This window comes from Aggregicoccus sp. 17bor-14 (assembly GCF_009659535.1).
Lineage (GTDB): Bacteria > Myxococcota > Myxococcia > Myxococcales > Myxococcaceae > Aggregicoccus.
The window spans coordinates 1-224369 of the sequence record NZ_VJZZ01000005.1; the positions used below are offsets into that span (position 1 = coordinate 1).

The 224369-nt window shown below is 72.9% G+C and carries 191 protein-coding genes and 1 pseudogene (1 of these 192 running past the window's edge); 97 read left to right on the forward strand and 95 right to left on the reverse strand.

Annotated features, from left to right (window positions below):
• Positions 1-150: 150 nt before the first annotated feature.
• Positions 151-1326, reverse strand: a complete 1176-nt coding sequence (locus FGE12_RS10930) for a glycosyltransferase (RefSeq protein WP_153866379.1) — start codon at positions 1324-1326, stop codon at positions 151-153.
• Positions 1323-3443, reverse strand: a complete 2121-nt coding sequence (locus tag FGE12_RS10935) for an alginate lyase family protein (RefSeq protein ID WP_153866380.1) — start codon at positions 3441-3443, stop codon at positions 1323-1325. The genes FGE12_RS10930 and FGE12_RS10935 overlap by 4 nt, the downstream gene beginning before the upstream one ends.
• 175 nt (positions 3444-3618) lie before the next feature.
• Here FGE12_RS10935 and FGE12_RS10940 point away from each other — a divergent pair, with 175 nt between their 5' ends.
• Positions 3619-5970: an acyl-CoA dehydrogenase gene (locus FGE12_RS10940; protein WP_153866381.1), complete on the forward strand. Its 2352-nt coding sequence runs from the start codon at positions 3619-3621 to the stop codon at positions 5968-5970.
• A gap of 354 nt (positions 5971-6324) precedes the next feature.
• The gene (locus FGE12_RS10945) at positions 6325-7377 is read left to right on the forward strand and encodes a M35 family metallo-endopeptidase (protein WP_370458959.1); all 1053 of its coding nucleotides are present in this window, start codon (positions 6325-6327) and stop codon (positions 7375-7377) included.
• 85 nt (positions 7378-7462) lie between these two features.
• Here FGE12_RS10945 and FGE12_RS10950 read toward each other — a convergent pair whose 3' ends face one another.
• The 3 genes from FGE12_RS10950 to FGE12_RS10960 all read right to left on the reverse strand — a co-directional run bounded on the left by FGE12_RS10950 (position 7463) and on the right by FGE12_RS10960 (position 11067).
• Positions 7463-7924 (reverse strand): hypothetical protein, encoded by a 462-nt coding sequence (locus tag FGE12_RS10950; protein WP_153866383.1) that lies wholly within the window; start codon positions 7922-7924, stop codon positions 7463-7465.
• A gap of 85 nt (positions 7925-8009) precedes the next feature.
• A complete protein-coding gene (locus FGE12_RS10955) occupies positions 8010-10094 on the reverse strand; it encodes an ATP-binding domain-containing protein (protein ID WP_153866384.1) in 2085 nt (694 codons plus the stop codon).
• A 34-nt stretch (positions 10095-10128) separates the two neighbouring features.
• The gene (locus FGE12_RS10960; RefSeq protein WP_153866385.1) at positions 10129-11067 is read right to left on the reverse strand and encodes a LysR family transcriptional regulator; all 939 of its coding nucleotides are present in this window, start codon (positions 11065-11067) and stop codon (positions 10129-10131) included.
• A 60-nt stretch (positions 11068-11127) separates the two neighbouring features.
• Between FGE12_RS10960 and FGE12_RS10965 the strand changes: the two genes are divergently transcribed.
• The 4 genes from FGE12_RS10965 to FGE12_RS10980 are packed head-to-tail and all read left to right on the forward strand — an operon-like array spanning position 11128 to position 14955.
• Positions 11128-12366, forward strand: coding sequence for an acyl-CoA dehydrogenase family protein (locus tag FGE12_RS10965; protein ID WP_153866386.1), 1239 nt, complete (start codon positions 11128-11130; stop codon positions 12364-12366).
• Positions 12363-13193, forward strand: a complete 831-nt coding sequence (locus FGE12_RS10970) for an SDR family oxidoreductase (protein WP_194797792.1) — start codon at positions 12363-12365, stop codon at positions 13191-13193. The genes FGE12_RS10965 and FGE12_RS10970 overlap by 4 nt, the downstream gene beginning before the upstream one ends.
• 1 nt (position 13194) lies before the next feature.
• Entirely contained in the window at positions 13195-14259 is a 1065-nt protein-coding gene (locus FGE12_RS10975; RefSeq protein ID WP_153866387.1) for a phosphotransferase family protein, read from the forward strand.
• Complete coding sequence (locus tag FGE12_RS10980; RefSeq protein ID WP_153866388.1) at positions 14260-14955, forward strand: histidine phosphatase family protein; 696 nt, start codon at positions 14260-14262, stop codon at positions 14953-14955.
• 25 nt (positions 14956-14980) lie between these two features.
• Here the strand turns inward: FGE12_RS10980 and FGE12_RS10985 are convergent, their stop codons facing one another.
• The 3 genes from FGE12_RS10985 to FGE12_RS10995 all read right to left on the reverse strand — a co-directional run bounded on the left by FGE12_RS10985 (position 14981) and on the right by FGE12_RS10995 (position 17551).
• Positions 14981-15220 carry a hypothetical protein gene (locus FGE12_RS10985; protein WP_153866389.1) on the reverse strand — a complete coding sequence of 80 codons (240 nt, stop codon included), beginning with the start codon at positions 15218-15220 and terminating at the stop codon, positions 14981-14983.
• A gap of 639 nt (positions 15221-15859) precedes the next feature.
• Complete coding sequence (locus FGE12_RS10990) at positions 15860-17164, reverse strand: glycoside hydrolase family 2 (RefSeq protein WP_153866390.1); 1305 nt, start codon at positions 17162-17164, stop codon at positions 15860-15862.
• Positions 17165-17173: 9 nt separating this feature from the next.
• Entirely contained in the window at positions 17174-17551 is a 378-nt protein-coding gene (locus FGE12_RS10995; protein ID WP_153866391.1) for a VOC family protein, read from the reverse strand.
• 101 nt (positions 17552-17652) lie between these two features.
• On the opposite strand from FGE12_RS10995, the gene FGE12_RS11000 reads away from it, so the two are divergent.
• The 4 genes from FGE12_RS11000 to FGE12_RS11015 all read left to right on the forward strand — a co-directional run bounded on the left by FGE12_RS11000 (position 17653) and on the right by FGE12_RS11015 (position 21345).
• Entirely contained in the window at positions 17653-19029 is a 1377-nt protein-coding gene (locus tag FGE12_RS11000) for a cytochrome P450 (protein WP_153866392.1), read from the forward strand.
• Positions 19026-19847 (forward strand): PfkB family carbohydrate kinase, encoded by an 822-nt coding sequence (locus FGE12_RS11005; protein ID WP_153866393.1) that lies wholly within the window; start codon positions 19026-19028, stop codon positions 19845-19847. Before FGE12_RS11000 ends, FGE12_RS11005 begins: the two co-directional genes overlap by 4 nt.
• Before the next feature lie 48 nt (positions 19848-19895).
• The gene (locus FGE12_RS11010) at positions 19896-20636 is read left to right on the forward strand and encodes a 1-acyl-sn-glycerol-3-phosphate acyltransferase (RefSeq protein ID WP_228530740.1); all 741 of its coding nucleotides are present in this window, start codon (positions 19896-19898) and stop codon (positions 20634-20636) included.
• A 157-nt stretch (positions 20637-20793) separates the two neighbouring features.
• Positions 20794-21345 carry a hypothetical protein gene (locus FGE12_RS11015; protein ID WP_153866394.1) on the forward strand — a complete coding sequence of 184 codons (552 nt, stop codon included), beginning with the start codon at positions 20794-20796 and terminating at the stop codon, positions 21343-21345.
• Here FGE12_RS11015 and FGE12_RS11020 read toward each other — a convergent pair.
• On the reverse strand, positions 21342-22805 hold the full coding sequence (locus FGE12_RS11020) for a cell wall metabolism sensor histidine kinase WalK (RefSeq protein ID WP_153866395.1): 1464 nt from the start codon (positions 22803-22805) through the stop codon (positions 21342-21344). The genes FGE12_RS11015 and FGE12_RS11020 overlap by 4 nt on opposite strands.
• A gap of 80 nt (positions 22806-22885) precedes the next feature.
• Here FGE12_RS11020 and FGE12_RS11025 point away from each other — a divergent pair, with 80 nt between their 5' ends.
• A complete protein-coding gene (locus tag FGE12_RS11025; protein WP_153866396.1) occupies positions 22886-23869 on the forward strand; it encodes a PLP-dependent cysteine synthase family protein in 984 nt (327 codons plus the stop codon).
• A 13-nt stretch (positions 23870-23882) separates the two neighbouring features.
• Here FGE12_RS11025 and FGE12_RS11030 read toward each other — a convergent pair whose 3' ends face one another.
• Positions 23883-25079 carry a glycosyltransferase 87 family protein gene (locus FGE12_RS11030; RefSeq protein ID WP_153866397.1) on the reverse strand — a complete coding sequence of 399 codons (1197 nt, stop codon included), beginning with the start codon at positions 25077-25079 and terminating at the stop codon, positions 23883-23885.
• Positions 25080-25098: 19 nt separating this feature from the next.
• Positions 25099-26190, reverse strand: coding sequence for an aromatic ring-hydroxylating dioxygenase subunit alpha (locus tag FGE12_RS11035; RefSeq protein ID WP_153866398.1), 1092 nt, complete (start codon positions 26188-26190; stop codon positions 25099-25101).
• Positions 26191-26337: 147 nt separating this feature from the next.
• Here FGE12_RS11035 and FGE12_RS11040 point away from each other — a divergent pair, with 147 nt between their 5' ends.
• From FGE12_RS11040 to FGE12_RS11050, 3 genes are all read left to right on the forward strand, one after another.
• The gene (locus FGE12_RS11040; protein ID WP_153866399.1) at positions 26338-26757 is read left to right on the forward strand and encodes a hypothetical protein; all 420 of its coding nucleotides are present in this window, start codon (positions 26338-26340) and stop codon (positions 26755-26757) included.
• Positions 26758-26946: 189 nt separating this feature from the next.
• The gene (locus tag FGE12_RS11045) at positions 26947-28746 is read left to right on the forward strand and encodes a hypothetical protein (RefSeq protein ID WP_153866400.1); all 1800 of its coding nucleotides are present in this window, start codon (positions 26947-26949) and stop codon (positions 28744-28746) included.
• Between the two features lie 6 nt (positions 28747-28752).
• Complete coding sequence (locus tag FGE12_RS11050; RefSeq protein ID WP_153866401.1) at positions 28753-30873, forward strand: FUSC family protein; 2121 nt, start codon at positions 28753-28755, stop codon at positions 30871-30873.
• Between the two features lie 6 nt (positions 30874-30879).
• On the opposite strand, the gene FGE12_RS11055 is transcribed toward FGE12_RS11050, so the two are convergent.
• On the reverse strand, positions 30880-31764 hold the full coding sequence (locus FGE12_RS11055; RefSeq protein ID WP_153866402.1) for a TonB C-terminal domain-containing protein: 885 nt from the start codon (positions 31762-31764) through the stop codon (positions 30880-30882).
• A 194-nt stretch (positions 31765-31958) separates the two neighbouring features.
• On the opposite strand from FGE12_RS11055, the gene FGE12_RS11060 reads away from it, so the two are divergent.
• Complete coding sequence (locus FGE12_RS11060) at positions 31959-32453, forward strand: TspO/MBR family protein (protein ID WP_153866403.1); 495 nt, start codon at positions 31959-31961, stop codon at positions 32451-32453.
• A 218-nt stretch (positions 32454-32671) separates the two neighbouring features.
• On the forward strand, positions 32672-33139 hold the full coding sequence (locus FGE12_RS11065) for an ester cyclase (protein WP_153866404.1): 468 nt from the start codon (positions 32672-32674) through the stop codon (positions 33137-33139).
• Positions 33140-33150: 11 nt separating this feature from the next.
• On the opposite strand, the gene FGE12_RS11070 is transcribed toward FGE12_RS11065, so the two are convergent.
• Genes FGE12_RS11070 through FGE12_RS11085 form a run of 4 tightly spaced genes read right to left on the reverse strand, consistent with a single transcriptional unit; the run spans position 33151 to position 38704 of the window.
• Entirely contained in the window at positions 33151-34527 is a 1377-nt protein-coding gene (locus FGE12_RS11070; RefSeq protein ID WP_153866405.1) for a hypothetical protein, read from the reverse strand.
• Between the two features lie 5 nt (positions 34528-34532).
• Complete coding sequence (locus FGE12_RS11075) at positions 34533-35933, reverse strand: DUF1501 domain-containing protein (protein WP_153866406.1); 1401 nt, start codon at positions 35931-35933, stop codon at positions 34533-34535.
• 24 nt (positions 35934-35957) lie between these two features.
• Positions 35958-37772, reverse strand: a complete 1815-nt coding sequence (locus FGE12_RS11080) for a hypothetical protein (protein ID WP_153866407.1) — start codon at positions 37770-37772, stop codon at positions 35958-35960.
• 14 nt (positions 37773-37786) lie between these two features.
• Positions 37787-38704 carry a hypothetical protein gene (locus tag FGE12_RS11085; RefSeq protein WP_153866408.1) on the reverse strand — a complete coding sequence of 306 codons (918 nt, stop codon included), beginning with the start codon at positions 38702-38704 and terminating at the stop codon, positions 37787-37789.
• A gap of 264 nt (positions 38705-38968) precedes the next feature.
• Between FGE12_RS11085 and FGE12_RS11090 the strand changes: the two genes are divergently transcribed.
• Positions 38969-39526, forward strand: coding sequence for a hemerythrin domain-containing protein (locus FGE12_RS11090; protein WP_153866409.1), 558 nt, complete (start codon positions 38969-38971; stop codon positions 39524-39526).
• Positions 39527-39532: 6 nt separating this feature from the next.
• Here the strand turns inward: FGE12_RS11090 and FGE12_RS11095 are convergent, their stop codons facing one another.
• Positions 39533-40177 (reverse strand): NADPH-dependent F420 reductase, encoded by a 645-nt coding sequence (locus FGE12_RS11095; RefSeq protein ID WP_153866410.1) that lies wholly within the window; start codon positions 40175-40177, stop codon positions 39533-39535.
• 124 nt (positions 40178-40301) lie between these two features.
• On the opposite strand from FGE12_RS11095, the gene FGE12_RS11100 reads away from it, so the two are divergent.
• Together FGE12_RS11100 and FGE12_RS11105 are read left to right on the forward strand one after the other, a co-directional pair.
• Entirely contained in the window at positions 40302-41315 is a 1014-nt protein-coding gene (locus FGE12_RS11100) for a LysR family transcriptional regulator (RefSeq protein ID WP_153866411.1), read from the forward strand.
• 833 nt (positions 41316-42148) lie between these two features.
• Positions 42149-42865: a serine protease gene (locus FGE12_RS11105; RefSeq protein WP_153866412.1), complete on the forward strand. Its 717-nt coding sequence runs from the start codon at positions 42149-42151 to the stop codon at positions 42863-42865.
• Here FGE12_RS11105 and FGE12_RS11110 read toward each other — a convergent pair.
• The 5 genes from FGE12_RS11110 to FGE12_RS11130 form a co-directional block, all read right to left on the reverse strand.
• Complete coding sequence (locus tag FGE12_RS11110; RefSeq protein WP_153866413.1) at positions 42862-43488, reverse strand: hypothetical protein; 627 nt, start codon at positions 43486-43488, stop codon at positions 42862-42864. The two genes, FGE12_RS11105 and FGE12_RS11110, sit on opposite strands and share 4 nt — an antisense overlap.
• A gap of 41 nt (positions 43489-43529) precedes the next feature.
• The gene (locus FGE12_RS11115; RefSeq protein ID WP_153866414.1) at positions 43530-44798 is read right to left on the reverse strand and encodes a hypothetical protein; all 1269 of its coding nucleotides are present in this window, start codon (positions 44796-44798) and stop codon (positions 43530-43532) included.
• A gap of 9 nt (positions 44799-44807) precedes the next feature.
• Positions 44808-45689, reverse strand: coding sequence for a hypothetical protein (locus FGE12_RS11120; protein ID WP_153866415.1), 882 nt, complete (start codon positions 45687-45689; stop codon positions 44808-44810).
• 216 nt (positions 45690-45905) lie between these two features.
• Positions 45906-46472 carry a DUF99 family protein gene (locus FGE12_RS11125; protein ID WP_153866416.1) on the reverse strand — a complete coding sequence of 189 codons (567 nt, stop codon included), beginning with the start codon at positions 46470-46472 and terminating at the stop codon, positions 45906-45908.
• Between the two features lie 12 nt (positions 46473-46484).
• A complete protein-coding gene (locus tag FGE12_RS11130; protein WP_153866417.1) occupies positions 46485-47096 on the reverse strand; it encodes a hypothetical protein in 612 nt (203 codons plus the stop codon).
• Between the two features lie 143 nt (positions 47097-47239).
• Here FGE12_RS11130 and FGE12_RS11135 point away from each other — a divergent pair, with 143 nt between their 5' ends.
• Positions 47240-48061: an NAD(P)-dependent oxidoreductase gene (locus FGE12_RS11135; RefSeq protein WP_153866418.1), complete on the forward strand. Its 822-nt coding sequence runs from the start codon at positions 47240-47242 to the stop codon at positions 48059-48061.
• A gap of 21 nt (positions 48062-48082) precedes the next feature.
• On the opposite strand, the gene FGE12_RS11140 is transcribed toward FGE12_RS11135, so the two are convergent.
• Positions 48083-49885 carry a histone deacetylase gene (locus tag FGE12_RS11140; RefSeq protein ID WP_153866419.1) on the reverse strand — a complete coding sequence of 601 codons (1803 nt, stop codon included), beginning with the start codon at positions 49883-49885 and terminating at the stop codon, positions 48083-48085.
• 84 nt (positions 49886-49969) lie between these two features.
• Between FGE12_RS11140 and FGE12_RS11145 the strand changes: the two genes are divergently transcribed.
• The 5 genes from FGE12_RS11145 (at position 49970) to FGE12_RS11165 (ending at position 56644) form a co-directional block, all read left to right on the forward strand.
• A complete protein-coding gene (locus tag FGE12_RS11145) occupies positions 49970-51709 on the forward strand; it encodes a M14 family zinc carboxypeptidase (RefSeq protein WP_153866420.1) in 1740 nt (579 codons plus the stop codon).
• A gap of 127 nt (positions 51710-51836) precedes the next feature.
• Complete coding sequence (locus FGE12_RS11150; RefSeq protein ID WP_194797793.1) at positions 51837-53903, forward strand: ATP-binding protein; 2067 nt, start codon at positions 51837-51839, stop codon at positions 53901-53903.
• A gap of 52 nt (positions 53904-53955) precedes the next feature.
• The gene (locus tag FGE12_RS11155; RefSeq protein ID WP_153866422.1) at positions 53956-54600 is read left to right on the forward strand and encodes a YafY family protein; all 645 of its coding nucleotides are present in this window, start codon (positions 53956-53958) and stop codon (positions 54598-54600) included.
• Positions 54601-54619: 19 nt separating this feature from the next.
• Positions 54620-56116 (forward strand): GTPase HflX, encoded by a 1497-nt coding sequence (gene hflX / locus FGE12_RS11160; protein WP_153866423.1) that lies wholly within the window; start codon positions 54620-54622, stop codon positions 56114-56116.
• Between the two features lie 60 nt (positions 56117-56176).
• Positions 56177-56644 (forward strand): cupin domain-containing protein, encoded by a 468-nt coding sequence (locus FGE12_RS11165; protein WP_153866424.1) that lies wholly within the window; start codon positions 56177-56179, stop codon positions 56642-56644.
• On the opposite strand, the gene FGE12_RS11170 is transcribed toward FGE12_RS11165, so the two are convergent.
• Positions 56645-59698, reverse strand: coding sequence for an AAA family ATPase (locus tag FGE12_RS11170; RefSeq protein ID WP_153866425.1), 3054 nt, complete (start codon positions 59696-59698; stop codon positions 56645-56647).
• The gene (locus tag FGE12_RS11175) at positions 59695-60879 is read right to left on the reverse strand and encodes an exonuclease SbcCD subunit D (protein WP_153866426.1); all 1185 of its coding nucleotides are present in this window, start codon (positions 60877-60879) and stop codon (positions 59695-59697) included. The genes FGE12_RS11170 and FGE12_RS11175 overlap by 4 nt, the downstream gene beginning before the upstream one ends.
• A 178-nt stretch (positions 60880-61057) precedes the next feature.
• On the opposite strand from FGE12_RS11175, the gene FGE12_RS11180 reads away from it, so the two are divergent.
• A complete protein-coding gene (locus FGE12_RS11180) occupies positions 61058-61720 on the forward strand; it encodes a hypothetical protein (RefSeq protein WP_153866427.1) in 663 nt (220 codons plus the stop codon).
• 5 nt (positions 61721-61725) lie between these two features.
• On the opposite strand, the gene FGE12_RS11185 is transcribed toward FGE12_RS11180, so the two are convergent.
• Entirely contained in the window at positions 61726-62514 is a 789-nt protein-coding gene (locus FGE12_RS11185) for a PhzF family phenazine biosynthesis protein (RefSeq protein ID WP_153866703.1), read from the reverse strand.
• Positions 62515-62560: 46 nt separating this feature from the next.
• Entirely contained in the window at positions 62561-63385 is an 825-nt protein-coding gene (locus FGE12_RS11190) for an SDR family NAD(P)-dependent oxidoreductase (RefSeq protein WP_153866428.1), read from the reverse strand.
• Positions 63386-63464: 79 nt separating this feature from the next.
• On the opposite strand from FGE12_RS11190, the gene FGE12_RS11195 reads away from it, so the two are divergent.
• Positions 63465-64142: a Fe2+-dependent dioxygenase gene (locus FGE12_RS11195; RefSeq protein WP_153866429.1), complete on the forward strand. Its 678-nt coding sequence runs from the start codon at positions 63465-63467 to the stop codon at positions 64140-64142.
• Positions 64143-64222: 80 nt separating this feature from the next.
• Positions 64223-64687 carry a GyrI-like domain-containing protein gene (locus FGE12_RS11200; RefSeq protein WP_153866430.1) on the forward strand — a complete coding sequence of 155 codons (465 nt, stop codon included), beginning with the start codon at positions 64223-64225 and terminating at the stop codon, positions 64685-64687.
• A gap of 18 nt (positions 64688-64705) precedes the next feature.
• On the opposite strand, the gene FGE12_RS11205 is transcribed toward FGE12_RS11200, so the two are convergent.
• Positions 64706-65365, reverse strand: a complete 660-nt coding sequence (locus tag FGE12_RS11205; RefSeq protein ID WP_153866431.1) for a phosphatase PAP2 family protein — start codon at positions 65363-65365, stop codon at positions 64706-64708.
• Between the two features lie 249 nt (positions 65366-65614).
• Between FGE12_RS11205 and FGE12_RS11210 the strand changes: the two genes are divergently transcribed.
• The 14 genes from FGE12_RS11210 (at position 65615) to FGE12_RS11275 (ending at position 82287) form a co-directional block, all read left to right on the forward strand.
• Positions 65615-66475, forward strand: coding sequence for an energy transducer TonB (locus FGE12_RS11210; protein ID WP_228530742.1), 861 nt, complete (start codon positions 65615-65617; stop codon positions 66473-66475).
• 19 nt (positions 66476-66494) lie between these two features.
• On the forward strand, positions 66495-67886 hold the full coding sequence (locus FGE12_RS11215; RefSeq protein ID WP_370458960.1) for a PepSY-associated TM helix domain-containing protein: 1392 nt from the start codon (positions 66495-66497) through the stop codon (positions 67884-67886).
• Between the two features lie 134 nt (positions 67887-68020).
• The gene (locus tag FGE12_RS11220) at positions 68021-70387 is read left to right on the forward strand and encodes a TonB-dependent siderophore receptor (RefSeq protein ID WP_153866432.1); all 2367 of its coding nucleotides are present in this window, start codon (positions 68021-68023) and stop codon (positions 70385-70387) included.
• A 226-nt stretch (positions 70388-70613) separates the two neighbouring features.
• The gene (locus FGE12_RS11225) at positions 70614-71777 is read left to right on the forward strand and encodes an ABC transporter substrate-binding protein (protein WP_153866433.1); all 1164 of its coding nucleotides are present in this window, start codon (positions 70614-70616) and stop codon (positions 71775-71777) included.
• A gap of 84 nt (positions 71778-71861) precedes the next feature.
• Positions 71862-72770 carry a branched-chain amino acid ABC transporter permease gene (locus tag FGE12_RS11230; protein ID WP_153866434.1) on the forward strand — a complete coding sequence of 303 codons (909 nt, stop codon included), beginning with the start codon at positions 71862-71864 and terminating at the stop codon, positions 72768-72770.
• Between the two features lie 2 nt (positions 72771-72772).
• The gene (locus FGE12_RS11235; protein WP_153866435.1) at positions 72773-74656 is read left to right on the forward strand and encodes a branched-chain amino acid ABC transporter ATP-binding protein/permease; all 1884 of its coding nucleotides are present in this window, start codon (positions 72773-72775) and stop codon (positions 74654-74656) included.
• Entirely contained in the window at positions 74653-75393 is a 741-nt protein-coding gene (locus tag FGE12_RS11240) for an ABC transporter ATP-binding protein (RefSeq protein WP_370458961.1), read from the forward strand. Before FGE12_RS11235 ends, FGE12_RS11240 begins: the two co-directional genes overlap by 4 nt.
• A gap of 86 nt (positions 75394-75479) precedes the next feature.
• Positions 75480-76238, forward strand: coding sequence for an ABC transporter ATP-binding protein (locus FGE12_RS11245; protein ID WP_153866436.1), 759 nt, complete (start codon positions 75480-75482; stop codon positions 76236-76238).
• On the forward strand, positions 76231-76968 hold the full coding sequence (locus FGE12_RS11250) for an ABC transporter ATP-binding protein (protein WP_153866437.1): 738 nt from the start codon (positions 76231-76233) through the stop codon (positions 76966-76968). The genes FGE12_RS11245 and FGE12_RS11250 overlap by 8 nt, the downstream gene beginning before the upstream one ends.
• A gap of 68 nt (positions 76969-77036) precedes the next feature.
• The gene (locus FGE12_RS11255; protein ID WP_228530743.1) at positions 77037-78314 is read left to right on the forward strand and encodes an ABC transporter substrate-binding protein; all 1278 of its coding nucleotides are present in this window, start codon (positions 77037-77039) and stop codon (positions 78312-78314) included.
• 65 nt (positions 78315-78379) lie between these two features.
• A complete protein-coding gene (locus FGE12_RS11260) occupies positions 78380-79267 on the forward strand; it encodes a branched-chain amino acid ABC transporter permease (protein WP_153866438.1) in 888 nt (295 codons plus the stop codon).
• 5 nt (positions 79268-79272) lie between these two features.
• Positions 79273-80247: a branched-chain amino acid ABC transporter permease gene (locus tag FGE12_RS11265; protein ID WP_153866439.1), complete on the forward strand. Its 975-nt coding sequence runs from the start codon at positions 79273-79275 to the stop codon at positions 80245-80247.
• A gap of 37 nt (positions 80248-80284) precedes the next feature.
• Positions 80285-81067 carry a 3-hydroxybutyrate dehydrogenase gene (locus FGE12_RS11270; protein WP_153866440.1) on the forward strand — a complete coding sequence of 261 codons (783 nt, stop codon included), beginning with the start codon at positions 80285-80287 and terminating at the stop codon, positions 81065-81067.
• Positions 81068-81147: 80 nt separating this feature from the next.
• Positions 81148-82287 (forward strand): hypothetical protein, encoded by a 1140-nt coding sequence (locus FGE12_RS11275; RefSeq protein ID WP_153866441.1) that lies wholly within the window; start codon positions 81148-81150, stop codon positions 82285-82287.
• Between the two features lie 514 nt (positions 82288-82801).
• Here the strand turns inward: FGE12_RS11275 and FGE12_RS11280 are convergent.
• The 3 genes and pseudogenes from FGE12_RS11280 to FGE12_RS11290 all read right to left on the reverse strand — a co-directional run bounded on the left by FGE12_RS11280 (position 82802) and on the right by FGE12_RS11290 (position 85150).
• A pseudogene (locus tag FGE12_RS11280) lies at positions 82802-83300 on the reverse strand (macro domain-containing protein).
• Between the two features lie 67 nt (positions 83301-83367).
• Positions 83368-83880 carry an OmpA family protein gene (locus FGE12_RS11285; RefSeq protein ID WP_153866442.1) on the reverse strand — a complete coding sequence of 171 codons (513 nt, stop codon included), beginning with the start codon at positions 83878-83880 and terminating at the stop codon, positions 83368-83370.
• Between the two features lie 76 nt (positions 83881-83956).
• Positions 83957-85150 carry a glycosyltransferase family 87 protein gene (locus FGE12_RS11290; protein ID WP_153866443.1) on the reverse strand — a complete coding sequence of 398 codons (1194 nt, stop codon included), beginning with the start codon at positions 85148-85150 and terminating at the stop codon, positions 83957-83959.
• Positions 85151-85266: 116 nt separating this feature from the next.
• Between FGE12_RS11290 and FGE12_RS11295 the strand changes: the two genes are divergently transcribed.
• The 6 genes from FGE12_RS11295 to FGE12_RS11320 all read left to right on the forward strand — a co-directional run bounded on the left by FGE12_RS11295 (position 85267) and on the right by FGE12_RS11320 (position 92306).
• Positions 85267-87429, forward strand: coding sequence for a prolyl oligopeptidase family protein (locus tag FGE12_RS11295; protein WP_153866444.1), 2163 nt, complete (start codon positions 85267-85269; stop codon positions 87427-87429).
• A 121-nt stretch (positions 87430-87550) separates the two neighbouring features.
• A complete protein-coding gene (locus FGE12_RS11300; protein WP_153866445.1) occupies positions 87551-88009 on the forward strand; it encodes a plastocyanin/azurin family copper-binding protein in 459 nt (152 codons plus the stop codon).
• 215 nt (positions 88010-88224) lie between these two features.
• Entirely contained in the window at positions 88225-89766 is a 1542-nt protein-coding gene (gene zwf, locus FGE12_RS11305; protein WP_194797794.1) for a glucose-6-phosphate dehydrogenase, read from the forward strand.
• Positions 89763-90434, forward strand: a complete 672-nt coding sequence (gene pgl / locus FGE12_RS11310; protein WP_194797795.1) for a 6-phosphogluconolactonase — start codon at positions 89763-89765, stop codon at positions 90432-90434. The genes zwf and pgl overlap by 4 nt, the downstream gene beginning before the upstream one ends.
• A 72-nt stretch (positions 90435-90506) precedes the next feature.
• Entirely contained in the window at positions 90507-91928 is a 1422-nt protein-coding gene (gene gndA / locus FGE12_RS11315) for an NADP-dependent phosphogluconate dehydrogenase (RefSeq protein ID WP_153866447.1), read from the forward strand.
• Positions 91929-92069: 141 nt separating this feature from the next.
• A complete protein-coding gene (locus tag FGE12_RS11320) occupies positions 92070-92306 on the forward strand; it encodes a hypothetical protein (RefSeq protein WP_153866448.1) in 237 nt (78 codons plus the stop codon).
• A gap of 70 nt (positions 92307-92376) precedes the next feature.
• On the opposite strand, the gene FGE12_RS11325 is transcribed toward FGE12_RS11320, so the two are convergent.
• Positions 92377-92841 (reverse strand): DUF2267 domain-containing protein, encoded by a 465-nt coding sequence (locus FGE12_RS11325; RefSeq protein WP_153866449.1) that lies wholly within the window; start codon positions 92839-92841, stop codon positions 92377-92379.
• A 267-nt stretch (positions 92842-93108) separates the two neighbouring features.
• Here FGE12_RS11325 and FGE12_RS11330 point away from each other — a divergent pair, with 267 nt between their 5' ends.
• On the forward strand, positions 93109-93552 hold the full coding sequence (locus FGE12_RS11330) for a ferritin-like domain-containing protein (protein ID WP_153866450.1): 444 nt from the start codon (positions 93109-93111) through the stop codon (positions 93550-93552).
• A 17-nt stretch (positions 93553-93569) separates the two neighbouring features.
• Here FGE12_RS11330 and FGE12_RS11335 read toward each other — a convergent pair whose 3' ends face one another.
• The 11 genes from FGE12_RS11335 to FGE12_RS11385 are packed head-to-tail and all read right to left on the reverse strand — an operon-like array spanning position 93570 to position 103972.
• On the reverse strand, positions 93570-94475 hold the full coding sequence (locus tag FGE12_RS11335; protein WP_153866451.1) for a MerR family transcriptional regulator: 906 nt from the start codon (positions 94473-94475) through the stop codon (positions 93570-93572).
• Positions 94476-94509: 34 nt separating this feature from the next.
• Positions 94510-95376, reverse strand: coding sequence for a cobalamin-dependent protein (locus FGE12_RS11340; RefSeq protein WP_194797796.1), 867 nt, complete (start codon positions 95374-95376; stop codon positions 94510-94512).
• Complete coding sequence (locus tag FGE12_RS11345; RefSeq protein WP_153866452.1) at positions 95373-96071, reverse strand: lysophospholipid acyltransferase family protein; 699 nt, start codon at positions 96069-96071, stop codon at positions 95373-95375. Before FGE12_RS11345 ends, FGE12_RS11340 begins: the two co-directional genes overlap by 4 nt.
• Positions 96068-96427 (reverse strand): lycopene cyclase domain-containing protein, encoded by a 360-nt coding sequence (locus FGE12_RS11350; RefSeq protein ID WP_153866453.1) that lies wholly within the window; start codon positions 96425-96427, stop codon positions 96068-96070. The genes FGE12_RS11345 and FGE12_RS11350 overlap by 4 nt, the downstream gene beginning before the upstream one ends.
• Positions 96424-96747 (reverse strand): lycopene cyclase domain-containing protein, encoded by a 324-nt coding sequence (locus tag FGE12_RS11355; protein WP_153866454.1) that lies wholly within the window; start codon positions 96745-96747, stop codon positions 96424-96426. The genes FGE12_RS11350 and FGE12_RS11355 overlap by 4 nt, the downstream gene beginning before the upstream one ends.
• A complete protein-coding gene (locus tag FGE12_RS11360) occupies positions 96744-97904 on the reverse strand; it encodes a glycosyltransferase (RefSeq protein ID WP_194797797.1) in 1161 nt (386 codons plus the stop codon). The genes FGE12_RS11355 and FGE12_RS11360 overlap by 4 nt, the downstream gene beginning before the upstream one ends.
• Positions 97901-98815 carry a carotenoid 1,2-hydratase gene (locus FGE12_RS11365; protein ID WP_153866455.1) on the reverse strand — a complete coding sequence of 305 codons (915 nt, stop codon included), beginning with the start codon at positions 98813-98815 and terminating at the stop codon, positions 97901-97903. Before FGE12_RS11365 ends, FGE12_RS11360 begins: the two co-directional genes overlap by 4 nt.
• Positions 98812-100272: a phytoene desaturase family protein gene (locus FGE12_RS11370; RefSeq protein WP_194797798.1), complete on the reverse strand. Its 1461-nt coding sequence runs from the start codon at positions 100270-100272 to the stop codon at positions 98812-98814. The genes FGE12_RS11365 and FGE12_RS11370 overlap by 4 nt, the downstream gene beginning before the upstream one ends.
• The gene (locus FGE12_RS11375) at positions 100269-101243 is read right to left on the reverse strand and encodes a squalene/phytoene synthase family protein (RefSeq protein ID WP_153866712.1); all 975 of its coding nucleotides are present in this window, start codon (positions 101241-101243) and stop codon (positions 100269-100271) included. The genes FGE12_RS11370 and FGE12_RS11375 overlap by 4 nt, the downstream gene beginning before the upstream one ends.
• A gap of 14 nt (positions 101244-101257) precedes the next feature.
• Positions 101258-102853, reverse strand: a complete 1596-nt coding sequence (locus tag FGE12_RS11380) for an NAD(P)/FAD-dependent oxidoreductase (RefSeq protein ID WP_153866456.1) — start codon at positions 102851-102853, stop codon at positions 101258-101260.
• A 12-nt stretch (positions 102854-102865) separates the two neighbouring features.
• Positions 102866-103972, reverse strand: coding sequence for a polyprenyl synthetase family protein (locus FGE12_RS11385; protein ID WP_153866457.1), 1107 nt, complete (start codon positions 103970-103972; stop codon positions 102866-102868).
• Between the two features lie 105 nt (positions 103973-104077).
• On the opposite strand from FGE12_RS11385, the gene FGE12_RS11390 reads away from it, so the two are divergent.
• The 3 genes from FGE12_RS11390 to FGE12_RS11400 all read left to right on the forward strand — a co-directional run bounded on the left by FGE12_RS11390 (position 104078) and on the right by FGE12_RS11400 (position 106990).
• Positions 104078-104779 carry a hypothetical protein gene (locus tag FGE12_RS11390; RefSeq protein WP_194797799.1) on the forward strand — a complete coding sequence of 234 codons (702 nt, stop codon included), beginning with the start codon at positions 104078-104080 and terminating at the stop codon, positions 104777-104779.
• Complete coding sequence (locus tag FGE12_RS11395; protein WP_153866458.1) at positions 104776-105708, forward strand: TIGR01777 family oxidoreductase; 933 nt, start codon at positions 104776-104778, stop codon at positions 105706-105708. Before FGE12_RS11390 ends, FGE12_RS11395 begins: the two co-directional genes overlap by 4 nt.
• 127 nt (positions 105709-105835) lie before the next feature.
• Positions 105836-106990, forward strand: coding sequence for a metallophosphoesterase (locus FGE12_RS11400; RefSeq protein ID WP_153866459.1), 1155 nt, complete (start codon positions 105836-105838; stop codon positions 106988-106990).
• A gap of 103 nt (positions 106991-107093) precedes the next feature.
• Here the strand turns inward: FGE12_RS11400 and FGE12_RS30285 are convergent, their stop codons facing one another.
• Positions 107094-112052: a DUF4215 domain-containing protein gene (locus FGE12_RS30285; RefSeq protein WP_228530744.1), complete on the reverse strand. Its 4959-nt coding sequence runs from the start codon at positions 112050-112052 to the stop codon at positions 107094-107096.
• A 184-nt stretch (positions 112053-112236) separates the two neighbouring features.
• Between FGE12_RS30285 and FGE12_RS11435 the strand changes: the two genes are divergently transcribed.
• The 3 genes from FGE12_RS11435 (at position 112237) to FGE12_RS11445 (ending at position 115323) form a co-directional block, all read left to right on the forward strand.
• Positions 112237-113703 (forward strand): NADH:flavin oxidoreductase, encoded by a 1467-nt coding sequence (locus FGE12_RS11435; RefSeq protein WP_153866460.1) that lies wholly within the window; start codon positions 112237-112239, stop codon positions 113701-113703.
• A 44-nt stretch (positions 113704-113747) separates the two neighbouring features.
• Positions 113748-114605: a RimK family alpha-L-glutamate ligase gene (locus FGE12_RS11440; protein WP_153866461.1), complete on the forward strand. Its 858-nt coding sequence runs from the start codon at positions 113748-113750 to the stop codon at positions 114603-114605.
• A 163-nt stretch (positions 114606-114768) separates the two neighbouring features.
• On the forward strand, positions 114769-115323 hold the full coding sequence (locus FGE12_RS11445) for an FHA domain-containing protein (protein WP_153866462.1): 555 nt from the start codon (positions 114769-114771) through the stop codon (positions 115321-115323).
• Between the two features lie 19 nt (positions 115324-115342).
• Here the strand turns inward: FGE12_RS11445 and FGE12_RS11450 are convergent, their stop codons facing one another.
• The 3 genes from FGE12_RS11450 to FGE12_RS11460 form a co-directional block, all read right to left on the reverse strand.
• Entirely contained in the window at positions 115343-116977 is a 1635-nt protein-coding gene (locus tag FGE12_RS11450; RefSeq protein WP_153866463.1) for a serine/threonine-protein kinase, read from the reverse strand.
• Between the two features lie 225 nt (positions 116978-117202).
• Positions 117203-118519: a MopE-related protein gene (locus FGE12_RS11455; RefSeq protein WP_153866464.1), complete on the reverse strand. Its 1317-nt coding sequence runs from the start codon at positions 118517-118519 to the stop codon at positions 117203-117205.
• Positions 118520-118580: 61 nt separating this feature from the next.
• A complete protein-coding gene (locus tag FGE12_RS11460) occupies positions 118581-119738 on the reverse strand; it encodes a M20/M25/M40 family metallo-hydrolase (protein WP_194797800.1) in 1158 nt (385 codons plus the stop codon).
• A 494-nt stretch (positions 119739-120232) separates the two neighbouring features.
• Between FGE12_RS11460 and FGE12_RS11465 the strand changes: the two genes are divergently transcribed.
• Both FGE12_RS11465 and FGE12_RS11470 read left to right on the forward strand, forming a co-directional pair.
• A complete protein-coding gene (locus FGE12_RS11465) occupies positions 120233-120667 on the forward strand; it encodes a host attachment protein (RefSeq protein ID WP_153866465.1) in 435 nt (144 codons plus the stop codon).
• A gap of 58 nt (positions 120668-120725) precedes the next feature.
• Positions 120726-121334: an HAD family phosphatase gene (locus FGE12_RS11470; RefSeq protein ID WP_153866466.1), complete on the forward strand. Its 609-nt coding sequence runs from the start codon at positions 120726-120728 to the stop codon at positions 121332-121334.
• Here FGE12_RS11470 and FGE12_RS11475 read toward each other — a convergent pair whose 3' ends face one another.
• On the reverse strand, positions 121335-121985 hold the full coding sequence (locus FGE12_RS11475) for a glutathione S-transferase family protein (protein WP_153866467.1): 651 nt from the start codon (positions 121983-121985) through the stop codon (positions 121335-121337).
• Positions 121986-122105: 120 nt separating this feature from the next.
• Between FGE12_RS11475 and FGE12_RS11480 the strand changes: the two genes are divergently transcribed.
• On the forward strand, positions 122106-123284 hold the full coding sequence (locus FGE12_RS11480; protein ID WP_153866468.1) for a triacylglycerol lipase: 1179 nt from the start codon (positions 122106-122108) through the stop codon (positions 123282-123284).
• 48 nt (positions 123285-123332) lie between these two features.
• On the opposite strand, the gene FGE12_RS11485 is transcribed toward FGE12_RS11480, so the two are convergent.
• Positions 123333-124484 (reverse strand): ISAs1 family transposase, encoded by a 1152-nt coding sequence (locus tag FGE12_RS11485; protein ID WP_153866469.1) that lies wholly within the window; start codon positions 124482-124484, stop codon positions 123333-123335.
• A 93-nt stretch (positions 124485-124577) separates the two neighbouring features.
• A complete protein-coding gene (locus FGE12_RS11490; RefSeq protein ID WP_153866470.1) occupies positions 124578-125075 on the reverse strand; it encodes a PaaI family thioesterase in 498 nt (165 codons plus the stop codon).
• A gap of 171 nt (positions 125076-125246) precedes the next feature.
• Here FGE12_RS11490 and dps point away from each other — a divergent pair, with 171 nt between their 5' ends.
• Complete coding sequence (gene dps / locus FGE12_RS11495) at positions 125247-125783, forward strand: DNA starvation/stationary phase protection protein Dps (protein ID WP_153866471.1); 537 nt, start codon at positions 125247-125249, stop codon at positions 125781-125783.
• A gap of 22 nt (positions 125784-125805) precedes the next feature.
• Here the strand turns inward: dps and FGE12_RS11500 are convergent, their stop codons facing one another.
• The 3 genes from FGE12_RS11500 to FGE12_RS11510 form a co-directional block, all read right to left on the reverse strand.
• Positions 125806-126558: a hypothetical protein gene (locus FGE12_RS11500; RefSeq protein ID WP_153866472.1), complete on the reverse strand. Its 753-nt coding sequence runs from the start codon at positions 126556-126558 to the stop codon at positions 125806-125808.
• 23 nt (positions 126559-126581) lie between these two features.
• Positions 126582-127967 carry a hypothetical protein gene (locus FGE12_RS11505; protein WP_153866473.1) on the reverse strand — a complete coding sequence of 462 codons (1386 nt, stop codon included), beginning with the start codon at positions 127965-127967 and terminating at the stop codon, positions 126582-126584.
• Positions 127968-128103: 136 nt separating this feature from the next.
• The gene (locus tag FGE12_RS11510; RefSeq protein ID WP_153866474.1) at positions 128104-128265 is read right to left on the reverse strand and encodes a hypothetical protein; all 162 of its coding nucleotides are present in this window, start codon (positions 128263-128265) and stop codon (positions 128104-128106) included.
• Between the two features lie 396 nt (positions 128266-128661).
• Between FGE12_RS11510 and FGE12_RS11515 the strand changes: the two genes are divergently transcribed.
• On the forward strand, positions 128662-129267 hold the full coding sequence (locus tag FGE12_RS11515) for a recombinase family protein (RefSeq protein ID WP_153866475.1): 606 nt from the start codon (positions 128662-128664) through the stop codon (positions 129265-129267).
• 161 nt (positions 129268-129428) lie between these two features.
• Here FGE12_RS11515 and FGE12_RS30920 read toward each other — a convergent pair whose 3' ends face one another.
• From FGE12_RS30920 to FGE12_RS11540, 5 genes are all read right to left on the reverse strand, one after another.
• Positions 129429-129725 carry a hypothetical protein gene (locus FGE12_RS30920; RefSeq protein ID WP_153866476.1) on the reverse strand — a complete coding sequence of 99 codons (297 nt, stop codon included), beginning with the start codon at positions 129723-129725 and terminating at the stop codon, positions 129429-129431.
• 4 nt (positions 129726-129729) lie between these two features.
• Positions 129730-130485, reverse strand: coding sequence for an RHS repeat-associated core domain-containing protein (locus FGE12_RS11525; protein WP_153866477.1), 756 nt, complete (start codon positions 130483-130485; stop codon positions 129730-129732).
• A 651-nt stretch (positions 130486-131136) separates the two neighbouring features.
• Positions 131137-136656, reverse strand: a complete 5520-nt coding sequence (locus tag FGE12_RS11530; RefSeq protein WP_194797802.1) for an RHS repeat-associated core domain-containing protein — start codon at positions 136654-136656, stop codon at positions 131137-131139.
• 1313 nt (positions 136657-137969) lie between these two features.
• A complete protein-coding gene (locus FGE12_RS11535) occupies positions 137970-139973 on the reverse strand; it encodes a PAS domain-containing hybrid sensor histidine kinase/response regulator (RefSeq protein WP_153866479.1) in 2004 nt (667 codons plus the stop codon).
• Positions 139970-140791: an alpha/beta fold hydrolase gene (locus FGE12_RS11540; protein ID WP_153866480.1), complete on the reverse strand. Its 822-nt coding sequence runs from the start codon at positions 140789-140791 to the stop codon at positions 139970-139972. Before FGE12_RS11540 ends, FGE12_RS11535 begins: the two co-directional genes overlap by 4 nt.
• Positions 140792-140930: 139 nt before the next feature.
• Here FGE12_RS11540 and FGE12_RS11545 point away from each other — a divergent pair, with 139 nt between their 5' ends.
• The 6 genes from FGE12_RS11545 to FGE12_RS11570 all read left to right on the forward strand — a co-directional run bounded on the left by FGE12_RS11545 (position 140931) and on the right by FGE12_RS11570 (position 145997).
• On the forward strand, positions 140931-141791 hold the full coding sequence (locus FGE12_RS11545; protein ID WP_228530745.1) for an SDR family oxidoreductase: 861 nt from the start codon (positions 140931-140933) through the stop codon (positions 141789-141791).
• A gap of 12 nt (positions 141792-141803) precedes the next feature.
• Positions 141804-142448 carry a glutathione S-transferase N-terminal domain-containing protein gene (locus FGE12_RS11550; protein ID WP_153866481.1) on the forward strand — a complete coding sequence of 215 codons (645 nt, stop codon included), beginning with the start codon at positions 141804-141806 and terminating at the stop codon, positions 142446-142448.
• Positions 142449-143738: 1290 nt separating this feature from the next.
• On the forward strand, positions 143739-144518 hold the full coding sequence (locus FGE12_RS11555; protein WP_153866482.1) for an endonuclease/exonuclease/phosphatase family protein: 780 nt from the start codon (positions 143739-143741) through the stop codon (positions 144516-144518).
• A gap of 114 nt (positions 144519-144632) precedes the next feature.
• A complete protein-coding gene (locus FGE12_RS11560; protein ID WP_153866483.1) occupies positions 144633-144896 on the forward strand; it encodes a GlsB/YeaQ/YmgE family stress response membrane protein in 264 nt (87 codons plus the stop codon).
• Positions 144897-144982: 86 nt separating this feature from the next.
• On the forward strand, positions 144983-145465 hold the full coding sequence (locus FGE12_RS11565) for a hypothetical protein (protein WP_153866484.1): 483 nt from the start codon (positions 144983-144985) through the stop codon (positions 145463-145465).
• Positions 145466-145469: 4 nt separating this feature from the next.
• Positions 145470-145997: an inorganic diphosphatase gene (locus FGE12_RS11570; protein WP_370458962.1), complete on the forward strand. Its 528-nt coding sequence runs from the start codon at positions 145470-145472 to the stop codon at positions 145995-145997.
• 12 nt (positions 145998-146009) lie between these two features.
• Here the strand turns inward: FGE12_RS11570 and FGE12_RS11575 are convergent, their stop codons facing one another.
• The gene (locus tag FGE12_RS11575) at positions 146010-146885 is read right to left on the reverse strand and encodes a hypothetical protein (RefSeq protein ID WP_153866485.1); all 876 of its coding nucleotides are present in this window, start codon (positions 146883-146885) and stop codon (positions 146010-146012) included.
• A gap of 182 nt (positions 146886-147067) precedes the next feature.
• Here FGE12_RS11575 and FGE12_RS11580 point away from each other — a divergent pair, with 182 nt between their 5' ends.
• Positions 147068-148351, forward strand: a complete 1284-nt coding sequence (locus FGE12_RS11580; RefSeq protein WP_153866486.1) for an Hsp70 family protein — start codon at positions 147068-147070, stop codon at positions 148349-148351.
• Here FGE12_RS11580 and FGE12_RS11585 read toward each other — a convergent pair.
• The 3 genes from FGE12_RS11585 to FGE12_RS11595 all read right to left on the reverse strand — a co-directional run bounded on the left by FGE12_RS11585 (position 148348) and on the right by FGE12_RS11595 (position 151553).
• Entirely contained in the window at positions 148348-148536 is a 189-nt protein-coding gene (locus tag FGE12_RS11585) for a hypothetical protein (RefSeq protein ID WP_153866487.1), read from the reverse strand. The two genes, FGE12_RS11580 and FGE12_RS11585, sit on opposite strands and share 4 nt — an antisense overlap.
• Positions 148537-148680: 144 nt before the next feature.
• Positions 148681-150252 (reverse strand): nitrous oxide reductase family maturation protein NosD, encoded by a 1572-nt coding sequence (locus FGE12_RS11590; protein ID WP_153866488.1) that lies wholly within the window; start codon positions 150250-150252, stop codon positions 148681-148683.
• A gap of 143 nt (positions 150253-150395) precedes the next feature.
• Entirely contained in the window at positions 150396-151553 is a 1158-nt protein-coding gene (locus FGE12_RS11595; protein WP_194797803.1) for a glycosyltransferase, read from the reverse strand.
• 285 nt (positions 151554-151838) lie between these two features.
• Here FGE12_RS11595 and FGE12_RS30015 point away from each other — a divergent pair, with 285 nt between their 5' ends.
• Together FGE12_RS30015 and FGE12_RS11600 are read left to right on the forward strand one after the other, a co-directional pair.
• Complete coding sequence (locus FGE12_RS30015; protein WP_194797804.1) at positions 151839-152069, forward strand: hypothetical protein; 231 nt, start codon at positions 151839-151841, stop codon at positions 152067-152069.
• Between the two features lie 7 nt (positions 152070-152076).
• A complete protein-coding gene (locus FGE12_RS11600; RefSeq protein ID WP_153866490.1) occupies positions 152077-153579 on the forward strand; it encodes a lipopolysaccharide biosynthesis protein in 1503 nt (500 codons plus the stop codon).
• Between the two features lie 76 nt (positions 153580-153655).
• On the opposite strand, the gene ahcY is transcribed toward FGE12_RS11600, so the two are convergent.
• Entirely contained in the window at positions 153656-154993 is a 1338-nt protein-coding gene (gene ahcY / locus FGE12_RS11605; RefSeq protein ID WP_153866491.1) for an adenosylhomocysteinase, read from the reverse strand.
• A gap of 13 nt (positions 154994-155006) precedes the next feature.
• Positions 155007-156050 carry a methyltransferase gene (locus tag FGE12_RS11610; protein ID WP_153866492.1) on the reverse strand — a complete coding sequence of 348 codons (1044 nt, stop codon included), beginning with the start codon at positions 156048-156050 and terminating at the stop codon, positions 155007-155009.
• 196 nt (positions 156051-156246) lie between these two features.
• On the opposite strand from FGE12_RS11610, the gene FGE12_RS11615 reads away from it, so the two are divergent.
• Complete coding sequence (locus tag FGE12_RS11615) at positions 156247-157440, forward strand: class I SAM-dependent methyltransferase (protein WP_153866493.1); 1194 nt, start codon at positions 156247-156249, stop codon at positions 157438-157440.
• A gap of 3 nt (positions 157441-157443) precedes the next feature.
• Here the strand turns inward: FGE12_RS11615 and FGE12_RS11620 are convergent, their stop codons facing one another.
• Positions 157444-158400: a bifunctional 5,10-methylenetetrahydrofolate dehydrogenase/5,10-methenyltetrahydrofolate cyclohydrolase gene (locus FGE12_RS11620; protein ID WP_153866494.1), complete on the reverse strand. Its 957-nt coding sequence runs from the start codon at positions 158398-158400 to the stop codon at positions 157444-157446.
• 120 nt (positions 158401-158520) lie between these two features.
• Positions 158521-159111, reverse strand: a complete 591-nt coding sequence (locus FGE12_RS11625) for a CAP domain-containing protein (protein ID WP_194797805.1) — start codon at positions 159109-159111, stop codon at positions 158521-158523.
• A gap of 181 nt (positions 159112-159292) precedes the next feature.
• Between FGE12_RS11625 and FGE12_RS11630 the strand changes: the two genes are divergently transcribed.
• Positions 159293-161212 (forward strand): VWA domain-containing protein, encoded by a 1920-nt coding sequence (locus FGE12_RS11630; protein WP_153866495.1) that lies wholly within the window; start codon positions 159293-159295, stop codon positions 161210-161212.
• Positions 161213-161221: 9 nt separating this feature from the next.
• On the opposite strand, the gene FGE12_RS11635 is transcribed toward FGE12_RS11630, so the two are convergent.
• Positions 161222-161482, reverse strand: a complete 261-nt coding sequence (locus FGE12_RS11635) for a hypothetical protein (RefSeq protein WP_153866496.1) — start codon at positions 161480-161482, stop codon at positions 161222-161224.
• 1052 nt (positions 161483-162534) lie between these two features.
• Between FGE12_RS11635 and FGE12_RS11640 the strand changes: the two genes are divergently transcribed.
• Positions 162535-163272: a hypothetical protein gene (locus tag FGE12_RS11640; RefSeq protein WP_153866497.1), complete on the forward strand. Its 738-nt coding sequence runs from the start codon at positions 162535-162537 to the stop codon at positions 163270-163272.
• 16 nt (positions 163273-163288) lie between these two features.
• Here FGE12_RS11640 and FGE12_RS11645 read toward each other — a convergent pair whose 3' ends face one another.
• From FGE12_RS11645 to FGE12_RS11660, 4 genes are all read right to left on the reverse strand, one after another.
• Positions 163289-164182 carry a hypothetical protein gene (locus tag FGE12_RS11645; RefSeq protein ID WP_153866498.1) on the reverse strand — a complete coding sequence of 298 codons (894 nt, stop codon included), beginning with the start codon at positions 164180-164182 and terminating at the stop codon, positions 163289-163291.
• Positions 164182-166803 (reverse strand): TonB-dependent receptor domain-containing protein, encoded by a 2622-nt coding sequence (locus FGE12_RS11650; protein ID WP_153866499.1) that lies wholly within the window; start codon positions 166801-166803, stop codon positions 164182-164184. Before FGE12_RS11650 ends, FGE12_RS11645 begins: the two co-directional genes overlap by 1 nt.
• Positions 166804-166865: 62 nt before the next feature.
• Positions 166866-167402, reverse strand: a complete 537-nt coding sequence (locus FGE12_RS11655; RefSeq protein WP_194797806.1) for a chalcone isomerase family protein — start codon at positions 167400-167402, stop codon at positions 166866-166868.
• Between the two features lie 195 nt (positions 167403-167597).
• On the reverse strand, positions 167598-168236 hold the full coding sequence (locus FGE12_RS11660; RefSeq protein ID WP_153866501.1) for a GNAT family N-acetyltransferase: 639 nt from the start codon (positions 168234-168236) through the stop codon (positions 167598-167600).
• Positions 168237-168354: 118 nt separating this feature from the next.
• Between FGE12_RS11660 and FGE12_RS11665 the strand changes: the two genes are divergently transcribed.
• Together FGE12_RS11665 and FGE12_RS11670 are read left to right on the forward strand one after the other, a co-directional pair.
• Entirely contained in the window at positions 168355-169659 is a 1305-nt protein-coding gene (locus FGE12_RS11665) for an erythromycin esterase family protein (protein WP_228530746.1), read from the forward strand.
• Positions 169660-169746: 87 nt separating this feature from the next.
• Positions 169747-170388, forward strand: a complete 642-nt coding sequence (locus tag FGE12_RS11670; protein ID WP_153866503.1) for a protein-L-isoaspartate(D-aspartate) O-methyltransferase — start codon at positions 169747-169749, stop codon at positions 170386-170388.
• A gap of 18 nt (positions 170389-170406) precedes the next feature.
• Here the strand turns inward: FGE12_RS11670 and FGE12_RS11675 are convergent, their stop codons facing one another.
• Complete coding sequence (locus FGE12_RS11675) at positions 170407-170898, reverse strand: nuclear transport factor 2 family protein (protein WP_194797807.1); 492 nt, start codon at positions 170896-170898, stop codon at positions 170407-170409.
• Between the two features lie 103 nt (positions 170899-171001).
• On the opposite strand from FGE12_RS11675, the gene FGE12_RS11680 reads away from it, so the two are divergent.
• Both FGE12_RS11680 and FGE12_RS11685 read left to right on the forward strand, forming a co-directional pair.
• On the forward strand, positions 171002-171787 hold the full coding sequence (locus FGE12_RS11680) for an alpha/beta fold hydrolase (protein ID WP_153866504.1): 786 nt from the start codon (positions 171002-171004) through the stop codon (positions 171785-171787).
• A gap of 346 nt (positions 171788-172133) precedes the next feature.
• Positions 172134-172784: a hypothetical protein gene (locus tag FGE12_RS11685; protein WP_153866505.1), complete on the forward strand. Its 651-nt coding sequence runs from the start codon at positions 172134-172136 to the stop codon at positions 172782-172784.
• Positions 172785-172802: 18 nt separating this feature from the next.
• Here FGE12_RS11685 and FGE12_RS11690 read toward each other — a convergent pair whose 3' ends face one another.
• On the reverse strand, positions 172803-173099 hold the full coding sequence (locus FGE12_RS11690) for a hypothetical protein (RefSeq protein ID WP_153866506.1): 297 nt from the start codon (positions 173097-173099) through the stop codon (positions 172803-172805).
• Between the two features lie 132 nt (positions 173100-173231).
• Positions 173232-173564: a hypothetical protein gene (locus FGE12_RS11695; protein ID WP_228530747.1), complete on the reverse strand. Its 333-nt coding sequence runs from the start codon at positions 173562-173564 to the stop codon at positions 173232-173234.
• Positions 173565-173764: 200 nt separating this feature from the next.
• Here FGE12_RS11695 and FGE12_RS11700 point away from each other — a divergent pair, with 200 nt between their 5' ends.
• On the forward strand, positions 173765-173974 hold the full coding sequence (locus FGE12_RS11700; RefSeq protein ID WP_153866507.1) for a hypothetical protein: 210 nt from the start codon (positions 173765-173767) through the stop codon (positions 173972-173974).
• A 19-nt stretch (positions 173975-173993) separates the two neighbouring features.
• Here the strand turns inward: FGE12_RS11700 and FGE12_RS11705 are convergent, their stop codons facing one another.
• Positions 173994-174908 (reverse strand): AEC family transporter, encoded by a 915-nt coding sequence (locus FGE12_RS11705; RefSeq protein ID WP_153866508.1) that lies wholly within the window; start codon positions 174906-174908, stop codon positions 173994-173996.
• Between the two features lie 85 nt (positions 174909-174993).
• On the opposite strand from FGE12_RS11705, the gene FGE12_RS11710 reads away from it, so the two are divergent.
• The 4 genes from FGE12_RS11710 to FGE12_RS11725 all read left to right on the forward strand — a co-directional run bounded on the left by FGE12_RS11710 (position 174994) and on the right by FGE12_RS11725 (position 179608).
• The gene (locus tag FGE12_RS11710; RefSeq protein ID WP_228530748.1) at positions 174994-176295 is read left to right on the forward strand and encodes an MFS transporter; all 1302 of its coding nucleotides are present in this window, start codon (positions 174994-174996) and stop codon (positions 176293-176295) included.
• Positions 176296-176509: 214 nt separating this feature from the next.
• On the forward strand, positions 176510-176932 hold the full coding sequence (locus tag FGE12_RS11715) for a hypothetical protein (RefSeq protein WP_194797808.1): 423 nt from the start codon (positions 176510-176512) through the stop codon (positions 176930-176932).
• A gap of 6 nt (positions 176933-176938) precedes the next feature.
• Positions 176939-178237, forward strand: coding sequence for a nitrogen regulation protein NR(II) (locus FGE12_RS11720; protein ID WP_153866510.1), 1299 nt, complete (start codon positions 176939-176941; stop codon positions 178235-178237).
• A 24-nt stretch (positions 178238-178261) separates the two neighbouring features.
• Entirely contained in the window at positions 178262-179608 is a 1347-nt protein-coding gene (locus FGE12_RS11725) for a sigma-54 dependent transcriptional regulator (RefSeq protein ID WP_153866511.1), read from the forward strand.
• On the opposite strand, the gene traC is transcribed toward FGE12_RS11725, so the two are convergent.
• The gene (traC, locus tag FGE12_RS11730) at positions 179590-181503 is read right to left on the reverse strand and encodes an outer membrane exchange accessory lipoprotein TraC (protein WP_228530749.1); all 1914 of its coding nucleotides are present in this window, start codon (positions 181501-181503) and stop codon (positions 179590-179592) included. The genes FGE12_RS11725 and traC overlap by 19 nt on opposite strands.
• A gap of 215 nt (positions 181504-181718) precedes the next feature.
• Here traC and FGE12_RS11735 point away from each other — a divergent pair, with 215 nt between their 5' ends.
• The gene (locus FGE12_RS11735) at positions 181719-181955 is read left to right on the forward strand and encodes a hypothetical protein (RefSeq protein ID WP_194797809.1); all 237 of its coding nucleotides are present in this window, start codon (positions 181719-181721) and stop codon (positions 181953-181955) included.
• A gap of 27 nt (positions 181956-181982) precedes the next feature.
• Entirely contained in the window at positions 181983-182825 is an 843-nt protein-coding gene (locus FGE12_RS11740; RefSeq protein ID WP_153866512.1) for a hypothetical protein, read from the forward strand.
• Positions 182826-182989: 164 nt separating this feature from the next.
• On the opposite strand, the gene FGE12_RS11745 is transcribed toward FGE12_RS11740, so the two are convergent.
• Positions 182990-183439, reverse strand: coding sequence for a thioesterase family protein (locus tag FGE12_RS11745; protein ID WP_153866513.1), 450 nt, complete (start codon positions 183437-183439; stop codon positions 182990-182992).
• Between the two features lie 144 nt (positions 183440-183583).
• Here FGE12_RS11745 and FGE12_RS11750 point away from each other — a divergent pair, with 144 nt between their 5' ends.
• Positions 183584-183787 (forward strand): cold-shock protein, encoded by a 204-nt coding sequence (locus FGE12_RS11750; RefSeq protein WP_153866514.1) that lies wholly within the window; start codon positions 183584-183586, stop codon positions 183785-183787.
• A gap of 95 nt (positions 183788-183882) precedes the next feature.
• Positions 183883-184953 (forward strand): 23S rRNA (adenine(2503)-C(2))-methyltransferase RlmN, encoded by a 1071-nt coding sequence (rlmN, locus tag FGE12_RS11755; RefSeq protein WP_153866515.1) that lies wholly within the window; start codon positions 183883-183885, stop codon positions 184951-184953.
• Between the two features lie 15 nt (positions 184954-184968).
• Here the strand turns inward: rlmN and FGE12_RS11760 are convergent, their stop codons facing one another.
• Both FGE12_RS11760 and FGE12_RS11765 read right to left on the reverse strand, forming a co-directional pair.
• A complete protein-coding gene (locus tag FGE12_RS11760) occupies positions 184969-185577 on the reverse strand; it encodes an isoprenylcysteine carboxylmethyltransferase family protein (protein ID WP_153866516.1) in 609 nt (202 codons plus the stop codon).
• Between the two features lie 61 nt (positions 185578-185638).
• Positions 185639-187543 (reverse strand): hypothetical protein, encoded by a 1905-nt coding sequence (locus tag FGE12_RS11765; protein WP_153866517.1) that lies wholly within the window; start codon positions 187541-187543, stop codon positions 185639-185641.
• An 89-nt stretch (positions 187544-187632) separates the two neighbouring features.
• Between FGE12_RS11765 and FGE12_RS11770 the strand changes: the two genes are divergently transcribed.
• Positions 187633-188451: a class I SAM-dependent methyltransferase gene (locus FGE12_RS11770; RefSeq protein ID WP_153866518.1), complete on the forward strand. Its 819-nt coding sequence runs from the start codon at positions 187633-187635 to the stop codon at positions 188449-188451.
• Positions 188452-188506: 55 nt separating this feature from the next.
• Here the strand turns inward: FGE12_RS11770 and FGE12_RS11775 are convergent, their stop codons facing one another.
• The 4 genes from FGE12_RS11775 to FGE12_RS11790 are packed head-to-tail and all read right to left on the reverse strand — an operon-like array spanning position 188507 to position 195059.
• Complete coding sequence (locus FGE12_RS11775) at positions 188507-190021, reverse strand: TolC family protein (RefSeq protein ID WP_153866519.1); 1515 nt, start codon at positions 190019-190021, stop codon at positions 188507-188509.
• Positions 190022-190060: 39 nt separating this feature from the next.
• Positions 190061-193189 (reverse strand): efflux RND transporter permease subunit, encoded by a 3129-nt coding sequence (locus FGE12_RS11780; RefSeq protein WP_153866520.1) that lies wholly within the window; start codon positions 193187-193189, stop codon positions 190061-190063.
• An 11-nt stretch (positions 193190-193200) separates the two neighbouring features.
• Positions 193201-194286: an efflux RND transporter periplasmic adaptor subunit gene (locus FGE12_RS11785; protein WP_153866521.1), complete on the reverse strand. Its 1086-nt coding sequence runs from the start codon at positions 194284-194286 to the stop codon at positions 193201-193203.
• A 2-nt stretch (positions 194287-194288) separates the two neighbouring features.
• A complete protein-coding gene (locus FGE12_RS11790; protein WP_153866522.1) occupies positions 194289-195059 on the reverse strand; it encodes a TetR/AcrR family transcriptional regulator in 771 nt (256 codons plus the stop codon).
• A 210-nt stretch (positions 195060-195269) separates the two neighbouring features.
• On the opposite strand from FGE12_RS11790, the gene FGE12_RS11795 reads away from it, so the two are divergent.
• Positions 195270-196466: an ABC transporter substrate-binding protein gene (locus FGE12_RS11795; RefSeq protein ID WP_153866523.1), complete on the forward strand. Its 1197-nt coding sequence runs from the start codon at positions 195270-195272 to the stop codon at positions 196464-196466.
• 29 nt (positions 196467-196495) lie between these two features.
• Here FGE12_RS11795 and FGE12_RS11800 read toward each other — a convergent pair whose 3' ends face one another.
• Complete coding sequence (locus FGE12_RS11800; protein WP_153866524.1) at positions 196496-198814, reverse strand: ATP-binding protein; 2319 nt, start codon at positions 198812-198814, stop codon at positions 196496-196498.
• A 256-nt stretch (positions 198815-199070) separates the two neighbouring features.
• On the opposite strand from FGE12_RS11800, the gene FGE12_RS11805 reads away from it, so the two are divergent.
• A complete protein-coding gene (locus tag FGE12_RS11805; protein WP_153866525.1) occupies positions 199071-199556 on the forward strand; it encodes a YbhB/YbcL family Raf kinase inhibitor-like protein in 486 nt (161 codons plus the stop codon).
• On the opposite strand, the gene FGE12_RS11810 is transcribed toward FGE12_RS11805, so the two are convergent.
• Positions 199553-200416, reverse strand: a complete 864-nt coding sequence (locus tag FGE12_RS11810; RefSeq protein ID WP_153866526.1) for an Ig-like domain-containing protein — start codon at positions 200414-200416, stop codon at positions 199553-199555. The two genes, FGE12_RS11805 and FGE12_RS11810, sit on opposite strands and share 4 nt — an antisense overlap.
• A gap of 361 nt (positions 200417-200777) precedes the next feature.
• Here FGE12_RS11810 and FGE12_RS11815 point away from each other — a divergent pair, with 361 nt between their 5' ends.
• The 7 genes from FGE12_RS11815 to FGE12_RS11845 all read left to right on the forward strand — a co-directional run bounded on the left by FGE12_RS11815 (position 200778) and on the right by FGE12_RS11845 (position 209800).
• Positions 200778-203480 carry an AsmA family protein gene (locus FGE12_RS11815; protein WP_153866527.1) on the forward strand — a complete coding sequence of 901 codons (2703 nt, stop codon included), beginning with the start codon at positions 200778-200780 and terminating at the stop codon, positions 203478-203480.
• A gap of 63 nt (positions 203481-203543) precedes the next feature.
• Positions 203544-204500 (forward strand): CPBP family intramembrane glutamic endopeptidase, encoded by a 957-nt coding sequence (locus tag FGE12_RS11820; protein ID WP_153866528.1) that lies wholly within the window; start codon positions 203544-203546, stop codon positions 204498-204500.
• Positions 204501-204554: 54 nt separating this feature from the next.
• Positions 204555-205244 carry an AzlC family ABC transporter permease gene (locus tag FGE12_RS11825; RefSeq protein ID WP_153866529.1) on the forward strand — a complete coding sequence of 230 codons (690 nt, stop codon included), beginning with the start codon at positions 204555-204557 and terminating at the stop codon, positions 205242-205244.
• Positions 205241-205543, forward strand: a complete 303-nt coding sequence (locus tag FGE12_RS11830) for an AzlD domain-containing protein (protein WP_153866530.1) — start codon at positions 205241-205243, stop codon at positions 205541-205543. The genes FGE12_RS11825 and FGE12_RS11830 overlap by 4 nt, the downstream gene beginning before the upstream one ends.
• Positions 205544-205749: 206 nt before the next feature.
• Complete coding sequence (locus FGE12_RS11835; RefSeq protein WP_153866531.1) at positions 205750-206799, forward strand: CBS domain-containing protein; 1050 nt, start codon at positions 205750-205752, stop codon at positions 206797-206799.
• 5 nt (positions 206800-206804) lie between these two features.
• Positions 206805-207797, forward strand: a complete 993-nt coding sequence (locus FGE12_RS11840) for an ornithine cyclodeaminase family protein (RefSeq protein WP_153866532.1) — start codon at positions 206805-206807, stop codon at positions 207795-207797.
• A 92-nt stretch (positions 207798-207889) separates the two neighbouring features.
• Positions 207890-209800 (forward strand): AAA family ATPase, encoded by a 1911-nt coding sequence (locus FGE12_RS11845; protein ID WP_153866533.1) that lies wholly within the window; start codon positions 207890-207892, stop codon positions 209798-209800.
• 8 nt (positions 209801-209808) lie between these two features.
• Here the strand turns inward: FGE12_RS11845 and FGE12_RS11850 are convergent, their stop codons facing one another.
• The 7 genes from FGE12_RS11850 to FGE12_RS11880 all read right to left on the reverse strand — a co-directional run bounded on the left by FGE12_RS11850 (position 209809) and on the right by FGE12_RS11880 (position 218557).
• A complete protein-coding gene (locus tag FGE12_RS11850) occupies positions 209809-210693 on the reverse strand; it encodes a sigma-70 family RNA polymerase sigma factor (protein WP_153866534.1) in 885 nt (294 codons plus the stop codon).
• Positions 210694-210825: 132 nt separating this feature from the next.
• Positions 210826-211644, reverse strand: coding sequence for a carboxypeptidase regulatory-like domain-containing protein (locus FGE12_RS11855; RefSeq protein ID WP_153866535.1), 819 nt, complete (start codon positions 211642-211644; stop codon positions 210826-210828).
• A 69-nt stretch (positions 211645-211713) separates the two neighbouring features.
• Entirely contained in the window at positions 211714-214836 is a 3123-nt protein-coding gene (locus tag FGE12_RS11860) for an aminotransferase class I/II-fold pyridoxal phosphate-dependent enzyme (RefSeq protein WP_153866536.1), read from the reverse strand.
• 111 nt (positions 214837-214947) lie between these two features.
• Positions 214948-215835: a zinc metalloprotease gene (locus tag FGE12_RS11865; protein WP_153866537.1), complete on the reverse strand. Its 888-nt coding sequence runs from the start codon at positions 215833-215835 to the stop codon at positions 214948-214950.
• Positions 215836-216099: 264 nt separating this feature from the next.
• A complete protein-coding gene (locus FGE12_RS11870; protein ID WP_153866538.1) occupies positions 216100-216582 on the reverse strand; it encodes a hypothetical protein in 483 nt (160 codons plus the stop codon).
• 136 nt (positions 216583-216718) lie between these two features.
• The gene (locus FGE12_RS11875; protein WP_370458963.1) at positions 216719-217465 is read right to left on the reverse strand and encodes a zinc metalloprotease; all 747 of its coding nucleotides are present in this window, start codon (positions 217463-217465) and stop codon (positions 216719-216721) included.
• Positions 217466-217738: 273 nt separating this feature from the next.
• Positions 217739-218557 carry an aldo/keto reductase gene (locus tag FGE12_RS11880; RefSeq protein ID WP_153866540.1) on the reverse strand — a complete coding sequence of 273 codons (819 nt, stop codon included), beginning with the start codon at positions 218555-218557 and terminating at the stop codon, positions 217739-217741.
• 253 nt (positions 218558-218810) lie between these two features.
• Here FGE12_RS11880 and FGE12_RS11885 point away from each other — a divergent pair, with 253 nt between their 5' ends.
• Together FGE12_RS11885 and FGE12_RS11890 are read left to right on the forward strand one after the other, a co-directional pair.
• A complete protein-coding gene (locus FGE12_RS11885; protein WP_370458964.1) occupies positions 218811-220004 on the forward strand; it encodes a DUF1615 family protein in 1194 nt (397 codons plus the stop codon).
• A gap of 161 nt (positions 220005-220165) precedes the next feature.
• Positions 220166-221167 (forward strand): 3-oxoacyl-ACP synthase III family protein, encoded by a 1002-nt coding sequence (locus tag FGE12_RS11890; RefSeq protein WP_153866542.1) that lies wholly within the window; start codon positions 220166-220168, stop codon positions 221165-221167.
• A gap of 20 nt (positions 221168-221187) precedes the next feature.
• Here FGE12_RS11890 and FGE12_RS11895 read toward each other — a convergent pair whose 3' ends face one another.
• The 3 genes from FGE12_RS11895 to FGE12_RS11905 all read right to left on the reverse strand — a co-directional run.
• Entirely contained in the window at positions 221188-221904 is a 717-nt protein-coding gene (locus FGE12_RS11895) for a hypothetical protein (RefSeq protein WP_153866543.1), read from the reverse strand.
• Between the two features lie 625 nt (positions 221905-222529).
• Positions 222530-223180: an NADPH-dependent FMN reductase gene (locus FGE12_RS11900; protein WP_153866544.1), complete on the reverse strand. Its 651-nt coding sequence runs from the start codon at positions 223178-223180 to the stop codon at positions 222530-222532.
• An 18-nt stretch (positions 223181-223198) separates the two neighbouring features.
• On the reverse strand, positions 223199-224369 hold the 3' portion of the coding sequence (locus FGE12_RS11905; protein WP_153866545.1) for a hypothetical protein. The gene runs 170 nt beyond the window's last position; the window shows 1171 of its 1341 coding nt (coding positions 171-1341); the start codon falls outside the window, past its right edge; its stop codon occupies positions 223199-223201.

Below are 224369 nucleotides of genomic sequence, written 5' to 3' on the forward strand. Positions count from 1 at the left end.
CCGAAGCCCAAACGCAAGAAGCGCCGCGTGCCCCACGCCCAGTACCTGCGACAGGTCGCCACCTCCCGCGTCCTCGCCGCCGGCACCGTCGACTACGTCAAACGATGAGGTTTAAAGGGGTGCTCCCAGGGGGAGAGGGGACAGCTTCGCTCACGTTCCAACTGCAGGCGCGGCGTAGAGGCTCGCGAGCCGCTCGGCGTGGCGCTCCCAGCGGAAGTGGTGCTCCACGTAGTCGCGCCCTGCCTGCCCGAGGCGCTGGCGCAGCCCCGCGTCCCCGAGCAACTGCAGCACCGCGCGGGCGAAGCCCTCGGGGTCGTCGCGCACGAGCAGGTCGCGCCCGTCCACGCCATTCACCCCACGGTTCGCGATGGCCGAGGACACCACGGGGGTCCCCACCGCCATCGCCTCCAGCACCTTGTTCTGGATGCCCGAGCCCGAGCGCATCGGGCACACCGCCACGCTCGCGTCGCGCAGCGCCTCGCCCATGTCCGCGACCGGCCCCGTCACCTCCACGTCGCGCGAGGCGAGCGCCCGCACGCGCTCGCTCGGCGCCATCCCCACCACGCGGAAGAGCACCCCGGGACGCACCGCGCGCAGCCGGGGCATCACCTCGTGCGCGAACCAGAGCACCGCCTCCTCGTTGGGCTGGTAGCCCATGTTCCCGGTGAAGATGAGCGTGTCCGCGCGCCGCCCCTCCGCCCCCTGGAAGCGGAAGGCATCCACGTCCACGCCGTTCGGAATCACCGAGGCCGCGTCCTCCCCGAACAGCCGCTGGTCCGCGGGCGAGGACACCACCAGGTTCGTGCGACGGCTCACCACGTTGCGCTCGTAGTCGCGCACCCGCCGGTACTCGAGCTCGTACGCGAGCCGCTTCACCCCGCGCACCTGCGTCCTCCGTCCCTCCAGGTTCAGGGTGAGCGAGTCGATGAGATCCAGTACCACCGGCGTGTCCTGCACCCCCTCCACGTACGGCAGCATCCGCATCAGGGTGACGTGGATGGCGTCGAAGCGGTGCTCGCGCCGCAGCGCCTCCAGCCGCCCCTGGAACGCCTCCGAGTGGTGGTAGCGGACCTGGAGCGGCAGGCGCGAGAGCAGTCCCACGCCCAGGTTGCGCAGGACCTGGAGGCGGCTGAGCGGCACCACCTCCACGCGCTCGCACAGGCGCTGCACGTGCGCGAGGTGCTCGGGCGCCACCGGCCGGTCCGCCATGCTCAGGAGCGTGATGGCGTGCTCGCGCCCCAGGGTGCGCAGCTGGTGATACGCGCGCAGCACGTCCCCCTTGTGCGGCGGATAGGGAAAGCGCGGCGTGAGGAAGAGCAGCCTCATGGCATGCTCCTTCGCGCGAGCGAGGTGGCGGAGAAGAGCAGCACCGCCCCCAGCTGCACGGGCGCGCGCAGGTGCCCGCGCGCGACCACCACCTGCGCGTTGCCCAGCTCGCCGTAGCCCGCGCTGTACAGCCCCGCCTCCACCCCCACCGTGAGCTCCGGCGTGAAGAGCATCACCGCCTCCAGCCGCCGCTCGCGCCACAGCTCCACCGCGTCCGGGCCGTAGCCCTGCGGCGCCCCCGGAACGTCGCAGGCACGCGAGTACTCCGCCCACGTCGCCTGGCGCACCTGCGCGCGCAAGCCGGGCGCGAGGTGGAAGCGCGAGGCCACCGCGTGGCTGCCCTCCCCCTGCAGCGCGTCCACCACCGAGAGCGCCCCCTGCAGCGAGTCCAGGGTGAAGTGGCGCTCCACCTGCAGCGGGCGCTGCAGGCGCAGGTAGCCCTCGTGGCTCGCCGCGAGCCGCAGCACCGTGTCCCCCTCGCTCACGTGGAGCAGGCGCCCGTGCGCGCCCTCCGGCAGGAGGAAGGGCTGCTCGGGGTTCAGCGGCGCCTGCTCCTGTCCGTCCACCTCCAGGGTGTTGTGCGCCGCGGTGCTGCGCAGCGCGTGGCGCAGGCGCAGGTCGCGGGTGTAGGTGCCCGTGCCCGGGTCCACGAGCAGCGGCAGGCCGCGCAGGTGCAGCTCGAAGGAGAGCTGATCGTTGTGGCTGTGCCCGCCGGTGCCGCGCTGCCCCACGGCGCCGGCGCTCACGCACACCAGCGCCTCCTGCCCGCGCAGCACGTGCACCCCGCCGGCGCGCGAGCGGAAGACGCGCGGGCGCCGGGCGCGCTGGCGCAGGCGCGAGAAGTCCTGCAGGCCCCCGGCGCCCAGGAGCCACACCGCCTCGTCCGGCAGTGGCACCCCCGCCTCGCGCAGCCGCTGCGAGCGGAACAGCGCCGCCCCGAAGGGCACCAGGTAGCCGTGGTCCAGGCTCTCGCGCTCCTGCAGCGGCCAGGCGCGCCCCGAGTCGTTGTCCCCCAGCTGCGGCGCCCTGCCCCCCGCGCCGCACCAGGCCTGCACCGCGCGCACCATGCGCCGCAGCCGCAAGGTGTAGCCGAGCCCCAGCAGGCGCCCGGCGGCGCGCGCCGCGAGCAGCCCCAGGGTGAAGAGCTCCACCGAGAGCCGGTGGTAGGGCAGCGAGCCCTCGAAGGACACGCCATCCGGGTGCACCTGGCGCTGCATCTGCTCGCGCAGGCCCCGCGCCGCGAGCGCCCCCCAGCCTCGCGCGCCCGGCAGCCGCGGGAAGAGGGCCGCCACGGTGAGCAGCCCCACGTAGTTGGAGACGAGGTGGTTGTTGGGCACGCTCCACGCGTCCTCGAGGTGCGCCTCCACGTACGCGCAGTGGTGCACGAGCGCCTGCAGCGCACGGGTGAGGAAGGCGGGCGCGCGCACGCAGGCCGCGTCCGAGAACATCCACAGCGCCTGGGCGAGGTTCGCCGCGCGCAGGGCCACGTCCATGGGGCAGGCCCACTGCACGCCCTCACCCACGGGGCAGGCGTCGAGGAACTCGTGCACCCAGGCGCAGAAGCCCTCGGCGTAGGCCTCGCGCAGCCGCTCGTCGCGGGCCACCCAGTAGCCCTGGCCCAGCGCCACCACGAAGTCCAGGCGCCCCAGCGCCCAGGGGAGCTTGGGGTCCGAGCCGGGCACCCGCAGCCGCAGCGCGCGCGCCGGAACGCGCGGGTAGAGGTGGCCGCTGAGGGGGTCGCGGTGCCAGGCGTCCAGGTCCCCCACGGCAATCGCGTATTCGCGCCCGAAGAGCCGCACCCGGCGCGCGAGCGCCGCGTCCGCCCGGGCGAGCGCGCGCACGCAGGCGCCGGGCAGCAGCGCGAGCGCCTCCACCGTGTCCGCGCGCCGGGCCACGTCGCACCAGGCCAGGACGCTGCGGCGCGCGAAGGCCACCTCGGCGAGCGCGTGGGGCCCCGCGGCCCCCAGCGCCTGCAGCAGCCGCTCGGGGCTCACCCCGGCGCTGTTGGTGTGCAGGGACTGGCGCGCGCTGCGGTACGCGCGCCGGGCGGCCAGGGCCGCCAGCTCGCCGGGCGACAGCTGCCCGGCCACCTCGAAGTAGCGCCTCAGCGTCCCCATGTTCCGCGCCCCTCCCCGACCCGGCGTAGGCGCCTGAGGTAGGGGTCCCGGCGTGCGGACACCACCTGCCCCTGGGCGCTACGCGAGTGACCTGCAGGCGCCTTCCCACCTTGCGCGCGCAGGCGCGGGTGCCAAAGCTCAGGCGGTCGCCGACCCGTCCCGGAGGACGTCCCCCATGTCCGCAGCTGCACCCTCCCCCTCCCCGTCCGCCCAGGAGCTGCTCGCGCAAGGGCCGCTCGCGCCGCTGCTGCCGATGCTCTACGTGGCCTGGGCGGACGGCACCCTGAGCGCCGAGGAGCTGGACTCCGTGCGCGAGCTCGCGCGCGCCCAGCCCTGGCTCGGCGAGGAGGCACGGGGGGCGCTCGCGCGGTGGCTGGACCCGCGCTCTCCGCCGGACGCGCGCGCGCTCGCCCAGCTGCGCCGCCACCTGAAGGCGCGCATGGCCGCGGACGCTGCGGCCCCCGGTGCCTCGAGCGACCTGGCGAGCCTCGGGGCGCAGCTCTCCGGCGCGCCGCCCGAGCTGCTGCCCGCGCTCGGGCAGGTGCAGCGCGCGCTCGGGCTGCAGGGCCCCGAGTCCACGCGCCTGCTGCTGCCGCGCCCGGGCGTGAAGGCCCGCCCGCAGCGCCCCGCCGCCTCCTTCGACGCTTCCCAGCTGCGCGCGCTGCTCTCGCGCACCTACCCCGAGGTGCGCGAGCGGGTGCGCCGGCTGCTCGAGCGCGAGGACTTCCGCTACGTGGACGAGCGCGACACGGGCGCCTACCGCGAGCAGGTGCTCTCCTGGCTGCGCGCGCTGGGGGACGCGGGGCTCGGGCGGCTCGCCTTCCCCAGCCTGGGGGAGGCGCAGGACCTGGGCGCCTTCATCACCGCCTTCGAGACGCTCGCGCTCTTCGACTTGAGCCTCACCGTGAAGGCGGGCGTGCAGTTCGGGCTCTTCGGCGGCAGCGTCTACTTCCTCGGCACCGAGCGCCACCACGCGCTCCTTCCCGCCATTGCATCGGTGCAGCTGCCGGGCGCCTTCGCGATGAGCGAGCTGGGCCACGGCTCCAACGTGCGCGACCTGCGCACGCTCGCGCGCTACGAGCCCGCGACGCAGGAGTTCGTCGTCCACACCCCGGACGAGAGCGCGCGCAAGGAGTGGATCGGCAACGCGGCGGCGCACGGGCGCATGGCCACGGTGTTCGCGCAGCTGGAGGTGGGCGGCGAGCAGCACGGCGTGCACGCGCTGCTGGTGCCCCTGCGCGACGAGGGCGGCCGGCCCCTTCCGGGCGTCCGCATCGAGGACTGCGGGCGCAAGATGGGGCTCAACGGCGTGGACAACGGGCGCCTCTGGTTCGACCAGGTGCGCGTGCCGCGCGAGAACCTGCTCGACCGCTTCGCCCAGGTGAGCCCCGAGGGCGAGTACACGAGCGCCATCGCCAGCACCTCCAAGCGCTTCTTCACCATGCTGGGCACGCTGGTGGCGGGCCGGGTGAGCGTGGCGCACGCGGCCAACAGCGTGGCCAAGAGCGCGCTCACCATCGCGCTGCGCTACGCGGACACGCGCCGCCAGTTCGGCCCCGCGCAGGCGCCCCAGGGCCCCGAGGGCGCGCAGCTCACGGAGGCGCCCGCGGAGGTGCGGCTGCTGGACTACCCCACGCACCAGCTGCGGCTGCTCGTCCCGCTCGCGCGCACCTACGGGCTGGACTTCGCCCTCAAGCACCTGGTGGCGCGCTACGTCGCGCGCACGGAGAAGGACGCCCAGGAGGTGGAGGGGCTCGCGGCAGGGCTCAAGGCCTACGCCTCCTCCTTCGCCACCCAGGCAGTGCAGACGGCGCGCGAGGCGTGCGGCGGCCAGGGCTACCTCGTGAGCAACCGGCTGCCCTCGCTCAAGGCGGACTCGGACATCTTCACCACCTTCGAGGGCGACAACACGGTGCTCCTGCAGCTCGTCGCCAAGGGGCTGCTCACCGGCTACCGGCAGCAGTTCGAGGACGACCGGGTGGGCAGCCTCGTGCGCCTGGTGCTGGAGCGCGCCGCCACGGCCGTCACGGACCGCAACCCCATCGCGGCCAGGCGCACCGGCAGCGAGCACCTGCGCGACGGCGCCTTCCACCTGCGCGCGCTGCGCTACCGCGAGCAGGACCTGCTCGCCTCCGTCGCCGCGCGCCTGCGCAAGCGCCTGGGCGACGGGATGGAGGCCTTCGAGGCCTTCAACCAGGTGCAGCCCCACCTCGTCGCGCTCGCGCACGCGCACGTGGAGCGCGTGGTGCTCGAGCAGTTCCAGCAGGGCGTGGAGGCGCTCGAGCAGGGCCCGGTGCGCGCCGTGCTCTCGCGGCTGTGCGACCTCTACGCGCTGAGCTGCCTCGAGGCCGCGAGCGGCTGGTTCCTCGCCCACGACTACCTGGAGGCGGGCAAGTGGAAGGCGGTGCGCAGCGAGGTGGAGCGCCTGTGCGCGGAGCTCGCCCCGGACGCGGTCGCCCTCACGGACGCCTTCGGCATCCCGGACACCGCGCTCGCCGCACCCATCGCCTTCGGCGCCGCGGGCTGACGCGATCCAAGACAGCCCGACTGTCCCTGCCCTGACTTCGGACAGAGGACACTTGCGGCGCAAGTCCGCAGTCTTCTTCGCCCCAGGCGCCGGGACGTAAACGCCCTTTGCGTTTCGCCTGTCGAACGGGGGAGCCGCGCCGCTCCACAGTCCACCACCCGACATTCCAACCCCCTGCGTCCCCGTGCACGGGTCCCCGTGCACCCTGGCCCCGCCCTTGCTCAAGGCAGCGCCCGCGCGCCGCTTTCACCCCCTCGGGTCCTCTGGTCGCAGCACCGGCGCGCATCCCCAGAAAAGGAAGGTCGCTTCATGCGCAGCCCTCGTCTCAGCTTCGTGGTTGGGTGCCTCGTTGGCGTGTCTCTCCTCGGTGCGTGCGGTGCACCGGCGGACGGTGAGCAGGACGCGGTCGTCTCGGACGACGCGCAGGAGCTCGACGCGAGCGCCCTCGAGGCGAGCGTGTCCGCGGCGAAGAGCAGCATGGCGATGAGCGAGCAGGCGCTCGTCACGGTGACGCTGCGCAACGCGGGCTCCCACGCGGTGCGCGTGCTGCGCTGGAACACCCCCGCCGAGGGCGTGAAGGACTCGCTCTTCGCCGTCTCGCGCGACGGCCAGCCGGTGGAGTACCTCGGCGCGCACTACAAGCGCCCGGCGCCCACGGCGGGCGACTACCTGCGCATCGCGCCCGGTGAGAGCCTGACCTCCACCGTGGACCTCGCGAGCGTGTACGACCTGTCCGAGACGGGCAGCTACAGCGTGCGCTTCGACCTCTCGGGCGCGCACGACTCCGAGGGCCGCGTCTCCGCGCTGCGCTCCAACGACCTCACCCTGTGGGTGGAGGGCCGCCAGAGCGGTCCGCAGCTCGAGAGCGATGGCCAGGTGCACGAGCTGTTCGGCACCACCAGCTACGCGGCCAACTGCAGCAGCACCCGCCGCAGCAGCCTCTCCTCTGCCCTCAGCCAGGCGAGCAGCTACGCGAACAACTCGGTGAGCTACCTCAACGGCACGCCCGGCTCGAAGCCGCGCTACGTGACCTGGTTCGGCGCCTACACGAGCACCAACTGGAGCACCGCGCGCACGCACTTCACCAACATCAAGAGCACGATCGACACGAAGAACATCGCGTTCGACTGCGGCTGCACGGACAGCGCCTACGCCTACGTGTACCCGACCCAGCCGTACCGCATCTACCTGTGCAGCGCCTTCTGGAGCGCGCCGATGTCCGGCACGGACTCCAAGGGCGGCACGCTGATCCACGAGATCAGCCACTTCAACGTGGTGGCCGCGACCGATGACCGCGCCTACGGCCAGACCGCTGCGAAGAACCTCGCGAAGAGCAGCCCCTCGGGCGCGCTCGACAACGCGGACAGCCACGAGTACTTCGCCGAGAACAACCCCTTCCAGAACTAGTCCGGGGGGCAACTCGGCCGAAGAACAGCGGGGGTGGGCGCCGAGCGGCTCCCACCCCCGTCGTGCTTCTTGCGCAGACCGCGGGCTACTTCGTCTCGACGGCGAGCACCATCCAGCGCTCGGTCGCGTGGTCCACGCGCACGTTGGTGGCGCCGGCCTCCTGCAGCTGGCCGACGATCTGCTCGAGGAACTGCAGCTGCTCGGGCGCCGCGTCGATGAAGAGGTTCTTCACCTTCGCGCCCTTGGCGGCCTTGGGCGCCTTGGGAGCGGGCGCGGGGGAGGCGGCGCTGCTGCTCGCGGCGCCGGCATCCGCCGAGCGGGTGAGCGCGGCGACCACGTCGTCCGCAGAGGCGCCGGTGGGGCCGTTGGCGGCCTCCGCCTGGGCCTGCTCGCGCAGCTCGTTGAGGGTCTTGGGGTTGAGGCTCGCGCCGAAGCGGGCCTTGTACGCCGCGAGCGCGTCCGCGCGGCTGAGCTCGGGCTGCTCGCGGAACAGCTCGAGCACGTAGGCGTGACGCTCCTGCGTCTGATCCTGGGAGATGCGGGCCATGGGAGAGGGTCCTGGGTGAAGAGGGGCGCGCAAGGTAGCGGCATGGGCTGACGCTGGGAAGAGGCGCGCGGTGTGCGCCCTGCCCTCACCCGAAGAGTCGCGACCGCAGGCCGCTGCTCACGACCCACAGCTGATGCGACGCACGCGTCACCGCCACGTGCAGCTTGCGGCGCGCCTCGGCCGTTTGCGGGTAGGCGCGGGCCGTCGCGTCCGGGAGGATGACGTAGTCCCACTCCAGGCCCTTCACGTCGTCCACGTCCGTCACGTCCACGCCCGGCTCGAAGGTGAACTGCCCGTTCACCACGCGGCGCACCCCGGGCATGTCCTGCACGACGCGGTAGAAGGCGTCCGCGCTCTCGCGGCTCGCGGCGATGACGGCCACGGCCGCGCGCGGCTCGCGCTCGAGCAGGTCGCGAAGCGCGTCGCGCAGGAAGAGCTGCGCGGGGTCCTCGTCCGGGAAGTGGTGGAAGCCCACCGGCACGCCCTCGCGCGCAGGGGCCTGGGCGCTCGCCGGCGCCTGCTCTCCGAGCACCTTGCGCGCCACCTCCACGATGGGCCGCGGGCAGCGGTAGGACACCTGCAGCCGGCACAGCTCCGCGTCCGGCACGCCCAGCGTCTGCAGCACCGCGGGCCAGCCGGCGAAGTCCGTGCTGGTCTGCTGCATCTCGTCCCCCGCGATGGTGCAGCTGCGGTCCTCGCCCAGGAGCCTGCCCAGCACGTACAGCTCGAAGACGCTGAAGTCCTCGGTCTCGTCGAGCACCAGGTGCGCGATGCGCTCGAGCGGCAGCGCCTGGCGCTCGGCCTTGAGCGCCATGAGGATGGGCAGGTCGTCCAGGTCCAGGGTGCCCGCGAGCTCGTCCGGGGTGTCCTCGGCGATGCTCTTGCCGTCCACGGTGATGAGCGCCTCGGGGTCGATGCCCCGGTGCTCCACGTCCAGGGGCGTGCGCAGCTGCGCCATGGTGTGGCGCACGGTCTCGTCCACGGCCGTGCGCGGCAGCTCTCCGCCGCTCGCCGCCACCACCTCGAGCAGGAAGGGCCGGTCCGTATAGGCCTCGGCGAGGCGGCGGCGCAGCCCCGGGAGCCCCAGCCCCTGGCCCTTGAGCACGCCGAGCCGCCGCTGCAGCGCGGGGCGCAGCGCGGGGTGGCGCTTGAGGCGGCTGACGAGCGCGGGCGTGTCCCAGTACACCTTGAGCTTCTGCACCCCGAAGACGGCGCGCGCGGCGTCGTAGGCCCAGGTGCCCAGCGTCTTCACCGGCACCTTCTCCAGCTCCAGCGGCGCGAGCAGCCGGCGCGCGAGCCGGGCGAGCCCCTCCTCGGGCACCACCACCTGCAGCCGGTGCCGCCCGGCCTGGCTCTTCTCCCCCGCCGCGAGCTTCGCGAGCCGGTGCAGCGCCACCGTCGTCTTGCCGCTGCCCGCGCTGCCCAGCACCAGCAGCGGCCGGTCCGCCTCCACGCTGAGGGCCGCGTACTGCTGCGGGTCGAGCAGCGCCGTGATGTCGAAGCGCGCGGCGTGGTGCGGGCCCCCGAGCCCCACCCCCAGCGCCCCGGGGCGCACCGCCGTGCCCGCCCCGCCCGCGAGCGCGCTGCCCGCGCCCACGTCCCGCCACTGCCCGTCCACCTTCTCGAGCCGCAAGGCGCCGGCGCTGATGCGGGTGAGCACCCCGCGCTCGATGACCACCAGCCGGCGCACCTCCACCGTGCCCTCGCTCAGCCGGTCGCCGAACCACTCCTCGTACGCGTCCCCCGCGTCGTAGTTGTAGAAGACGCGCGCGAGTGGGGCGGTGCGCCAGTCGATGACCCGGATGTCCGCGCTCGCGTCGGTGAACGAGCCGCGCCCGAGGAGGAAGTCGCGCGAGCCCGCGGCGGTGTGCAGCTTCAGGTGCGCGAAGTAGGGGGCCACCGCGTCCGGCAGCGCGTCCGCCCCGGCGCGCTCGACCACGGCGCGCGCCATGTCCAGCTGGAAGAAGAGGTGGGGCAGGTCCGCGGTGCTCGCGGTCGTGGCCTCCTCGCGCAGCGCCGCCAGCTCCTCGGCGAGCCCCGGCACCGCCTGCGCCCCGCGCGCGCGGCGGCGCGCGGCGGCCAGCGCGGCGAGCGTGCGGGCGAGCAGCGTCTCCTCCTCGACCACGATGCGCTGGGCCTCGGCCGACAGCCCCTCTGTGCTCTGGGTCATGAAGAGGCAAAGGTGCCCTCGGGACCCGCACATTTCAACGTCCTGTGGACCCCCGCTGCACTTTCCTGTCTCCGGCCGCTGCGAGCAGCTCCTGCCGCAGCCAGCGCGAGCGCGGGTCCTCCTCCGCCTGCCGGTGCCAGTACAGGTGCAGCTCCACCGGGGGGAGCGGCAGGGGCAAGGGCAGCAGGTGGTTGCCCAGCGCGGCGCCGAGCGAGGCCGCCCGGTGGCGCGGCACGGTGAGCAGCAGGTCCGAGTCCGCCACCAGCCGGAAGGCGGCCTCGTAGTGCTGGCAGCGCACGGCGACGTCCCGCTGGTGCCCTTGGCGGCTGAGCATCAGGTCCTCCACCGCGAGCCCCGTGGGGCGGCTGGACACCGTCACGTGGCGCGCCGCGAGGTAGGCGGCCGGGGTGAGCCGACGCTTGCGGCCGCTCACCACGCAGAAGGCGTCGCGCACCAGCACCCGGTGCGCGACTTCCGGCGCCACCGGCTGGGCCACGTCCACTGCCAGGTCCACCCGGCCCGAGGCGAGGTCCCGGGCGAGCCGCGTGCGCTCCAGCCGCACGCTGGAGAGCCGGGCTCCCGGGGCGCGAGCGGCGAGGGCCTTGGCGAAGGGGGGCAGCACGCTGGGCTCCAGCTCATCGTGCATGGCGAGCGTCACCTGCCCCAGGTCCTGCGCCGGGTCGAAGTGGGCCGCCCCCTGCAGCGCGCCCTGCAGCAGCGCGAGCCCCTCGCGCACCCGGGGCGCGAGCCGCTCGGCGAGCGGGGTGGGCGCGACGCCTCTTCCCTCGCGCACGAAGAGCGGGCCCCCGAAGGCCTCGCGCAGCCGCGCGAGCGCGTGGCTCACGGCGGACGGGGTGAGGAAGAGGCGCTCGGCGGCGCGGGTGAGGTTGCGCTCGCGGTAGACCACGTCGAAGGCGCGCAGCAGGTTCAGGTCCAGGGCCTGCAGGCTCGGTGTCTTGTGAAGCGCGTTCATGGTTCACCCTGACGCACTTTCATTGGCTTCATCAAGGGGCGCGGGAGCAGGATCCTCCCCATGAACTTCGAGCCCAGCGAGAGGTCCCGCAGCTACCGCGAGCGGGTGCGCCGCTTCATCGACGAGTACATCCTTCCGGTGGAGATGGAGGTGCTGAAGGAGCAGCACGCGCAAGGGCCCGACTGGCGGACGTGGAAGGTGCCCGCGAAGGTGCGCGAGCTCAAGGCGCGCGCGAAGGCGGAGGGGCTGTGGAACCTCTTCCTGCCGGACGCCGCTCTCTCCCCCGGCCTCACCACGCTCGAGTACGCGCCGGTGGCCGAGGAGATGGGGCGCAGCCTGCTCGCCCCGGAGATCTTCAACTGCAACGCGCCGGACACCGGGAACATGGAGGTGCTCTGGAAGTACGGCTCGGAGGCGCAGAAGGCGCGCTGGCTCACGCCGCTGCTCGCGGGCGACATCCGCTCGGTGTTCTGCATGACCGAGCCGGAGGTGGCCTCCTCGGACGCGACGAACATGCAGGCCACGGCCGTGCTCGAGGGCGACGAGGTGGTGCTGCGCGGGCGCAAGTGGTGGAGCACGGGCCTCGGCCACCCGGACGCGAAGGTGGCCATCTTCATGGCGCGCACGCCCAACGAGAGCGCGGGGCGCCACGGCCAGCACTCCATGGTGCTGGTGCCGCTGGACGCGAAGGGCGTGAACATCCGCCGCATGCTGGCGGTGTACGGCGAGTACGACCCGCCCTATGGCCACGGCGAGGTGGAGTTCGACGACGTGCGCGTGCCGCGCGAGAACGTCATCGCGGGGCTGGGCCAGGGCTTCGAGATCGCGCAGGGCCGGCTCGGCCCCGGGCGCATCCACCACTGCATGCGCTGCCTCGGCGCGGCCGAGCGGGCGCTCGGGCTGATGGTGGACCGGGCCATGGGCCGCGCCGCCTTCGGCAAGCCGCTGATGAACCTGGGCGGCAACCGCGAGCGGCTCGCCGAGGCGCGCATCGCGATCGACCAGGCGCGCCTGCTCACCCTCTACGCCGCGTGGAAGCTGGACGAGGAGGGCCCGCTGGGCGCGATGACCGAGATCTCCGCCATCAAGGTGGTGGCCCCCAACGTGCTGCAGCAGGTGGTGGACGACGCCATCCAGCTGCACGGCGGCGCGGGGCTGAGCCACGACACACCCCTCACCGGCTTCTATGCCCAGGCGCGCTCGCTGCGGCTCGCGGACGGCCCGGACGAGGTGCACAAGGGGCTCATCGCCCGCATCGAGCTGGCCAAGCGCGGCCACGGCGGCAGGAGGGGCGAGTGAAGCCCGGGCGCCTCTTCGTCACCGGCGGCGCGAGCGGGCTGGGGCGCGCCATCGCCCTGCGCTTCGCGCGCGCGGGCTTCAAGGTGTGCATCGGGGACCTCCACGAGCAGCGCGGCGCGCAGGTGGAGCGCGAGCTGGGCGCGGACGGCCTCTTCCTGCGCTGCGACGTGCGCAAGGAAGAGGACCTGCGCCGCGTGGCCCAGACGCTCGAGCAGCGCTGGGGCGGCGTGGACGTGGTGGTGAACAACGCCGGGGTGGCCGGCGCAGGCGCCATCGAGGACCTGCCGCTCGAGGACTGGCAGTGGATCATCGACATCAACCTGCTGGGCGTGGTGCGCGGCTGCCGCGTCTTCACGCCCCTGCTCAAGCGCCAGGGCGCGGGGCACATCGTCAATGTGGCCTCGATGGCCGGCCTGATGGATGTGCCCCTGATGAGCAGCTACAACGCGACCAAGGCGGCCGTGGTCTCGCTCTCGGAGACCCTGGACAACGAGCTCGCGGACGCAGGCATCGGCGTGAGCGTGGTGTGCCCCTCCTTCTTCCGCACCAACCTGCACGAGTCCATGCGCACGAAGGACCCGGGGCTCGCTGCGGCGATGAACAAGCTGCTGGACCGCTCGCCCATCACCGCGGAGGACATCGCGGAGCGCATCTTCCGCGCGGTGGAGCGCAAGGAGTTCTACGTGCTGCCCCACGCCGACGGGCGCGCCGCGTGGCGCCTCAAGCGCCTGCTGCCGCGCGGCGCCTACACCGCCATCATCCGCAAGCAGCTGCGCAAGCTGCAGGCGGCCGCCATGGGCTCCCCGGCTCCGAAGGAGAACGCCTGAGATGAGCACCCGCAGCGCGGAAGGAGCGCAGCGCCCCGGTGAGGCGCTGGACGTGGGCGCGGTGGACGCGTGGCTCAAGGGCCAGGTGACGGGCCTCGAGGGCACGCCCGAGGTGACCCAGTACTCGGGCGGCGCGAGCAACTGGACCTACCGGCTGCACTACCCTGGCCACGACTACGTGCTGCGCCGCCCGCCCGCGGGCACCAAGGCCAAGAGCGCGCACGACATGGCGCGCGAGTTCACGGTGCAGCGCGCGCTGAAGCCCGCCTTCCCCGCGGTGCCCACCATGGTGGCGCTGTGCCAGGACGCGTCCGTCATCGGCGCGGACTTCTACGTGATGGAGCGCGTGCCCGGGCTCATCCCGCGCGCGCGCATGCCCGAGGCCCTGCGCCTCTCGCCCGCGCAGAACCGCCAGCTCTGCCTCAACGTGGTGGACAAATTGGTGGAGCTGCACCGCGTGGACGCAAAGGCGGTGGGGCTCGAGTCCCTGGGCCGTGGCCCGGGCTACCCGCGCCGGCAGATCGAGGGCTGGAGCGATCGCTACGACAAGGCGCACACCTGGAACGTGCCGCGCTTCGGCTACGTGCGCGACTGGCTGCGCGCGCACATCCCCGAGGACATCGCCACCTGCGTCATCCACAACGACTGGCGCCTGGACAACGTGGTGCTGAGCGAAGAGGACCCCACGCGCGTGGTGGGGGTGCTCGACTGGGAGATGGCCACGCTCGGCGACCCGCTGATGGACCTGGGCAACGCGCTCGCCTACTGGGTGCAGGCGGACGACGACTTCCTCATGCGCGCCATGCGCCGCCAGCCCACGCACCTGCCCGGCATGCTGCGGCGCGAGGAGGTGGTGGCGCGCTACCTCGAGCGCACGGGCCTCAAGCCCGCCAACTGGACCTTCTACGAAGTGTACGGCCTGTTCCGTCTCGCCGTCATCGCGCAGCAGATCTACTACCGCTACCACCACAAGCAGACGCGCAACCCGGCCTTCAAGAACTTCTGGGTGCTCATCCACTACCTGCAGTGGCGCTGCCGCAAGCTCATCAAGAAGGCGGGGGGCTAGATGGCCGTCATCCTCCTCGTGCGCCACGGGCAGGCCTCCTTCGGCGCGAAGGACTACGACGCGCTGAGCGAGCGCGGGCTCGAGCAGGCGCGCGTGCTGGGCAGCGCGCTGAAGGAGCGCCTCCCCGCGCTGGACGCCGTGCTCACGGGCACGATGCGGCGCCACCGCCAGACGGCCGAGGCGTGCCTCGCGTCCCTCCCCCACGCACCCGCCCCGCGGGCGCTCGCGGGCTTCGACGAGTTCGACCACCAGGAGGTGCTCGCGCGCCACACGGCGCGCTACGCGGACCCCACGGTGATGGGCGCGGAGCTGATGGGCACGGCGGACCCGCGCCGCGCGTTCCAGGAGCTGTTCACCCACGCGGTGGCGCGCTGGGTGTCCGGCGCGCACGACTCGGACTACCGCGAGAGCTGGGCGGCGTTTCGCGCGCGCTCGCTCGCTGCGCTGGACGAGGCCGTGGGCGCGCTGGGCCCTGCGCGCACGGTGCTCGTGTTCACCTCGGGCGGGGTCATCTCCGCCATCGTGCAGTCGCTGCTGCAGCTGCCGGATGCGTCGGCGTTCCGGGTGAACTGGGCGCTCGCCAACTGCGGCCTCACCAAGGTGGTGTGCGGCTCGAGCGGCCGGCACCTCTCCACGCTCAACGAGCACGCCCACTTCGAGCGGCCCGAGCACCGCGCGCTGCTCACCTACCGCTGAGGGCTGTGGCCGCCGGGCCGCACCGTCAACGGCAGTGGGGAGGGTTGCCGCGTCCGGAAGCGCATCCCACCACGAGCGCTCGGCATCCCTCGACGCGCCACTGCCCCGGGTGGTGCCGCAGCCGATAGGAGCGGCGCTCGGCGTCGATCGAGTCGTCCTCGAGGCCGCCGCGCACGATGTCCAGCGTCCCGCTGTCGCCATCGGCAGTGAGGCGCAGCTGCGTACGCCGCGCGCCCACGCCGTGCGAGACCAGGGCCTCTGCCACGAGCCACTCGACGCCCGCCGTGGTGTCGCATGCAGTGGCCCCCTCCGCAGCGAACGCATCCGGCCACAGGCTCCCCTCCGCGGGACGCAGGGCCAGTCCGATGCAATTGCCGAGGAGGAGGGACGCTAGGCACGCTCTCAGCGCACTGTGTCGCTTCTTTGCGGGAACCATGCCTGATGAAGATGCAAGGTTCGGACCACTCGGTACAGGTCGCAGCCCTGCGAGTGGATGGCGCTCAGCGAGAGAATCGCTCTTGCCAGAAGAGGGGGCGGGCAGGACGGAAGTGCTTCGCCCTCGCCCAGCGCGCGGGGGCCCCGGCCTGCGCGCCGCTCCGGGGATACACAGAGGGGGGTGTCAAGCCGAGTGCTGTGCGGAGCTAACGACAAACCTCGGGAGGTTTGAAAAGTCCCGAGGTTTGTAGCGTCGCACCGACCTGCCCCCGCTGAGCCCGCACGAGTGTGCTTTTCGGTGACCGCAACGCGGAGGACTTCGAGACGCATCGCCTGACTCAAACAGGCTCGCTCCCGAGGCTCCCCCGGAGCGCCGCGCAGGCCGGCGCCCCCTTGCGCTCGGCGCAGGCGACACGAACCCGTCCCGTCCGTCTCCCTTCCGAGCGCTGCGACAAGGACCGCGAGGCGCTCACGCCGCGCGCGCGTTCCCAGGCCTCTCGAGCGGCGCTTCCTTTGGCCCCAGGGTCCGCTCGATCAGGATGGCGAGCAGCGGGATGACGATCACATAGAGGTACTGCGTCCGCGCCACGCCGATGCCGAAGGGGAACCAGATGCCCGGCACGCCGAGCGGATCGAGCAACTCGCTGCCGAAGAGGGTGGCCATGATCGAGACCAGCGTGGCGAGCGCCAGGGTCCGCATCGAGCCGCTGCGAACGATGCGCGCGGCGAGCACGACGAACAGCGCGAGCGACCCGAGCCGGCAGACACTCGTCCAGGTCGCCGAGGGAGTGAGGGCGCCGATGATCCCAGCGACCGCCAGCACCACAGCCGCCACATCGACGCTGCGCCACGGAGGCAGGCACCAACGGTTCCAGGCCAGCACCCAGGCGGCGAAGGTCGGCACCCACATCACCGACGCCAGCCATCCATAAGTGGTCAGGCTCTGCAGGTCCGTCCACGCGACGATCGCATTGTTGCTGCGCCGGGCGGCCGTGAGCGCGAGCGCGATGCAGGCGAAGACCAGGAAGCCCTTGCGGCTGCTGCGCGCCCCATACCCGAGCGCCAGCCCGATGAGGGCCAGCATCGCGAGGGGCTCGACGGCATCGGCGATGTAACCCGCGATGGTCCGCTGCCATTGCGCGCGATGGAGCGCATCGCTCACGGGCCGCGGAGCCAGGAAGGGCGCGGTGTGCAGGCCGCCGCCGTCCGCGCTGCCCCCGGAGCCGGGAAGCATGTAGGCGCGGATGGCGAGCACGCCGCGGGTGCCTGCCGCGTCGGCGGGGAGGGCGAAGCGCAGCGGCCGCGTGCCGACGAGGCGCGGGTGCGGACCGAGCCGGCCCGAGCCACCGAGCAGCTGGCCGTTCCAGTACAGCTCATAGCCGTCCTCGACGAGCGTCGGCCCGAGGATGTCCCACGAGGCGCTTCCCGCAGGCACCGTCACCGCGCGCCGGTACCAGGCGTAGCCGTGGTAGCCGGGGTGACCGTGCGCCATCCATCCGCCCACGTAATCGGGCAGGCCCACGTCGCCGTCGTGGCTGCCGGGCGGCGCCGTCAGTTCGACCGTCTCCCAGCCGCTGTCGTCCCACGTGGCGCTCGCCCAGCGCGGGTCGTCACCGGTGCGGAACCGCCAGGAGCCGTCGAGCAGCGTGGCGGCGGCGCGCAGCGGCTGCGGGTCGGCGCGGCCACCGATGGCCAGGTCGGCCGTCACGATGACCAGGGTCACCGTCGCCACGATGAGGATCCCGACGATCCGTCTGCGCTGTGTCGCATCCATCGCCAGCCCTCACGGCCACTCGTTCGCCTTGCCGTCGAGCGGCCCGCGCTGCGGATTGATGACGCAGAAGCGCTGTCCGGTCGGCGCCTCCATCACCCACCAGCGCTTCACGAAGCCGATGCGCTTGGCCCCCAGCTTCTCGAGCCGCGCGACCTCCGCCTCCAGGTCATCCGACTCGATGTCCAGGTGGATGCGGCTGCCGTGCCCCACCTTCTGCACGAGCAAGAGCGGCTCGGTGTCCTCCGCCTCGAGCCCGCGGTAGTTCGGGTCCGCGGGGTCCGCGGGCACCTCCTTGCGCCCGAGCGCAGCGCTCCAGAAGCGGGTGGCCGCTTCCAGGTCCTCCACCTGGCAGTCGATGACGAAGTTGCTCAGCCTGCTGCGGTGCATGGCGCCTCCAGAGAGTGCAAGAGGGCACCGACGCTGGCGCGTGGGGGACGACGCTGTCCAGTCGCGCAGCAGGTTGCCCGCAGCCGTGTTAGCTCCCTGTCATGGACCTGCCCTCCCCCACTCCGCAGCCCGCACGCCGTCCGCCGGGCCCGCGCGGCGCCCCGCTGCTGGGCTGCCTGCGCGAGATGCAGAAGGACCCGCTCACCTTCCTCGTGAGCCAGGCGCGCGCGCACGGGGACGTGGTGCAGTTCCCCATCGGCCCGCGGCGCATCACGCTGCTCGTGGGCCCGGACGCCATCCGCCACGTGCTGCAGGACAACGCGCGCGGCTACGACAAGCAGACGCCGGGCTTCAACGTGGTGCGCGAGCTGCTCGGCCAGGGGCTGCTCACGAGCGAGGGGGACTTCTGGCTGCGCCAGCGCCGGCTCGCGCAGCCCGCCTTCCACCGCCAGCGCCTCGCGAGCTTCGCGCACACCATGGCATCCGAGGCCCAGACGCTCGCCGAGGCGCTGCTGCAGCGCCGCGGCCAGGGCCCCTTCGACGTGGCCGAGGGCCTGAGCCGGCTCGCGCTGCGCGTCGCGAGCCTCACCCTGTTCGGCGCGGAGATGGATGAGGAGGCCGCGGAGGTGGGGCGCGTGCTGCCGGAGATGCAGGAGCTGGCGAACGCGCGGATCATGAACCCGCTCTCGCCGCCGCGCGCGCTGCCCACGCCGGGCAACCGCCGCGCCGACCGGGCCATCGCCACGCTGGACCGCGTGGTGCACGGCATCATCGCCGAGCGCCGCAAGCAGGGCGCGGACGCGCGCGCGGACCTGCTCAGCCTCTTGATGGAGGCGCAGGACGCGGACACCGGCGAGCGCATGAGCGACGTGCAGCTGCGCGACGAGGTGATGACGCTGCTGCTCGCCGGGCACGAGACGAGCGCGAGCGGGCTCACCTGGGCGGTGGCGCTGCTCAGCCGCCACCCGGACGTGCGCCGCAGGCTGCAGCAGGAGGCCGCGGAGGTGTGCGCGGGCGGGAGACTGCCGGGCGTGGAGGACCTGCCCAGGCTCGCGTACACGCGGCGCGTGGTGGACGAGGTGCTGCGCCTCTTCCCGCCGGCGTGGATCTTCTCGCGCTCGGCGATCGCGGCGGACACGGTGGCGGGCTACGCGCTGCCCGCGCGCAGCCTCGTGCTGCTCAGCCCCTACGTGACGCACCGCCACCCGGGCCTCTGGGACAACCCCGAGGGCTTCGACCCGGAGCGGTTCCTTCCCGAGCGCGAGAGGGAGCGGCCGCGCTTCGCGTACTTCCCGTTCGGCGGCGGCCCGCGCCTGTGCATCGGCAACCAGTTCGCCCTGATGGAGATGGTGCTGGTGCTCGCCACGCTCGCCACGCGCGTGCGCCTGGACCTCGAGCCCGGGCGCCCCTTCTTCCCCGGCCCCGCCATCACGCTGCGGCCGCGTCCCGGCGTGTGGGTGACCGCGAGGGAGGCATGAGCGCGCAGGTGCTGCTCGTGGGCCACTACTGCCACGACCGGCTGCAGCGCGCGGAGGGCGAGCGCCACACGCTGGGAGGCTCCGCGGCCTACGTGTCGCGCGTGCTCGCGGCGGCCGGCGTCGAGCACAAAGTGGCCGGCCTCGTGGGCGAGGACTTCCGCTACGCGCACGAGGTGCTGCACCCCGCGCAGGTACAGGGCCCGCACACCACCGAGTTCGTCGCCCGCTTCGACGGCGAGGCGCGCACGCTGACGCTCGGCCACGTGGCGCCGCCGGTGAGCGCCGCCCAGGTGCGGGCGCTGGGAAGCGCGCCCCTGGGGCTCGCCTGCGGCATCGCGGGAGAGGTCCTGCCCGAGGCGCTCGAGGCGCTGCTCGGCGCGTGCGAGCGCGTGCTGGTGGATGCGCAGGCGCTGGTGCGCGAGCGCGGCCCCGCGGGCGAGGTGCGCCAACGCCGGCTCGAGGGCACGGCCTACGCGCCCCTGCTCGCGCGCGTGCACGTGCTCAAGGCGAGCGAGGAGGAGGCAGCGCTGCTCGACCTCGAGCGCCTGCGCGCGCGCAGCTGCGTGGTGGTGACGCGCGGAGAGCGCGGCTGCACGGTCCTGGAGGGCACGGCCGTGCACGAGGTGGCGGCGCCGCGCGTGCAGGCCGTGGACCCCACCGGCGCCGGGGACTGCTTCCTCGCGGGCTTTGCGCTGGGGCTCCTGCGTGGGCTCCCTCCTCGCGCGTGCGCAGAGCTCGCCTGCCGCTTCGGCGCGCAGGCAGTGACGCAGGTGGGGGTGCCCCGCCTGGATGCGGCGGCGGTGCAACGGCTGCTGTGAAAAATGCTGGCGCAGGGGCGCCCGAGTGCGCGATGGGTTGAGGCCGCGATGCTCCGCCAGCTGCTGCCCTCCCTCTTCTCTCCCCTCTCCCTGCTGCCCGAAGGCCCGCGGCGCGCCGTGGTGCGCCGCCTCCTGGACCGGGTCTGGGGCCACTACGCAGACATCCACGTGGAGGGGCTCTCGGAGGTGCCGGCGGACCCCGTGCTCTACGTCTGCAACCACCTCTCCAACGCGGACGGCCTCACCCTGCAGCGCGCGCTGCGGCCGCGCCGCGCGTGGTTCCTCGCGGGCGTGAAGCTGCAGCAGACCGCGATGACCCGGCTCGCCACCGAGACCGTGGACACCATCTTCATCCGCCCCGGCTCCCCGGACATCGAGGCGCTGCGCCGCAGCGTGGACACGCTGAAGGAGGGGCGAAGCGTGCTGGTGTTCCCCGAAGGGGGCCGCAGCCGCACCGCCAGCCTCATGCGCGCACAGAAGGGCGTGGCGCTCATCGCGCAGCGCGCCGGCGTGCCCATCGTGCCCATGGCCGTCACCGGCACCGAGAAGCTGATGCCCATCGACGACACGAACATGGGCGGCGAGCGCCTCTACCGCGCGCGCATCGACGTGAAGTTCGGCGCCCCGCTGCAGCTCGAGGCGCTCAAGGCCGAGGTGGAGGCCCAGGGCGCCGAGGACCCGCGCCAAGCGCTCGTGGACGCCGTGATGCGCCGCGTGGCCCGGCTGCTGCCCCCCTCCTACCGCGGCGTCTACGCGGACGAGGGGCCCGACGCGCAGGCTGGCGCGTAGGCGCAACGGGCGCGGTGGTCGTACCTGCGCCCCGCACCCACCTCACCCCACCGCCCGCAGGGCAGTGCGTCATTTGCAGCTGCTGTGGATTTGCACCCGCACAGCAATAAGCCTCATGATTCGTCCCCACACCCTGCACTTCTCTCTGGGAGGGGTCATGCGCCTCACGTTCGGACTCATCGTTTCGCTCCTCTTCGCCGCTGCCGGGTGCACCCCGTCGGACTCGCCCGCCAGCGCGTACGCTGCGTTCCGTGACGCCGTGCAGAAGCGCGACGGCGAGGCCGCCTGGGCCATGCACTCCACGCAGGGCGCCATGGCGTACGACGCCATGCTGCGGCCGCTGCTCAAGGAGCAGAAGCTCACCGCGTACGCGGCCACGACCATGTCGGTGCCGCCCGAGAAGTTCGGCGCCTTCAACGGCCACGACTTCTACGTCACCGCGATCAAGAAGGCCGACCTGCTCAGCTCGCGCGGCTTCCCCTACGCGGTGCACAACGTGGTGGGCACGCTCGGCGACGTCACCCTGATCGGCGACGACAAGGCCACCGCCCCGCTGCGCCTGCCCAACCAGGAGCTGCGCGAGGTGGACTTCCTGCGCGAGGACGGCAAGTGGAAGATCCACGCCGTGCGCGACCCGAGCAAGAACCCGCTCGCGCGCTGGGAGAACGTCCCCAGCTCCTCCGCCGTCGCCACCAACTCCGCGCGCTAGCCGCGCGGCAGGTGCGCCGTCACGGTGGTGCCCGCGTCCCGGGAGGAGCGCACCTCGATGCGCCCCCCGTGGGCCCGCACCACCTGGTCGCTGATGTAGAGGCCCAGCCCCAGCCCCGCCGCGTACGCGCCCTCCGCCGCGTCCTCGCCGCCCGCGCGGCGGAAGGGCTCGAAGAGGTGCGGCAGCAGCTCCGCGGGAATCGGCTCCCCGCCGTTGTGCACGAGCAGGCGCACCTCGCCGTCTGACTCCCCATCTGCGTCCTCATCCGCTTCCACGGTGACGCGCACCTCGCCCTGCGCGGGGCTGTACTTGAGCGCGTTGGCGAGCAGGTTGCCCACCACCTGCTCGAGCCGGTCGCGGTCCCACTGCCCGCGGGCGTGTGCGCAGCACTCGAGCTGCACGCTGCGGCCCGGGTGGCTCGCCTGCAGCTCCTCCACCGCGCCGCGCACGAGCGTGCACAGGTCCACCGGCGCGCGCACGAGCGGGAGCTGCCCGCCCAGCCGCGCCCGCGCGAAGTCCAGCAGCTGGCGGATCATGCGCTGCATGCGCCCGGTGGCCTGGGTGAGCCGCGCCTCGTGCTGCGGGTAGGCCGCGAAGGCGCCGAGCCTTCCGAGCTGCTGCACCGTCATGGAGACGGCGTTGAGCGGGTTTCGCAGGTCGTGGCCGAGGATGCCGATGAACTGCTCGCGGAACTCCTCCGCGCGCCGCTGCTCGGTCACGTCGCGGCTGATGACGATCATCGCCTCGACCTGGCCGTCCTCGCCGAGCGCCGGGGACATGAGGTACTCGGTGTAGCGCGGCCCCAGCGCCGAGCCCGGGCGCGGAAGCCTCGCGCGCCCGCGCAGCACGGCCCGGCTCTCGTAGGCCTGGTCCAGGTCGCGCGCGAAGGACTCGAGCGACGCCGGATCCAGCGGCAGCTCGCGCGCGGTGCGGCCCAGCAGCGCGTCCAGCGGCACGCCCGGGCGCCCCGCGGCGGACGGGTTGAGGAAGACGAGCCGGCGATCGCGGTCGTAGATGCTGAAGGCATCCGCCGCCGAGGCGAGCGCCGCGTCCAGCAGCTGCGCGCGCCGCGTGAGCTCGCTCGCGAGCACCCGCGCCTTCGCCTCCGCGCTTCCCAGGCGCACCAGCGTGCGCACCAGCGCGAGCAGCGGCCCCGCCCCCAGCGGCGGCGCCAGCACGGCGTCCGCGCCCGCGGGCGGCGGCGCCTCGAGCGCGGCCGCGTCCACCAGCGCGAGCCGCGGCGGCGCGCCCGGGGCCGTGAGCAGCGCGCGCGCCGCCCCGGGGGCGCCCCCCCGCAGGTCCAGCAGCAGGAGCGCCGCCTCCCCGAGCAGCGCCTGCACGGCTGGACCGGGAGCGGCCGCGTCCACGGCGTAGCCTGCCGGCTGCAGCACCGCGCGCAGCTGCGCGAGCAGGGCGGCATCGTCGCTGACGCACAGGAGGCGCGGGGAGGGGTCCGCCATCGAAATCCAAGGATATGGCACGAAAGGACGGGGGGCACATCCCCGTCCCCGGACGGGGGTGGGCGTGCCAGAATGCGCCCATGAGCCTTCCCACCCGTCCCTGCCGCCCCCTGCCCGCCGACGGCCGCTTCCTGCAGCAGGTGGGCCCCACGCCGCTGGTGCCGGTGCGGCTGCAGCCGGACGCGCCCACCATCTGGTGCAAGCTCGAGTTCCTCAACCCCAGCGGCTCCACCAAGGACCGCATCGCGCGCTACATGCTGGAGAAGGCGTGGCGGCTCGGGGAGCTGTGCCCGGGCGGCGAGGTCATCGAGGCGAGCAGCGGCTCCACCTCCATCGCGCTCGCGCTCGCCTCCGCGCAGATGGGCGTGCGCTTCACCGCGGTGATGCCCGAGGGCGTCAGCCGCGAGCGCGTGCTCACCATCCGCGCCTACGGCGGCGAGGTGCTGCTCACCCCGAAGAGCGAGGGCATGGCGGGCGCCATGGCGCGCGCCGCGAGCGAGGCGCGCGCGCGCAAGGCCTTCGCGCCGCTGCAGTTCGAGAACCCCGACAACGCCGAGGCCCACCGCGTGTGGACGGGCCAGGAGGTGCTCAGCCAGGTGCCCGGCGGGCTCGTGCACGGCGTGGTGAGCGGCGTGGGCACGGGCGGCACCATCGTGGGGCTCTACCAGGCCTTCCGCGAGGCGGGCTGCCCGGTGGTGCCCTTCGCGGCGCGGCCCATCGCGGGGCTCACCGGCTCGGACCTCGAGTGCTGCAGCTTCAGCGCGCGCGTGCCCGGCGTGGTGGACGGGATGAGCAAGCTGTACTGCGAGGAGCGGCTCGAGGGGCTGCAGGTGCTCAACGTCTCGGACGAGGTGGCGGTGTGCACCGCGCGCGCGCTCATCAAGCGCGGCTTCCCCGTGGGCCCCTCCAGCGGCCTCAACTACGCGGCCGCGGTGGAGGCCGCGCGGAGGCTCGGCCCCCACGCGCAGGTGGTGACGGTGTTCGCCGACCGCATGGAGCGCTACTTCTCCACCGAGCTCATCCAGGGGCTCGATGCCCCGGCGAAGGGCACCGCAGCCGCCTGAGCCGCGTCCTCCCTCAAGGCGCCGGCTTCATCGCCCAGATGTCCGCGCCCTCCGCGGGCGCGTAGTGCGGCACGAAGCGCTCGAAGAACTGCGCCCGCCCCTCGCGCCGCACCACGCGCTGCTCCAGGACCACGGCGAGCAGCACCGCGAGCGCCACCGCGCCCCTGCGGGCGAGCGCGAAGCGCCCTGCCCCCGCCCACAGCTGCGCCGCGCCGAGTGCCGCGAGGAGGCAGAGGAAGGGCGCGAGGAAGGCGTTGTACTGGTCCCAGTAGGTGGCCGCCGCGAGGAAGGCTCCGACGGTGAGCACCGCGCCGGTGAACGCGAAGCGCGCGGCGGCGTCCTCACGCCAGCGGCGCACGGCGAAGAGCGCCCCCACGGCCGCGAGGAGCGCGAGCCCCAGCGCGCCGCGGCCCACGAACATCTCCTGCATCCGCAGCAGCCGCGAGAGGTCTCCGTCCGGAGGCCTGCGCGCATGGAAGGCGAAGACCTGCTCGAGGAAGCGCCCCGGCGCCTGCAGCGCGAACGGCCCTACCAGGACCGCGAGCGCGAGCGCCAGCCCCGCGCCGAAGGCCCCCACGCGCAGCCGTCTCCCCGCCGCCGCGAGCACGCCCGCCACCGCGGCCAGGGCCCACAGCTTGATGCTCAGCGCGCCCCCCGCGAGCACGCCCGCCCAGAGGCCCACGCGCCTGCGGCCCTCCTGTAGCGCAGCGAGGCCCGCCCCCGCGCACAGCAGCCCGAAGAGGTTGAGCGAGGGCTCGAGGAACACCCCGTGCTCCGCCGCGACGCAGACCGGATGGAGCGCGTAGAGCGCGGCCGCGGCCAGCCCTGCCGCCCGTCCCCAGGCGCGCCACGCGAGCCGCCCGAGCAGCAGCACGTTCGCGCCGCCCACCGCCACGCTCGCCCACCGCGCGAGGGCGAAGACGGTCCCGGGCTCCACCGCGCGCGCCCACGCGGACACGGGGGCGAGCACGAGCAGCAGCCCCGGCGGATGGACGAAGACGAAGTCGCGGTAGGGCCACACCCCCTGCGTGAGCAGCGCGGAGGCGGAGAAGTAGACGCCCTCGTCGTAGTCCACCGGCAGCCCCCACGCGCCGGCGCGCAGCAAGGGGTACGCGCGCACGAGCACCGCGACGAGCGCGAGCGCGCCCAGCAGCCACGCGGGCCGCAGCCAGGGGGAGGGAGGGAGCGTGTCCGGTGCGGAAGGAGTCATCGGAGGAGGGCTCGCAGCGTCACACGCGCATCTTCACGCGCGTCTCGACCATGGTCTCCGCGGCGCTGCCGGGCTCCTGCTGCGCGGGGCGCCCGCGCTCGGCCTGCTGCAGCAGGCGCAGGATGGCGGGGCCGAGCACGTCCAGCTCGGTGGAGGCGTAGGCCTCGCTGCCGAAGTGGCGCAGCGTCTGGGCCTGGCGTTCGAGCACGCGCGCGTCCTGCCGGAAGATGTGCAGCGCCACCGGGGTGAGGAAGGGGCGCACGAGCCAGCCGGGCAGCGGGAGGCGGAAGGTGACGACGGCGTAGACGCGCGTGTCGAAGTCGGACACGGGGGTCATCGCCGAGGTGACGATGAGGTGGCTCTTGTCCCCGAGCCGGTACTCCACCTGCGCGATGGAGGGCATGAGGAAGCGGTCGAAGTGCTGCACCACGCCGCCGCCCGGCGCGAGCAGCTTTCCGGCGAGCCCGGGCGGCGCGGGCTCGCCGATGTACTCGGCCTCCACGCGCTCGCTGGTGCGGCGCACCGCGACCTCGATCTCCCCGCGCGCCTTCTCGGTGCGGAAGAGCCCGCCGTGCAGGAAGGCGGTGTGGGGCACGTCCAGCGTGTTCTCCAGCGTCGCGTGCAGCGTGCCGGGGGCGCGCACCTCGCGGCGCACGGTGGTGTAGCCGCGCGCATCCAGGAGGGGAAAGCGGAAGGGCTCGTGCGTGGGCTCGGCGCCAGCGGTGGAGTAGGCCCAGACGAAGCCGTCCTGCTCGCGCGTGGCGAACACCTGCGCGCAGCGGCTCTTCGCCCCCGGCTCTCCGACGAGCCCGGGCACGGCGCGGCAGGCGCCGCCTGTGTCGAAGCGCCAGCCGTGATAGCCGCACTCGAGCTCCCCGTCGCGCACGCGGCCCAAGCTCAGCGGCACGTTGCGGTGCGGGCAGCGGTCCAGCAGCGCCGCGGGGCGGCCGCGCGCATCGCGGAAGAGGACGAGGGGCGTGCCCTGCAGCGTGCGCGCGAGCGGCTTCGTGCCCAGCTCGCGCGAGGCGCAGAGGATGAACCAGCGGTGGGGCAGCTTCACCACGGTGACGTGGGGGCTGCGCGCGGTGGTGGTGTCCTCGGGGCGGGCCATGGGCGCCGCACAGTGTACATGTCCCCTCTCCCCCTGGGAGAGGGCCGGGTTGAGGGAAGTGGCCTCGCTCCCCGCCTGGGCTACAACGCGCGCGAGCTCCGTGCCCACCTCGACGTGGGTGGAGCGGCGCTCGAGGAGGGCCGGGCCGTGGAAGAGACCAGCGAGACGCACTTTCTGAACGTCGATCTCGAGTTGCGCAGCGATGCTGCGCTCGCCCCCCTGCTCCAAGCGCTCCAGGGTTTTGCTTTCGCGCTGCACCAGGAGGTGCACTGGGCGGTGCTCGAGCTCGACACACAACCAGCGACCGCTGAGGAAGCCGTGCTCCTCTTCGCCGATGCGGTGGCCTCGCTCCCCGCATCGGCACGGGCCCTCTGGTACGCGTGCCGCCAGCGGCGTCTGGACATCGGCATCCTGGCAGGGGAACGCCCCCACTCCCGGGACTTCGTCCTGTCGCCTGCCGCCGTCGCAGCTCTGAGCGAGATGGCTGCAGAGCTCGCCATCACCGTCTATGGCTCGGCCACCTCGCGCGAGAAGCCGCGCGTCCCCCAGACGCCCCCGAGCAGGTAGCCGGGCCGCCCCCTGGCCGCGCTCGACGACCGGAATGCCGTCCCCACCTCAGGGGCTTGGCCGCCCGCTCGCACTCACGAGACGAGCCGGGTACGCGCCCGATGCCTTCGCCGTCGCGTGGCGACTGCTGGGCACTGCGGAAGAACGCAGCGCCCCTGCGCGCGTCGGGAGCCGCTATCGTCGCGCGCCATGCGCCCTCTGCCCCCGCTGCTCCTGGCCCTCGCAGTCCTCGGCTGTCACCCGCGCGCGGACGAGACCCGCCCCGCGCCCGCCGCGCAGGCCCCCGCCCCCGCGCCCGAGTCTCCGCACTTCCAGGTGAGCGTGTCCCCGCAGCTGGCCACCGCGCCCGCCGATGGCCGCCTCCTCGTCGTCGTCGCGAAGGACGCGTCGATGGAGCCGCGCTTCCAGGTCTCCGGGGACAACGAGAGCGCGCAGCTCTTCGGCGTGGACGTGAACGGCCTCACCGCCGGGCAGGAGGTGCGCGTGGGGGCGGAGGTTCTCGGCTACCCGCTCGACTCCCTCTCCCAGCTGCCCGCGGGCGACTACGTGGTGCAGGCGGTGCTGCACCGCTACGAGACGTTCAAGCGCGCGGACGGGCACACGGTGAAGCTGCCGATGGACCGCGGCGAGGGCCAGCACTGGAACCTCGCGCCGGGCAACTGGGTGAGCGCGCCGCAGCGGGTGCACCTGGATCCGAAGTCGGGCGGCCCCATCTCCCTGGTGCTCGACCACGCGCTGCCCGAGCTGCCGCCCACGCCGGACACGAAGTACGTGAAGCACGTGCGCATCAAGAGCGAGCTGCTCTCGAAGTTCTGGGGGCGCGACATGGAGCTGGCGGCCATCGTCCTGCTGCCCGAGGGCTTCGACACGCACCCGCAGGCGCGCTACCCGCTGATGGTCGCGCACGGCCACTTCAGCCGCGAGCTCTCCGGCTGGCGCGAGACGCCGGCGGACGAGGGGCTTCCCCCGGTGGACAAGGCGGGGCTCGCGCAGGACTGCCCCAACGGCCACGGCAACAAGTGCAACGAGCACGGCTACAAGCGGATGGTGCAGGAGGCGGGCTACCGCTTCTTCCAGCAGTGGACCGGCAAGGGCTTCCCGCGGGTGCTGCTGATGGAGATCCAGCACGCGAACCCCTACTACGACGACTCCTACGCGGTGAACTCCGCGAACGTGGGCCCCTACGGCGACGCCATCGTGAAGGAGCTCATCCCTGCCATCGAGAAGCAGTTCCGCGGCCAGGGCGCCTGGGCGCGCGGCATGTACGGCGGCTCCACGGGCGGCTGGGAGTCCATCGCGGCGCAGGTGTTCTACCCGGACGACTTCAACGGCGCGGTGGCCAACTGCCCGGACCCGGTGGACTTCCGCGCCTACGAGACGGCGAACCTCTACGAGGAGCCCAACGCCTTCTTCTCGGAAGGGCCCTTCCGCCGCACGCCGCGCGCCTCCACGCGCAACGCCCTGGGGCAGACCAGCGGCACCATCGAGCAGGACAACCGCATGGAGCTGGTGCTGGGTGAGCACTCGCGCTCGGGCGAGCAGTTCGACATCTGGGAGGCGGTGTACTCGCCGGTCGGTCAGGACGGCTACCCGCAGCGCATCTTCGACAAGCGCACCGGCGCCATCGACCCGCAGGTCGCGGCCTACTGGCGCGAGCACTACGACCTGAGCCACATCCTCGCGCGCGACTGGGCCACGCTGGGCCCCAAGCTGCAGGGCAAGCTGCGGGTGAACGTGGGCACGCTGGACACCTACTACCTGGACGGCGCGGTGAAGCTGCTCGAGGAGCGGCTGCAGACCCTGAAGGACCCGAAGCCGGACGTGGTCTTCGCCTACGGGGCGCGCGACGGGCACTGCTGGAGCGGCGACGCGGAGCACCTCAACTTCGAGTCGCGGCTCACCTACCACGACCGCCATATCCGGCTGCTGGTGGAGCACTTCCTGCGCACGGCTCCGAAGGGCGCGGACACGCGCAGCTGGCGCTACTAGCGGGCCATGCTCACGCGCCGTCTCGTCGAGCACGCGAAGCAGGTGGCGCAGCTGGCCCCGGTGCGCCCGGCGGTCAAGGCGGGCGTGCGCGCGGCGGTGGCCACGCTCCTGCCCATGGCACTGGTGGGCCCCGCGCACGCGGCCGCGGGGCTGTGGATGTGCGTGGGCGGCTTCAACGCCTCCTTCGCGGACCGCGGCGGCGCCTACCAGGCCCGCGCGCGCGGCATGAGCGCGGTGGCGCTCGCGTGCGCGGTCTCGGTGGGCGTGGGCGCGCTCGCGGGGCAGGAGGCGTGGGTGGCCATCCCGGCGACGCTGCTCTGGGTGACGGCCTGCAGCTACCTGGGCGTGTACGGGGCCACCGCGGCCTTCGTGGGCAACATCGCCGCGAGCGCCTTCGTCATCTCGCTCGCGCTGCCGGTGACGACGCCGCGCGAGGCGCTCGTGCGCGCGGGCGCGCTGCTGGTGGGCGCGCTGTGGGCCATGCTGCTCTCGCTGCTCCTGTGGCCCATCCGCAGCTACCGTCCTGCGCGGCTCGCAGTGGCGCGCACCCTGCGGGCGGTGGCGGACTACGGCGCGGCGGTGGGCGCGCAGGCTCCGGGTGCGAGCGCGGAGGGGTGGGCGGCGCTCATCCCCGCGCACCACCCGGCCCTGCGCGCGACGCTGGAGGAGACGCGCCAGACGCTGGCGGACATCCGCCGCGGGCGCCAGGAGCGCGGCCGCGGCGAGGCGCTGCTCGTGCTGCTACAGAGCGCGGACCTCAGCTTCGCGGGGCTGATCGCGCTCGCGGACCTGCTGGAGAGCCTCTCCGCGGCTCCCGCGCTGACGGCCTGGCGCGAGCAGGTCGCGCGGGCGCTCGCGGAGCTCGCGCAGGCGCAGCGCGAGCTGGCCCGGGTGGCGGAGACGGAGGGACACCCGGCTCCGCCCGCGGCGCTCTCGCCCCTGCCGGAGGCGCTGCGCGCGGGGCTGCCCTCCAGCCTCGCCGAGGTGGACCGGGCGCGCGCGCAGCACGTGCTGCGGCTGCTGGGGCAGCTGCGCGGCTACGCGGAGACGGCACGCGAGGCGGCGCTGGGGCTCTCGAGCGGACACCTGCCCTCCCCTCCGGAGGCGCCGCCGGGGCCAGCCTCCGAGGCCCAGCGCCGGCCGCTGCTCGAGCCCCTGCGCGAGAACCTCACGGGCTCCTCCATGGTGCTGCGCCACGCGCTGCGGGTGGGTGTCACCACGGCGGCGGCGGTGGCGCTCACGCGCGCGCTGCACCAGAGCCACGGCTACTGGGTGACCATCACGGTGCTCACCATCATGCTGCCCAACACGGGCCCTACCTTCCTCAAGGGGCTGCAGCGCGTGGTGGGCACGGTAGTGGGCGGGGTGCTCGCGGCGCTGGTGGCCGCGTGGCTGCACGACCCGCGCGGGCTGATGGTGCTCTCCTTCTTCACCGTGGCCGCGAGCGTGGCGCTCATCGCGGTGAACTACGGGCTGTACACCATCTTCCTCACGGTGACCTTCGTGCTGCTCGCGGAGGTGGGCTCGGGGGACTGGAGCCTCGCGGGCGTGCGCATCGTCAACACGCTCATCGGCGGCACGCTCGCGCTCGCGGGGACGTGGCTCCTGTGGGAGCGCTCCGAGCACGAGCTGTTCCCCGAGCAGCTCGCCGGGGCGCTGCGCGCGGATGCCACCTACCTGCACGAGGCGCTGGCCGCCTGGCGCGGGGAGCCGCGCCCTGCGGCGCTCGGAGAGGCGCGGCGCGCGCTGGGGCTCGCGGCGATCAACGCGGAGGTCTCCTTCCAGCGCCTGCTCTCCGAGCCGCGCAGCCGCCGCGAGCGCATCGAGCCGTGGATGACGCTGATGATGTACACGCGGCGGCTCGCCACCTCCATCACCGCCATCGCCGCGAGTCCACCGGAGCGCGCGGACGCGCGGGCACCCGAGGGGCTCGCGCAGCTGGAGCAGGTGGCCACGGGCGTGCTGGAAGACGTGGCGAACGCCGTGCTGCACGACCGCACGCCGCAGCCCCTGCCCGAGCTGCCGGAGCTCGCCACTCCGCACGAGCCGCTGCTGCAGGCCCAGCTCGAGCGCGTGGCCCGGCAGCTGCGGGTGCTGCACGCCGCCGCGGCCCGGCGCGCGACCTGACGCTGCTCAGTTCGCCTCGAGCAGCTCCACGCGCTTGTCGAGCGGCGGCGGGATGGCCTTCTTGTCCACCAGGTTCATCACGTCGAAGGTCGCGATGGCCCCCTTCGCGCGGTAGGGCGAGCGGGCCATGAACTGGAAGGTCCAGAGGCTGGTGAACTCGGCGCGCCCGCGCACCACTTCGGGCGGAGGCCGCGGCAGGTCGTGCGCCGCGGCGCGCAGGTCCTGGATGAGTCCCTTGTCGATGTCGTCGTCGCTCGAGGAGAACACCAGCTCGATGGCGCGCAGCGCGCCGTCCGCGCCCTGCGTGAGCCGCACCTGGGCGCCGACGCGGCTCTTGCGGCGGTCCTCGCGCGCCACCCGGCGCACGTTCCACACGGCCTCCAGCACGTCGCGCAGCTGTCCGAAGTAGGCGTGCACGCTGCCGCGCGCCACGTTCTGCTGCCCCTGGGACTCGCGCAGGATGTTGCCCGCGACGTCCCCCCTGGGCCCGCGCGCCTGCAGCCCGCCCTCGCCTCCCTCCACGCGCACGCCGTCGTCGGGCGGTGGCGGAGGCGGCCGCAGCGTGGGGGTGAGCAGCGTGCCGCGGTCTGCGACGGGGGCATCCGCTGCGGGTGCGCGCGGGACGTCCGAGGCGCTGGGCGCAGCGGCGGGAGGCTGCGCGGCGGGAGGCGCGGCAGGGGCCTGCGCCGTGCGCTCCTCCTTGCGCTTGCGCACGCGCGAGGGCGCAGCGGCGGGCGCCGGGGGCGGCGCGGGCGCGGACGCCACCTGGGCCGGGGGCGAAGGAGGCAGGTGCACCACCTCCACCTCGAGCGCAGGGGGCCGGGGCGTCGGCGGTGCGGGGGCTTTCGCGTGCAGGGCGAAGAGCACCAGCAGGTGCAGGGCAAGGCTCACGCCCAGTGCCACCCACCCCGTCCGAGACCTGCGCGCCGCCATGCGGCGCAATGTACGGGCAGTGCGGGCACGGAGATAGCACTCAGGGAAGCGGGGGCTCCCTGCCGGGCGAGCGACCAGGCCCTGTCCGCCGGCACGCCCGCGGAGGCGGACGCATCTTCTCCGCCAGCCCGCAGCCCATTCCCGGAGGCACGATGCAGACGAGTCCCGCGTGGCAGCGCCGCTCGGCGGTGGGCCTGGGCACCTTCGCCGCTCTTACCGCCGGCGCGGCGACCCTCGGCGCCCGCTCCACGGACGGGGGTACCCAGCGCTGGTACCGCCGCCTGAAGAAGCCCCCCTTCCAGCCTCCCGCGGCTGCCTTCCCCATCGCATGGACGGCCCTCTACGGGCTCATCGCGCTCTCCGGCTGGCGCGTGTGGCGCAAGCCCTCGGGCGCCGCACGCTCGCTCGCGCTCGAGCTGTGGGGCGTGCAGCTGGGGCTCAACGCCGCCTGGAGCTGGCTCTTCTTCGGCAAGCGCCGCAAGCGCACCGCGCTCGCGGACCTGGGGCTCCTCTGGGTGAGCATCGCCGGCTACACCGCGGCCGCCCGGCGCGTGGACCGCCCGGCCGCACGGATGATGGTGCCCTACCTCGGGTGGGTGGCTTTCGCCGGCGTGCTCAACGCGGAGATCGTGCGCCGCAACCCGTAGCACCTTCGTCCAGCGCGGGGCACCCATTCCTGCGCAGCGCGGGCCGTGCAGGCGATGCACTCCTCGCGCGCTCCACCTGCCGCTCGCACACGGGCGCTCGCAGGCGCGCTGCGCACAGCGGCCCGCCGCGCGCGCTGGTACCGCGCGGGCGCTCCCCGCACGCGCGCGTCCTGCGCACCGTCCACCTCCGGGAGGGACCAACGCAGGAGGAGTGCACCATGGCCATCGACATCGGCGCGCAGGTGCGCCGCGCCTTCGACGAGATCTGGCACAAGGGCAACCTGAGCTTCATCGACCAGAACTGCAGCGCGGACTACGTGAACCACGACGCCTTCGCCGGCGACGTGGACCGCGAGGGCTTCAAGGGGATCGTGCAGCTGTTCCGCGGCGCCTTCCCGGACCTCCGCTTCCGCATCGACGACGTGCTCGTCAGCGGCTCCAACGCCACCGTGCGCTGGACCGCCACCGGCACGCACCGCGGGCAGCTCATGGACATTGCGCCCACCGGCCACCGGGTGGAGGTGCGCGGCATCGGCATCGCGCGCTTCGCGGGCGACAAGGAGGTGGAGAACTGGGAGATGTGGGACGTGATGGGGCTGATGCAGCAGCTGGGCGCCGCGCCCACCATGTCCGTGCCCACCTCGATGCACACGGCGCTGCCGCCGCGGCCCGAGCCGCGGCACTGAAGGCACGCGGCCTAGTCGTTGAGGGCGCCGGCGAGGATCCAGTTCTGCACCGAGTCCAGCTGGTCCTGCGGCAGCGGCACGCTCTGGCCCTGGTCGTTGAGGGGCATGCGGCGGCGCTGGGTGCTGCCGTCGCCCACCAGCATCAGCCACAGGTAGCTCTTCTCCGGCTGGCCGGGCTGCACGAGCTTCAGGTCGGGGCGGGCCACGCTCGCCTCGAGCAGGCGCTGGTAGGTGTTACCGGTGAGGTCCAGGTTGCCCGAGGGGTTGGGGCTCACGTGGCAGCCGGTGCAGTTCGCGTCGATGATCGGCTTGATGCGGCCGCTGAAGGTGACGCCCTGCCCCACCACGTTGAGCTCGTCCTGGCGGGTCTTGTACGAGCAGCTCTCGAAGTTGATGTCCGAGGCGAGGTTCCACGCGCCCTGCGAGCCGTCCCAGCCCTTGGGCAGCCCCTCGATGAAGCACACCAGGGCGAGCATGTCCGGCACGGAGGGCGGCTGGTTCGCGAGCGGCATGCGCGAGCCGGGGATGACCTGGCCCTCCATGTGCCCGCGCAGGCGCGCCACCAGGTAGCTCTGCTCGGGCACGCCCGGGCGGATGAGCGGCGTGGGAGCGCCCCCTTGCGCGCCGAAGTGGCCGTTGCGGTTGTGGTCTCCCTGCACCAGCCCGCTCACCGCGAGCGCCGCCGCGTCCTCGCGCTGCCACTCGGCCACCTGGCCGTAGAGGTGGCGCCGGTTGCCGGGCAGCGGCCACCACGTGGTGGTGTACTGCGCGAAGGCGAGCCCCTCGAGGTTGCCCTGCGCGTTGACGAAGTTGCGCACGAAGGTGCCGGTGAACCAGCGCTGGGTGAAGGTGCCGGGCACGGGGTCCGCGAGCACCACGTGCAGGCCCGGCATGGTCTCGTCCGGCAGGTGCGCGTCGTCCAGCGTCGGCGCGTCGCCCGGGACGTAGTCGAGCCAGCCCAGCTGGGAGGCGGCGCCGCCCTGGCCCTCGAGCCGAAACAGGTCCCCCACCCGCTCGCAGCGGTCGAACACGGTGGACCAGCTGCCGGGCTGCACGTTGCACGGCGCGTTCAGCAGGGTGCTGAAGGCGGCCGGCGTGTGCATGTCCGGGTACTCCTTCTGGTTGTGGCACACCCCGTTGGTGCCGCCGCAGGTGCGCATCACCAGCTTGCGGTGCAGGTCCAGCCCCGTGGGGTAGGTGGCCTGCGCCTCCTGCACCAGCGGGTCCGAGCCGGTGTAGCGCGGCGCGCTCACGGCCTCGGCGAGCGTGGGGCGCACGGGCGTGAAGGGGATGAGCCCCTCCACCTGGTGCACCTCGGGGCCGCGGCCGCCGCAGGCCGCGAGCAGGAGCGAGAGCGCGAGAGCAGAAGCGAGGGAGCGCGTGCGCATGGCGGTCACCGGAAGAGGTCCTGGATGGGGCTGTCGGCGGTGAAGACCTGGCTGTGGTCTGCGCCCAGCAGGTCCAGCAGCGTCTTGAGCACCGCGCGGTAGGAGTAGACGGGCCCTTGCGCCTTGAGGTCCGAGGCGCGGCAGCTCCCCAGGCTCTTGCCGCCCTTGCCCGCCTTCGCGATGACGCCGCCCATCAGGGGCATGGACATCCAGCGCGTGGCCAGGTCGCTGCCGTGGTCGCTGCCGTTGGCGGAGTTGAACTTCTGGCCGCCGGTGGTGCGGCCGAACTCGCTGCCCACCACGACCAGCGTGTGATCCCAGTAGGTGCCACCCGCCGGGTGCACCATCTTCTTCAGCGCGGCATTCACGCCCGCGAGCAGCCGGTTCGCGCCGTCCAGCGTGGTGGGCAGGTTGTCCTGCTCGTCCGAGTGCATGTCGTAGCCGCCCTGGTTCATGAAGACGGCGGGGCAGCCGAAGTGGAAGAGGCGCAGCGCGAGCGCGGCGCGGCGGCCGGTGGTGTCCGTGCCCAGCAGCACCGAGAGGTCGCGGTTGCTGATGCCGTCCACCTCGGTGGTGGCGTCGTTGGCCACCTTGAGCAGCGGGTCCTGGAAGATCTTCCCGTAGGCGCGCGTCTGGTCGCGCGACTGCTGGTAGGCCTCGGCGGGGCTGCGCAGCGCCGAGTGCAGGCGGGCCTGGTAGCGGCTCTGCAGGCCGCCCACCATGGCGTTCGCCCACGCGGGCAGGGTGTTCTCGGCGTCGAAGCCGAAGCGCTCGAAGCCCGCGCCGTCCAGCACCGGCGGGCGGTACGCGGCGAGGCTGCCTGCGCCCAGCGCCATCCCCGCCTCGCCGAGGCTGAAGGCGGGCAGCAGCGTCTGGCCCCCGGTGGGGCGGTCCTTGAGCCCCGCGTTCACGTAGGTGAGGAAGCTGGTGGTGCCGCCCACGAAGCCGGTGAGGAAGCGCTCGAGGCCGGTGCCGTGGTTGCCGTCCGCGCGCCCCGAGGCGGGCTCGTGGTCCACGCAGGGCAGCACGCACATGTCGCCCGAGAGCTCGGAGGCGCGCTTCATGCCCAGCGCCACCCGCTGCTTCGTGGCGTCGTCCTTGCCCGAGAGCCACGAGGCCTCGTCCAGGAGCTTGCCCACGCCCCACTCGGTGCCCGCGGCGCGGTGCTCCGAGCGGCCGAAGGGGTTGAAGCCCGAGTCCACGTCGCCGTTGAAGGCGGTGGTGAAGCGGAAGCCGCCGGCGAGCCGGATGTAGAGCAGGTGCTTCACGCTGCCGCGGCCGGCCGTCTGCGCGTACGCCGCGCGCGGCAGCCACAGCTGGGGAAAGGCCAGGGCCGCGGAGGCCGCGCCCAGGCCCTGCAGGAGGGCCCGTCGGCCGGGATTCTTGGGCTGGGAGTCGTCGCTCATGTGCGTGAAGGCTCCGGAGGCGCGCTAGTAGAAGAGGTGCTCGGCGCTGGTGAGCAGCGCGAAGCAGAGGGGACGGGCGAACTGCTCCGCGGTGCAGGTGCCCGCGGCGCAGGCGGCGCCCGCGGTCTGCAGCTCGCCGAGCTCGTCGGCGCTGGGGCTGCGGCCCAGGAGCGCGCGGTACTGCAGCGTGCCGATGGACTGCGCGAGCCCCGCGTCCAGCACGCGCGTCGCGGCGGTGCCCGCGGGCAGCAGGCGCTCGGCGGGGGCCGCGGCGTCCGCCGCCTCGCCCTTCTCCAGCGCCGGGTTGCACAGCGCGTTGACGAAGTCGAGCTGGGTGGCCGTGGTGAGGATGCTCACCACCTTGAAGCGCCCGCCGGCCACGTTCTCGGGGCAGCCGCCCAGCGTGCGCGCCACGGTGGCGTACGCGGTGTCCACGTTGCCCTTCGCGTCCAGGCGCCACTGGCTCGCCTGCAGCACGCGGTAGGCCGAGAGGCTCTTCGCGTCCAGGAAGGCCTGCGGGCGGCTGATGCGGTGGTCACAGCGGCCGGGGTCCTGGCCGGCGGCCGGCGACATCGAGTCGAGCCAGACCTCGGCCTCCATCTGCTTCAGCGGCCCGTAGGTCCAGCGGTAGCGCGCGCTGCTCTCGCCCGCGGTGGACTGCAGGTAGGCCACCGAGGTCACCACCGCGTGGTGCACGCTGCGGATGTCGCCGTTGTTCTGGAAGAGCCACTGCACCAGCTCCTCGCGCACCTCGGGCACCTGCGCGTCCAGGTTGTAGCCGAGGTACTGCTCCACCACGTCGTCCACCGCCTTCTCCCAGAAGGCGCGCTGGGAGGCGAGGATGCGGCCGGGCACCTGCAGCTTCTCCCACTCCTCGGGGCGCAAGAGCCCGCTCCAGGTGGTGAGCTGGTTCAGGTTGGGGTCGCGGCTCGCGCGCAGGTCCGGCGTGAAGGAGAGCTCGTGGTAGCCCCACAGGACGCTGGTGCACTCGCCGCGCAGCGTGTCGTCCACCTGCCCGTCGTCGCCGGCGCAGGGGAAGCGCACGAAGGCGTCCGGCAGGCGCATGTTGAGGTAGGCGTGGTCGTAGTAGCCGGAGTGCCAGGTGCGGTAGAGCCGCGCCATGTCCGCCTTCTCGCTCTCGAAGGGCGGGCGGCCGAGGAACTGGCGGAACAGGCTCTCTGCGCGGTCGCCGGGGTCCGCGTTGCGGCGCACCAGCACCGGGTGCGCGCTGGCCACCTCGGCGAACTGATCGTAGGGGACGAGGCCGCGGTAGAGCTTCGCGACCAGGTTGTCCATGTCGTAGATGCCCTGAACGCTCACCACCTCGTTGCTGTAGAGGAAGCGGTCCGCGGCGCGGCGCTGGTTGAGCGCCACGAAGGCGTCCTCGCCCATGAGCCTCTCCACCGTGGCGCCCCAGTCGCCGCCTGCGCCGCAGGCCGCCTCGCTCTCGTCCGCGGTGGGCACGCGCCCCACCAGGTCGATGAAGAGCCTGCGGCAGGCCTCCTGCGCCACGATGGGGCGCGGCGCGAGCCCCACGCCCCACAGGCTCCTGCACAGGCCGCGGTTCACCGGGTTCTGCAGCCCGGCGCCCGCGCAGTAGGCCTCGCAGTCCGCGTCGCAGTTGGGGGGCCGCGTGTCGTCCGCCACGCTGGCGCCCGCGCGCGGGGCGGGCAGCACGTCCTGGCCGCCCGCGAAGTGGCCGCTGGTCACGGGCTCGCCGTTGCCCACCATGGCGCCCGGCCCCACGGCGACGTTCTCGGGGCCGAAGGGCAGGTCGCCCGAGCACGCGGCGAGCAGGAGCAGCGGGAGGAGGGCCGCACGGGGGAGGCGTGGGAGCATCCGCAGGTCCATTTCTAGAGGGCGAACTCGGCGCCGAGCGTGAGCCCGAGCCGCAGCGTCCGGGTGGTCCAGTTCTTCTGGAAGTGCAGCCCCTCCACCTCCTGGTCGGTGGCGAAGAGGTACAGCCGCTCCATCTGCAGCCCGAGGTCCGCGCGCAGGCTGATGCGCTCGGTCATCTTGCGGCGCGCGCCCGCGCTCAGGCCCAGCGTCCAGCCGAAGCGCGGCACGTTCCACACGCCGGCGCCCTCGGTGCGCAGGCGGTTGATCTCGTCCGCGAGCGCGCCGCCGGGCAGCAGCATCGCGAGCCCGCCGCGCGCGCCCAGCACCGCCTCGTAGGGCCCGTGCACGGGCAGGCCGTACTCCGCGAGCGCGAGCGCCTCGGTGAGCACGCCGAAGGTGAAGGGGCGGTCGCCGCCGGCCGAGTAGTTGCCGAACACCCGCACGCCGGGCCCGAAGCGCAGCCGCTCGCTCCTCGCGAAGAGCAGCCACGCGCTGCCGGAGACGAACTTGCTGCTGCCGTACTCGAAGGACTCCTCGCGGTGGCTCGAGTCGATCCACTGCCCGCCGGACATCTGGCTGCCCTCGCCGAAGAGGTCCAGCCCCAGCCCGATGCGCGGCGGGGGCAGGCGCGCGGGGGGCTCCGCGGGGGCCTGTTCAGCGAGGCGCGCGCGCGCGGGCTCGGCCCTCGCGGCGGCGGTGCGCGCGGGCGCAGGCGCGGCGGCCGGCGCGCTGCTCTCGGCGGCCGGCGAAGGCGCCGCCTGCTGCTGCGCGGGCGCGCTCGCGGCCTCGGAAGGCTGCGGCTCGCTCGCCGGAGCGCTCGCGCGGCCCTTCTTCGAGGTGCTGCTGCGGGTCTTTCGCGGCGCGGCGTGGGCGCCGGGCGCGGCGAGCAGGACGAGGGCGAGCGTGGCGAGCAGGGCGCGGGGGCGGAGCATGCGGCGCGCAGCATAGGGGAAAGCGTGCGGGCAATTCCCCAATTGATCCAAAGGGTTGTGATGCCGTGGAGGTGGCACTCGCACTCCCGGTCCAACCCGTGCCGCCGCGCGGCAGCCTTGCAGTCCCGCTGCGCGAGAGCCCCAGCATCCGCCGCTCAACAGGCGCGGGGGCGGGCCTCTGCGGCCGCGGGCCGCGCGGGCGGAGGATGCGCACGCTTCACCGGACATCGCGACGTTCCCACGACGACAGGAGGCATGCGCCCCATGGACGCCCTGACGCTGCTGAAGCAGGACCACCGCACGGTGGAGGAGCTGTTCAAGAAGTTCGAGGCGCTCGGAGACCGCGCGCACAAGGCCAAGCGCAAGCTGGTGGACCAGATGGTGCGCGAGCTCTCGGTGCACGCGGTCATCGAGGAGCAGGTGTTCTACCCCGCGGTGCGCGAGCGCGTGCAGAAGCTCGAGGACGACGTGCTCGAGGCGCTCGAGGAGCACCACGTGGCCAAGTGGCTGCTCAGCGAGCTGGACGGGCTGCCGCCCGAGGCCGAGCGCTTCGATGCGAAGGTGAGCGTGCTGATGGAGAACGTGCGCCACCACGTGAAGGAGGAGGAGAAGACGCTCTTTCCCCAGGTGAAGCGCGCGCTGAAGCCCGCGGACCTCAAGAGCCTGGGCGAGCTGCTCGAGGCGGCGAAGAAGGCCGCCCCCACGCGCCCCCACCCGCGCAGCCCCGACACGCCGCCCGGCAACCTGGTGGCGGGCGCCGTCTCCAAGGTGCTGGACGTGGGCCGCGACGCGGTGCGCGCCGTCACCCGCACGCGCGACTGAGCGGCGTCAAGGCGCGCGCAGCAGCTTGAACGCGTGCGCCCAGTCGTTGCGCAGGAAGCCCGGGATGCACCAGAGCATGCACAGGGGCTCGATGGCCCGGGCGGCCTCCGCCCGGCCCATGTCGGCGGCCTCCCAGCCGAACTGCTCCAGCACGCCCTGCACCTGGCGCTTCGCCGCCTCGTCGTTGCCGCAGATGAACATGGTGGGCCGGCCGCCCTCGAGCCGGGGGTCCACCATCAGGTTGTTGCCCACCGAGCTGAAGGCCTTCACGAAGCGCACCCCCGCGTGAGCGCGCTGCAGCTGCTCGAGCAGCGAGTCGTTGGGGCCGGTGAAGAACTGCAGCACGCCGTTCACCGGCGGCGCCTCGGCGATGGGGTTGGTGGTGTCGATGACCGCCTTGCCCTCGAGGCTGCCGGGCCCCGCCTCGCGCAGCGCCTCGAGCGCCGCCGTGCCCTTCACCGACAGCACCGCGAGCTCGGCGTAGCGCGCGGCCTCCGCGAAGCTGCCCACCCTCGCGCCCGGGTTCGCCTTCGCCCACGCCGCGAGCTTCTCCGGGCTGCGGCTGCCCAGCATCACCTCGTGCCCATGCTTCAGGAAGCCAGTGCCCAGCGCCTGCGCCACGACTCCGGACCCCAGGATGCCCACCTTCATGTCCGTCTCTCCCGCGGCGCACTCGCCGCCGTGTGTTGGATGCCCAGAAGCTACGCGGCGGCGCCCTCGAACCGAAAGTCACGAGTTGTTGAAGGAAAGGTGACTTGCGGTTGAGAATCGCTCCATGAAGCAGCTCCAGGGGATGCTCGCCTTCGTGGAGACCGCCACCAGCGGCAGCCTGCGCGCGGCCGCCGAGCGGCTGGAGGTGACGCCGGCGGCCGTGAGCAAGAGCCTCGCGCGGCTCGAGTCGCAGCTGGGGGTGCGCCTGCTCAACCGCAGCACGCGGCGCGTGGCACTGACGGCGGAGGGCCAGCGCTTCCTCGGCAAGGCGCGCGCAGCGCTGCGCGCGCTGGACGAGGCGGTGGCGGACGTGACGCAGGCGGCGCTCGCGCCCTCGGGCCGCGTGCGCGTCTCGGTGGGCATGGCCTTCGGGCGCCGCTGGGTGCTGCCCGCGCTGCCTGCACTCGCTCAGCGCTACCCGGGCCTGAGCGTGGACGTGGACCTGGACAACCGCCCCGTGGACCTGGTGGCGAGCGGCTTCGACATCGGCATCCGCGGCGGGCTCATCGAGAACAGCAGCCTCGTGGCGCGCCGCATCTGTCACCTGCCCCTGGTGCTGGTGGCGAGCCCGCGCTACCTCGAGCAGGCAGGCGTGCCGCAGACCGTGGACGCGCTCGCCCAGCACCGCCTCCTGGCCGTGCACTTCGCCGGTGCCCCGCCCACCCCCTGGCGCTTCCGCAAGCCTGGCGCGCGCGGCGCCCGGCTGCACTTCACCCCCGAGCCCCGGCTCTCCGTGAGCGACCCGGAGGCGCTGGTGGACCTCGTCCTGGCGGACGCGGGCATCGCCCAGACGGGGCTGAGCCATGCGCTGCCCCACCTGCGCACCGGGCGCCTGCGGCTGCTGCTGCCCGAGCTGCACGACCCGGGCAGCCGCGAGATGGTGCTGCACTACCCGCACCGCCAGTTCCTCGCACCCCGCGTGCGCGCGGTCGTCGAGGCACTGCTGGAGCACTTCCGGCAGGCAGCCGACCTGCACCTCACGGTGGCCCAGGTGCTGGAGGCCCTGCCCGGCGCCGCCGCCGAGGCCTCCCCAGCGCGCAGGAGCCCCGCCCGCCCGCGCGCATCCGTTGAACGATAGGTCGCGACTGCGCAAGGCCGGGCAGTGGGCGACAAGCCTGCGCCGCGTCCGACTCAGGGACACGCGAGAGTGGCGCGAGAGACACGGCCTCGAGGAGGAGAGGCCGGGGAGGGAACGGGGCTTCTCCGGGTGGGTGAAGCCGTCCACGACGCGTGGACTGCCGTCTCGAAAGGAGACGCCCCTCCCGGGCGCGGACCGGCGCGCGATGCAAAAACGTAAAATCCTATTTTACGTATTTGCACGAGCCAGCCGGCGGCTCCCGAGGGGGCACACACGCAGAGTGAAGCGCGCTCCAGGGCCGACGCTGCGCGCGAGGAATGGACGTTTCGTTCCATGCGAAGGCCCGAGCAACGCGGGCGAGCGTGAAAGGAAGCTTCCTTCCAGAGGGTGCGCCGGGGCGGGGCGGCCCTCGTGCGCGGGGTGCAACCGTGTCACCCCTGAGCGCCGCGTCCCGGCAGCGCCCCACCGCGAGGAGCCGCAGCGCTCAGCCACCCTTCCCGCCTTGACGCCCCCACCGGCAAGCCAACACCCACGCATCAGGCAATGCACTCGCACCCACTCGCCGGGTTCACCTTGGCCTGCCTCGTCACGGGCGTCGGGCGGGCGTCGAGTCGCTGCGATCAATGCGTCTGATGCTCTGCTCGCGACCTGCCCGAGCGACGGAGCCGTGCGACCTGGCCTCTCTGCGGACGACGCGTGTGCCTTGGCCACCACCGCCACTGTCCCCGCGTTCGCACGCCCGCTCTCCGGCCCGGCGCGAACGCAGATTCCGGGGCATGCACATCGTTCTCCCCTGAGCGCCCCTTCACGGCGCGCACTCTGGGGAGAGGGACATGACCTTGTGGTACCTGTCGCGCCAGGCGGTGGCTGCCCTCCTCGGGCTCGCCGTGACCCTCGCCTTCCTCATCGCCTGCTCGCCCACGCAGCCGGACTTCCAGACCGCGGCCCGCGCCCCGGCCGCCGCCCCCGCCGCTGACGAGACCCAGGCGCTGCGCGAGGCCACCCTCACCCTGCTGCCCGCCCGCTGCCAGGGCGTGGTGGTGGAGGACCCGCAGAGCGCGCTCACCGCCGCCCACTGCGTCGGCGAGGAGGAGCGCAGCCTGCAGGTGCAGCTGAGCGATGGCCGGGTGGTGGAGGCCGAGGTCGCCCGGGTGGACCGCCCGCACGACGTGGCCTTCCTCCGGCTCGAGGCCCCCGCGGGCGTGGCGCCCTTGCGTGTCGCGAGCGCCCTGCCCTTCCCCGGCGCGCCCCTGCGCTTCATCAGCAGCCGCCACCACGCCGGTGAGCTGCAGCAGGTGAGCCTCGTGCGCCTGGGGCGCTGCCCCTCGCTTCCCGAGGTGCCCGCCGCGCTCTTCACCAGCCTGCGCGGCGCGCCCGGCGACTCGGGCGCGCCGGTGGTAGACGCGGCGCTGCAGGTGGTGGGGCTGGTGCACGGCGGCGCGCGCTGCGCCATCGCCGCGCCCACCGCGGGGCTCGCGCCGGCGATTGCCTCGCTCGCCGGCCCGCCTCCGGCCCGCCAGCTCGCGCGCCGCGGGCCGCCCGGCCGCTAGGAGGGCGTGGGAGCTCCAGAGGCCGCGGCGGCGGTCGCGGGCTTCGCGCGCAGCGCGAGCACCACGCCCAGCAGCGTCAGGAGCCCGCAGGAGAGCGCGCCACCCAGGACGAAGGCGGACGGCGCGGCCACGTACGCCGCGGCGAGCAGGAGCGCGGCGCCTCCCGACTGGAACGCGGCACCGGCCACGCCGACGCGGCGCTCGTAGTGCACCTCGCCCACCGCGCTCTCCGGGTGGCGCGCGATGCGGTCGAAGAGCCAGAGGTTGTGCAGGTGGCGCTGGATGATGTGCAGGCGCGAGAACACGAATGCGCCCAGCACCAGGTCCAGCGCCGCGAGGTCGTCGGGACGGCCCGTGGAGAGCATGCTCCAGCTGGCGACGTAGAAGACGGCGCCTCCCACCCCCAGCGTGAGCAGGAAGCGCCACGACCACCAGCGCCGCTCGTCCACCACCTTGCGGAACAGGGGGTTGAGCTCGTAGCTGCCGCTGATGCGAATCACCTGCGCCGCGCGGCGCTGGCGCACCCGCTCCCCGGCGATGGTGAGCAGGAAGTCCAGCGAGTGCAGCGTGCAGAAGAGGAGGCACGCCACGGGCGGGAGGCGCAGCAGGTCGAGCAGGTCCATGGGCGCGCAGCCTAGCGCAGGCCGCGCGCCCGCCCTTCGGCTCAGGGAGGCGTGGCGGCGCCCAGCGCGTCCTCGGCCTGCTTCACGTCCTTGCCGAACTCGTCCAGGTGCGCCTGCTTCTCCGGGCTCTGCCACTCGGCGTCCGAGAAGGCCGTGAGCGGGTAGCTGCGCGCGGTGTACACCGGGCCCAGCTGCGCGGAGAGCAGCTCGCGGTCGGGGTCTCCGGACTCGAGCAGGAGGAAGCCCTCCACGTCGCGCAGCCGCAGCGGCTGGCGCGGCGCCCCGTCGCGCAGCAGCTTGCCGAAGACGGTGAAGCGCGCCTCCTGCGCGCCCTGCGCGAGCTCCTCGTTGAAGGTGACGTACGCGAAGGGCTGGCCCGCCGCATCGTCCACGCGGCCCGCCAGCACGTAGCGGCCGGCCTTGCGGACCTGGAGGCCCACGTACAGCTGCAGCGAGCCGCCCTCGAGCGCCTCGCGCACCCGGCCGGTGAAGGTGGCCGGAGGGCTCGGCGTGTAGAGGATGTCGAAGCCTGCGGCCGCCTGCACGCCGGCGGCGCGCACCTGCAGCGCCACGCGCAGGTTGCCCGAGAACATGGCGAAGCCCTGGCGCGAGGGCTGGAAGCTCGCGCGCAGGGAGCCGTCGGGCGCCTCGGCGAAGGGCACCGGCACCGGGCTGAGCGCGGCGCTGCCCGCCACGTAGTCCGGCTCGCTCGCGAGCGCGGAGAGCACCTCGCAGCGCTGGGCCGCGCCGCGCGCGTCCTCGCACGCGACGCTCAGCTCCACGCTCTCCTCACCCGCCACGAAGACGCGGCTCTGGCGCAGGCGCAGTTGCAGGTTCGTCTCCTCGCCGGTGGCCGAGCGCACGGGCACCTCGCGCTCGGGGGCCGCCGGGTGCACCTGGTCCGGCTGCTCGGAGATGGGGCGCGACTGCGGCGGGTAGCGCGTGGCCTCGCGGTAGCTGTCCAGCGTGTGGCGCGCGCGCTCGAGCCGGCGCTGCCACAGCTCGCGCCGGGCCTCGGGTGAGGTGGGCTCGCCGTCCTCCGGTGCTCCACCGCTCGGGTCCGGTGAGGCGGGCGACGTGGCGAGCACGCCCGCGCCTACGGGCGCGAGCCGCGCCGGCCCCTTCCCCGGCGCAGGCGCAGGCGTCGCTGCGGTGGACGCGGCGCCGGCGCTCGCCTCCGCGCCGCCCTCCTCGGCGGGCGAGCTGCCCGTGAGGGAGAGGAAGCCCGCGAGCGCGCCCGCGAGCAGGAGGGCGCCGCCGAGGACGAGGGCGCCGCGGCGGCGAGAGGAGGGACGGGAGGACGGGCTCATGGCGCGGGGCTAGAGGGCGTAGGCAGCCGCGTCCGCGCGCACCTTGGAGACGATGCCCTCCCAGTTGCCGTTGGCGTAGTGGTTGTACGCCTCGTTGTCGTCGCGGAAGTCCACGGTGTGGAAGCTCCACTTCGCCGCGCCGCCCTCGCAGGCGTTGGTGCCCAGCGTCAGGTCGTTGCACAGCCAGTCGCTCGGGTTGCAGTAGCTGCCGCCGCTGCTGCCCGAGACGCCGCCGGTGGAGTGGTAGGCCACGGCCTCGTCGTCCTGGCCGGGGAGGATGCCGGAGTAGGCCGTGCCCTTGGCGCCCGCGAACATGTAGAACCACTTCGAGGTGGTCGCGTTGTGGTTGTAGAGGGCGCGCGCGTTGGTGGTCTTGAGGTCCGTCACCAGCGGGTCGCTCGTGGCCCAGGAGCCGCTGTCCGCGAGCTCGCTGCCGCCGCCCGCGCCGCTCGCCACGTCCACCCACTTGATGTTCCAGCCCGTCTGCGTGGTGCCATCCGTGTTGCCGCACACGCCGCTCGAGTTGGGCACCGCGTTCTTCTTGTAGCGGGCGCTGGTGCCGTAGAGGCTGAGCGCGTAGCCGATCTGCAGGTCGCCGGCCGAGTGCGCGGCGATGTAGCACCAGTTGCTCCCGGTGCAGAAGCAGTCGAGCGCGTCGCGGATGCGGTAGTTCTGCCCGCCGATGCGCTGGCGCCCGTCCCAGTTCACGGCCTTCTTGTTCACGCCGGCCGCGGTGGAGGCTGGCCCCCAGTAGCTGAAGTCCGCGTAGTTGCCCGCCTGCGTGCTGCCGCCGTTACGGCCGTGGATCCACAGCGTGTAGTTCGTGGCCGAGGCCTGCGAGGCGCTGAGCAGGGACACGGCGAGGACGGCGGCGAGGGGGAAGGCTCTCATGGCGACAGCTCCGGCGCTGCGTGGGGAGCTCCGCACCGGCCCGATGCCGGCCTGCGGAGCGGCGCGCAGTTTGACCCGGGAATCAGCGAGGTCCGAAGCCCTTCGCCGGGGCGCACGTCGCTTTCGCAACACAGTTGCAATGACGCAGCGCGGCCGACGCGCGGCGTCACAGAGGGAGAGGTGGAACCCGAGGGGGGAGGCAGTGTCGGGAAGGCGTCAGGCGCGCCGGCCGCTCTCGCCCTGCACCACCGCGCCGGCGACGAGGTGCGCGAGCCGCAGCGCCTCGGGCACGTGGCCGCGGTCGGTGAGGCGGGGCAGCGCGCGCGCCACGTCCTCCGGGGAGGCGCCCTGCACCTGGAACACGAAGCCGCCCAGGGAGTGGATGGGACCCGCGCGCGCGAGCAGCGCGCGCCGCCGCGCCGCGCCCGGCAGGTGCTCGAGCGCCCGGTGCACGGCGTCCAGGTCGGGCGCGCGCCGCATCAGCGCGACGCAGGGGCGCTGCACCCGCGCGGAGAGCTGCTGCAGGTCCACCACGTTGAAGCCGCCGAAGGCGAGCCCGTCCAGGAGCACCAGGTGCAGCTGGGGCAGGAACTTGCCGGGCAGCAGCAGCCGGCACAGCACGTCCGTGGCGTTCCACCCGTCGCGCCGCACGCGGCCCCAGACGAGGCCCTCGAAGCGGGTGGCGCTGCACACCGCGCCGGCGAGCGGCACGGAGGCGCCCGCGCGGTGCGGCGCGGGGCCGTCATCGAAGCCGATGACGCGGGGCTGGGGCGGCAGGCGCAGGGGGCGGGAGCGCTACTGGTTCGTGGTGGTGCTGCGCAGCGCGGTGGCGGTGGGCTTGGGCGCGTCCTCGTGCTTCAGCTCCTCGGCGAGCTCCGGCTCGAGGCGCTCCAGCAGGTGCCACTCCATGGCGAGGTCGCGCTGGTACCAGCCCTTGGCGGGGGCCGCGCCCTGCCCCTTCTTCGAGAAGATCATCCCGCCGCCGCCGCCTCCGCCCGAGGAGCCGCTGTCGCGCTGGTACTCGTGGTTGCCCATGGAGGGGTGCGAGTCCACGTTGCCCACGGTGGTGTAGTTGATGTTGTAGATGCGCACGATGAAGCGCCCCTGGCCCATGTCCTTGCCCACCACGAGGAAGCGGCGCAGCTGCGTGCCCATGTCCTCGGAGGCGTAGACCTCGGTCCACGGCGTGCTCATCACGTAGCGGCCGGCCTGGTCCTCGTTCACGGTGAAGCCGCGCGCCTTGAGCAGCGCCTTGGCCTCGGCCCACACCTTGGGGGGCGGCGCCACGTAGATGAACTTCGCCGCCTCCGCCTCCAGGCGCTGCTCCTGGCGGTTGCCTGCGCACCCGGCCGACAGCAGTCCCAGCGCGAGCAACAGCATCCGCGGTCGCAGCGAAGAGGGCCTCATGCTCAATCAACGCGGAGCGCGGGCGGCCCATATCGGCGCAAGGGGTGTACGGAGGTGCACCCTGGACTCCGGATTTGCCCCGCTTGCGGCTATGAAGGGGCGCCCCACCCTCAACACCCCACCACGCCTGGAGCGAGCGCCGCATGTCCACCCTGCGAGGAAAGACCCTGTTCATCACCGGCGCGAGCCGCGGCATCGGCAAGGCGATTGCGCTGAGGGCCGCGCGCGACGGGGCGAACATCGTCATCGCCGCGAAGACCACCGAGCCGCACCCGAAGCTGCCCGGCACCATCTACACGGCGGCCGAGGAGATCGAGCGGGCGGGCGGCAAGGCGCTGCCCTGCGTCGTGGACATCCGCAGCGAGGAGCAGATCCAGGCCGCGGTGGCGCGCGCCGTGGAGACCTTCGGCGGCATCGACATCCTGGTGAACAACGCGAGCGCCATCAGCCTCACCGGCACGCTGGACACGCCGCTCAAGCGCTTCGACCTGATGCACGGCATCAACACGCGCGGCACCTTCGCGTGCTCGCAGGCGTGCATCCCGCACCTCAAGCGCTCGAGCAACCCGCACATCCTCAACAACAGCCCGCCCCTCAACATGGAGGCGCGCTGGTTCGCCCCGCACGTGGCGTACACCATGGCGAAGTTCGGCATGAGCATGTGCGTGCTCGGCATGGCCGAGGAGCTGCGCTCGGACGGTATCGCGGTGAATGCCCTCTGGCCGCGCACCGTCATCGCCACCGCGGCGGTGCAGAACCTGCTCGGCGGCGACGACACCATCAAGGGCTGCCGGCTGCCGGAGATCATGGCCGACGCGGCCTACGCCATCCTCACCCGCCCCAGCCGCTCCTTCACCGGCAACTTCTGCATCGACGAGGACGTGCTGCGCTCGGAGGGCGTGACGGACTTCTCGAAGTACCAGGCCGTGCCCGGCGCCGAGCTGCTGCCCGACTACTTCCTCTGAGGCACGACCTGCCCCGCGCCGCTAGCTGCGGGGCTGCACGTGCAGCGAGTGGCCGTCCACGGTGAAGCGCGCGCGCTCGCGGGCCTCGGCGATGGCCTCCCGGTCCCCCACGTCCGCCTGGGTGAGGGCCACCAGGTCCGAGGGCTCCCAGGTGTAGGGCTGGCCGTCCAGGTGCACGCGCCCCTCGGCGACGAGGCGGGTGGCCTCGGCGAGGGGAAGCGCGGCGAGGTCGCGGCACAGGGCCTCGAAGCGGCCCTGGCGCTCGGGGTCGAGGAAGCGGTAGCGGCGGCGGGCGAGCGCCGCGAGGTGGACCCACATGGGCCGGAACGCCACCCCGAGCAGCCCCTGGCGCTCGGCGAGCACGGCGAGCATCGCGTCCATCTCGCGCGCGAGCCCCAGGCCCGGCACCTCCTGGCCCGGCAGCTGCGGGCGCACGGGGCTGAAGTGGGCGCGCGGGTGGCGCAGGGAGAGCCAGTTCACGAACAGCACCTCCCCTTGCGCGAAAGGCCGGCGCTCCAGCACGCAGTCGATGAGCAGGTGCTCCCGGCCCTCGGCCCACCCGAGCAGCTGCACGCGCGTGCCCGTGCCGGTGCCGCCCACCTCCACGCGCAGGCGGCCGTAGCCCAGGCGCTCCACCTGGGTGAGCAGCCCGTAGCGGTAGAGGATGTACTCGAGGCCCTGCGCGCTGTATCGCCCCAGCAGCAGCGGCTCGCCCCCGGAGTCCAGGCCGAGCGTGCCGTCCAGCTCCGCCTGGGTGATGAGCACCTCGTCCTTCGGCTGCTCCTGGCGCAGCAGGCGCGCGAGGTGCTGGTAGCGCGCGCTGAGCGGGTCGAAGCGCCGGCGGATGCGCTCGCGGCCGCGGCCGGTGAGCGCGAGCGCGGTGCCGGCGAGCACCCGCCACGCGTCCGCGTGGTAGCCGCCGCCCGGAAGCCACACGCTGGGCACCCCCGCGAGCGCCGCGGCCACCTGCAGGTCGCGCTGGCGCGCCCCGTCCAGGCTCAGGCCCAGCCGGCCGAAGCGGTCGTCGGCGAGCACGTCCCCACCGGCGAGCACGAAGGCGAGCGCGGGGCGCGGCATGCGCGAGAGCAGCCCCGCGAGCGCGCGCAGGTAGGTGGCATCGTCGCAGCGCTCCGGCAGCCGCGTCTCGTCCGCCCCCGGCAGCGCGCCCCAGTCGCTGCCGGACAGCGAGCCCACCCACGCGCGCGCGTCCCCGAGCGCGGCGAAGCACTCCACCGTGCCGTCCGGCGGGTGCGCGTCCAGGTCGAGCACCGCCACCTGCCCCTCGAAGCCCTCGGCGCGAAGCGCGGCCACCGCCACCGCCACGTCGTTGAGGACGCAGAAGCCCCCGCCGCGCGCGGGCGCCGCGTGGTGGAAGCCGCCGGCGAGGTTGAGCGCGGGCCCCTTGCGCGCGAGCGCGTGGCGCGCCGCCGCGAGCGTGCCCCCGCAGGCGAGCCGCACGCTCTTGAGCAGCTCGCCGCGCACCACGTCGCTGGGCTCCACCGCGTAGATGCGCGCGAGCGTCTCCGGGCGGCCGAGCGACTCGAGGTAGCCCTCGGTGTGCACGCGCGCCACGGCCTCCCAGGAGATGGGCTCGGGGCGGTGCACGTCCGGGGGCGCCACGGCGCCCGTCTCCAGCAGGTACCAGGCGGTGAAGTCCACCGTGCGCAGCTCGATGCCGATGCTGGACTCCAGCCCGTTGAGCGGGAGGCGGTAGGCCTCGTCGTAGAGCACCGGCAGGGGCACGCGCGCACGGGGCCACAGCCGCGCCGCGCCCCGGCGCAGGGCGTGCGCGAGCGCTGCGGGGCGGGAGGCGGCGGGCGGCATGGACGCGATGCTCCCTCGCAGGAGGGCACGGGGGAAGTGCGGTGTTCCCCACTGCTCGGCCGCGGTCTAGGTTCGCCGGACGCCATGCTCCTCCCGCTCCTGCTCGCCTCCGCCCTCGCCGCCCAAGCTCCTCTCACCACGGAGGCCGAGCGCAGCGGCTTCACGCGCACCGGCCGCTACGAGGAGGCCGCGCAGCTGTGCCGCGCCTTCGTGCGCGCCTACCCGGGCCGTGCCCGCTGCGACACCTTCGGCACGAGCCCCGAGGGCCGCGCGCTGCTCGCGCTCGTGGTGAGCGCGGACGGCACCCTCACCCCCAGGGCCGCGGCCGCGAAGCAGCGCCCCGTGGTGCTCTTCCAGGGCGGCATCCACGCCGGGGAGATCGACGGCAAGGACGCCGGCTTCTGGCTCCTGCGCGACCTGCTGGACGGCAAGGCCGCCCCCGGCGTGCTGAAGCAGGTGACGGCGGTGTTCGTGCCCATCTTCAACGTGGATGGCCACGAGCGGTTCGGGAAGAACAACCGCCCCAACCAGGTGGGCCCCGAGGAGATGGGCTGGCGCGCCACGCGGCAGAACCTCAACCTCAACCGCGACTACGTGAAGGCGGACGCGCCCGAGATGGTGGCGATGCTCGGCCTGCTGCACACGTGGGATCCGCTCGTGTACCTGGACCTGCACGTGACGGACGGCGCCAAGTTCCAGCCGGACGTGTCGGTGGGGCTCGAGCCCTCGCGCAGCGGCGCGGCCGGCCTGCGCCCCCTGGGGCTGAAGCTGCAGCAGGAGCTCTTCGCGCAGCTGAAGGAGCAGGGCCACCAGCCGCTGGACTTCTACCCCTCCTTCCGCGGCGAGCTGCCCGAGACGGGCTTCGCGTACAGCGTGGCCCCGCCGCGCTTCAGCCACGGCTACTGGGCGCAGCGCAACCGCTTCGGCATCCTGGTGGAGACGCACTCGTGGCGCCCCTACGCGCACCGGGTGAAGACCACGCGCGACATCCTGCAGGACCTCCTCGGGCTCGTCGCGCGCGAGGGCGCCGCGCTGCAGGCGACCACGGCGCAGGCGGACGCGGCGGAGCGCGCGGGCGAGGTGCGCGAGGCGGTGCTCGCCTGGGAGAACACCGAGAAGCAGGTGACGCTGCCCTACCTCGGCTACGCGTACACGAAGAGCCCCTCGGTGGTGACGGGCGAGACCGTGGTGTCCTACGACGACACGAAGCCCGAAGTGTGGAACGTCCCCTACTTCCCCGACGTGCGCCCCTCCGTCACGGTGAAGCTGCCGCGCGCGGGCTACCTCGTGCCGGCGGCGCACGCCGCGTGGGTGAGGCGCAAGCTGGAGGCGCACGGGCTGCAGTACCGGGTGCTCGCGCACGCGCTCGCGCCCCAGCCCTTCGAGGCCTTCCGGGCAAAGGAGGCGAAGTTCTCGCCCACCTCCTTCGAGTCCCACCAGCCGCTCAAGCTGGAGGGGCAGTGGGCGAAGGAAACGCGGGGCCTGCCCGCCGGCAGCCTCTTCGTGCCGGTGGCGCAGCCGGGCGCGCTGCTGGTGGCGCACCTCTTCGAGCCGCAGGGGGCGGACAGCCTCGTGGCCTGGGGCTTCTTCAACCCGCACTTCGAGCAGAAGGAGTACATCGAGGACTACGTGCTCGAGCCCTTCGCGCGCGAGCTGCTGGCGAAGGACCCCGCGGTGAAGGCCGAATGGGAGCAGAAGCTCAAGGACCCCGCCTTCGCCAAGGACGCGCGCGCCCGCACCCGCTTCTTCTTCAGCCGCCATCCCGCCTACGACGCCGAGCTGAACCTCTACCCGGTGCTGCGCACCGACGAGGCGCCGCGCTAGCGCGGGGGGGACGTTGGTTGCGAGACAGTGCACGGGCCGTGGGGGGCACACCCGCGGCTGATCGGGGAGAGTGCCCCGAGGAGCCAGGGGGCGGGCGAGCCCCCCGCGCGCCCCCACGACGATGCCCTTGCTGGACGAACTCCCCGAAGCCGCAGCCGCTCCCGTGACGCCCGCGCGCGCGGGCGCGCCGCGCGCCGTGCACGAGAACCTGCGCCGCATCTTCACCGAGGCGCCCGCGGCGATCGCCATCCTGCGCGCGCCGGACTTCCGCTACGAGCTGTCCAACGAGCGCAACGACTGGCTCGCCGGAGGCAAGCGGCTCGAGGGGCTCACCATCCGCGAGGCCCTGCCGGAGCTGGAGGCGCAAGGGCTCGTCGCACTGCTCGAGCAGGTGTGCGCGACGGGCCAGCCCTTCTACGCCCAGGCGCTGCCGGTGCAGGTGCGCCAGGCGGACGGCCACTTCAAGCAGCTCTACCTCAACGGCACCTACCAGCCCTTCACGGGCGAGGACGGCCGGGTGCAGGGCGTCATCGCCTTCGCCTACGAGGTGACGGACCAGGTGCTCGCGCGCCAGCGCGCCGAGGCCGCCGAGGCGAGCACCGCGCTGGTGGCCAACAGCGTGCCGCAGATCATCTGGACGGCCGGCGAGGCGGGCCAGGCCGACTTCGTCAACCAGCGCTGGTACGAGTACACGGGCCTGAGCCGCGAGGAGCCCTTCGAGGCGGGGCGCCTGCGCGCCATGCACCCGGACGACGCGGCAGGCGCGGAGGCCGAGTGGACGCGCTGCCTCGCAGCGGGGCGGCCCTACGAGGGCGAGCTGCGGCTGCGCCGCGGCTCGGACGGCAGCTACCGCTGGCACCTGGTGCGCTGCCATCCGCTGCAGGACGCCACGGGCCGGGTGGTGCGCTGGGTGGGCAGCAGCACGGACATCGACGACCGCAAGCGCGAGGAGGAGGACTCGCGCTTCCTCGCCGAGACCAGCGCCCTGCTGGGCGCGGCGCTGGACGTGCAGGCCACCCTGAAGACGCTCGCGGAGCGGGCGGTGCCGCGGCTCGCGGACTGGTGCCTCGTGGACCTGGTGGACGGCGCGGAAGGGGCGCCCCGGCGGCTCGCGCTCGCGAACGCGGACCCGGCCCGGGTGGCGGAGGCCGAGGCCTTCAGCCGCACCCATCCGCTCGTGCCCTCGGCGAGCGCAGGCGTGATGGCGGTGCTGCGCAGCGGCCGCGCCGAGCTCTACCCGGAGGTCACGGACGCGCTGCTCGGCGCGGTGGCGCGCGACGAGGTGCACCTGCAGGCGCTGCGCGCGGTGGGCGTGTGCTCGGTGATGGTGGTGCCGCTCACCCTGCGCGCGCGCACCTTCGGGGCGCTCACCTTCGTTTCCCTGCAGAACCCGCGCGGCTCGGGGCGGCGCTTCGCCGCGCGCGACCTCGCGCTCGCGCAGGCGCTCGCGGACCGCACGGCGGTGGCGGTGGAGAACGCGCGCCTGTACCGCGACGCGCAGGCCGCGGTGCAGCTGCGCGACGACTTCCTCTCGGTGGCGGCGCACGAGCTGCGCACGCCCCTCACCCCGCTGCAGCTGGGCCTGCAGAGCCTGCAGCGCAGCGCGCGCCGCGGCCTGCCCCCCGAGCAGCTCGACGAGAAGCTCGGCACCCTGGGGCGCCAGGTGGGCCGCCTGGAGCGCCTGGTGAGCAGCCTCCTGGACGTCTCGCGCATCAGCGAGGGGCGGCTCGCGCTGGAGCCGCGCGAGCTGGACCTGGGCGCGGTGGCGCGCGACGTGGCCGAGCGCTTCGCGGAGCAGGCGGCTCAGCTGGGCAGCACCCTGAGCGTGGAGGGCGAGGCGAGCGCCCCGGTGCACGCGGACCCCCTGCGCATGGACCAGGTGGTGGTGAACCTCGTCTCCAACGCCCTCAAGTTCGGCGAGGGGCGGCCCGTGCAGCTGCACCTCTCGCAGGACGCGAGCACCGTGGAGCTGCGCGTGCGCGACGAGGGCCTGGGCATCGCCCCCGAGGACCAGGAGCGCATCTTCGGCCGCTACGAGCGCGCCGTGCCCAGCCGCCACTACGGGGGCCTGGGCCTGGGGCTGTGGCTCAGCCGGCAGCTCGTGGAGGCCATGGGCGGCAGCATCGCGGTGCAGAGCGCGCCGGGCCAGGGCGCCACGTTCCGGGTGCGGCTGCCGCGCGCGACCGCGCCCTGAGCGCACGCGTCCGGCGCGCACAGGCTGGCAGGAATGTGTCAGCTTTGAGGGCATGCACCGCACCGAGCGCCTCTTCGCCCTCGCCGAGTACCTGCGCGCCCGCCGCACCGGCGTCACCGCCGAGGCGCTGGCCGAGCGCTTCGGCGTCACGGTGCGCACCATGTACCGGGACCTGGACGCGCTGCGCGCCGCCGCGCTGCCGCTGAGTGCGGAGCGGGGGCGCGGCGGCGGCTACGCGCTGGAGCGCAGCTACAGCCTGCCGCCGGTGAACTTCACTCCGCGCGAGGCGGCGCTGCTGTGCGCGCTGGGCCGCTTCGCGAGCGACATGCGCCTCATCCCCTTCACCGAGACGCTGGGCTCCGCGCTGGACAAGGTGCGCGCCGCGCTGTCCACCTCCGCGCAGCGCGAGCTGCTCGAGCGGCTGCGCGAGCTCGCCTTCCTCGGCGTGCCCGCCTTGCCCGCGTCCAAGGCGGTGCGCGAGGCGCTCGAGCGCGCCTGGTTCGAGCAGCAGCCGCTGCGCATCACCTACGTGGACGGCAACAAGCTGGAGACCACCCGCGAGGTGCAGGTGCAGGGGGTCATCATGGACCGCCACGAGACGCGCATCGACGCGCTGGACCTCGCCAAGGGCGAGCGCCGCCAGTTCCGCCTGGACCGCATCGCGCGCGCCGAGGTGCTGCGCCCCACCCCGCGCTGAGGCGTGCTACAGGCGCTGCATGTCGAACCGCTCCCCCTCCCCGCGGCCGCGCGCCGTGCTCGTCGGCGTGCAGCTGCCCGGCGTCTCCGACACGGAGCACGCCGCGGACCTCGCCGAGCTCGCCCGCCTGGTGAAGACCCTCGGCTACGACGCCGTGGCCACCGTGTCCCAGCGCCGCACCGCGCTCGCCGGAGGCACGGTGCTGGGCAGCGGCAAGCTCAAGGAGCTCGCCCAGCTCACCGGAGGCAGCGGCGTGGTCGCCCCGGCCGCACGCGCGGCGGCCTCCAAGGCGCGCGAGCGCTGGGAGGCGGCGGCGCACGGTGCAGCGTCGGGGGCGGCGTCCGGCGAGGCTCCTGCGGGCGAAGCGGAGGAGGACGGCGACGACCCGGACCCCTTCGGCTTCGATGCCGACCCGCACGACGAGGAGGACGAGGGGGTGCCCGGGGAGGGCGGGATGCTCGCGGCCACGGTGGATCCGGCCGAGCGCCCCACGGTGGTGGTGGTGGACCACGAGCTGTCGCCCAGCCAGCTGCGCAACCTCGAGAAGGCCACGGGCGCGCAGGTGCTCGACCGCACGGGCGTCATCGTGGACATCTTCCACCGCCACGCGCGCAGCCACGAGGCGCGCATGCAGGTGGAGATCGCCCGGCTCAACTACATCGCGCCGCGGCTGCGCGAGTCCACCGGCGGGCGCGAGCGGCAGCAGGGCCGCGGCGCAGGTGACTCCGCGGTGGAGCTGGACCGACGCAAGATCCGCGATCGCCTCGCCGAGCTGCGCGAGGGGCTCGCCGCCATCCAGAAGGACCAGGACCAGCGCCGCTACGCGCGGCGCGACCAGCTGCGCGTGGCGCTGGTGGGCTACACGAATGCGGGCAAGAGCTCGCTCATGCGCGCGCTCACCGGCAGCGAGGTGCTGGTGGCGGACCAGCTCTTCGCCACCCTGGACACCACCGTGCGCGCGATGCAGCCGGAGACGCGGCCCCGCGTGCTCGTCTCGGACACCGTGGGCTTCATCCAGAAGCTGCCGCACGACCTCGTCGCCTCCTTCCGGTCCACGCTGGACGAGGCGCTCGAGGCCTCGCTGTTGCTCTACGTGGTGGACGGCTCGGACCCCACCTGGGAGACGCAGCTGGGGGTGACGCGCTCGGTGCTGAAGGAAATCGGCGCGGACGCCGTGCCCAGCCAGCTCGTCTTCAACAAGGTGGACCGCCTCACGCCCGAGGCGGAAGGACTGCTGCGCGAGCGCCACCCCGAGGCCCTGCTGCTCTCCGCGCACCGCCCCGCGGACGTGGGCCTCCTGCGCGAGCACATCCTGCGCACCTTCGCCGCCTCCATGGTGGAGGCCGAGCTGCACATCCCCTACGCGAGCCAGGCGCGCCTCGGCGAGGTGTACGAGCACACCACCGTGCTCTCCGAGGCCTACGACGAGCACGGCCGCACCCTGCGCGTGCGCGGCCTGCCCGGCGCCATCGCCCGCCTCACCCGCGCCTTCGGCGCCCCGGCGCGCGGAGGCTGAGGCCGCGCGCGTCGGGGCGCTTCGCTAGAGTGGGCAGAGCTCTCTCTGGAGGTACACCCGATGAAGGTCGTGCGGACGAACGAGGTGCCCTGGGCTGACAACCTGAAGCGCGGCGCGTATGCGAACCGGCGCAAGGACCTGGGCGGCGAGCGGCTCAACTGCGGCCTGTGGGAGCTCGCCCCGGGCAAGAAGTCCTTCCCGCTGCACGCGCACCAGGTCACCGAGGAGGCCCTCTTCGTCATCAGCGGCCGCGCCCAGGTGCGCACCCCGGAGGGCCTCACCCCCATCGGCCCCGGCGACTACGTGTCCTTCCCCGCGGGCGGCGTCGCGCACCAGCTCATCAACGACGGCACCGAGCCGCTCGTCTACGTGGGCATGTCCGCGACGCAGGGCGTGGACGTGGTCGAGTACCCCGAGTCCGGCAAGGTGGCCGCCGCCGTGGGCCGCCCCGGCGCGTACAAGCGCTTCCTCGTGCGCACGAAGGACCAGCCCGACTACTTCGACGGGGACAAGGACGCGCAGGAGTAGTCAGGCGCGCAGGGCGACGGTGGAGCCGCGCGGACCGCGGCTCACCGTGAGCCGGGTGGGGATGCGCTCCTTCAGCTCGCTCACGTGGCTGATGAGCCCCACGAGCCGCCCACCCGCGCGCAGGTCCTCGAGCGTGCGCATCACCAGGTCCAGGGTCTCGTCGTCCAGCGTGCCGAAGCCCTCGTCGATGAAGAGCGCGTCCAGCTGCACGCCGCCCGAGCGCCGCGTCACCACGTCTGCGAGCCCCAGCGCGAGGCTCAGGGAGGCGAGGAACATCTCGCCGCCGGAGAGCGAGTGCACGAAGCGCTCGGTGCCCGCGTGCCGGTCCAGCACCTTGAGGTCCAGGCCGGACTGGCGCCCGCGGTGGCGCACGTCGTTGGTGCGCTGCAGCGCGTAGCGGCCGCGGCTCATGCGCAGCAGGCGCTCGGAGGCGGCCACCGCCACCTCGTCCATGCGGCTCGCGAGCACGAAGCGCTCCAGGCTCATCTTCAGCGCGTTCTCCCCGGCCACCATCTCCGCGAGGCGCCCCAGCACCCGCAGCCGTCCCTCCAGCTCCGCGTAGGAGGCGTCCTGCTCGCCGATGCGCGCGCGCGCCTCCTGGAGCTGGGTGAGCTCCGCGCGCGCTGCCTCGCGGGCGCCGAGCACGCCCTGCGCATGGGCCGCCGCCCGGGCCGCGCCTTGCGCGAGCGCCGCGAGGTCCGGCGCCTGCCGCCCCTCCACCCGCGCCGCCCCGTCCTGCACGCTCTGCTCCGCCGCGGCGAGCGCGCGCTCCAGCGCCTCGAGCTCGCCGCGCGCCCGCGCCTCCCCCTCGGGCGCAAGCCCCGCGCGCCGCGCCTCGGCCACGTCCGCGAAGCCCGCCCCCTTCGCGTCGCGCAGGAGTGCGGCGTCCAGCTCCGCGAGCTGCAGCACCGCCTCCGCCTCGTCCTGCGCCGCGCGCTCCAGCGCCGCGCGCGCCACCGCGAGCCCCTCCTCCACCCGGCGCTCGCGCGCCTCCAGCGCCTCCAGCTGCGAGGCCAGCGCCACCTGCTCGCGCTCGAGCGCCGCGCGCTGCGAGGCCACCGTGTGCCCGGGCAGCAGGTGCGCTTCCAGCCTGCGGCCCAGCTCCTCGCTGTGGTGGCGCGCCCCTTCCGCCTCGCGCGAGGCCTGGGCCTCCGCGTCGCGCGCCGCCGCGAGCGCGCCGTCCGCCGCCTCGCTCGCCGCGAGCACCTGGGCGCGGCGCGGGGCGAGGGTGCGCAGCGCCTCGGTGGCCGCCTGCGCGCTCGCGGCCTCCGCGACGCGCTCGCGGGCGAACTGCTCCACGTCCGCGAGGGGCAGCTCGGCAAGCGCCCCCAGCGCCGCCGCCAGCGCCTTGCCCTGCTCGAGCGTCACGTCGTGGGCGCTGCGCGCGCTCGCGAGCCCGGCCAGCGCCTCGGACTGCGCCTGCGCGGCGCGCTGGGCGGCCGTCTCGGCCGCCTGCACCTGCTCGGGGCCCGCGCCATCCGGCGCCGGCAGCGCAGGGGCCGGGTGCTCCGCGGAGCCGCACACGGGACAAGGGTGGCCGGGGGTGAGCGAGGCCGCGAGCTCCGAGGCGAGCCCCGCCTCGCGCGCCGCGCGCACCGCCAGGAGCGCCGCGTCCGCGCGCGCGGCCTCCTCCTGGGTGCGGCGCGCGGCCTCCTCGGCCGAGCGCATGGCGGTGCGAAGGCTGCGGATGCGCCCGCGCAGCTCCTCCAGCTGCCGCCGCTCCTTCGCCCGCGCCTCGGCCTCCTTCAGGGCCGCGGTGCGCTCGGCGGCGCCCGCGCTGCCCGCCTGCGCCGCCGTGAGCTGCACGTCCAGCGCGTGCAGCTCCGCGCGCAGGCGCTCGGCCTGCCCGCTCGCGCGGGTGAGGGCCTGGCGCGCGCCTTGCGCGCGGGCCTCGGCAGCCCGCGCCGCCTCGCGCGCCGCCGTGGCCTCGGCCTCGGTGTCCACCAGCCCCGCGAGCACGCTGTGCGCGGTGGTGAGGCGCGCGAGCTCCGCGCGCTGCGCGGGCACGCCCCGCATCTGGGCCGCCACCGCCTCGCGCTCGGCCTCCGCCTCGCGCAGGTGCCCGGAGGCCTCGGTGCGGCGCGCGCGCAGCTCCCCCTCGCGCTGCGCCTGGGCATCGCGCAGCGCGAGCGGCGCGAGCAGCGCCCGGGCCCGCTCCGCCTCGGCGAGCCGCCCGCGCAGCCGCGCGGCGTCGGGGGCGCGCTTGCGCTGCGCCTCGCGCTCGGCGAGCGCCCGCGCGTGCGCCGCGAAGGCCTCGGCGAGCTGCTTGCCTTGCGCGTGCGCCCCTTCCGCCTGGGCGCGCGCGGCCTCCGCCTCCTGCGCCTCGGCCTCGCGCGCGGCGAGCGCCGCCTCGAGCGCGAGGACGCGCGCCTCCAGCGCCTCCACCGTCTCCACCCCGCAGCGCTGCAGCTCGACGCCCCGGCGCGCCTGCGCCCCGCGCGCCCCGTCCTCCAGCTTGCGCCGCTGCGCGCGCAGCTCGTCCTGCACGTCCTCGTAGAGGCCCGTCTTGAAGAGGCGCTGCAAGAGCTCCGCCTTCGCGTCCGAGCTGGCGAGCAGGAACTCGCGGAACTCCCCCTGCGGCAGGAGCAGCACCTGCTTGAACTGCTCCATGCTCAGGCCGATGAGCCGCTCCACGTGCTGGGTGACCTCCTTCACCCCGCTCGCCAGCAGCGCGCGCTCCTCGTCCCCCTCCAGCGCGTAGAGGAAGGCCTGCGCCGCCTGCTCCACCGTGCCCTCGCCGCGCTTCTTCGGCCGCTCCTGGGTGGGCACGCGCCGGGCGCGGTAGGCCTGGCCCGCGAACTCGAAGTCGAAGCTCACCTGGCACAGGTCCTCCTGGGCCTGGGTGCAGCGCAGCTCCGGCTGCTTCGCCTCGGCGCGCGCGCCGGGCAGCCCCCCGAAGAGGGCGAAGCACATGGCGTCCAGGAGCGTGGTCTTCCCAGCGCCCGTGGGCCCCTCGATGAGCACGAGGTTCTGGCCCTGCAGGCGCCGGAAGTCCACCTCCACCGGCCCCGCGAAGGGGCCGAAGGCGCACAGCTTGAGCAGCCGCGGCTTCATCGCGTGGGCTCCGCGCCGGCGCCGCGGCTGCGCAGCAGGTTCCCCACCGCCTCCTCGAAGGCGCGCAGGTGCTCCGGGTCCGGCTCGCTCGAGGGGTCCACGTACTTCCAGAAGCCCGAGAGCAGCGCGTGGGTGTCCTCGAGGCGCGCCACCTCGCGCGGCGCGGGGCCCGCCTCGGGGTTGCCCACCCCCACGAGGTAGCGCGGCATCGCGGTGAGCAGCAGCGGGAAGCGCTGGCGCAGCCGGCTCGCCACGTCGATGAGGTAGCCGGTGTCCGTGTACGTGGCCTCCACGTAGGCGCCTTCCGCGAAGGCGAACTGCGGGTCCTTGAGCAGCGCGTCGAAGGAGCCCTCCAGGCGCACCACGTCCCGCAGGGGGTTGAGCGCGAGCTGCTGCACGCGCGCGCGGCCGCCCTCGATCTCCACGAGGCTCAAGCCCTTCTGCTGGCGCGCCTCGCTGAAGGCGTACTTGAGGGGGCTGCCCGAGTAGCGGATGTCCTCGCGGCCGCCCACGCCCTGCGGCGCGTGCAGGTGTCCGAGCGCCACGTAGCTGAAGCCCTCCAGCGCCTCCACGGACACGTGCGCGGCGCCGCCCACCACCAGCGGCCGCTCCGAGTCCTGCGACTCCTGGCCTCCGGCGGCGAAGAGGTGGCCTACCAGTACGCTGTTCTGCACCCCCGAGGCGGCGCAGGTAGCGCGCGCCGCCTCGAGCGCCGCGCGCACGGCCGCGTCGTGCGTGCGCAGCGAGTCGTCCCCCAGCTCCAGCCGCGCCGCCTCCGGCTCGGTGTAGGGCAGGCAGTACACGTGGCCCGCGTGCGCGCCCTGCCCCACCGGGATGGGCCGCGCGCGCGCGCCGAAGCCCGTGCGCAAAAAGAGCCGCCCCTGCTCGAGCAGCGCCGCGCCGAAGCCCAGGCGCTCGGCGCTGTCGTGGTTGCCGCTGATGGCGATGAGCGGCACGCCCAGCCCCTGGGTGATGCGGGCCGCGAAGTCGCTGAGCAGCCGCACCGCCTCCTCGGGGGGAATGGCGCGGTCGTAGACGTCCCCGGCGATGACCAGCGCGTCGACCCGCTCGCTCCGGCAGGCCTCGTAGACCTGCTCGAGGACGTGCTCCTGGTCCGCGAGCAGCGAGACGTCACACAGCCGCCGCCCCAGGTGCCAATCCGACGTGTGCAGCAGTCGCATCCGGTGTCGCTCCCTCAGTCCCGCCCTGCACGCCCGTTCATATCCCGCCTCCGGGGTCCGGGGGCAGGCTCCACGCACGCCCAGCCGCTCTCCTACCGGGCAGGTCCGACATGTCGCAGAGGAGCGCCCTGAGTGCCCGACTTCCCAGCAATGCCTGTTTCACATAGGTTCCCGGGCAATGCCGCACCTGCCCCCCCTCCTCGCGGCCCTCGCGCCCCGCTCTCCCCTCTGGCTGCTCGGCGTCGCCCTCTCCTCCCTCGTCGCGCTCGCGCTGCAGGCGTACCGCGCGCGCCAGCGCCGCCAGCGCACGCGCCAAGTGGCGGACTTCGGACGGCGGCTGGGGCTGAGCGCCTCGACGGACGGCCACGGCGCCGAGGGGGAGCTCGCCGGGCGGCGGGTGGCGCTGCGCTTCGAGTCCGACCCGGTGGCCGGCGACGACGAGTGCGTGGTGCAGCTGCGGGTGGACCTGCGCGAGGTGCTGGGCGCCTCCACGGAGCTCGCGGCCTGGCTGCTTCCCGCGTGGGTGGAGGAGGCCCGGGCGCACGCGTCCGGCGAGCCACCCCTGCACAGCAGTGCGCGCAGCGCCCGCCTCGAGCGCCTCCCCGCGCGGCTGCGCACCCTGCTCGGCGCTCCCGAGGTGCTCCCGCTGCTCGGCGCCTTCGTGCGCACCAACAAGCGCACCTGGCTGGAGAAGGGCGCGCTGCGCGCCTCCCGGCGCTGGCGCCGCGGCGAGCCCGCGCTGCAGGACTTCCTGGAGCAGGGGCTCGCGCTGGGTGCGGCGCTCACCTCGGCGGCCCACGCCCCCCGCCCCTCCTTCCCGGCCGAGGCGAAGGCGGGCTGAGGCGCTCAGCCCAGCCGCAGCGTGCCCTCGAGGTAGAGCGCCGCGTGGCCCGCGATGCGCACGCGCTCTCCCTGCGCCTCGCAGTGCAGCTCGCCGCCGCGCGCGGAGACCTGGCGCGCGAAGAGCTGCGGCTTGCCCAACACCCGCGCCCAGTAGGGCACCAGCGTGCAGTGCGAGGAGCCGGTCACCGGGTCCTCGGGCACGCCCACGCGCGGGCCGAAGAAGCGGCTGACGAAGTCGCAGTCCTCCCCGCGCGCCGTGGGCACCACCGCGAACACGTCCAGTGCCGCGAGCCGCGCCATGTCCGGGCGCAAGGAGCGCACCTCGGCCTCCGAGTCGAACACCGCGAGCAGGTCCCGGCTGCCCTTCAGCGTGCCCAGGGGCGCGGCGCCCAGCGCCTCGGCGAGCCCCTCGGGCGGGGCGCACGCGGTGGGCGGGCGCGCGGGGAAGTCCATCGCGAGCAGCCCTCCCTCCTCGCGCGTCACGGTGAGGGTGCCCGAGCGGGTGGCGAACTCCACCCGGGTGAGCCCCGGCTCCAGCCGCTCGAAGAGCACCCACGCGCTCGCGAGCGTGGCGTGGCCGCACAGGTCCACCTCCTGCGTGGGGGTGAACCAGCGCAGGTGGTGGCCGGCCGGCTCGCGCACGAAGAAGGCCGTCTCCGAGAGGTTGTTCTCCAGCGCGATGCTCTGCAGCGTCGCGTCCGGCAGCCACGTGTCCAGCGGCACCACGGCGGCGGGGTTTCCGCCGAAGACGCGCGGCGTGAAGGCATCGACCTGGAAGAGCGGCAGGCGCATGGACACGGCAGACCTCCCTCGCAGCCCGGGGACGGTGCGGCGCGCGCTACTTGCGCGGCGTGCTGAGCCCCACGGCGAAGTTCATCGCGTAGTTCACCTCGAGCCCGCCGTCGACGACGATCGTCTGCCCATTCACGTACGCCGCCCCCTCGGAGCACAGCCACTCGATGGGGCGCGCCACCTCGTCCGCGCTCGCGATGTGGCCCGCCGGCACGTGGCTGCCCACCTGGCGCTCGAGCGCGTCCCAGGCCTCGCCCATGTAGAAGCGGCTCGAGTCCGTGTCGATGTAGCCCGGGTTCACCGCGTTCACCCGGATGCCCGCGCCCGAGAGCTCCGCGGCGAGGTACTTCACGAGAATCTCGAGGCTCCCCTTCATCGCGCCGAGGAAGCCGTGGAAGGGCAAGGGCATGCGGCTGTCCATGCCGCTCACCGCGACGATGCGCCCGCGGCGCGGGAGCGGGAGGCGCTCCATCAGCGGCGCGGCCTGCTGCGCCATCAGCACGAAGCTCTTCACCGTCACGTTGAAGGTCTTGTCCATCTGGTGCGCCTTCATCTGCATCAGCGGCAGGAACGCGGTGGAGGCGGCGTTGGCCACCAGCACGTCGAGGCAGCCGTACTCGCGCTCCACGAGCGCGAAGGCCGCCTGCAGGCTCTCGGGCTCCAGCTGGTCCGCGGCCACGGTGTGGCAGCGCCGGCCCAGGGCCTCCACCTCCTGCACCAGGCTGCGCGCCGCGTCCGCGTCTCGCCGGTAGGTGGAGACGATGTCGTAGCCGGCGCGCGCGAGCCGCACGCTGACGGCGCGGCCCACGCCGCGCGAGCCACCGGTGATGAGCGCCACGGGGCGCGAGGGGTTGTCCGCAGCAGGGGTCATGGGCAGCGAGGCTAGCACCGCGGGGCGCGGCTCCGGTGCTAAGGGTAGAGGGCCCATCCCCTCTGGAGGTCCCCCCGCGATGATGGTCCACGTCCCCCACGTCCTCACGAAGGAGCAGGTCGCGCACTGCCAGGCGGTGTTCGCGCGCGCCGCGTGGGAGGACGGGCGCTCCACGGCCGGGCACCAGTCCGCCCAGGTGAAGAGGAACCTGCAGCTGCCGGTGGACGGCCCCGAGGCGCGCGAGCTCGGGGAGCGGGTGCTGAGGGGCCTCGAGAAGAGCCCCCTCTTCATCTCCGCGGTGCTCCCGCAGCGCGTCTTCCCGCCGCTCTTCAACCGCTACGAGGGCGGGATGACCTTCGGCAGCCACGTGGACAACGCGCTGCGCGGCAGCTCCAGCGGCCTGCGCATCCGCACGGACGTGTCCTGCACCCTCTTCCTCAGCGACCCGGAGAGCTACGAGGGCGGCGAGCTGGTGGTGGAGGACACCTACGGCAGCCACGAGGTGAAGCTGCCGGCCGGAGACCTCATCGTCTACCCGGCCTCGAGCCTGCACCACGTGACGCCGGTGACGCGCGGCGTGCGGCTCGCGTCCTTCTTCTGGGTGCAGAGCCTGGTGCGCGACGTGTCCCAGCGCGCCCTGCTCTTCGACCTGGACACCGCCATCCAGCAGCTCTCGCCCACCGTGCCGGGAAACCCCGCGCTGGTGATGCTCACCGGCTGCTACCACAACCTGCTGCGCCAGTGGGCCGAGCCCTGAGCGGGCGCACGGGGCGCAAACCCATGTCGAAATCCCGCCTGCCCGGACGTCGCAGCAGCGAACCCCCGATAGGAGTCCCCATGCTCGAAGCACCGCAGCTCCTGACCACCCGCCCCCAGCCCGCCGCCATCATCCGCTTCACCATCCCGCGCGCGCAGATGCCGCAGATCATGGGCCCCGCGGTGCAGGAGCTGATGGCGGCCGTGAAGGCGCAGGGCGCGGGGCCCGCAGGCCCGCTCTTCGCGCACCACCTGCGCATGTCCCCGGACACCTTCGACTTCGAGCTGGGCCTGCCCGTCACCCGGCCCGTCACGCCCGTGGGCCGCGTGCAGCCCGGCGCGCTGCCGGCCACGCGCGTGGCGCGCACCGTGTACCGCGGCCCCTACGAGGGGCTCGGCGGCGCGTGGGGTGAGTTCCGCGCGTGGATCGCCCAGCAGGGGCACACCGCCACCGAGGGGCTCTGGGAGTGCTACGTGTCCGGCCCCGAGGCGAGCCCGGACCCGAGCCAGTGGCGCACCGAGCTCAACCAGCCGCTCGTGGGCTAGCGGCGAGGCGGGACGCGCTCAGCGCAGCGTGCGCAGCCAGGCCCGCGGGCGGCGGCGGCGGCGCGCCGCCACCGCCTCGTAGAGCGCCGCGCAGCTGCCGGCGATTCCCAGCGCGCCGAGCCAGCCGCCCACCACGTCCAGCAGCCAGTGCCGCTCGCCGGACACCTGCACGCCGCCGATGAGCAGCGGCACGCCGAGCGCGAGCGGCAGCACGGCCGCGCCCGGCACCAGGCCCTCGCGCCACAGCAGGTAGCCGCTGGTGAGGGCGAAGGTGCTGGTCTGCAGGGTGTGGCCGCTGGGGAAGGCCGGCTCGTCCGGGTCATGGCGGCCGGGGGGCGGGCTGCGGTTGGGCAGCCACGTCTCGGTCCCCTCGGCGCTCGCCGCGGCGAGCAGTCCCGCGAGCGCGAGCGGCGCGCCCGCGCCCAGCCCGCGCCGCCAGCCCAGCAGCGCGGCGCTGGCGAGCGAGACGGGCACCAGGGTGAACCACTTGCCCACCGCCCAGAGCGGGCGGTGCGCGTGGCGCGCCGCGGGCCCGCTGTTCTCGAGCGCCAACTTGCGCGCCTTCGTGTCCACGGGGTTGCGCGGGCGGCGGTGCGCCACGCGGGCGAGCCCGGAGAAGGCAACGAGGGACGAGGTGGCGACGGCAGCGGGGAGCAGCGGAGCAGGAGCGCGGGCCATGGTCCGCACACGGTGGCCCTCGCCCCCGCGGGCCGCAGCGCCCCGGCCCCTGCCCTGCTGCAGGGCGGGCGGGCGCGGCGGCTCGCCCCCCTCGCGCAGAGGGTGCCCTCAGCGACGAACGGGCCCCCGGCATTTCGACAAAGTCCCTTTTCCCTGAATCCCCGTTCAGCCCTGGGTCCTGATCCGACGGACGGGTCCCGCTGCGGTTGACGCCGCCACCGGGGCCGCGCTAAGTCGTCGCCCGTGGAAATGAGAACGATTCTCAATATCGATTTCGAGATGCTCGGTGGGACTGCTGCCCCTTCGGCGGCGCGCCAGCCCCCCGCCCAGCTCTTCCAGCTCGGGGCGGCGCCGGCGGGCGCGCCCTCGGAGTGGCGCCGCTGGGGCGCAGCGCTCGCCGTCGCCGCGGTCGTCCACGCCGGGCTCTTCGCCGCGCTGCTCGCCGTGCGCCCCGCGCCCCGCGAGGCCGTGGCCCCGGACGCGCCCGAGCTCGTGCTCTACGCCTTCGCGCCCCCGCCGCCTCCGCCCGCGGGCGGCCCGGCAGGCCACGCGCTCGCAGCGCCGCGCCCCGTGGTGCACGCGCGCGCGGCGCCGCGGCCGCTCGTCCCCAAGAAGCTCGCCCAGGCCGCGCCGGTGAAGGCGCCCGAGCCCGAGCCGGTGAAGGCGCCCGAGCCCGAGCCCGCCGCCCCCGCGCAGGTGGCGGCGGCCACCGCGGCGCCCACGCTGGGCGCAGGTGGCAGCAGCAGCGCGCTGGGGATGGCCGGCGGGGCGCAGGGAGGCGTCGTCGGCGGTCAGCTGGGCGGCGTCGCCGGAGCGCCGCTGCAGCTCAAGCAGGTGAAGCAGCGGCCGCAGCTGCTCGCGCAGCTCGCGCTGAGGTACCCGCGCCAGGCGAAGGCGGACGGCATCACCGGCACGGTGCTGGTGAGCTTCATCATCGGCGCGGACGGGCACGTGGAGGAGGCGCACACGCGCGTGCTGCGCTCCATCCCCGCGCTCGACGCGGCCGCGGTGGAGGCGGTGAATCGCCTGCGCTTCACGCCGGGCCTCGGCCCCGAGGGCCGCCCGGTGCGCGTGCTCGCCACCCTCCCCATCGACTTCTCGCTCCGCTGACGCACCCCTGAGCCGCCCCGTGTCCCGCCCTCCCCTGCGCTCCCTCCTCTTCTGGCCCCACCTCGTCTCCGGCGTGCTCGCCGGGCTCGTCATCGCGGTGATGTCGCTCACCGGCGTGGCGCTCGCCTTCGCGCCGCAGCTGCTCGCGCGCGCGGACCGCCAGGCGCGCGAGGTGGCGGCCCCCGCGCCCGGCGCGCAGCGCCTCCCGGTGGACGCGCTCGTGGCCCGCGCGAAGGCCGAGCGCCCCGGGATGCAGGTCTCCGGCGTCACGCTCTACCCCGATGCCACCAGCGCGGTGCTGGTGAGCAGCGGGCGCACCGAGGGCGTCTACGTGAACCCGTACACGGGCGCGCTGCAGCCCCTGGGCGCCGAGGGCCTGCGCGCCACGCTGCACACGCTCGAGGAATGGCACCGCTACCTCGGCGCCGGCGGCGAGAGCCGCGCCGTCGGCAAGGCCGTCACGGGCGCCTCCAACGCGCTCTTCCTCTTCCTCGCGCTCAGTGGCCTCTACCTGTGGTGGCCGCGGCGCTGGAGCCGCGCCGCGCTGCGCTCGACGCTGTGGTTTCGCGGCGGGCTGCGCGGCAAGGCGCGCGACTTCAACTGGCACAACACCCTTGGCTTCTGGATGCTGCCGGTGCTCGTCGTGCTGACGGCCTCGGGCGTGGTGATGTCGTACCGGTGGGCCTCGAACCTGGTCTTCACGCTCGCCGGCAGCCCCGTGCCCGCGGCAGGCGGCCCGGGCGCCGCTCCCGCCGTGCCCGTGCACGCGCCGCCGCCGGGCACGCAGCTGCTCGCGCTGGACGCCGCCTTCGCCCGCGCCGCGCGCGAGGTGCCCGCCTGGGAGAGCGTCACGCTGCGGCTGGGCGGCGCGCCGCAGGCTCCGCGCCCCGAGGGCGGTGGTGAGCGCGGCGCGAGCGCCGGGAGCGAGCGCAGTGCACCTGGCGAGCGCGCCGACGCAGCTCGCAGTGCCGACGCCCCGCGGGGTGAGGGCACGGAGCGCCGCGCAGGCGCCGAGCCCAGGGGTGGCGAGCCCCGTCCGGGCGCGTCCGGCCGTGGCCCGCAGGCGCTCACCTTCAGCGTGCGCGAGCGCGACGCGTGGCCCCGCTTCTCCTCCGTGCAGCTCTCGCTCGATCCCTTCACCGGCGCGGTGCTCAAGCGCGAGGGCTACGCGGACGGCACCGCCGGGCGCCGCGCGCGCACCTGGCTGCGCTTCCTGCACACGGGTGAAGCACTCGGCCTTCCCGGCCAGCTGCTCGCGGCCCTCGCCTCACTGGGCGCCGCCTTCCTCGTCTGGACGGGCCTCGCGCTCGCCTGGCGCCGCTTCTTCCCGCGCCGGCGCGCCGCCGGTGCCGCCGCGAGCGCCGCGGCGCCCAGCGCCGACTCCTCCGACTCGAGGTCCAGCGCCGCCTGAGGGCAGCGCCCCGCTTGCACCTGCCCTTCGCGAGGTGCTACTCCGCCCGCCAACTGATTTTGACTTTGCAAACCATTTTCAACTGACCGCATTGCCCGGTTCGCCGGGCCCGCACCACCCTAGGGAGGGACTCCATGTCGTCGTCGTCCACGCAGGGCCGCAGCCAGCACGCGGGCATCCGCGCCACGAAGGGCCAGGGCGGAGGCCTGCGCGCCTCGCTGCGCCCGCTCGCGCAGGCCGCGCTCGCCTCCGCCATGGCCGCGAGCGGCAGCGCCGCGGCCCAGGCGGCTGCTGCGGCGCCGGCTCCCGTGCAGCAGGCGCCGCAGCCCGCGGCCCCTGCGCAGCAGCAGCCCTCGAGCGAGGCGCAGCCGGACGCCTCCGCGCAGGACGCCGCGCAGGGCAACCTGCTGCAGGCGCCCGAGGACCAGCTCGCCCTGCCCACGGTGCGCGTGGAGGAGGAGCGCGACCCCGGCTACAACCCGCCCACGAGCAACCTCAAGCGCCTGCCCAAGCCGCTGGTGGACACGCCGCAGACGGTGACGGTGGTGCCCGAGAAAGTCATGGAGCAGCAGGTGGCCACCACCCTGGCGGACGCCCTGCGCAACGTGTCCGGCATCACGGTGGCGGCGGGCGAGGGCGGCCGTCAGGGCGACGCCTTCGTGCTGCGCGGCTTCTCGGCGCAGACGGACACCACGCGCGACGGCGTGCGCGACCTCGGCTGGTTCACGCGCGACACCTTCAACGTGCAGAACGTGGAGGTGTTCTTCGGCCCCTCCGCGGTGCTCTTCGGGCGCGGCAGCACGGGCGGCGCGGTGAACCTGGCCACGAAGAGGCCGCTCACCGAGTCCTTCCAGGAGCTCAAGCTCATCGGCGGCACGGCGCCCATGGGCCGCGTGGAGGCGGACGTCAACGAGGCGCTGAGCGAGAAGCTGCAGCTGCGGCTCAACGCGATGGGGCAGCTGGACAACGTGGCGGGCCGCGACGTCACCGACCGCAACCGCGCGGGCGTCGCGCCTTCGGTGCACGTGAAGCTGGGGGACAAGACCGCGCTGGACGTGGACTACCTCTGGCAGCACGAGGACGGGGTGCCGGACTACGGGCAGCCCTACCTCAACGGCCGGCCCCTCTCGATCAGCCTGGGCGTCCCGCGTGACACCTTCTACGGCCTCGAGGCGGACCAGACCCTGGTCAACGCGCACATCGCCACCGGCACGCTCGAGCACCGCTTCAGCGAGCACCTGCGGCTCAGCAACACGCTGCGCTACGGGCACGTGAACCGCTTCTCGCGCCCCACCAGCCCCCGCTTCGCCACTCCCGTCCCCGCCGCGCCCACCGTGCTCGGGCGCCAGCGCTACGAGACGAGCACCGACAACACCAACCTCATCAACCAGACGGACCTGCGTGCGGAGCTGGCCACCGGCCCCGCGAAGCACACGCTGAACTTCGGCGTGGAGCTCGCGCGCGAGACGCGCGACCAGTACCGGGACGACCTGCGGGTGGCAGGGGCACCGGGCTTCAACTCGCCTGCGGACCTCTACTCGCCGGATCCCTCCGAGACGCCCGGCCCGATGAGCCGCTTCTTCAGGACCACCAACGACACCCTGCAGCGCTCGGCGGGCGTCTATGCCTCCGACCAGGTGGCGCTCACCAAGTACCTGGAGCTGCTCGGCTCGCTGCGCCTGGACACCTTCGACACCCTGTACGTCGCCACCAACGTGGCGACGAACGGCGCCGCCACGGATCTCTACCTCCCCGCCAAGGACACCTTCCTCAACTGGCGCGCAGGGCTCGTGCTGCACCCGCTCGAGGCCACCAGCCTCTACGCGATGTACGGCACCTCGAAGAACCCCTCCGCCGAGGCGGGCACCCTCACCAACGACACGGTGAGCCTCGAGCCCGAGGACAACCACACCTACGAGGTGGGCGCGAAGGCAGACCTGCTCGAGGAGCGCCTCAGCCTCAGCGCTGCGGTGTTCCGCATCGAGAAGACGAACGCGCGCGTGGCCAACGCCGAGCCGCCGCCCGCGCCTCCGACCATCCTCGGCGGCGAGAACCGCGTGCAGGGCTTCAACGTGGGCATCGCGGGTCAGCCGGTGCGCTGGCTCAACGTGCTCGCCAACTACACCTTCATGGACGCGGAGGTGCTCAGCAACCCGAACCCCGCGGATCCCTCCATCGGTGCGCGCCTGCCGCAGACCCCGAAGCACAGCCTCTCGCTGTGGTCCACGGTGAACCCCGTAAAGGGCCTGAGCCTCGGCGGCGGCGCCGTGTACCAGGACGTCACCGCGGTGAACGTCCCGACCGTGGCGAGCCCCAGCATCAATTACGTGCCCAACTTCTGGCGCTTCGACGCGGTGGCCATCTACGCGTGGCGCAACACCGAGCTGCAGCTGAACCTCAACAACCTCACCAACACGCTCTACTACGCGCAGTACTACGCGGGGCACGCGGTGCCGGCGGACGGCCGCTCCGCCACGCTCAGCGCGCGCGTGCGCTTCTAGCGCGCGCCGCCCCTTGCCGCAGGTGCACGGAGGGCCCTTCTCCCGGGAGGGCCCTCCGTGCCCCGGGGGGGCTCAAGTGTTCGCCGTCACCAGATCGCCGCGGGTGCCGCGCCGCGTCACGGCGATCCTCTTGCAACGCTGTGGCAATAATGGGCCGACCGACCCTGCCGCACCGCGGCGGTGCAGCACTCGCGTTCACCCATCCGTTCCCACAGACGAGGCGGCGATGAAGAGAGTCCTGTTGAGCATCACGGCGGCGCTCCTGTTCGCGGTACCGGCCAGCGCGCAGATCAAGGTGGGCGTGTACGGCCCCTTCACGGGAGGCTCCGCGGGCATGGGCGTGTCCATGCGCAACGGCGCCACGCTCGCGGCGGAGGAGATCAACAAGAGCGGCGGCATCCTCGGCAAGCAGGTGGTGCTGGTCGCCCGCGACGACGAGGCCAAGAACGAGCGCGGCGGGCAGATCATGCAGGAGTTCGTGGACAAGGAGAAGGTGGTGGCGGTGCTCGGCCCCATCAACACCGGCGTCGCGGACTCCTCCACGCGCTACGCGAACGAGGCCAAGGTGCCGGTCATCATCAACGCGAGCGCCGGCGCGAAGGTGAACGAGCTGTTCCCGCAGTACCCGGAGAACTACATCTTCCGCATCGCGGCCAATGACCTCGTGCAGACCGAGATGGTGGTGAAGGAGGCGGTGGACGTGCGCGGGCACAAGAAGCCCGCCATCCTCGCGGACGACACCAACTACGGCCAGGGCGGCCGCGCGAAGCTGGAGGCGGCGCTGCAGAAGCGCGGCGTGAAGCCGGTGTACGTGGGCAAGTTCAAGATCAAGGACACGGACATGACCGCGCAGCTGCAGGAGGCCAAGGCCGCCGGCGCGGACGCGCTGCTGGTCTACGGCATCGGCCCCGAGCTCGCCGCCATCGCCAACTCGCTGGACCGGCTCGGCTGGAAGCCGGACATGATCGGCGGCTGGACCCTGTCCATGCAGGCCTTCATGAAGAACGCGGGCAAGAACGGCAACGGCGCGGTGGCGCCCGTGACCTTCATCGAGGGTGACCTCACCAACCCGAAGCAGCAGAAGTTCGTCGAGGCCTACTACAAGCGCTTCAACGAGAAGCCCATGTCCGTGGCCGTGGCGGCCGCGCAGGGCTACGACTCGCTGTACCTGCTCAAGCAGGCCATCGAGCAGGCCAAGAGCACGGACGGCGACAAGATCCGCCTCGCGCTCGAGGACCTGCAGAAGCCCTTCGAGGGCATCACCGCCACCTACACCAAGCCCTTCAACAGCAAGAACCACGAGGCGGTCACCGAGAAGACCGTGCGCATGGGCGTGGTGAAGGACGGCACCGTGGTGCCCAAGAGCGCGGCCGGCGCACCCAAGAAGTAGCGCCCTCCCGGAGTGCAGCAAGGGCCCTCCCGTGCACGCGCGCGGGGGGCCCGCAGTCCCCGTGGCACCGGTAACGGAGGCGGGATGCAGACGCTGCAGCTGCTGCTGAGCGGAGTGGCCCAGGGGATGATCTACGCCCTGGTCGCGTTCGGCTACAACATCACCTTCAGCACCTCGCGGACGATCAACTTCTCCCTCGGCAACTTCCTCATGCTGGGCGGGGTCATCGCCTTCGTGCTGTACATGACCCGCGAGCTGCCCTTCGCGCTCGCGCTCGCGGCGGTGGTGCTCGTGGGCGCGGTGGGCGGCGCCATCCTGCTGAAGGTCGCGGTGGAGCCCTCCCTGCGGCAGCGCTCCGCGTACGGGTGGATCCTCGCCACGCTCGCGGTCTCCATCGTGCTGCGCAACGCGGTCGAGGTGTTCTGGAGCACGGACGACTTCCGCTTCAACTCCCCGCTCGGCGACAGCCCCTTGCGCTTCTTCGGCGAGAAGGACGCCGAGGGCGTGGTGCAGGGCGGCGTGGGCGTGTACCCGCAGGAGCTGCTGGTCATCGGGGTGTCGCTCGCGATCGTGGCGGCGGTGGAGCTGTTCAAGCGCCGCACCATGTTCGGGCGCGCGGTGCTCGCGGTGAGCGAGGACAAGGACGCGGCGAGCCTGATGGGCATCGACCAGCGCTTCGTCATCCTCTTCTCCTTCATGCTCTCCACCGCCATCGCCTGCGTGGCGGGCGTGCTGGTGGCGCCGCTCACCCTGGTGAGCGCCACCATGGGCACGGTGCTGGGCGTGAAGGCCTACGCGGTGTCCATCGTGGGAGGCCTCGAGTCCGGCTTCGGCGTCGTGGTGGGTGGGCTGCTCTTCGGGCTCTCCGAGGCGCTCACCGCGCGCTACCTCTCCACCGGCTACAAGGACGTGCCCGGCTTCGTGCTGCTCATCCTCGTGCTGCTGTTCCGCCCCTCGGGCCTGTTCGGCCGCACCGTCGTCAGGAAGGTGTGAGCGTGTCGAAGCTGCCCCTGCTCCCCAAGCCGCTGTGGCGCCGGCTCCTCCCGCTGGTGCTGGTGCTGCTGCCGCTGCTGGTGCCCAGCCAGCTGGACAACCGCTACTACGTGGGCATCCTCAGCCGCATCTGCGTGTACGCCATCCTGGTGGCGAGCCTGGACCTGGTGGTGGGCTACATCGGGGACGTGTCCATCGGGCACGCGGGGCTCTTCGCCATCGGCGCCTATGCCGTCGCGGTGCTCACGGCGACGCCGGACCTGAACTCGGGCGCCGCCATGCAGCACTTCCCGCAGCTGGGCTTCCTGCCGGCGCTCGCGGTGGCGGCGCTCTTGGGCGCGCTCGCGGGCTTCCTGCTCGGCTTTCCCGCGCTGCGCTCGAGTGGGCCCTACCTGGCGGTCATCACCATCGTGTACGGGCTCATCATCTACACCATCATCAACGAGCAGGACACGGTCACCAACGGCACCATGGGCATCACGCTGGAGCCGGTGCGCTGGGGCAAGGTGCGCCTGAGCGGGCCCAGCTACTTCTACCTGGTGTACCCGGCGCTCGTGCTCAGCCTGTACATGGTGCACAACCTGGCGCGCAGCTACTGGGGCCGCGCCTTCGAGGCCATCAAGTACAGCAGCGTGGCGGCCGAGTGCTGCGGCATCAGCCGCTCGCACTACAAGATCGCCGCCTTCGTGCTCTCCGCGGCGCTCGCGGCCTTCGCCGGAGGCCTCTTCGTCCACCTGGACAACTACGTCGCGCCCAACACCTTCGCGTACAACTTCTCCGTCGAGTTCCTCATCGCGCTCATCTTCGGCGGGGTGCGCAGCGTGGCGGGCAACGTCATCGGCGTGGCGCTCTTCGTCATCCTCCCGGACGTGTTCAGCGGCTTCAACGACTACCGGCTCATGGCCTACGGCCTGCTCCTGCTGGTGGTGCTCTACTTCATGCCCGAGGGGCTGATGGGGGTCGCGCGCGGGGTGTGGCGGCGGCTGCGCGCCTACGACCCCGCCCCCGAGCTCGCGCTGCTCGCGCAGGAGGCGGCCGGGGTGGACGTGTTCGCGGGCGCGCGCAGCAGCGCGGCGGGCGGCGAGGGCGCGGCGCTGCAGCTCGAGGGGCTGGAGATGCGCTTCGGCGGCCTCTACGCCGTGCGCGACCTGAGCCTGCAGATTCCGCGCGGCGCGGTGCGTGGGCTCATCGGGCCCAATGGCAGCGGCAAGAGCACCACCGTGAACGTGCTCACCGGGCTGTACACGCCCACGCAGGGGCGCGTGGTCTCCTTCGGTCAGGAGCTCAACCGGCTGCGCCCGCACGAGCGCGCGCGCAAGGGGCTCGCGCGCACCTTCCAGAACCTGCAGCTGTTCAGCGACCTCACCGTGCTGGAGAACGTGATGGTGGGGCTGCACCCCTCCTTCAAGGCCACGCTGTGGGAGGTGGCGCTGCGGCTGCCGCGCGCCCGGCGCGAGGAGCGCGAGGCCCGGGCGCGCGCCTTCGCGCTCCTGCAGTTCGTGGGGCTCGAGCGCCTCGCGCTCGAGCGCGCGCGAAACCTCGCCTACGGCCAGGCGCGGCTCCTGGAGATCGCCCGCGCGCTCGCGCTCGCGCCCAGCCTGCTGCTGCTGGACGAGCCGGCCGCCGGGCTCACCGCCTCCGAGATCGAGAGCATCAACGCGCTCATCCGCCGCATCAAGGCCGCCGGCGTCTCCATCCTCCTCATCGAGCACCACATGGACATGGTGATGGCCATCTCGGACGACGTGACGGTGCTCGACTTCGGCAAGAAGATCGCCGAGGGCAGCCCCCGCACCATCCAGGCGGACCCCACCGTCATCCAGGCCTACCTGGGCACGCACTCCACGGCCACCGGTGCCATGGGCCCGAGCGGGGGTGCGGCGTGAGCGCCCCGCTGCTCGAGGTGCAGGAGCTGGTGGTGGACTACGGCGCCATCCGCGCGCTCAAGGGCATCAGCCTGCAGGTGGGCCAGGGCGAGCTGGTGGCCGTCATCGGCAGCAACGGCGCGGGGAAGACCACGCTCCTGCGCACGCTCTCGGGCCTGCAGCGGGCCACCAGCGGGCGCGCGAGCTTCGCGGGGGAGTCCCTGCTCGGGCGCTCGGCCCACAAGGTGGTGGCGGCGGGGGTCGCGCACGTGCCGGAGGGCCGACGCGTGTTCGCGCAGCAGTCGGTGAAGGACAACCTGCTCTTGGGGGCCTACCTGCGGCTGCGCAAGGGGGACAAGGCGGGCGTGCAGGAGGACCTGGAGCGCATGTTCCAGACCTTCCCCCGGCTGCGCGAGCGCCAGGCGCAGGCGGCCGGCACGCTCTCGGGCGGCGAGCAGCAGATGCTCGCGCTCGCGCGCGCCCTGCTCAGCCGCCCCAAGCTCCTGCTCCTGGACGAGCCGTCCATGGGGCTCGCCCCGGTCATCATCGACGAGGTGTTCCGCCTCATCGAGCAGCTCAAGGCGCGCCGCGAGACCACGCTGCTGCTGGTGGAGCAGCTCGCCTTCCGCGCCCTGGAGGTGGCCGACCGCGCCTACGTCATCGAGCAGGGCAGCATCCAGCTCTCCGGCACCGCGAAGGAGGTGCTCGCCGACCCCGGCGTGCGCCGCGCCTACCTGGGCGCGGCCGCCGCCCACTGACGCCGCGCGTCACATCGTTGCCTCTTGCTGAAAACTGAATCACCGTTCATGTTCACGCCGCACCGCAGCCCACCCCGGAGCACCTGATGGCGGAAGACGACATCATCCTGGAGACGCGAGGGCTCACGAAGGAGTTCCGCGGCTTCGTCGCGGTGAAGGGCGTGAACCTGCGGGTGCGCCGCGGCACGGTGCACGCGCTCATCGGCCCCAACGGCGCGGGCAAGACCACCTGCTTCAACCTGCTCACCAAGTTCCTGCCGGTGACGCGCGGCACCATCCACTACAAGGGCCGGGACATCACGCGCGCGCGCCCCGCGGACGTGGCGCGCCTGGGCATGGTGCGCAGCTTCCAGATCTCCGCCACCTTCCCGCACCTGAGCGTGCTGGAGAACGTGCGCGTGGCGCTGCAGCGCGGGCGCGGCGCGTCCTTCGACTTCTGGCGCTCGGACCGGGTGCTGCACCAGTACGACGCGCGGGCGCGCGAGCTGCTCGAGGCCGTGGGGCTCTCGCAGCAGGCGCACCTGCCCGCGGTGGAGCTCTCCTACGGGCGCAAGCGCGCGCTGGAGATCGCCACCACGCTGGCGCTGGACCCCGAGCTGCTGCTGCTCGACGAGCCCACCGCGGGCATGGGCCACGAGGACGTGGACCGCATCGCGGAGCTGATCAAGCGCGTGGCCCGGCAGCGCACCGTGCTGATGGTGGAGCACAACCTCAGCGTGGTCGCGAACCTCTGCCACACCATCACCGTGCTCGCGCGCGGGGAGATCCTCGCCGAGGGCGACTACGCCCAGGTGAGCCAGAACCCGGACGTGGTCACCGCCTACATGGGAGCCGCGCATGCCTGAGAGCACCGCTGCCGCCACGCAGGGCGCCACCGCCCCGCTGCTCGAGGTGCGCAGCCTGCAGGCCTGGTACGGCGAGAGCCACATCCTGCACGGGGTGGACCTGGAGGTGCGCCCCGGCGAGCTGGTCACCATCCTGGGGCGCAACGGCGCAGGCAAGACGACCACGCTGCGCAGCCTGATGGGCATGTGCCTCAAGCGCACGGGCTCGGTGCGGCTCGGCGGCGAGGAGACCATCCGCCTGCCCTCGCACCGCATCGCGCGGCTCGGCATGGCGCTGTGCCCCGAGGAGCGCGGCATCTTCGCGAGCCTGGACGTGGAGGAGAACCTGCTCCTGCCGCCGCGGGTGCGCGAGGGGGGACTGAGCCAGGAGGCCATCCTCGAGCTGTTCCCCAACCTCAAGGAGCGGCTGCACAGCCCGGGCACCAAGCTCTCCGGCGGCGAGCAGCAGATGCTGGCCATCGGGCGCATCCTGCGCACCGGGGCGCGCCTGCTGCTCCTGGACGAGCCCACCGAGGGGCTCGCGCCGGTCATCGTGCAGCAGATCGGCGCCACCATCCGCCGCCTCAAGCAGGAGGGCTTCACCATCCTGCTCGTGGAGCAGAACCTGCGCTTCGCCGGGTCCATCGCGGACCACCACTACGTCATGGAGCACGGGCGCATCATCGACCGCATCCCCAACGCGGAGCTCGAGCGCAGCATGGACAAGCTCAAGGGCTACCTCGGGGTCTGACCGTCTCTCTCACGCACTCTCTGGGTTGTGCTGTCAGTCGTAGCTTTCCCTCACCTGAAGGAGCAGCAATGACGTCCAGCCGGATCCTCAAGATGGTGGCGCTCGCGGGGCTTGCCGCGGGCGCGGCGTATGCGCAGACGCAGGCGGACGCGGGGGCCAAGGCGCCCGCGGCCGCGGCCGCACCCGCCGCAGGCGCGGGCAAGATCACCGACGGGGTGATCAAGATCGGCGTGCTCAACGACCAGTCCGGCCTCTACGCGGACCTGAGCGGCCAGGGCTCGGTGCTCGCCGCGAAGATGGCGGTGGAGGACTTCGGCGCCATCCCCGGCGCCAAGGTGGAGGTCATCTTCGCGGACCACCAGAACAAGCCGGACATCGGCTCGAACATCGCGCGCCAGTGGTTCGACGTGGACAAGGTGGACGCCATCGTGGACGTGCCCACCTCGTCCGTGGCGCTCGCGGTGAACGAGGTGGCGCGCGCGAAGAACAAGGTGTTCCTGGACTCCGGCGCGGGCAGCACGGACCTCACCGGCAAGGCCTGCAGCCCGAACACGGTGCACTGGACCTATGACACCTACGCGCTCGCGCACGGCACGGGCAGCGCGGTGGTGGCCAACGGCGGCAAGAGCTGGTTCTTCCTCACCGCGGACTACGCCTTCGGCCAGTCGCTCGAGAAGAACACCTCGGACGTGGTGAAGGCGGCCGGCGGCAAGGTGGTGGGCAGCGTGCGCCACCCGCTCAACACCGCGGACTTCAGCTCCTTCCTGCTGCAGGCGCAGAGCTCGGGCGCGCAGGTGATCGGCCTGGCGAACGCGGGCGGCGACACCATCAACGCCATCAAGGCGGCCAACGAGTTCGGCATCACGCAGGGCGGGCAGAAGCTCGCGGGCCTGCTGGTGTTCATCTCGGACGTGCACGCGCTGGGGCTGCCCACGGCGAAGGGCCTGCTGCTCACCGAGGCCTTCTACTGGGACCGCGACGACAAGACGCGCGCCTTCTCCAAGCGCTTCGCGGACCGCAACGGCGGCAAGATGCCCACCATGGTGCACGCGGGCGTGTACTCCGCCGTCACGCACTACCTGAAGGCGGTGAAGGCGCTCAAGAGCGACGCGGACGGCAAGGCGGTGGTGACGCAGATGAAGGCCACCCCCACGGACGACCCGCTCTTCGGCAAGGGCAGCATCCGCGCCGACGGCCGCAAGATCCACCCCATGTACCTGTACCAGGTGAAGGCGCCCAACGAGTCGAAGAAGCCCTGGGACTACTACAAGCTGGTGCGCACCATCCCCGCCGAGCAGGCGTGGAGCCCGCTCGACAAGAGCGAGTGCCCGCTGGTGAAGAAGTAGCCGCTCCCCCTTCCGCCGTCCTCCGCGAGGAGCGCGCGTGCGCTCCTCGCGGAGCCAGGAGCTCCATGCACACCGTCTTCGGCGTCCCGCTCCAGGCCCTGTTCGGCCAGCTCCTCGTGGGGCTGATCAACGGCTCGTTCTACGCGCTGCTCAGCCTGGGGCTCGCCATCATCTTCGGCCTGCTCAACGTGGTGAACTTCGCCCACGGCGCCTTCTACACGGTGGGCGCCTTCGCCGCGTGGTTCCTGCTGCAGTTCGCGGGCGTGGGCTACTGGGGCGCGCTGGTGCTCAGCCCGCTGGTGGTGGGGCTGCTGGGGGCGCTGGTGGAGCGCACGATGATCAAGCGGCTCGCGGGGCTGGACCCCATCTACGGGCTCTTGCTCACCTTCGGGCTCGCGCTGGTCATCCAGGGGCTGTTCCAGAACAAGTACGGCAGCAGCGGGCAGCCCTACGAGATGCCCGAGGCGCTGAGCGGCGGCTACGCGCTGGGCTTCATGTTCCTGCCCAAGTACCGCGCCTGGGTGGTGGGCTTCTCGGTGCTGCTGTGCGCCGCCACCTGGTTCGTCACCGAGCGCACGCGGCTGGGCAGCTACCTGCGCGCGGCCACCGAGAACCCGGCGCTGGTGCAGGCCTTCGGCGTGAACGTGCCGCGCCTCATCACCGTCACCTACGGCCTGGGCGTGGCGCTCGCGGCGGTGGCCGGCGTGCTCGCGGCGCCGGTGTACCGGGTGAGCCCGCTGATGGGCTCGGACCTGATCATCGTGGTCTTCGCGGTGGTGGTCATCGGCGGCATGGGCAGCATCATGGGCTCCATCGTGACCGGCTTCGCGCTGGGGGTCATCGAGGGGCTGACCAAGGTCTTCTATCCAGAGGCCAGCAACACGGTGATCTTCGTGGTGATGGCGGTGGTGCTGATGATCAAGCCTTCGGGTCTCTTCGGAAGGACCGCGTGAGCGCGATGGCCGAGTCCACCTCCACGCCGCCCCCGGCACTGGCCCAGCGCGCGAGCCCCCGCCAGCGCCAGTGGGTGCCCCTCGCGGTGCTCGCGGCGCTGCTGGTGGTGGCGCCCTTCGCGGGCATCTACCCGGTGTTCCTGATGAAGGCGCTGTGCTTCGCGCTCTTCGCCTGCGCCTTCAACCTGCTGCTGGGCTACGTGGGGCTCCTGTCCTTCGGGCACGCGCTGTTCTTCGGCTCGGCGGGCTACGCGGCGGCGCACGCGGCGAAGGTGTGGGGCTGGAACCCGCTGCTCGCCATCGCGTTCGGCGCGCTCGTGGCCGCGGCGTACGGCCTGGTGGTGGGGGCGCTCGCCATCCGGCGCCAGGGCATCTACTTCGCCATGGTCACGCTGGCGCTCGCGCAGATGGCCTTCTTCTTCTACCTGCAGACGCCCTTCACGGGCGGCGAGGACGGCATCCAGGCGGTGCCGCGCGGGAGCATCCTGGGCGTGGACCTGGACCAGATGCTGCCGCTCTACTTCTTCGTGCTGGCCATCTTCCTCGCGGGCTTCCTGCTCATCTACCGCACCGTGCACTCGCCCTTCGGGCAGGTGCTCACGGCGGTGCGCGAGAACGAGCCGCGCACGGTGTCGCTCGGCTACAAGCCGGACCACTACAAGCTCATCGCCTTCGTGCTCTCGGCGGCGCTCGCCGGGGTCGCGGGCGGCACCAAGGCGCTGGTGTTCCAGCTCGCGAGCCTCACGGACGTGCACTGGCACACCTCGGGCGCGGTCATCTTGATGACGCTCCTGGGCGGCCTGGGCACCATCCTGGGCCCGGTGGTGGGAGCCTTCATCGTGGTGGCGCTGGAGAACTACCTGGCGCAGCTGGGCTCGTGGGTGACGGTGGTGGAGGGCGGCATCTTCGTCGTCTGCGTGCTCACCTTCCGCCGGGGCGTCATCGGCGAGCTGAGCCGCTTGCTCAAGAGGCCGCTGTAGCCGGCCTGTCGCAGTGCAAAGGGAGAGGGAAGACGTCATGCGGATGAAGGACCAGGTGGCGATCGTGACGGGTGCGGCCAGTGGCATCGGCCGCGAGATCGCCCATGCCTACGCGCGCGAGGGCGCGAAGGTGGCGGTGGCGGACCTGCGGCTGGACGCCGCGCAGGTGGTGGTGAGCGAGCTGCAGGCACAAGGCGCCACGGCGATGGCCGTGGCCATGGACGTGTCCAGCGAGGCGCAGGTGGACGCGGGCGTCGCCGACGTCGTGCAGCGGCTCGGCGGCGTGGACGTGCTGGTGAGCAACGCCGGCATCCAGATCATCGCCCCGGTGGACGAGCTCACCTTCGAGCAGTGGCGGCGCATGCTGGGCATCCACCTGGACGGCGCCTTCCTCACCACGCGCGCCTGCCTGCGCCACATGTACAAGAGCGGGCGCGGCGGCAGCATCCTCTACATGGGTTCGGTGCACTCCAAGGAGGCCAGCCCCCTCAAGGCGCCCTACGTCGCCGCGAAGCACGGCCTGCTGGGGCTCGCGCGCGCGGTGGCCAAGGAGGGCGCGAAGCACAACGTGCGCGCCAACGTGCTCTGCCCGGGCTTCGTGCGCACCCCGCTCGTCGACAAGCAGATTCCGGAGCAGGCCAAGGAGCTCGGCATCAGCGAGGCCGAGGTCATCAAGAACGTCATGCTCAAGAACACGGTGGACGGCGAGTTCACCACCATGGCCGACGTGGCCGAGGCCGCCGTGTTCTTCGCCTCCTTCGCCTCCAAGGCCCTCACCGGCCAGTCGCTGATCATCAGTCACGGCTGGCACATGGAGTAGCAGCCCCCCACGCAGTACTCCCCCCGCAGTCCCCCGAAGAGGTCGTTCCGATGCGAAACCTTGCAAGAGCGGTCGCTGTCGTGCTGGGCCTGAGCTCTACCCTCGCAGGCGCCACGAAGATTCCGCTGGGCACCGAGGGCCAGGCGCTCACCGTGAACTTCCAGCTGCAGACCTGGGCCGGCCTCACCCAGGATGCGAACCCGGCCGGAGACGGGCTGGGCTACGACTTCCGCCTGCGCCGCGTGCGCGCGGTCATCAGCGCGGAGCCCACGGACAAGTGGGCCTTCCTGCTGCAGCTGGATGCCGCGAACTTCGGCACCGGCCAGGACTACAGCCCGCGCTTCCTGCCGCAGGACGCGTGGGTGAGCTACTCGCCCACGGGGCGCAGCGCGAAGAACGTGTTCATGGTGGACGCGGGCTTCCTGCTCGTGCCGCTCAGCCGCCAGGCGCTCTCGAGCACCACCAGCTTCACCACCATCGACGTGCACCTGGACGCGGTGCGCGGCTTCCGCGAGGGCCCGGGCATCCGCGACCTCGGCGTGCAGGTGCGCGGCTGGGCGCTGGACAAGAAGATCGGCTACCGCGGCGGCATCTACCGCGGCGTGACGGGCACCCAGGGTGACCTCTCCGCGGCCAACCCGCGCGCGGGCCTCAACCCCAGCTCCCACCCGCGCCTCGGCGGCTTCGTGAACTTCAACATCCTGGGCACCGAGGAGGGCAACTGGCTCTACCAGGGCATCTACTTCCAGGAGAAGCCGGTGGTGAGCGTGGGCGTGGGCGGCGGCTACCAGTCCAAGGCGGTGCGCGGCCCCAGCGGCCTCACCGATACCCGCGTCTTCTCCGGCGACTTCTTCGCGGACCTCCCCACGGGCGCGGAGGGCGAGGGCGTGGTCCACGCCACCGCCTACCGCAATGACTTCGGCGGCGGCTCGGCCAACACCGGCTGGGGCTACTTCGTGGACGCGGGCTACCGCTTCGGGTTCGTGATGCCCTACGCGTCCTACGAGGGCTTCAACGCGGACAGCTGCCCGGACGGGCTCGTCGCGCCGGCCTGCACCGCGGACACCCAGAACAGCAGCATCATCAAGGCGGGCCTGCACTTCTACATCAACAAGAACGCGAACCACATCGACGTGGAGTACGCGAACGCCCGCAGCCTCAAGCCGAGCGACGCGGACCGCGTGAACTCCGTGCTCGTGCAGTGGAACACGGTGTTCTAGGCCTCGGCTGACACGCTGGAAACACGAGGGGCGCGGTGCCTTCGCGGGCGCCGCGCCCTTCGTTTTGAAGCACGCGACGCCGCGACGCTTCAGGGGTTCGCGAGAGTGGCGCGAGGGGCACGGCCTCGAGAAGGAGAGGCCGGGAGGGAACGGGGCTGCTCCGAGTGGGAGAGGCCGTCCACGACGCGTGGACGGCTGTCTCGAAAAGAGACGCCCCTCCCGGGCGCGGAAGGGCGCGTGATGCAAAAACGTAAAATCCTATTTTACGTTTTTGCGCGACGCAGGCCGCCGCTCCCGAGCGGGGACACACGCAGAGTGAAGTGCTCCGCTCCGTGTCTCCCCTGCGCGCGGCGCACTGGCAGCGCCCTCCCGCGAGGAGCCGAAGCGCTCCGTCACCCTTCCGGTTCTGACGCCCCTTCAGGCTGGCGCAACGACACAGCTCGGATCCGAGGCAGGCGAGCTCTCGGCGGTAGAGCTCACGCTGCGCCGATGCCAGCCGCCCCGCTCGACGGCCTCAGGCGTCGAGCACCTGCTGGTACGCGCGAAGGTCCGCCTCGCTGAAGAGCACCACCGTCACCCGCTCGAGCTGCGGCAGGCGCTCGAGTCCCGCCCGCAGCTCGCGCAGCGCCACGGGCGCCGCAAGCGCGATCGGATAGCCGTAGGCGCCTGTGGAAATGGATGGGAAGGCCAGCGTACGCAGGCCGTGCACCCGCGCGAGCTCGAGCGCGTTGCGGTAGCAGCTCGCGAGCAGCTCGGGCTCTCCGGCCTCGCCGCCCCACCACGTGGATGACGTGATGCGCCGGGAGCCGGTAGCCGCGGGTGAGGCGCGCCTCGCCCGTGGGGCAGCGGCCCAGGCTGCGGCACTCCGCGAGCAGCTCCGGTCCGGCCGCGCGGTGGATGGCACCGTCGACCCCGCCGCCGCCGCTCAGGGCGGAGTTCGCTGCGTTCACGATGGCATCCACCGCCAGCGTGGTGAGGTCTCCGCGCAGCAGGTGCAGCCGCTCCTCGCCCATCGCAGCGCTCCCTTCGGAACCGAGGGCCGGAGCGCCAGCGCGCTCCGGCCTCACCCGCGTGCGCGGACTACAGCCGCACCTGGATCTCGTAGCGGCGGTTCTTCGCGCGCTTCGCCTCGGTGTCGTCCGGCTTCACCAGCATCTTCTCGCTGCCGCGACCCACGGCGATGATCTCGCCGCGCGGCACGCCGCGCGCCACCATCTCCTTCACGATGACCTCGGCGCGCTTGAGGCTCAGCGCCTTGTTCTTCGCCGCGTCGCCCACCGAGTCGGTGTGGCCGCTCACCTCGAACTTGTAGGCCTTGGCTCCGGACGAATCGAGCTGCTTCTTCGCCTCGATGAGCTGGCCCGCCAGGTTCTTGAGCTTCTGCTCGCAGCCGGGCGCGAGCACGTCCGTGCCCGACTTGAAGCTGCACTGGTTCTTCTGGCCCTCGGCCAGCAGCTTCGAGTTGATGCGCTTCTCCAGCTCGCCCTTGCCCGCCGAGCTCGCCTTCTTCGCGAGATCGCCGAAGGGGTTCTGCGCGAGCGCCACGCTCGGCACGACGAGGGTCAGCGACAGCGCGGTCAACAAGGCCTTCATGTACGTACCTCCGGAAAACAGGGGGTCACTTCTCAGGGCCGCTACGCTGCGAGAGCCGGCCCCGCGCGTCCACCCCTTATTGCACTGCGAGGGCCCCGCTGCCCGTCTGCTCGCCCCGCCACAGCTCCCACATCAGCGCCACCGTCGACCACAGCAGCAGAAAGTTGCGGGCGTTGAGCACGAGCAGGTGCAGCGGGGCGTAGCCGACCTTGTACGTGTCCGTGGTGTAGACGAGCCGGGTGAGCAGCACGGCCGCGAACACGGCCGCCGGCACGCCCCAGCGCCCCCGCGTGAGCGCGAGCGCCGCGGGGCCCATCAGCCACACGAGGTACTGCGGGCTGAGCACCGGGTTGAGCGCCACGAAGGCGAGCAGCGGCAGCAGCGCCACGCGCGCCTGGCCCGCCACGTCCCCCGGCGCGAGTCTGCGCACCGCGCGCGCCGCGACCCCCGCCGCCGCGAGCGAGCCCGCCACCCACACCCAGCGGCTCCAGCCGCGCACGGCCTCCGCCGCCGCGCCGTGCAGTTCGTACGCAGCCACCGCCTGCGTCCACTGCACCTGCGCGACCCACCCGAGCCGGTGCAGCCCCCAGAGCACCGAGGCCCACACGGACTCCACCTGCAGCCCGCGCTCGACGTGGAAGGAGGCAAAGCGCCACCAGGGCCACAGCGCGCTCAGGGGCACGAGCGGCAAGAGCCCCAGCGCGAGCCCTCCGCAGAACCTGCGCCCCTGTCCCCGCTGCAGCGCCCACGCGAGCGCCGCGGGCAGCACCACCACCGGGTACAGCTTCGTCATCACCCCGGCCGAGAGCAGCGCGCCCGCGAGCACCATGCGCCCGCCCGCGAGCCCCCGCAGCGCGAAGAAGACGAGGAAGGCCGGCACCAGGTCGAAGCGCTTGAGGTAGTGCAGGCTCTCCACCCACGCCGCGAGCGCGTAGAGCACGAGCGGCAGCCAGCGCCGCGCGCCCTCCTCGCGCAGGAGCGCCCACTTGAGCGCCGCGTCCAGCAGCAGCAGCTGCAGCACGAAGGCGAAGGCGAAGCGCGCGGCATCGCCTCCTGCAAGCCCCGCGGGCACGAAGGCGAGCAGCGCGTAGGGCGGGTACTCGAAGCGGAAGTCCACGTTGGGCACGCCGCCCGCGAGCAGCGCGTGCACGGTGTCCGCGTAGAGGCGCAGGTCGTTGAGCCGCGCCCTGCCCGTCCACGCGTAGAGCAGCAAGGGCAGCACCGCCAGTGCGAGCCCCCACCGCTGCCGTCCTGTGAGCGCTCGCGTCATGCGCCCCCTCCCTTAGCCCATTTCCCGCCGCTTGCCCCGATGCGCCCGCTCGGGGAATGTGGAGCCCCGCTCCCCGTTCGAGGTGGGGGGCCGCACCCGCTCATTCCGGAGACCTCATGCGCAGGCTGTTCGCCGCATCGCTGTGGAGCACGCTGTTCGCCCTGCCCGCCGTGGCCCACGCGGCGGACCAGGCCGAGACCGCCCGGAAGGTGGCCGCGCCGAAGGAGGCCGCGGGGGAGGCCACGCAAGAGGACCCCTTCCTCTGGCTCGAGGACGTGCACGGCGAGCGCGCGCTCGCGTGGGTGAAGGCGCAGAACGCGCGCACCCTGAAGGTGCTGGAGGGCGACCCGCGCTTCGAGCCCTTCCGCGCGCAAGCGCTCGCGCTGCTCACGGCGACCGACCGCATCCCCGCCCCCGACTTCCGCGCCGGCGGCGTGGACAACTTCTGGCAGGACCAGCAGAACCCGCGCGGCCTGTGGCGCCACACCACGCTGGAGAGCTACGCGAGCCCCACGCCCACCTGGAAGACGGTGCTGGACGTGGACGCGCTGGGCAAGCTCGAGGGCAAGAGCTGGGTGTTCAAGGGCGAGAGCTGCCTGCCTCCCGCGGACACGCGCTGCCTCGTGCGCCTGAGCAACGGCGGGCAGGACGCGGTGGAGGTGCGCGAGCTGGACGTGGCGGCAGGGGCCTTCGTGCCGGACGGCCTGCGCCTGCCCGAGGGCAAGGGCGACGTGGAGTGGGAGGACGCGGACACGCTCATCGCGGGGCGCGAGTGGGGCGGCAACGGCGCCCCGAGCACGCTCACCGAGTCCGGCTACCCCTTCGTGCTCAAGCGCGTGCGGCGCGGCCAGCCGTTCGAGAAGGCCGAGGAGGTGTTCCGCGGGAAGCCGACGGACGTGTCCGCGAGCGCCACGGCCCTGCGCGATGCGGAAGGCGCGCTGCAGGCGATGCTCGTGCAGCGCGGCGTCACCTTCTTCGAGAGCGAGTTCTATCTGCTCGGGGGCGCAGGCAACGTGCGGATCCCGCTTCCGCCCAAGGCCACCCTGCAGGCCTTCGTGGACGGGCAGCTGGTGTTCACGCTGGAGCAGGACTGGGGCGCCTTCCGGCAGGGGGCGCTGGTGGCGCTCTCGCTCGCGGACCTGAAGAGGGACGCCGCGCACGCGAAGGCGCAGCTGGTGCTGCAGCCCACGGCGCGCCAGGCCATCGAGGCGGTGTCCGCCACGCGCGCGCACCTGGTGGTGAACCTGTACGAGGACGTGAAGGGCGCCATCGACGTGTACGCGCACGCGGGCGGGCGCTGGACGCGCCGGCGCCTCGCGCTGCCGAAGGACGCCCCGCTGAGCATCAGCATCGTGGCCACCTCGCACGCGCACGAGCAGCTCTTCGTGGAGTCGCAGGGCTTCCTCGCTCCCACGGCGCTGTGGCTCGCGGACGCGGGCACCGGCAGCGTGAAGCAGGTGAAGAGCCTGCCGGCGCGCTTCGATGCGTCCACGCACCGGGTGCAGCAGCTCTGGACGAAGAGCAAGGACGGCACGCGCATCCCCTACTTCCTCGTGGCCCCGCGCAGCCTGAAGAAGGGGCAGCCCGTGCCCACGCTGGTGTACGGCTACGGCGGCTTCCAGGTGGCCAAGCCGCCCGTGTACCTGCCCGAGGTGGGCAAGCTGTGGCTCGAGCGGGGCAACGCCTACGTCATCGCCAACATCCGCGGCGGCGGCGAGTTCGGCCCGCGCTGGCACCAGGCGGTGCTGCGCGAGAACCGGCAGAAGGCCTTCGACGACTACGCCGCGGTGCTGCAGGACCTGGTGCGCCGCGGGGTGAGCAGCCCGCGGCGCCTCGGCATCTACGGGCGCTCCAATGGCGGCGTGCTCACCAGCGTGACGCTGACGCAGCACCCGGAGCTGCTCAACGCGGCCGTCATCGAGAGCCCGCTCATCGACATGCTGCGCTACCACAAGCTGCCGGCCGGGGCCTCCTGGGTGGGCGAGTACGGCAACCCGGACGTGCCCGCGGACGCGGCCTTCATCGCGAAGTACTCCGCCTACCAGCACCTGCAGCCGGGCGTGAAGTACCCGCGCGCCTACATCACCACCAACACGCGCGACGACCGCGTGCACCCGGGCCACGCGCGCAAGTTCGCCGCGAAGCTGGAGGCGCTGGGCGCCCCGTACCTCTACTTCGAGAACACCGAGGGCGGGCACTCCAACGACTCCGACCCGGTGCTCAACGCGCGCCGCTGGGCGCTGCACTACGTGTACCTGATGCAGCAGCTGGTGGACTGAGCGCCCGCGCACCGTTGGGCGGTGAAAAGAGCCCTGCGACCGCGGGCGACCGTGGCCGGGCGCCATCGTTTGCATCTTTCCTGGAGGCGGGGCGAGTGAGCCCTGCCTCCAGGAGGCTGCGATGCGGACGACAGGGCTGTGGGCTGTGGCAGTGACGGGGTGGCTGGTGCTCTCGGCGTGCGGGGGCAGCAGCTACGGAGGCGGCAACCCCAGCCCCTCGCCGAGCAACCCCAACGAGGCGGTGCTCACCATCCAGAACATGGCCTTCAGCCCGGCGAACCTCGCCGTCGTCCCGGGGCAGACCGTGCGGGTGCGCAACCTGGACGCGATGGCGCACTCGGTCACGAGCCAGTCCGCGCCCAACCAGTTCCGCCCCGGGGCCGTGAACGGCATCTCCTTCGACACCGGGGCCTTCACCGGCGAGCGCACCTTCGTCATCCCCACGAGCGCCGCGGTGGGCACGCTGGTGCCCTACTTCTGCACCGTGCACCCGGGCACCATGGCGAACACCGGGGTCATCACCGTGCGCGCGGCGGGCGACACCACGCCCCCGCCCACGGACCCGCCGCCCGGCTACTGACGCGCGCGCCCGCCCCGCCCTGCCCCGCCGCTCCCCTGCCCGTGCTCCCGCCTTGCGAGCGCACGGGAGGCCCCGGCCGCGCCGGCCGCCCTTAGCTTGCCCCCATTGGTCTGCCCCAACGACCTGCCCCAACACTGTGCGCGCCCTTTTGACGCGCGCCCCGGGGCGGCCCGTTAGGGTTGGCCCGGACGGGACACCGGCAGCGATCAAGGAGCGTGCACGTGGACGGCCTGCGCATCGAGACCCACCCCCACCCCGGAGAGCCGCTGCTGCGCGCGGGGCGCCCGGACCCCTGCGCCCTGGTGCTGTTCGGCGCCACCGGGGACCTCGCGCAGCGCAAGCTGTTCCCCGCGCTCTACGAGCTGGCGCGCGCGGACCTGCTGCCTCCCCAGTTCGCCGTGGCCTGCTTCAGCCGCTCGGCGCGCGACGACGCGGCCTTCCGCGCCACCGTGCGCAAGAGCCTGGACACCTTCGCGCGCACCCAGCCGGTGGACGAGAAGGTGTGGGAGCGGCTCGCCGAGCGGCTCGAGTGCGTGAGCGGCAGCTACGACGACCCGGCGGCCTTCGAGCAGCTGGCACGCAAGCTGGAGAGCTTCGAGCAGCGCTTCGGCACCGGCGGCAACCAGCTGTACTACCTGGCCACCCCGGCGAGCACCTTCGAGCAGCTGCTCACGGGGCTCTCGAAGGCGAAGCTGCTGCCGCGCGAGACGCAGGCGGGGCAGCACCCGTGGCGGCGGCTGGTCATCGAGAAGCCCTTCGGCCACGACCTGGCGAGCGCGCAGGAGCTCAACCAGCGCCTGAGCGCGGTGCTCAGCGAGCGGCAGATCTTCCGCATCGACCACTACCTGGGCAAGGAGACGGTGCAGAACATCCTCGTCTTCCGCTTCGCCAACGCCATCTTCGAGCCGCTGTGGAACCGCAGCCACATCGACCACGTGGAGATCACGGCCGCGGAGAAGCTGGGCATCGACGGGCGCGGCCGCTTCTACGACGAGACAGGCGTCTTGCGCGACATGGTGCAGAACCACCTGCTGCAAGTGCTCGCGCTGTGCGCGATGGAGCCGCCCACCTCCTTCGGCGCCGAGGACATCCGCGACGAGAAGGCCAAGGTGTTCCGCGCGCTGCGCCCGCTCGCGGGCCGCGAGGTGGCCGAGGCCGTGGTGCAGGGGCAGTTCCAGGGATACCGCGACGAGGAGGGCGTGGCGAAGGACAGCCGCACCCCCACCTTCGTGGCGATGAAGCTCAACGTGGACAACTGGCGCTGGCAGGGCGTGCCCTTCTACCTGCGTGCGGGCAAGAGCCTGCGCGCGCGCCTCACCGAGGTGAGCATCCACTTCAAGAGCGCGCCCATCTGCCTCTTCGGCGGAGACGACACCTGCCAGCGCCTGCAGCCCAACGTGCTCACCCTGCGCATCCAGCCGCAGGAGGGCATCGGCCTGCGCATCGAGACGAAGGTCCCCGGCGAGGACCTGAGCATCAGCGGGGTGAGCATGGAGTTCGGCTACGCGGGCGCCTTCAAGAAGCCCGTGCCCGAGGCCTACGAGCGCCTGCTGCTGGACTGCATGCGCGGCAACGCCACGCTCTTCGCGCGCAAGGACAGCGTGGAGCAGGCGTGGGCGTGGGTGACCCCCATCCTGCAGGCGCTGGAGAAGGGCGAGGGCGGCCCGCTGCTCCCCTACGCGCCCGGCGGCAACGGCCCGGCCGAGGCGGACGCGCTCATCGCGAAGGACGGGCGCAGCTGGACGAGGCTGCCGTGAGGGTGGCCGCGGTGCTCGAGAAGGAGCAGCTGGTGCAGGAGGCGGCGCGCCGGCTCGCGCGCGCCCTGCAGGAGGCCGTGCAGGCGCGGGGGAAGGCGAGCTTCGCCACCAGCGGCGGCAGCACCCCGGGCCCCATCCACCAGGCGCTCGTCGCGCTGGGGCCGGACGCCGTGCCCTGGCGCCAGGTGTCCTTCTTCTTCGCGGACGAGCGCTGCGTGCCCCCCTCCTCCCCGGACAGCAACTACCGGCTCGCGCGCCAGACGCTGCTGGACCCGCTGGGCATCCTCAACGCGCGCGTGCACCGCATGGAGGGCGAGCGCGAGGACCGCGACGCCGCGGCGCGCGACTACGCCGCGCGGCTTCCCGAGCAGCTCGACGTGGTGCTGCTGGGGATGGGCGAGGACGGGCACACCGCCTCGCTCTTTCCGGGCGCGCCCTCGCTCGAGGAGCAGAGCGCGCGCGTGCTCGCGGTGAAGGGCCCCAAGCCTCCGCCCTGGCGCCTCACGCTGACGCTCCCGGTGCTGCAGGCCGCGCGCACCGTGCTCGGCGTGGCGGTGGGCGCGGGCAAGCGGGACGCGGTGCAGCGCATCCGCGCAGGCGAGGCGCTGCCCGCCTCGCGCGTGCCGCAGGCCGAGTGGCTGCTGGACCCCGCGGCGGCGGGGCAGTAATCCCGCAGCCCGACACCCTCACCCCGACCCTCTGCCTCCGTGAAAAGGGAGAGGGAGGACCTGGAGACTCAGATGGCGGAGAACTTGGCGCAGTTCGGCGTGGCCGGCATGGGCGTGATGGGCCAGAACCTCGCCCTCAACCTCGCAGACCACGGCTTCCAGGTGGCCACCTGGGACATCCGCCCGGAGGCGCTCAAGGCCTTCCTGGGCAAGAACGCGCGGCCGGACCTGCGCGGAGACCCCTCGCTCGAGGGCTTCGTGCGCTCGCTCGCGCGCCCGCGCCGCATCCTGCTGATGGTGACGGCGGGCGCGCCCGTGGACTCGATGCTGGAGAAGCTCGCCCCGCTGCTGGAGTCCGGGGACATCGTGCTGGACGGCGGCAACAGCTTCTTCGAGGACACGCGCCGGCGCGAGAAGGGCTACCGCGAGCGCGGCCTCAACTTCCTGGGCATGGGCGTGTCCGGCGGCGAGGAGGGCGCGCGCCACGGCCCCAGCCTCATGCCCGGCGGCCCCGCCGAGGGCTACGCGAGCGTGCGCCCCTTCCTCGAGGCCATCGCCGCGCGCGTGCCGGGCGGCGACGGCGCCTGCGTCACGCACGTGGGGCCGGACGGCGCCGGGCACTTCGTGAAGATGGTGCACAACGGCATCGAGTACGCGGACATGCAGCTGCTCGCCGAGTCCTACGACTTGCTGCGCCGCGGCCTCGGCATGTCCGCGGACCAGATTGCGGACCTCTGGGCGAAGTGGAACGAGGGCATCGCCGAGTCCTTCCTGCTCGAGACCAGCGTGCGCGTGCTGCGCAAGAAGGACCCGGAGACGGGCCTGCCGCTGGTGGACCTGGTGCTGGACAAGGCAGGCAGCAAGGGCACCGGCAAGTGGACGGTGCAGGTGGCGCTCGACCTCGCCGTGCCCGTGCCCTCCATCGCTGCGGCGCTGGATGCGCGCATCCTCTCCTCGCTCAAGGAGCAGCGGCTGAAGGCCGCCCGCGTGCTGCCCGCGCCCGCGCTGCAGCTCTCCGCCGAGGAGCGCACGCAGCTCGCCCAGCAGGTGCACGACGCGCTCTACGCCGCGCGCATCACCACCTACGCGCAAGGCCTCGCGCTGATCCAGGCGGCGAGTGCGCAGTACAAATGGGACATCTCCATCGCGGAGCTGGCGCGCATCTGGCGGGGCGGCTGCATCATCCGCGCGCGCCTCCTCACCCCGCTGCGCGAGGCCTTCCTCAAGGAGCCCGGGCTCGCGAACCTGATGGTGGCGGACAGCTTCGCGCGCGAGCTCACGCAGAAGGCTCCCGCGTGGCGCGCCGCCCTCTCGCTCGCGGTGCGCGGCGGCGTGCCGGCCCCCTGCCTCTCGGCGAGCCTCGCCTACTTCGACAGCTACCGCAGCCCCGAGCTGCCCCAGAACCTCACCCAGGCCCAGCGCGACGCCTTCGGCGCCCACACCTACCAGCGCAAGGACCGGCCCGAGGCCGGCTTCGTGCACACCGAGTGGTAGGGGCGCCCGGCGGCGCGCGCGCAGGGCAGACGGCCGGGGGCGCCTCTCCCCGGGAGCCGGGTGCCTGCGCCGCGTGAGCGCACACCGTTGGGGTGACCCCGGGATTGCCGGGGCGCTCACCCGAACGACGGAGGCGCAGCCATGGCGAACGAGAACGAGAAGCGCACCGCAGGCCGGCTCGACGAGCCCGGTGCCCCTAACGTGCCGCAGGCCGAGGGCAAGGGCGCAGCGCCGGGTGACGAGCGCACCCGCAGCGCGAGCACGCAGGAGGCGCCCGAGCACCGCCCGCGCTCGATGCGCCAGGACCTGGCGGATGGGGACCCCGCCGGCACGCCCTTCTCCGAGGAGATGGGCCACACGCCCACCCGCGAGACCTGAGCCCGCGGGCTCCATCCCTCACCCCGACCCTCTCCCTCCATGAAGAGGGGGAGGGACGGGGGCGCGGGGCTCAGGCGGGGCGGTCCGCCACGCGGCGCGCCGCGGCCCAGGTGGACTTGAGGTCCGCGGGCAGCTCGCTCTGGATCTGCGTGGCCACGCCATCGGTGATCTGCCCGTGCAGCGCGGCGAACACGCCGTGCAGCACGCGGCGCGCGTCCTGCTGCTGGTCGATGTCCAGGTGCTCGGAGACGTTGAGGTAGAAGTCGTTCTTGCCGCGCGCCTCGGGGTCGCGCTTCGGGTGGGCGCGGCAGCTGATGAAGAGCTCGCGCACCTCGGGCGACAGCTGCTCGAAGAGGTCGCGCGCGGTGCCGCCCGAGAGCCGCTCGGAGAGCGCGCAGAACACGGCCTCGGCCAGCTCCTCGGGCGGCCCCAGGCCCACCACGCGGTCGGAGATCTTGCGCAGGAAGGCCTCGAGGCTGATGCCCTGGCCCAGTCCCGTCCAGCTCTGGGTGTCCTGCGGCGAGTGGTTCGACATGGGTGTTCCTCCGGCTTCGGGTGGGGGTGGGGAGTGCGGCGTCTTCGAGGCCCGGGTGTGAGGCTGGGCGCTGTGGGCGGACGGCGCAGCGGGCGTGCGAACGGGCGGTGCGGCGCGCGGCCACTGCGACGTGCGGTGCACCCGCGCATTCCGCGGCCGGCGGTCGGGCGGGCAGCGGCCCATACCTTCCCCCGTGCACCCGGCAGAGGCCGCGAGCGCGCGTTGCGCCTGCGCGCCCCGGCCGCAGCTTCGTGTGCAGGAGGCCCCATGGCTGCACACACGCATTCCACCGATACGTTGGTGTCGTTCTTCCAGGAGGAGCTGGCGGCAGCGCAGGTCTACGAGCAGGCGCTCTCGAAGCTGGAGCACGCGCGGGCGCGCGACCGGCTGCGCGAGTGCGGCAAGGATCACCAGCGCCGCGCCCAGCTGCTGCGCGAGCGCCTCGAGCTGCTGGGCCGCACCCCGCCGGACACGCAGGGCCGCGGCACCGGCTTCTCGAAGCTGAGCAACCTCGGCTCGAGCGACCTCGGCATCTCGGCGGCGAGCGTGGTGCAGTCGCTCGCGGAGGGCGAGGAGTACGAGCTGCAGGACTACGTGAACAAGCTGGACCGGCTCGACGAGGAGAGCCGCCGCTTCGTGGAGGAGCAGCTGCTCAGCGCCCAGCGGCAGACGCACGCCTCGGTGAGCGCGCTGCACCGCACGCTGCACTGAGGCGCTGCGCGCGCCGGCTAGCCCGCGAGCTGGGCCCAGTCGTCCGCGCCGCGGAAGAGGCGCACGTCCGCCGCGGCGCACGCCTCCGCGTGGCGCTGCGCGGCGCGCCCGCCCACCCACAGCTGCGGCGTCTCGGGGCCGCGGGGCAGCAGCGTGCGCAGCTCCTCCAGCGTGCGCGTGAAGGCCTCCGCGCCCGGGTCGTGCACGCACGAGAGCCCCACCCGCTGCGCGCCCAGGTGGCGCGCCACGCGGGCCAGCTCCGCGAGCGGCGTGCGCTGGCCGAGCACCGTCACGCGGTAGCCCGCGTGGTGCAGCTGCACCGCCGCGCCCAGCAGCCCCAGCTCGTGCTGCTCCTCGGGGAAGCACGCGAGCACCGCGCGCGCGCTGCCGTAGGAGGGCGCCGCGTGCAGCAGGCCCACGAGGCGCGCGCGCACCACCTGCGTCACCAGGTGCTCCTGGCCGATGGACAGCCGCCCCTCCTCCCAGCGCGTGCCCACCTCCTGCTGCAGGGGCATGAGCACGTCCGCGCAGGCGCGCAGCGGGCTCAGGGCCGCGAAGGCCTCGTCGAGGATGCGCGAGACGCGCGCCTGGTCCCACGCCTCCGCCGCGGCGAGCACGGCGCGCCGCCAGGCCTCGGCGCCCGCGTCCCCGTTCGCCCCCGGGGTGGGGGCGCTCTCGCGCTGGGCGAGCTCCTCGCGCAGCTGGGGCAGCAGCCGGGCGGCCTCGCTGATGGAGACGCCCTCCTCGGTGAGCTGCTTCAGGCGGCGCAGCAGCGCCACGTCCTGGTCGGTGTAGACGCGGTAGCCCGCGGCGTTGCGCTGGGGGGAGAGCACCTGGTGGCGGCGCTCCCAAGCACGGATGAGCTCCTGGCGAACCCCCGAGAGCTCGGCTGCGACATGAATGCGGTAGGTGCGCTCGGCCATGGACAGTCCCGGGACGGTGCCGGTCCGGTCCTGTTTACGGCTGGGGGTGCGCCGCGCGCAACTGCGGAAGCAGGGCGCGCAGCTCGCCTGCCGAGTCGGCGTACTGGGCCCCGGCGGCGAACACCGCGCGCAGCTGCTCGCGGGCCGCCGGCCCCCCCACCACCACGGGGACGGGCGAGCAGGCAGCCACGGCCGCCTGCAGCAGGGGCAGCAGCTCCTCGGCGTCCCGGCGGCGCACGCAGGAGAGCGCCACCACGTCCGGGTGCAGCTGGGCGCAGGCGCTGCGCAGCGCCTCGGCGGGCGTGTCCGCGCCCAGCAGGGTGAGGCGCCAGCCCTCGCGCTTGAGGTGCAGGGCGAGCGCGAGCAGCCCTCCCTCGTGGTGGTCCAGAGGCGCACATGCGAGCACCGCCCGGGGGCCCGCGGGCGCCCGGGGGCCGGCCTCGGCGTGCAGCAGGGCGCGCAGCCGGGTGCGGATGAGGGCGCTGGCCAGGTGCTCGCGCGCCACGTCCAGCCGGCTGCTCATCTCGCGCAGCAGCGGCATCAGCACCTCGTCGCAGGCGGCGAGCGCGTCCATCCCGGAGAGCCCCTCCTCCAGCACGGCCTCCGCCCCTTCCGCGTCCATCACCGCCACCGCGCTCCAGAAGCGCTCGGCGAGCTGCTCGCGCACGGGCAGGGTGCGCAGGGGCGTGGTGCGCACCTGGGCGATGGCCTCGCTCGCGCTCAGGCCCTCCTCGATGAGGCGCGCCACGCGCCGCACCCCCTCCACCTCCTCGCGGCCGTACACGCGGTAGTTGTTCTCGCTGCGGTGCGGGCGGGGGAAGCCGTAGCGGCGCTCCCACGCGCGCAGCGTGGCCTCGCGGATGCCCGTGAGGCGGGCGATGGTGCGGATGCGCAGCGTCACGCGCGCGCCTCCCCGCGGGCGCTGCGCCCACGGACGGCATCCCAGCGCTCGGCCACCCCGCGCGCGCCGGCCACCTGCAGGCGGAAGCCCGCGGTGCTGCTCGCGGCCGAGAGGCGGTCCACGCCCCCCTGCAGCGCGCGCTCGAAGTGCGCGAGCGGCGCAGGCGGGTGCGCCCTGCCCACGTCCAGCAGGATGTCCGGGCGCTCGTGCTCGAGGAGGACGTAGCGCACGGCCACCGGCAGGCACTCGGCGCCGGCCGCCCGCGCGAGCAGCGCCACCCCGCCCTCCAGGCGCAGGGGGCCGCCGCCGAAGGGGCGCTGCTCGCCCTCGGGGAAGACGAAGACGGCCGTGCGGGGCCGGGAGAAGAGCGCCTTCGCGTAGCGCAGGCTCTCCAGCGCGCTCGCACCCTCGCCGCGCCGCACGCTGAAGGCCCCCAGCCGCGCGAGGAAGGGGTAGCGGCGCAGGTTCTGCTCCTCCATCAGTGCGTACGCGTCCCAGCCGGCGCTCTTCGCGAGCTGGTGCAGCATGAAGCCGTCCCACCAGCTGCAGTGGTTCATGTAGACGAGCCGCGCGCGGGTGGGCGGCGGCAGGGGCTCGCCCTGCACCCAGAGGCCGCGGAAGGCGCCGCGCACCTTGTGGCCCACGTAGCGGTCCAGCACCCAGCCCGCGGGGCCGCCCTTTCGCGCGGGGATCATCGCGCGCCTCCCCGCGAAGGCGCCTGGCGCACCTCCAGCAGCGCGGTGAACAGCGCGATGCCGAGGGCCACCAGCAGGCTGGTGACGAAGAAGAAGAGCACCTCCTCGAGCGGCACCGCGCCCACGTAGACGCCCACGTGGCGCGCGTCTCCGAACACCCAGATGCCGCGGCGGATGGCCACGTGGTCCGCCGCGCTCAGGTAGGTGCCCACCGCGAGCGCCGGCGGCAGCACCGCGCGCAGCACCCGCCCCGTGCGGGCGCGGTAGTGCGAGGCGAGCGCCGCGAGCTGCAGCGCGAGCACGGGCAGCCCCCAGCCCAGCAGGTGCACGAGGTAGGCGTAGCGGGTGTCCATCATGGGCGCTGCTCTCCCAGGGCCCGCGCGAGCCGCGCGCGCGCCCACAGCCCGACGAGCAGCGTCTGCAGCCCGAAGAAGAGGTACTCCTCGAGCGGCAGGTAGCCCACGAACACGCCCCAGGTCTGCGCGCGCGCGAAGCCCCACAGCCCGCGCGCCACCGCGTAGTTGTCCCACGGCGTGGTGGCCACGTAGACCACCGGCAAGAGCAGCCACAGCGGCGCGAGCGCGCGCCGGTCCAGCACGCGCCGGTAGCGCCACGCGAGCGCGAGCACCGGCACGCAGACGAAGAGCGCGAGGAAGCGCGCGTAGGTGAGCGTCATCGGGCGTCTCCCACCGGAGCGTGCGCAGCCTCGGGAGCCCCCGTCGCCAGCGGCCGCATCCGCCCCCCGGCCGACAGCTGGAAGCGGCGCCCGCGCCAGGTGACCCGTCCCCCGCGCAGCAGCGAGTCCACGAAGGCCGCGAGCAGCAGCCCCTCTCCGGCGAGCCACCCGAAGGCCCTCATGCCCCCGCGCTCCCCCTCCCCGCTGAGCTGGCCGAGCCGCAGCGAGAGCGCGCAGCGCACGGCCCCGAGCGGGAGCAGCGCGAGCCAGAGCGGCGCCGCATCGAGCAGCAGCGCGAGCAGCAGCAGCACGGGGGTGGGCGCGAAGAGCAGGGGCACCGTGGGGTAGAGCGCGGGGCGGTGGCTGCGCAGCACCTGCATCCAGCGCGAGATGCGCGCGAGCGCGGGGCGCAGGGCGAGCGGGTCGAGCAGCGGAACCCGGGCGACGGCCGGGGCGAGCGCAGGGCGAAGTCCGCGCGCGTGCAGGCGGCTCGAGAGCTCCAGGTCCTCCCCGATGTGCTCGCCCAGGCCGGGAAGGAGCGCCATCGCCTCGGGGGAGAGCGCGAGCGCCTTGCCCGAGATGGCAGGCGCGCCGGCGCTCATCGCGTGCAGGGCGTGGAAGCTGTGGTGCGTGTGGCGCAGCAGCCCCTCGAGCGCGAGCCCTCCCACGCCCCGGGGACCGGCCGCTGCCACGGGCGTCCAGGCCGCGCTGCACAGCGGGGCCCCCGCAGCCACCGGCCGGGCCAGCGCCTCCACCAGCGCGCCCGTCACGGCCACGTCGGCATCCACCGCGAGCACCACCCGCCCCCCATCCGATGAGGGGCGCAGCACCCGCAGCGCGTGCTGCAGGTGGCCCACCTTGCGGTTGGGGGTGAGCGGCTCCGAGGCGAGCCAGCGCATCCCCTGCGGCAGCGGCACGCCGGGGGGCTCGGGGCTGAGCACCACCTGCTCCAGCGCGCCCGCGTAGTCCACCGGGTGCACGAGCGCGCGCAGCTCGGCGGGCGTGGGCGCATCCACCGGGCGCAGGAGCAGCACCGGGGGCGGCTCCCCGGGCGCCCGTGCACCGGAGGCCTGCGCGCGCAGCCGCAGCAGCGCCACCGCGCTGAACAGCGCCGCGGCGAGCGCCCAGAGGCAGGAGAGCAGCAGGACCCCGCTCACGCGGCACGCTCCACGCGGGTGCGGAAGTGCGCCATCCAGCGGATGAAGGGTGAGTGGAAGCGGCGGAAGTCGGCCACCTCGCCCAGCGCGTCCACGCCCTGCCCCCGCGCCTCCACCCGCGCGTAGAAGGGGCTGCTCTCCAGCAGGCGCGGGCTGACCGCCTCGCCCCCGTGCAGCTGCCGCGGCACGCGCAGGCCCCAGCCGGTGAGGCCGGTGCGGCCGTCGCCCGGCGCCGCGTGGCGCTCGAGGCTCACGCCCCGCTCGCTCGCATCCAGGCGCAGCGCGAGCGTGCCGTCCGGCAGGCGGTAGTCCACGAGGGTGCGGTCCTCGAGGTGGGTGCGGGTCCAGGCCCAGCGCTGCAGCCTGCGTCCCAGCGGCTCCTCGCCGTGGTTCGTGTCGTGGTAGCCGAGGCCCTCGAGCTCCAGCCCGTCCACCTGCAGCCGGGCGCGGGCGCGCGGGGCGAGCGCCTGCCACGCGTGCGGCAGCCCCTCCACCAGCCGCACCTCCTCGCCCGGGGGCGTGAGGGGCTCGAGCCGCAGCTGCGCGCGCACGGGGCGGCCCCACGGCGCGCTGCGCTCGTCCACCTCCATGCGCACGCTGCCGTCCGGCTCGCGCACCAGCTGCGAGCGCCCGATGGCGAGGTGCGTGCCGCCGCTCACGCGCGCCTGCGGGTACTCGCTCAGCACCCAGCAGCGGCGCTGGCCGCGGTGGTAGAGGGCGAAGTTCACCGCGCAGTGCTCGAGCGGCAGCCCGCCGCGCGAGGCGCGCACCGCGTAGCGGGGGCTGAAGAGGCTGCCCAGCATGAAGATGCACACCGCGCTGTAGTCCCCCGCGCTCACGTCCGCGTAGAACCAGCGGTAGGCGCCGGCCGCGCGCGGCAGCTCCGGCAGGGGCGGGAGGCAGGCCCTCATGCGCCTCTCCGCAGGTGCTCGCCCGCGAGCTGCGCGGCGAAGCGGCCGGAGAGCATCACCAGCGGCACGCCGCCACCCGGGTGGGTGCCGCCGCCGGCGAAGAAGAGGCCCGGGGTGCTGCCGCGGATGCGCGGGCGGCGGAAGGGCCCGAAGCGCCCGTGCGGCAGGAAGCCGTAGATGGAGCCGCCCGGGGCGCCCTGCTTCGCGAAGTCCACGGGGCCGCGCGTGCCCAGCAGCTTGAGCCGTCCCTTGAGCGCGGGAAAGTGGGTGAGCAGCTTCTCGAGCATCTGCCCCTGCACGGCCTCCGCGTGCGCGCCCCAGGCGTTGAGGGCCGCGTCCTGGGCGGCGAGCCCCTGCGGCAGCGCGGGCGCGTTCACCATCACGAAGAGGCCGCTGCGGTTCGCGGGCGCCACCGTGGGGTCGCTCGCGGCCGGGTGGCACACGTACACGGTGGGGTCGTCGGCGAGCTCGCCGTCGAAGAGCTGGGCGAACTCGCGCCGGTAGTCCGCGCCGAAGAGCACGCTGTGGTGGGGCAGCGCCGCGCGTCCCTCCACGCCCAGCAGCATCACGTAGCCGGAGAGCGCGAGCGGCTCGCTGCGCTGCAGGGCCTGCAGCGGATCCGCGTTCACCACCACCGCGTCGTAGGGCTCGGCCTCCCCCACCGGGCCCACGCGGTAGCCTCCGCGCGGCTCGCGCTCGAAGCGGGCGCGCTGCCCCAGGCGCACCTGCACGCCGGCGCGCATCACGGCCCGGGCGAGCGCGTCCACCAGCGCGCCGATGCCGCCCTGGACGTGGTGCACCCCGTAGGCGCGCTCGATGTGCGGGATGAGCGCGAAGGCGCTGCTCGTCTCGTACGGCGAGGCACCCGCGTAGGTGGCGAAGCGGCCCACGAACTGGCGCAGGTGCTCCGTCTTGAAGTGCGCGCGCGCCAGCTCGTCCAGCGTGCCCATGCGCACGCCGGTGGCCACCGCGCCCATGCCCCGCCGGGCGACGCGCGCCATGAAGCCGGCCATGCCCTCGAAGGGGGCCTCGAGGTAGGGCTCGCCCGCGGCGCGGTAGAGCGCCGCGGCCTCCGCATAGAACGACCGGATGCCCTTCGCCTCGCTGGGGCGCAGCTCGTACGCGCTCTCGGCGCTCTTCTCCACGTCGCGCCAGGCGGTGAAGCCGCACCCGTCCGCGAAGTGGTAGCTGCACTGCGGCTCCAGCTCGGTGAAGGGGGGCAGCAGGTCCAGCGCGTCCAGCTGCGCGAAGGTGTCCTTCACCAGGTGCGGCAGGGTGAGCAGCGTGGGGCCCAGGTCCAGGGTGAGCCCCTCGAGCGTCACCGCCTGCGCCTTGCCGCCGAGCCGATCCGTGCCCTCGTAGAGCGTGACAGCGTGGCCCTCGCGCGCGAGCAGGCCCGCGGCGGTGAGCCCGCCCAGGCCGCCGCCCACCACGGCGATGCGGCGCGCGGCGCTCACGGCGCACCTCCGGAGGGCAGCAGCGGCGCGGGCAGCGCGGCCTCGGGCAGGGCCGAGCGCGGGGCGAGCAGCGTGCCCGCCGCGAGCGCGAGCTTGCGCGAGCCCGTGGTGTGGGCGCGCGCGGAGAAGACGTCGTAGTCGCGCCGCTCGATGTCGCGCAGGATGTCCCCGTACAGCGCGCCCATCAGCCGCACCATGGGGCGGCTGCCCGCGCCAGTGAGCAGGGGCACGCCGCGGGCGGCGCGCGCGTAGAGGCCGCGGGCGCGCGCGACCTGGTGGCGCATGAAGGCGCGCCAGCGCTCGTCCACCCGGCCCGCCTGCAGGTCCTCCTCGCTCAGGCCGAAGTGCGCGAGCTCGTCCTGGGGCAGGTACACGCGGCCGCGCTCGAGGTCCTCGCGCACGTCGCGCAGGATGTTGGTCAGCTGCATCGCGAGCCCCAGGTCCGCGGCGGGGCGCGAGGCCTCGGGGTCCGCGCAGCCCAGCACCGGGGTGAGCATCAGCCCCACCACCCCGGCCACCCGGTAGCAGTACAGCTCCAGCTCCTCCCACGAGGCGTAGCGCGAGCGGGTGAGGTCCATCTCCATGCCGGAGATGAGGTCCTGGAAGGGCTGCTCGGGGATGCGGTAGTGGCGGATGCAGTACTCGAGCGCGGCGAGCTCCCCTGCGTCCCAGGGGCTCTGCGCCTGGGCGGACACGAGCCGCTGCGCGGGGCTCTCCAGCGTGGGCGCGGCGAGCTCGGGCAAGGGCAGGTACACCTCGGCCACGCGCTGGCGCGCGCGGGCGAGGCGCTCGGGCAGGTCCACCCCGTCCCCCTCGTCCACCATGTCGTCGAGCCGGCGGCAGAAGGCGTAGAGCGCGAAGGCCGCCTTGCGGCGCAGGCCGAAGAGCAGATAGCTCGCGAAGAAGAAGCTCTTCGCGTGCGCGCGCGTCACCGCCTTCGCGCGGCGGAAGCCCTGGCGCACCCGGCGCATGTCCTGCCACTCGTTCACGCCGCGTCCTCCACGGCTGCTGCCGCCGCCGTTGCTGCTGTGGGAAGGGGGGCCTGCGCGGGCGCGAGCCCGGTGCGCCGGGCCCAGGCCGCCACGCGCTCTGCCGCGAGGCGCGCGGAGATGAGCACCGTGGGAAGCCCCGTGCCAGGCCGGGTGCTCGCGCCCACGAAGAAGAGGCCGCTCACGTTCGGGTCCTCGTTCGCCGGGCGGAAGGGGCCCACCTGGAAGAAGTTCTGCGCGAGCCCGAAGGCGCTGCCGCGCGCGAGGTTGAAGGTGCCCACCCAGTCGTCCGGGGTGAGGATGCGCTCGTAGGCGAGGTCCTCCTCGGCCAGGGGGAAGCCCTCCTCGGCGAGCCGCGCGAGCACCTGCGCGCGCACCCGCGGCGCCTCGGTGCGCCAGTCCGGGCTCTGGCCCTCCTTCTGGTGCGGCACCGGCACCAGCACGTAGAGCCCGTCCTGCCCCTCCGGGGCGAGCGAGGGGTCGGTGCGGCAGGGCACGTTCACGTAGAAGCTCGGGTCCTCGGGCACGCGGAAGCGCTCGAAGATGTCCTCGAAGCTCTGGCGGTAGCCGCGGCCGAGGAACACCGTGTGGTGACCGAGCCCCGGCACGCGGCGCTCGAGGCCCCAGTAGAAGAGCAGCCCGCTCGAGGTGTAGCGCAGCTTCTCGGGCGCCTTCAGGCGCGTGGCCGCGGGGTCCAGCAGCCGCTCGTACGCGTACGGGAGGTCCGCGTTGCACAGCACCAGGTCCGCGCGCTCCTCGCGGCCTCCCGCGAGCCGCACGCCCACCGCGCGCCCCCCTTCCGTGAGGATGCGCTCCACGGGGCTCTCGTAGTGCAGGCTCACGCCCTCCTCGCGCGCCACCCTCTCCAGCGCGAGGGGAATGGCGTAGAGGCCGCCCTTCGGAAACCACACCCCCACGCCCAGCTCGGTGAAGGGCAGGAGCGCGTACACCGCGGGGCAGTGGAAGGGGCTCACCCCCAGGTACATCGTCTGGAAGGTGAGCGCCGCGCGCAGCCGCTCGTCCTGGAAGAAGCGGCTCACCTCGGCATAGGCGCGCCGGTGCGCGCGCACCTTGAGGATGTTGCGCAGCATCGCGGGGCGCAGATAGTCGAGCACCGACGTGAAGTCGCGCCCCACGAAGTGCGCGAGGCTCACCTCGTACTGGGTGCGCCCCTGCGCGAGGAAGGCGAGGTAGCGCTGGAAGCTGCCGGGCTCGATGCGCTCGAGCTCCCGCCCCATCGCGGTGAGCTCGGAGGTGAAGGTGATGTCGGAGCCGTCCCGGTAGTGGATGCGGTAGTTGGGCTCGCAGCGCTCGAGCGTGAGGTAGTCCTCGAGCCTGCGGCCCAGGGCGCGGAAGGTCTCCTCGAACACCTCGGGCATCAGCACGATGGTGGGGCCCAGGTCGAAGCGGAAGCCGCCCAGCGCGAGCTGCCCGCAGCGGCCGCCGGGCCCGCCCGTCTTCTCGTGCACGCGCACCCGGAAGCCCTGGCGCGCGAGCCGCGCCGCCGCGGCGAGCCCGCCCACGCCCGCGCCCACCACCAGCGCGGTGGGTGCCTCGCCCTTCGTCCGCTTCGCTGTGCCCGGTGCGCTCATGGCCTCAGGTCCTCACGCCACGCGCCGGGCGAGCCGGCCCACCAGCTCGGTGAGCAGCTGCCGCATCCCGCCCGCCTCGGGCAGGCGCTCCAGGGTGCGCTGGCCGCTGCGGCTCGCGAGCGCCACCGCGCGCTCGCACGCGGCGAGCCCGCCGCACTTCTCCACCAGGCCGCGCGCCCGCGCGAGCGCCTCCGCGTCCTTCTCCTCGGCGGGCAGCGCCCACAGCCGCTCGAGCTCGGCGCGCTCGGGCGCGCTCGCGCGCACGTACGCCGCCACCACCGGGTAGGTGCGCTTGCCCTGCTGGAAGTCCCCCTCCCCCGGCTTGCCGCTGAGGCTCGCGTCCCCGAAGAGGCCGAGCAGGTCGTCGCGCAGCTGGTAGGCGCGGCCCACCTGGCGCCCCACGCGCTCGAGCGAGGCGAGCAGCGCGCGGCCCTCGAGCGGGCTCGCCGCGCCCGCGAGCATCGCGCCGCACACCAGCGGCGCGCAGAAGCCGTAGCGGGCCGTCTTCAGGTGGGCCACCTTCAGCGTGCGCCACAGCCCCACGTGCGCGAGCGGCAGCCGGCCGAGGTCCAGGTCCAGGTACTGGCCCGCGGCCGTGTGCCGGCACACGCCCAGGTAGTAGCGGCTGGTGCGCGCCGCGCCCGGCAGCCCCGAGGAGAGCATCACCTCCAGCGAGCGGGCGAAGAGGTGGTCGCCCAGCACCACGGCCAGGTCCTCCCCGGCGCGACCGGGCGCCAACATCCTGTGCAGGGCAGGCCCGCCGCGGCGCAGGTCCGCGCGGTCCGCCACGTCGTCGTGGATGAGGAGGAAGGTGTGCAGCAGCTCGAGCGCCGCCGCGAAGCGCCACAGCCCCGGGGGCACCTGCCCGTCGTCGCGCGCGAGCGCGTAGCCCGCCACCAGCAGCGCGGGCCGCAGGCGCTTCGCCGGGCGCAGGGCATAGCTGCGCACCTGCGCGAGCGCCCCCGCCCAGCGCGGATCGAGGCACTCCTCGTCCGGCAGGTGCAGCACCTCGTCCAGGGCCTCCTCCACCTGCGCCTGCACGTGCAGCAGCCAGCTGTGCACGGGCGGCAGGGCCGGGGGCGTCCCTTCGAGAGGCTGCGGAGAGGTCGAGACAGCCATGGGGCGCTCCAGTGCGGGGCCAGCGGGACAGAGCTAACGATTGCGTCGAAGCATTGTCAAGGCTATGTATAACCCCTGTTCCACGTTTGCGCAAAGGAGGGCCGCATGCGGAGCCCACGCAGCACGGTGACGGCGCTGACCCTCGGCTGGGGGCTGGCGGCGGGGGCGGTGGCGGCGGAGGGCCCCGCCCGGGAAGGTACGAAGCCCACGGTCCCGGTGGACTCCGCCCGGAGGGCCATGCCCGATGCCCGGCTCCAACGCTCCGACGGGCAGCCGGTGCAGCTGTCGCGCTGGCGCGGCCGCCCGGTCGTCCTCATCTACGAGGATCGCCACTCGGTGCAGCTGAACCAGCCGCTGAAGGAGGCGCTCTTTGAGCGCGGGCGCGCGAGCGGCGCGCTCGACGCCGTGGCGCTGGTGGCGGTGGCGAACCTGGAGTCCTTCAACTTCTTTCCGGCGCGCGGCATCGCGCTCTCCTTCGTGCGCGACGCGGAGAAGAAGGCCGGGGTGCCCATCTTCGTGGACCTCCAGGGGGCGCTGGGCGAGGCGCCCTGGGGACTGCCGGATCGCACCTCCTCCGTGCTGCTGCTGGACCGCCAGGGTGCGGAGGTGTTCCGCGCCTCGGGCGCGCTGAGCGCCGCGGACACCGAGCGCTTCTTCGCGGTGCTCGGCGCGCTGGTGGGCCGGGACCTCGGGGAGCAGGCGGAGGCCGTCCACACCGCGCCGCCCCCCGCTGCGCGCCCAGCGCCCGAGGAGCGCGCGCCCGCGGACCGCTCCGGGACGCGGCGGTCGATGGAGGATTGGCCATGAGGGTGGCGCTCACCGGGGCGAGCGGCTTTCTCGGGCCCGAGCTCGTGCGCGCGCTGCTCGAGCGCGGACATGCCGTGCACGTGCTCGCGCGTGACGTGCCGCGCGCGCTCTCGCGGCTTCCGGCGGGGGTGACGGGGGCGCGCTTCGATGCGCTGCAGGGCGCGGAGGTGGGGGCGCTGCAGGGTGTGGACGCGGTGGTGCACCTGGCCGGAGAGCCGGTGAGCCAGCGCTGGACGCGCGAGGTGCGCCAGCGCATCTACGACAGCCGCGCGGTGGGCACGCGCGCGGTGGTGGCTGCGATGGCCGAGGCGAAGGTGAAGGGCCCGCTCGTGAGCGCGTCCGCCGTGGGCTACTACGGCGACCGCGGCGCCGAGCCCCTCACGGAGGCGAGCGCGCCGGGGCGAGGGTTCCTCGCGGACGTGTGCCGGGCATGGGAAGGCGAGGCGCTCAAAGCGCGGGTGTGGGGCGTGCGGGTCGCGTGCGTGCGCATCGGGCTGGTGCTGCACCCGGAGGGCGGCGTGCTGCACAAGGTGCTGCCCACATTCAAGGTGGGCGCGGGCGGGAGGCTGGGCAGCGGGCAGCAGTTCTTCCCTTGGATCCACCGCGCGGACGCGCTGGGGCTCTTGCTCCTCGCGCTCGAGCGCCCGGAGGTGGAGGGCGCGCTCAACGCCGTGGCCCCCGAGCAGGTGACGAACGCGCAGTTCACCCACGTGCTGGGCGAGGTGCTGCACCGGCCCAGCGTGATGCACGTGCCGGCCTTCGCGCTGAAGCTGGCCTTCGGCGAGATGGCGAGCGCGGCGCTCGAGGGCCAGCGCGTGGTGCCCGAGCGGGCGCTCGCCCTGGGCTACGCGTTCCAGTTCCCGCACCTGCGCGACGCGCTCGAGGAACTGGTGGGCCACCACCGCGAGGCCGCCCACACCGGCTCCTGAAAGAGGGAGCCAGTGAGCGAAGCCGTCCCCTCTCTCTCTGGGAGAGGGTCGGGGTGAGGGACGCGCGCACAGGCTTCTTCACACAATCGAGGTTGCACCGTGCCCGCGCTCCGAAAGGATTGGAGCCATGGGTCTGCGCCTTTCGTTCTTCCTCCTCGTCACCACCCTGCTCGCGCTGGCGGGCCACGTGTACCTCTACCGCCGGCTCGTGCGGGACACGGGGAGCAGCCAGCGCTGGCGTCGCGCGGGGCTGCTCGCGCTCGGGCTCGTCTTCACCGCGATGCCCTTCGGCCGCCTGCTCTCGCGCAGCGTGGAGGGGCCGCTGAGCGCAGCGCTCGCCTCCTTCGGCTGGGCGTGGATGGCGGTCGCCGTGTACCTGGTCCTCTCGCTTGCGGCGCTGGGCGGCCTGCAGCGTGCGCGCGCGTGGCTGCAGCGCCGGCGTGCGCCCTCCCCGCCCGCACCCGTGTCCGCCGAGCGCCGCGAGTTCCTCGCGCAGGTCACGGCCGGCTCCGCAGTGGCGCTCACGGCAGGCTTCACGGGCTACGGGGCCTATCGCGCCTTCAGCCCGCCGGTGGTGAACGAGGTGCAGGTGCGGCTGCGCGGGCTGCCGCGCGCACTCGACGGGCTCACGCTCTTGCAACTCAGTGACATCCACGTGGCGCCGCTGGTGCAGCGCCGCTTCATGGACGCGGTGGTGCAGCAGTGCAACGGCCTGCGCCCGGACCTGGTGGTGGTGACGGGAGACCTGGTGGACGGCAGCGTTCGCGAGCTCGCGCCGCACGTGGCCGCGCTGCAGAACCTGCGCACGCGCTACGGCACGTACTTCTGCACGGGCAACCACGAGTACTACTCGGGCGACGTCGCGTGGGCGCAGGCGCTCGAGCGCATGGGCATCGGCGTGCTGCGCAACCGCCACGTGACCGTGGGTCAGGAGAAGGACTCGCTGGACCTGGTAGGCGTGGACGACTGGAGCCAGGACTACGACCTGGAGCGCGCGGTGGCAGGGCGCGATCCGGAACGCGCGGCGGTGCTGCTCGCCCACCAGCCCAAGGGCTGGCAGGAGGCGGCGGCGAAGGGCATCGGACTGCAGCTGAGTGGCCACACCCACGGCGGCCAGTTCTTCCCCTTCACGCTCGCGGTCTCGGCCATCTGGCAGTACCCCGCGGGCCTGTTCCACGAGGGGGACAGTCACCTCTACGTGAGCCGCGGCACCGGCTTCTGGGGCCCGCCGGTGCGCGTGGGCGCGCCGCCGGAGATCGTGAAGGTCACGCTGCTCGCGTGAGCTCTAGAGCGGGGTGCTGAAACGACGACGCCCCCGCACCGGAGCGGTGCAGGGGCGTCGCCTTCACCTGCGGGCCCGGGAGCCGGCAGGTGCTGTCCGCGAATTACGGAGCTTCGGTGGCACTCGCCGAGTTCTGCGGCTGGCGGATGGCACGGGTGACGAAGTCGTTCTTGTTGACCCCAGTGTCGGTGCTGTTGCCCTTGAACTCGTCCGACCCGTTCACGGCCATCGTGGCCGAGGTAGAGCCCGCGTAGGCCTTGCGCTCGAGGCTACCGCCCGACGCCGGGTGCGACGGAGCCGCGTTGCCGGGGCCGCCCTCGGGAGCGTTGGCAGTCCCCCACCCGAGGAGGTCGACCACCGCGCCGTTGGCGTCGAGCACTTGGATATGTCCACCGGTCGTGGTGCTCGCGCTGCTGTCGAAGGTGTAGCCGGCATCCTTCGCGGCTGCGCCGGAGTACGTCGAACCTCCCAGCAGGAAGTAGCTGTGAGCCTTGATCGTCTTACCCGCGGGGATGGTGAAGGTGCTGGAGAAGGAGCTACCCGTCGCGCTCTTGTACTGGACCTTCCAGTTATCGAGCACCACGTCGAAGTCACCGGCGTTGTAGAGCTCCACAAACTCATCCGTGCTCGAGGCGGACGTTCCGCCAGAGAACTCGCTGATCACCACGCGGCCGGGCTGGGCGCCCGAGACGGTGACGTTTGTCGAAACGGCCTGCGCCCCCGTGCCAAAGGTGACCTGGCCCAAGCCCTCCGTGGCGGACGCCGTGAAGGTGACGGTGCCGGTGGTCGTACCGGCCGCCACGCTCACCTCCGCGCTGTCGAGCGTGCCGAGCGAGCTCGGGCTGAGCGCGACCGGGAAGGTCGCGCCGCCCTCGGAGGCCGCGCGGTCCAGCGTGACGGTGAACACCTGCGTGCCGGAGGGGGCCACGCGCACGTTGGTGGGCGAGATGCTCGCGATGCGCGCGGGCGGCCGCTGCACGAGCACGTCCACCGTCTTCGTCACCCCGTTGAGGCTCGCGGTCACCGTGCCGGCCGTGTCGGCGTTGACGGTGCCCGCGGTGAAGGTGAAGGTCGCCGAGGTCGCATCCTTGGGAATGATCACGCTTGCAGGCACGGTCCCGAAGGTCGCGCCGTCGGCGCTGGGCTGCGCCGCCAGCGTGACGTGCAGGTCCGCGAGCGCAGGCAGGTCCAGCGCCACCGTGAACTCCTGGGTCCCCGCCGAGGCCACCGTCACGGGGCCCGCCGGGCTCAGCGTGTCGAGCTTCGGCAGCGCCGTGGTGAGCTGCACCGCGGTGTCCGCGGTGAGGCTTCCCAACTGCGCGTGCACCGTACCGGTGGTGGTGCTCGGAGCGGCGGAGACGTCCAGGTCGATGGTGGCGCTCGTCGCATTGAGCGGCACCTCGAGGCTGGCGTTGGCGAAGCTGCCGAGGTCCGCCGGCGCGACGCCGAACTGCACCACGGTGCCCGCCGCGACGGGGATGTCGAAGCTGACCGTCACAGTCGCCTTCGCACCGGCCGCGCTGACGACCGGGTTGGGCGAGAGCGTCATGGTGGTGGGCAGCTCGTTCGCCCCCAGCACGCGCACGCTCGTGTTCTGGCTGGAGCTCCCGAGCGTGGCCGTGAGGTCCACGTGGTCGGCCGGCGCAAGCGGCTCGAGGGCCACGGTCGCACTGAGCTGACCCGCGATGATCACGACCTGGCCGTTGTTGGCCACGCCGAGCGCGTTCGTGTCGGAGGAGACCACCGAGACGGTCACGTCCTCGGCGTACGCGTTGGCCAGCGTGACGCTGAGCGCCTGCGGGAAGGTGTCCCCGTTGGCACCCACGCGGATGTAGTTGCCGGCCGTCCCGAAGCTGGCAATGGCAGGCAGCGGCGCGAGCAGGTCACCCGCGTTGCGCGGCAGCACCTTGAAGTTGAGGAAGCCGTAGGTCAGCACGCCGCGCACCTTGCGGAACTCCGCGCCCACGGTGGGGTTCGCGTAGTTGAAGAGCGCGTCGTCCATGCGCACGCCGGCCGTGCCCGCGGCAGAGCCCTGAGGCGCGAGCGTGAACTCGTCGCTTCCGTTGCTCTGGGTCACCACCACGTCCGAGACCTCCACGAGCACGCCCACCAGCTGGGTGGCGCGCACGGGGTCCTGCAGCTCGGCCACGGTCACCGGCACGGCCACGGGGGTGGCGGCCGCACGGCGCACGTTGGTCACCTGCGCACCCGTCAGCTCCATCAGGCCGAAGAAGGGCGCGACGGTGGCCTTGGAGATGTCGAAGCGGTCACCCACCGCGAGCGGCGTCTCGCCGGTCCCGAGGGTGATGCCGAACACGTAGATCCCCGAGCGCGCGGCGCTCGCGCTGCTCGGCGCGGCCTCGGCCTGGGCGTACACGTTGTACTTGCCGGAGGCCGGCGCGGTCGCCGCGGTGACCACCAGGTCCGTGAGCGAGACGCCGGTGCCGACGTACGGCCACACGCCGTTGCGCTGGGTGTTCACGTCCGTGACGGCCACGGCGATGGTCGCGCAGGCCTGGTCACCAGGGTTCGCGGTGGGGCACACGTCGCACGCGTCACCCTTGCCGTCGCCGTCGCGGTCCGCCTGGTCCGCGTTCGCGTCCGTGGGGCAGTTGTCCACCGCGTTCGCCACGCCGTCGCCGTCGCGGTCCTGGGGGTTCGCGGCCTGGCAGGTGGTCACGCCGGCCTCGAGCGGGCAAACGTCGCAGGCATCGCCCACGCCGTCGTTGTCCGTGTCGGCCTGCTTGCCGTTGTCCATGGGGCGGATGGGGTTGAAGACGGCGGGGCAGTTGTCCACCGCGTCCGCGATGGCGTCGCCGTCCGTGTCGTCCGCGGCGCGCGCCGAGCTGTACAGCGTGGAGCCGTTGCGCGAGGCAGCCGGGAACGGGCTGCCGGTCGAGGTGCGCTGGGGCACGCAGGTGGGCTCATTGGCCGGGACCGGGTCGCAGGAGAAGAGGGGGTAGAGGCTGCCCGCGCCGAACGCCGAGTTGGACGTCGTGGTGGCCGCCGTGGTCATCGCGGCGAGCGTCTGGTTCACCTCGCCCTGCACGCAGGCGGACTTCGAGGTGCCGCACACGTCCACCGTGTCGCAGTTCTGCGCGAGGCCGGAGACGAGCGCCGAGTCACCGTAGAGCGCCTTGCCGCCGCGCACCGTGAGCACCACGTCCGCCGGGCTCGCGGCCACCACCGCGCGGTGGGGGCTCGCGTAGAAGGCGTTGAGGCGGAAGATGGCGAGGTCCGCCACCTTCCCCTCGGCGATGCGGCCCAGCTTCTCGCTCACGCCGGTGGCGTCCGCGGCGTTCGCGGTGGCCATGCGCCACAGCTGCTCGTCGCTGAGCGCGTGCCCGTAATAGCTGCTGTTGAGGAAGTCCGCGCACTGCAGCTCGCGCAGCATGTTCATGGAGCCGGACTGGATCCAGTCCGTGCCCAGCGCGACCTCGACGCCCATCTTCGTGTAGGCGGTCACCATCGCGGTGTCGCCGTAGAGCGAGACGTTGGAGCGCGGCGACCAGATGAGGGCGGTGCCGTGCGAGGCCATCTGGCCAATCTCCTGCGCCGTCACGCCGATGCCGTGGATGACGGCGGTGCGCGAGGTGAGCAGGCTGGTGAGCGGAGTGCCCTGCACGCAGCGGAACTCGTTGCGCGCGGACTCCTCGATGCCCTCGCCCACGTGCGGCAGGTAGGCCGCGAGGTAGGGCACGTCCGTGGAGAAGTCGCGGCTGTTGCCGTACGCGCAGCCCGAGGTCTGCTCCGCACCCGAGGAGTCGTCGAGCGGGAAGGTCTGGTAGTACGCCGCAGGCTCACCCAGGCCCACCTGGTCCGCGGTGGTGCCGGACGCGGTGCTCACCTTGTCCAGGTTGCGCAGGAAGCCGCCCTGGCCGCCGCTGCCGGCAACCGAGGTGGTGCCCGCCATCACCTGGCGCAGCTCCGCCCAGCGGATGAGGTCCGCCTGGCCGTTGGCGCCGCTGGTCAGCTTCTTGTGGCCGTCGTGCGCCGCGCCGCCGATGCGCCAGTCGTGGCGGTGCTCGTAGCGCTCGGCCGTGGGCACGTCGATGCCCGGGGCCTTCTGGTAGGTGATGTGGTCGTGCGCGTTGATGAGGCCCGGGGTGATGACGCCCTGGGGGCAGCTCACCACGGTCGCGTCCGCGGCGCCCGCGGCGCCGGAGCAGTCACACGCGGCGCAAGTGATGACGCCCTCGGCGCTGACCAGCACCTGGCCGCCCGCGAGCGTCTCGCCGTCCTTGAGCACCACGCCGCTGTAGAGGCGCGCCGCGCCGCCCACGTGCGTCACCTCGCAGGTGGCGCCGCTGGAGAGGGGCGCGAGGCTCGCGCCGGGGCACACCGTGGCGTTGTGGATGGGGGTGACCTGGCAGCTGGTCTCGCAGCCGTCGCCGTTGGTCATGTTGCCGTCGTCGCACTGCTCGCCGGCCGTCACGCGCCCGTCGCCGCAGCGCGGCGGCACGGTGCAGTCGTTGCGGCACGCGTCGGTGTCGTCGGTGTTGCCGTCGTCGCATGCCTCACCGGAGTCCACGTTGCCATCGCCGCAGCGGGGTGCCGGCACGGTGCACTGGTTGGTGCAGGCGTCGGTGTCCACCTGGTTGCCGTCGTCGCAGGCCTCGCCCGACTCGACGGTGCCGTTGCCGCAGGTGGCGGGAGGCGGAGGCAGGGTGCAGTCGTTCTTGCACGCGTCCGTATTCACCGTGTTGCCGTCGTCGCACTGCTCGCCGGCCGTCACATGGCCGTCGCCGCAGCGGGGCGGCAGGGTGCAGTCGTTGCGGCAGCTGTCGGTATCGACCGTGTTGCCGTCGTCGCAGGACTCCCCGGAGTCCAGGTGCCCGTCACCACAGCGCGCCGCGGGCGGAGGAGGCAGGGTACAGTCGTTGCGGCAGGCGTCGGCGTTGTTGCTGTTGCCGTCGTCACAGGCCTCGCCCGTCTCGACCTTGCCGTTGCCGCAGGTGGCCTGCTGCTGGGGTTGGGTGGTGTCGTCGCCACTACACGCAGCGACCAGGAGCAGCAGACCTGCGCCGAGGGCGGCGAGGAGAGGATGCTTACGGGGTGTCATGCGTACGCCTCAGGGGAGGATTGCCCAGATCGGGCGCCGCGAGATGCCACGTGCGAAGCGCAGGCTGAGCAACATTTGGGCGACGTTGTACTTGTAGTAGGCCAAGATCACCAAATCGGTCACCGCTGACCCAGATCCACCCCGCTCCACCCACCTGCAGCGACATGTAGGGAGACACGCCTCGATGGATCGCCGCACCGCCAAGCTGCTGCCCGTCTCGCGCTGGCCCACGCGCGAGGAGGCGGAGCGCTCGCGCTGGTTCAGCCCGCTGCAGGTGGGGCCGGTGCGGCTCGCGGAGCGCACCTGGGTGCCGGCGATGGTGCCCTGGCGCGCGACGGAGGAGGGCTTCGTCACCCCCGAGGTGCTCGCGTGGTACCGCCGCTTCGCGGAAGGACAGCCCGGCGCGCTGGTGGTGGAGGCCACGGGCATCCGCGACGTGAAGAGCGGGCCGCTGCTGCGCGTGGGGCACGCGCGCTACGTGGACGGGCTCAAGCGCCTGGTGGAGACGGTGCGCGAGGCGAGCGGCGGGCGCACGCGGCTGTTCCTGCAGATCATCGACTTCCTCTCCATCCGCCGCCGCCCCACGCGCGAGGCCTTCCTCGGCCGCTTCCTGCAGCCCTCCCCTGCCCTGCGCGCGCGCCTGGGCGAGGTGCGCGGCGAGCCGGGCTTGCGCGAGGCGCCGGAGGCCTCGGTGCGCGAGGCGCTGCTGCAGCTCGACGAGAAGCAGCTGGAGCAGGTGCTGGATGCGCGCGAGCGCGAGGCCTACCGCTTCGGCGCGCGCGAGCGGGTGACGGACGTGCACCTGCCGCACGTGGCCGAGCTGCCCCGGGTGCTGCCCGGCCTCTTCGCCGCCGCGGCCGCCCGCGCGCTGGAGGCGGGCTTCGACGGCGTGGAGCTGCACTTCGCCCACGCGTACACGATGGCGAGCTTCCTCTCGCGCCTCAACACCCGCGAGGACGGCTACGGCGGCACCCTCGAGGGGCGCCTGCGCCTGCCGCTCGAGGTGTACCGCGCCGTGCGCGCCGAGCTGGGAAGCCGCGCCGCGCTGGGCTGCCGCTTCCTCGGCGACGAGGTCATCGAGGGCGGCAGCCGCGTGGAGGACGCGTGCGCGTACGGCGTGGCCTTCGCGCGCGCCGGCATGGACTTCCTCTCGCTCTCCAAGGGCGGCAAGTTCGAGGACGCGCGCCAGCCCAAGGTGGGCCAGGCGGCCTACCCCTACACGGGGGTGAGCGGCGCCGAGTGCATGCCCACCACGAACATCGGGCCGCCGGGCCCCTTCGGGCGCAACGTGGGGCTGGCGGCGCGGGTGCGCGCGGCGGTGCGCGACGCCGGGCTGCAGACGCCCGTGGTGGCCTGCGGCGGCATCGCGAGCTTCTGGCAGGCCGAAGAGGTGCTCGCGCGCGGCGAGGCGGACGCGGTGGCCGCCGCGCGCCAGACGCTCGCGGACCCGGACTGGTTCCGCAAGGTGCGGCTCGGCCAGGGCGAGGCCGTGCGCCGCTGCCTCTTCACCAACTACTGCGAGGGCCTGGACCAGGCGCACAAGGCCGTCACCTGCCAGCTGTGGGACCGCACCCGCGGCCTGCCAGATGACGCGGAGGCTCCGCGCACGCCGGACGGCCGGCGCCTGGTGGCTCCGCCCTGGGCGCCCTGAGTGGCCCTGGACGCGGCGCGCCTCCCGCGCGAAGCCTGCCTTCCATGAGGACGCGCCCCGACATCCTGCTCGCCACCTGGTCGGGCCTGCCCGGGCTCGATGCGCACGATGCGCCGCTGGTGCCGGCGCTCGAGGCGCTGGGCCTGCGCGCGGCCGCCGCCATCTGGGACGACCCCTCGGTGGACTGGGGCGCGGCGCGCGCCGTGGTCGTGCGCTCGGCGTGGGACAGCCACCTGCGCCGCGACGCCTTCCTCGACTGGGCGCGCGGGGTGGGCGCGCGCACGCGCCTGCTCAACCCGCCGGACGTGCTCGCGTGGAACACCCACAAGGGCTACCTGCGCGCGCTCGCTCGCGCGGGCGTGCGCGTCACGCCCACGCACTGGCTCTCCCGCGCCGAGGACCTGCAGGCGCTGTGTGCGCGCGAGGGCTGGGAGGCGCTGGTGCTCAAGCCCTGCGTGTCCGCGAGCGCCATGGGCACGCACCTGCTGCGGCGCACGGAGCTCGCCTCCGCGCAGGCGCTGCAGGAGGAGCTGCTGCGCGCGCACGGCGAGCTGATGGTGCAGCCCTACCTGCCCTCCTTCGAGCGCGAGGGCGAGCGCTCCTACGTCTTCCTCGGCGGCGGCTTCAGCCACGCGGTGCGCCGGCCCCCGGGGCTTCCCGGCGCGCCGCGCGCCTTCGCCGAGCCGCACCCGCTCGCGCCGGACCCGGCCGAGCTCGCGCTCGCCGAGCAGGTGCTCGCCGCGTGCGCGCAAGAGCTCGCCTACGCGCGGGTGGACCTCGCCACCGGCCTGGATGGGCGGCCCTGCCTGCAGGAGCTGGAGGCCACCGAGCCCCAACTCTTCCTCCTCGCCGACCCGCAGGCGCCCGCGCGGCTCGCCCGCGCCATCGCCCGCAGCCTCTGATGAGCGGCCCGTGCGGGCTCCGACCCTGGCCCGCGGACGGGGGTCGCGTCGCCTCACGCGCAGAGTCGCTTGCCCGCGCTCGCGCCGGGGGGCATCCTGCGCGCCAGACGTTCCCCCTTCCCTGCGCACCTCCGACAGCCCCCGCTCCTCGTCCCGCTCCCACATGACGCGCGCCCTCCTCCACTCGCTGCTCGTGCGCCAATCGCTCGCGCTGAAGGAGCGCTTCCGCGCGCGCTACCCGCACCCCTGGCTGGTGTGGGAGCCGGGCGCGTGGAACGTGAGCGACGGCGGCGAGCAGAACGTGGCGGCCACCCAGCTGCCCACCGAGGAGCTGCGCGACTGCCTCCCGGTGGGCGACGACGCGCTGTGCTTCGAGCTGCTGCAGGCGATGGGCGCGGGCTCCCTGAGCGTGGGCCGCGCCTCGCACAACCAGCTGGTGGTCAACGACGCCACCGTCTCGCGCGAGCACCTGGTGCTGCGCGCGGACGCGAGCGGCAAGTGGACGGCGGAGCGCGTGGCGGAGGCGGGGCCGACGAGCGTGGACGGCGCACCGCTGCAGCCGGGCACCCCCTGCCCGCTCGTCTCCGGCGCCACGCTGCAGCTGGGCGAGGTGCGGATGACCTTCCACAGCGCCGAGGACTTCGCCGCCCGCATCGAGCGTGCCGCGGCGCGCGTGGTGCAGAGCCTCGGCAGCAGCAGCGGCACCGCGCGCAAGTAGCGGGCGGCCCGCCCGGGCCTCAGCGGCTGCTGCTGCGCTCGACGGCCAGCTTGCGCGCGGGCACGCGCGCACCCGCGGCGCCGCGCGCCTTGGCCAGCGGCAGCACCAGCTCCGCATCCTGCTGCAGCACCACGCTGCGCTCGAGCGGCACGTAGCCGGCGAGCCGGATGCGCAGGCCCAGGGGCCCCTCGGTGCGCGGCAGCGCGCGCACCAGCGGGGTGACGCCGAGCGCCTCGCCGGTGTCCGTGCGCACCACCTCCGCGCCCTCCGGGAAGGAGCGCACGGTGAGCAGCACCGGAGGCGCCTGCGGCGCGGGCGCGGCGGCGACGGGCGCGGGCGCGGGCGCAGCGTGCGCGGAGGGCGTGGACGCCGGAGCGCTGCTGCCCAGCAGCACGCCGGTGAGGGCGAGCAGCACGAGCGCCGCACCGGCGCCCGCGAAGCCCAGCGTGCGCGTGCTCACCGGGCCCAGCGCCGGAATCTTCACCGTAGGGCGCTCGCTCGTGGGCAGCGCGCCGGGCGGCAGGCCCAGCAGCCCGGAGCTCACCTCGGCGAGGCGCCCGGGGCGCTGCTCCGGCTCCTTCGCGAGGCAGCGCATCACCAGCCGCGCGAGTGCGGGCGGCAGCGGCTCGCCCGAGGCGAGGCGCGCGGGCAGCGGCGGGGGCGGCTGGGTGATGACCTGCACCACCAGCTGCCCGAAGGACTGGCCGCTGAAGGGCGGCTTGCCGCTGAGCATCTCGTACAGCAGCGTGCCCACCGCGTAGATGTCCGCGCGCGCATCCACCGGGAGCCCCGCGGCCTGCTCCGGGGACATGTAGGCCGGCGTGCCGATGATGGTGCCGTCCAGCGTGCCGCGCACGTCCGGCGTGCTCAGCAGCTTGGCCACGCCGAAGTCCAGCACCTTCACGAAGTCCGGCTGGCCGGGGCGCTGGCTGATGAAGAGGTTGTCCGGCTTGATGTCGCGGTGGACGACGCCCACCTGGTGCGCCGCCTCCAGCGCCGCGCACACCTGCACGCCGATGCGCTGGATGCGCTCGAGGCTCAGGGGCCCGCGCTCCAGCAGCTGCGCGAGGCTCTCGCCGCGCAGCAGCTCCATCACGCAGTACACGCAGCCGGCCGCCCGGTCCTCGATGAAGTCGAAGATCTCCACGATGTGCTCGTGGCTGATGCGGTTGACCGCCTGCGCCTCGCGGAAGAAGCGCTGCACGAAGGCGTTGTCGCGGGTGTGGTTGGGCCGCAGCACCTTGAGCGCCACCTGCCGGTCCAGCCGCACGTGGCGCGCCTGGAACACCTGGCCCATGGAGCCCTCGCCCAGCAGCGCCTCGAGCTGGTAGCTGCCCAGCACCTGCCCCACCTGCACCTGCGGCAGCTCCACCGCGTCCGCGGCGATCACCGAGGGGGGCGTCAGCTCGCCCTCGCGCAGCCCGTTGCCCCCCGGCGCCCGGCTGGCCGTGGTGCCCAGGCCCGCCTCCTTCAGGGCGTTGCCGGTCAGGGCGTCGCCGGCCAGGACGTTGCCGGCCAGGACATTTCCCTCCGGGGCGCTGCCCACCAGGACGTTGCCCGGACGCGCCGCCGCCTGCCCGGACGGGGCGCCCTCGGCGCCCTCGGGCAGGAGTCCTCCGGAGAGGACGGTTCCGGCGATGTCGTCAGCAGGCATGTGGCAGGAAGCTCTCCACTCGTCCCCGAGGTAGGCAATGCGGCACGCCTCCCGGGTGTCCTCGTCGCGACGCTGGGCCCCACCCCTACACCAGCGCACTTCCGGGACATAACACCCCCGGCCCGGCGGGCGAAGCCACCCCCGGCCTGCGGATCGCCGGAAACGTTCACGGCCACCAAATGAGGTGGGAGCGAGACCTACCCCCTCGCTCGCGGCCTCCGGGCGCTAGTTGCAGGTGCCAGCGGCCTGGCAGTGCCCGCCGGTGCCGTTGCAGGACTGCCCCGTGCAGTCGGAGTCCGCGCAGTCCCGCTTGCCGTCCCCGTCGTTGTCGGCGCCATCGGCACAGTTGGTCTCCTTGCGTGCCGTGCCCGCGCACACGCAGCCGGTGCCGCAGCTCTGGCCGCTGCAGTCCGGGTCCAGGCAGTCCTTCTTCGCGTCCTGATCGTTGTCGCTGCCGTCGGAGCACTGCGTCTCATGGGCCGCACCGGCGCTGCACAGGCACCCTGCCCCGCACGACTGGTTGTTGCAGACCGGGTCCGCGCAGTCGATGAGCCCGTTGCCGTCCTCGTCCACCCCGCCGAAGCAGGCGGTCTCGGTGGCCGCGTAGCAGACGCCGCCGGAGCAGTGGTCGCCGGCGGCACAGGCGTGGCCGCAGCTGCCACAGTTGTTCACGTCCGTCTGGAGGTCGAAGCCCTCGTCGACCTGCCCGTCGCAGTCGTCGTCGGCCTGGTTGCAGCGCTCCGCCGAGGGCACCACCTCGCCCGAGCAGACGGTGGCCGTGCCGTTGCAGACGCTCGTGCCCGCCTTGCACACCCCGACGTCCAGCGTCTCCTGGGGGCCGCTGTAGCAGGACGTGGCCGGGAGGTTGTCCGGCGTGCCGTCGCAGTCGTTGTCCTCGCCGTCGCACACCTCGGCGCTGGGAGTGCAGCAGGTGCCAGGCGTGCCGCCGCCCTGCGGGAGCACACACACCGCGCCGGAGCCAGGGCAGTCCGCAGCCTCGCCGCACTGCTCGCCGCAGTGGGTGGCGGGGCAGTCCGGGTCCTCGCAGTCCTTCAGGCCGTCCCCGTCGTCGTCCTGCCCGTTGCGGCACGCGCTCTCGTGCTTCGCCCCGGCGTCGCAGAGGCAGCCCTCGCCGCAGGAAGCCCCCTGGCAGTCCGGGTCCGCACAGTCGGCGAGCCCGTCGCCGTCCTCGTCGGCGCCGCCGGTGCAGGCCTGCTCGCGCCGCACCACGCAGGCGCCCGCCACGCAGGCCTCGCCGCCCGCGCACGCGTGGCCGCAGGCCCCGCAGTTCTGCGCGTCCGTCTGCAGGCCGTAGCCCTCGTCCACCTGACCGTCGCAGTCGTTGTCCTTGCCATCGCAGGCCTCGGGCGAGGGCGTGCAGCACACGCCTCCGACGAGGCACAGCGCGCCGGGCTCCGCGCAGTCCGCCGCGCTCGCACAGCCCGTGGCCTGGGGCACGCCCTCGCTCGTGTCCGAGCAGGCGATGAGGAGCACCGGGACGGCGAGCAGCAAAACGCGGAGGGCACCGAGCGGACGGGACATGGGTCCCGTCTTCTAGTGCACTCCGGGTGCTGGTTTGAAGACGGGGACGAGAGTTACAGCATCAGCGTGAGGCGAGGTAGCGCGCGAGGGCCTGGGCCTTGGGGATGAGGGTGTCCACCTCGATGAACTCCTCCACCGTGTGGAAGCCCTTGCCGCGCGGGCCCAGCCCATCGATGGAGGCGATGCCCATGGCGGAGGAGGTGCTCGCGTCCGAGCCCCCGCCCACCAGCGGGGCCTCGCCGTGGCCCAGCCCGCTCGCGTGGGCGCAGGCGCCGTAGGCCTGCAGCAGCGCGGCGCTCGCCTCGGTGCGCTCGAGCGGCTCGCGGGCCACGCCGCCCTGCACCTCGATGCGGGTGCCCGGCACGCTCGCGGCGGCCTCGGCCGCGGCCTCCTGGAAGCGGCCCACCAGCGCCTCGCCGTCCGCGCGGGTGCAGAAGCGCAGGTCCACGTCCGCCACCGCCTGGTCCGGCACGGTGTTCTTGCCCTGCCCGCCCACCACCTTGCCCACGTTCACCGTGAGGCCGCGCGGGTAGTCGGTGAGCCCCTGCACGCGGTCGATGAAGCGCGCGAGCGCCCACAGCGCGTTGGCCCCCTCCTGGTGCGCGTTGCCCGCGTGCGCGGCCTTGCCGTGCGCCGTCGCCTTCACCGCGCCGGTGCCCTTGCGCCGGGTGATGATGAGGTCGTTCTGGCGGCCCGACTCGAACACCAGCGCCGCGTCCGCGCCCTCGATGGCGCGGCGGATGACGCCCTGGCCCTCGGGGCTGCCCACCTCCTCGTCGCTCACCACCACGAGGCGCAGGGGCGGAAGCTTCGCGAGCCCCACCGTCTCGGCCAGCGCGCGCAGCGCGTACGCGATGACGACGAGCCCGCCCTTCATGTCGAGCACGCCGGGCCCCCGGCGCAGCGCCCCGTCCACGCGGTAGCCCTCGAACTTGCCCGGCGGGAACACGGTGTCCAGGTGGCCCACCAGCGCCACGGGTGCGGTTCCCGCGCGCCCCTCGGAGCGGAACACCAGGTGGTCCGCGTAGCGCGTGCTGGAGACCACCTCGCAGCTCAAGCCCGGAACCACGAGCAGCTCGCGCAGGAGCGCCCCCACGCGCCGCCCGCCCTCCACGTTGTCGGTGAAGCTGTTGACCTCGACCAGCGCGCGCAGCGCCCCCTCCATCTCCTCGAGCCTGCTGCCCAGCCACGCCGCTGCCTGCTCACCCGCGTTGCTCACCCTGCGCCTCCTGTGGGAAGTGCCCCCGGTATGCCACGGCCGGCGGCCTGCGGGCAGCGCCGCGCGTCAACGTTCGCTGCCGCACAGCCTGGAGAGGCCCGGCCGCGGCGAGATCCAAGGTCCCCGGCTGCGCGCAAGGGAAGGAGGGGCAGCCTCCTCGTCCACGCCACTGCGCGTCCCGACACCTTCGCCCGGGCCTCGGGATGTGGTGCCGCGCGGCCGGGGAGGCTGCCCTCTTGCGGGCGAGGGTCCTGGCCGACCGCGAGCAGCCCGCCCGGAGGGCCTGCGGGCGTGTCGCTCCCTCTCGCCGGGGGCCCGCCCGCCTGCTCGCTGGAGGAGGGGCGCGGCCCGGGCCGAGGTTGCCGCGCTGCCCTCACGTCCGCGCGCCCCATGCCTAGCTTCAAGGCAGCGGCGCGCGTGGCAGTGGCAGCAGACAGCACGCGCGCCGGCCCTGCCTCGGCAGCCTTCCCTCAGCCCTCAGGAGCGAGCACCCCATGTCGGACAAACTGTGGATTCTGGTGGCAAACGCCTCGCGCGCGCGGCTTTTCTCCGCGGACGCCACCGGCGATGACTGGAAGCTCATCGACGACTTCTTCCACGAGGAGAGCCGGGCCCACGCGGGTGACCTGCTGGAGCAGCGCGACAACCCCAACGCCGGCACCCTGCACGGCCCGCAGCCGGAGAACGACCCGCAGGTGCGCAAGAGCGTGGAGTTCAGCCGCTTCGCCCGCGAGCTCTCCGCGCGGCTCGAGCGCGGCGTGGACAGCCACGCCTTCGAGCAGCTCGTCATCGCCGCGCCTCCGGGCTTCCTCGGTATGCTGCGCCGCGAGCTGAGCCAGAAGGTGCAGCAGCGCGTGGTGATGGACCTCAACTCCGACTTCACCCACGTGCCCGAGCGCGAGCTGCACGGGCGCATCCCCATCTCCTGACCCGGGCCCGGGGCGGCCTCGGCAGAGAGCACACCGGCCGCCCCGTGGACCCCTTGCGATGACCGCATTCCCCCCTCCGCGCGCCGTGCTGCTGGACCTGGGCAACGTGCTCGCCTTCCACGACAACGGGCTCCTGTTCCGCAGGCTCGGCGCGCGCGCGGGGCTCGCCCCCGACGAGGCCGAGCGCCGGCTCATGGGCGCGGGCTGGACGGCGGCGAACCGCGGCGAGCTGGACGGCGAGGGCATCCGCGAGGACGTGTGCCGCGCGCTGGGCGTGAGCCTGCCCGCGGACGAGTTCTTCAGCCTCTGGAACTGCCACTTCACCCTCCACCGCGCGGTGCTGCCGCGCGTGGAGCGGCTCGTGCGCCAGGTGCGCGTGGTGCTCTTGAGCAACACCAACGTGCTGCACGTGCAGTACCTGAAGCCGCTGCTGCCGGTGCTCGAGCGCTTCCACGCGCTGGTGCTCAGCTGCGAGGTGGGCAGCGTGAAGCCCGAGCCCGCCATCTACCGCGAGGCGCTCGCGCGCGCGGGCTGCGAGGCGCACGAGGCGGCCTTCTTCGACGACATCCCCGAGTACGTGGCGGCGGCGGACGCGCTGGGCATCCGCGGCCGCCTCTTCACCACCGCGCCCGCCTTCGAGGCGCAGCTGACGGAGCTGGGGCTCTAGCTACTCGTACTTGCCCACGGGCGGCTCGGCGAGCGAGGCCTTCGTCCAGGCCTGCATGCTGGGAAGCTGCAGCACCGCGTCGCGGTACGCGGAGAGCTGCGCGTCCAGCGCGACGCCGTAGGTGACGAAGCGGTGGAGCACGGGCGCGTACATCGCGTCCGCGATGCTGAAGGCGCCGAAGAGGAAGGGGCCGCCCGCGCCGTAGCGGGTGCGGCACTCGCGCCACAGCTGCTGGATGCGCGCGATGTCCTGCGCGACGCCCGGCGCCTGCAGCCCCACCCCCGGCTTGCGCGCGCGGATGTTCATGGGGCAGTTCTGCCGCAGCGCCAGGAAGCCCGAGTGCATCTCCGCGCTCACGCTGCGCGCCACCGCGCGCGCCGCGGCGTCCTTCGGCCACAGCCCGGCCTGGGGGAAGAGCTCCGCCACGTACTCGCAGATGGCGAGCGAGTCCCACACCGTGAGCTCTCCGTGGCGCAGCGCCGGCACCTTCCCGCTCGGCGAGTGGCGCGCGATGTTCGCCGCGGTGTCCGGCGCGTCGAGCGCGATGACCACCTCCTCGAAGGGCTGCCCGGTGTGGGCGAGCGCGAGGTACGGGCGGAGCGACCAGGAGGAGTAGTTCTTCGAGCCGACGACGAGCGTGAGCGGTGCCATGAGCGGGCACTCTAGCGTCCACGTGTGCCGCAGTGTGGGAGCTGCACGAAGCGGCCGAGCGGGCGCGTCATCTTCGGATGACGCAGCGCGGCCCGACACCGGTTAGGGTGCGACCCCACGATGGCGAAGAAGCACCATGTCTACCTCGTCCCGGGATTCTTCGGCTTCGCGAACCTGGGCGAGCTCGTGTACTTCGGGCACGTGCGCGACTTCCTCGAGGAGGAGCTGCGCCGCCGTGGGCTCGAGGCCCGCGTGCACACGGTGCTCAGCCACCCCACCGCCTCCATCCGCGCGCGCGCCGCGGACCTGCTCTCCTCGCTGAAGGAGACGAGCGGCACCCCCGAGGGGCCGGATGAAGAGAGCGTGATTCACCTCATCGGCCACTCCACCGGCGGGCTGGATGCGCGCCTGCTGGTGACTCCGGGCGCGCGCCTGGGCGAGGGCCTGGACGTGGAGCCCTGGGCCCAGAAGGTGAAGAGCGTGGTGTGCGTGGCCACGCCGCACGTGGGCACGCCGCTCGCGTCCTTCTTCCTCGGCTTCTTCGGCCACCGGCTGCTCGAGCTGACCAGCCTCTTCACCGTGTACGCGCTGCGCTTCGGGCGCCTGCCACTCTCGGTGGTGTTCCGCTTCGGCGGGCTGCTCGCCAAGGCGGACGACCAGCTGGGCTGGCGCCAGACGCTGCTGGACCAGCTCTTCGGGCAGCTGCTGAGCGACTTCTCGAAGGACCGCCAGGAGGCGCTGGTGAAGTTCTTCAAGGAGGTGGGCTCGGACACCAGCCTCATCCCGCAGCTCACGCCGCAGAACATGGACCTGTTCAACGCGGCCACGCCGGACCGCCCGGGCGTGCGCTACGGCAGCGTGGTGACGCGCGCGCGGCCGCCCTCCTTGCGCGGGCGCCTGAGCGCGGGGCTGGACCCCTACGCGCAGCTCACCCACAGCATCTTCTCGCTCTTCTACGGGCGCGCAGGAAGGCTCAAGGAGCTGGACTTCCCGCGCCTGCAGCCCGAACAGTCCGCCGTATTGCTCAAGGCCTACGGCAAGCTGCCGCGCCCCGAGGACAGCGACGGCATCGTGCCCACGCGCTCGCAGCCCTACGGCAAGGTGATCGCCGCGGTGAACGCGGACCACCTGGACGTCATCGGCCACTTCGACGAGCCCAGCCACGCGCCGCCGCACGTGGACTGGCTCATCAGCGGCTCGGGCTTCCGCCGCTTCGGCTTCGAGCGCACCTGGCGCTCGGTGGTGGACTTCATGCTCGAGGAGGCCGAGCAGCGGCCCCCTGTCGTCTCGAGGCTGTAGGTCCCCTCTCCCGAGTGTCCCCTCTCCCTCTGGGCAGGGCGAGCGCATCTAAACTTCAGCAATTCCAGCGCTGAGCACCTGCAGGAGGTAGGCGTCGTCCCAGCCTGCCTTCTTGCGCTTGGCGGCGATGCCCGCCTTGAGGCTGGCCTCGCGCTTGAGCAGCGCGAGGGCGAGGCGCGAGAGGGCGGCGAAATTCTGCGCGCCCGCAGCGTCGCGGATGCGGCGCCTATCCTCGTTGAAGGCGACGTCCAGCACCCAGTGCAGGCCATTCTCCACGCCCCAGTGGGTGCGGATGACGTGGGCGAGGCGCGCCGCGTCCGGCGGCAGGCTGGTGAGGTAGTAGTGCACCTCGAGGCTCGCCCCGACGCCGCCGCCGCGGTGGCGCTCCACGCGCACGCAGGTGCCCGCGCCCGTCCAGCGCGGCCCCTTCAGGGGCCAGTCGGTGAGGGGCAGCGCGGAGACGCGCCGCACCTCCTCGCGCCCGTGGCCCGCGGCGTGTGTCACGTGCGTGCCCGCGGGGTGCGGCCCTGCCGCCTCGAAGAGGGCGACGACGTGCCCGTGCAGCTTCTCGCGGTTGCCCTTGAGGCACAGCACGTAGTCGGCGCCGGCCTCCTGCGCCGCGGCCGCGACGTCGCCCGTGCACCCGTTGGCATCCGCCGTCAGCACCGCGCCCTGCACGTCCAGCAGCCCGATGAGGGCGGGCAGGCCCGCGACTTCCCCCGGCGCGCCCGCTACCGCCACCTGCCCCAGCAGCAAGTCCTGCTCCGCCGCCCACGCGTGCAAGAGGTGCAAGGGGCGCAGGGCGCCGGAGGTTGCGCGCGAGAGGGCCCCGCGCACCGCCTTGCCGTCCAGCGCCACCACCTGCCCCGCCAACTCCTCGGCGAGTGCGGCCACCCACGCGCGCATGCACTCCTCGAAGCGCGCCGGGTGCAGGCTGCTGAGGACGCGGCGGAAGGTGTCCGCGCTGGGCGTGCCCTGCGCGAGGGGCAGCACCTTGCTGAAGAGTGCGCGCTTGGACTTCGCAAACAGCGCGAGCTCATCCCAGCCGTCCGCGCCACACACGGCGCCGCACAGCGCCAGCACCAGGACGTTGAGCAGGGGGTGTCGCTTCGTGCGCTCCACCCGCCTGTCTTTCAACACCTTGAAGTTGCGCGCCACCAACTCGACGACTCGCTGTGCACTCAGCCGCTTTCGCCCCATCGGACGCCAACAGCCAAGTGCCCAGAATCTCTTTCAGTTAGATGCGCTCGCCCTGCCCTCTGGGAGAGGGTCAGGGTGAGGGATTGAGCGCCTCTACTTCTCGAACTTCCGCACCGCCGCGAGGAAGCGCGCCGTGGTGATGGGGCGCTCGTCCGCGGCGTCCAGCAGCCGCACGGTGACCCACACCTCCGCGCGGCCCGAGTCCGCGAGCGCGCGGGAGATTGCGGACACGCTCTCGCCCGGCTCGCACACCGCGACCACGCGCCCCTTCGCCTTGGCGTGGAAGTCCGCCTCCACGCGGTTCACCAGCATCCCGAAGGGGCCGGGTGGGAAGTGGCGGAAGAGCACCAGGCCCATGGTGATCTCCATCAGCGTCATCTGCGCGCCGAAGTAGACGCTGCCCACGTGGTTCTTCGTGCGGCGCTTGAGCGGCAGCGAGGCCCGCGCCCGCGCGTCCGAGAGCTCCTCCACCCTCAAGCCCAGCCCGGCGGCCGACGGAATGACCTGCGGCACCGCGGTGGAGAGCAGCAGGTTCGCGGCACGCGGGGACACCGCGCGCACGCGGTCCAGGAAGGCGAGGGCTGAGCGCATCTCCGGGGGCATAGAGCCGCTGGCGCAGCGCGTCAACCGGCTCGCCGGGCAGGCGGGCTTCCGCGTCCAAGGTTCGGCCCGGGTTGGTTGGCGCACCGGGGGCGCGTCGCCACCCTGTAGGGGCGACGCGGTCTCGACCCGAACCCCCGCCCTCACCCTCTGGAGCGACCGATGAAATTCCCCAGCCACGTGAACCTCCCGTCCGAAGCGCGCGAGGAGCTCACCGACATGCTGAACACGCAGCTCGCCAACGCGATCGACCTGCACTGGCAGATCAAGCAGGCGCACTGGAACATCCGCGGCAAGCACTTCATCAGCCGCCACGAGCTCTTCGATCAGCTCGCGGACCACGCGCGGCTTCAGGCGGACAAGTTCGCCGAGCGCGCGGGCACGTTGGGCGGCTACGCGCAGGGCACCATCCGGCTCGCCGCGAAGGCGAGCGAGCTGCCCGAGTACGACCTCAAGGCGGTGAACGGCGAGGACCACATGATCGCCCTCACCGAGCGCTTCGCCCGCTACGGCGCGAGCATCCGCGAGGGCATCCAGCAGTCCGAGGACTGCAAGGACCCGGTGACGGTGGACCTGCTCACCCAGATTCTGGGCGAGGTGGAGCTGGACCTCTGGTTCCTCGAGAGCCACCTGCACGGCGAGCGCCGCCCCGCGGGCACCGGCGCGCGCTCCGACGCGGGCGCCCCGGCGGACGCCTGAGCCGTCGGAGCGCGGCAGTGGGCTACTCCTCGCCCGTCACCGTCACCTCCACGGTGGCGTCCGAGACCTTCGTGGTGTCGAGCGCCACCGGCCCCCGGCCCTGCACGAGCCGGAAGCGCGTCCGGTAGATGCCGTCGTCGGCGGGGCGCCCCGTGTCGTCCAGCGCGAGGGGCTGGAAGGTGGAGTCGCGCGTCCAGCGCACCCAGAACACGTCCGGGTCCGCCTCGTCGGCGCCCGCCTCGAGCACCCAGGCGGCCCAGTCCGCGCCGCCGGTGACGACCGCGTTCGTCTGACTCCACTTGCCGTCGCGCGCGGCCGCGCAGATGACCGCGGTGGAGGTGATGGCGCGGTTCTCGATGCCCGGCTCGTCCGAGGGGACGGCCGCGCGCGCGTGCTGCAGGTCGGTCGCGCACACCAGCGTGGTGTCGGGCCGCCCCGCGCTCGCGAGCACCCGCGCGTCGGCGAGCAGGTACATGCCGGGCGACTGGCTGAGCATGTGCTGCTTGCCGGAGCCATCGCGGTAGAGCAGGTGGTAGCGGCAGGCGACGCCGGTGGGGCGCAGCACCAGCGCATCGGCGGGCGCGCCCTCGACGGTGGCGAGCTCGGTGTCGCTGCGCACCTCGAGCGGGTCACAGCTGAAGCCGCGGCTGGGAGCCTGGGCGAGCGCCTGCGCGCGGGTGGCGGGAACGGGGGCGGCGTCCTCTGGCTGCGTGGCAGTGCAGGCCGCGAGCAGGGAGAGCGACAGCGGAAGGGCGTAGCGGAAGGGAGCGTTCATGGTCGCGGTCCTCGGGAGCTGCCCTAGCACTTGGTGTTGTAGTCGATGGACAGCTTCGCCGAGCCATCCGCCTTGGGGGTGCACGCGAAGTCCTGGCCGCACGAGTCGCCCGCGCACGTCAGGTCGAACTTCCAGTCGTAGTTGGCCTTGACCCGCATCCCGAAGAAGGTGCGGCAGGCCTTGGGCAGCCCGGCCTTCGCCGACGCCGTGACCGAGGAGCCGGCGCAGTTCTGCGCCCCATCCCCGCCGCAGTCGTCGCGCGAGCCCTTGAACGTGGTGGCGAGCTTCAGCTCCATGCAGTCCTTGCAGTCGAGTGCAAGCTTGTGGCTGCCCACGCTCACGTCCACCTTGCAGCCGCCGGAGCCGGCGCCCTCGAGGCTCGCCTCGCCGGTGCCGCCCGTGCAGGTGCGGCACGCGGCGTTCGCGGACCCATGGTTCTCCTGGCTCTTGGCGCCGCCCTTCACCCCGCCGCTGAACTTCAGCTTCGCCTCGCAGCTCCCGCTCACGCCGAAGCTGCGGCTGCCGCGCGAAAAGACGCGGTTCTTGAGCGCGAAGGTCTTCACCGACTCGCTCTGCTCGACCTTGCCGCTGAAGACGCTGCTCGCGTCGGTGCAGTAGCGGTTGGGGTCGCACTGCATGCCGCAGGCGTCCATGTTGCACGACTTCTCGAAGGTGGAGCTCTGCTCGTACTCGACCGCCCCGCTCGCCGTCGCGGTGATGCCGCACGCGTACAGCTCGGCATCGAACTGGCCGGAGCCCTTGCCCTTGGACTTGCAGCCGCCCGCGCACTGGGCCGGGTCGAAGCTGCCCGCGCCCTTGAACTTGATGCCGGCACCCGCATCGCCGCCCAGCGGCCCGCACGACACGGTGTGCTTGCTGCTCCACGACAGCGACGTCGAGGGGACCAGATCCGGCGTGCCGGGAGCACACTGCGCGCTGCACAGCTGCTCGTTGCACGCGGGCTCGAGCTCCACCTGCCAGTGGAAGCTGGCCCCGCCCCAGCCGGTGTAGCAGCAACAGGTCTCGATGGCAGTGAGCGTGAAGGACGCGGTGTTGCCGCTCACCGCGACCTGGCTCGTGACGTCCACCGGCGAGGCGACCTGGCCGACGCCCCGGCTGCAGCCCGGCACGGTGGTCACCAGCATGCCGCCCACGTAGCCCAGGTCGTCCGCGGAGCCGCCGACGATGGTGAGCTTGAGGCTCTTGATGTTGCGCGGGAAGGTGCGCGTCACCGGGAGGACCGCCGGGGTGAAGTCCGCGATCTTCGCGTAGCTGTAGGTGGTGTAGTCGTCGATGAGGTCCGGTGACGCGGCCTGCTGCGCATGCGCAGGCAGCGCCCCTGCCAGACACCACCCCCACAACAGCGCGAGCCCCAGGCTGCGCGCGCACGTCCTCGCGGTGCGTCTCACGGTGCCTCCTCCCGGGCCGAGCTGCACGGCCCCAAGGGGGAGGAAGATGGCGCGGTTTTGTCGACTGAAGCACGACGCGCCGCATCAGCGCGCGCGAAATTCCTGCCACCTGCCACTGGGTTGCATCTGCAACCGGTCAGCTGCCGCGCAGCGCCTCGGAGATGGCGTCCACCTCCTGCTCGATGCCGCGCGCCGCGGCCTCGAGCAGCAGGGGCTCCTCCACGCGCTCCTCGAAGAGCTGCGCCGCCCGGGCGAGCGCGGTGCGCAGCCCGTGCGCCTGCAGGAGCTCCACTGTCACGCGCAGCTTGTGCAGGTGGGGGCATCGGTCCCCGACACTGGCAACCGCAGGCCCCTAGCCTTCGCGGAGCGTTACTCAGGTGGGCCGGAGGAACCTGCCGATTGCTTACCCTGCCCCGCGTCACCGGCCTCCGTCGCACCGAGTACTTCGACGTCTGGGCCGGCGAGATGCCCTCCGCCGCCGAGTGCTGCGCGCGCCGCGCGCACTTGAGAGCCATGGGCTGGCGGAGCGTGGAGATCGCTCGCGAGCTGAGCGCCATGCGAGCCCTGCGGCGCAAGAACACCACCGAGACGAATAGCCTCGCGATGTCCCTGAGCTACGTCTTCGACTTCATCGAGCCCGGCGACGTGCTCTGGGTCGGCGACCTCCTCACCGTGTGCCAGCCCGTGGGTCCGCATGAGCGCACTCTCCACGTACGCGCTCTACATCCGCACCTCCACCGCCGACCAAGACGGCGCGGCGCAACTCCATGCCCTCCGCCGCGCAGCTGAGGCCCGTGGGTGGACCGCCCCTCGTGAGTTCATCGACCTCGGGCATTCAGGTGCCAAGGCCAGCCGTCCTGCGCTGGATGCCCTCAAGCGGGCCGCTCGCGCGGGCGAGGTGCGTCAGGTGATGGTCTTCGGTCTCGACCGTCTCGGACGCAGCCTGCGAGATCTCCTCGTCCTCCTCGACGAGCTGGCCGCCTGCGGTTGCGCTGTCATCAGCCTGCGCGAGAGCATCGACCTCACCACGCCCACCGGTCGGCTGCTCGTTCACCTCATCGCAGCGCTGGCCGAGTTCGAGCGCGAGCTGATTCGTGAGCGCGTGCGCTCGGGAATTGCGCGGGTGAAGGCGACAGGAAAGACGCGAAGTGGCAAGGCGCTGGGACGCCCGAAGCGAGAGGTGGACCTCGATGAAGTCCACAGGCTCCGTCAGCAAGGCCGGAGCTGGCGGGAGATCGCCATGGCCCTCAAAGTGCCGACCCGCACCCTTCGTCGTTCGGCGGGGCAAAACCCTGCCTGAGATTTGGCTGGGTGAGCCCCTCGGAGCAGCTGGGTGGGGCGAAAGGAACACGTTATGCGCCGCCGACTTCACTCACCCCAATTCCCTCCCTCAGGGCTTCTGCATCGACGTCGCACGCCCAAGGGCCCTTTCCTACATGTCCAACGCCATGGGCACCGCAGCTAGGGGATGCCACGCCGATCGGGCGCGCTAAAACACGCGCCGTACAGCAATTGCTCGAGCCGCACGCAGGTCCGTCCCTCGCCACAGTCTATATCGGACTCACAGACTGGAGCGCACGTTCCTTTGCGGAACAGCGCTAGAAATTGCGGCCGATTCTTCTGACACTTGAGGCCAGACGCGCAGTCGGAATCACGGCGGCAACTACCCTCATGTGGAACTGAGTCCGCGGATGGCGTTCCGCATGCTGTGGCGCCAGCGAGAGCGAGCGCCGCAATCAACACGATGGTGCGCATCATTTACTCACTTCCCCTTAAAGCACCGATCGGTGATGTCCTTCGGATCTGCTGGACCAAGATTGATGTTTTCGCTCAATCGCAACCAGCTATCATTCGTCGCCCAAATGTCGATCCCCTGAAGATATTTACACACATGAAACGCCTCGTGAACCATCGCCTGAGCGAGAATCTCTTTGGCTAGAGGGGTAGTTCCGTCGCACCAGTATGAATTGAAGGCGACTCCGACGCCGCCGGGAAGAACGTTGGACGGTCCGTTTCCACCGTAGTCCTGTCCCAGCTCCCCCTTTCTGGCAACCCAGACGATCGGAAGCGTACCGTCCTTGAGATACTCGCAGATGTTGCATGGCGGTTTGCACTCAGAATTGCACTGACTGCCGGCATCACAGCCCATTACCTCCCTCGCACGCTTCAGTGCAGGTCCCCAGTTATCGCAGGTGGCCCTAGGGTCGAGGGTGTAGAGGCCTGTCGGGTCACTGGATTTCACAGGGTTGTTCTTCACGTACGCGTACGCGGGCCACGCCCCTGCCTTGGAATCCACCGCCGCCATCGGCTCCGGCTGCAAATACCGCCCGATGCTGGGGTCGTAGTAGCGGTTCCAGTTCTCGAAGAGGTCGGTCTCGGCGTCGTGGTACTGGCCGGGGAAGCGAAGGGGCGTCCAAAAGGGCTGCGCGCCCCGCTGGAAGCGCTGGTATTCATAGGCGGCGAGCACCACACCTTGCTGAGGCGCAGCGGACTCCAGCGCCGTCGTCTGGAAAGCCATGTCTTGTTTAGGAGCGGCCGCCCCTAGGCAGTGTCTGACGGATCGTTTCAGCCGCCATCCGCGCCTGTTTACGTCGTCGCGCGGCGCTCAGCTCCGAGGGGAATTTCTCCTCGAACGATGCTTGAACCGACGATCAATGCCGGTTTAGGCATCCGCCAGACACAACCTAGCGCCATCGTCCGCGATGCCGCCATGCTTGAAGTCCCGCAGTCCGACCAACACCAGAGGTCATTGCACACGACTGGGCAATCGGAAGGGGGCGGGGGCGACTGGCTCGGGCGCACGAGGGTGACGTCCACGGAGGAGCCCGTCGGCTCGTACCAATTCGACCAGACATTGCTGACTGGAGGCGAACTCGCGAATCCGCTGTCAGGCGGCAGCCTTAAATGCGTCACCTTTGGCAAGCACAGTAAAACGTATCGAGATCACTGATTTTTCCAGACTTGCCGCACGACACCCACTCCACGTGTTCAGTCGTTCGTGTTCGGACTCCCAGGAAATGAATCTCCTCGGCCACCGCGACAGCACACCCTGCTTGATTCGTGTCCACACGGTAGCCGCGGTGCACGACTCGGATGATGCTCCAGGATGCCCCCAGAGCAACCCCGAGAGTGGCAGCAACGAGAAGGCTAATCATACGATGCGTTCTAGCTACCACCGCTTCTTGGGCATGCATTTGGCCTCCAACTCCTGCGCCGAGCAACCGGAAGCGGGCGGAAAGAAGAAAGCTTGCGACGTGTTTGTATCCCTCGACCCACGCACTCCAGTGTAGCTACACGCGTGGGTCGCTTCATGTAGGATAGTCGAGGCCAAATCGAAGATGTATGACGAGTCTTCGCACATGTGATCGTTGAAGGTGTACGAGAGCCACCCTATCGTGCTCTCTGCAGCCCGCGTACCGTACAGGCCCGTCGGTGCCGTAAACATTGGGTATCCTCGCGGAATCAACCCCAAATCATCAAAATAGGCATCCGGGCCAGTGCCACGACGAAGCACGGCACAAACATCGCAGAGGCCATCCCCGTTGCACGCAGCGAGTGCCGACTGGCATTGACAGGATGTGTCGGTTGTTCCATCTGGCAGGCAGCCAGCCCACTTCAGAGCGAGCCACTCTGCAGCGTTCCAGTTAGAACATTCGTATGGATTGCTCACCTTGAACAGCCCAGTAGGGTCCGTGTTCTTGACGGGATTGCTCTTCGAGTAGGCATAAGTCGGCCAAGCGGACGCCTTAGGGTCCAATTTAGCCATCGGCTCCGGCTGCAGATACCGCCCGATGCTCGGGTCGTAGTAGCGGTTCCAGTTCTCGAAGAGGTCGGTCTCGGCGTCGTGGTACTGCCCGGGGAAGCGGAGGGGTGTCCAAAAGGGCTGCGCGCCTATCTGGAAGCGCTGGTACTCGTAGCCTTCGATCACCACGCCTTCAGGCGGGATGACCACTGGAGGGGATGACTCGCACTGCTCGTAGCAATCGAATCCACCACACACCTCGATGCAGCCGTCCCCCACTGAAACATTTGTTGTCTCGGTCTCCGGGTAGTACCAATCCGACCAGACGTGCCCGAGCCCGCGGCCCTGCATGGTCAGCGTCTGCGGGCCGGCCTGTGTTACGTACGAGATGTCCACCGAGTTGTTGGCGAGGTCGAGCGTGTGCAGCAGCACGCGCTGCCGCTGCGCAAGCTGCGGGCTGCCGGTGGGCTGCGTCAGGGTGGCGAGCGGCATCGCAGGCGCCCCCTGCTCGAACGGGTGAGGGGACTCGGCGCGCACGGCGACGCGATTGACGTGGCCGAAGGGGTCATACTCGCCTACGCCTGTCACCCGACGGCTCGAGTCGAGCATCAGCACGGGTTTGCCGAGCGGGTCGGTCACGATGAAGTAGACGCCACATGGGGCGGCGTCCCAGTTGCGGGCGCAGCGCCCAAACCCGTCCGACTGCTGCACATAGCCGGAGTCGAGCACGCTGCGCACCAGGGCCACCGGTCGGCCATCGAGCCAGACGTAGTCCTCCGCCGTGAAAGTCGAAGGTGGGTCGTTACCTGCCTCTTGGGAGGAAGTCGGCACGAAAGGCGAAGTCGGGCCCACGTCCGTCAGCATCTGGTGTCCGGTGTCGTAGAAGAATTCGTTCTTTTCCCCCGTCGGACTCTCCTTCAGGCGCCGGCGCCCCCGGGCGTCATAAAAGTAGTTGTAGTAAGCGCCGCCTACAGACACCGCTCGGAAGACGGTATCCGTTGCAACGGAGGCGCTCGGGCCGTACTCGAATCCAACCGAGAAGAGGCCTGGGCCGGTGTCGGAGGGCCCCCAAATCTTTATGAGCGCGCGTCCATCTGCGTCGTACGCATAGTTATAGCCCCAGAGAGAGCCTGGGCTGCCGCTGGTCACCGAGAGAAGCCGGTCCACAAGGGGCGTAGGCGCGTACGTCGGAACCACGGCAGCCCCATCTTCAACGGTGCCACTCGTGCGCAGTCCACGCTTGTTATAGGCGTAGACGCGGGAGGCGTACGCGCCCGCGCTGCCAGCCATGCGGGTTGCCGAGGTGAGTCGCAGCGTGCGGTCGTAGTCAAAACTCTCTACGTGGGCAGTTCCCTGCAGCACGCACGTCGCGGAGCTCGTCACCTGGTCCGCCGTCCAGCCGTAGGCGCGCTGGTAGATGTCACCCGCGGAGGTACCCGCGTCGCCGGTCGACACGCGCAGCGCCTGAATACGGCCGGTGCCATCGAGCGGTGCCGTGTTGGGCGTGCAGGTGCTGACGGAAGTAGCTGAGTTCTTGCCCAGCGCGTACTCCACCGTGCTGGTAGTGCCCGTCGCCGTGTGGTGCTGGGTGTAACCGCGCAGGCTCCCGTAGGGCTCCCAACGCACGCCGCTCAGCAGTTGCTCCGTCGTCCAACCGGAGCCCCCGCGCAAGGCTACCTGCACGCCGGTGATGCGGTCCGCATTGCCTCCCAGGCCATACTGGTAGGTGACGGTGCGGCCGTAGGGGTAGGTGAGGCTCTGCAGGCTGCCGTTGGCGGTGTACGTGTAGAGGGTATTGAGACCGCTGCACGCGGTAGCGCGGGTGCGCACTCGGACCTCGGCAAGGACGCGGCCCTCCTCATCATAGCGGTACCAGGTGGTGCCGAAGGAGTCCGACTGGTAGCGCACCCGGCCCTGCGTTCGCGCAGTTGCTACGTCCAGCGCGGCGCAGTTTGCGGGCACTGTCCCCTCTGAGTCGTGGCCAAAGGCATAGAGGAGCGTCGGGGCCGCCGTGGAGCCTACCGCGCGCCGCTCTGCGCGCTTGAGGCGCCCGAGGGAGTCATAGCTATAGGCGAGGTACTCGGCCTCCGGCTTCGTGGGGGGCATGGCGGCCATGGCGGCCGTCTGCTTCTCCACCATGTTGCCCCGCGCGTCGTAGACGTAGCGCACGGGGCCCGAGGCGTCTGGCAGCGAGACTTGGATGATGCGGCCGAAGTCGTCGTGGAGGTACGTCGCCGCGGGCTGCGTGCAGTCCGCGTAGCTGTCACTCTCCGCGCAACCCACCTTGACGCCCGAGACGTTGCCCTGGGCGTCGTAGGTGAAGAGGGTACGCTGCGACGTGCCCGCGTTAGGGTATTCGGTAACGCTCTCAAGGCGGTTCGCCCGGTCGTAGGCGAGGGCGCTGCAGCGCTCTTCCTTAGCCTTCGGCATGCCGGTCGCCGGGTCCACGTTGCCCTTCGGCATGCCGGTCGCCGGGTCCACGTTGCACAGGGCCGGCGGCGCATTGAAGGCGAGGCCCACGCCCGTGAGGTTGTCCGCGCCGTCGTAGGACTTCGTCGCTGCGAGGGCCGCCGGCAAATCGGCGTCACCCGCCCCCTGCCAGGTGGGACGCCGGTGGGCGTCGGCCGCGTAGCGCACCACGCGGCGCGTCTCAGCGGTGCCTGCGTTGGACACCTGGTAGCTCTCCTGCTTCACCGTGCCATCCGGCCAATAGGAGTAAACGACGCGCTCTGCCCAGCCGCTGCCGTCGGCCGCCCCAGCCTTCGCCTTCCACTGAAGCTTGTCCGTGGGAGTGCCGCCGGTGCACGAAGAGGTTGTCCCCGCGCGGTAGCAGTACACCGCGAAGTTGCCCGCCGGGTACTGCACCGAGGTGAGGTGGCCGTTCTCGTACGTGTTGGTGGTGGCCGGGGCCGTGGAACTGCCCACCCTGCGCGTGGCCACCTGGCCATTCACGTAGGTGAGGTAGGTGGTGACGCCGTTCGCATCCTCGACTTGCGTCGCGCTGCCGCGCGCGTCGTACGCCTTGTAATGCGTCGACAGCGGCGTCCCTGCGTCTCCCTGCGGATACACGTGCATCCACTCGAGGCGGTTGCGCAGCGGGCCTGCGGCCGTGTCGGCGTAGTAGCGGTACTCGGTGCGCGGCGCATCCGTCGCGGGACAGCCGGACGCGGTGGTGCTGTCGACGTAGCAGGGGCCACGCACGCGGGTTGCGCGGCCCTGAGAGTCGTAGTCCGTGAAGGTGCCGAGGTAGTGCACGGACGGCGGCACCGGGGTGCCGGCGTCCCCATTCTCCACGCTGGTGGACGTGTATCCCATCCGGATGACTGCATTTTGCCGGCCGGCGCTGTCGTAGCCATACGTCGTGCTTACCGTGACGGAGGCATCCACCGTGCTCCTGCGCAGCTCGCGCGCCGGACGCTGCTCATCGTTGGGTCCGTACGAGTACTCGTAGGCAGTCTCCTCGACACCGCCATCGCCGTCCGGACTCAGCGCACCGCGCAGCACCTTGCGCTTCTCCAGCTGCGGGGTGCCGCCGTCCGCAGGCCCCCCCATGGCGTACTGGTACGCCTCCCAGTTGCCGCGCTTGTCCTTGTGTCCGACGAGACGTCCGGGGAGGCCGCCGTCGGCGGACGCCCACTCGTAGCGCTCACTGCCAGGGCTGCAGGCCGCGCCTCCGTCACAGCTGTCTGTCGTCTGGTAGAGGCGAGCTTCCTGCGTAACGGCGCCTGGCGGGAGAGTTTCAACCACGCGAGTGAGGGCGGAAACAGCGTCCCGGCCATCACCGGTGCCGGCGTCGGTGTCCACCATGGCGCGCGCATGAGGCTTCCGGCCGCCACAGTCACTGCCAGGTTGGCACGCCGTGAGCGTTGCCTCGGACATCGTCCACGCCTCTCCGCCGCCCACCGCATTCGTGACGGTGCCGTCCGCGGAGTTGTACTCATGCTTTACGACTGGTAGTCCGCCCACAGATGCGGTGAAAGCTGAAGCGCTGTAGGCATACGAGCGACTGGTGCTGGCCGTGATGGCGCTCGCCAACAAGCCGGGCTGCTCAGTACCACTGCCATCTACTGCGTAGGCATAGGCGACGGCAGGGGTGGGATCTCCGTCGAGAAGCACTTGCCCTAAGACACACGCAGTACCCACCTTGCGATACGTGAAAGAGAAACCACCGGCAGTCCCTTGGACGTGCGACAGATACGGCACGGCCGGCGTGTTACTGGTAGGGCAGCTCAGTAGCGCCCCCAGCGCATCGCGCGGCAGTGCGTATGTGAGAGTGGCAATGGGCTGACCGCTACGCGACTCAATGCGAGTAAGAAAGTAGCGACTGACGGACTGGCCGGAGGCGGCCCAACCCGACTCGTAAACATAGCGTTGACCGTCGGCCTTCAAGAGAAGGAATCCCGCGGCCGTGCGCTGAAGCCGCTCCTTCGCATCGGCATTGCCGCTTGCGGCCTGGGTCGTACAGGGGGTTCCCGAACAGGGCACAAAACGGAGCAGATGGCCGGTCGGCTGGCGCAGTGCCCATTCGCTGCCCTCGAAGTAGACGGCGCTGTAATACGAGTGCCACCAGTGAAGCGATCTGGCATTGCTCGGACTTGAGCCGAAAGGCGTAGGTGCGCCTGTCACCACATCGCTCGAGGCCCAAGCATCGGCAGACGAGCTATAGGTGCGGCTAAACTTCAGCGGCCCGGCCACACCGCCTACGACGTCGGCGTCGTCCTCGAGCAGCAGGCTGCGACCCGAGTAGGCACTCACTGGGTCTGTTACGTAGGCCGTACGACCCTTGCCATCGCAGGCACACTTCCCATCCGAGCAATCTGCGAGCGCCTCAACAGGAGCACACAGCTCGCTTTTCGGCTTGCAGTACGTGGTCGGCGGTTGGTTTTGGTACCCGTGCAGGCTGCCGTCGGCCTCGACCCGCCAAGTGACCTTGTAGGAGGGGTCCATCTGGCATGAGCCGAGGCAGCCATTTGGTGCCGTACAGTCACTTCCATACACGCATACCGACGCGCAACTATTACCGACCAAGCCAACTGCGGCAGCAGGCGTACACCCAAACTTGTCGTTTCCGCACGAAAACCCTGTGTTGTTGCATTCACTGCCGTCGCACGGACAACTCCAAAACCAATAAACCGGCCCTTCTGGGCAGTCCGAAACCTTCCCTTCGCAATAGTTCACCTGGGCCCAACTTCTCCCGGCCACAAATAAACAGGCGAAGGCAACAAGTAGCATCCTCAGACGGATGAGGTGCATTCGCGAGACATGGAATTGGCGAGCAACGGTCACATCGACCTCGAAGAAGACACAGGGCAACTGGGAGTGCCGCCTAGTCGCGCCATTGGGGCTCAACACTCGGGTGCTTGGGCGCGCGGTCGGAGAAGTCAAGGTGAGCGCTACGGGTTGGCAGAACTCTCGATGGGTCGGGGCACACACATCCATCCATCGCTCGTCGGAACAACCTGCTGGCAACTCCATCCAGAGCGGCACTGCCCTTGGTCCTGCGGAGCGCAGCGCGATGTACAAAGCCAGCCCTTGTCAGGTTCGGGCTCGAAGTGCCCACAAAGGCCAGACAGACACGAAGGACCACCGCCTACAGCACAGGACTCTCCTACCTCGAGCCTGTTGCTAGCAGTCTCTCTGAACCGGTGCTCCGAGAGGGGCGCAGGCCCCGGCGCCGCGCCCCCGCCCCCGCCTCCTTCGCACGCCAGCAGCAGCACTGCCGCTAATAGCCATCCCTGCACAAAGCCGTGCCGTCTCAAGTTCCGCACACTCCCCTCCTCGCTGGTTTGGGAAGTGTTGCCACCCCGCGCAGCGTCGCGGCTTTAACAGACAACCTAAATAACATCAAATCGAGTATTCACTGACAGCCTGGACCGACAGGTGTCACGCTGCATCCTAGGGCAGCCGACGTTCCGGTGATCAGATTTCGCATCCGCGCTTTGGGAGCCTACGCTTCGGGCTAGCAGTCAGCGTGTTTGATACAGCTTCTCTCTAGGCCGCACAGAGTGCCGCACGACACCACGCTGGTTCGAATCGGCTGCGAGGCAAGCGCGAAGCTGCGACGCCAGCGTGAGAGTCTGAAGCGGCTGCCCGCCTGGCAGTGCCACTCGAGGCATCGACGCATCCAAGAAGGCCGCTCAAGCCGGTGTGCACGGCTTCCTTCCACAACACGGCTGCACGGCCCTCGTTCATCGCTGGCAGCGCCGCGGCTCCCGCGGGTTCCGGGAGGAGTCCATTCACAAGACCTTCGACGTCGCGGGTCACGCCACCCCGGCGCGCAGCGCCTCGGAGATGGCGTCCACCTCCTGCTCGATGCCGCGCGCCGCGGCTTCGAGCAGCAGGGGCTCCTCCACGCGCTCCTCGAAGAGCTGCGCCGCCCGGGCGAGCGCGGTGCGCAGCCCGTGCGCCTGCAGCAGCTCCACCGTCACGCGCAGCTTGTGCTGGTGGTAGTCGAACTCCTCGTGGTTCACGCTGCGCAGCGCCGCGCGCAGGCCCCGCCGGTGCTTCTGCAGGCTGCTCAGGGTGAGCCGCGCCAGCTCACCTTGCGCCTCGGCGTCCTCCTCCGTGAGCGCGAGCAGGCGGCGCAGGTCGAAGCGCGGCAGGCTCATCGCCTCGCCCTCGCCGAGCGCGGGCGGCGGCAGCGCCCCCTGCGGGTGCGGCGCGCTGTGCACCTGCAGCTTCGCGAAGAGGTCCTCGGGGCGGAAGGGCTTGCAGATGAAGTCGCTGAAGCCCGCCTCGTCCAGGCGCCCCTCCAGCCCGATGCGCGCGGACGCCGTGACGGCGATGATCGGCAGGTGCCGGTAGCGCTCGCCCGCGAGCTGCCGGATGGCGCGCGTGGCCGCGTAGCCGTCCAGCCCCGGCATGCGCAGGTCCATCAGCACCACGTCGTAGGGCGCCCGCTGCACGCGCTCCACCGCCTCGCGCCCGTCCACCGCCACGTCGTAGTCCACGCGCCAGCGGCGCAGGAACTGGGTGAGCATGAAGACGTTGATCTCGTTGTCCTCGGCCACCAGGACCCGCAGGCCGTCCAGCCGCTGCACCGGTGCGGGCTCGCTCGGGACCGCGGCGAGGGGGGCCTGCGCGCGCTCGACGCGCAGGCGCAGGCTGAAGGAGAAGGTGGAGCCCTTCCCCGGCTCGCTCTTCACGGCCAGGCGGCTGCCGTAGAGGGCGAGCAGGCGCTGCGAGATGGCGAGCCCCAGCCCCGTGCCGCCGTAGCGCACGCCGATGTCCGCGCTCGCCTGGGTGAACTCCTCGAAGATGGCGCCGACGCGCTCGGGCGGGATGCCGATCCCCGTGTCCGTCACCTCGAAGTCGAGCAGCACGCCGTCCCCAGAGCCCGACTTCGACTCCGCCGCGGACTCCTCGCGCACCTGCACCCCGAGCCCCACGCTGCCCTGCTCGGTGAACTTGATCGCGTTGCCCAGCAGGTTCGTGAGCACCTGGCCCAGCTTCACCGCGTCGCCGCGCAGCAGGTGCGGCACGCGCTCGTCCACCGCCACGCTCACCGCGAGCCGCTTCTCCTCGGCGCGCCCGCTCAAGCCGTACACCGTCTGGAACGCGAGCTGGCGCAGGTCGAAGGGCTGCTCCTCCAGCGCCACCTTGCCGCTCTCGATCTTGCTGAAGTCGAGGATGCTGTCGAGCAGCGAGAGCAGCTGCTCGGAGGAGGAGCCGAGGATGCGCACGTAGCGCTGCTGCTGCGGCGAGAGCGCCGTCTTCTGCAGCAGGCTGCTGATGCCGACGATGGCGTTCATCGGCGTGCGGATCTCGTGGCTGACCATGGAGAGGAACTCTGCCTTGGCCCGCGCGGCAGCCTCCGCGCGCTTCTTCGCCCCCTGCAGCTCGCGCTCGTAGCTGCGGCGGTCCGAGATGTTGAAGAGGCTCGCGCGCAGGAACAGCGGCCTTCCTTCCGCGTCGCGCTTCTGCACCAGGTTCGCGAGCACCGGCAGGGGCTGCCCGCCGTCCCCCGCTCCGAGCAGGTCCAGGTGCACCTCGCTCACGAAGCCCTGCATCTCGAGCAGGGGCGCGAGGTGCGTCTCCCAGAAGATGCGCCCGCCCACCGTGAGCAATTCCTGGAGCCGCCGGCCGACGAGCGCGCCGGCTTCCACGCCCAGCCAGCCGCACAGGGTGCGGTTCACCCGCCCGATGGTGCCGTCCGGCAGCGTGGAGACGTAGCCGCAGGGCGCGCTCTCGTAGAGCTCCTCGGCGCTCTCCTCGCGCAGCGCACGAAAGGGGTCCTGCTCGGGGCGCGGCGTGCCGTCCCTCATGCAGCCGCGGCCCTCGCGAGGTAGGCGCGCATCGCCTCCACCGTCTCCTCGGGCGCGCTGAGGTGCGGGCAGTGCCCGGTGGCCTTCAGCACGTGCAGCTCGCTGCCCGGCAGGTGGCGCTCCAGGTACTGCCCCACCGCGAGCGGCGCGATGACGTCCTCGGAGCACTGCAGGAGGAGCGAGGGCGTGCACACCCGCGCGAGGTCCGTGCGGTTGTCCGAGAGGAAGGTGACGCGCGCGAAGTGCTGCGCGATGTCCGGGTCGGTGCGGCAGAAGCTGTGGGTCAGCTCCTGGCCCAGCTCGGGGCGCTCCGGGTTGCCCATGATGACGGGCGCCATCTGGCTGCTCCAGCCCAGGTAGTTGCTCTCGAGCGACTCGAGCAGCCCCTCGATGTCCTGGCGCGAGAAGCCGCCCACGTAGCCCGTCGCCGGGTCGTTCACGTAGCAGGGCGAGGGGCCCACCAGCACGAGGCGGCTGAAGCGCTGGGGCTCCTGGAGGGAGGCGAGCACGCCCACCATCGCGCTCACCGAGTGCCCCACGAACACCGCGTCCTGCAGCTGGAGCGCCTGGGCGATCTCCAGCACGTCCTGGGCGTAGCCCGAGAGGCTCGCGTACTTGCGCGGGTCCCACGCGCGCGGCTCCGCACCGCCCGCCCCCACGTGGTCGAAGAGCACCACCCGCCAGTCCTGCAGGAAGGCCGGGGTGACGAAGCGCCACATGCTCTGGTCGCACCCGAAGCCGTGCGCGAACACCATCGTCCTGGAGCTCGCTGAGCCCCTGCCCAGCACCTTCACGTTGTTGCGCTGCAGCGGGTTCATTGGTTCTCCAAGCTCCAGCCTTCCCCATCTGCCCGCCCGCAGGGGGCCCACGTTCGGCGGGGCGCCCGGGAGCGTTGGAGATCCAACGGCCCTGCCACCCGCGCGCACGGGCGCGGACGCGGGCCGTTATACGCGGGGCATGGACGCGAACAAGACCATGGCGGGGCGGGTGTGCCTCGTGACGGGGGCCACCGGCGGCATCGGGCTGGAGGCCGCCAAGGCGCTCGCCCGGCAGGGGGCCACGCTGGTGCTGGTGGGCCGGGACGCCGCGCGCGGCGAGGCGGCGCTCCAGGCGGTGCGCGACGCGGCGCCCGGAGTGAGCGCCGAGCTGCTGCTCGCGGACCTCTCGCGGCAGAAGGACGTGCGGGCGCTCGCGGCCGCCTTCCTCCAGCGTCACGAGGCGCTGCACGTGCTGCTCAACAACGCGGGCGCCATCTACGAGAAGCGCCAGGTGACGGAGGACGGGCTGGAGGCCACCTTCGCCACCAACCACCTCTCCTACTTCCTGCTCACGCACCTGCTGCGCGGGGCGCTGGAGGCGGGAGGAGATGCGCGAATCGTCAACGTGGCCAGCCGCGCCCACCAGCGCGCGCGCCTGGACCTGGACGACCTGCAGGCCGAGCGGCGCTACAGCGGGATGCGCGCGTACGCGAACTCGAAGCTCGCCAACATCCTCTTCACCCAGGCGCTCGCGAGGCGCCTGCGCGGCGGCCGCGTCACGGCCAACAGCCTGCACCCCGGCGTGGTGCGCACCGGCTTCGGGCGCAACAACGCGGGCGCCATCGGGCACGTGTTCCGCCTCTTCGCCCCCTTCTTCCTCACCCCCGAGGAGGGCGCGAAGACCAGCGTGTACCTCGCCTCCTCGCCCGAGGTGTCCGGGGTGAGCGGCGAGTACTTCGCGCGCTGCCGCCGCATGCGCCCCAGCCGTGCCGCGCAGGACGAGGCGCTCGCAGAGAAGCTCTGGGCGAAGAGCGCCCAGCTCACCGGTGTAGCCCCCTGAGGGAGTGCCGCCATGCCTGACGCCGCCATCGACCTGTACACCTTCACCACGCCCAACGGCCGCAAGGCCTCCATCGCGCTCGAGGAGGTGGGGCTGCCCTACCGCGTGCACGTGGTGGACATCACCAAGGGCCAGCAGCTCACCCCCGAGTACCTGGCCATCAACCCGAACAACAAGATCCCCGCCATCGTGGACCACGCCCCGGCGGACGGCGGCGCGCCCTTCACCCTCTTCGAGTCCGGCGCCATCCTGCTCTACCTCGCGGAGAAGACCGGGAAGCTGCTGCCCAGGGACACGCGCGGGCGCGCCGAGGTCACCCAGTGGGTGATGTGGCAGATGGGCGGCCTGGGCCCGATGTTCGGCCAGATGAACCACTTCCGGCGCTACGCGAAGGAGCAGAACCCCTACGCCATCCAGCGCTACACCGAGGAGAGCCAGCGCCTGATGGGCGTGCTGGAGAAGGCGCTCTCGACCGGCGACCACGTGGCCACCTGCGGCTACTCCATGGCGGACGTGGCCGCCTACCCGTGGGTGCACGCCATGGTGACGCAGTACCCGGAGCTGCTCGAGGGCCGCGAGCACGCGCGGAAGTGGCTCGAGCGCGTGGGCGCACGCCCCGCCGTGCAGCGCGGCATGGACGTGCCGAAGCGGGGCTGAGCCCCCGTGCTTGCCGCAGATCGCTCCCGTTGATCAGGGCAAGGCTCCTGCTCAAATCGCTACGCCCTTGAGCGTTGCCTTCACAAACGGTGCAGGCCCCCTCGGTCGACGATGGCAGGGTCGACCAAATGCAATGGTTTGAAGCAAGCCGCTACGCACCCGGCTCATGCCAGTCACTCCCAACAAGAAGTCAGCCCCTATTGGCGCGCTACAGGGACGGCGATCTACGTCGCTGGCTCGCACTTCTTAACGGCCATGAATCTGACGAGCAGCGAACGCCCAAGCAAACAGAACCGGGCCCAAAAGACAAAAGGCGCCAAACGTAAGTCGATCGACCAGCGCCAGCTCTCCTGATCTCCGCAGCCAAACGAGCACTCCGCGACGAACAACGTGGGCTACGGCGCACAAGACGTAGCCCCCCCATACGCCCCAGTAGGCTCGTCCAAGGTCAATCCCCCAGGAAAGAGAGATAAAGCCCGGCGCGATAACGATGAGGAGCATGACGCAACTCATCGTCCCCCATTCCTGAAACGACGTCGGAAATACCGAGAAGGTCGTCCTCTTCATAGCGCCCTGACAGTGGTAGCACAATTGAGCGTGCCCCAGGATACGCCTCCGCCAAGGCCCACGGTAACACCGTACGAATTCGGCGACTGCCCGGGCTCTCCCTCGGCGAAAAAGGAAATATTAGGGCCATCCCCGCCTGCACCAAATACGCCGACGCTCAATCCCTCGAATTTGTCGCTATCGTAAATCCCACGTGCGAAGCCAACTCCAACGCAAGCAGAAGCATGTCCCTTGACGAGGTCACCGGGGCTCTTCAACAAACCCTTAATAAGGCCATGGGTATCTGCGAGACTGCAAACGCTGCTGACGAGTGCCGTCACCGGAGCGGACAGACAGCTATAGACAGCCCCGAAGGCAACAAGACGAGCACCAACCACAGTTTCTGGGGACTCACTCAGACTCCTCAAAGCAGAGGCTCCACCGATCCCGGCCCAGAGCCACGGCTGTCGCTCGACACAGTGAGCGACGCCAGCAGGTGCGCCTCGACCCGGCAGGGTCGACTCGCACTCGGCTTTGTACCTAATCCCATGATTCCGTGTCCAGTCTTGAACCCAAGTTTATTTAGCAAATACCGCTAATGCTGAATTCCAGCACTGATGCATCGAGACGGCACTGGGGTGAAGCGATGGACGGAAGGGGGTGTGGCGCGCGCTCGCGAAGTCAGTCCGCCGCGCGCGCTCGAGCGCGCGGAAGGGGCGTGCTCGTGCCCCTGTTGAGCGCAGCGTGCTGTCTCCCGAGCCCACCGAGCCCTGCGAAGATGCGCCCCAGCAGCCTGCGCGCGGCGCGCAGCTGCGCGTGCTCACGCTCAACGTGAACTGGGCGCGCGCGGGGGACGCGCGCACGCTCGCGGCGCTGGGCGAGGCGGACGCGGACCTCGTGTTCCTCCAGGAGACGAACGCGGCGTGGGAGGCGGCGCTGGAGCCCGCGCTCGCCGGGCGCTACCCGCACCGCCGCTACCGGCACTGCGACCGCGCGGGCGGCCTCGCGGTGCTCTCGCGCTGGGCCTTCGAGGAGCGCGACTACCTGCCGGCCGCGCCCGGCGCGTGGTGGCCCGCGTGGCGTCTGCTCTTCGAAACGCCGCTGGGCCGCGTGCAGGCGCTGCACCTGCACCTCTTTCCCCAGATCGAGCCCTCGGGCGCCACCAGCCTGCGCGGCTGGCTCGGCAGCCGCGCGGTGCGGCTCGCCGAGGTGCGCTCACACGCGCAGAGCCTCGAGCCGGGCCTGCCCACGCTGGTGGTGGGAGACCTCAACGAGAACCTGCACGGGCGCGCGCTCGGCTACCTGCGCGCCCGCGGGCTCAGCACGGCGCTGGGCTCCCACCAGCTCACGTGGCGCTGGCCCACGCGCCTGGGCACGGTGCGCCTGCAGCTGGACCACGTGGTGCACTGCGCGCGGCTGCGCCCCGTGCGGGTGGAGGTGCTCGAGCGCGGCGGCTCGGACCACCTCCCGGTGCTCTGTACTTTCGAAGCGGCAGACGCCGCGCCTGCCTCCCCGGGTACCTGAGGGGCGGACCTGCACCCGGAGCCCCCTTTCCCGGGCCTGGTGGGCATCCCCATCTCACGCGGTGGGGCCCCGCTGCAGCAGGTGGCCCCTGCGCGCGCGCAAGGGAGGTGCACCGTGGAGGTACTGGTCTACATCGGGCTGGGGATGGTGGTGGGGCTCCTGGCCCGCGCCATCCTGCCGGCGCCCACCAAGGTCGGCCCGATCGCAGGCATGGTCGCGGGCCTCATCGGCGGCTATCTGGGCGGTGTCCTCGGGGACCGGAACCACGGCGGGACGCAGTTCAGCCTCGACGCCACCGGGCTCATCCTCAGTGTCGTCCTCGCGCTGGTGGCGGTGGCGGCGCTCGCCTTCCTCGACTCGCGGCGCAGCCACGCCTGACTGCCCTGCGTGCGGGCGCGCAGCGCGCGCCTGCCCCGCTGCCCTGCCGGCCCCAGCTTCGGAGAGTGAACCCGGGGGGCTCGACCATGGACCTGCAGCACGTGAAGGAACCTCGCTTCGCCCTGCGCGCGCTGGGGCCGGGGCTCGTCGGCGCGCTCACGGTGACGGGGGTGCACGAGGGACTGCGGCGCGTGGTGAAGGACCCGCCGCGCATGGACGTGCTGGGGATGCGCGCGCTGAAGAAGGGCGCGCACCTGCTGGGCCGGCGCCCCGCGCACGGCAGGCGCCTGCACCGCCAGGCGCTCGCCGGAGACCTCGCGGCCAACTCGCTCTTCTACGCGCTCGTCGCGCTGGGAAAGCCGCGCCGCCCCTACCTGCGTGGGCTCACGCTCGGCGTGCTCGCGGGAGTGGGCGCGGTGGTGCTGCCGCCGTACCTCGGGCTCGGCAGGCGCCCGGCGCGCGCGCAGCCGCGCACGGCGCTGCTCACGGTGGCCTACTACACGCTGGCGGGGCTCGCGGCGGCGCGCGCCACCCGCCGCCTCACGGCGCGCGCCGCGGCGGCGCTCTAGCACCGTGGCGGGGCTGGACTTCACCGGGCTGCCCACCTACGGCAAGGGGGGCAGCGTGCACGTGGTGGTGGAGAGCCCGCGCGGCTCCACCGTGAAGCTCAAGTTCGAGCCGAAGCTGGGCGCCTTCACCGTGGCGCGCCCGCTCGTGCTCGGGCTGCGCTACCCCTACGACTGGGGCTTCATCCCCGGCACGCGCGGCCCGGACGGTGACCCGCTGGACGCGCTGGTGCGCTGGGACGTCTCCAGCTACCCGGGCGTGGTGCTGCCCTGCCGCGCGGTGGGGCTGCTCAAGGTGGAGCAGCGCGCGAAGGGTGGCGGGCGCGAGCGCAACGACCGGCTCCTGTGCGTGCCGGTGGCGGCGCCGCGCGACGAGCAGATCCTGCGCCTGCAGGACGTCTCGCGCCGCGAGCTGGACGAGATCGCCCACTTCTTCCTCGCCGTCGTCGCGCTCGCGAACAAGGACGCCGAGGTGCTGGGCTGGGAGGGGGCCAAGGCCGCCGGCGCGCTCGTCGCCGAGTCGCGGCGGCCCTAGGCCCCTCTCAGGCTACTTCGCGGGCTTCGCGGACTCGCCCGTCTGGGGGTTCGCGGGCACCACGTTCGCCGCGCTCTTCGCGTCGATGCGCGTGGCCACCTGCTGGCCGTTCTCGCTGCGGTAGGAGGCGCGCACCTGCGCGCCCTCCTGGATGTCGGTGGCACGCGCGGCGCGGCCGTCCACCAGCACCTGCGTCTGCGGGTTCAGCGTGAGGCGCATGCTGGGCTCGCCCCGCTGCCCGAGCACCAGCTCCTGGTCGCTCGCCTTCACCACGTCCAGGGTGACGGTCTGCTCACCCGCGGCGCCCGAGCCGCCCGTGCCCTGGGCCTGGTCTCCCGCCGCGGGCTGCTGCGCGGCCTGCTGCTGCTGGGCCGTCTTCACCTGCTGCTGCACCTGCTGGTTCTGCTGCGCGAGCTGGTCCTGCTGCGCTTGCGCCTGCTGGCCCGCCTGGGCCTGGGCCTGCGCCGCCTGCTGCTGGCGCTGGGTGGCCTCCTGTTGCGCCTGTTGCTGGGCCTGCAGCGCCTGCTGCTGGGACTGGGTGGCGGTGCTCTGCGCCTGCTGGCTCTGCTGCAGCGCGCTCTGCTGCTTCTGCTGCGCCTCCTGGGTCTCCTTCTGGGCCTTGGCCTGGGCCTCCTGGAGATCCTTGCGCGCCTTCTCCACGTCCTGCTGGGCCTGGGCGGCGCTCTTCTGCTGGTCGGTCGCGTCCGACTGCGCCTTCTTCGCCTGGTCGAAGGCGTCCTCGGTCTTCTTCTGGGCCTGCTCCACCCGGGCGCGTGCCTGGTCCTGCGCGTCGTTCTTCCCGTTGGAGTTGCTCTTGCCCTGCTCGTTACAGCCCACCGCCAAGAGGGCGACCAGGCCCGCCGACAACCACCCGTAGCGCTTGCGCATGCTCTTCTCCTGACACGGTCAGTGCGTGTCGAAACGTGGACAGCGCTAAAGCTTGGGGTGGGTGGACCCCACGCCAATGGGGCGACGGGCGGGCCTCGGGGCCCGTGCCCGCCCGGCTGCGCGGCGGGGGTGCGCATGGGGCTGGGCAGGCCGGGGGTTTTGCTCTAAACGCCGGCCCCCCCATGAGTCCCCCTGCCCTCCCTTCGGTGCCCCCGTCAGTGCCCCCGCGCGCCTGCGGCCTCGACTTTGGAACCAGCAACACGGCGGCCGCGCTGCCGGACGGCACCGTGCTGCGCGTGGCGCCGCAGGCCGAGGAGGCGCGGCTCTTCCGCTCGGTGCTCTTCTTCCCGGAGGACGAGCGCGAGGTGTACGCGGGCGCGGGCGCCATCGCGCGCTACCTCGAGGACAACGCGGGCCGCTTCATCCAGTCGGTGAAGAGCTTCCTGCACACGCGCTCCTTCCAGAGCACCCTCATCCGCGGGCGCACCTGGAGCATCGAGGACCTGGTGGCGCTGCTGCTCCGGCGCGTGCGCGAGAGCGGGGCCCTGCCCGAGCGCGTGGTGCTGGGGCGCCCCGCGCTCTTCAGCCACGAGCCCGCGGCGGACGCGCTCGCGGAAGGGAGGCTCCTGCGCGCGGCGCACCTCGCGGGCTTCACCGAGGTGCAGTTCCTCATCGAGCCCATCGCGGCGGCGCTCGCGTACGAGGCCAGCCTCACGCGGGACGAGCTGGTGCTGGTGGCGGACTTCGGCGCGGGCACCACGGACCTCACGCTGATGCGGCTGGGGCCCACGCGCCGGGGCGCGAAGGACCGGCGTCCGGACGTGGTGGGCAGCACCGGCCTGCGCATCGGCGGAGACCGCTTCGACGCGGAGATCATGCGCCACGCGCTCCTGCCCCACTTCGGCGCGGGGACGAGCTACCAGGTGCGCGGCTCCTTCAGCCAGAAGCGCCTGCCCATCCCGCAGCACGTGCTGGGCAAGCTGCTGAGCTGGCACGAGATGTCCTTCATCCGCGAGAAGGCCACGCAGCAGCTCATCGACGAGATGCTCGAGACGAGCGACCGGCCGCAGGCGATTCAGGCGCTGCACGACCTGGTGATGGAGAACCTGGGCTACCGGCTCTTTCGCGCCATCGAGGCGGTGAAGGTGCGGCTCAGCCGCGACGAGGAGGCGGAGCTGCACTTCGAGGAGGCGCGCATCCACATCCGCGAGCGCATCACGCGCGCGCAGTTCGACCGCTTCTGCGAGCCGCTGCTGCAGGAGCTCGACGCGTGCGCCGCGGGCCTGGTGGAGCGGCACGCGGATGCCGGGAGCATCGACGCGGTGTTCCTCACCGGCGGCTCCTCGCAGATTCCCGCCGTGCGCGAGCGCTTCGTGCGCCGCTTCGGCGAGGCGCGCGTGCGCACCGCGGACGCGTTCACCTCCGTGGCCGAGGGCCTGGGACGCGCGAGCGCGGCGCTCGGCTAGCGCGGCGGGGAGAGGAAGGCGCCGAGGAAGCAGCCGATGGCGGCCGCTCCGCAGAGGATCGCCAGGAGGCTCCTCCAGCGGTCGACGTCCGCGGCCCCAGTGCGCACGAGCAGCGCCGCGCTGGTGAGCACCAGCAGGACGCCCATCCCCAGCCCCTTCTGCACGCTCGTGAGTGGCCTCTGCACGCGCAGGACGAAAGCAGGCGGCCCGCGCAGGGACAAGCGCGTTGCGGCGCTCTGTGCGCAGGCGAAAAAAAATGCCCCCGCGTCCACCCGGGGAGGCGGGGGACACGGGGGCGCCTCTCCCAGCGGGAGAGAGGGCACCTGGCGTTACGGGCAGCCGGTCTCGACCGCGCCGAGGTCCGGCGCCGCGCCGCAGTAGGCGAGCCCCAGGTTGCGGCCGCGGTCGACCGCGTTCGCGCCGGGCGTGAAGAGGCCGTCCGTGGACAGCTCCAGCGCACCCTCCACCGAGCCCACGTCCTTGCCCAGCCCCGTCCACGCCGAGAAGCCCAGCGTGCCCGAGCCGCTCACGTAGAACTTCGCGCTGCTCACGTACAGGTTGTTGCCCGCCGAGAGGCCCGGTGCCATCGAGCCCACGTGCAGCGCCTCGGCGCCCTGCAGGATGTTGTTGTAGACCTTGAGGTTGCTCGTCGCGCCGCCCGTGCCGCCGCCCAGCATCACCGCGGCGTTACCCACGCGGATGATGGTGTTGTTCACCACCTCGGCGCTCTCCGAGTTCTCCAGGCGGATCGCGTTGCCCTCGCGGGTGCTGTCCTTGATGACGTCCCGGATGCGGTTCTTGCGCACCACGACCTTGTTGGGGACGGGGCCGTAGTGGTTGCCACCGATGGCGATCGCCTTGCCCACGTTGAAGAAGTCGTTGTCCTCGATGAGCACGTTCGCCGCGGACATGTGCACCACGCCCGAGCAGCCGCCGGTCTGCGTGAAGTCGTGGATGACATTCTTGCGGATCGTCACGTTGTAGCAAGTCTTGATGTCGAACCCGTTCTCGTAGTTCGCGGACATGTCGTTGCCCTCGATGAGGACGCCGTCCGCCGGAGGCAGGGTGCTGTAGTCCTCGGGCCCGATGCACTGCACCGAGTCACCCGAGACGTTGTGGATCTTGTTGCCGCGGACCGTGATGTCCTTGCTCGAGTACTGCACCAGCACGCCGTGGCTGTCCTGGCCGTCGATCCAGTAGTCGTAGATCTCGTTGTTCTCGATGGTGACGCCGGTCGCGTACTGGAAGGTGGTCACCGCGGCGCCCGCCTTGCCGTTGTGCACCTTGGAGCCGGAGAGCACCGAGCCCGTGGTGGTCGCGTCGTAGAAGACGACGCCGAGCTTGTTGGTGCCCTGCGCGTCCACGTCGAAGCCGTCGAGCTGCCAGTAGGGCTTGCGGACGGCGACCATCGAGGAGCTGCTGTTGCCGGGGACGATCCTGGGCATCCCCTCGCCCTGCAGCCGGATGGGGGCGGACTGCGTGCCCGCCTTCACGGAGTCCTCGATGCTGATGCGCTCCGCGTAGGTGCCGGCCTTCACGGTGATGCGCTCACCTGGAGAGACCACGCTCAGCGCCTTGCCGATGGTGCGGAAGGGCGCCGCCGCGCTGCCCGCGCTGCTGTCGCTGCCGGTGGGCGCCACCACCCACTCGCGCGTGTACTTCACCGCGGGCGCAGGGGTGGGCGTGGGCGTCGGGGTGGTGGTGGGGGGCGTCGTCACCGTGCCCGTCCCGGTGCCGGTGCCCGGCGTGGTCGGCGCCGTCGGCGCGGTGTTCCCCGGCGCCGTCGTCTCGCCGCTCAGGGAGTCCGGTGCCTGGGTGTCTGCTCCACCGCCCTGCTGGCAGGCGCTCAGCGCGCCCGAGGCGATGACCAGGAGACCGAGCAGGCGCGTACGAAAGTGCATCCACAACCCCTTGCGGCGGCCGCGCGGGATGCGCAGGCGACGCAAAAGGTTGTAGTGCAAACGAATGTGGGCCTGATTCCGCCTAAAAAGAATTCAGGCTGGCCAGGCCGGAGGGCAGGCAGGCAGACGCGCGGGCTCGAGCGCTACGGCAGCGGGAGGCGGCTGCGGCGCTCCTTGCGCACGAAGGCCTCCTCGCACCAGCCGATGTGCTGCTCCGCGCAGCTGCTCAGGTTGAAGCGCTCCTCGGTGCGGGCGCGCGCGGCGCGGCCGAGGCTGCGGCGCAGCGCGGGGTTCTGCACCAGGCTGTCCAGCTGCTGCGCGAGGTCCGCCACGTTGCCCGGCTCGAAGAGCAGCCCCGTCTGCCCGTGCGCGATGAGCTCGGGGATGCCGCCGATGCGGCTGGCCACCACGGCGCACCCGTTGCTCATCGCCTCGGCGATGGTGAGCCCGAAGGCCTCCGCCCAGATGGCCGGGTGCACGAAGATGTCCGTCTTCTCGAGCAGCGCGTGGACGTCGTCGCGCAGCCCCGCGAACTCCACGCGCTCGCCCAGGCCCAGCGACTCGGCCAGCGCCTTGAGCCGCGGCAGCTCGGGGCCGTCGCCCACCACGCGCAGGTGCACCCGGGCGCCGTGCTGCATGCGGGAGATGGCCTGCACCAGGCTGTGCACGCCCTTCTCCTTGATGAGGTAGGCCACGGTGGTGAGCTGCACGCGCTCGGGCTGCGCCGGCGTGGGCTGCGGCGCGGTGGAGAAGAACTCCTCCTTGGAGAGGAAGCGGCGGGTGTCCACGCCGTTGTAGATGGTGCGCACGCGCTCGGCCGGCAGGCGCCAGCGCTTCATGTTGCGCTCGCGCACGTAGTCGCTCACGCCCGCGATGCTGTCCACGCGCACCATGGTGACGGCGTCCGCCGCGCGCTTGAGCAGCGCCGCGAGCGGGCGCTCGGGCGCGGCGGTGGAGGGCACGGGGCCCGAGGTGTGGTCCACGAAGACGACGCGCGCGGGGTAGGCCGCATAGGCCATGAGCGCGATGCGGCTGCGCGGCACGTACATGTTCACGTGCAGCACGTCGTAGCGCGAGAGCCGCGCGATGCCCGGGATGAGCGCCGCCTCGAGCTCCTTCACGTCGAACCAGCCTGCGCCCAGCTCCTCGAGCTGCTGGAGGAAGGTGGGGTGCGCGGGCGTGCGCCCGAACACGTCCAGCGCGTGGCCGCGCCGGCGCGCCTCGCGCGCGAGCGCCACGATCCACCCCTCGAAGGAGCCCAGCTTGCGCGGGGCCAGGTTCATCAGAATGCCGATCCGCATGGGTGCTGCACCTCTCGACGTCATCGTCGTGCTGTTCGTTCGTGTCGTCCGTCCGGGCACCACCGTGTGCAGCGTGCAGGCGATCAGCAACCCTGCGCGGGGGCCCCGTGCCCCCTTGCGCCGGATGCACTGCCCTTTGCCCAACGCTCCGTAAGAAGTTCCGACGTACAGCCACGCCTGCCACCTGCCCGCCCTGTGCCGCAGGGCTCCCCACAGTGTCCACGCCGCTACCCAGCCGTGGCATCCCACCTGCACGTGCGCGGGTCCTGGAACCGGAGGTGGGCGATGGACGGTCGTCGGGACGGTCAGGAGCGGGAAGCACTCGGGTCTTTGGGCGCGGTGCTGCGTCACCTGCTGAGCACGGGCAGCTGGAGCATGGCGCTGGAGGGGGGCTGCACGCTGGACGCGGGGCTCTCGCTCTTCGAGCAGGTGCCCTTCACCCGCGAGGAGCTGAGCCAGCTCGCGCACCCTCACGGCCACACCGATGGCCACGCCGTTGCCCACGGAGACACCTGAGAGCCCCATGAGTCACGCAGTGCAGACGCAGACCCAGTCCTTCTTCGGCAAGGTGGGGCCGCTGGTGCTCGCGCGGGGCTTCACCGCCCTGCTCACGCTCAGCATCCCGCTGGTGCTCGCGCGCACCATGGCGCTGAGCGAGTACGGCACCTACAAGCAGCTCTTCCTCATCCTGATGACGCTGTACTACGTGCTGCCCTTCGGGATGGCGCAGGCGCTCTACTTCTTCGTGCCGCGCGCCGAGGACAAGCGCCCCTACTTCGGCCAGACGCTGCTCTTCCTCACCGTCACCGGGGCGGTGGCGGCCGGGGTGCTGGGGCTCGCCACCGGGGCGCTCGCGCGCCACTTCCACAACCCGGACCTGGCGAACTACCGCTGGAGCCAGGCGGTGTACCTGGTGTGCATGATGGCCAGCTTCACGCTGGAGATCTCCCTGATGACCCAGGGGCGCACGAAGCAGGCGGCGCTCGCCTACCTCGTGTCGGACGCCGTGCGCGCGCTCGCCATGGTGGTGCCGGTGCTGCTGGGCTACGGGCTGCACGGGCTGATGGTGGCGGTGGCGGCGTACGCGGCCCTGCGCTACGCGGCCGCGTGGACGCTGGTGCTCAAGAGCGGCAAGGGCGCGCTCTGGAACGCGCGCTTCTTCAAGGAGCAGCTGGTGTACGCCGCGCCCTTCGGCGCCGCGATGCTGCTGGGCATCCCGCAGCAGTACGCGCACCAGTTCGCGGTGAGCAGCCTCACCAGCCCCGAGGCCTTCGCCATCTACGCGGTGGCCTGCTTCCAGCTGCCCATCGTGGACCTGCTCTACACGCCCATCAGCGAGGTGCTGATGGTGCGCCTGGGCGAGCTGGACCACGAGGGGCGCGTGCACGAGGGCGTGGCGCTGTTCCGCGAGAGCGTGGCGAAGCTCTCGCTCGCCTTCTTCCCGCTCGCCGCGTTCCTGTGCGCCGCGGCGCCCGAGTTCATCGGCGCGCTGTTCGGCCAGAAGTTCCTCGCCGCCGTGCCCCTGTTCCGGGTGAGCGTGCTCGGGGTGGCGCTCTCCATCCTGCCGGTGGACGGCGTGCTGCGCGCGCGCAAGGAGACGCGCCACATCTTCCGCGCCTACCTCGTCAAGGCGCTCGCCACGGTGCCGCTCGTGTACTTCGGCGTGAAGGGGCTCGGGATGATGGGCGGCATCCTCAGCTGGGTGGGCGCGGAGGCCATCGGCAAGGCGGTGCTGCTCTCGCGCGTGCCGCGGGCGCTGTCCTCGCCGGGGCACACCGTGACCTTCCGCGGGCTGCTGCCGCGCCGCGAGCTCCTGCAGGCGCTGGGCGCCGCGGTCGCCGCCGGGCTCGCGATCCCGCTCATGCGGGCGCTGTCCCCGGAGCTGCCGCTGTCCGGGGGGATGCTGGGCCGCGCGCTGCCGCTCGTCACCGCGAGCCTCGTGTTCGCCCTGGGCTACCTGGTGGCCCTGCAGGCCGCGGGGGTGCGGCCGGTGGCCGTGCTCGCGAGCTTCCGCAAGAAGGGGTAACCGGGTTGCAACAACGGCGAAGCCCCGGGCTCTCGAGCGAGAGGCCGGGGCTCCGGTGTTTCACCCTGCGCGCTGACTAGTAGCGGTAGTGCTCGGGCTTGAAGGGGCCCTCGGCGGCGACGCCGAGGTAGTCCGCCTGCGCCTTGGAGAGCGTGGTGAGCTTCGCGCCCACCTTCTCCAGGTGCAGCCGGGCCACCATCTCGTCCAGCTTCTTGGGCAGCACGTACACCTTGCCGGTCTCGAACTTCTGGCCGTGGTTCTCCGCGCCCCAGAGCGCGAGCTGCGCCATCACCTGGTTGGTGAAGGAGTTGCTCATCACGAAGGAGGGGTGGCCGGTGGCGCAGGCCAGGTTCACCAGGCGGCCGCGCGCGAGCACCGTGAGGCGCTTGCCGTCCGGGAAGATGAAGTGGTCCACCTGCGGCTTGATGTTCTCCTCCTTGATCTCCGGGTGCTTCTCCAGCCAGGAGATCTGAATCTCGGAGTCGAAGTGGCCGATGTTGCAGAGGATGGCCTCGTCCTTCATCACCTTCATGTGCTCGCCGGTGATGACGTCCACGCAGCCGGTCGCGGTGACGAAGATGTCACCCACGGGGGCGGCGTCCTCCATGGTCACGACCTGGTAGCCCTCCATCGCGGCCTGCAGCGCGCAGATGGGGTCGATCTCGGTGATGAGCACGCGCGCGCCGAGGCCGCGGGCGCTGTCCGCGCAGCCCTTGCCCACGTCGCCGTAGCCCGCGACGACCACGACCTTGCCCGCGACCATGGTGTCGGTCGCGCGCTTGATGCCGTCCATCAGGCTCTCGCGGCAGCCGTAGAGGTTGTCGAACTTCGACTTGGTCACCGAGTCGTTCACGTTGATGGCGGGGCACTTGAGCTTGCCCGCCTTGCTCATCTCGTAGAGCCGGTGAACGCCTGTGGTGGTCTCCTCGGAGAGGCCCTTGATGCCGTCCTTGCCCTCGAAGAGCTGGGGGTACTTCTGGTGCACGAGGATGGTGAGGTCGCCGCCGTCGTCCAGCAGCATGTTCGGGCCCTTGCCGCCCTCGAAGGCGTAGATCTGCTGCTCGAGGCACCAGTCGTACTCCTCCACGGTCTCGCCCTTCCAGGCGAACACGGGGATGCCCGCCTGCGCGATGGCGGCGGCCGCGTGGTCCTGGGTGCTGAAGATGTTGCAGCTGGTCCAGGTGACCTCGGCGCCCAGGTCCTTGAGCGTCTCGATGAGCACGGCCGTCTGGATGGTCATGTGCAGGGAGCCCGCGATGCGCGCGCCCTTGAGCGGCGCCTTGCCCTTGTACTGGGCGCGCAGCGACATGAGGCCGGGCATCTCCTTCTCGGCCATGGAGATCTCCTTGCGGCCCCAGGCGGCAAGGGAGATGTCGGCGATCTTGTGGGCGGGGAACTGGGTGCGGTGTTGCATGGGGACGGGCTCCTTAGTGCGGCGTGCTGAGTGAGGGTTGCGAAAGCGGTGCGCGCGCGACGACGGCGTGCCAGGCGAGGTGCGCGTCCTCGCCGCCGGGATGCAGGGGGGCCGGGATGGGCAGCTCCGCCACCACCTCCAGGCCCACCTCGCCCATGCGCGCGGCCAGCTCGGCCGGACTGAACCCGAGCCAAACATCCGCCTGCGCCTCGCGCATTTCATCGTCCTCGTGGGGCGCGTAGTCGAGCACCACGAGGTGGCCGCCGGGCTTGAGCAGGCGGGCAAAGGAGGCGAGCGCCTGGGTGGGGCGGCTCGCGTGGTGGAGGATGCGGCTGGCGAAGACGAGGTCCGCGCCGCCCGCGGCCGAGACGCGCCGCGCGAGCTCCGGGTCCTCGTAGCTGCCCGCGATGAGCCCCACGTTCGCGTACCCGCGCTCGGCCACGCGCGCGGCGCAGGCGGCGAGCCGCGCCCGGCTGCGCTCCACCGCCAGCACCTGGCCATAGAGCGGCGCGAGCACGTCCAGCAAGGGCCCGTCTCCCGCGCCCACGTCCACGGCGAGCGCGCGGCCGGGCAAGAGCGGCGCGAGCGCGGCGAGCGGCGCGAGGTGCGTGGGGTGCGCGCTCGCGGCGGGCTCTGCCGGGGCCGCCTCGAAGAAGGCCTGGCCACGCTCCTCGCGCGCCGCCACCACCGCGGCCATGCGCGCGAGGCTGCCGTCCTCGCGGCACAGGCGCTGGCCTTCCGCGAGCGCGTCCGCCAGCACCGGGTCCAGCGGCTGCTCCCCCAGCTCCGCCTCGAGCCAGGTGCGGGTGCCGTCGCGGCGCGCCGAGAGCAGCCCCGCCTGGCGCAGGGGCGCCGCGCGCCGGCTCACCTGGGGCTGGCTGTCGCGCAGCACCGCCGCGAGCTCGCCTACCGAGAGCGCCTCCGCGGCGCACAGCGCGAGCAGCTGCAGGCGCCCCGGGTCCGCGAGCAGCCGGTACAGCTCCACCCGGGACAGCCCCACGGTGGGGCCGGCCGGGGGGCTCTTCACCGGGCTCTTGTGGGCAGTCGCAGAGGGCACGGGGCTTTAACTATACGTCCATGCGCATCATTGCAACTATCGAAAGGGGCTGCGGAATGACGGGGGCGGGAGGCGGGTTCGGTTAAGCTTCCTTGAAACCGGAAATCAGCCGTTCTTCTTGCCGGCGCGCTCCAGGCGTCGTGCGCCCCTGTGGTGGCTTTCGTCGCAGCCGCCCCGCCCCTGGAGTCTCCTGCCCATGCAGAGCCTGAAGCCGTTTGCCCTCCGTCCGACCGAGCAGGTCCGCGCCCGCTACGCCGCCGGCAAGGTTCCGATCACCACCCTGATCGAGGACTACATCCACGGCCGCCTGGACATCGAGGGGGACTTCCGCGACTTCATCGGCCAGCGCACCCACGTGGCGAGCTACCGCATCGTGGCGGACCACCTGAAGTTCATGTTCACGAACTTCCTGCCCGAGGTGACGCTGCACACGCAGGCGCAGGACGTGCGCATCGGGCGTGAGCACTACGACCGGGGCAACGACTTCTTCGCCGCCTTCCTCGGGCCGCGGATGATCTACACCTCCGGCTTCTTCACCCAGAAGGGCCAGACGCTCGAGCAGGCGCAGGACCAGAAGATGCAACTGGTCTGCGAGAAGATGCAGCTGCAGCAGGGCGAGCGCTACCTGGACATCGGCTGCGGGTGGGGCACGCTGGTCGCCACCGCGGCGAAGCAGTACGGCGTGGACGCGACCGGCATCACCATCGCGGAGAAGGGCGCCGCCTTCGGCACCGAGCGCATCGCCCAGTACGGCGTGCAGGACAAGGCGCGCATCCTCACGCTCGACTACCGCGACATCCCGGCGGGGCCGTACAACAAGATCTCCTGCCTCGAGATGGCCGAGCACGTGGGCGTGAAGAACTTCCAGAAGTTCATGCGCCAGGTGTACGGGCTGCTCGCGGACGACGGCCTCTTCTACCTGCAGATCGCAGGGCTTCGCGCGAAGCAGGGCGCGCTGGGCTTCCACATCGAGGACCTGGTGTGGGGGCTCTTCATGAGCAAGTACATCTTCCCCGGCGCGGACGCCTCGATGCCGCTCTCCTTCGTGGTGGAGAACATGGAGAAGGCGGGCTTCGAGGTGCACAGCGTGGAGAACGTGGGCATCCACTACTCGCTCACCATCTCGCGCTGGTACGACAACTGGATGGCGCACCGCGAGCAGGTCACCCAGACCTACGGCGAGTGGTGGTTCCGCCTGTGGCAGGTGTTCCTCGGCTGGAGCGTGCACATCGCCCAGCAGGGCAGCAGCACCTGCTTCCAGATCGTGGCGAACAAGAACCTGGACGCCTTCGACCGCACCCGCTGGATCGGCGGGACGAACCTCGGCGAGCGCGACCTCGAGCCCGCGGAGAATGCGGAGCAGCTCGAGGAGCCGCGCCGCATCGGCTAGGCGCTACTCGAGCGCGGGCCCTGGGTAGAAGTCGTAGCCCAGGGCCGTCTCGCCCGCAGCGAAGCGGGCCGCGCGCAGGGTGTTCTCCATCAGCGCGGCCACGGTGACGGGGCCCACGCCGCCGGGCACCGGGGTGATGGCGGAGGCGAGCTGGCTCACCGGCTCGTAGTCCGCGTCCCCCACCAGCTTGCCCTCGTCCGTCACGCGGGTGGCCACGTCGATGAGCACCACGCCTGGCTTGAGCAGCTCGGGCGTGAGCCGGTAGTCGGCGCGCCCCACCGCGGAGACCACGATGTCCGCGCGCTGCAGCGCCTCCTTCTGCAGCTCCGGGGAGACGTGGCGGTGCAGCCAGGTGACGGCCGCGTCGCACATGCGCCCGCCGAGCATCAGCATGATGGGCTTGCTCGTGATGTCGTTGCGCCCGATGACCACGGCGCGCTTGCCGCGCGTCTCGACCCGGTAGTGGTCCATCAGCCGCTTCACCGCGAGCGCGGTGGAGGGCAGGTAGCGCAGGCGCCGCGTGCGGGCACGGTAGAGCTCGGGCACCGAGCCGCCCGCGATGCCGTCCACGTCCTTCTCGGGGGGGATCGCGTCCAGCACGTCGAACTTGTCGAGCGGGTCCGCGCCGTTGCGCAGGTCCGGCTCCTCGATGCTGCGCGGCAGGGGCAGCTGCACGAGCACGCCGTGCACGTCCGTGCGCGCGCCCACCTTCGCCACCTCGTCGCGCAGGGCCTCGACGGAGATCTCCGGGGGCAGGATGTGGTGGAGGGCGCGCATCCCCAGCTTCTCGCAGGACTGCAGCTTGCGCCCCACGTAGCGGGTGCTCGCGGGGTCGCCGCCCACCTGCACCACCACCAGCGTGGGGGTGATGCCGTGGCGCGCCTTGAGCGCCTCGACCTCGGGGCGCACCCGCCGCTCGATTTCCTCGACCACCGGTTTGCCGTACAGGACCCGCGCCATGGGCTGCTACCTCGTGTGCGTGTGGGGTTGCGCGCAGGCGTATAGCGGGCTTCCCCGCCCCTTGGCCAAGCCGTTTCTGCACTCCGCGCGCCTACCGGCCTGCAGCCAGGCTGGCGCGGCTCAGTAGGGCCGCTCGCCCACGTAGTTGCCCGGCGGGGCGTAGTCGCAGACGAAGAAGTACCAGGTGCTGAAGCCCTGGAAGGGCGAGTTCTGGGTGCACTTCGCGCTCGCGCACCCCACCTGGGTGGTGCCCCGCCAGACGATCTGCGTGTAGTGGCCGCACTGCTTCCCCGACGCGCAGCTGTTGCTCGCGTAGTCGTAGTCGCTCTTCTCCTTCGCCCAGAGGTTGACGACGATGAGCGGGGTCTGCCCGGCCGCGGTGAAGGCGGCGATGTTCTCGCCCCGGGTGCCGCGGTTCGGGTTGTGCGCGTAGTTGCAGTTCTCCGCCCAGGACTTCGCCACGCTCGCGGCGCTGGCCGACCAGGTGAGCGGCGCGAGCGCGGGCACCGGGGCCGGCGAGGCCTGCGCGCGCACCGGGTTGTGGGCGTCGAGCCAGGCCTGCCCCTCCGCTCCGGGGTCGTCACCGCCGCCTGCGTCCGGCGTCCCCGAGTCGTCCGGCGTCTGGTCGTCGTTCGGGATGCAGCCGCTCAACGAAGTGCACAGCAACAGGGCGGCCAGGAGGCGGGACGGGTTCGCGCGGGCGGTCGGCACGGGGCGACTCTAGCGCCCTGCTCCCGCCCGCAGACAGCGTGCGTGCCGTGCGGACGTGAAGCGCGCGCAGCCTGACGGGAAATCCACTGCCACACAGCAGCGGGGCGGAGCGTCCGGCGCTTCGCACATCTCGCGCAGGGGTCCTCGCGGCCTACCTGCACCCTGTGCCCAGAGTCGCCTCATGCGCCCTCTCCCCCGCTTCAGCTTCGCGTGCCTCGTCCTCGGCCTCGCTGCGTGTCAGCAGGAGAAGCCGTCCCCGCAGCAGGCTGCGCCGGCCGCGGCCCCACCCCGCGTCGACCGGCAGGTGCCGGATGAGGGCGCGAAAGCGGAAGAGCTCGGCACGAAGCACGAGGACTCCGGCAAGAGCGGCTCCGCTGCGGTGAATGAAGCGCTCGGGAGCAGCAGGGTCTCGGACGTCTTCGGTCCCGGGGGGCTCGGCTCCGGCATCAAGGACGCAGAGGGCGCAGCGTTCGGCAAGGACGTCAGCGGTGGCGGGCTGGGCGGGCGTGGCACCGGCGCAGGCGGCGGAGCCATCGGCCTCGGCGGGATGGGAAGCGGCCGCGGAACCGGTACGGGCGGGATCGACCTTGGCGGACGCGCCATCGGCATCGCTGGCCTCGGCTACTCGGGTCGGGGGCGCTCGGTGCGTGAGCTGTTCTCCTCGAGCGGCAACACCTTCTCGTCCTTCGCCGAGAACCCCTTCCTCGCCGTGCAGCAGGCGCCGCTCTCCACCTTCGGGGTGGACGTGGACACGGCCTCGTACGCCTTTACCCGGCGGATGCTCAATGAGCGCCGGCTGCCGCCGAGCGACGCCGTGCGCCTCGAGGAGCTGGTCAACGCCTTCAGCTACAATTACCCGGCTCCGCGAGGCCCCCAGCCCCTCGCGCTGCACCTCGAGGCGATGCCCGCTCCGTGGGCGCCCGAGCACCGGCTCGTGCGCATCGCGCTCAAGAGCCGCGAGGTGGAGCGCCACGAGCGCCCGGCCGCGAACCTCGTCTTCCTCGTGGACGTCTCGAGCTCGATGGACGCGCCCGACCGCCTCCCGCTGGTGAAGCGCGGCCTGGAGATGCTGGTGGCGGGGCTCGAGGACCGCGACCGCGTCTCGCTCGTCACCTACGCGGATGGCACGAAGGTGGTGCTGCCGCCCACGCGCGCCGCGCACCGCGAGGACATCCTCGAGGCGCTGGAGCGCCTCGTGCCCAGCGGCTCCACCAACGGCGCCGGAGGCCTCGAGCTCGCGTACAAGGCGGCGGCCCAGGGCTTCGTGAAGGGCGGCATCAACCGCGTCGTGCTGGCCACCGACGGCGACTTCAACGTGGGGGCGAGCAGCGTGGCGGAGCTCACCCGCCTCATCGAGCGCAAGGCGAAGAGCGGCGTGTTCCTCAGCGTGCTGGGCGTCGGCAACGGCAACCTGCGGGACGGGAACCTCGAGGCGCTCGCGGACCACGGCAACGGCACCTACGCGTACGTGGACAGCCTCCTCGAGGCGCGCCGGGTCATGGTGGAGCAGCTGGGGAGCACCCTGCAGACCGTGGCCAAGGACGTGAAGGTGCAGGTGGAGTTCAACCCGGCGCGCGTGAGCACCTACCGGCTGCTGGGCTACGAGAACCGCCGGCTCGCGGCGCGCGACTTCAAGGACGACACGAAGGACGCGGGCGACATGGGCGCGGGGCACACCGTCACCGCGCTCTACGAGGTGACGCTGGTGGGTGCGGACGCGCCGAACGACCCCAAGCTCGAGCCCCGGCGTTACGCGCAGCCCGTGGCGCCGCCGGGCGCGACCGGGAGCGACGAGCTACTCACCGTGAAGGTGCGCTACAAGGAGCCGGAGGCGCAGCAGAGCCAGGTGCTCAGCGAGTCGCTCACCGGCTGGGGCACGCCGCTCGAGCGCACCTCCGTGGACACGCGCTTCGCCGCGAGCGTGGCCGCCTTCGGCATGCTGCTGCGCGACTCGCCCAACCGCGGCAATGCCTCGTGGGACATGGTGCTGCAGCTCGCGAAGCCCGGCCTCAAGGACGACCCGCTCGGCTACCGCCACGAGTTCGTCGCGCTCGTGGGCCAGGCGAAGCGGCTCGCGGCAGCCCAGGCGCGCGCGGAGTAGCGCGCGCCCTTACTGACGTTCCTCACAACTCGCGTACTCCGACGCAGCACGGTAGCGGGCGTACAGCGGGTGACCCGGGCGTAACCACGCCGCCAGCAAGCCGGCGTGCCGCAGGCCCCACTCCAATGCATGCGCGAAGGCGGACTCCACCAGCGCTGGCTCGAGCCAGCAGTCCGCGGCGTCGATGAGCGACACGTCGAGCGGCGTGAATGGCAATGGCGCACGGCCGACACGCTGATGGTCCGCGATCGCACCGAAGAAGAGCTTCACCCCACGCGGACGGGCGAGTCTTAGCCTTCTCCAAGCGTACGGGACGACCAGGTACACGTGCGCGGGCCGTACATCGAGCAGGCCATGGAGCCACAACGCCGTGTGATGGCTGAGCACCCCATGTCCTCCGCTCCAGAGCCACGCCTCGATTGAGGCCTCTTCGGGTGAAGGAGTGAAGTGTGAGAGCTGAAATGCAGCTCTCCCGGCACGCCGCACGGTGCCCACGTGGATGCGGTGCCGCAGCAACTGGCGGCTGATTCCGCATGCCGCGGCTTGCCGGAGGCTGAAGTAGCCCTCCTGGGACAACGCGACGGCTTCGAGCTGCCGCCAGTCTGGTTTCACTCCGTCAGCGCGAACGCGGGGCATGCCTCAAGGTAGACGCGGCGGCTGACCTCCAACGGCTGAGCGGCTTCGCACGGCAACGGGGCCGGTGCGTTCGCGGCAGGGAGGGGCGCCGGGACCGGAAGGGTAGCGGATCGCCTCAGCCTTTCGCGGCGGGGCGCTGCCGGCACGCTGCGCTCAGGGGAAACACAGGGGAAAGCACTTCACTCTGCGTGTGGGCCGGCTCGGGAGCGGCGGCGCGCGTCGCGCAAAAACGTAAAATAGGATTTTACCTTTTTGCATCACGCGCCGGTCCGCGCCCGGGAGGGTGTCTCCTTTCGGGACAGCCGTCCCACGCGTCGTGGACGGCTTCACCCAGCTGGAAAAGCCCCGTTCCCTCCCGGCCTCTCCTTCTCGAGGCCGTGCCCCTCGCGCCACTCTCGCGTGAGCCGTGCTCAGGGCAGCCCGGTACCAGCGCAACGATGTCCCCGGCTCGCGCACTCGCCGGCCCGCGCCGCCGCACTGTCGCGCCGGGTGACTGCATCGCCCTCGCGTCCACCGTTCCCCGCGGTGGACCGTGTTGGCGAGGGACGTAGAGACGACTCCTCTACCTGCTCGCTCTTCATGCAGGCGCAGCGCGGGTAGGCCGCACGCCCCCGGCTGCCCCTCGCCAGGCCTGGGCGGCGGCCTCAGCTTGGGGGGACGCCCCTACCCTCCCGGAGGTTCCTCGCATGCGCGCCCTACCCCGCCTGGCTGCCGCTCTCTTCGTCCTCTCTGCCGTCCCCGCCTTCGCACAGGCGCCGAAGCCCGCGGCCAAGGCCCCTGCGGCCACGCTCGAGCCGGCGGCGGGTGAGGAGGTGATGGAGGACCGATGGATCGCCCTCGCCGAGGTCCCACACGACTACTTCACGATGGCCAAGTCCAAGGTGGCCAAGGACCGCGATGCCGCGGCCAAGGATCTGCGCAAGGCCGTGGCCGTGCTCGAGCTGCGCGCGGAGCAGGCACCCGCGGCCTCCCGCCAGGGGCTGACGGACGCGGCGCGCGAGGTGCGGCAGCTGGAGCGCGGGCTCGAGCAGGGCACGGTGCGCAGCGCCAAGCAGCTCTCGGAGCCGCTCGCGCGCGCCGAGCACGCGCTCGCCCAGGACCACTTCCAGCGCGCGGAGCAGGCCTGGAGCTCGAAGGAGGAGGCGCGCGCGGGCCACGAGCTGCGCCTCACCGCCCTCTACACGGACGAGGCGGCGCGCTGGAGCGGCCAGGAGGCGCAGCGCGCGGTGCAGGCGAGCGTGCGTGACACCCGCAAGCTCGCCGACAGCCTCATCGAGGGCGGCTCGAAGGGCGCCACCGACGTGGGCGAGGGCCTCGCCAAGGCGGGCCGCGGCGTGGAGCAGCTCGCGCAGTGGGTGAAGCCGGGCGCCTCGCAGCAGCAGGGCACCGGCGGCTCCGCTGCACCCGACGCCCCGAAGCCCTGAGCGCCGCGCGCAGCCCTCAGGGAGTGGTCGTCACCGGCGCGGCCACGTCCACCTCGCGCACCAGCCAGCCCTCGCCGCCGCGCTCGTCGCGCGCGACCACGTAGAAGGTCACGCGCTGCGCGCTCGCCGGCGTCTGGTACTCCACCGTGGGGTCCCCGGGCAGCCCGTTCGCGGGCTCGATGCTGCGCAGCTGCTGCAGCTCTCCCCCCGTGGCGTACCAGCTGTAGAAGGGCTGCTCGCTGACGACGCCGCCGTCCGCCGCGGTGTACTGCTCGAGGCTGCCCTCGGCGAGCCGCGGCTGCAGCAGCACCTCGCGGTCTCCGGGCAGCTGCGTGGCCACGCCGCCGTCCGCGAGCTGTACGTCCGTGATGACCGGGTTCTGGTTGGGCTGGGCCGTCTGGCGCAGCGTGATGCGCCGCACGCCGCGCTCGGTGCCCGCCTCCGTGCCCGTGCCGTCGCTCGCCTCGTAGCCCACGAAGAGCGGGATGCCCACGCGCAGGGCCTCCTGCAGATCCCCGCCGCCTCCGCCCGCGTCCACGCCGCCTCCGCCGATGGCCGCGGCGAGCTGCGCGAGCACCTGCTGCACCGCGGGGTCGGAGAGATCCAACCGCCCGCCGCTCAGCGTGAGCCCGTCCTTGCCCGGGCACTCGAAGCCCTGCGCGAAGGCATCTCCGGGCCCGCACAGCGCGTACGTCACGCTGACGGGCGCGCCGCCGGGCGCGAAGGTGAGCGCGTCGAAGGTGACGGGCGCGGGCAGGGTGCCCGCGTCCGTGAAGGCGAGCTCCGCGGGCTCGGCCTTGATGGCCAGCACGCGCACGCGCTTGAGCTCGCTCTGCTTCTCGAAGTCGTTGTCGTTGCAGCCCGCGGCACACAGCGCCGCGAGCGCGAGCAGGAGGCAGGTGCGCTTCATCAGAAGGTCGCCTTGGCGCCGAACACCGGCAGCAGCGGCAGGCCCTTGAAGTAGGCCCGCTGGGTGTAGTTGTAGTTGTAGGTCACGCCCTCGACCGAGGCGCGGTTGTACGCGTTGGTCACGTCCACGTAGAGGTCCAGCGTCCAGGTGTCGTGGATGAAGTTCTTGTCCACGCGCACATCGAGCTGGTGGAAGTTGGGCACGCGCTCGCTGTTCACCGCGCCGAAGATGGGGATGAACACGTCCGAGAGGTCGTCGCGCCGCGCACCCACCACCGGCGTGTTGAGGTTGCCGCTGGAGAAGCGGAAGCGGCCGCCCAGCTCCCAGCCGCGCGGCAGCTTGTAGCTCGCGATGAGCGTGAGCACGTGGGTCTGGTCGTTGTCGAAGAGGCGGTAGCTGGCGTCCGGCTGGTCGCGCCGCTCGCTGCGGCTCAGGGTGTACGCGAGCCACCCGAAGAAGCGCTCGGTGAGCTGGCGGCGGACGAAGACCTCGGCGCCGTAGACGCGGCCCACGCCGCCGTTGTCCAGGTTCAGGGGCACCTGCTGCCCGTCGCGCTCCACCGTGGCGTCCGTGCTCACGATCATCCGCGTGAGCCGGTTGTAGAAGACCTCGCCGGAGACGAACCACGCCTCCGCCGGGCGCCACTCGCTGCCGAGGCTGAGCTGCGCGCTGCGCTTGGAGCGCAGCTCCGGGTTGCCGAACACCTCCGTGGGGTCACCCTGCTGCGGGGGCGAGAAGTAGAGCCCCACGCCACCCTTGAGCGTCACCGTGTCCGTGAGCCCGTAGCGCGCGGCGAGGCGCGGGTTGTAGGTGTAGTCCACGTGCTGCTGGTCGGTGAACCGGTACGCCTCGAAGCGGAAGCCCGGCACCAGCAGCAGCCGCTCGAGCGGCTTGAGGCGCAGCTCGGTCCACGCCGCCGGGAAGTACTGGTTGTAGATGGCGTCGGTGGTGAGGATCTCCTCGGTCACCGTGGGCCGGAAGGGCTCGCCCTCGCGCGGGCCCATCTGGATGGCGGCCTTCACGTGCGCGCGCGTGTTGCGCACGTCGATGCCGGCCGCGAGCACGGCGCGCTCGCCCAGGGTGTAGTCCGCGCTGGAGCGCAGGTTGGTCTCGGTGGCGTCGATGAGCAGCCCGCGCGTGGCGCCGATGTCGAACCTGAGCAGCGTGGTGCCCACCAGGCCGATGGTGTCCAGGTGCAGCCGCTCGCCCTTGTACTCGTGGCGCAGGCGCAGCTGCTTGAAGCCGGTGCGGATGTCCAGGTTGCCCTGCACGCTGGGGTCCTGCTCCGCGGGCCGCTTGAAGACGAGCCCCAGCCGGTCGTTGGAGATGAGCCCCTGCAGGTTGAGCGAGTGGCGCGACTTGGGGTGGAAGTCCACCTGCAGCTGCGCGTCGTAGTAGCGCGGGGCCGCGGTGAGCGAGTCGCCCTTCACGCTCTCCGGCAGCGCGGCGAGCACGACGTCGATGTACGAGCGGCGCCCGGCCACCGCGACGCTGAGCGTGTCCGAGAGCGGCCCCTCGAGCACGAGGTTGCTCTCCAGCAGGTTCACGCCCGCGGTGCCGTGGAAGCGGTCCGACTTCGGCGCGCGGCTCTTCACGTCGATGATGCCGCCGATCGCCGCGCCGTAGTAGCTGGAGAAGGTGCCGGGCAGGTAGTCCACCGTCTCGAGCAGCTCCGAGTTGTACACGGAGGTGAGCCCGCCGAAGTGGTAGAGCAGCGGGATGCGCTGGCCGTCCAGGAACACGCCCGAGTCCTCGGGGCTGGTGCCGCGGATGACGAGCGCGCCGCCGTTGAACGCGGGGCGCGCCACGCCCGGCAGGTTCTGCACCACCTTGAGCGTGTCACCCTGCGTGCCCGGTACGCGCTGGACCTCGGCCACCTGCAGGCTGGTCTGCGTGACCTCCTTCTTCTCGCGCTCGCTGCGCACCACCGTCTCGTAGGGGCTGAAGTAGCGCCGCTGCAGGTAGTACTTCGCGCGCGTCTCCTGCCCCGCGCTCACCGTCTCCTTCGTGGTGAAGCGCTGGTGCGCGCTGCTCACCGCCACCACCTCCACCTCGCCCACCGGCACGTCGCGGAACGCGAAGCGCCCCTCGGCGTCCGTGCTGGTGCTGCGCTCGAGCCCGGGCAGCCCCACCTCCACGTTCGCCAGGGTGCGGCGCGTGCCGCGCTCGAACACCTGGCCGCTCAGGTTCACCGGCCCCTCCTGCTTCGCGCTGCTGCTCGCGGGCGCCTCGGCCGGGGGCACCTCGCGCCAGACGAACTGGTACGCGTAGGTGATGCGCACCGGCGCGGGCACGCCGTCGACCTCTGCCGGGCTGAACTGGAACTGGCGCACCGCGGCCACCGCGGCCTCGTCGAAGCCGTGGCCCGCGGGCTCGAGCACCTGCACGTCCGTGACGGCGCCCGTCTCGGAGATGTCCACCTGCAGCTGCACCGTGCCCGAGAGCTGCTGCTGCAGCGCCTCCGGGGGGTACGCGGCCTCCACCTGGCGCACGATCGCCGGTGGCTTGGTGAGCACGCCCTGTGCGGGCGGCGACGTGCCGCCATCCGCCTGCGCAGGGGGCGGCGTCTGGGCGGCAGCGTGGGAAGTCCAGAGGAGCAGCAAGAGGGCGAGAGCTCTCATTCAGGAGCACTGCCTAGTCTGCTTTTGCGCGGGATGCGAGTCCGCGCACGCCCCCGATGCGCCTACAGCGGGTTGCGCTCCAGCCACGCGGCGAAGAGCGCATCCGCGAAGGGCTTGCCCGCGATGAATGCATCCTCGCGCACCTGGCCCGTCACGTAGGTGCCCTGCCCCGGCACGTAGGTGATGAGCAGGTCCTCGCCCTTGCGCACGTCGCGCAGCGCGCCGATGAACTGCTCGAGCCCCGCCTTCATCTCGGGCGACTGCATCGACGACGCGGTGCCCAGCGTGGAGCGGATGTTCTCCACCAGCTGCTCGCGGCGCAGGTTGCGCTTGAGCGTGATGTGCAGCCGCTTCGCGCAGGGCTTGGAGAGCGCCTCCTGCGTCGTGCGCGGGTCCGCCTCCATGTAGAGGCCCCACACGAACACGTCGAACCAGAGCTTCTCCTTGAGCGCGGCGCGCCGCAGCCGCAGCTCGCGGCCCTCGACCTGCACCGTCTCGGCGAGCTCCACGTTCGCGACCACCCGTGCGTCCGACACGCTGCTCCACAGCGCGGCCGCCGCCACCACCATCCTCCCCGTCACCCGCATGGCCTCGCCCATTCGACCCTCCCGTTGCTGGCACCCGGAGCTGTGCATGATCCGTGCGCAGACCGGCGGGCACCCTCTCTTCCCACCAGTGGACATCTCAAGCCCACGTCGCGACGGGAGCGGGCGCGCCCAGGCCCCGCACGCGCGCCGGCAAGGACGATCCCGACGGGCGCCCGCAGCCTGAAAAATTGACAGGAGGGGCGCGGATCAGCCGCGTGTGAGCAGCCCCTCGAGCAGCGCGGCCGGGAGCCTGTTCACCGCGCCGTACTTCTGGGCGTACATCGCCCGCACCAGCGCCTCCGGCTCGAACGATTCGACCGGATGGGCGGTGGCCGCGCGGTACAGCAGCCGCATCGGCAGTGGCCCGGCGCCCGCGGCGAGGGGCGGCTGCAGGTACGCGGTGGGCAGCGGCTGCGCGCCCGCGCGGGTGAAGAAGCGCAGGCGCCGCTCACGCACCGCACGCTCGGCCGCGTCCGGCGCCGTCTCGGGCGGGTCCACCTCCCAGACCAGCCCGCGCGCCACCCGCCCCTGCGCGGCGAGCGCTGCGGCCCCCTCGCGCCACGCGGCCTCCAGCAGCGCGCCTCCCCTCCCCTGCCCCCGCACGCCTGGTGCGAGCGCGAGGTAGACGAGGAACACCACATCCGGGTCCTGCAGCAGGTGCAGCACCGCGAGCCCCTGCGTGACGCCGCCCTCGCGCGCGGCGAGGGCGCGCCCCACGCCCAGGCGGAGTGAGCGCAGGATGACCTCGGGCGGCTCGCGCTCCGAGGCGGGGAAGGCCTGGGCGTAGAGCGTCCAGAGGGCAGCGTCCTGCGCGAGCTCATCGGGCGACAGCGAGAGGAGCGTCATCCCTCACCCTCTCCCAGGGGGAGAGGGGACAGGGGCACGGCGGGCCGCCCGGTGCTCGCTGATGGGGCTGCTGCACTTTGGCTGTATGCGCTCGGAACCATCCTCACCCTCGCGTGCGTTGCTCGACGGGCTCTGCTGCGCAGCCCTGCCCTACCACGGCGATGCCCGGGAGCTCGGCCCGCTGCTCGAGGCCATCGGAGATGCGCGCTTCGTGCTCCTGGGTGAGGCGACCCACGGCACGCACGAGTTCTACCGCACGCGCGCCCAGCTCACGCAGCGCCTGCTCGCCGAGCGGGGCTTCGACGCGGTCGCGGTGGAGGCCGACTGGCCGGACGCGCTCTGCCTCAACGACTACGTGCGCGGCCGCGAGGCTCCGGACGACAGCCCGGACGAGGCGCTCGCGACCTTCACCCGCTTCCCCCGCTGGATGTGGCGCAACGAGGAGGTGCGCGAGCTGCTCGCGTGGATGCGCGCGGAGGCCCGGCACGCGGGCTTCTACGGGCTGGACCTCTACAGCCTGCACGCCTCCATCCGCGCCGTCGTCTCCTACCTCGAGAAGCACGACCCGGCGGCCGCGGCCCGGGCCCGCGCGCGCTACTCCTGCTTCGAGCAGTACGGGCACGACCCGCACGAGTACGCCGAGGCCGCGGGCTACGGCCTCACCTCCAGCTGCGAGCAGGCGGTGGTGCATCAGCTGCTCGAGCTGCAGCAGCGCGTGCCCCCGCACGGCGACCCGGACTCGCACTTCCACGCCGAGCAGAACGCGCACCTCGCGAAGAACGCCGAGGCGTACGCGCGCGCGATGTTCGCGGGGCGCCACGCCTCGTGGAACCTGCGCGACACGCACATGGCGGACACGCTGGACCGGCTCGCCGAGCACCTGGAGCGCCGCAACGGCCACCCGGCGCGCATCGTCGTGTGGGCGCACAACTCGCACCTGGGCGACGCGCGCGCCACGGGCATGGGGGACGAGGGCGAGCTGAACCTCGGCCAGCTCGTGCGCCAGCGCCACGGGCGCGAGGCCTTCAACCTCGGCTTCACCACCTTCAGCGGCACCGTGCTCGCGGCGCGCGAGTGGGACTCGCCGGGGCTGGTGCGCACCGTGCGCCCCGGGCTCGCGGACTCCTACGAGGCGCTCTTCCACCAGGCGGGCACGCACGCGGGCATGCCGAACTTCCTGCTGCGCATGCAGGACCTCGGCGAGGCGGCGAGCGGCGCGCTGCGCGAGCGGCGCCTCGAGCGGGCGATCGGCGTGGTGTACGCGCCCGCCACCGAGCGCTGGAGCCACTACTTCGAGGCCGAGCTCCCCGCGCAGTTCGACGCGGTGATGCACTTCGACGAGAGCCACGCGCTGCGCGCGCTGGACGCGGACGCCGGGCGCTCGGAGGACGAGGTGCCGGAGACCTTCCCCTCCGGCCTCTGAGGGCCTCTCGCCAGGCAGGCGGAGGAGCGGCGCCTGCACGCCGTCCTGCACTACGCGCCGCGTCCCGGGCTGCCTACCCTTGAGGGCATGGCCGACTGGGAGCTGGCGGAGATTCTGGGGCGCGAGGGAATCCGGGACCGGCGGGTGCTGGCGGCGATCGCCGCGCTCGAGCGCAGCCGCTTCGTGCCCCAGCAGAGCGTGGGGATGGCGAGCGGCAACTACCCGCTGCCCATCGGCTACGGGCAGACCATCAGCCAGCCCTACGTGGTGGCCTACATGAGCGAGGCCTTGCGGCTGATGGGCCACGAGCGGGTGCTGGAGATCGGCACCGGCTCCGGCTACCAGGCGGCCGTGCTCTCGCAGCTGTGCGCCGAGGTCTACACGGTGGAGATCATCCCCGAGCTGGCGGCGAGCGCGCGCACCCTGCTCGAGCGCGAGCTGCGCCTGCCCAACGTCTTCTGCCGCCAGGGCGACGGGAGCCTCGGCTGGCCGGAGGCCGCGCCCTTCGACGCCATCCTGCTCACGGCCGCACCGGCGCAGATTCCCGGCGCGCTCATCGAGCAGCTCATCCCGGGCGGCCGGCTCGTCGCGCCCGTGGGTGAGCAGAGCGAGCACCAGCAGCTGGTGCTCGTGGAGAAGGGCGCGGGGGACGGCATGCCGCGCGTGAAGGCGCTGCTGCCCGTGCGCTTCGTCCCCATGACGGGCGAGGCGCAGGACCCGCACGCGTGAGCCGGTGAGGGAGGCGGGCTACTTCTGCGGCGTCCCCGCGAGCGCCTTCTCGACCAGCGCCTTCACGTCCTTCGTCACGGCGTTGGGGATGGGGATGGAGAGGTTGTACTGGGCGATGCGCCACGCATCCCCCGAGCGGACGAGCACGCCCGAGCCGCGCGCAGGGCCCATGTTCGGCGTGTCGAGTGCCTCGTCGAACCAGGCGAGCTGCCCGTCCTTCGAGAAGCTCACGTGCCGCTGCACCGCCTTGAAGCTCCAGGCCTTCTTGCGCGCGAAGTAGGGGTGCGCCCAGGCCTTGAACTCGTCGCGCGTCCAGCGCTCGGTCGCGTCCGTGCCGAGGAAGACGGCGTCCGGCGTGAAGAAGGAGAAGTAGCGCTCCTCGTCCGCGGCGGCCGCGGCCGCGTGCCACGCGTCGAGGACCTGGGCCACCGCGGCCTCGCTCCGGGGCGCCGCGGGGGACGGGTGGGCAGGCGAGGCGGAGAGCAGCGAGAGCAGCAGCAGCGCGGTCACGAAGCACCTCGTAGTGGGAAGCAGGCAGAGCGGGTATGAAGCGCGCCGGCGCCTGCCCACGTCAAGCGGGCGCGCCGCTGCAGCCGGAGAGGATGACGTCACGATGGCACTCGAGAGCTTCCAGGTGGGTGAAGGGCCGGTGGCCACGGTGCTGCTGCACGGCTTCCTCGGCAGTGGGCGCAACCTTCGCTCGCTGGCGAGCGCGTGGAGCGCCGTGGACCCGCAGCGCCGCTTCTTCCTGCCGGACCTCACCGGCCACGGCAGCTCGCCGCCGCTGCCCGAGGGGGCGACGCTGGAGACGCTCGCGGCGGACGTGGTGGCGAGCGCGCGCGAGGGCGGGCTCACCGGCCCGCTGCACTTCGTGGGGCACTCGCTGGGCGGGCGCGTGTCGCTCGTGGCCGGCGCGCGCTTCGGCGCGGACGTGGGCCGGGTGGACCTGCTGGACATCACGCCCTCGCCCATCCCCGCGGCGATGAGCGAGAGCTCCGGCGTGCTGGAGCGGCTGCTCGAGGCGCCGGCGCAGGCGCCCGACCGGCGCACCATGCGCACGGCCCTGCTCGAGCGCGGCCTCAGCGCGCCGCTCACCGACTGGCTCCTGATGAACCTGCGGCCCGTGGACGGCGGCGGCGTCACCTGGCGCTTCGACCGCGAGGCGCTCGCGCGGCTGCACGCGCGCGTGAACAGCCAGGACCTCTGGGCGCTGGTGGAGCGCGAGCCGCACCCGCCGCTGCGCTGCATCCGCGGCGGGCGCGCGGGCTACGTGACGGACGCAGACCTGCGCAGGCTCGAGGCCGCGGGCGTCCCGGTGGCGACGCTGCCGGAGGCCGGCCACTTCGTGCACGTGGACGCGCCGGACGCGCTGCTCGCCTGGCTGCGCGCAGGGGACTGACGCCAACTCGAGGCCCCAGAAATGGAAAACGGAGGGCGCTCCCACCTTGGAAAGAGCGCCCTCCGTCGTGCGCGCAGCAGGCCGCGATCGGTATGCAAGGCCAAAGTGAGGCGGCCCCCGCACGCGCGCAATGTGGGCAAGCCTTCACGCACAGCGAAGTGATCTGCGACCAACAGATTAATTTTCCGCTCTGGATTGCAGCGATCACTCGGTCCCGGCCACGCGGTGCGGGTGACGCGTAGCGGTCAGCCTGCTGCGACTGGTGGTCAGGTGTGCGCAGGTGAGCGCCCTCCCTAGCCTCGCCGGTACGCTTGGCTGGGCAGTGGCCCGGCACGAGGAGGCCCGCATGCATGCCCTGTCATCGGAGCTCGTCCCTTCCGGTCCGGCGCTCACCCTGCCCCCGCGGCTGCAGCAGCTGCTGGCGGCGCTGCCGGATCGCTACCTCGCGGAGCGGCTCGCGCGCGTGTGGAGCGCGGCGCGCGAGGCGCTCGAGGAGGTGGAGCGCCTGGTGCTCGCCCCCGAGGGGCTCGACGAGCCGGGGGCAGACCCCGCGCGCCTGAGCCCCTGGGAGCACGTGGCCCCCGCGGTGCGCGACACGCTCGCGGCGCTGCAGCGGCTGCTCGCGCGGGTGCGCATGGACTTCCCCACCCAGCCGCCGGAGGACTACACGGCGAGCGACGGCGCGCCCATCGTGCGTGCGCAGCCCGCGGAGCAGGCGGCGCTCTCGCTGGGGCTGGCCGCGGCGCGCCTCGGCGCGCGGGCCCAGGTGCTGGGCGAGCGGCTGCGGCGCCCGGAGCGCGACGGCGAGCCGCAGGAGCTCGCGCGCGAGCTGCGCGAGGTGCACCACGACCTGCGCGCCGAGCTGCGCGACCTGGTGCTGCGCAGCGCGCAGGCCTTCGCGCCGGTGGGCCGCGACGCGCTGCCGCTCGTGCAGGCGCCCGCGAGCGCGGTGCGCCTGGTGCGCCCGCTGCCGGACGCGCTCACCGGCGGCGACTAGCGGCTCGCAGGCGGGGTGCTACTTCGCGCCTTCGGGCTTCGGGCTGCCCTCGGGCAGCTGCGCCTGGGCGGGGCGCTCGGGGAGCACGCGCAGCGCCTGGTAGCGCTCGGCGAGCGTGCCCTCGGTGAGCTCCTCCTGCCACTGCTTCGGGTTGGTGTTCCAGGCGAAGTCCTCGGGCACCTTGCCGCCACCCTGGTTGCGGTAGCCGATCATGTCCGGGAACTGGTCCGTGTAGCGGCCCGCCGGATCCGGCTCGCGGGTGATGTCCTCGCGCTTGGGGCGGTGGATGAAGGGGCGGCGCTCGCTCTGGCTCATGGGACGGGGGCTCCTTGCGTGCGGCAAAGGGACGATTGATTGTCCCCCCACATACCTTGAAGGGCCGCGCGGTGCACGGCACATGCTCGGGTGCGTCCTGCAGCGGCGCTGACGGGCGTCAGAAGCCGGGCGTCAGACGCCGGCGGCGGCCCGGGCGGCCGCGCTGCGCAGCGCGCTCGGCTGCGCCGCGCGGGGCGACGTGCGGCGGCGGCGCGGCGAGGGCAGCGGCAGCACGCGCGGCCCCAGCGCGAACACCGCGGCGAAGAAGCGCGCCTGGGCCTCGCTCGCGTAGGGGTAGCGGCGCACGCTGCCGTCCTGCAGCCGCACGTGCACGCTCCAGCCGCGCCGCTCGCGCACCAGCGCCACCGGCGGGCTGGGCGGCGCGGAGGACTCCACGCCCGCGTCGAAGCTGCGCTCGATGGCGCGCTCGAGGTCCTGCTCGCTCACCTCGTCCAATCCCCCCATCACGCCCTCCCCCCCTGCGTTCTGCACTTCCAGGGGACCCACCTGCATGGAAGCGGCGTGCCACGCGGCCTGCGCGTGTATTCGGGCACTTGCGGGGAGTCGCAGGAGGCGTGCGGCCGGGCGATCGGTAAAGAGTACCGGCCTGTCATCCCTGGCCCACGGGTCCTTGTGCGCGCCGCTTTCTGCGTTAACTCAAGTGCATGACTCAATCGACCGAAGACCGGGGTGAGCGCGTCGCGGACTTCACCCTCCCCGAGGGCTGCGTGCTGTGCGGCGGCGCGGTGGACATCCGCGCCACGCCTGCAGGAGCGCACAGCTACTGCCCCACCTGCCACCACCTCTCCAAGCCCCAGCTGCGCATGAAGAAGGACAGCCTGGAGCTCATCTACGCCACGGACGCGCTCGCGTAAGTCACAGCGCCTCCGCGCCTCACATCCCGCACGCCCGCATCAGCCACAGCAGTGCGGGCGCGCTCAGCAGGGAGAGGGGAATTCCCAGCCCCACCATGCGGGTCGCGAGCTCCGGGTCCAGCCGGCGCTCCGCCGCGAGCAGCGCGGCGCTCACCATGGGCGCCGTTCCCACCTGCAGCACCGTGGCCTCGGCGAGCACCGGGTCACCCGAGGGCAGCAGGCGGAAGAGCAGCGCCGTGACGAGCGGCGCGAGCAGCATCTTGTAGCCGAGCCCCACCGCGAGCGCGCTCCGGTGCGCGGAGAGCCCCGAGAGCCGCAGCGAGAAGCCCACCGAGAAGAGCGCGAGCGGGGTGAGCAGCGCCCCCAGCCGCGCGAGCGAGGTGTCCAGCCACGCCGGGTAGGCGAAGGCGTGGGTGGCGAACGCCAGCACCAGCGCGATGAACGAGGGAAAGGTGAGCACGCGGCGCAGCACCTCGCGCCCACTGCCGCCTCCGCTGCTCGCGCGCGCCGCCACGGCGCTCGCCACGGTGGCCAGCGCGAGGAAGGAGCCGAGCTGATCCACCACCACGGCCACCTCCACGCCCTTCGGGCCCAGCAGCGCCTCGGCCATGGGCAGGCCCACGAAGGAGGTGTTGCCCAGCCCCGCGGTGAGCGCGAGCGCGGCCTGGCTCTGCGGCGAGAGCCCGAGGCGCGCGCCGGTGAGCCGCACCAGCAGCAGCGAGCCGAAGAACACGCCCCAGGGGGCCGCGGCCGCCGCGAGCAGCGCCGGGCGCACGTGCAGCGCGTGCACCACGTTGAGCACCAGCGCGGGCAAGGCCACGTTCATCACGAAGGCGTTGAGCGCGAGCGGGGTGTTCGCGGGAAAGCGCGCGCTGCGGCGCGCGAGCGCTCCCAGCAGCAGGCAGCCGCCCAGCAGGCCCAGCACCACGCTCATCGCCGCGCACCCATCGCGCGTGCACGCTCGCACGCGGGTGCGGGCACCCGAAAGGGCTTTGTGCCCGGCGCGCCGCTGACCCATCATGCGCGCCCGCGCAGCGCAGGAGGAGACGGGCATGCAGCCGGAGGGCGGAGCACAGGGCCGGGGCCGCCTCGCCACCTTCGTGCGGGGCGCGGCCGGCGGCCTGCCGCCCGTCTACTGGTACCTGTGGGTGGGCACCTTCGTGAACCGCCTGGGCGGCTTCGTGGTGCCCTTCCTCGCCTTCTACCTCACGCGCGAGCGCGGCTTCAGCGTGGCGCAGGCGGGGCTGATGGCGAGCCTGCACGGCGCGGGCGCGGTGCTCGCGGCGCCGCTGGGCGGGCAGCTCGCGGACCGCGTGGGGCGGCGCTTCACGCTGGTGGGCGGGCTGTGGCTGGGCTCGCTCGCCATGGCGCTGCTGGGCTTCGCGCGCAGCCACGTCGAGATCGCCGTCGCCACCTTCACGCTCGGGCTGCTCGGCGAGATGTACCGGCCTGCGGTGCTCGCGGCGATCTCCGACGTGGTGGCGCCGCCGGAGCGCCCGCGCGCCTTCGGGCTGCTCTACTGGGTCATCAACCTGGGCTTCGCCGTCGCGCCGCCGCTCGCCGGGTGGATGGCCCAGCGCAGCTACCTGCTGCTCTTCCTCGCGGACGCGGCGACCACCTTCCTCTACGGCCTGCTCGTGCTGCTGCGCGTGCCGGAGACGCGGCCCGCGCGCGGCAGCGAGGGCACGCACGCGCAGGGCGGGCTGCTCACGCCGCTCGCGGACCCGGTGTTCGTCGCCTTCGGGCTGCCGGTGCTCGCGGTGGCCTTCGTCTTCTTCCAGAGCCACTCGGCGCTGCCCCTGGACCTGAGCGCGCGCGGCGCCTCGCCGCAGACCTTCGGCAGCGTGCTCGCGGTGAACGGCCTGCTCATCGTGCTGGTGCAGCCCTTCGCCAACCGGCTGGTGGGGCGCATGCGGCGCTCCAGCGCGCTCGCGCTCAGCGCGGCCCTCACGGGCCTGGGCTTCGGGATGCACGCGCTCAACGACAGCGTGGTGGGCGCGCGCTTCGCCGTGGCGGTGTGGACGCTGGGAGAGATTGCCCAGGCGCCCGTCGCGCCCGCGGTGGTGTCGGACCTGGCGCCGGTGCACCTGCGCGGCAGCTACCAGGGCGCGTACCACATGCTCTGGGGCCTGGCGGCGTGCGCGGCGCCGGCCGCCGGCGGCTGGGCGCTGGGGCACCTGGGCGCGCTGCCGCTGTGGGGCGCGTGCCTCGGCATCGGGGTGCTCTCGGCGCTGGTGCACCTGGGCATCGGCCCCTCGCGCCGCCGGCGCCTCGCGCAGCTGCGGGAGCAGGCGCGCGAGGTGAGCACGGCGCTCGACTAGGGCGCGCGCGCCTGCCTGCTCGGCGTGCGGGGCTCGGAGCCTGCAGGGCCTGCAGGTTCCGCAGGCCCCCCTCTGCGGATCTGGCAGACTGCTCCGCGGCCCTGCTGTCCGCGCGCAGCGTTGTCCCGTGATGTCGCGCGCTTGGCGCCGTGAAGCCCCTTGGCCCGCGCGTTGCTCAAGGAGAGCGCATCAACCCGCAGCAAGGAGAGACACGATGCGATCGATGAACCGCAAGGCGCTGGCGATGGTGGTGCTGGGCTCGCTCACGGCGGCCGGGGTGGGCTTCGCGCAGGAGGGCAAGGAGGGCGAAGGCCACATGCCTCCTCCCGAGGTGCTGCAGAAGTACGACACGAACAAGAACGGCAAGCTCGACGACACCGAGCGCGCGGCGATGCGCGCCGACCGCGAGAAGCTGCGCGCCGAGAAGCTCGCCCAGTTCGACAAGAACAAGGACGGCACGCTCGACGACACCGAGCGCAAGGCGATGCGCGACTCGATGCTGGCCGAGCGCTTCAAGCAGCTGGACAAGGACGGCAACGGGCAGCTCTCGCTCGCCGAGTTCCAGGCGGGCATGGACCACGGCGGCCCCATGGGCTGGGGCGGCGGCCACGGCCGTCACGGCGGCGGCCCCCGCTAGCCGGCGATGAGCGCGCCGGCCTCCTCCCGCTCGGGCCCGCCGCCGCGGCTGCGCGGCGCCGCGGCGCGCCTCGTGGCGCTGCTGGGCGCCGCGCTGCTCGGCGGCGCGCTCCTGGTGACGGCGTGGGCGAGCTACGCGAGCGTGCGCGCGGCCTCGAGCACGCTCCTGCGCGGGCAGGCCAGCGCGGTGCAGCAGGCGGTGCGCGCGCACCTGCTGGAATTGGAGGGGCCGCCGAGCGAGGCGGCGCTGCAGGCCATCCTCGAGGACGAGACCCCCGCGGGGCTTCGCGCGCTCGTGCTGCTGGACCGGGGGCACGCGCCCCTGCGCGTGGGGCAGCTGCGCGGACCGCTCCTGCCGGATCCGGCACGGGTGGCCGCGCTCGCCGAGGAGCCGGTGCGGGTGGGAGACCGGGTGCGGCTCACCTTCCGCGCGCGCGTGCCGGTGGAGGAGGCCGCACTCGGTGGGCGCAATGCGCGCGAGCGCGGCCGGCCCACGCTGGTGGTGCTGGAGGTGGAGCCGGTGCAGGCAGAGGCGCTGCGGCGCGCGGCGGTGCGCACGCTGGCCATCGGCGCGGTGGCGGCCGCGGCGCTGTTCGCGGGCGCGCTGCTGCTGCTGCGCTGGCTGCTGCGGCAGGCGGAGCTGGAGCGGCAGCTCGAGCGCGAGCGGCGGCTCGCGGGACTGGGGGAGATGTCCGCGGTGCTCGCGCACGAGATCAAGAACCCGCTCGCCTCGCTCAAGGGCAACGCGCAGCTGCTCGCCCACGCGCTCGCGGACTCGGAGCGCCACGGCGCCAAGGCGCGCCGGGTGGTGGACGAGGCGGTGCGGCTCGAGCGGCTCACCGGCAGCCTGCTCGAGTACGTGCGCACCGGCGAGCTGCACCGCGAGCCCGCCTCCCCTGCCGAGCTGCTGCAGGAGGCGGCCGAGGCGGTGCGCACGGGCAGCGCGCCCGGGCAGCTGGCGCTCGCGCCGCAGGAGAGCGGGGCGCCCTGGCTGCTGGACAAGGAACGCATCCGCCAGGTGCTGGTGAACCTGCTGGACAACGCGCTCGCCACGGGAGCGCCCGTGCGCGCTTCCGTGCGCGAGGAGGCGGGGCAGCTGCGCTTCGACGTGCAGGACGCGGGGCCGGGCGTGCCGCCCTCCGAGCGCGAGCGCATCTTCGAGCCCTTCCACACCACGCGCACCCGCGGCACGGGGCTCGGGCTCGCGGTGGCGCGCCGGGTGGTGGAGCAGCACGGCGGCAGCATCCGGGTGCAGGAGGCGCCCGGCGGGGGCGCGCTCTTCACGGTGGTGCTCCCGCGCGGCTAGCGCAGGCGGAGAGAGGACGGCGAGATGGCGCGCATCCTGGTGGCGGACGACGAGGCGGGCATCCGCGAGTTCATCCACGACACGCTGGAGCTGGACGGCCACGCGGTGACGCTGGCGCAGGACGGGCACGAGGCTGCGGCGCAGCTGGACTCGAGCGGCTTCGACCTGCTCGTCACGGACCTGAAGATGCCGGGGCTGGACGGCATGGCGCTGTTGCGCAAGGTGCGCGCCGAGCAGCCGGAGATGGAGGCGCTGGTGCTCACTGCGCACGGCACCATCGACACGGCGGTGGAGGCGATGCGGCTGGGCGCCTTCGACTACCTGCGCAAGCCCCTGAGCGGCCCGGACGAGCTGCGGCTGGTGGTGAGCCGCGCGCTCGAGCGCCGGGGCCTGAAGAACCGCGAGGAGGGCGCGGCGCTCGACGAGCGGGGCCCTGCACTGGGCTACGGCGACCCGGCGATGGCGCCGGTGGTGGACGCCATCGGGAAGGTGGCGCGCACCAGCGCCACGGTGCTGCTGCTGGGCGAGAGCGGCACCGGCAAGGAGGTGGCGGCGCGCGCCATCCACGCGCAGAGCCCGCGCGCAGCAGGGCCCTTCATGGCGGTGAACTGCGCGGCGCTCACCGAGACGCTGCTGGAGAGCGAGCTGTTCGGGCACGAGAAGGGGGCCTTCACCGGCGCCACCGAGCGGCGCCGCGGCCGGCTCGAGCTCGCCGACGGCGGCACCTTCTTCCTCGACGAGGTGGGCGAGCTCAAGCCCGAGCTGCAGGCGAAGCTCCTGCGCGTGCTGCAGGAGCGGCGCTTCGAGCGCGTGGGCGGCACGCGCACGCTGGAGATCGACGTGCGCTGGGTGGCCGCCACCAACCGCGACCTCGACGCGATGCGCGCCGAGGGGCGCTTTCGCGACGACCTCTACCACCGGCTCTCGGTGTTCCCCATCCAGCTGCCCGCCCTGCGCGAGCGCCCCGCGGACATCGTGCCGCTCGCCCGCGTGCTGCTCGCGCGCATCTCGCGCGAGCTCAAGCGCCCCGGGCTGCAGCTGAGCCCGGGCGCCGAGCGCCAGCTCGCCCTCGGCCGCTGGCCGGGCAACGTGCGCGAGCTCGCGAACGTGCTGGAGCGCGCCGCCATCCTCAGCGAGACCGCGCTCATCGGCGAGGAGCACCTGGGCGTGCCGGGCAGCACCGTGGCGCCGCCGCCCCCGTCTTCAGTCGAGCCCGCAGGCGCGGTGCGCAGCCTCGCGGAGCTGGAGCGGGAGGCCATCGCGCGGGCGCTCGCCGCGGTGGGGGGCAACCGCCGCCGCGCCGCCGAGCTGCTGGGCATCGGCGAGCGCACGCTCTACGACAAGCTCAAGCGCTACGGCCTGGAGGCCTGAGGCTCCGGCTCGGAGCGGAAGATGCCCTCGGGGTGGGCGAGGCCGCGCGCGCGGGCGAGCGGCTCGAGCACGTCCTGCGGGGGCGCATCCGCGGTGAGCAGCAGCGCGCGCACGGCCGCCTCCACCACGTCCTCGGCCGCCGGGCGCACCATGCCGCGGCGCGCATCCGCGACCTTCGCCTGGCGGTAGACGTCGAAGCGCTCGCGCACCTGCTTCGCGATGGCCTCGGCCGCCCGGTCCCCGGCCTCCACGCGCAGCTCCTCGGCGCTCTTGAGCTGCACGGGGTCCGCGAGGATGCCGTACTTCTCGTAGCCCTTGTGCGCCACGTCCTCGAACTGCGCCGCGTAGTCCTGGGTGCGCGGGGCGGGCGTGCCGGCGGCCCCGAGGTCCTCGAGCACGGAGGTGACGGTGGCCTTCACCACGCGCCGGTGCGTCTCCACGTCGTAGACGAAGTCCGCGTACATGGGCTGCTCCACGGTGAGCGGCGTGCGGTACACCGCGTCGCGCCCGCGCTGCACCTCGCGCCGCTGCAGCTCGCTCTTGCGCTGCGCGTCCTCCAGCTCGCCCTCCAGCGCGTGCACCACGTCCTGGCGCTGCACGAGCGCCTTCTCCTCGTCCGCGCAGGCCGCGCTCGCCCCGCAGCGCGCCGCGGAGCACACGTCCGCCACCTTGTCGGGGCTCGCCGGGGGCTTCTCCGCCTTGCCGCCCGCGGCGGCGCGCGCCGCCACCTGGGTGGCCTCCTGGGCGAGCTGGCCGCAGGCCTCGAGCGCGCGCTGGCAGTCGCGCCGCTCGCGCTCGCGGCAGCGCTCGGCCGCGGTGCGCGCCGCCGTCAGCTCGGTGCCCTTCTTGAAGTACTCGCGCAGCGCCTGCGACTCGGCGCGCTCCACGTCCTCGAGCGTGCGCTCGGTCTGCAGCAGCTTGCCCTCGAAGTCCTTGCGCTCCGGGTTGGGCACCGCCTTCATCCCCGCGAGGTAGCGCTTCGTGCGCTGGCTGGGCGTCTGCTCCTCGAGCGCGAGCACCCGCTCCAGCGCGAGCGAGAGCCGCACACCCACCTTCCCCGCCGGCGCATCCGTCACCACGCGCAGCGGCAGGCGCGTGGGCAGGTAGGTGGCGAGCCTCCCGGGCTCCAGGCGCGCCGCCACGTCGGGCGCGTCCGCGCGGTCCACCGGCAGCCCCGCCACGACGAGGAAGGCCACCTCCTCGCGCAGCCGGCGGCGCAGGCCCTCCGCGCGCTCGCGCGCTGCGGTGGCGCCCGGGCGCTCCTGGTCCGCGCGCAGGAAGCCCACCAGCGCGTTGCCCAGCAGGCCGCGCTCCTCGAGCCGCTCCGCCTCGCGAAACCAGCGCTGCGCGTACGCCGCCTGCACGTTGAGCCGCCCGGCCTTCGCCGCCACGAGCTGCTCGGAGGCGGCGGGCGGGCTGGCCACGGCGAGCACCCCTTCGAACTCCGCCTGCGCATCGCCCAGGCGCTCCTCCTTCAGCGCCGCCTGGCCCTTCGCCACGCGCGCGCCCAGCACGCGCGCGAGCTCGGCGCGCGCCTCGCTGCTGTCCGGGTCCAGCTCCAGCGCGCGCAAGAGCAGCCGCTGCGCCTCGGGCAGGTCGCTCTCCTTGCCGCGCGCCTCGTCCAGCACCTGCGCGCTCCAGGCCTCGCGCACCTTGCGCTGCTTCAGCCGGATTTCGGAGTCGCTCGAGTCCACCACCAGGGCGCGCGCATACGCGGCGTCCGCCTCGGCCCACTGCTGCGCGGCGGCCGCCTTGTCGCCCTCCTTCACGGCGCGGTGGAAGGCGGTGCAGCCCGGCAGGGCGAGCGCGAGCAGCAGCAGCAGCAGCACCCGGGGCAGGATGAGAACCAGAGGCCGGCGCGGGGAGGCGGGGCGGGCGGCGAGGGGGTGGGTCACCCCTGCATTCTCGGGCAAGGCCGTGGGAGTACCAAGCAAGCCGTCGAGCGGGCTGGCCGCCCGCCTGCACTCCGGTGGAGGGAGCGGAGGGGGAGCAGGCGTGGACCCACATGTGGGGAATGGGGGCTTGGCGCGGTGCGTAGCCATTCCTACCAGGGGAGGACGCCTTTACGTCGATCCACGCCCCGCCCTTCCAACTCCCCAGGAGGCCCGCTGTGCCCTGCGCCAAGCCCCGTCCCACCGCCCTGAAGAAGGTGGTGCGTGCCGATGCACCCATCTCCGAGTTCCGCAACCTCTACTGCCGCCACTACGGCGCGTGCATCGACGTGGCGGTGCGCGCCGGCTGGGAGAGCTTCACCTGCGCCCGCTGCCCCTTCTTCCACACCGGCGCGAAGCCCGGTGCCTCCGAGCACGCGTTCGATCAGCCCGGCGACATGGGCATCACGCTCTAGGCGCGAGTATGGGATGAGACGCCCGCGATGAGCGTCTCCTTCCACCTGTGCCAGCCCGGCGGCGGCGCCTCCTGCGGCGCGTGCTGCGGGCTGTACAACTTCCGCGACCACTCCCGCGAGGCGCTCGCGCAGCGCCTCGCGCGGCACACGGCCCGGCTCCAGGGCGTGGCGCGCGAGCCCGCGGCCTTCCGCAAGGCGGCGCGCGCGAGTGCCGACGAGGACCGCGCCCTCGCCCTCTTCCCCGCCGTGCGCATCTGCCCGCTGCTGGGCTTCCTGCCTCCAGACGGGAGCGGCGGGGAGCGCGTGGGCTGCCTCGCGCACCCGCGCGTGACGGGCGGCGTGGACCTGCGCGACTGCGGCGTCTACCGCGCGGAGGTCTGCGAGACCTTCACCTGTCCCTCCTTCGGCTGGCTCTCGGATGCGCAGGCGCGGCTCGTCCAGGCGGCGTGCGCGGACTGGTACCTCTACGGCCTCGTCATCACCGACGTGGAATTCGTGCAGGGCTGCCTGCGGCTGCTCGCGTGGGAGTGCGGGCGCGAGGTGCCCTGCGAGGCGCTGCTCGCGCACGGCCCCGCGCTCGCCGCCCTGCGCCGGCTCTTCGCGCTGAAGGAGGCCGCGGCCGCCGAGACGCGCGGAGCGGCGCCGGGCGGCGCGCGCGCAGGCGGCGTTTTCGGGCGCTTCCGCCCGGACGCGGACGGCGAGCCGCAGCTGCAGGCGCTCGACTACGCCGCGCTCGGAGCGCACGCGGCGCCGGAGGACGACGTGGTGGTGTGCCTCGGGCACCTGCCCGCGGACGGCAGCGCGCTCGAGCGGGCGCGGGCTCAGGTGCGCTCCCACGTGCGCGCGGTGGCCGCGGCGCTCGAGGGCTGAGGCGGGACGGCGCAGGGGAACGCCCCCCCGCCCCGAGCGAGCCGGACCGTGTCCAGCAGCCTCGCTCCCCTGCACCGTCCTTCCGCAGTTCAGCTGAGTTTCCGGGCTGCGGGCAATGGCCCTGGCCCTTCGGGCCATGCGCTGCCGGCACACATGCACCTCCCTCAGCGCGGCTTGGGCGCGTCGAGGCTGCGGCCACCCTCGAGCCCCTGAATCGCCTCGCGCAGCGCGGGCGGCAGGGGGACCTTCTCGTAGGTGGGGTAGCGCACGGTGACGATGGTGGTGCTGCCGCGCGCGTACGCGGCGCCGGTCTGCGCGTCCTCCACCGCGTACTCCATGAGGAAGCTGGTGTTGCCCAGGCGCCCCACCCGCGCGCCCACCTCGAGCGTGGCGGGGAAGAGCACCGGGCGCAGGTAGTCCACCTGCGCGGAGGCCAGGATGGGCCCCACCCCGAGCCCCGTGCCTGCCTGCTGGCTCCACAGCCCCACGCGCTCGAGGTAGGCGATGCGGGCGGCCTCGAACCAGGCGAGGAAGCGGGCGTTGTTCACGTGGCCGAAGGCGTCCATCTCGCCCCACTGGACGGGAAAGCGCACGCTGACGGGAAAAGCGTTCATGGCAGAGGTGTTCCTAGGTGGGCAGGCCCGCGAGGGTGTGCTCGACAACGAGGACCTGCGTGGGTTAGAGGACGGTCCTCGGCCCGCAACAGGGCCGAAATGGGGGGCGGCAGTCGCCCTCCAGCGAAGGAAAGAAGAACGAGAATGGCAACCGGTACCGTGAAGTGGTTCAACGACGCGAAGGGCTTCGGCTTCATCACCCAGGACGGCGGCGGCGAGGACGTTTTCTGCCACCACACCGCCATCCAGGCGGATGGGTTCCGCACTCTGGCCGAGGGCCAGAAGGTGGAGTTCGAGGTCGCCCGCGGCCCCAAGGGCCTGCAGGCCCAGAACGTCCGCCCGATCTGAGCCGCTTCAACGGCTGAGATGCTCCCGAGCCCGGCCCTCGCAGAGGTGCCGGGCTCTTCCATTTTTCCCCCACTCCCGCCCCCTCGCCTGCCCCCATGCTGAACCTGTACGACCACACCCGCGCCGCGCTCGCGGAGCAGCTCGCCCCGCTGGGCTTCAGCGGCTTCCACCGCGACCTGGTGTGGGAGGCGCTCTACCGCCGCCACGTGACGGGGCTGGACGCGGCCGCGCTGCCGGGCCTGCGCGAGGAGCTGCGCTCTGCGCTCGCGAGCCACGCGCAGGTGGGCGCGCTGGCCACGCACCTGGAGACCTTCAGCCAGGACGGCTTCACCCACAAGCTGCTCCTGCGGCTCGCGGACGGGCAGACGATCGAGACGGTGCTGATGCGCTTCCAGGGCCGCGCCACGGTGTGCCTCAGCACGCAGGCGGGCTGCGCCATGGGCTGCGTGTTCTGCGCCACGGGGCAGATGGGCTTCGTGCGCCACCTCACGCCCGGGGAGATCGTCGCGCAGGTGGTGCACGTGAGCCGCGTGTTGGCGAAGGAGGGCGAGCGGCTGCGCAACATCGTGCTGATGGGGATGGGCGAGCCCCTGCACAACTACGACGCGACGATGGCCGCGGTGGACATCCTCACCGACCCGAAGGGGCTCGCCATCGGCCCGCGCTTCATCACCCTGTCCACGGTGGGCGTGGTGCCCGGCATCCGCCGGCTCGCGGACGAGGAGCGCCCGGTGCAGCTCGCGGTGAGCCTGCACGCGGCGACGGACGCCGAGCGCAGTGCCCTGGTGCCCGCGGGCAAGAAGTGGCCGCTCGCGGAGCTGATGGACGCGTGCCGCTACTACTCCGAGAAGCGCGGCCGGCGCATCTTCTTCGAGTGGGCGCTCATCGCCGGGCAGAACGACTCCGCGCAGACGGCGCACACCCTGGGGCAGCTGCTGCAGGGGATGGATGCGCACGTGAACCTCATCCCGCTCAACCCCACCGCGGGCTACCGCGAGGCGCCCAGCAGCCCCGAGGCGGTGCGCGCCTTCCAGGACGTGCTCGCGGGCTACGGGCTGCCCAGCACCGTGCGCCAGCGGCGCGGCATCGACATCGACGCGGGCTGCGGCCAGCTCAAGGCCGAGAGCGAGCGGCGGCGCCGGCAGGCCGCGGCCGCGACGCCCTAGCGGGCTGCGGCGCCCTCAGGGTGCGCGCGCCGCCCGCGGCCACGGGAGCACCGCCGGCACGCGGGCGCGGTAGGCCGCGTACGCGGGGCCAAAGGTGGCCTCGAGCAGCTGCTCCTCGGTGCGCACCCGCAGCGCGGTGCCGGCCGCGTAGAGCGCGAGCCCCAGCAGCAGCGCGAGCGGCGCGCCCTGCGCGAGCGCGGTGGCGCCCAGCAGCGCGAGCAGCGCGGTGTAGATGGGGTGGCGCACGAGCGCATAGGGCCCGGTGGTGACGAGCTCGTGGCCCTCGAGCATGCGCGCCTGCAGGCTCCACTGCTTTCCGAGGTGCGCGACGGCGCGCGGCCCCAGCCACAGGGCGAAGGCCACCAGCAGCGCCGAGAGCGCGAGCTGCAGGGCGCCCGCGAGCACTCCCGTACCCACGAGCAGCGTGCCCGCGGGCCGCCGCCAGCCCCACAGCAGGCCCACGCCCGCCCCCTGCACGAGGATGCCCACCCAGGAGAGCGGCGCGCGCCGGGCCGCCCCGGGCCCTCCGCGCCGCCGCGCGAGCAGCCCGAGCCCGAAGCCCACCCAGCCCACCAGCGCGAGGGCGATGAGCCCCCGGTCCAGCTGCGCGTCCGTCCACGTCATGGCGTGCCTCCTCGCAATCCCGCGAGGCTCATATCGCAGCGCCCGCCCTGCGTGCGCGCGCTCAGGGCAGCTCGCGGGCGAACTGCGCGCGGTAGCGGGCCTTGAGCGCCTCCAGCTGCGCGCCCTGCCCCCCGGCGCGGTACTGGCGCGCGAGCAGGCGCCAGGCCTCCTCGTGCGCGGGCTCCAGCGCCACCACGCGCTCCAGGTGCGGGCGCGCCTCGGCGGGCTGGTGCTTCGCGTCCGCCATCCAGCCGAGCAGGAAGTGCGCCTGCACCAGGTCCTCTTGCGCCTCGAGCGCGCGCAGGCACAGCGCGCGCGCTGGGACGAGCTGGCCCGTGCGCACCTGCGCCTCGCACTGCAGCTGCAGCACCAGGGGCGCGCCGGGGAAGTCCTTGCCCAGGCTCGCGGTGGCGGTGCGCGCCTGCGCGGAGGCGCCCCGCTCCAGCAGCGCCTCGATGTCGCGCACGCGGCGCACGAAGCGGCCCTCCTGCTCGGGCGGCACGGCGCTCTTCGCGGGCGGAGGCGGCAATCCCATCCAGTGCCGGGTGCGCGCCGCCCAGGTCGCGACCTCCTCCGCGCCCTGCTGCCCCTTCGCCTGCGCCGCGGCCTCCTCCGCCCAGCTCACGCAGGAGGCGTTGCGCAGGAGGCCCGCGAGCGCGAGCCACACGCCCGGGTTCTCCTCGGGCGGATGCGCCTGCAGCCGCGCGCGCGCCCGCACCAGGTGGGCCTCGGCCCCCTCCGGGTCCTTCGCCTGCAGCCGCAGGCTCGCGAGGTTCAGCGCGGGCGAGGCCTCCTCGGGGAAGGCCTTGTCGGCCGCCTCGCAGCGATCAGCCGTGCTGGGCTGCGAGGGCGCCACGCGGCTCGAGAGGTAGCAGGCCATCACCTGCACCGCGGCGTTGCGCCGGTAGCGCGGTACCAGCGGCTCGAGCGTCTGGGCGGCCACCTCGAGGCGCCCCGCGTGCTCCAGCGCGACCACCTGCTCGAAGCGCTTGCGGTCCCCGGCGGAGAGCTGCTGCGGCGGCTCGCGCGTGAGCGGCTCCTCGCCCGACTGCACGCGCTCGGCCCACGCGAGCACCTCCTGCTTCGCGGGGCCCTCCCACGCCGGCCACGCCGTGGTGGAGAGCAGCTGGGTGAGCTCGGCGGCCCAGGCCTTCTGCGCCTGCACGTCGCGGCGCGCCTGCGGCACGTGGCGCAAGGAGAGGGCGAGCAGCTGCAGGGTGGGCGGCGAGAAGCCCGCCTGGGTCACGTCGTAGACGGGGGCCATGGTCCAGTGCGAGTCGGACTCGTGGAAGGCGCCCAGCGTGTGCGCCCACTCGTGCAGCAGCACCGAGGTCTCCTTGTGCAGCTTGCGCTCGCGGTAGAGCGCGTCCTGCTCCGCGGAGGGCAGGTGGCTGAGCACGCCGAGGATCTGCTGGTGCTCCTCCGGGTTCTCCATCCCGCGCAGCACCATGTGCCGGCCGAACATGCGCGCGCGGCCCAGGTCGTTGTGCGAGGCGGTGAAGACGCGCAGCGCGGGCAGCAGCCCCACCACCAGGTCCACGTCGTCGCCCGGGTCCAGCGCCTCGAGCGCCACGAGCGCGCCCTCCAGGTCGCGCGTGTCGGCGGGCAGCGAGCAGGGGCGCGCCGAGTCCAGCTCGAACACCACCCCGAGCGTCCCCTCCACGTCCTGGCTCGCGCGCCGCAGCTGCTCGGTGAAGTCGCGCTCCCAGTGCAGCCCCTGCGCGCGGTAGGCCTCGTCCGCATAGAGGCGCACGCGCACGGTGCGGTGCGGGGGCGCCTCGGGGCGCGCGCCGGCCGGGGCGGGCGCCGCGGGCGGCGCGTAGGTCTTCGGGGCCAGGCTGCGCGCGTACTCGCGCTCGTAGTCCACCTGCCGCTTCACGCAGGCGAGCGTCCCCGTGAGAAACAGAGACAGCAGCAGGGCGGGCGCGCGCGAGAGGGCAGCGCGCGGCAGGAGGCGGCGGGGCACGGGGAGATCCTTCGCGGGGGAGGGGGTGCGTGACTCTCGCATGGCCCCACGGTGTACGGACAAGGGGGGGTATCCTGGGCCCTCCCGTCATGCCCGACCTGCTCCCCTCCTCCGCGCCGCCCGCGGGCCGCCGCTGGCCTCTGGCCGTCACCACCTCGGACCGCAGCGCGCCCGAGCTCGCGCGGCGCGCGCAGGAGGCCGCCCGGGAGGTGGGGGCCGCCTACCTGGAGCGCACCCACAAGCGCTCGCTCGCGTCGATGCTCGAGCGCGACGCCGACGCGCTGGTGGTGCTCGAGGCCGAAGGGGTCTCGCTCGTGGACGCGCAAGGGGCGCTGCGCTTCTCGCCGGGCCTCGCGCACCTGCGGGTGAAGCAGCTGGATGCAGGCGTGCAGGAGGACATGCTCCTGCGCATGGGCGGGCTCGCCGAGGGCGAGCGCGTGCTGGACTGCACCCTGGGGCTCGCCGCCGATGCGCAGGTGGCGGCGCGGCTCGTGGGGCCCACGGGCGAGGTGACGGGGCTGGAGAAGAGCGCGGCGCTCTACCTGCTCGTGCGCCACGGGCTCGCGGGGCTGCCGGCGCATCCGCGCGCGGGAGCCCTGCGGGTGGTGCACGCGGATGCGGCACAGTTCCTGAGGACGCACGCCTCGGGCGCCTTCGACGTGGTGCTGCTCGACCCGATGTTCGGCCGCGCGCGCCCCTCCTCCGTCGCCTTCGCCACGCTGCGCAGGCACGCGGACCACGGGGCGCTCACGCGCGAGCTGCTCGCCGAGGCCCAGCGCGTGGCGCGCCGGCTCGTGCTGCTCAAGGGCGCGCGCTACTCGCAGGACTTCAAGAAGCTCGGGGTGCGGCCCGAGCCCGCCCGGCCCAACGCCACGGTGCTCTGGGCGCGGCTGCCGGGGAGCGGGTGACGCGAGCTTCGCCCGGCACCCTCACCCCGGCCCTCCCCCAGGGGGAGAGGGAGCACTACTTCAGGAGCGGCTCCGCGTTGATGTACGCGGCGAGACGCCCCTCGGCGGCGGCGAGCTCGGCGCGGCGGATGTCCACCGCGGCGCGCGCCTGGGCGGCGTTGCTGGTCGCGAGGAAGCGGCGGGTGTCCGCGTCCGAGAGCTCCAGGCTGGTGGCCACGCCCGCCTGGGCGCTCGCCTCCACCTGCTTCTGCACGCGCGTGGCGAGCTCCGCCTGGCTCTCGGCCTGGGCGGCCTGGGCCTCGGCGGCGGTGATGTTCGCGCGCGCGGAGATCCACGCGGCCTCGGCGCGGGCGCGCGAGCCCTCGAAGTTCGCGCGCGCCTGGGCGAGCTTCGCCTCGTTCTCGTGCTTCGCCGCGTAGCGCAGGCCACGGTCGTAGAGCGGGAGGTTCGCCGCGAGGAGGACGTCGTAGGTGACGTTCTTGCCCGTGAACCCCGAGTTGGAGTTGTAGTTGCCGCGGCCGATGGCCGCGACGGTGGGCAGCCACGCGTACTTGTCGAAGCGGGTCACGCCCTCGGCCGCCTGCACCGCCTTCTGCGCGCTGCGCACGCTGAAGGCCTGCAGCCAGGGCTTCTCCTCCTGGCGCCCGCTCACGCCCAGCTCCGTCTCCGGGGCGCTCTGCGGGTCGGGCTGGATGGCCTCACCGGTGAGCGACTGCAGCACCGCGAGCAGGCCCTCGCGCTGGCCGTAGAGGTTCGCCAGCTGGGCGCGCGCCTGGGCGGTCTCCGCCTGCGCGCGCAGGAGCGCGACCTCCACCGCCACGCCGGCGCGGATCTGCGCGTTCGCGTCGCGCTCGCGCCGCAGCGCCACGGCCTCCGCCTCCTGCGCCGCCTGCACCGCCTGGTTGATGCCCTTGAGCCCCAGGTACGTGCGCGCCACGCCGAGCAGCACCTGCTCGCGCGCCTCCTGCGCGCCCAGGCTCGCCGCCTCGGCACCGGTCTTCGCCGGGCCCACGAGGAAGGCGCCCTGCGGGCTGAACAGCGGCTGGGAGATCTGCACCGTGGCGAGGCGCGACCACTCGGCGTTGATGGTGATGGGGTTGCTCAGCGCGTCGATCGCCGCCTGATTCACCGGCGTGAGGCCGTAGGCCTTGCCAATCCCGGTGATGAGGTCACCGAAGTTGAAGATGGCCGGCGCGCTGGAGCGGACGAGCTGGCCGCTCGCGCTCACGTCCGGGCGCCACGCGGCCCACGCGCGGCTCACCGCCGCGTCCGCCTGCTCGGCCTGGGCGCGCGCCGCCGCCACGTCCGGGCTCTGCTTCGCGGCGAGCGCGAGCGCCTCCTTGAGGGACACCACGCGACGGGTGGTGTCCTGCTTCACCTCGGTGGGCGCCGAGGGGTTCTCACCGGGCCGCAGTGCGGGCGGCTGGGCGGAGGGCGCAGGAGCCTGCTCGGCCGCGGGGGGCGCGCCGGTGGGGGCGGGGGCGGTGTTGGTGGGCGCGGGGGTCTGCGCCAGGGCGGCGCTCGCGCCCAGGAGCGCGAGCAGGGAGACGGAGCTGCGAAGCGTAGTCATAGAAGGGGGTCCTGATGAGTCCGGGGAGCGCCGGGTTACTTACGCGGCCCGCTCGTTTTGCGCCGCATCCGCGAGCGAAGGATGTGAAGCAGAGGTGCTCGCACTGTTCAGGCGCTTGCGCCGGGTGGGGCTGAGGCGCTCCATGCCGGCGAACACCACCGGCACCACGAGTAGGGTGAGGAAGGTGGAGGTGATGACTCCGCCGATGACCACGATGGCCATGGGCGCGCGGAACTCCGCCCCCAGGCCGGTGCCCACGGCGGTGGGCACCATGCCGATCGCCATGGCGGCGCTGGTCATGAGGATGGGGCGCAGGCGGCGCGGGCCCGCCTTGAGCAGCGCCTCGTCCACGCTGTCGCCCTCGCGCAGGTGCTGCAGGGCGCCGTCCACCAGGAGGATGGCGTTCTTGGTGACCAGGCCCATGAGCAGGATGACGCCGATCATCGCGCCGAGGCTCAGGTTGTAGCCGGTGACCACCAGGCTGAGCAGCGCGCCCACCAGCGCGAGCGGCAGGGACACCATGATGGTGAGCGGGTGCTTGAGGCTCTCGAACTGGCTCGCGAGCACCATGAAGATGAAGACGAAGGCGAGCCCGAACGCGGCGCCGAAGGCGCTGTTCTGCTCGTCCAGGCTCTTCATCTGGCCGTCGTAGACCACCCCGTAGCCGGGGGGCAGCGGGTGCGCGGCCACGTCCGCCTTGAGCGCGTTGGCGATGTTGCCGAGCGCCGCGCCCTTGCCCAGCTGGGCGTAGACGGCGATCTGCCGCTCGCGGTTCTCGTGCTCGATGACGCTGGGCCCGTCCGCGAGGTCGACGTTCGCCACGTCCGTCACCGGGCGCAGCCCCTGCGGCGTGTAGAGCTCGAGCGCGCGCACGCGCTCGGGCGTGCTGCGGTCGCGCTCGGAGAGGCGCACGCGGATGTCCGTCTCGTCGGTGCCCTCGCGCAGCTTCGCCGCCACCGTGCCGTCGATGGCCAGGCGCAGCTGGGTGGCGAGCGCCGCGGAGCTGAGTCCCACGTCGGCGGCGCGCGCGCGGTCGATGGCCACCTGCAGCTCGGGCTTGGGCGGGTTGGCCTCCACCTTCACGTCCGCGGTGCCCTTCATGTCGCGCAGCACCTGCGCGATGCGCTCGGCCTCCTGGTTCACGCGCGAGAGCTCCGGCCCGGTGATGCGCACCATGATGGGGAAGTAGTCGCCCAGGCCCTCGATGGTGGGCGGGTCCATCAGGTTCACGCGGGTGGCCGGCAGGTTGGGCACGAGCAGCGCGCGCACCTCCTCCTTGAGCACCTGCACGCCCTTCTTGCGCGCGTGCTTGTCCACGGTGAGCACGCGCAGGCGCGCCTTGTTCACGTCGCCGTTGGTGCCCACGATGGCGTAGATGTCCGTCACCTCGGGCACCTTCTTGATCAGCGCCTCGGCCTCGGCGGTGCGCTGGCCGGTCTCCTGGAGGCTCGCGCTGTCGGGCAGCTGCAGGTCCACGATGAACTGGCTGCGGTCCTCGGGCGCGATGAACTCCGCGCCCAGGCGGGTGGCGCCGGCGAAGGAGACCACCACCACCAGCGCCGTGATGCCCACGGTCAGCCACTTGTGCGCGAGCACCCAGTGCAGCACCCGCGTGTAGAAGCGCTCGGTGGCCTCGAAGCCGCGGCGGAAGAAGGCCGCCACCCGGCCCTCCCGGCGCACCTCGCCGGGCTTGCGCGCCCTGGCGAGGCGCGCGGAGAGCATGGGGTCCAGGGTGAAGGAGATGAAGAGCGAGATGAGCACCGCCATGCTCATGGTGATGCCGAACTGCTTGAAGAACTGGCCCACGATGCCGGGCATGAAGGCCACCGGCACGAACACCGCCACCAGGGCGGCCGTGGTGGCGAGCACCGCGAGGCCCACGTCCTTGGTGCCCTCGCGCGCCGCCGTCTCCGGGTCCTCTCCCTGCTCGAGCCGGTGCGTGATGGCCTCTCGCACCACCACCGCGTCGTCGATGAGCAGGCCGATGGCGAGCGAGAGCGCCAGCAGCGTCATCTGGTTCAGCGTGTAGTCGAAGAGGTACATCACGAAGAAGGTGCCGATGACGGAGGTCGGCAGCGCGAGGCTGGAGATGAAGGTGCCGCGCGGGTCCAGCAGGAACATCAGGATGATGAGGATGGCCATCGCGCCGCCGAAGATGAGCGCGACGTAGACCTCCTTGGCGTTCTCCCGGATGTAGAGGCTCTGGTCGATGAGCAGCGAGGTGGAGAAGCCGTTGCCCAGGGAGGGCGAGAGCTCGGCGAGCTTGTGCTTCACGTCGTCGCTCACCTTCACGGTGTTGCTGCCCGGCTGCTTCACCACCTCCACGATGACCGCGTCCGTGCCGTTGAGGCGCGCCACGGTGCGCCGCTCGGTGACGCCGTCCGTGACGGTGGCGATCTCGTCCAGGCGCACCTGGGCGCCCGTCTTGCTGCGGGCCACCGGCAGGGCGCGCAGGGCGTCCACGTCCTTGAACTCGCCGAGGCTGCGCACGGTGAGCTCGCTGGGGCCCAGCGCGAGCCGGCCCGCGGGCAGGTTGAAGTTCTCCGCGCCGATCTTCTGCGCCACGTCCAGGGGGCTGATGCCGGCGGCCCGCGCGCGCTCGAGGTCCAGGTCCACCTGGATCTCGCGCACGTCGCCGCCCGTGATGCGCACCTCCGCCACGCCCTCGATCTGCGCGAGCGCGGGCTTGAGCTTGTCGTCGATGAGCTTGCGCAGCGTCTGGCTGGGCAGCTGCGCGCTCGCCGCGTAGGTGAGGATGGGGGTGGCGCTCACGTCCACGCGGCCCACCACGGGCGCGTCCGCGTCCTGCGGCAGCTTGCCCACGATGCCCGCCACCTTGTCGCGCACGTCCTGCACGGCGGAGTCCAGGTTGGTGGAGAGCTTGAACTGCACGACGACGGTGCCCAGGTTCTCGCGGCTGAAGGAGTGGATCTTGTCCACACCGGCGATGCCCGCCACCGCGTCCTCGATGGGCTTGACCACCTGGGTCTCGATCTCACCGGGGCCCGCGCCCTTGTAGACCGTGTTCACCAGCACCACGGGGAAGGACACGTCCGGGTACAGGTCCGTGCCGAGGCGGTTGAAGCCCATCACGCCGAGCACGATGAGCAGCAGGGAGACCATGGCCGTGAACACCGGCCGCTTGATGGAGACGTTGCTGATCAGCATGGTGGCTCCCCCTACTTGACCGAGACGCGGGCCCCGTCGGTGACGCCGACGGACGGGTAGTCGATGACCTGCGTGAGCGGCTCCTGCGCCTGCACCACCACCTCGCGCGCGCGGCGCTCGAGCACCTGCACCGCCACCCGCCGCGCCTTCTCCTGGTCCACCACGAACACGTGGTCGCCGCCCGAGCTGGACAGCGCCGTCGCGGGCACCAGCAGGGCCTGGCGCGGCTCACCGAGGTTGAGCGAGGCGCGCGCCAGGGTGTTCGCCACGAAGCGGCCGTCCGCGTTGGGCACCACCAGCTCCACCGGCACGCGCCGGGTGGCCGCATCCGCGCTGGGCAGCACCGTGCGCACGGTGGCCTCGTCGCTCGAGACCCCGCCGCTCGCCGCCTCGACCCTCACCTTGCTGCCCACCTTCAGCTGCCCGCGGACGCCCTCGGCCACCGTGGTCTTGAGCAGGAGCGAGTCCACCTGCTCGAGCGTGAAGAGGCTGGTGCCGGGGGCCACCGTGGCGCCCACCTGCTCGGGCGCGTCGATGACGGTGCCAGCGAAGGGGGCGCGCAGGTCGTGGCGGCGGCGCGCGGCGCGCGCCTGCGAGAGCTGGGCGCGCGCGGCGAGCACCTGCGCCTCGGCCTGGGCGGCCTGCGCGGCGCTGGTGCGGCTCTGCAGCTCGCTCACGCTGCCCTGCCCCTTGAGCGTGGCCTGGCGGTCCGCGAGGTCGCGCGCCATGGTGGCCGCGGCCTCCGCCGCCTGCAGCGCCGCCTCGGCGCCCGACACCTGCGCGTCCGCGATCTCGCTGTTGAGCTGCGCGAGCACGTCCCCCTCCTTCACCCTCTGCCCCTTCTTCACCTTCACGGTCGCGAGCCGCCCGCCCACCTCGAAGCCCAGCTGCAGCCCCTTGGCCGGGTAGAGCTGGCCCGTCACCTCCTCGCGCGCGGCGGCCTGCACGCTGCGCGCGGCCACCAGCTTCACCGCCTGCGCGAGGGGCGCGGCGGCCGGCGCGGCGGCTGCAGGGCCCTTCGCGTCCGCCTCCTGGCAGCCAGAGAGCGAGACGAGCGCGAGCGTGGCGGAGACGGCGACGAGCGGGCGCAGCTTCATGATCATGACCTCTTGTGGGAACGGCGGGTCGGCGCGCGGGTGCTGCCTGCGCGCTGAGAAGGGGGATGGGCGGCGGCGGGCGCGCGCGGGGCGCGCGGCGCCGGAGCCTGCGGGGCCACGGCGGGCCGGGGCGCGCTGCCCTCGTGGATGAGCTGCTGCAGCGAGCGCGCGAGCGCGGCGAGGTCCGGCTTCTCGCGCATCTGCGCCATCTGCTTGCCCACCAGCAGGTAGGTGCCGATGACGAAGGAGCCGAAGAGCTGCGGGTCGATGTCCCCGCGCCCCTGACAGGCGCCCTGCATGGTGGAGAAGGACTGGGCCACGCGGGCCACCTCCCGGTCCACCAGCTCCCAGATGAGCGTGGCGAAGGGCGTGCCCTGGCTGCCGCGGATGAGCACGTCCAGCACGTCCCGGTAGTCCCACATGGACTCGAGCGCGTGCATGTCGTGCCCCGCCTCGAGCGCCACGTAGCGCTCGTAGCGCTCGCTGCGCTCGAGGTAGTCGCGGTCCCCGAGCAGCCCCTCCTCCTGCAGGAAGGCCTGCATGTCGGCCTCGCGCGCGGCGCTCTCCTGCTCGAGGCGCGCGGTGAGCCCCTGCACCACCTCGCCGAACAGCGCCTCCTTGGATTCGAAGTGCAGGTAGAAGGCGCCCTTGCTGAGCCCGCAGGCGGCGGTGATGTCCTCGATGCGCGCGCCCCGGATGCCCTGGCGCACGAACTCCGCGCGGGCGGCGCGCATCAGGGCTTCACGGGCGTGCGGGTCTGCGGGTCGGGCCATGACGCGGCGTTACTAACCCGGCGGTCAGAAATGGGCAAGGGTTTATGAACGCCGGGTCACAAACCCCTGGTGGGCTCGCGGAATCAATGCCGGGAGACCTTCCCCATGTCGTCTGGTGGGGGCAGGGAGGCGAAGCGGCGCTTCAGCGGTGTAGAAGGGAGGGCCACATCCCGAACCCGAGCCGTCCCCGCCCCGAGAGAAGGAACGCCCATGCGCCGTCCCCTGCCCCTCCCCCTGCTGCTACTCGGCCTGCTCGCGCTCGTCGGCTGCGAGCGCAAGGCGCCGCCCGCCCCCGCCCCTGCGAGCGCGAGTCCGGCGGAGGCAGGCGCCGGAGGCCCGGCGCCGGCGGCCGGGACGATCCTGCTGGGCGAGGTGGGCAGCCTCACCGGCAGCGAGGCCACCTTCGGCATCAGCGCGCGCAACGGCATCGCGCTGGCCATCGAGGAGGCGAACGCGGCCGGCGGGGTGAAGGGCCGCAAGGTGGCGGTGCGGGTCTACGACAGCCAGGGGCGCCCCGAGGAGGCGGCGAGCGCGGTGACGCGGCTCATCAGCCAGGACCACGTGCTGATGATCCTGGGCGAGGCGGCGAGCAGCGTGAGCCTCGCGATGGCGGAGAAGGCGCAGGCGGCGCGCCTGCCCATGATCACCCCCACCTCCACCGCGGTCGAGGTGACGGCGAAGGGCGACTACATCTTCCGCGCCTGCTTCATCGACGCCTTCCAGGGCAAGGTGATGGCGAAGTTCGCGAAGGAGAACCTGAAGCTCTCGAAGGTGGCGGTGCTGCAGGACAACAAGAGCACCTACAGCATCGGGCTCGCGGACGTGTTCGTGCGCGAGTTCAAGCAGATGGGCGGCAGCATCGTGGGCCACGAGAGCTACAGCAAGGGCGACACGGACTTCCGCGCCCAGCTCACCGCGCTCAAGCGCGGCAAGCCCGAGGCGCTGTGGGTCCCCGGCTACTACACGGACGTGGGGCTCATCGCGCGCCAGGCGCGCGAGCTGGGGATCAACGTGCCGCTGCTGGGCGGCGACGGCTGGGACAGCGACAAGCTCTTCGAGCTGGGCGGCAGCAGCCTGGACGGCAGCTACTTCGCGAACCACTACGCACCGGAGAACCCGGACCCCGCGCTGCAGCGCTTCCTCGCCGCATACAAGAAGGCCTACGGCAGCGTGCCGGACAGCGTGGGCGCGCTCGCCTACGACACCGGGCGCCTCGCCATCCACGCCCTCACCGAGGCGAAGAGCCTCACCGGCCCCGCCCTCCGCGACGTGCTCGCCCAGACGAAGGACTTCCCCGGCGTGACCGGGAAGATCACCTTCGACGCCCAGCGCAACCCCCAGAAGCAGGCGGTGGTGCTCAAGGTGGACGACGGCCAGGCGCGCTTCGTCACGACAGTGAGCCCCTGAGGCCCTGAGCCCCTGAGGCCCCGCGACCCCTAGCTGTGCCCGCCGCCCGGAGGCGCGGCGGGCTCGGCGCCGCCGGCTACGGGGCTCCCCGCCGAGCCCCCCTCGCGCGCGGCGAGCGCGGGGTCCCTGGGCAGCTCCACGAGGAAGGTGGCCCCCTCGCCGGGCACGCTCTCCACGCGGATGCGCCCGCCGTGCGCCTCCACCAGCTGGCGCACGATGTAGAGCCCCAGCCCGAAGCCCGCCTTGCCCTCGCCGCTGGGGGCGCGCTGGAAGCGCCCGAAGATGCGCGCCTGGGCGTCCGCGGGGATGCCGGGGCCGCGGTCGCGCACGCTCAGGTACACCTGGCCCCCGGCGCCCCAGGCGCGCAGCTGCACGGGGCGGCCGCGGCCGAACTTGAGCGCGTTGGAGAGCAGGTTCGTCACCACCCGGTCCAGGCGCAGCCGGTCCCAGCGGCCCACCAGCCCCGGCGCGAGCTCCGCCGAGAGCGCGACGCCGGCCTCCGCCGCCTGCTCCGCCGAGCGCTCGACCACCTCGCGCACCAGCTCCCCGAGCTCCAGCTCGCCCAGCTCCAGCACCAGCGCGCCGGAGGAGGAGCGCGAGAGGTCCAGCAGGTTGTTGAGCATCTGCCCCAGGCGCTTCGTCTGCTTGTCGGCCGCCATCAGCCCGCCGCGCACCTTCTCGTGGTCCTCCAGGTCCGTGCGCCGCAGCTTGCTGAGCAGCAGCTGCAGCATGTGCAGGGGGTTTGCGAGGTCGTGGGCCGCGACGCCGATGAGCTCGAGCGCCTCCTGCGCCTCGCGGTAGAGCCGCGCGTTGTCCAGCGCGAGCGCGGCGCGGCCCGCGAGCTCCTCCACGAAGGCGCGGTCGGTGTTGCTGAAGCGCCGCTCCTCGCGGGTGCTGAACAGCGCGAGCGCGCCGAGCGCACGCTCGCCCACCACCAGCGGGACGATGAGGAAGGAGCGGAAGGCGAGCTCCTCGAGCAGCGCGCGCTCGTCCGGGTCCGACGCCACGCGCTCGGCCATCTCGCGCGTCACCTCGGGCACCAGCGTGCTGCGCCGCGTGTCCAGCGTCTGCCACACGCCGAAGGGGGTGCCGGGGGTGGGCGGGAAGCGGCGCACCAGCTCGCGCAGCCGCAGCTCCTGCTCGCGCTCCGCGTGCACGATGGCCGCCGCGCTCACGCTCTGGGCGCCGGGCGCCACCAGGTACAGGATGCACGCGTCCGCCACCTCGGGCACGGTGAGGCGCGCGAGCTCGGTGACGGTGACGTCCGGGTCCAGCGCGCGGTTGAAGAGGCGGCCCGCCTCGGCGAAGAGCCGCTGGGCGCGCTCCACGCGCTTGCGCTCGGTGATGTCGCGGGTGACGCAGGCGAAGCCCTCCAGCTGCCCCGAGGCGCTCTTCACCGGGGTGAGCAGGAACTCGGCCCAGAAGCGGGTGCCGTCCTTGCGCAGCCGCCAGCTCTCGCCCTGCAGCCGCCCGTCGCGCAGCGTGCGCTCCAGCTCGCGCGCGGGCAGCCCGCGCGCCTGGGCCTCGGGGGGATAGAGCGCGCTCACCGGCTGGCCCAGCACCTCCTCCTCGCGCCAGCCGTGGATGCGCTGCGCGCCCGCGTTCCAGTGTGTCACCCGCCCCTGCGCATCCAGCAGCATCAGCGCGTAGTCGCGCACCGCGTCCACCACCAGCGCGAAGCGCTGCTCGCTCTGGTGCGCGCTCTGGTTGAGCCGGGTGAGGGGCCGGGTGAGCACCCAGCCGAGGCTCGCCGCGAGCGCGAGCCCCAGCGCGGTGGAGACGAACACCAGCACCAGCGCGCGCCGGGTGGCGCGCGCGTCCGCGGCCGCGCCGGCTGCGAGGTGGCGGTCCACGTGCGCGCTCAGCTGCGAGAGCAGCAGCTCGGTGGCCACGCGCGGGCCCTGCAGCTCGCTGCCCACCAGCTCGCGCAGCCGCCCCGGCGTGGCGCCGTCCTCGCGCGCGCGGCGCACCTTCTCCACCGCCGCCTCGTGCCCGGCCTCGGCCGTGGCGAGCTGCGCGAGCAGCGTGGGGCCGGGCGGCTCCACCAGCCGGCGCTGCAGCTCGGCGTGCAGGCGGCGGAAGTCGCCGCGCGCCACGCGCGCGTCCTCCTCGAAGAGCAGGTTGCCGGAGAGCGCGTAGCCGCGCGAGGCGCCCACCTTCTCGCTGAAGGCGCGCCGCAGCTGCTCCACGAGCAGCCGGTCCTCGGAGGCATCCAGCGTCGCTGCCCTGCCGCTCAGCGCGAGCGTGCGCAGCGCGAGCACCGAGCTTGCGGCGAGCGCGAGTGCGATGAGCAGGGCGGTGACGAAGCCCACCCCGACCCGCTGCGCGAACGACCAGGTGCGCCCCATCGGCCCATGTCCTCACGCGCACCGCGAAGCTGCGCCCCTCACCTCTCCCCCGCGATGAACCTGCAGCGCATTCGTACCCTGGAGTACCCGCCCCCGGGGCCACCGGGCCTGTCCGCTAGGCGGCGTCGCACAGGGAGCGTCCCCCTGGCCGCGGTGTCCTCCGCGCGGAAGGCCGGGCGGCCGCCCTCCCCTGTCTCGCCTGCCACGCCGCGTACGCGCACCGTGCGGGGAGCACACCCGGACCCGGAGGCTGGCCATGTCCCTGCAGCTGCACTCGGAGGACTTCGAGGAGGGAGCTCCCCTGCCGCGCCGCCTCACCTGCGAGGGAGAGGACCGCTCGCCTGCGCTCGCCTGGGAGGGCGCCCCACCGGGCACCGGTGCCTACGCGCTGGTGGTGGACGACCCGGATGCGCCGGACCCCGCCCACCCGCGCACGCGCTGGGTGCACTGGGTGCTCTACAACCTGCCGAAGGAGGCGCGCGGACTCCCCGCGGGGGCGAGCGGGGCGTCACTCCCGCCCGGCGCGCGCGAGGGGCTCAACGACTGGCAGCGCGCGGGCTACGGCGGCCCCTGCCCGCCCGTGGGCCGCCACCGCTACGTGCACACGCTCTACGCGCTGGACGGGCCGCTGCCGGACCTGGGCCGGCCGCCCACGCGCGCCGAGCTGGAGGCGGCGATGGGCGGGCACGTGCTCGCGCGCACCCAGCTCATCGGCACCTACCAGAAGGGACAGCCGGGCTAGTTCGCGGTGGCGACCGCGGGGCCCTGCACCACCACCTCGGCGGCGGCGCGGCGGCGGCCGGCGGTCGCCGTGACGACGCAGCGGCCCGGGCCCACCGCCGTCACGGTGCCGTCGGCGCCCACCGTGGCCACGGACCAGTCCGAGGAGAACCAGAGGAAGGGCACCCCGTCGATGACGGCGCCCTTGGCGTTGAAGGCCTGGGCGCGCACCACGTGGGTCTGCCCGCGGCGCAGCAGCGTGACGTGGGTCTCGGTGAGGCCCATGCGCGCGAAGTCGTTGCGCACCACGCGCACGTTGAGCCGGCGGCTCATCTGCCCCACGGTGGCCGTGAGGGTGGCGGTGCCGGGGGAGAGCCCGAGGATGCGCCCGTTGTCCACGCGCGCGACCGTCGGGTCGCTCGAGCTGAAGGTGGGCGCCGCGTCCGTGATGGCGCGGCCCTGCTCGTTCTTCAGCGTCACGCTGAGCGGGAGGCTGCGGCCCTCCTCGAGGAAGTCCACGTCTCCGGTGCGCAGCTCCATGGAGCCGGGGATGGAGACCACCAGCGGGAAGGCGCCGCGCACGCTGCGGCCCGAGAGCGCGACGATCTCCGTCTTGCCGCTGCGCAGCGCCACCACCTGGCCATCCTCCACCGTGGCCACCTCGGGCACGGTGCTCACCCACTTGAGCTTCGCCTTCTCCAGCTTCTGGCCGTGCTTGTCCTGCACCAGCGCGCTGAGCGTGAGCTGCTGGCCGCGCGAGCGCAGCGGCCCCACCTGCTCCGCGGGAGCGCTGAGGGAGATGGTGGCCGGGGACGGCCCGCAGGCCGAGAGGAGGACGGCTGCCAGGAGGGCGGCCGAACGGGCGAGGGTGATGCGGTTCATGGTGGGGAGCACGCGGGGCAAGGCGGGGGCGAGCGGGGGCAGTTGTACCGGAGCGCAGGGCAGAGCGCAAAAAGGGCGGGTTCGGGGGCCGGTTCGGAACGGCGCGTGCCGAACAGGCAGGCCAGGGTCCGCTATTTCCCCCGGCTCCGGATGGGGGCCCGGGTGAATGGGCGGGGCGGCCCTGACGTCCAGGCCACACCCGGGAGCGCCCCGGCTCACGCGGAGCATGCGGGTGGCGTGGCGCCCGGACTAGGGTGCCCGCACCCTTGTTCTGGGGCGCACACCCGCCCCCCTCGCGCCTGCCTCCTCGCCCAGCGGGGAGGCAGGGCCCCTGACCTGACGCAGTGGAGGACCTCGCACCATGTCGTCCGAACCCAAGAAGAAGCGCTGGCCCATCGTCCTGGGCGCCATCGTGGCCCTGCTGGTGGCCGTGGTGCTCATCGTGCTCTGGCGCCTGGACGCCATCCTGCTCGACCAGGCGCGCGCCCAGGCCGCCACGCTCTCGCAGCGCCTGGGGCGCCCGGTGCAGGTGGGCGACATCGACACCCAGCTCTTCCCCCACGTGGGCGCCGAGGTGCAGGACGTGGTGGTGGGCGCGGCGGCCGGCGAGGACGCCCCCCTCCTCGAGCTCAAGAGCGTGGACGTGCGGGTGGCGCTGATGCCCGCGCTGCGCTCGCGCGGCAAGGACCTGCAGGTGCTCAACGCCGAGGCCACCGGCCTCACGGTGAACGTCATCCGCCTGCCGGACGGCACCACCAACCTGCAGCGGCTGCAGCAGCGGCTCGCGGAGACCGCGCCGAAGGAGGAGCCGCAGCAGGAGCAGGCTCCCACGGACCTGAGCGGCGTGCGGGTGGACCGTGCGGCCCTCACGGACGGGCGCGTGCGCTTCATCGACCACGGCGCCGGGGCCAAGGCGCGTGAGCTCGCCATCAACGACGTGGACATGGAGCTCAAGGACCTGCGCGTGGGCCAGCCGCTGGACGTGGTGCTCAAGGCGGCGGTGCTCGCGGAGAAGCAGAATCTGGAGCTGCGCCTGCACGCGGCCCCCCTGCCCGCGACCCTCACCCCGGTGCCCGAGCGGCTCGTGCTCAAGGTGGAGCCCATCGACCTCGCGCCGCTCGCGCCCTTCATCTCGCCGGAGGTGGGCTTCCAGGCGGGCCACTTCCAGGCGGACTGGGACGCGCTGCTGGGCGCCGCGGTGCCCGGCGGCAGCGGGCCCACGCGCCTCAAGGGCGGCTTCAAGGCGACGGGGCTGAAGTTCGCCGGCGCGGAAGGGGGCAAGGCCCTGGACGTGGTGCTGGACACCGACGTCACCGGCGACGTGGCCAAGGGTGACCTCGCGCTGGACACGCTGCGCTTCGACCTCGGCCCCGCCGGCATCAACGGCAAGGGCCGGGTGCGCGGGCTGATGAGCCCCACGCCCTCGGTGGAGGGGCTGGAGATCAAGAGCCACGACCTCGACCCCGCGAAGCTCGCCGAGTACTACCCGCCGCTGCGCAAGCAGCTCGCCGGGCAGGTAGCGGGCCCCATCGGGCTGAGCGTGAAGGGCAGCGGCACCCAGGCCGCCCAGGCGCTGGTGGTGGACGTGGACCTCACCCCGGTGCGCCTGCGCATCCCGCTGCAGCTCGCGAAGGACGCGGGCGCCCCCATGCGCCTGAGCGCGAACCTCAGTGGCGCCGCGGCCACCGGCGGCAGCCTGCGCTTCGATGCCACGGCGGACCTCACCGGCGCGGACCTGCGCCCCGGCCTCACCCTGAACAAGGCCCCGGGCCAGCGCATGGACGTGGACGCCAAGGGCACCTACGCGCCCGCGCAGGGCAAGACGCCCCTGCGCGTGGACGTGAGCGCGCTCACCGTGCACCTGCTCGAGGACACGATGACGGGCACCGCGAAGTACGCCCAGGGCGGCACCCCGAAGGCGCCCCGCACCGACTTCGCCGTGGACCTCAAGAGCGCGCACCTGGACGCGGACAAGCTGCTGCTCAAGGAGGAGGAGGCCATCGCGCTCAACGGGGGCAAGCCCCTGCCCGTGCCGGACGACCCCAACCGCTTCCGCGGCATGCACGGGGACATGAAGGTGCAGATCGCCACCCTGCGCATGAGCGGGCTGGACCTCGCGAACGTGCTGGTGCTGGCCAAGATGGACGAGGACCTGTTCAGCGTGCAGAAGCTGAGCGCGGGGCTCGCGGGCGGCACGGTGAGCGCGGACGGCACCTCCATGCACCTGGGCCCCACGCCCGACAAGCGCCCCTTCGACGCGAAGCTGAGCATGAAGAACATCGACCTGGAGAAGGCGCTGCAGATGGTCAGCGACCACAAGGTCATGGGCGGTACCTTCAGCGGCGACGTGAACCTCAAGGGCGTGGGCACCGAGATGAGCGGCCTCACCCAGACGCTCGCCGGCGTCATCCAGGGCGACGTGCTCAACGGCACCTTCTTCGGCAAGGACCTCTTCGCCAGCGTCTCCGAGCCGCTCGCCAAGGCGCTGCCCTTCGCGGGCAAGAAGCTCGAGGACACGGGCGTGACGAAGTTCGGCGAGAAGCTGCCCTTCGGGCTCACCATCGAGCACGGCGTCGCGCAGCTGAGCAAGCCCATCACCTGGACGCGGCCCGAGGGCGGTGTGAACTTCACCGGCGGCATGAAGCTGGACGGCATGCTCAACCTCGCCGGCACGCTGGACTTCGCTCCGGCCGCCATCAACAAGCTCACCCTGGGCAAGGTCACCCCCACCCAGCCCATCCCGCTCTCCCTGAGCGTCACCGGCCCCGCGTGGAAGCCGGAGATCGGCGGGCTGGACGTGAAGCCCGCAGCCAAGGCCATCGCCGTGCAGGCGGCCTCGGGCGTCGCCGGGAAGTTCCTCGGCGAGGAGCGCGCGAAGCAGGTGCAGGACGTGGTGACGGGCGGCGCGGACGCCGCCAAGGCCCAGGCGCAGGCGGAGGCCGAGAAGCGCGCCGCCGAGGAGCGCGCCAAGGCCGAGCAGCGCGCGCGCGAGGAGGCCGACGCCGCGAAGCAGAAGGCCGCCGACGAGGCGAAGAAGAAGCTCAAGGGCCTCTTCGGCAAGTAGCCCGCAGTGCCCCGCCGCGCGCCCCCCGAGCGCGCGCGGCGGGAGTTGGGGCAGGATGGCGCCATGCTCAAGCGCCTGCTGCGCCATCCCCTGGTGTGCCTCGTCGTTACGCTCGTGCTGACGGGTCTGCTCAGCGCGGCGCTCTCGCCCGTCCTGCGCCCGCTGCTGCTGGGGCTCGCGTCGCCGGAGCTGCGCGAGCTGCACCGGCTCTCCGTGGGCCCGCTGCTCTCCGCGCTCTACTGCACGGTGGCGGTGCTCGTCGTGGGGCGCTACCTGCAGCGCGAGCCGCCCGCGAAGCTGGGCTTCTCCCTGCGGCGCTTCTGGCCGCACCTGGGCTGGGGGCTGCTGGTGGGCGCGGGGCTGATGGGCGCCGTGGTGGGGCTCTTCGCGCTGCTCGGCTGGTACCGCGTGGAGGCGACGGGCGAGACGCTGGGCGAGGAGCTGCGCGAGGCAGGCGTGTACCTCTACGCCTTCGCCGCCGTGGCGTACTCGGAGGAGCTGATGGTGCGCGGCATCATCTTCCGCCTGCTGGAGCAGTGGCTCGGCTCCACCGTGGCGCTGCTCGTCTCCAGCGCCCTCTTCGGCGCGGGGCACCTGATGAACCCGGACGCCACGGTGTACTCCTCCGTCGCCATCGCGGTGGAGGCGGGGCTCCTGCTGGGCGCGGCGTACATGCTCACGCGCTCGCTGTGGTTCGCCGTGGGCATCCACTGGGCGTGGAACTGGGTGCAGGGGCCGCTGCTGGGCGTGGACGTGTCCGGCATGAAGATGGACGGCCTGGTGGACAGCGCGCTGGTGGGCCCGGTGGCGTGGACGGGCGGGCCCTTCGGCGCCGAGGGCGGCTACACCGCGGTGCTGCTGTGCACGGCGGCCGGCGTGGCGCTCGCGTGGGCGGCGGCGCGGCGCGGGCAGTGGCTGCCCTTCCTGCACTGGCGCAAGCTGCGGCGCGAGGAGCGCGCGCGCGAGGCGGCGGCCTCCCCGCCTGCGCCCGCGCCCGTGGATCCCTCTCCCGCGGGCTGAGCCCGCATCGAGCGCACGCGCGCGCAGACGGCGGCGTGTAGTGTGCCGCGCGAGATGACCTCCTCCTTCTGGCGCGGCTACCGCGCCACGCTCCCCCTGTGGCTGGGCGCGGCCCCCTTCGGGCTCGCGTACGCGGTGACGGCACGCGCCGCGGGGCTGAGCGTGCGCGACACGCAGCTGATGAGCGTGCTGGTCTACGCGGGCGGCGCGCAGTTCAGCGCGGCGGGGCTCTTCGCCGAGCGCGCCTCGGTGGGGGCGCTGCTCTTCACCACGCTGCTGCTCAACCTGCGCCACGTGCTCTACGGCCTGTCCCTGGGACGGCTCGTCCCCTTCACCCCGGGCGAGCGCGCGCTCGCGGCGCACTTCCTCACGGACGAGACCTACGGCGTGACGGTGGCCGAGCCCCGGCGCGACTTCCGCTTCGTGCTGGGCTCGGGCGCGAGCCTCTTCACCGTGTGGAACGTCTTCACCTTCCTGGGCATCCTCGCCGGCGCGGCCGTGCCCGACCCCGAGCGCCTGGGCGTGGACTTCGTCTTTCCGCTCGCCTTCCTCGCGCTGCTCATCCCCATGCTGCGCGCGCGCACGGAGTGGACCGTCGCGGCGGCTTCCGGCCTCTTCGCGCTCGCGCTCTCGCGGGTGGCGCCCGGGGGCCTGGTGGTGCTGCTCACGGCGGTGGGCGGCGCGCTGCTGGGGGCGGTGCTCTCGCAGGCGAAGCGCCGGCGCGAGCGCGAGGCGCGGCCTTGAGCCCGCTCGCCGTCATCTGCGCCATGGCCGCGCTCACCTACGCCACGCGCTGGGTGGGCCTGCGCTTCAACGACCTGCAGCTGCCGCCCTTCTGGCTCGACTTCCTGCGCTTCGTGCCGGTGTCGGTGTTCACCGCGCTGGTGGTGCCCGCGCTCTCGGGACCGCGGGGGCAGACGCCCGCGCGCGTGCTCGCGGCGGCCGTGGCCGCACTGGTGCTGTGGCGCTTCGGCCGGATGTGGCTGGGGCTCGCGGTGGGGCTCGCCGCCTTCGCTGCCCTTCGCGCGCTGCTCGGCGTGTAGCCCGCGCGGCCCGTCCGGGCAGGGGCGACGCCGCTTATTCCCCTCCGCCGCGTGAAGCGCGCCGCGCGGTGGACGCGCGGCCGGGCCGACCTGCGGCCCTGCAGGCGTCCGCTGCACGCGGGGGCCCTGTGCACTCCGCACCCCTGCGCGCACCTTGTGACGCGCTGTCCCCCCGTCCCCCTCTCCCTCCCCTGGAGCCACGCGCCATGGCGAACCCCAAGAACCCTGACCTCCCCCGTGACAACGCCGACACGAACCGCGGACTGAATGCCGGCAGCGCGGGCTACGACGACGCCTCCAACGGCCGCAGCACGCGCCCGCAGGACACGGCAGGCCGGCAGTCCTACGGCATGACGGGCGGCCTGGGCAGCAGCGGCAGCTCGCAGCGCGACTTCTACCGCGAGGCACTCTCGCGCGGCGTGAACCGCCGCATGGGCCGCGACGACCTGCAGCGCGACTTCCGCGGCGAGTCGCGCCCCTACGATCGCCCCGAGGACTACCGCAGCGAGGGCGTGCGCGGCGAGAACTACGGCCAGGGCAGCAACTATGGCGTGCGCCCCGAGCGCTACGCGGAGATGCAGGGACGCAACGAGGGCTTCCGCGGGCAGGAGACCTACCGCACGGAGGAGTTCCAGCGCGGCGACCTGCAGCGCGGCGACTTCCAGCGCGGCGACTGGCAGCGCGGCAACGAGCGCAACGAGGGCAGCCACATGCCCACCGGGCGCACGATGGCGCTCGCGGCCGCGGGCCTGGGCGCGGTGGGCGCGGGCCTCGGGCTGATGCGCCGCGGGCGCTGGGCGAAGGAGCCCCTGTGCGCGAACGACGTGATGAGCCGCGGCGTGAAGACGGTGATGCCCGAGCACACGCTGCGCGAGGTGGCGCGGCTGATGCGCGAGGAGAACGTGGGCATCGTGCCGGTGACGGACGCGCAGGGAAGGCTGCTCGGCGTGGTGACGGACCGCGACCTCGTGGTGCGCGCGATGAGCGAGGACCGGATGCCCTCGCAGGTGCGCGTCTCGGACATCATGTCCTCCGAGGACCTGGAGGTGGCCACGCCCGAGGACGCGCTCAACGACATCATCGAGCTGATGGGCCGCAAGCAGGTGCGCCGCATCCCGGTGGTGGAGCGCGACAACCGGCTGGTGGGCATCATCGCCATGGGGGACATCGCCACGCGCGCCGAGTTCGACGAGGAGCTGCAGGACGCGCTCGAGCGCATCTCCTCGCGCCGCTCCTTCTGGGCGCGTCTAGGCTAGGGGGCATGGCCCAGCCCTTCCTGCTGCTGAACGAGGCGGACGTGCGGCGCGTGCTCACCCTGGACGCGCTGCTGCCCGCGCTCGCGGAGACGCTCTCCCGCTTCTCCGCGGGCGAGCTCGTGCAGCCGCAGCGCAGCGTGCTCGCGGTGGGCCCTGCGGCCTCCTTCTTCGGGGTGATGCCGGCCTACAGCCCGGCCCCGCCCGCGCTGGGCGCGAAGCTCGTCACCGTGGTGCACGCGAACGCCGCGCGCGGGCTGCCCAGCCACCTCGCCACCGTGCTGCTGCTGGACCCGGACACGGGCGCCCTGCTCGCGCTGCTGGACGGGCGCTACATCACAGAGCTGCGCACCGCGGCCGTCTCGGCCCTCTCCGTGCGCCACCTCGCGGCCGGGCCCGTGCGCACGCTCGCGCTGCTGGGCGCGGGCGTGCAGGCCCAGAGCCACCTGCACGCGCTTTCACACCTCGGCCCGCTCGAGGAGGTGCGGGTGTGGAGCCCGCGCCAGGAGAGCCGCGAGCGCTTCGCCCGCGCGCACGCCGCGGCAGCCGCACCCGGGCGGATGCGCGCGGTGGACAGCGCCGAGGAGGCGGTGCAGGGCGCGCAAGCGGTGGTGCTCGCCACCGCGGCCACCGAGCCCGTGCTGCAGGATGCGTGGGTGGCGCCGGGCGCGCACGTGGTCTCCGTGGGCGCGTGCCGGCCGGCGGAGCGGGAGCTGGATCCCGTGCTCCTCGCGCGCTCGCGCCTCTTCGTGGACTCGCGCACGGCGGCGCTCGCCGAGTCCGGCGACGTGGTGCAGGGCCTGCGCGAGGGGCGCTTCGGCCCCGCGCACCTGAGGGCGGAGCTGGGCGAGGTCATCGGCGGCCGGGCCCCAGGGCGACAGAGCGCCGAGGAGGTCACCGTCTTCAAGTCGCTGGGGCTCGCGGTGGAGGACTTGTGCGCCGCGCAGCTCGCGTACCGGCTCGCCCGGGAGCGGGGGCTGGGCCAGGCGCTGGCGCTCTAACCCCGCGAAAAGAGAGGCCCGGCAGAAATCTTCCAAGGCGGCGTGCGACATTTTCCGGGGGCTCCTGTCACGGCGGGCAGGAGGGAAAATCCATGCCCCACGACGCCTCGCACACCCCCGCCGTCTCCCCCGCTGCCGCCCCGGGCTGGAGGCTCCGCCTGCTCGGCCGCGGTGAGCTGTGGGGCCCCAACGGCCCGGTGCGCCTGGAGCGCAACCAGCTGGTGATGCTCGCGTACCTGGTGCGGGGCCTGCCCACGACCCGGCCCGAGCTCGCCGCGATGCTCTGGCCCAGCGTGCCGGCGGCCACTGCGGGGGCGAACCTGCGCCAGATGCTGCGCCGGCTGCGCCTCGCCTGCGGCGGGCACGAGCTGCTGCAGCAGCTGGAGTGGAACGGGCCGGTGTCGCTCGCGCCCGGGCTGGACGTGGACCTGTGGCACCTGCGCGACGCGGCCCTGGGCCTCAAGCCCGCGGGCGACCTGCTCGCGCACTGCGGGGAGCTGCTCGCGGGGCGCGTGCTGGACGGGGAGCTGGATGCGACGGGGTGGCTGGACGCGATGCGCGTGGAGGCCGAGGGGCGCGTGCGCCGCCTGTGCGAGCGCGAGCTGCAGCGGCTGCAGGACGCGGGCGAGCTGGACGCGGCGCTGGGCGTGGCGGAGCGGTGGGTGCGCGCCGAGGCCACCTCGGAGCGCGCGGCGCGCGCGCTGATGGGGCTGCACGCGGCGCTAGGCAACCGCAGCGCCGCGCTCGCCGTGTACGAGCAGCTCAAGCGCGAGCTCTGCGTGCAGCTGGAGGCCACGCCGGGCCCCGAGACGGCTGCGCTCGCGCAGCGCATCCGCACCCGCGGCGCCGCGAGCGTGCGCCCCGCCGAGGGCGCGGGGGCCGCGGCGCCCCTGCCCGCGGCGCTGCTGCGCCCCGAGCGCCTGGTGGGGCGCGGGGGCGAGTGGCGCGCGCTGGAGGAGGCGTGGGCTGCGGGGCAGGCGGCCTTCCTCGCCGGTGCGCCGGGCGTGGGCAAGAGCCGGCTCGCGGTGGACTTCGCCGCGAGCCGCGGCCCGTGCCTGCGCGTGGGCTGCCAGCCCGGAGAGCGCCCCGTCGCGTTCGCGAGCGCGCTGCGGCTGCTGCGCCAGCTGCGCGCCGAGCGCCCCGGGACGCGCCTTCCCGGGTGGGCGGGCCGCATTCTCGTGCAGCTCGCGCGCGACGCCGGGGGCAGTGCCCCCACCGCGCTCGCCACCTACGAGGCGCTCGCCGCGGCCTTCCGCGCCGCCACGCAAGGGCTCCAGGTGCTGGTGGTGGACGGGCTCGAGCACTGCGACGACGCGAGCCTCGCCTTCCTCGAGTACCTGCTCGGCGAGCGCCCCCCTCCGGGCGCGGGCGAGCCGGTGCGGCTGCTCGCGTGCTGGACGCCGGGCGCGGGCGCCGCGCCGGTGCAGGCGCTGGTCGCGCGCCTCGGCGCCCAGGGCCAGGCGCGCGAGGTGCGCGTGGGCGCCCTCTCGCGCGCAGCAACCCTGGAGCTGCTCGCCTCGCTCGGCCACCCCGGGCTGGGCGCGGCGCAGGCCGAGGCGCTGTGGCGCTACGCGGGTGGAAACCCCTTCCTCCTGCTGCAGGCCCTGCGCGAGCAGGCGCGCGAGCCCGAGGCGTCGCCCTGCGCCCCCGCGCGGCTGCAGGCCCACCTCCAGCCGCGCCTCGCCGCGCTGGGCGCGGAGCTGGGCTCCGAAGGCCTGCACCTGCTGCGCGAGCTGCTGGAGTCCGGCGGCCGCTCGGGCGCGGTGGCGGCAGGCCCGGTGCGCGCGCTGCTCGCGGCGCTCGCCGAGGAGGGGCTGGTGGGGCCGGAGGGCCTCGGGCACGGGGCCCTGTGCCAGGTGGTGGAGGCCGCGTGCGCGGCGCTGCCCCCGCGCCTCCCCCTGCTGCCGGCCGCGAGCGATGCGCCGCCGCGAGCCGCCGCGCCGCTGCGCCCTGCGCGCCGCGCGGGCAAACTCCAGGGCGCACGCACCCAGCTGGCAGGCTGAGCGGGGCGCTAGTCTCCGGAGCCTCCGGGGGCGGGCGTCGAGCGCAGCCAGCGCAGCGTGACGTCCAGCTGGCTGCGCACCTGGCGCAGCACGCTGTCCAGCTCGGGCTCGGACATGCGCCAGCGCTGCTGAAGGCGCGCGCGCGTCTCGTCCAGCAGCGCCTTGCGGCCGCGCACCACCCAACGCGCGGCGGTGGCGCGGTGCACGCCGTAGGTGCGCCCCAGCTGGTCGATGGAGAGCCCGTCCAGGAAGTGCAGCCGCAGCACGTTGCGCTCGTCCACGCCGAGCGCCGCGAGCGCCGCGTCGAAGGCCTCGCGGAACTCGCGCGCGTAGTGCTGCTTGAGGAAACTCAGCTCCGCATCCGGTCCTGCGCGCTGCGCGAGTTCCGCGCTGTCGCTGCCGGCGTCGCGGGCCACGCTGCCGCGTGCCTCGCGCAGGTTCAGCGCGGTGCGCACGGCGGCCACCCGCAGCCAGCGCTCCAGCGGGGCCTGCCCCGCGTAGTCGAGGATGCGCGGCGCGGCGCGCTCGGCGCTCCCCATGAGCAGCCGCTCCAGCAGCGCCTGGCGCACCTCGTCCGCCGGCGCGACCCCGCCCTTGACCGCGTGGCCCACCGCGCGCTGCAGCAGCCGCTCGAGCGCGGCGAGCGCCGCCGGGGCGCCGCGGGCGCAGGCCCACGCGAGGTAGAGGTCTGCGACGTTCAGCGCCGCGAGCGCCTCGGCGCTGCCCCCGGCCGCGTGCCGCGCGAGGTGTGCGCCGAACTCCGCCTCCGGCTCGGGGAGCCCGGGCCAGGCGGCGCGCGCCGCGGCGCACGCGCGCGAGAGCGCCTGCGCGAGGCCGGGCGAGCGCTGTCCGCCCGCGCCGACGAAACCCGCCTCCACGCCTGCGTCGCTCATCCCACCTCACCTGCCCGCGCAGCCAGCCCGACGGGCGGGCCAGGGAGGCCCGGGCGGTGGCAGGCGGCGCGGCGCCGAGGAGGAGTATGCACCAGCCGGACACCTGGCTGCAGGCCTAGCTGGGCGAGCGCCCTAGCGCGAGAGCCACAGCGCCGTCTTCACGAAGGTGCCGCTGTGGCCGCACTGCTCGAAGCCGTCGAACAGCAGCTCGGCGCTCGTGCCGGGCGCCTCGTCCGTGTAGTCCATGCTCACCTTGAGCGGCGTCTTCGAGCCGTCCGTCTCCAGCGCGCTCACCGTCACGGTGTACTGGCCCACCGGAAGGTCCCCCAGCCCGTCCTGCACGCGCGTCTGCTTCACCAGCGTCTGGCCGGTGCTCCCGTCGATGAGCGGCCCGGTGGGCACCAGCGTCACCTCGATGCGCTGCGTGCGCTCCACCCACTCGGGCTCATCCGGGGAGACGTTCACGTGGTTGTCGAACTCGAGCGAGCCGCCCCAGGACTCGCTGCCAATCCCGTCCGGCGCCTCGCCGGAGTCGCCGGTGAGCCTCCAGCGCCAGTTGCGCACCACGCCCTGCGAGGCGTTGAAGGCGTCCAGGTCGCTGTGCTGCGCGGGGGCGAGCCGGATGCAGTAGCGCCGGCCATGGTAGGTGACGGCCTTGTAGGCCTGCGCGTAGTAGGGGTTCGTCTTCGCGTTGAGCTCCACCGAGCGGTACAGCCCCTTCGCGTCGGAGTGGGTCTCCACGTAGCCCTCGAACATCGCGGGCCAGATGGAGACGAGCGCGTCCGCCACCGGCGCGCCCCGCTCGTCCAGCACCTGCCCGGCCACCGTGTTCGCCTCGGCCTTCACCTGCTGCCCGGGCTCGCCGCCGCCGCCCGACCCGCCCGTGTCGTCCCCGCAGGCCACCAGGCCCATCGCCGCCACGCACGCCATCGAAACGCTGCGCCACTTCATGTGTCCTCACCTCCGTAATTCGGTGTGTGAGGACACCCTGACGGGCAGTCGTGACGAGGGCGTTACGGCTCAGTCGCGCAGCTTCTGGGCGAAGGCACGCAGCGCCGCGGCTGCGCGCTCGAGCGGGGCGCGCGGGATGGAGAAGACGGCGCGAACGCGCTGCGGGTCCGAGCACCAGGCGCCGCCGTTGAGCACCACGTGCGTGTGCGCGTACACCTGCGCGGGCAGGTTCTCGGGCGTGAGCCGCACGCCGTCCACCTGCTTTCCCAGCCACGCGTCCATGCGCGGGGCGAGGAAGAGGCCGCCCGCCTCCCGCGCCTCGTCGGGCGCCTGCGCGGGCAGCGCCGCGGCGAGCAGCGCGCGCTTGTCCGCGAGCTCCGCGCGCATGCGGGTGAGGAACTCGCGCACGGCGCGGTGGCGCTCGGGGTGCAGCAGGCGCCCGTCGCCCCCGCGCGCCCAGGCGCCGTAGAGGTGCGCCGCGGCGCGCGCGGTGGCCAGGTGCAGCCTGCCGAGCGTGGCCTCCTGCACGCGCGCGAGCAGCCGCGCGTCGCGCGCCGCGAGCCAGCCCACGCGCAGCCCCCCGGCGGCGAACTCCTTGGAGAGCCCGCCGAGCACCAGGGTGCGCGCTCCGATGCCCGGCACCACCTGCTCCACGGTGACGGGGCTCATCACCGTGTCGGCCGCGCGGTTGCTCAGGTTCACCAGGCCGAAGATCTCGTCGGACACCAGCCACGCGCCCTGCCCCACCACCCAGGTGGCCAGCTCCACCAGCTCCTCGTGGGTGAGGTAGGTGCCCGCGGGGTTGGCCGGCTGCGACACCACCACGACATCCGCAGCGCGGGCGCCCGCGCTGCCGCCGCGCCGCGCGTAGAGCGCCTCGAGCGGCCCCACCTCCACCTCGCAGCCCGCCGCCTCCAGCGTGGGCGGCAGCACGCCGTAGCAGGGGGCGGCGAGGAACACGCGGGGGCTGCGCCCCAGCTGCCGCGCGAGCGCCACGCCCAGGTCGTGCACCAGCGGCCACACCCCTTGCGCGAGCACCAGCTCGCGCGGCGCGTAGCGCAGGCCGCGCGTCTCCAGGAGGAAGGCCGCCACGCCCTCCGCGAGCCCGTGCCCCGCCTCCGGCTCGTGCGGGGCGGCGAGCGCCGCGACGAGGCCCGAGACCAGCGGCGCGGGCAGCGGGCCCTCGTTCTCGCCGTAGTCCAGGCGCACGCGCTCGGGGTCGTCCTCGCGGAACACCCGGGGCGCGAACGCGGGAGCGCCCGCGAGCCGCGCGATGCGCTGCGAGCGCGGCAGGGGCACGGCGGGCTCCGCGCGCGGCGGGACCTCGGGGGCAGGGCCGAAGGAGATGCGGAAGGAGAGCAGGTCCGCGAAGGTGCGCTCGTAGAACCACTGCGCGAGCGTGCTCACGCGGCTGTAGGTGACCTCCGCCACCACCTCCAGGTCCTGGCGCAGCTGCTCGCCCACGGGCAGCAGCAGCGTGAGCTCCAGGTCCGGGTACACCGCGTTCTTGATGAGGCCGTAGAGCACCACCAGGTTCGCGTGGGGGCTCGGCTCGCGCGCGAGGAACTCGAAGAGCGTGCGCGGCTCCACGCCGGAGGTGATGTTGAAGAAGGGGCTCTCGTCGAGCACCACCCGGATGCCGCGGCGCGCGGCCTCGGCGAGGATGTCGCGCAGCGCGGCGAGGTTCGTGCGCTCCGAGGGCTCCACGCTCAGCAGCACCAGCTTCACCGGGAACGCGGTGAGCAGGCGCTTGATCTCCGAGAGCGTGTTGTGGGTCACGGTGACGTGCACCCCCGCCTTCTCCAGGGCGCGCGCGTACACGCCCTGCACGTTGCGGCTCACCAGCACCTCGTCGCCCGCGTCGCAGGTGGCGAGCAGCAGCGCGTACACCGCCTGCTCGCGCTCGGGGGCGACGAAGACCTCGTCCTCGCGCAGCCGCAGGTCGAAGAAGCGCTCGAGGTAGCGCGCGATGAGGCGGCGGAAGGAGGCGTCGCCGGACTCGTGCGCGTACGGCGCCACGGGCGCGTGCGCGAGCCGCTCGGCGAGCGCCGCGACGAAGGAGAGCTGCTCCTGCCCTGCGTGCGCGAGGTCCAGCTCCGCGAGCAGGCTCTCCAGGCCCAGCGCCCGCAGCGCGCGCCGCAGCGCGAGCGCCTCGCGTGGCAGGGCGGGCCGCGCCTCCCACACCGCCACCTCGTGCCAGATGGGGTTGCCGGCCGCGAGCCAGCCCAGGGCGGTGGCCGCGCGGATGGGCTCCGCGCTGTGCGCCTGCATGAAGAACTCGAACTCGCGCCCCGTGCGCTGCTCGAGCGCCACCAGCGGGCGGATGTCCGTGTCCGCCGCCTGCATCACCCGGCGCGCCACCTGCACGTGGGTGCGAAAGCCCCGGCGGCTGAACATGCGCTCGATGATGCGGTGGCCCGGGCGCCCCGCCAGGTTGAGCAGCAGCCGCCCGCCGGGCGCGAGGCGCTCGGGCGCCTCGTCCAGCAGCCGCGCGATGAGCCCCAGCCCGAAGTGGTCCTCGTACACGTTCTGCACGGCGCAGTAGTTGGACAGGTCGTAGAGCGCCTGCGCGTCGTGCGCGTCCGGCGCCAGCGCATCCAGTCCGGGAGCGAGCGCGGGCGGCAGCCCCTCGCTGCGCAGCACCTGCGGGATGCAGCCCACCACGAAGTCCCAGCCCTCGCTCACGGACACGTCGCGCAACAGGTCGCTCTGCGCGAAGGAGAGGCGCTCCACGAGCGCCGCGTCGCCGTTGAGCCAGGCGTTGAGCCGCGCCACCACGGGCGCCTGCGGGTTCAGGTCCACGCCGTGCACGCGCGAGAGCGCGGTGAAGCGTGCGAGCGCGATGCAGATCCACCCCGAGCCCGACCCCACCTCGACGAGCCGCTTGCCCGCGTACTCGTCCAGCGGGACCTTCAGCAGCCCCTCGAGGAAGGTGTAGGCCCAGGCCTCGGGCGCGAAGATGGAGGGCAGCAGCAGCAGCTCGAGCCGCTCCTGCGAGGCGCCCACCGCGACCACCACCGTGGCGAGCCGCAGGGGCGCGCCCTCGGGCGCCCCGCGCGCGGCCTCCGCGAGCGCGCGCAGCGCCTCGAGCGCCGCGTCCCGCTCCTCGCCGGGTGCAGCGCGCTGCAGCCGCTGGTCGAGCTGCTGCAGCAGGAGGAAGGCATCGCGGGGGCTCTGGGGCAGGCGCGTCATGGGAGGGGACGCAGCTTGCCACCGGAAAAGGGACGCCGGGGCTCCGGCGTGCACGCGAGTGTGCACGGCAGAGGCCCCGGCGTCGGGTGCTGCGGAGCTTCGCGCTACCGGCTAGCGGTAGGTCGCGCCCATCGAGTCCGCGCGGGTGATCTGGCCCGCGCTGAACGTGTTCATGCAGCTGTCGTAGGTGTAGTCCATGAAGTTGGTGATGGGGTCCAGACCGCCGCCCGCGCAGGTGTCGCGGCCGGAGGGGCAGCCCGAGGCGGGAGAGGCCTCGGCCGGGGTGTCGCTCACCTCGTCACCGGGCGCCGCGCAGCCGCCCTGGAAGGTGTGCCAGAGGCCGACCCAGTGGCCGACCTCGTGGGTGGCCGTGTCGCCCTCGTTGTAGTTGGTGGCGGTGCCGCCGGGGACGCTCGAGAAGAGCATCACCACGCCGTCCATGGTGGGGTTGCTCGCGTAGTCCCAGGGGAAGGTGGACCAGCCCAGCAGGCCGCCGCCGAGGTTCGCGGTGTAGAGGTTCAGCGCGTTGGCGCCGCCCTTGCGCAGCGCCGCCTTCATCTGCTGCTCGTTGCGGCTGCCCTGGCGCACCGTGTACCACTTGGAGTTCGTGGTGCGGTCGGTGGACACGAGCGAGAACTTGTAGGGCGTGCTCGCGTACGCCGCGTTGAGCACGTTGATCTGCGCGGTGATCTGCGAGTCCGGGATGTTGCCCGCGGAGATGCTCGTGCCGTTGTTGATGACGTGGAAGTAGACCGGGATGGTCACCGAGCCGGCGGTGCGCATCGCGTGCACCTTGTTCGCGGCGTCCAGCTGGAAGCGGCTCTGGATGGCCGCCTGCTCCTCGGCGGTCGGGGTGGGGGTCGCACAGCCGCGGTGCAGCTCGGCGGACTGCTCGGCGCTGGTGCCGCTGTCATCGCTGCTCATGTCCGGGGCCTCGCCGCAGCCGGCGAGGAAGGTCAGGCTGCCCACCACTGCGATCACTGCATTGCGCACGTTCATTCCCAGTCCTTTGTCCAGGGGGAGGGACGCAGGTTGGGCAGTCATGCGGGCGAGTGCAAGGCCCCAGAAGCGCCATTTCTTGGTGCACCAATGACGCGCCCGGTCGGGTGGGTGATGAACGGCGCAAGCGTGCGGAATGGCGGCAGGAACACGCACAGCGTGGGCAGGCAGGCGAGGGGCGCAAGCTGCCGGAATCGCTCAGCGGGCAGGCGCACGGGCGCCCCCGCCAGCGGAACGACTTACAGCCCTGCTGGAAGCAGCACCCTAGTGCGCCGTGTCCACGAGCAGCTGCGGCACGCGGGTGCCGGGCGCCACCGGGGCGAGCGTGAGGCGCAGGTTCTCGCGCACCAGGTGGTCCTCGCCGAAGTGCAGCGGCGGGCCCTCCGCGCTCGCGAGCCCCACGGCGTCGTTCTTCGCGTCGAAGGCGACGGCGCACACGTAGCCCTGGGTGCCGCGGGCCTGCCAGAACTTCAGGTAGAAGTCCGCCTGCGGCGGCGCCTCCACCTCCACCTGCGAGATGAGGCTGGGGGCGGTGAGCGCCTCGGCGCAGGGCGTGGCGCTGATGAAGGCGACGCGGCGCGCGGCGGCCATGGGCTGCTCGAGCTTGCCGCTCACCTCCGCCATCGTGTTCGCGGGGTCCACCCAGCGCAGCTTCTCCGACTTCGCGCCCGCGTCGGGCGCAGATGCGCCGCGCGAGCAGGCGGTGAGAGCGAGGAGGGAGAGCAGCGGGAGGCCACGGGCGCGCATGTGCATGAGGACCACCGAAGGGAGCACGAAGAGAAGCACGGTGAAACGGACAGCGCCGGAGCCACCCGGGACTTCACGGGGCAGCTCCGGCGCCGAGACTACGACGTCACGACCTCAGGGAGACGCTGCCGCGAGACTAGCGGTAGGTCAGGCCCTGCGAGTCCATGCGGCTGATCTGACCCGCGCTGAAGCGGTTCATGCAGCTGTCGTAGGTGTAGTCCATGAAGTTGGTGATGGGGTCCACGCCCGAGGTGGAGCAGGTGTCGCGGCCCGTGGGGCAGCCGGACGCGGGCGAGGCCTCGGCCGGGGTGTCGCTCACGCTGTCGCCGGGGCTGGCGCAGCCGCCCTGGAACGTGTGGTACAGGCCGACCCAGTGACCCACCTCGTGGGTGGCCGTGTCGCCGAGGTTGTAGTTGGTGGCGCTGCCGCCGGGCACGCTCGAGTAGAGGATGACCACGCCGTCCATGGACGGGTCCGAGGTGTAGCTGGAGGGGAAGGTGGCCCAGCCCAGCAGGCCGCCGCCGAGGTTCCAGCTGTAGAGGTTCAGCGCGTTCTTGCCGCCCTTGCGCAGCGTGGTCTTGATGGTGCGCTCGGTGCTGCTGCCCTGCGCGGCCGAGAACCACGTGGAGTTGGTGGTGCGGTCGGTGGAGATGAGCGTGAAGTAGTACGGGGTGTTCGCGTACGCGGCGTTCAGCACGTTCATCTGGTTGCTGATCATCGTGGAGGTGATGTCGCCGTTGGACACGCCCGTGCCGCGGTTGATCACGTGGAAGTACACCGGGATCTGGACGGTGCCCGCGGTGCGCATCGCGTGCACCTTGTTCGCGCTGTCCGCCTGGAAGCGCGCCTCCATCTCCGCCTGCTCCTGCTCGGTCGGGGTCACGCCGCAGCCGCGGTGAAGCTCCGCGCTCTGCTCCGCAACCTCAGACTCGGCAGGGTCCATCTGCTCGCCGCAACCGGCGAGGAAAACGAGGGAACCGATCACTGCGGCCATACGACGCTTCGTCACAACGCTGCGAGTGTGCATGCCAGCTCCTTGTCCGGGGAGGCGGGCGCACGGTGAAGGGTTATGTGCGGAAGTGCAAGAGGGGATGAGCGGATTTCATTGGAGCACCGATGACGCAGGCCGCTGGCGCGGAGCGTCGCACCGGGCGCGCTAGAGCCCCAGTGCCCCGAGGATGCGCGCGCGCTGGGCGGCGTCCGGCAGGGGCCCGCGGCCCGCGGCGAGGTTGTCCTCCAGGTGGGCCGGGTTGGAGGTGGCCGGCAGGGGGCAGTTCACCGCGGGGTGGCCGAGGAGGAACTTGAGGAAGAGCTGCGCCCAGCTCTCGCACTGCAGCTCGGCGCGGGCCCACTCGGGCACGGGCGTGCCGCGCATGCGGCGCAGCAGCTCGCCGCCCTCGAAGGGGCGCATCACCAGCACCGCGGTGCCGGTGTCCTGCGCCGCCGGCAGCAGCCGCGCCTCCGCCTCGCGCACGCCGACGCTGTAGGGCAGCTGGATGAAGTCCAAATGCTCGGTGCGCAGGAGCCGCTCCAGCTGCGCGAAGGCGCTCAGCTGGTAGTGCGTGACGCCCACGTAGCGGATGCGGCCCTGGGCCTTGAGCTCGCGCAGGGTGGCGAGCTGCACCTCCCAGTCGAGCAGGTTGTGCACCTGCACCAGGTCCAGTGCGCCCATGAGGCGCTCGGAGGTCTCGATCTGCGCGCGCCCCGCCTCCTTCCCGCTCGTCCACACCTTCGTCGCGAGGAAGGCCTCCTGTGCGCGGCCGAGCTGCCGCAGCTCCTCGCCCACCACCGCTTCGGCGCGCCCGTACATGGGCGAGGAGTCCACCAGCCGCCCGCCGGCGTCGAGGAAGCGCGTGAGCACCGCGCGCAGCGGCTCGCGCTCGGCGGACGTGGCGCCCACGTCGAAGGTCTGCCAGGTGCCCAGCCCGAGGACGGGCAGCGGCTCGCGGGTGCGCGGAATGGGGCGGGTGAGCATGGGCCGGGGCCTTCCGAGGCGAACGAGGGGCACGGCGGCCGCGGCGCCGAGCAGGGCGCGGCGCGAGAGAGGAGGGAGTGGAGCCATGTGCGCGAGGCCTCCGCAGCCCACAATCTGGCGCATGATGGGGCGCATGGCCCCTCCCACGACCCGCCGACGCCGGCCCGCCCGCCCTGCGCAGGAGCGAGCAGCGCCCGCACGCGCGGTGCGAGGCGCGGGGCCCGCGCGCGGTTGTGCTCGCGTGACCTCCCGCGTGCGCCCTCCCCTGCTGCTCACCGCCCTGGCGTGCGCGCTGCTCGCCTGCGCGCGCGGCGGCACGCGCGAGCCCCCTCCCCTGCCCCGCCTCACCGCCGAGCTGGCCGCGCGGCTGCTCCCGCCCCGCGTGCCGGCGGCCGAGCGCGAGGGCTGGTCGCGCGACGTGCTCGCGGCGCTCGATGCGCACGAGCTGCCGCCGGACGCGCCGCACCTGTGCGGGGTGTTCGCGATCATCGAGCAGGAGAGCGGCTTCCAGGCGAACCCCGTGGTGCCGGAGCTGCCGCGCATCGTGCGCGAGGGGCTGGAGGCGAAGGCGAAGAAGCTGGGCCCGCTGGGCCGCCCCGCGCTGGAGCGGATGCTCGCGGGCAAGGCGCCGGGCCAGAGCCTCACCTTCGCGCAGCGCCTGGAGCGCGTGCGCACCGAGCGCGACCTGGACCTCGTGTTCCGCGAGCTGCTCGAGTACCACCGCCACGCGCACCCCTTCACCTTCGGCGCGGCCAACGTCCTCAACGCGCTCTTCGGCTCGCAGTCCTTCGAGGACATGAACCCCATCACCACCGCCGGCTCCATGCAGGTGAGCGTGCGCTGGGCGCAGGAGCTCGCCGAGCAGCGCCACCAGTCCACCGACACGGTGCGCGACGAGCTCTACACGCGCCACGGCGGCGTCTTCTACGGCACCGCGCGCCTGTGGGGCTACGAGGCCGCGTACGCCGAGCCCCTCTACCGCTTCGCGGACTACAACGCGGGGCCCTACAGCAGCCGCAACGCCGCGCTGCAGGCGCAGCTCAACACCCTGCTCGGGCTGCAGCTGCTGGAGGACGGCGACCTGCTCGCGTACGACGTGGATGGGCGCCCCTCGCGCGAGGACTCGCGCACCCTGCTGGCCTTCGTCGCCTTCGCGCGCCGCTTCGCCCCCTCCACCCTGAGCGAGGGGCGCGTGCGCCGTGACCTCGAGCGCGAGAAGACGCGCGAGCTGGAGGAGACCGAGACCTGGCGCACGCTCAAGGCCGTGTACGCCCGCATCCAGGGCGAGCCCGCGCCGTACGCGCAGCTGCCCGACGTGAGCCTCAAGAGCCCCAAGCTGAAGCAGGAGCGCAGCACCGCCTGGTTCGCCCGCAGCGTGGACACGCGCTACGCCGCCTGCCAGGAGCGCTACCGCGCGCTGGGCAACGTGCACACCGCATCACGCTGAGAGGGGCCGCGTCCGCTCGTGACGCGCCGCACCGCGCGCACTGCGTCATGTGCAGATATGCGGAACGAGGTGCCGAAGGCCCGCAGGCCCGGCTGCTTCCGCGAAAAAAATGCGCAGGGCCGTGGCAGAGCCCTGACGTGGCGCGGGTTAGGGGTGGACTCATGTACCTCCACGCACTCGGCCACTTCCACCCGGAGACGCTGCTCACCAACGACTTCCTCCAGGATCTCGGCCTCGACACGAACGACGCCTGGATCACGGAGCGCGTGGGCATCCGCGCGCGCCACACGGTGCTGCCGCTGGACTACATCCGCGAGACGCGCAACCGCGACGTGCGCGGCGCGCTCGAGGCGGCGCAGTACACGAACGCCGAGACGGGCGAGCGCGCGGCGCGCATGGCGCTCGAGCGCGCGGGGCGCAGCGTGAAGGACGTGGGCATGGTGATCTCCGGCGGCTGCTCCGCGGACGAGTGCATCCCGGCGGAGGCCTGCCGCATCGCGGAGCGCCTGGGCATCGAGGCGCCCAGCCTGGACATCAACGCCGCCTGCTCGTCGTTCGGCGCGCAGCTGCACTTCCTCACCGGCATGCGCGAGGAGCGGCTGCCGGACTTCATCCTCGTGGTGAACCCCGAGAACAGCACCCGCGTGGTGGACTACTCGGACCGCAGCAGCTGCGTGCTGTGGGGCGACGGCACCAGCGCCGCGCTGCTCAGCCCGCGCATCCCCGGCCCCTGGCGCATCACCCAGACGCTGCTGGGCGGCGACCCCTCCGGCGCGGACAAGGTGAAGGTGCCGCGCGCGGGGCACTTCACCCAGCAGGGCAGCGCCGTGCAGACCTTCGCCATCAAGCGCGCCACCGAGACCTTCCTCGCGCTGCGCTCGCACTGGCTCTCCGCCGTCCCGGGCCGCAGCCCCGCGGACCTGAGCCTCATCGGCCACCAGGCGAACCTGCGCATGCTCGAGGCCGTGCAGCGGCGCACCGAGACCCCGGACGCGCGCCACTTCTTCAACGTGGACCGGCGCGGCAACTGCGGCGCCTCGGGCGCCCCCACCGTGCTCAGCGAGAACTGGGACAACCCCGCCCTGGGCGACTCCGTGGCGCTCGCCGTGGTGGGCAGCGGCCTCACCTGGGCCGGCGCCCTGCTCGAGCGCTGCCGCAACTAGGTTGCAAGAGCGGCCTGGCGCTAGGGGAACAGCACGATGCGCACGCCGACGTTGAGCCAGCCGTGCACCGCCTTGTCGGCGATGTGGGTCTTGCGACTCACGTCGCCGGGCGAATGCTCCGTCAGCGTGTCGTAGCGCCCCAGCGCGAGCTCCGCGTACGGCCCCACGCCGAAGCCCGTGGGCAGGCGGAAGTCCACGCCCCCCATCAGCCGCGCGAAGTCCCAGCCCACGGCGGTCGAGGTGGCGTCACCCCGCGCGGTGCTCACCGCGACCCCGCTGCCCTCCACCCCGGCGCCGTAGCCCAGCCAGGGGTTCACCTTCGCCGCGGGCGCGAGGTTGTACTGGGCGAGCACGCCGAGCCGGAACGAGTACCCCACGCACTCCACGTCCACCCCGGAGCAGGCGAGGTCGAAGCGGCGCCCTGCGCCCCCGAGGCCCAGCCCGGCGTAGCCGCCCAGGAAAAAGTGGCCGCCGATCTTCCCGCCCACGTCGAGCGTCAGGGGCACCTGCGCGTCGAAGCTGTCCGAGAGCGAGTCTCCGCCGGCGGCCGTCGCCTTTCCCAGCGGCGCCGCGATTCCCGTGCGCACCGCCATCTGGAAGCCGGAGTGTGCGGGCGGAGCGCGCCGGGGCGCGGGCGCGGGCTGCGGGGGCGGGCTGGCCACGGGCTTGGTCTGCGCGGCGGCAGCGGAGGCATGGAGCAGCAGGGCGAGGGTGCCGGCGAGCGCGAGGCGGAGCATGGAGTCCCCTGGGCAGTGGATACGGCCTTCGGAGCGCGTGTACCCACTTCCCGCCCCGCTCGCAATCGCCCTGCCCGGCGCAGGAGCACGCGTTCCAGTGCGTGCCCTCGCTGATGCAGCGGCAGGCAACTTCGCTCGCGAGTGCGCATGCTGCGTCTCCTCGTGCCTCGGTTCCTGCACGAAGCGCTGGCTTGCCGGTGGGGGCGTCAGGGCTGGAGGGGTGACGAGGCGCTGCGGCCCTTTGCGGTGGGGCGTTGCCGGTCCGCGAGGCTCAGGGGTGACGCGCCGGCGCTCGGCTCATGGCGCCGCTTCACTCTGTGTGCGTGCCCCCTCTGGAGCGGACGGCTGGCTCGCGCAAAAACGTAAAATAGGATTTTACCTTTTTGCATCACGCGCCGGTCCGCGCCCGGGAGGGGCGTCTCCTTTCGAGACAGCCGTCCCACGCGCCGTGGACGGCTTCACCCATCTGGAGAAGCCCCGTTCCCTACCCAGCCCCTCCTTCTCGAGGCCGTGCCCCTCGCGCCACTCTCGCGCGTCCCGCGAGTCCCATCGGCGCCCCAGGCCACGGCGCAGCACCGCCGAGCCATGCCTGAGGTGGACTGACGCACGCATGCGCGGAGGGGGCTCAGCCCCGCTTGGGCTGAATCTTCGACTCCTCCTCCAGCGCCTCCTGGATGCGCGCGCGGCGCTCCTGGTCCTTCGGCGCCGTCGCGCTGCCGGTGATGCAGGCCACCGCCTCCGCGAGGCGCAGGAAGCCGCCGAGCTCCTTGCGCAGGCGCTCGGCGAGCGCCGGCTCCTTCAGGTCCCCGCCCTCCGTGAAGGCGGCGCTCGCCTCGGCCAGCGCGAACATGTCCGGGAACACCAGCGAGCCGCAGCCCTCGAGCGGAATGCGCGTCTGCCACAGCCCGCGGATGCCGCCGATGCGGCCCGGAGAGGCGGCCAGCAGGTAGACGCTGCGGCCGCGCCAGGGCATGGGGCGCGCGCGCGACACCCAGTCGATCGCGTTCTTGAGCAGCCCCGAGATGGAGTAGTTGTACTCGGGGCTCGCGATGAGCAGCGCGTCGGCGGCCTCGATGCGCCGCTTGAGCAGCAGCGCCCCCGCGGGCAGGCCGTGCGCCTCGTTGAGGTCGCCGTCGTACAGCGGCATGTCGAACTCGCGGAAGCGGGCGAGGTCCACCTCCGCGCCCGCCTCGCGCGCGATGCGCGCCGCGAGCTCCACGAGCCGGTGGTTGAGCGAGGCCTGCCGCAGCGAGGCGGCGAACGCGAGCACCCTCATGGCGGTGCGCTCCTTTCGTCAGAGCAGGATGTCCACGCCGAGCGACAGCGTCGTGCCGGTCTGCCCGCCGGTGTAGAAGCCGAAGCTCGAGCCGGTGGGGCTCTTCTCCACGTGGATGACGTGCAGGTTGAGGCGCACGCTGCGCGCGTCGAAGGGGAAGTAGCTCAGGCCTCCGAGCACCTCCCAGGGGTGGCGCTGGAAGTCGTCGAACACGTACGAGGCCGAGCCGTAGAGGCCGAGCTTCTTCGGCAGCAGCATGTGCATCGCCTGCACGGTGAAGCCGTGGTCGAAGATCTCGTCGATCGGCAGCGGCCCCGTGGCGACGAAGTCGTTGAGCCAGCGGAAGAAGTACTCCGCCTGCAGCGTGAAGCCCCGGTACTTCATCGCGGCGTCGATGGCCCAGTCCTGGTACGTCCCCTTCTGCACCGTGACGCCGTCCGCGAGCGCGCCCTCCTCGAAGAGCAGGAGCCCGTCCGAGATGCGGATCTGGGTCGCGTTGGGGGCGAGCCCCAGCTGGCTCGCGCGGTCCTCGCGCGCGTGGCCCGCGGACATGCCGAAGCGGGTGGCGAGCCTCGGGTGCTCCTCGAAGTCCGCCATGCCGCCGCGCTGCCCGAACTCCCCCGTGGTGGGCATCCACCAGAAGGTGCCGCTGAAGGCCAGGTCGCGCGTGTCGTTGCTCGCGGTGATGCCGAGCTGGCTCAGGTTGGTGTTGACGGACACCGTGTAAAAGAAGCGCGGCAGGAGCTCGCCCTTGAGCCACGCGCCCGAGGAGAAGCCGCCGCGGAAGAACTCCTCGCCCATCACCCGGTCGCTCGAGAGCCAGAAGGGGTGCGAGCCGGACATGGAGCGCGCAGTGAGGTTCGGCCCGATGCCCACCCCCAGCGTGAGCGCCCGGTTGAACCTGTACTGCATGTTGCCGAAGAGCAGCGTCTGCTGCGTGCTGGGCAGGGACCACAGCGTGACCACGTAGATGAAGCGCGGGTTGAGCGCGAAGCCCGAGAACCACACCATGGTGCGGTGCCAGTTGAGGTCGTTGCGCGTCTTGATGACCCGCTCGCGCCCCAGGTGGTCCGTGAAGGTCTGCTGGGCGGGCAGCTGGTTCACGTAGCGGAACAGCCCGTACATGCTGATGTTCAGGCTGCCCCAGTCGCTCTTGAGCAGGTCGAAGCCCTTGCTCGGGGTGAACTCG

Coding starts and splice junctions, on each gene's coding strand:
- FGE12_RS11530 (WP_194797802.1), bottom strand. CDS start 136,656: ATGGACCCCTCCTACAAGGTCACTTGGCGGGTCGAGGCCGACGGCAGC.
- FGE12_RS11805 (WP_153866525.1), top strand. CDS start 199,071: ATGTCCCTGCAGCTGCACTCGGAGGACTTCGAGGAGGGAGCTCCCCTG.
- FGE12_RS11810 (WP_153866526.1), bottom strand. CDS start 200,416: ATGAACCGCATCACCCTCGCCCGTTCGGCCGCCCTCCTGGCAGCCGTC.
- FGE12_RS11165 (WP_153866424.1), top strand. CDS start 56,177: ATGAAGGTCGTGCGGACGAACGAGGTGCCCTGGGCTGACAACCTGAAG.
- hflX (WP_153866423.1), top strand. CDS start 54,620: ATGTCGAACCGCTCCCCCTCCCCGCGGCCGCGCGCCGTGCTCGTCGGC.
- FGE12_RS11855 (WP_153866535.1), bottom strand. CDS start 211,644: ATGAAGTGGCGCAGCGTTTCGATGGCGTGCGTGGCGGCGATGGGCCTG.
- FGE12_RS10995 (WP_153866391.1), bottom strand. CDS start 17,551: ATGCACCGCAGCAGGCTGAGCAACTTCGTCATCGACTGCCAGGTGGAG.
- FGE12_RS11290 (WP_153866443.1), bottom strand. CDS start 85,150: ATGACGCGAGCGCTCACAGGACGGCAGCGGTGGGGGCTCGCACTGGCG.
- FGE12_RS11575 (WP_153866485.1), bottom strand. CDS start 146,885: ATGCGCAAGCGCTACGGGTGGTTGTCGGCGGGCCTGGTCGCCCTCTTG.
- FGE12_RS11630 (WP_153866495.1), top strand. CDS start 159,293: ATGCGCCCTCTCCCCCGCTTCAGCTTCGCGTGCCTCGTCCTCGGCCTC.
- FGE12_RS11655 (WP_194797806.1), bottom strand. CDS start 167,402: ATGGGCGAGGCCATGCGGGTGACGGGGAGGATGGTGGTGGCGGCGGCC.
- FGE12_RS30920 (WP_153866476.1), bottom strand. CDS start 129,725: ATGATGCGCACCATCGTGTTGATTGCGGCGCTCGCTCTCGCTGGCGCC.
- FGE12_RS11000 (WP_153866392.1), top strand. CDS start 17,653: ATGGACCTGCCCTCCCCCACTCCGCAGCCCGCACGCCGTCCGCCGGGC.
- FGE12_RS11115 (WP_153866414.1), bottom strand. CDS start 44,798: ATGAGCCCGTCCTCCCGTCCCTCCTCTCGCCGCCGCGGCGCCCTCGTC.
- FGE12_RS10940 (WP_153866381.1), top strand. CDS start 3,619: ATGTCCGCAGCTGCACCCTCCCCCTCCCCGTCCGCCCAGGAGCTGCTC.
- FGE12_RS11600 (WP_153866490.1), top strand. CDS start 152,077: ATGAGTCACGCAGTGCAGACGCAGACCCAGTCCTTCTTCGGCAAGGTG.
- FGE12_RS11740 (WP_153866512.1), top strand. CDS start 181,983: ATGAGCGTCTCCTTCCACCTGTGCCAGCCCGGCGGCGGCGCCTCCTGC.
- FGE12_RS11265 (WP_153866439.1), top strand. CDS start 79,273: ATGGCCGAGTCCACCTCCACGCCGCCCCCGGCACTGGCCCAGCGCGCG.
- FGE12_RS11750 (WP_153866514.1), top strand. CDS start 183,584: ATGGCAACCGGTACCGTGAAGTGGTTCAACGACGCGAAGGGCTTCGGC.
- FGE12_RS11540 (WP_153866480.1), bottom strand. CDS start 140,791: ATGAACCCGCTGCAGCGCAACAACGTGAAGGTGCTGGGCAGGGGCTCA.
- FGE12_RS11820 (WP_153866528.1), top strand. CDS start 203,544: ATGCTCAAGCGCCTGCTGCGCCATCCCCTGGTGTGCCTCGTCGTTACG.
- FGE12_RS11105 (WP_153866412.1), top strand. CDS start 42,149: ATGACCTTGTGGTACCTGTCGCGCCAGGCGGTGGCTGCCCTCCTCGGG.
- FGE12_RS11155 (WP_153866422.1), top strand. CDS start 53,956: ATGCACCGCACCGAGCGCCTCTTCGCCCTCGCCGAGTACCTGCGCGCC.
- FGE12_RS11470 (WP_153866466.1), top strand. CDS start 120,726: ATGACCGCATTCCCCCCTCCGCGCGCCGTGCTGCTGGACCTGGGCAAC.
- FGE12_RS11140 (WP_153866419.1), bottom strand. CDS start 49,885: ATGCCGCCCGCCGCCTCCCGCCCCGCAGCGCTCGCGCACGCCCTGCGC.
- FGE12_RS10975 (WP_153866387.1), top strand. CDS start 13,195: ATGAGCACCCGCAGCGCGGAAGGAGCGCAGCGCCCCGGTGAGGCGCTG.
- FGE12_RS11170 (WP_153866425.1), bottom strand. CDS start 59,698: ATGAAGCCGCGGCTGCTCAAGCTGTGCGCCTTCGGCCCCTTCGCGGGG.
- FGE12_RS11515 (WP_153866475.1), top strand. CDS start 128,662: ATGAGCGCACTCTCCACGTACGCGCTCTACATCCGCACCTCCACCGCC.
- FGE12_RS10965 (WP_153866386.1), top strand. CDS start 11,128: ATGAACTTCGAGCCCAGCGAGAGGTCCCGCAGCTACCGCGAGCGGGTG.
- FGE12_RS11015 (WP_153866394.1), top strand. CDS start 20,794: ATGCGCCTCACGTTCGGACTCATCGTTTCGCTCCTCTTCGCCGCTGCC.
- rlmN (WP_153866515.1), top strand. CDS start 183,883: ATGCTGAACCTGTACGACCACACCCGCGCCGCGCTCGCGGAGCAGCTC.
- FGE12_RS11450 (WP_153866463.1), bottom strand. CDS start 116,977: ATGCCTGCTGACGACATCGCCGGAACCGTCCTCTCCGGAGGACTCCTG.
- FGE12_RS10980 (WP_153866388.1), top strand. CDS start 14,260: ATGGCCGTCATCCTCCTCGTGCGCCACGGGCAGGCCTCCTTCGGCGCG.
- FGE12_RS11320 (WP_153866448.1), top strand. CDS start 92,070: ATGGCGAACGAGAACGAGAAGCGCACCGCAGGCCGGCTCGACGAGCCC.
- FGE12_RS11300 (WP_153866445.1), top strand. CDS start 87,551: ATGCGGACGACAGGGCTGTGGGCTGTGGCAGTGACGGGGTGGCTGGTG.
- FGE12_RS11705 (WP_153866508.1), bottom strand. CDS start 174,908: ATGAGCGTGGTGCTGGGCCTGCTGGGCGGCTGCCTGCTGCTGGGAGCG.
- FGE12_RS11130 (WP_153866417.1), bottom strand. CDS start 47,096: ATGAGGCCCTCTTCGCTGCGACCGCGGATGCTGTTGCTCGCGCTGGGA.
- FGE12_RS11895 (WP_153866543.1), bottom strand. CDS start 221,904: ATGCTCCGCCTCGCGCTCGCCGGCACCCTCGCCCTGCTGCTCCATGCC.
- FGE12_RS11795 (WP_153866523.1), top strand. CDS start 195,270: ATGCGCCGTCCCCTGCCCCTCCCCCTGCTGCTACTCGGCCTGCTCGCG.
- FGE12_RS11690 (WP_153866506.1), bottom strand. CDS start 173,099: ATGAGCCAGAGCGAGCGCCGCCCCTTCATCCACCGCCCCAAGCGCGAG.
- FGE12_RS11365 (WP_153866455.1), bottom strand. CDS start 98,815: ATGAGGGCCTGCCTCCCGCCCCTGCCGGAGCTGCCGCGCGCGGCCGGC.
- FGE12_RS11580 (WP_153866486.1), top strand. CDS start 147,068: ATGAGTCCCCCTGCCCTCCCTTCGGTGCCCCCGTCAGTGCCCCCGCGC.
- FGE12_RS11595 (WP_194797803.1), bottom strand. CDS start 151,553: ATGCGGATCGGCATTCTGATGAACCTGGCCCCGCGCAAGCTGGGCTCC.
- FGE12_RS11880 (WP_153866540.1), bottom strand. CDS start 218,557: ATGCTCACCCGCCCCATTCCGCGCACCCGCGAGCCGCTGCCCGTCCTC.
- FGE12_RS11435 (WP_153866460.1), top strand. CDS start 112,237: ATGGATCGCCGCACCGCCAAGCTGCTGCCCGTCTCGCGCTGGCCCACG.
- dps (WP_153866471.1), top strand. CDS start 125,247: ATGAAATTCCCCAGCCACGTGAACCTCCCGTCCGAAGCGCGCGAGGAG.
- FGE12_RS11195 (WP_153866429.1), top strand. CDS start 63,465: ATGATGGTCCACGTCCCCCACGTCCTCACGAAGGAGCAGGTCGCGCAC.
- FGE12_RS11390 (WP_194797799.1), top strand. CDS start 104,078: ATGCGGAGCCCACGCAGCACGGTGACGGCGCTGACCCTCGGCTGGGGG.
- FGE12_RS11650 (WP_153866499.1), bottom strand. CDS start 166,803: ATGAGAGCTCTCGCCCTCTTGCTGCTCCTCTGGACTTCCCACGCTGCC.
- FGE12_RS11220 (WP_153866432.1), top strand. CDS start 68,021: ATGTCGTCGTCGTCCACGCAGGGCCGCAGCCAGCACGCGGGCATCCGC.
- FGE12_RS30015 (WP_194797804.1), top strand. CDS start 151,839: ATGGACGGTCGTCGGGACGGTCAGGAGCGGGAAGCACTCGGGTCTTTG.
- FGE12_RS11845 (WP_153866533.1), top strand. CDS start 207,890: ATGCCCCACGACGCCTCGCACACCCCCGCCGTCTCCCCCGCTGCCGCC.
- FGE12_RS11255 (WP_228530743.1), top strand. CDS start 77,037: ATGACGTCCAGCCGGATCCTCAAGATGGTGGCGCTCGCGGGGCTTGCC.
- FGE12_RS11295 (WP_153866444.1), top strand. CDS start 85,267: ATGCGCAGGCTGTTCGCCGCATCGCTGTGGAGCACGCTGTTCGCCCTG.
- FGE12_RS11710 (WP_228530748.1), top strand. CDS start 174,994: ATGCGCGCCCGCGCAGCGCAGGAGGAGACGGGCATGCAGCCGGAGGGC.
- FGE12_RS10930 (WP_153866379.1), bottom strand. CDS start 1,326: ATGAGGCTGCTCTTCCTCACGCCGCGCTTTCCCTATCCGCCGCACAAG.
- FGE12_RS11695 (WP_228530747.1), bottom strand. CDS start 173,564: ATGGGGGGATTGGACGAGGTGAGCGAGCAGGACCTCGAGCGCGCCATC.
- FGE12_RS30285 (WP_228530744.1), bottom strand. CDS start 112,052: ATGACACCCCGTAAGCATCCTCTCCTCGCCGCCCTCGGCGCAGGTCTG.
- FGE12_RS11660 (WP_153866501.1), bottom strand. CDS start 168,236: ATGACGCTCCTCTCGCTGTCGCCCGATGAGCTCGCGCAGGACGCTGCC.
- FGE12_RS11480 (WP_153866468.1), top strand. CDS start 122,106: ATGGCGAAGAAGCACCATGTCTACCTCGTCCCGGGATTCTTCGGCTTC.
- FGE12_RS11785 (WP_153866521.1), bottom strand. CDS start 194,286: ATGAAGCTGCGCCCGCTCGTCGCCGTCTCCGCCACGCTCGCGCTCGTC.
- FGE12_RS11680 (WP_153866504.1), top strand. CDS start 171,002: ATGGCACTCGAGAGCTTCCAGGTGGGTGAAGGGCCGGTGGCCACGGTG.
- FGE12_RS11190 (WP_153866428.1), bottom strand. CDS start 63,385: ATGACCCCTGCTGCGGACAACCCCTCGCGCCCCGTGGCGCTCATCACC.
- FGE12_RS11285 (WP_153866442.1), bottom strand. CDS start 83,880: ATGAAGGCCTTGTTGACCGCGCTGTCGCTGACCCTCGTCGTGCCGAGC.
- FGE12_RS11110 (WP_153866413.1), bottom strand. CDS start 43,488: ATGGACCTGCTCGACCTGCTGCGCCTCCCGCCCGTGGCGTGCCTCCTC.
- FGE12_RS11890 (WP_153866542.1), top strand. CDS start 220,166: ATGTACCTCCACGCACTCGGCCACTTCCACCCGGAGACGCTGCTCACC.
- FGE12_RS11525 (WP_153866477.1), bottom strand. CDS start 130,485: ATGGCTTTCCAGACGACGGCGCTGGAGTCCGCTGCGCCTCAGCAAGGT.
- FGE12_RS11385 (WP_153866457.1), bottom strand. CDS start 103,972: ATGGCTGTCTCGACCTCTCCGCAGCCTCTCGAAGGGACGCCCCCGGCC.
- FGE12_RS11080 (WP_153866407.1), bottom strand. CDS start 37,772: ATGCTCCCACGCCTCCCCCGTGCGGCCCTCCTCCCGCTGCTCCTGCTC.
- FGE12_RS11865 (WP_153866537.1), bottom strand. CDS start 215,835: ATGAACGTGCGCAATGCAGTGATCGCAGTGGTGGGCAGCCTGACCTTC.
- FGE12_RS11030 (WP_153866397.1), bottom strand. CDS start 25,079: ATGACTCCTTCCGCACCGGACACGCTCCCTCCCTCCCCCTGGCTGCGG.
- FGE12_RS11100 (WP_153866411.1), top strand. CDS start 40,302: ATGAAGCAGCTCCAGGGGATGCTCGCCTTCGTGGAGACCGCCACCAGC.
- FGE12_RS11180 (WP_153866427.1), top strand. CDS start 61,058: ATGCCGCACCTGCCCCCCCTCCTCGCGGCCCTCGCGCCCCGCTCTCCC.
- FGE12_RS11185 (WP_153866703.1), bottom strand. CDS start 62,514: ATGCGCCTGCCGCTCTTCCAGGTCGATGCCTTCACGCCGCGCGTCTTC.
- FGE12_RS10955 (WP_153866384.1), bottom strand. CDS start 10,094: ATGACCCAGAGCACAGAGGGGCTGTCGGCCGAGGCCCAGCGCATCGTG.
- FGE12_RS11085 (WP_153866408.1), bottom strand. CDS start 38,704: ATGCTCCGCCCCCGCGCCCTGCTCGCCACGCTCGCCCTCGTCCTGCTC.
- FGE12_RS11090 (WP_153866409.1), top strand. CDS start 38,969: ATGGACGCCCTGACGCTGCTGAAGCAGGACCACCGCACGGTGGAGGAG.
- FGE12_RS11070 (WP_153866405.1), bottom strand. CDS start 34,527: ATGCGCACGCGCTCCCTCGCTTCTGCTCTCGCGCTCTCGCTCCTGCTC.
- FGE12_RS11490 (WP_153866470.1), bottom strand. CDS start 125,075: ATGCGCTCAGCCCTCGCCTTCCTGGACCGCGTGCGCGCGGTGTCCCCG.
- FGE12_RS11545 (WP_228530745.1), top strand. CDS start 140,931: ATGGACGCGAACAAGACCATGGCGGGGCGGGTGTGCCTCGTGACGGGG.
- FGE12_RS11230 (WP_153866434.1), top strand. CDS start 71,862: ATGCAGACGCTGCAGCTGCTGCTGAGCGGAGTGGCCCAGGGGATGATC.
- FGE12_RS11615 (WP_153866493.1), top strand. CDS start 156,247: ATGCAGAGCCTGAAGCCGTTTGCCCTCCGTCCGACCGAGCAGGTCCGC.
- FGE12_RS11640 (WP_153866497.1), top strand. CDS start 162,535: ATGCGCGCCCTACCCCGCCTGGCTGCCGCTCTCTTCGTCCTCTCTGCC.
- FGE12_RS11260 (WP_153866438.1), top strand. CDS start 78,380: ATGCACACCGTCTTCGGCGTCCCGCTCCAGGCCCTGTTCGGCCAGCTC.
- FGE12_RS11620 (WP_153866494.1), bottom strand. CDS start 158,400: ATGGCGCGGGTCCTGTACGGCAAACCGGTGGTCGAGGAAATCGAGCGG.
- FGE12_RS11045 (WP_153866400.1), top strand. CDS start 26,947: ATGCGCCCTCTGCCCCCGCTGCTCCTGGCCCTCGCAGTCCTCGGCTGT.
- FGE12_RS11870 (WP_153866538.1), bottom strand. CDS start 216,582: ATGCGCGCCCGTGGCCTCCCGCTGCTCTCCCTCCTCGCTCTCACCGCC.
- FGE12_RS11050 (WP_153866401.1), top strand. CDS start 28,753: ATGCTCACGCGCCGTCTCGTCGAGCACGCGAAGCAGGTGGCGCAGCTG.
- FGE12_RS11400 (WP_153866459.1), top strand. CDS start 105,836: ATGGGTCTGCGCCTTTCGTTCTTCCTCCTCGTCACCACCCTGCTCGCG.
- gndA (WP_153866447.1), top strand. CDS start 90,507: ATGGCGGAGAACTTGGCGCAGTTCGGCGTGGCCGGCATGGGCGTGATG.
- FGE12_RS11700 (WP_153866507.1), top strand. CDS start 173,765: ATGACTCAATCGACCGAAGACCGGGGTGAGCGCGTCGCGGACTTCACC.
- FGE12_RS11685 (WP_153866505.1), top strand. CDS start 172,134: ATGCATGCCCTGTCATCGGAGCTCGTCCCTTCCGGTCCGGCGCTCACC.
- FGE12_RS11325 (WP_153866449.1), bottom strand. CDS start 92,841: ATGTCGAACCACTCGCCGCAGGACACCCAGAGCTGGACGGGACTGGGC.
- FGE12_RS11900 (WP_153866544.1), bottom strand. CDS start 223,180: ATGAGGGTGCTCGCGTTCGCCGCCTCGCTGCGGCAGGCCTCGCTCAAC.
- FGE12_RS11075 (WP_153866406.1), bottom strand. CDS start 35,933: ATGAGCGACGACTCCCAGCCCAAGAATCCCGGCCGACGGGCCCTCCTG.
- FGE12_RS11780 (WP_153866520.1), bottom strand. CDS start 193,189: ATGCTGATCAGCAACGTCTCCATCAAGCGGCCGGTGTTCACGGCCATG.
- FGE12_RS11145 (WP_153866420.1), top strand. CDS start 49,970: ATGCTCCTCCCGCTCCTGCTCGCCTCCGCCCTCGCCGCCCAAGCTCCT.
- FGE12_RS11225 (WP_153866433.1), top strand. CDS start 70,614: ATGAAGAGAGTCCTGTTGAGCATCACGGCGGCGCTCCTGTTCGCGGTA.
- FGE12_RS11860 (WP_153866536.1), bottom strand. CDS start 214,836: ATGACGCGCCTGCCCCAGAGCCCCCGCGATGCCTTCCTCCTGCTGCAG.
- FGE12_RS11060 (WP_153866403.1), top strand. CDS start 31,959: ATGCAGACGAGTCCCGCGTGGCAGCGCCGCTCGGCGGTGGGCCTGGGC.
- FGE12_RS11065 (WP_153866404.1), top strand. CDS start 32,672: ATGGCCATCGACATCGGCGCGCAGGTGCGCCGCGCCTTCGACGAGATC.
- FGE12_RS11135 (WP_153866418.1), top strand. CDS start 47,240: ATGTCCACCCTGCGAGGAAAGACCCTGTTCATCACCGGCGCGAGCCGC.
- FGE12_RS10960 (WP_153866385.1), bottom strand. CDS start 11,067: ATGAACGCGCTTCACAAGACACCGAGCCTGCAGGCCCTGGACCTGAAC.
- FGE12_RS11840 (WP_153866532.1), top strand. CDS start 206,805: ATGGCCCAGCCCTTCCTGCTGCTGAACGAGGCGGACGTGCGGCGCGTG.
- FGE12_RS11775 (WP_153866519.1), bottom strand. CDS start 190,021: ATGACTACGCTTCGCAGCTCCGTCTCCCTGCTCGCGCTCCTGGGCGCG.
- FGE12_RS11500 (WP_153866472.1), bottom strand. CDS start 126,558: ATGAACGCTCCCTTCCGCTACGCCCTTCCGCTGTCGCTCTCCCTGCTC.
- FGE12_RS11720 (WP_153866510.1), top strand. CDS start 176,939: ATGAGCGCGCCGGCCTCCTCCCGCTCGGGCCCGCCGCCGCGGCTGCGC.
- FGE12_RS11205 (WP_153866431.1), bottom strand. CDS start 65,365: ATGGCCCGCGCTCCTGCTCCGCTGCTCCCCGCTGCCGTCGCCACCTCG.
- FGE12_RS11825 (WP_153866529.1), top strand. CDS start 204,555: ATGACCTCCTCCTTCTGGCGCGGCTACCGCGCCACGCTCCCCCTGTGG.
- FGE12_RS11760 (WP_153866516.1), bottom strand. CDS start 185,577: ATGACGTGGACGGACGCGCAGCTGGACCGGGGGCTCATCGCCCTCGCG.
- FGE12_RS11245 (WP_153866436.1), top strand. CDS start 75,480: ATGGCGGAAGACGACATCATCCTGGAGACGCGAGGGCTCACGAAGGAG.
- FGE12_RS11120 (WP_153866415.1), bottom strand. CDS start 45,689: ATGAGAGCCTTCCCCCTCGCCGCCGTCCTCGCCGTGTCCCTGCTCAGC.
- FGE12_RS11010 (WP_228530740.1), top strand. CDS start 19,896: ATGCTCCGCCAGCTGCTGCCCTCCCTCTTCTCTCCCCTCTCCCTGCTG.
- FGE12_RS10990 (WP_153866390.1), bottom strand. CDS start 17,164: ATGGATGCGACACAGCGCAGACGGATCGTCGGGATCCTCATCGTGGCG.
- FGE12_RS11565 (WP_153866484.1), top strand. CDS start 144,983: ATGGACCTGCAGCACGTGAAGGAACCTCGCTTCGCCCTGCGCGCGCTG.
- FGE12_RS11745 (WP_153866513.1), bottom strand. CDS start 183,439: ATGAACGCTTTTCCCGTCAGCGTGCGCTTTCCCGTCCAGTGGGGCGAG.
- FGE12_RS11475 (WP_153866467.1), bottom strand. CDS start 121,985: ATGGCACCGCTCACGCTCGTCGTCGGCTCGAAGAACTACTCCTCCTGG.
- FGE12_RS11850 (WP_153866534.1), bottom strand. CDS start 210,693: ATGAGCGACGCAGGCGTGGAGGCGGGTTTCGTCGGCGCGGGCGGACAG.
- FGE12_RS11335 (WP_153866451.1), bottom strand. CDS start 94,475: ATGGCCGAGCGCACCTACCGCATTCATGTCGCAGCCGAGCTCTCGGGG.
- FGE12_RS11095 (WP_153866410.1), bottom strand. CDS start 40,177: ATGAAGGTGGGCATCCTGGGGTCCGGAGTCGTGGCGCAGGCGCTGGGC.
- FGE12_RS11455 (WP_153866464.1), bottom strand. CDS start 118,519: ATGTCCCGTCCGCTCGGTGCCCTCCGCGTTTTGCTGCTCGCCGTCCCG.
- FGE12_RS11330 (WP_153866450.1), top strand. CDS start 93,109: ATGGCTGCACACACGCATTCCACCGATACGTTGGTGTCGTTCTTCCAG.
- ahcY (WP_153866491.1), bottom strand. CDS start 154,993: ATGCAACACCGCACCCAGTTCCCCGCCCACAAGATCGCCGACATCTCC.
- FGE12_RS11715 (WP_194797808.1), top strand. CDS start 176,510: ATGCGATCGATGAACCGCAAGGCGCTGGCGATGGTGGTGCTGGGCTCG.
- FGE12_RS11835 (WP_153866531.1), top strand. CDS start 205,750: ATGGCGAACCCCAAGAACCCTGACCTCCCCCGTGACAACGCCGACACG.
- FGE12_RS11200 (WP_153866430.1), top strand. CDS start 64,223: ATGCTCGAAGCACCGCAGCTCCTGACCACCCGCCCCCAGCCCGCCGCC.
- FGE12_RS11725 (WP_153866511.1), top strand. CDS start 178,262: ATGGCGCGCATCCTGGTGGCGGACGACGAGGCGGGCATCCGCGAGTTC.
- FGE12_RS11020 (WP_153866395.1), bottom strand. CDS start 22,805: ATGGCGGACCCCTCCCCGCGCCTCCTGTGCGTCAGCGACGATGCCGCC.
- FGE12_RS10935 (WP_153866380.1), bottom strand. CDS start 3,443: ATGGGGACGCTGAGGCGCTACTTCGAGGTGGCCGGGCAGCTGTCGCCC.
- FGE12_RS11465 (WP_153866465.1), top strand. CDS start 120,233: ATGTCGGACAAACTGTGGATTCTGGTGGCAAACGCCTCGCGCGCGCGG.
- FGE12_RS11345 (WP_153866452.1), bottom strand. CDS start 96,071: ATGATCCCCGCGCGAAAGGGCGGCCCCGCGGGCTGGGTGCTGGACCGC.
- FGE12_RS11645 (WP_153866498.1), bottom strand. CDS start 164,182: ATGAAGCGCACCTGCCTCCTGCTCGCGCTCGCGGCGCTGTGTGCCGCG.
- FGE12_RS11440 (WP_153866461.1), top strand. CDS start 113,748: ATGAGGACGCGCCCCGACATCCTGCTCGCCACCTGGTCGGGCCTGCCC.
- FGE12_RS11535 (WP_153866479.1), bottom strand. CDS start 139,973: ATGAGGGACGGCACGCCGCGCCCCGAGCAGGACCCCTTTCGTGCGCTG.
- FGE12_RS11800 (WP_153866524.1), bottom strand. CDS start 198,814: ATGGGGCGCACCTGGTCGTTCGCGCAGCGGGTCGGGGTGGGCTTCGTC.
- FGE12_RS11395 (WP_153866458.1), top strand. CDS start 104,776: ATGAGGGTGGCGCTCACCGGGGCGAGCGGCTTTCTCGGGCCCGAGCTC.
- FGE12_RS11250 (WP_153866437.1), top strand. CDS start 76,231: ATGCCTGAGAGCACCGCTGCCGCCACGCAGGGCGCCACCGCCCCGCTG.
- FGE12_RS11770 (WP_153866518.1), top strand. CDS start 187,633: ATGCCCGACCTGCTCCCCTCCTCCGCGCCGCCCGCGGGCCGCCGCTGG.
- FGE12_RS11035 (WP_153866398.1), bottom strand. CDS start 26,190: ATGGCCCGCCCCGAGGACACCACCACCGCGCGCAGCCCCCACGTCACC.
- FGE12_RS11270 (WP_153866440.1), top strand. CDS start 80,285: ATGCGGATGAAGGACCAGGTGGCGATCGTGACGGGTGCGGCCAGTGGC.
- FGE12_RS11350 (WP_153866453.1), bottom strand. CDS start 96,427: ATGATGGACACCCGCTACGCCTACCTCGTGCACCTGCTGGGCTGGGGG.
- FGE12_RS11815 (WP_153866527.1), top strand. CDS start 200,778: ATGTCGTCCGAACCCAAGAAGAAGCGCTGGCCCATCGTCCTGGGCGCC.
- FGE12_RS11025 (WP_153866396.1), top strand. CDS start 22,886: ATGAGCCTTCCCACCCGTCCCTGCCGCCCCCTGCCCGCCGACGGCCGC.
- FGE12_RS11590 (WP_153866488.1), bottom strand. CDS start 150,252: ATGCACTTTCGTACGCGCCTGCTCGGTCTCCTGGTCATCGCCTCGGGC.
- FGE12_RS11375 (WP_153866712.1), bottom strand. CDS start 101,243: ATGCGCCGGGTGCGCCAGGGCTTCCGCCGCGCGAAGGCGGTGACGCGC.
- FGE12_RS11210 (WP_228530742.1), top strand. CDS start 65,615: ATGAGAACGATTCTCAATATCGATTTCGAGATGCTCGGTGGGACTGCT.
- FGE12_RS10950 (WP_153866383.1), bottom strand. CDS start 7,924: ATGGCCCGCATCTCCCAGGATCAGACGCAGGAGCGTCACGCCTACGTG.
- FGE12_RS11005 (WP_153866393.1), top strand. CDS start 19,026: ATGAGCGCGCAGGTGCTGCTCGTGGGCCACTACTGCCACGACCGGCTG.
- FGE12_RS11550 (WP_153866481.1), top strand. CDS start 141,804: ATGCCTGACGCCGCCATCGACCTGTACACCTTCACCACGCCCAACGGC.
- FGE12_RS11670 (WP_153866503.1), top strand. CDS start 169,747: ATGGCCGACTGGGAGCTGGCGGAGATTCTGGGGCGCGAGGGAATCCGG.
- FGE12_RS11355 (WP_153866454.1), bottom strand. CDS start 96,747: ATGACGCTCACCTACGCGCGCTTCCTCGCGCTCTTCGTCTGCGTGCCG.
- FGE12_RS11175 (WP_153866426.1), bottom strand. CDS start 60,879: ATGCGACTGCTGCACACGTCGGATTGGCACCTGGGGCGGCGGCTGTGT.
- FGE12_RS11445 (WP_153866462.1), top strand. CDS start 114,769: ATGACGCGCGCCCTCCTCCACTCGCTGCTCGTGCGCCAATCGCTCGCG.
- FGE12_RS11485 (WP_153866469.1), bottom strand. CDS start 124,484: ATGGGGCGAAAGCGGCTGAGTGCACAGCGAGTCGTCGAGTTGGTGGCG.
- FGE12_RS11790 (WP_153866522.1), bottom strand. CDS start 195,059: ATGGCCCGACCCGCAGACCCGCACGCCCGTGAAGCCCTGATGCGCGCC.
- FGE12_RS11380 (WP_153866456.1), bottom strand. CDS start 102,853: ATGAGCGCACCGGGCACAGCGAAGCGGACGAAGGGCGAGGCACCCACC.